Annotated in this window: 166 protein-coding genes, 2 tRNA genes, 1 other RNA gene and 2 pseudogenes (1 of these 171 cut by a window edge); 92 read left to right on the forward strand and 79 right to left on the reverse strand. The window is 69.1% G+C overall.

The window, feature by feature from the left end; translation table 11 throughout:
• Positions 1-169, reverse strand: the 5' end (the start) of a protein-coding gene (locus tag ACWDMM_RS11955) for a TetR/AcrR family transcriptional regulator (protein ID WP_357108409.1). Its footprint begins 416 nt before the window's first position; 169 of the gene's 585 nt are visible here — the first part of the coding sequence; the start codon lies at positions 167-169; its stop codon lies off the left edge, out of view.
• A gap of 72 nt (positions 170-241) precedes the next feature.
• Here ACWDMM_RS11955 and ACWDMM_RS11960 point away from each other — a divergent pair, with 72 nt between their 5' ends.
• On the forward strand, positions 242-961 hold the full coding sequence (locus ACWDMM_RS11960) for an SDR family oxidoreductase (RefSeq protein WP_357108406.1): 720 nt from the start codon (positions 242-244) through the stop codon (positions 959-961).
• A gap of 10 nt (positions 962-971) precedes the next feature.
• Here the strand turns inward: ACWDMM_RS11960 and ACWDMM_RS11965 are convergent, their stop codons facing one another.
• From ACWDMM_RS11965 to ACWDMM_RS11990, 6 genes are all read right to left on the reverse strand, one after another.
• Positions 972-1,766, reverse strand: coding sequence for a 3-oxoacyl-ACP reductase (locus tag ACWDMM_RS11965; RefSeq protein WP_396944924.1), 795 nt, complete (start codon positions 1,764-1,766; stop codon positions 972-974).
• Complete coding sequence (locus ACWDMM_RS11970) at positions 1,766-3,124, reverse strand: aldehyde dehydrogenase family protein (RefSeq protein WP_195078529.1); 1,359 nt, start codon at positions 3,122-3,124, stop codon at positions 1,766-1,768. Before ACWDMM_RS11970 ends, ACWDMM_RS11965 begins: the two co-directional genes overlap by 1 nt.
• Positions 3,121-3,867 carry a gamma-glutamyl-gamma-aminobutyrate hydrolase family protein gene (locus ACWDMM_RS11975; protein ID WP_195078528.1) on the reverse strand — a complete coding sequence of 249 codons (747 nt, stop codon included), beginning with the start codon at positions 3,865-3,867 and terminating at the stop codon, positions 3,121-3,123. Before ACWDMM_RS11975 ends, ACWDMM_RS11970 begins: the two co-directional genes overlap by 4 nt.
• On the reverse strand, positions 3,848-5,212 hold the full coding sequence (locus ACWDMM_RS11980) for a glutamine synthetase family protein (RefSeq protein WP_357108401.1): 1,365 nt from the start codon (positions 5,210-5,212) through the stop codon (positions 3,848-3,850). Before ACWDMM_RS11980 ends, ACWDMM_RS11975 begins: the two co-directional genes overlap by 20 nt.
• A gap of 110 nt (positions 5,213-5,322) precedes the next feature.
• Positions 5,323-6,711: a lipase family protein gene (locus ACWDMM_RS11985; protein ID WP_357108398.1), complete on the reverse strand. Its 1,389-nt coding sequence runs from the start codon at positions 6,709-6,711 to the stop codon at positions 5,323-5,325.
• 143 nt (positions 6,712-6,854) lie between these two features.
• Entirely contained in the window at positions 6,855-7,994 is a 1,140-nt protein-coding gene (locus ACWDMM_RS11990) for an esterase/lipase family protein (protein ID WP_357108467.1), read from the reverse strand.
• Positions 7,995-8,267: 273 nt separating this feature from the next.
• Between ACWDMM_RS11990 and ACWDMM_RS11995 the strand changes: the two genes are divergently transcribed.
• The 4 genes from ACWDMM_RS11995 to ACWDMM_RS12010 all read left to right on the forward strand — a co-directional run bounded on the left by ACWDMM_RS11995 (position 8,268) and on the right by ACWDMM_RS12010 (position 11,980).
• Entirely contained in the window at positions 8,268-9,515 is a 1,248-nt protein-coding gene (locus ACWDMM_RS11995) for a PucR family transcriptional regulator (RefSeq protein ID WP_357108395.1), read from the forward strand.
• Positions 9,516-9,544: 29 nt separating this feature from the next.
• A complete protein-coding gene (locus ACWDMM_RS12000) occupies positions 9,545-9,793 on the forward strand; it encodes a hypothetical protein (RefSeq protein WP_357108392.1) in 249 nt (82 codons plus the stop codon).
• Positions 9,794-10,073: 280 nt separating this feature from the next.
• Positions 10,074-11,243: a thiolase family protein gene (locus ACWDMM_RS12005; protein WP_357108389.1), complete on the forward strand. Its 1,170-nt coding sequence runs from the start codon at positions 10,074-10,076 to the stop codon at positions 11,241-11,243.
• Positions 11,240-11,980 carry an SDR family NAD(P)-dependent oxidoreductase gene (locus ACWDMM_RS12010; protein ID WP_357108386.1) on the forward strand — a complete coding sequence of 247 codons (741 nt, stop codon included), beginning with the start codon at positions 11,240-11,242 and terminating at the stop codon, positions 11,978-11,980. Before ACWDMM_RS12005 ends, ACWDMM_RS12010 begins: the two co-directional genes overlap by 4 nt.
• A gap of 266 nt (positions 11,981-12,246) precedes the next feature.
• On the opposite strand, the gene ACWDMM_RS12015 is transcribed toward ACWDMM_RS12010, so the two are convergent.
• From ACWDMM_RS12015 to ACWDMM_RS12025, 3 genes are all read right to left on the reverse strand, one after another.
• Positions 12,247-12,576 carry a transglycosylase family protein gene (locus ACWDMM_RS12015; RefSeq protein ID WP_195078523.1) on the reverse strand — a complete coding sequence of 110 codons (330 nt, stop codon included), beginning with the start codon at positions 12,574-12,576 and terminating at the stop codon, positions 12,247-12,249.
• A 588-nt stretch (positions 12,577-13,164) separates the two neighbouring features.
• Positions 13,165-13,629, reverse strand: coding sequence for a PaaI family thioesterase (locus ACWDMM_RS12020; protein ID WP_195078522.1), 465 nt, complete (start codon positions 13,627-13,629; stop codon positions 13,165-13,167).
• Positions 13,630-13,772: 143 nt separating this feature from the next.
• Entirely contained in the window at positions 13,773-14,918 is a 1,146-nt protein-coding gene (locus ACWDMM_RS12025) for an acyl-CoA dehydrogenase family protein (RefSeq protein WP_195078521.1), read from the reverse strand.
• 110 nt (positions 14,919-15,028) lie between these two features.
• On the opposite strand from ACWDMM_RS12025, the gene ACWDMM_RS12030 reads away from it, so the two are divergent.
• A complete protein-coding gene (locus ACWDMM_RS12030) occupies positions 15,029-15,700 on the forward strand; it encodes a TetR/AcrR family transcriptional regulator (RefSeq protein WP_357108378.1) in 672 nt (223 codons plus the stop codon).
• An 18-nt stretch (positions 15,701-15,718) separates the two neighbouring features.
• On the opposite strand, the gene ACWDMM_RS12035 is transcribed toward ACWDMM_RS12030, so the two are convergent.
• Both ACWDMM_RS12035 and ACWDMM_RS12040 read right to left on the reverse strand, forming a co-directional pair.
• Entirely contained in the window at positions 15,719-16,285 is a 567-nt protein-coding gene (locus ACWDMM_RS12035) for a type 1 glutamine amidotransferase domain-containing protein (RefSeq protein WP_357108375.1), read from the reverse strand.
• 58 nt (positions 16,286-16,343) lie between these two features.
• Positions 16,344-16,991, reverse strand: coding sequence for a MerR family transcriptional regulator (locus ACWDMM_RS12040; RefSeq protein WP_195078518.1), 648 nt, complete (start codon positions 16,989-16,991; stop codon positions 16,344-16,346).
• 109 nt (positions 16,992-17,100) lie between these two features.
• Here ACWDMM_RS12040 and ACWDMM_RS12045 point away from each other — a divergent pair, with 109 nt between their 5' ends.
• The 4 genes from ACWDMM_RS12045 (at position 17,101) to ACWDMM_RS12060 (ending at position 20,089) form a co-directional block, all read left to right on the forward strand.
• Complete coding sequence (locus ACWDMM_RS12045) at positions 17,101-18,063, forward strand: hypothetical protein (RefSeq protein ID WP_357108371.1); 963 nt, start codon at positions 17,101-17,103, stop codon at positions 18,061-18,063.
• Positions 18,060-18,506, forward strand: a complete 447-nt coding sequence (locus ACWDMM_RS12050; protein ID WP_357108368.1) for an ABA4-like family protein — start codon at positions 18,060-18,062, stop codon at positions 18,504-18,506. Before ACWDMM_RS12045 ends, ACWDMM_RS12050 begins: the two co-directional genes overlap by 4 nt.
• Positions 18,506-19,036, forward strand: coding sequence for a DoxX family protein (locus ACWDMM_RS12055; RefSeq protein WP_357108365.1), 531 nt, complete (start codon positions 18,506-18,508; stop codon positions 19,034-19,036). Before ACWDMM_RS12050 ends, ACWDMM_RS12055 begins: the two co-directional genes overlap by 1 nt.
• A gap of 102 nt (positions 19,037-19,138) precedes the next feature.
• Positions 19,139-20,089, forward strand: coding sequence for an alpha/beta hydrolase (locus tag ACWDMM_RS12060; protein ID WP_323124181.1), 951 nt, complete (start codon positions 19,139-19,141; stop codon positions 20,087-20,089).
• 61 nt (positions 20,090-20,150) lie between these two features.
• Here the strand turns inward: ACWDMM_RS12060 and ACWDMM_RS12065 are convergent, their stop codons facing one another.
• Positions 20,151-21,230, reverse strand: a complete 1,080-nt coding sequence (locus ACWDMM_RS12065; protein ID WP_323124180.1) for an ADP-ribosylglycohydrolase family protein — start codon at positions 21,228-21,230, stop codon at positions 20,151-20,153.
• A 188-nt stretch (positions 21,231-21,418) separates the two neighbouring features.
• On the opposite strand from ACWDMM_RS12065, the gene ACWDMM_RS12070 reads away from it, so the two are divergent.
• Positions 21,419-22,069 carry a TetR/AcrR family transcriptional regulator gene (locus ACWDMM_RS12070; RefSeq protein WP_195078515.1) on the forward strand — a complete coding sequence of 217 codons (651 nt, stop codon included), beginning with the start codon at positions 21,419-21,421 and terminating at the stop codon, positions 22,067-22,069.
• A gap of 47 nt (positions 22,070-22,116) precedes the next feature.
• On the opposite strand, the gene ACWDMM_RS12075 is transcribed toward ACWDMM_RS12070, so the two are convergent.
• The gene (locus ACWDMM_RS12075; RefSeq protein WP_357108360.1) at positions 22,117-23,364 is read right to left on the reverse strand and encodes a cytochrome P450; all 1,248 of its coding nucleotides are present in this window, start codon (positions 23,362-23,364) and stop codon (positions 22,117-22,119) included.
• 234 nt (positions 23,365-23,598) lie between these two features.
• Between ACWDMM_RS12075 and ACWDMM_RS12080 the strand changes: the two genes are divergently transcribed.
• Together ACWDMM_RS12080 and ACWDMM_RS12085 are read left to right on the forward strand one after the other, a co-directional pair.
• Positions 23,599-24,963, forward strand: coding sequence for a flavin monoamine oxidase family protein (locus tag ACWDMM_RS12080; protein WP_195078513.1), 1,365 nt, complete (start codon positions 23,599-23,601; stop codon positions 24,961-24,963).
• A 3-nt stretch (positions 24,964-24,966) separates the two neighbouring features.
• Positions 24,967-25,857, forward strand: coding sequence for a class I SAM-dependent methyltransferase (locus tag ACWDMM_RS12085; protein WP_195078512.1), 891 nt, complete (start codon positions 24,967-24,969; stop codon positions 25,855-25,857).
• A 6-nt stretch (positions 25,858-25,863) separates the two neighbouring features.
• On the opposite strand, the gene ACWDMM_RS12090 is transcribed toward ACWDMM_RS12085, so the two are convergent.
• Complete coding sequence (locus ACWDMM_RS12090; RefSeq protein ID WP_195078511.1) at positions 25,864-26,676, reverse strand: DUF1206 domain-containing protein; 813 nt, start codon at positions 26,674-26,676, stop codon at positions 25,864-25,866.
• 386 nt (positions 26,677-27,062) lie between these two features.
• Positions 27,063-28,001 (reverse strand): AraC family transcriptional regulator, encoded by a 939-nt coding sequence (locus tag ACWDMM_RS12095; protein ID WP_357108355.1) that lies wholly within the window; start codon positions 27,999-28,001, stop codon positions 27,063-27,065.
• Positions 28,002-28,132: 131 nt separating this feature from the next.
• Here ACWDMM_RS12095 and ACWDMM_RS12100 point away from each other — a divergent pair, with 131 nt between their 5' ends.
• The gene (locus ACWDMM_RS12100) at positions 28,133-28,825 is read left to right on the forward strand and encodes an NAD(P)H oxidoreductase (protein WP_195078509.1); all 693 of its coding nucleotides are present in this window, start codon (positions 28,133-28,135) and stop codon (positions 28,823-28,825) included.
• A gap of 111 nt (positions 28,826-28,936) precedes the next feature.
• The gene (locus ACWDMM_RS12105) at positions 28,937-30,106 is read left to right on the forward strand and encodes a hypothetical protein (RefSeq protein ID WP_323124179.1); all 1,170 of its coding nucleotides are present in this window, start codon (positions 28,937-28,939) and stop codon (positions 30,104-30,106) included.
• Between the two features lie 107 nt (positions 30,107-30,213).
• Here the strand turns inward: ACWDMM_RS12105 and ACWDMM_RS12110 are convergent, their stop codons facing one another.
• Positions 30,214-30,939 carry an SDR family oxidoreductase gene (locus ACWDMM_RS12110; RefSeq protein WP_195078508.1) on the reverse strand — a complete coding sequence of 242 codons (726 nt, stop codon included), beginning with the start codon at positions 30,937-30,939 and terminating at the stop codon, positions 30,214-30,216.
• Between the two features lie 105 nt (positions 30,940-31,044).
• Between ACWDMM_RS12110 and ACWDMM_RS12115 the strand changes: the two genes are divergently transcribed.
• Positions 31,045-31,884: a LysR family transcriptional regulator gene (locus ACWDMM_RS12115; RefSeq protein ID WP_195078507.1), complete on the forward strand. Its 840-nt coding sequence runs from the start codon at positions 31,045-31,047 to the stop codon at positions 31,882-31,884.
• Positions 31,885-32,027: 143 nt separating this feature from the next.
• On the opposite strand, the gene ACWDMM_RS12120 is transcribed toward ACWDMM_RS12115, so the two are convergent.
• The 7 genes and pseudogenes from ACWDMM_RS12120 to ACWDMM_RS12150 all read right to left on the reverse strand — a co-directional run bounded on the left by ACWDMM_RS12120 (position 32,028) and on the right by ACWDMM_RS12150 (position 40,148).
• A tRNA-Ala gene (locus tag ACWDMM_RS12120) sits at positions 32,028-32,100 on the reverse strand.
• 676 nt (positions 32,101-32,776) lie between these two features.
• Positions 32,777-33,514: a DsbA family protein gene (locus ACWDMM_RS12125; protein WP_449937277.1), complete on the reverse strand. Its 738-nt coding sequence runs from the start codon at positions 33,512-33,514 to the stop codon at positions 32,777-32,779.
• Between the two features lie 937 nt (positions 33,515-34,451).
• A pseudogene (locus ACWDMM_RS12130) lies at positions 34,452-35,639 on the reverse strand (MFS transporter); the annotation flags it as partial.
• Positions 35,629-37,272 (reverse strand): phosphoglucomutase (alpha-D-glucose-1,6-bisphosphate-dependent), encoded by a 1,644-nt coding sequence (gene pgm / locus ACWDMM_RS12135; RefSeq protein WP_357208170.1) that lies wholly within the window; start codon positions 37,270-37,272, stop codon positions 35,629-35,631. The gene pgm and the pseudogene ACWDMM_RS12130, both read right to left, overlap by 11 nt.
• Positions 37,273-37,319: 47 nt before the next feature.
• The gene (locus ACWDMM_RS12140; protein ID WP_195078505.1) at positions 37,320-37,607 is read right to left on the reverse strand and encodes a hypothetical protein; all 288 of its coding nucleotides are present in this window, start codon (positions 37,605-37,607) and stop codon (positions 37,320-37,322) included.
• Positions 37,604-37,966 (reverse strand): DUF190 domain-containing protein, encoded by a 363-nt coding sequence (locus tag ACWDMM_RS12145; RefSeq protein ID WP_195078504.1) that lies wholly within the window; start codon positions 37,964-37,966, stop codon positions 37,604-37,606. Before ACWDMM_RS12145 ends, ACWDMM_RS12140 begins: the two co-directional genes overlap by 4 nt.
• Positions 37,967-38,648: 682 nt before the next feature.
• The gene (locus ACWDMM_RS12150; RefSeq protein WP_195078503.1) at positions 38,649-40,148 is read right to left on the reverse strand and encodes an MFS transporter; all 1,500 of its coding nucleotides are present in this window, start codon (positions 40,146-40,148) and stop codon (positions 38,649-38,651) included.
• Between the two features lie 117 nt (positions 40,149-40,265).
• Between ACWDMM_RS12150 and ACWDMM_RS12155 the strand changes: the two genes are divergently transcribed.
• Positions 40,266-40,946 carry a TetR/AcrR family transcriptional regulator gene (locus ACWDMM_RS12155; protein WP_195078502.1) on the forward strand — a complete coding sequence of 227 codons (681 nt, stop codon included), beginning with the start codon at positions 40,266-40,268 and terminating at the stop codon, positions 40,944-40,946.
• Between the two features lie 54 nt (positions 40,947-41,000).
• Positions 41,001-42,299 carry a D-arabinono-1,4-lactone oxidase gene (locus ACWDMM_RS12160; protein WP_449937284.1) on the forward strand — a complete coding sequence of 433 codons (1,299 nt, stop codon included), beginning with the start codon at positions 41,001-41,003 and terminating at the stop codon, positions 42,297-42,299.
• A 15-nt stretch (positions 42,300-42,314) separates the two neighbouring features.
• On the opposite strand, the gene ACWDMM_RS12165 is transcribed toward ACWDMM_RS12160, so the two are convergent.
• Complete coding sequence (locus ACWDMM_RS12165; RefSeq protein ID WP_357108341.1) at positions 42,315-43,070, reverse strand: SIR2 family NAD-dependent protein deacylase; 756 nt, start codon at positions 43,068-43,070, stop codon at positions 42,315-42,317.
• A 109-nt stretch (positions 43,071-43,179) separates the two neighbouring features.
• Here ACWDMM_RS12165 and ACWDMM_RS12170 point away from each other — a divergent pair, with 109 nt between their 5' ends.
• The 3 genes from ACWDMM_RS12170 (at position 43,180) to ACWDMM_RS12180 (ending at position 45,510) form a co-directional block, all read left to right on the forward strand.
• Positions 43,180-44,091 carry an oxygenase MpaB family protein gene (locus ACWDMM_RS12170; RefSeq protein ID WP_195078499.1) on the forward strand — a complete coding sequence of 304 codons (912 nt, stop codon included), beginning with the start codon at positions 43,180-43,182 and terminating at the stop codon, positions 44,089-44,091.
• 561 nt (positions 44,092-44,652) lie between these two features.
• Positions 44,653-45,066, forward strand: a complete 414-nt coding sequence (locus tag ACWDMM_RS12175) for an arsenate reductase ArsC (RefSeq protein WP_067798057.1) — start codon at positions 44,653-44,655, stop codon at positions 45,064-45,066.
• A 54-nt stretch (positions 45,067-45,120) separates the two neighbouring features.
• Positions 45,121-45,510 (forward strand): VOC family protein, encoded by a 390-nt coding sequence (locus ACWDMM_RS12180; protein ID WP_195078498.1) that lies wholly within the window; start codon positions 45,121-45,123, stop codon positions 45,508-45,510.
• Here the strand turns inward: ACWDMM_RS12180 and ACWDMM_RS12185 are convergent.
• Positions 45,507-46,205: a helix-turn-helix transcriptional regulator gene (locus ACWDMM_RS12185; protein WP_357108333.1), complete on the reverse strand. Its 699-nt coding sequence runs from the start codon at positions 46,203-46,205 to the stop codon at positions 45,507-45,509. The genes ACWDMM_RS12180 and ACWDMM_RS12185 overlap by 4 nt on opposite strands.
• A 70-nt stretch (positions 46,206-46,275) precedes the next feature.
• Positions 46,276-46,977 (reverse strand): TetR family transcriptional regulator, encoded by a 702-nt coding sequence (locus ACWDMM_RS12190; RefSeq protein ID WP_449937289.1) that lies wholly within the window; start codon positions 46,975-46,977, stop codon positions 46,276-46,278.
• Positions 46,978-47,062: 85 nt separating this feature from the next.
• Here ACWDMM_RS12190 and ACWDMM_RS12195 point away from each other — a divergent pair, with 85 nt between their 5' ends.
• On the forward strand, positions 47,063-48,229 hold the full coding sequence (locus ACWDMM_RS12195) for an FAD-dependent monooxygenase (protein WP_449937291.1): 1,167 nt from the start codon (positions 47,063-47,065) through the stop codon (positions 48,227-48,229).
• Between the two features lie 21 nt (positions 48,230-48,250).
• Here the strand turns inward: ACWDMM_RS12195 and ACWDMM_RS12200 are convergent, their stop codons facing one another.
• Positions 48,251-48,742: a hypothetical protein gene (locus tag ACWDMM_RS12200; protein ID WP_449937293.1), complete on the reverse strand. Its 492-nt coding sequence runs from the start codon at positions 48,740-48,742 to the stop codon at positions 48,251-48,253.
• A gap of 287 nt (positions 48,743-49,029) precedes the next feature.
• Here ACWDMM_RS12200 and ACWDMM_RS12205 point away from each other — a divergent pair, with 287 nt between their 5' ends.
• The 4 genes from ACWDMM_RS12205 to ACWDMM_RS12220 all read left to right on the forward strand — a co-directional run bounded on the left by ACWDMM_RS12205 (position 49,030) and on the right by ACWDMM_RS12220 (position 52,586).
• The gene (locus ACWDMM_RS12205) at positions 49,030-49,377 is read left to right on the forward strand and encodes a hypothetical protein (protein WP_449937296.1); all 348 of its coding nucleotides are present in this window, start codon (positions 49,030-49,032) and stop codon (positions 49,375-49,377) included.
• 204 nt (positions 49,378-49,581) lie between these two features.
• Positions 49,582-50,976 carry a bifunctional lysylphosphatidylglycerol flippase/synthetase MprF gene (locus ACWDMM_RS12210; RefSeq protein ID WP_357208152.1) on the forward strand — a complete coding sequence of 465 codons (1,395 nt, stop codon included), beginning with the start codon at positions 49,582-49,584 and terminating at the stop codon, positions 50,974-50,976.
• A gap of 23 nt (positions 50,977-50,999) precedes the next feature.
• A complete protein-coding gene (locus ACWDMM_RS12215) occupies positions 51,000-51,953 on the forward strand; it encodes a threonine/serine dehydratase (protein ID WP_357108322.1) in 954 nt (317 codons plus the stop codon).
• Positions 51,954-52,055: 102 nt separating this feature from the next.
• Entirely contained in the window at positions 52,056-52,586 is a 531-nt protein-coding gene (locus tag ACWDMM_RS12220) for a redoxin domain-containing protein (protein WP_397069027.1), read from the forward strand.
• Here the strand turns inward: ACWDMM_RS12220 and ACWDMM_RS12225 are convergent.
• Positions 52,567-53,358 carry a DJ-1/PfpI family protein gene (locus ACWDMM_RS12225; protein ID WP_449937300.1) on the reverse strand — a complete coding sequence of 264 codons (792 nt, stop codon included), beginning with the start codon at positions 53,356-53,358 and terminating at the stop codon, positions 52,567-52,569. The genes ACWDMM_RS12220 and ACWDMM_RS12225 overlap by 20 nt on opposite strands.
• Positions 53,359-53,479: 121 nt before the next feature.
• Here ACWDMM_RS12225 and ACWDMM_RS12230 point away from each other — a divergent pair, with 121 nt between their 5' ends.
• Positions 53,480-53,995 (forward strand): ester cyclase, encoded by a 516-nt coding sequence (locus ACWDMM_RS12230; RefSeq protein ID WP_195078489.1) that lies wholly within the window; start codon positions 53,480-53,482, stop codon positions 53,993-53,995.
• Between the two features lie 70 nt (positions 53,996-54,065).
• Entirely contained in the window at positions 54,066-54,986 is a 921-nt protein-coding gene (locus tag ACWDMM_RS12235; RefSeq protein WP_195078488.1) for a hypothetical protein, read from the forward strand.
• A 4-nt stretch (positions 54,987-54,990) separates the two neighbouring features.
• Here the strand turns inward: ACWDMM_RS12235 and ACWDMM_RS12240 are convergent, their stop codons facing one another.
• Complete coding sequence (locus ACWDMM_RS12240) at positions 54,991-55,605, reverse strand: dihydrofolate reductase family protein (RefSeq protein WP_195078487.1); 615 nt, start codon at positions 55,603-55,605, stop codon at positions 54,991-54,993.
• An 86-nt stretch (positions 55,606-55,691) separates the two neighbouring features.
• Complete coding sequence (locus ACWDMM_RS12245; RefSeq protein WP_195078486.1) at positions 55,692-56,648, reverse strand: GlxA family transcriptional regulator; 957 nt, start codon at positions 56,646-56,648, stop codon at positions 55,692-55,694.
• A gap of 153 nt (positions 56,649-56,801) precedes the next feature.
• On the opposite strand from ACWDMM_RS12245, the gene ACWDMM_RS12250 reads away from it, so the two are divergent.
• Positions 56,802-57,257, forward strand: coding sequence for a hypothetical protein (locus ACWDMM_RS12250; protein ID WP_195078485.1), 456 nt, complete (start codon positions 56,802-56,804; stop codon positions 57,255-57,257).
• A gap of 3 nt (positions 57,258-57,260) precedes the next feature.
• Here the strand turns inward: ACWDMM_RS12250 and ACWDMM_RS12255 are convergent, their stop codons facing one another.
• Positions 57,261-58,166 carry a universal stress protein gene (locus ACWDMM_RS12255; RefSeq protein ID WP_195078484.1) on the reverse strand — a complete coding sequence of 302 codons (906 nt, stop codon included), beginning with the start codon at positions 58,164-58,166 and terminating at the stop codon, positions 57,261-57,263.
• Positions 58,167-58,239: 73 nt separating this feature from the next.
• On the reverse strand, positions 58,240-58,638 hold the full coding sequence (locus tag ACWDMM_RS12260) for an Ig-like domain repeat protein (protein ID WP_195078483.1): 399 nt from the start codon (positions 58,636-58,638) through the stop codon (positions 58,240-58,242).
• Between the two features lie 201 nt (positions 58,639-58,839).
• Here ACWDMM_RS12260 and ACWDMM_RS12265 point away from each other — a divergent pair, with 201 nt between their 5' ends.
• On the forward strand, positions 58,840-59,748 hold the full coding sequence (locus ACWDMM_RS12265; RefSeq protein WP_195078482.1) for an EamA family transporter: 909 nt from the start codon (positions 58,840-58,842) through the stop codon (positions 59,746-59,748).
• 12 nt (positions 59,749-59,760) lie between these two features.
• Here ACWDMM_RS12265 and ACWDMM_RS12270 read toward each other — a convergent pair whose 3' ends face one another.
• Complete coding sequence (locus tag ACWDMM_RS12270; protein WP_357208146.1) at positions 59,761-60,648, reverse strand: helix-turn-helix transcriptional regulator; 888 nt, start codon at positions 60,646-60,648, stop codon at positions 59,761-59,763.
• Positions 60,649-60,749: 101 nt separating this feature from the next.
• On the opposite strand from ACWDMM_RS12270, the gene ACWDMM_RS12275 reads away from it, so the two are divergent.
• Complete coding sequence (locus ACWDMM_RS12275; RefSeq protein ID WP_195078480.1) at positions 60,750-61,502, forward strand: SDR family oxidoreductase; 753 nt, start codon at positions 60,750-60,752, stop codon at positions 61,500-61,502.
• Between the two features lie 219 nt (positions 61,503-61,721).
• Here the strand turns inward: ACWDMM_RS12275 and ACWDMM_RS12280 are convergent, their stop codons facing one another.
• Positions 61,722-62,612, reverse strand: a complete 891-nt coding sequence (locus tag ACWDMM_RS12280) for a phosphotransferase (protein WP_357108296.1) — start codon at positions 62,610-62,612, stop codon at positions 61,722-61,724.
• Positions 62,613-62,904: 292 nt separating this feature from the next.
• Between ACWDMM_RS12280 and ACWDMM_RS12285 the strand changes: the two genes are divergently transcribed.
• Positions 62,905-63,594 (forward strand): DUF899 domain-containing protein, encoded by a 690-nt coding sequence (locus ACWDMM_RS12285; RefSeq protein ID WP_449937308.1) that lies wholly within the window; start codon positions 62,905-62,907, stop codon positions 63,592-63,594.
• Positions 63,595-63,687: 93 nt separating this feature from the next.
• On the opposite strand, the gene ACWDMM_RS12290 is transcribed toward ACWDMM_RS12285, so the two are convergent.
• Positions 63,688-64,434: a helix-turn-helix transcriptional regulator gene (locus ACWDMM_RS12290; RefSeq protein ID WP_357208143.1), complete on the reverse strand. Its 747-nt coding sequence runs from the start codon at positions 64,432-64,434 to the stop codon at positions 63,688-63,690.
• 188 nt (positions 64,435-64,622) lie between these two features.
• Between ACWDMM_RS12290 and ACWDMM_RS12295 the strand changes: the two genes are divergently transcribed.
• A complete protein-coding gene (locus tag ACWDMM_RS12295; RefSeq protein WP_449937311.1) occupies positions 64,623-64,787 on the forward strand; it encodes a hypothetical protein in 165 nt (54 codons plus the stop codon).
• Positions 64,788-65,083: 296 nt separating this feature from the next.
• Here the strand turns inward: ACWDMM_RS12295 and ssrA are convergent.
• Positions 65,084-65,454: a transfer-messenger RNA gene (gene ssrA, locus ACWDMM_RS12300) on the reverse strand.
• Between the two features lie 433 nt (positions 65,455-65,887).
• Between ssrA and ACWDMM_RS12305 the strand changes: the two genes are divergently transcribed.
• Both ACWDMM_RS12305 and ACWDMM_RS12310 read left to right on the forward strand, forming a co-directional pair.
• Positions 65,888-67,201, forward strand: a complete 1,314-nt coding sequence (locus ACWDMM_RS12305; RefSeq protein ID WP_357108287.1) for an ABC transporter substrate-binding protein — start codon at positions 65,888-65,890, stop codon at positions 67,199-67,201.
• Between the two features lie 50 nt (positions 67,202-67,251).
• A complete protein-coding gene (locus tag ACWDMM_RS12310) occupies positions 67,252-68,511 on the forward strand; it encodes an ABC transporter substrate-binding protein (protein ID WP_357108285.1) in 1,260 nt (419 codons plus the stop codon).
• A gap of 374 nt (positions 68,512-68,885) precedes the next feature.
• Here ACWDMM_RS12310 and ACWDMM_RS12315 read toward each other — a convergent pair whose 3' ends face one another.
• The 5 genes from ACWDMM_RS12315 to recQ form a co-directional block, all read right to left on the reverse strand.
• Positions 68,886-69,749, reverse strand: coding sequence for an EamA family transporter (locus ACWDMM_RS12315; protein ID WP_195078474.1), 864 nt, complete (start codon positions 69,747-69,749; stop codon positions 68,886-68,888).
• The gene (smpB, locus tag ACWDMM_RS12320) at positions 69,746-70,219 is read right to left on the reverse strand and encodes an SsrA-binding protein SmpB (protein WP_195078473.1); all 474 of its coding nucleotides are present in this window, start codon (positions 70,217-70,219) and stop codon (positions 69,746-69,748) included. The genes ACWDMM_RS12315 and smpB overlap by 4 nt, the downstream gene beginning before the upstream one ends.
• Before the next feature lie 56 nt (positions 70,220-70,275).
• The gene (locus tag ACWDMM_RS12325; RefSeq protein ID WP_195078472.1) at positions 70,276-70,518 is read right to left on the reverse strand and encodes a hypothetical protein; all 243 of its coding nucleotides are present in this window, start codon (positions 70,516-70,518) and stop codon (positions 70,276-70,278) included.
• Between the two features lie 67 nt (positions 70,519-70,585).
• Positions 70,586-71,665, reverse strand: a complete 1,080-nt coding sequence (locus ACWDMM_RS12330) for a metallophosphoesterase (RefSeq protein WP_449937316.1) — start codon at positions 71,663-71,665, stop codon at positions 70,586-70,588.
• A 76-nt stretch (positions 71,666-71,741) separates the two neighbouring features.
• Complete coding sequence (gene recQ / locus ACWDMM_RS12335) at positions 71,742-73,616, reverse strand: DNA helicase RecQ (protein ID WP_195078470.1); 1,875 nt, start codon at positions 73,614-73,616, stop codon at positions 71,742-71,744.
• A gap of 196 nt (positions 73,617-73,812) precedes the next feature.
• Between recQ and ACWDMM_RS12340 the strand changes: the two genes are divergently transcribed.
• Positions 73,813-74,781 (forward strand): NHL repeat-containing protein, encoded by a 969-nt coding sequence (locus ACWDMM_RS12340; RefSeq protein ID WP_357108279.1) that lies wholly within the window; start codon positions 73,813-73,815, stop codon positions 74,779-74,781.
• Between the two features lie 99 nt (positions 74,782-74,880).
• Here the strand turns inward: ACWDMM_RS12340 and hisN are convergent, their stop codons facing one another.
• Positions 74,881-75,660 (reverse strand): histidinol-phosphatase, encoded by a 780-nt coding sequence (gene hisN / locus ACWDMM_RS12345; RefSeq protein ID WP_357108276.1) that lies wholly within the window; start codon positions 75,658-75,660, stop codon positions 74,881-74,883.
• Positions 75,661-75,962: 302 nt separating this feature from the next.
• Positions 75,963-76,559 carry an NADPH-dependent FMN reductase gene (locus ACWDMM_RS12350; RefSeq protein ID WP_195078467.1) on the reverse strand — a complete coding sequence of 199 codons (597 nt, stop codon included), beginning with the start codon at positions 76,557-76,559 and terminating at the stop codon, positions 75,963-75,965.
• A gap of 140 nt (positions 76,560-76,699) precedes the next feature.
• Here ACWDMM_RS12350 and ACWDMM_RS12355 point away from each other — a divergent pair, with 140 nt between their 5' ends.
• From ACWDMM_RS12355 to ftsX, 6 genes are all read left to right on the forward strand, one after another.
• The gene (locus ACWDMM_RS12355) at positions 76,700-77,560 is read left to right on the forward strand and encodes a helix-turn-helix transcriptional regulator (protein ID WP_449937320.1); all 861 of its coding nucleotides are present in this window, start codon (positions 76,700-76,702) and stop codon (positions 77,558-77,560) included.
• A 584-nt stretch (positions 77,561-78,144) separates the two neighbouring features.
• On the forward strand, positions 78,145-79,260 hold the full coding sequence (prfB, locus tag ACWDMM_RS12360; RefSeq protein WP_195078465.1) for a peptide chain release factor 2: 1,116 nt from the start codon (positions 78,145-78,147) through the stop codon (positions 79,258-79,260).
• Positions 79,261-80,121 carry a mechanosensitive ion channel family protein gene (locus ACWDMM_RS12365; RefSeq protein ID WP_195078464.1) on the forward strand — a complete coding sequence of 287 codons (861 nt, stop codon included), beginning with the start codon at positions 79,261-79,263 and terminating at the stop codon, positions 80,119-80,121.
• The gene (locus tag ACWDMM_RS12370; protein WP_195078463.1) at positions 80,108-80,263 is read left to right on the forward strand and encodes a hypothetical protein; all 156 of its coding nucleotides are present in this window, start codon (positions 80,108-80,110) and stop codon (positions 80,261-80,263) included. Before ACWDMM_RS12365 ends, ACWDMM_RS12370 begins: the two co-directional genes overlap by 14 nt.
• Before the next feature lie 85 nt (positions 80,264-80,348).
• On the forward strand, positions 80,349-81,038 hold the full coding sequence (gene ftsE / locus ACWDMM_RS12375; RefSeq protein WP_195078462.1) for a cell division ATP-binding protein FtsE: 690 nt from the start codon (positions 80,349-80,351) through the stop codon (positions 81,036-81,038).
• A complete protein-coding gene (ftsX, locus tag ACWDMM_RS12380; protein WP_195078461.1) occupies positions 81,038-81,943 on the forward strand; it encodes a permease-like cell division protein FtsX in 906 nt (301 codons plus the stop codon). Before ftsE ends, ftsX begins: the two co-directional genes overlap by 1 nt.
• 130 nt (positions 81,944-82,073) lie before the next feature.
• Here the strand turns inward: ftsX and ACWDMM_RS12385 are convergent, their stop codons facing one another.
• Complete coding sequence (locus tag ACWDMM_RS12385) at positions 82,074-82,478, reverse strand: Uma2 family endonuclease (RefSeq protein ID WP_449937326.1); 405 nt, start codon at positions 82,476-82,478, stop codon at positions 82,074-82,076.
• Between the two features lie 370 nt (positions 82,479-82,848).
• Between ACWDMM_RS12385 and ACWDMM_RS12390 the strand changes: the two genes are divergently transcribed.
• Together ACWDMM_RS12390 and ACWDMM_RS12395 are read left to right on the forward strand one after the other, a co-directional pair.
• A complete protein-coding gene (locus tag ACWDMM_RS12390; RefSeq protein ID WP_397069045.1) occupies positions 82,849-84,243 on the forward strand; it encodes an acyl-CoA dehydrogenase family protein in 1,395 nt (464 codons plus the stop codon).
• 34 nt (positions 84,244-84,277) lie between these two features.
• Positions 84,278-85,507: an acyl-CoA dehydrogenase family protein gene (locus ACWDMM_RS12395; protein WP_195078458.1), complete on the forward strand. Its 1,230-nt coding sequence runs from the start codon at positions 84,278-84,280 to the stop codon at positions 85,505-85,507.
• 252 nt (positions 85,508-85,759) lie between these two features.
• On the opposite strand, the gene ACWDMM_RS12400 is transcribed toward ACWDMM_RS12395, so the two are convergent.
• Complete coding sequence (locus ACWDMM_RS12400) at positions 85,760-86,659, reverse strand: phosphatidylinositol mannoside acyltransferase (protein ID WP_195078457.1); 900 nt, start codon at positions 86,657-86,659, stop codon at positions 85,760-85,762.
• A 3-nt stretch (positions 86,660-86,662) separates the two neighbouring features.
• Positions 86,663-86,830: a hypothetical protein gene (locus ACWDMM_RS12405; RefSeq protein WP_195078456.1), complete on the reverse strand. Its 168-nt coding sequence runs from the start codon at positions 86,828-86,830 to the stop codon at positions 86,663-86,665.
• 333 nt (positions 86,831-87,163) lie between these two features.
• Here ACWDMM_RS12405 and ACWDMM_RS12410 point away from each other — a divergent pair, with 333 nt between their 5' ends.
• The gene (locus ACWDMM_RS12410) at positions 87,164-87,796 is read left to right on the forward strand and encodes a hypothetical protein (RefSeq protein WP_195078455.1); all 633 of its coding nucleotides are present in this window, start codon (positions 87,164-87,166) and stop codon (positions 87,794-87,796) included.
• A gap of 84 nt (positions 87,797-87,880) precedes the next feature.
• Positions 87,881-88,381, forward strand: a complete 501-nt coding sequence (locus ACWDMM_RS12415; RefSeq protein ID WP_195078454.1) for an ArsR/SmtB family transcription factor — start codon at positions 87,881-87,883, stop codon at positions 88,379-88,381.
• Here the strand turns inward: ACWDMM_RS12415 and ACWDMM_RS12420 are convergent.
• Complete coding sequence (locus tag ACWDMM_RS12420) at positions 88,349-88,951, reverse strand: carboxymuconolactone decarboxylase family protein (protein WP_195078453.1); 603 nt, start codon at positions 88,949-88,951, stop codon at positions 88,349-88,351. The genes ACWDMM_RS12415 and ACWDMM_RS12420 overlap by 33 nt on opposite strands.
• Positions 88,952-89,202: 251 nt before the next feature.
• Between ACWDMM_RS12420 and ACWDMM_RS12425 the strand changes: the two genes are divergently transcribed.
• The 6 genes from ACWDMM_RS12425 to ACWDMM_RS12450 all read left to right on the forward strand — a co-directional run bounded on the left by ACWDMM_RS12425 (position 89,203) and on the right by ACWDMM_RS12450 (position 97,435).
• On the forward strand, positions 89,203-90,828 hold the full coding sequence (locus ACWDMM_RS12425) for an acyl-CoA synthetase (RefSeq protein WP_195078452.1): 1,626 nt from the start codon (positions 89,203-89,205) through the stop codon (positions 90,826-90,828).
• 178 nt (positions 90,829-91,006) lie between these two features.
• On the forward strand, positions 91,007-92,665 hold the full coding sequence (locus ACWDMM_RS12430) for an acyl-CoA synthetase (protein ID WP_195078451.1): 1,659 nt from the start codon (positions 91,007-91,009) through the stop codon (positions 92,663-92,665).
• A gap of 145 nt (positions 92,666-92,810) precedes the next feature.
• Complete coding sequence (locus ACWDMM_RS12435) at positions 92,811-93,374, forward strand: hypothetical protein (RefSeq protein ID WP_323124173.1); 564 nt, start codon at positions 92,811-92,813, stop codon at positions 93,372-93,374.
• Between the two features lie 319 nt (positions 93,375-93,693).
• Complete coding sequence (locus ACWDMM_RS12440; protein ID WP_449937333.1) at positions 93,694-95,157, forward strand: PepSY-associated TM helix domain-containing protein; 1,464 nt, start codon at positions 93,694-93,696, stop codon at positions 95,155-95,157.
• A gap of 97 nt (positions 95,158-95,254) precedes the next feature.
• Positions 95,255-95,998, forward strand: coding sequence for a hypothetical protein (locus ACWDMM_RS12445; protein WP_195078448.1), 744 nt, complete (start codon positions 95,255-95,257; stop codon positions 95,996-95,998).
• Positions 95,999-96,265: 267 nt separating this feature from the next.
• A complete protein-coding gene (locus tag ACWDMM_RS12450) occupies positions 96,266-97,435 on the forward strand; it encodes an AlbA family DNA-binding domain-containing protein (protein ID WP_449937336.1) in 1,170 nt (389 codons plus the stop codon).
• A 454-nt stretch (positions 97,436-97,889) separates the two neighbouring features.
• Here the strand turns inward: ACWDMM_RS12450 and ACWDMM_RS12455 are convergent, their stop codons facing one another.
• From ACWDMM_RS12455 to ACWDMM_RS12480, 6 genes are all read right to left on the reverse strand, one after another.
• Positions 97,890-98,969, reverse strand: coding sequence for a hypothetical protein (locus ACWDMM_RS12455; protein WP_195078446.1), 1,080 nt, complete (start codon positions 98,967-98,969; stop codon positions 97,890-97,892).
• A gap of 39 nt (positions 98,970-99,008) precedes the next feature.
• Complete coding sequence (locus tag ACWDMM_RS12460) at positions 99,009-99,488, reverse strand: hypothetical protein (RefSeq protein WP_195078445.1); 480 nt, start codon at positions 99,486-99,488, stop codon at positions 99,009-99,011.
• Positions 99,489-99,624: 136 nt separating this feature from the next.
• Positions 99,625-99,834 (reverse strand): hypothetical protein, encoded by a 210-nt coding sequence (locus tag ACWDMM_RS12465; protein ID WP_195078444.1) that lies wholly within the window; start codon positions 99,832-99,834, stop codon positions 99,625-99,627.
• A 260-nt stretch (positions 99,835-100,094) separates the two neighbouring features.
• The gene (locus ACWDMM_RS12470) at positions 100,095-100,409 is read right to left on the reverse strand and encodes a hypothetical protein (RefSeq protein ID WP_195078443.1); all 315 of its coding nucleotides are present in this window, start codon (positions 100,407-100,409) and stop codon (positions 100,095-100,097) included.
• Positions 100,406-100,735: a hypothetical protein gene (locus ACWDMM_RS12475; RefSeq protein ID WP_195078442.1), complete on the reverse strand. Its 330-nt coding sequence runs from the start codon at positions 100,733-100,735 to the stop codon at positions 100,406-100,408. The genes ACWDMM_RS12470 and ACWDMM_RS12475 overlap by 4 nt, the downstream gene beginning before the upstream one ends.
• A complete protein-coding gene (locus ACWDMM_RS12480; RefSeq protein WP_195078441.1) occupies positions 100,728-101,216 on the reverse strand; it encodes a DNA-directed RNA polymerase subunit beta in 489 nt (162 codons plus the stop codon). The genes ACWDMM_RS12475 and ACWDMM_RS12480 overlap by 8 nt, the downstream gene beginning before the upstream one ends.
• A gap of 237 nt (positions 101,217-101,453) precedes the next feature.
• Between ACWDMM_RS12480 and ACWDMM_RS12485 the strand changes: the two genes are divergently transcribed.
• A complete protein-coding gene (locus ACWDMM_RS12485; RefSeq protein WP_195078440.1) occupies positions 101,454-102,647 on the forward strand; it encodes a helix-turn-helix domain-containing protein in 1,194 nt (397 codons plus the stop codon).
• A 294-nt stretch (positions 102,648-102,941) separates the two neighbouring features.
• On the opposite strand, the gene ACWDMM_RS12490 is transcribed toward ACWDMM_RS12485, so the two are convergent.
• A complete protein-coding gene (locus ACWDMM_RS12490; protein ID WP_449937338.1) occupies positions 102,942-103,454 on the reverse strand; it encodes an ArsI/CadI family heavy metal resistance metalloenzyme in 513 nt (170 codons plus the stop codon).
• 98 nt (positions 103,455-103,552) lie between these two features.
• Here ACWDMM_RS12490 and ACWDMM_RS12495 point away from each other — a divergent pair, with 98 nt between their 5' ends.
• Complete coding sequence (locus ACWDMM_RS12495) at positions 103,553-103,912, forward strand: Rv2640c family ArsR-like transcriptional regulator (protein ID WP_357108252.1); 360 nt, start codon at positions 103,553-103,555, stop codon at positions 103,910-103,912.
• Between the two features lie 240 nt (positions 103,913-104,152).
• On the opposite strand, the gene ACWDMM_RS12500 is transcribed toward ACWDMM_RS12495, so the two are convergent.
• Positions 104,153-105,961, reverse strand: a complete 1,809-nt coding sequence (locus ACWDMM_RS12500; RefSeq protein WP_195081875.1) for a serine/threonine-protein kinase PknD — start codon at positions 105,959-105,961, stop codon at positions 104,153-104,155.
• 384 nt (positions 105,962-106,345) lie between these two features.
• Here ACWDMM_RS12500 and ACWDMM_RS12505 point away from each other — a divergent pair, with 384 nt between their 5' ends.
• Both ACWDMM_RS12505 and ACWDMM_RS12510 read left to right on the forward strand, forming a co-directional pair.
• Positions 106,346-106,651, forward strand: a complete 306-nt coding sequence (locus ACWDMM_RS12505) for a hypothetical protein (RefSeq protein ID WP_449937341.1) — start codon at positions 106,346-106,348, stop codon at positions 106,649-106,651.
• Positions 106,652-106,747: 96 nt separating this feature from the next.
• A pseudogene (locus ACWDMM_RS12510) lies at positions 106,748-107,203 on the forward strand (SRPBCC family protein); the annotation flags it as partial.
• 226 nt (positions 107,204-107,429) lie between these two features.
• Here ACWDMM_RS12510 and ACWDMM_RS12515 read toward each other — a convergent pair.
• The 3 genes from ACWDMM_RS12515 to galK all read right to left on the reverse strand — a co-directional run bounded on the left by ACWDMM_RS12515 (position 107,430) and on the right by galK (position 110,763).
• The gene (locus ACWDMM_RS12515) at positions 107,430-107,681 is read right to left on the reverse strand and encodes a hypothetical protein (RefSeq protein WP_195081878.1); all 252 of its coding nucleotides are present in this window, start codon (positions 107,679-107,681) and stop codon (positions 107,430-107,432) included.
• Positions 107,682-107,693: 12 nt separating this feature from the next.
• Entirely contained in the window at positions 107,694-109,385 is a 1,692-nt protein-coding gene (locus ACWDMM_RS12520; RefSeq protein WP_195082127.1) for a sodium:solute symporter family protein, read from the reverse strand.
• 256 nt (positions 109,386-109,641) lie between these two features.
• Positions 109,642-110,763: a galactokinase gene (galK, locus tag ACWDMM_RS12525; RefSeq protein WP_195081879.1), complete on the reverse strand. Its 1,122-nt coding sequence runs from the start codon at positions 110,761-110,763 to the stop codon at positions 109,642-109,644.
• Between the two features lie 614 nt (positions 110,764-111,377).
• Here galK and ACWDMM_RS12530 point away from each other — a divergent pair.
• A complete protein-coding gene (locus tag ACWDMM_RS12530; RefSeq protein ID WP_195081880.1) occupies positions 111,378-112,910 on the forward strand; it encodes a diguanylate cyclase domain-containing protein in 1,533 nt (510 codons plus the stop codon).
• A 1-nt stretch (position 112,911) separates the two neighbouring features.
• Here the strand turns inward: ACWDMM_RS12530 and ACWDMM_RS12535 are convergent, their stop codons facing one another.
• Both ACWDMM_RS12535 and ACWDMM_RS12540 read right to left on the reverse strand, forming a co-directional pair.
• The gene (locus ACWDMM_RS12535) at positions 112,912-113,664 is read right to left on the reverse strand and encodes a DUF6319 family protein (RefSeq protein WP_195081881.1); all 753 of its coding nucleotides are present in this window, start codon (positions 113,662-113,664) and stop codon (positions 112,912-112,914) included.
• Between the two features lie 155 nt (positions 113,665-113,819).
• Positions 113,820-114,440: a TetR/AcrR family transcriptional regulator gene (locus tag ACWDMM_RS12540; protein WP_195081882.1), complete on the reverse strand. Its 621-nt coding sequence runs from the start codon at positions 114,438-114,440 to the stop codon at positions 113,820-113,822.
• Positions 114,441-114,652: 212 nt separating this feature from the next.
• Here ACWDMM_RS12540 and ACWDMM_RS12545 point away from each other — a divergent pair, with 212 nt between their 5' ends.
• The 6 genes from ACWDMM_RS12545 to ACWDMM_RS12570 all read left to right on the forward strand — a co-directional run bounded on the left by ACWDMM_RS12545 (position 114,653) and on the right by ACWDMM_RS12570 (position 122,613).
• The gene (locus ACWDMM_RS12545; protein WP_449937346.1) at positions 114,653-116,020 is read left to right on the forward strand and encodes a flavin-containing monooxygenase; all 1,368 of its coding nucleotides are present in this window, start codon (positions 114,653-114,655) and stop codon (positions 116,018-116,020) included.
• A gap of 7 nt (positions 116,021-116,027) precedes the next feature.
• Positions 116,028-117,185 (forward strand): serine hydrolase domain-containing protein, encoded by a 1,158-nt coding sequence (locus ACWDMM_RS12550; protein WP_357108230.1) that lies wholly within the window; start codon positions 116,028-116,030, stop codon positions 117,183-117,185.
• Positions 117,185-118,231, forward strand: a complete 1,047-nt coding sequence (locus tag ACWDMM_RS12555; RefSeq protein WP_357108461.1) for an NAD(P)-dependent alcohol dehydrogenase — start codon at positions 117,185-117,187, stop codon at positions 118,229-118,231. The genes ACWDMM_RS12550 and ACWDMM_RS12555 overlap by 1 nt, the downstream gene beginning before the upstream one ends.
• Positions 118,232-118,268: 37 nt before the next feature.
• Complete coding sequence (locus ACWDMM_RS12560; protein WP_449937350.1) at positions 118,269-119,918, forward strand: class I adenylate-forming enzyme family protein; 1,650 nt, start codon at positions 118,269-118,271, stop codon at positions 119,916-119,918.
• Positions 119,919-119,922: 4 nt separating this feature from the next.
• Positions 119,923-121,674 carry an N-acyl-D-amino-acid deacylase family protein gene (locus ACWDMM_RS12565; RefSeq protein ID WP_449937352.1) on the forward strand — a complete coding sequence of 584 codons (1,752 nt, stop codon included), beginning with the start codon at positions 119,923-119,925 and terminating at the stop codon, positions 121,672-121,674.
• 87 nt (positions 121,675-121,761) lie between these two features.
• Positions 121,762-122,613 (forward strand): alpha/beta fold hydrolase, encoded by an 852-nt coding sequence (locus tag ACWDMM_RS12570; RefSeq protein ID WP_195081887.1) that lies wholly within the window; start codon positions 121,762-121,764, stop codon positions 122,611-122,613.
• 7 nt (positions 122,614-122,620) lie between these two features.
• Here ACWDMM_RS12570 and ACWDMM_RS12575 read toward each other — a convergent pair whose 3' ends face one another.
• Entirely contained in the window at positions 122,621-122,905 is a 285-nt protein-coding gene (locus tag ACWDMM_RS12575) for a hypothetical protein (protein ID WP_357108224.1), read from the reverse strand.
• 190 nt (positions 122,906-123,095) lie between these two features.
• Between ACWDMM_RS12575 and ACWDMM_RS12580 the strand changes: the two genes are divergently transcribed.
• A complete protein-coding gene (locus ACWDMM_RS12580; protein ID WP_449937356.1) occupies positions 123,096-124,124 on the forward strand; it encodes a DoxX family membrane protein in 1,029 nt (342 codons plus the stop codon).
• Between the two features lie 125 nt (positions 124,125-124,249).
• Here the strand turns inward: ACWDMM_RS12580 and ACWDMM_RS12585 are convergent, their stop codons facing one another.
• Positions 124,250-125,080, reverse strand: a complete 831-nt coding sequence (locus ACWDMM_RS12585; protein ID WP_449937358.1) for a mycofactocin-coupled SDR family oxidoreductase — start codon at positions 125,078-125,080, stop codon at positions 124,250-124,252.
• Between the two features lie 459 nt (positions 125,081-125,539).
• Between ACWDMM_RS12585 and ACWDMM_RS12590 the strand changes: the two genes are divergently transcribed.
• The 3 genes from ACWDMM_RS12590 (at position 125,540) to ACWDMM_RS12600 (ending at position 127,560) form a co-directional block, all read left to right on the forward strand.
• On the forward strand, positions 125,540-125,743 hold the full coding sequence (locus ACWDMM_RS12590) for a hypothetical protein (RefSeq protein WP_195081891.1): 204 nt from the start codon (positions 125,540-125,542) through the stop codon (positions 125,741-125,743).
• Between the two features lie 92 nt (positions 125,744-125,835).
• A complete protein-coding gene (locus ACWDMM_RS12595) occupies positions 125,836-126,495 on the forward strand; it encodes a class I SAM-dependent methyltransferase (RefSeq protein WP_449937360.1) in 660 nt (219 codons plus the stop codon).
• Positions 126,496-126,717: 222 nt separating this feature from the next.
• Positions 126,718-127,560: an AfsR/SARP family transcriptional regulator gene (locus tag ACWDMM_RS12600; RefSeq protein WP_357208438.1), complete on the forward strand. Its 843-nt coding sequence runs from the start codon at positions 126,718-126,720 to the stop codon at positions 127,558-127,560.
• Between the two features lie 62 nt (positions 127,561-127,622).
• Here ACWDMM_RS12600 and ACWDMM_RS12605 read toward each other — a convergent pair whose 3' ends face one another.
• Positions 127,623-128,972 carry an acetyl-CoA carboxylase biotin carboxylase subunit gene (locus ACWDMM_RS12605; RefSeq protein WP_449937362.1) on the reverse strand — a complete coding sequence of 450 codons (1,350 nt, stop codon included), beginning with the start codon at positions 128,970-128,972 and terminating at the stop codon, positions 127,623-127,625.
• A 10-nt stretch (positions 128,973-128,982) separates the two neighbouring features.
• Positions 128,983-130,671: an acetyl-CoA carboxylase, carboxyltransferase subunit beta gene (gene accD, locus ACWDMM_RS12610; protein WP_449937365.1), complete on the reverse strand. Its 1,689-nt coding sequence runs from the start codon at positions 130,669-130,671 to the stop codon at positions 128,983-128,985.
• A 198-nt stretch (positions 130,672-130,869) separates the two neighbouring features.
• On the opposite strand from accD, the gene ACWDMM_RS12615 reads away from it, so the two are divergent.
• The 7 genes from ACWDMM_RS12615 to ACWDMM_RS12645 are packed head-to-tail and all read left to right on the forward strand — an operon-like array spanning position 130,870 to position 137,487.
• On the forward strand, positions 130,870-132,138 hold the full coding sequence (locus ACWDMM_RS12615) for a beta-ketoacyl-[acyl-carrier-protein] synthase family protein (RefSeq protein ID WP_357882700.1): 1,269 nt from the start codon (positions 130,870-130,872) through the stop codon (positions 132,136-132,138).
• A complete protein-coding gene (locus ACWDMM_RS12620; RefSeq protein ID WP_449937368.1) occupies positions 132,135-133,373 on the forward strand; it encodes a ketosynthase chain-length factor in 1,239 nt (412 codons plus the stop codon). The genes ACWDMM_RS12615 and ACWDMM_RS12620 overlap by 4 nt, the downstream gene beginning before the upstream one ends.
• The gene (locus tag ACWDMM_RS12625) at positions 133,370-133,624 is read left to right on the forward strand and encodes an acyl carrier protein (RefSeq protein WP_323124396.1); all 255 of its coding nucleotides are present in this window, start codon (positions 133,370-133,372) and stop codon (positions 133,622-133,624) included. The genes ACWDMM_RS12620 and ACWDMM_RS12625 overlap by 4 nt, the downstream gene beginning before the upstream one ends.
• Positions 133,621-134,559, forward strand: a complete 939-nt coding sequence (locus tag ACWDMM_RS12630; RefSeq protein WP_449937371.1) for an aromatase/cyclase — start codon at positions 133,621-133,623, stop codon at positions 134,557-134,559. The genes ACWDMM_RS12625 and ACWDMM_RS12630 overlap by 4 nt, the downstream gene beginning before the upstream one ends.
• A complete protein-coding gene (locus ACWDMM_RS12635) occupies positions 134,556-135,482 on the forward strand; it encodes an MBL fold metallo-hydrolase (RefSeq protein WP_357208345.1) in 927 nt (308 codons plus the stop codon). Before ACWDMM_RS12630 ends, ACWDMM_RS12635 begins: the two co-directional genes overlap by 4 nt.
• Positions 135,470-136,723, forward strand: a complete 1,254-nt coding sequence (locus ACWDMM_RS12640; protein ID WP_449937372.1) for an FAD-dependent oxidoreductase — start codon at positions 135,470-135,472, stop codon at positions 136,721-136,723. The genes ACWDMM_RS12635 and ACWDMM_RS12640 overlap by 13 nt, the downstream gene beginning before the upstream one ends.
• Positions 136,724-136,725: 2 nt before the next feature.
• Positions 136,726-137,487: an alpha/beta fold hydrolase gene (locus ACWDMM_RS12645; protein ID WP_449937373.1), complete on the forward strand. Its 762-nt coding sequence runs from the start codon at positions 136,726-136,728 to the stop codon at positions 137,485-137,487.
• A 7-nt stretch (positions 137,488-137,494) separates the two neighbouring features.
• On the opposite strand, the gene ACWDMM_RS12650 is transcribed toward ACWDMM_RS12645, so the two are convergent.
• Positions 137,495-137,866: a winged helix-turn-helix transcriptional regulator gene (locus tag ACWDMM_RS12650; protein ID WP_195081902.1), complete on the reverse strand. Its 372-nt coding sequence runs from the start codon at positions 137,864-137,866 to the stop codon at positions 137,495-137,497.
• Between the two features lie 103 nt (positions 137,867-137,969).
• Here ACWDMM_RS12650 and ACWDMM_RS12655 point away from each other — a divergent pair, with 103 nt between their 5' ends.
• Both ACWDMM_RS12655 and ACWDMM_RS12660 read left to right on the forward strand, forming a co-directional pair.
• Positions 137,970-138,461 (forward strand): luciferase domain-containing protein, encoded by a 492-nt coding sequence (locus ACWDMM_RS12655; RefSeq protein WP_449913750.1) that lies wholly within the window; start codon positions 137,970-137,972, stop codon positions 138,459-138,461.
• A gap of 29 nt (positions 138,462-138,490) precedes the next feature.
• Positions 138,491-138,925: a lipocalin-like domain-containing protein gene (locus ACWDMM_RS12660; protein ID WP_449937376.1), complete on the forward strand. Its 435-nt coding sequence runs from the start codon at positions 138,491-138,493 to the stop codon at positions 138,923-138,925.
• Here ACWDMM_RS12660 and ACWDMM_RS12665 read toward each other — a convergent pair.
• Together ACWDMM_RS12665 and ACWDMM_RS12670 are read right to left on the reverse strand one after the other, a co-directional pair.
• Positions 138,886-139,362, reverse strand: coding sequence for an acetyl-CoA carboxylase biotin carboxyl carrier protein (locus tag ACWDMM_RS12665; RefSeq protein WP_449937378.1), 477 nt, complete (start codon positions 139,360-139,362; stop codon positions 138,886-138,888). The genes ACWDMM_RS12660 and ACWDMM_RS12665 overlap by 40 nt on opposite strands.
• A gap of 15 nt (positions 139,363-139,377) precedes the next feature.
• Positions 139,378-140,160 (reverse strand): SDR family NAD(P)-dependent oxidoreductase, encoded by a 783-nt coding sequence (locus ACWDMM_RS12670; protein ID WP_449937380.1) that lies wholly within the window; start codon positions 140,158-140,160, stop codon positions 139,378-139,380.
• Between the two features lie 170 nt (positions 140,161-140,330).
• Here ACWDMM_RS12670 and ACWDMM_RS12675 point away from each other — a divergent pair, with 170 nt between their 5' ends.
• The 5 genes from ACWDMM_RS12675 (at position 140,331) to ACWDMM_RS12695 (ending at position 146,140) form a co-directional block, all read left to right on the forward strand.
• Positions 140,331-140,750, forward strand: coding sequence for a nuclear transport factor 2 family protein (locus tag ACWDMM_RS12675; RefSeq protein WP_449937383.1), 420 nt, complete (start codon positions 140,331-140,333; stop codon positions 140,748-140,750).
• A gap of 25 nt (positions 140,751-140,775) precedes the next feature.
• The gene (locus ACWDMM_RS12680) at positions 140,776-141,384 is read left to right on the forward strand and encodes a malonic semialdehyde reductase (protein WP_195081907.1); all 609 of its coding nucleotides are present in this window, start codon (positions 140,776-140,778) and stop codon (positions 141,382-141,384) included.
• A 110-nt stretch (positions 141,385-141,494) separates the two neighbouring features.
• On the forward strand, positions 141,495-143,690 hold the full coding sequence (locus ACWDMM_RS12685; RefSeq protein ID WP_449937386.1) for an ArnT family glycosyltransferase: 2,196 nt from the start codon (positions 141,495-141,497) through the stop codon (positions 143,688-143,690).
• A 204-nt stretch (positions 143,691-143,894) separates the two neighbouring features.
• Positions 143,895-144,611, forward strand: a complete 717-nt coding sequence (locus ACWDMM_RS12690; protein WP_195081909.1) for a response regulator transcription factor — start codon at positions 143,895-143,897, stop codon at positions 144,609-144,611.
• Complete coding sequence (locus ACWDMM_RS12695; protein ID WP_449937388.1) at positions 144,608-146,140, forward strand: sensor histidine kinase; 1,533 nt, start codon at positions 144,608-144,610, stop codon at positions 146,138-146,140. The genes ACWDMM_RS12690 and ACWDMM_RS12695 overlap by 4 nt, the downstream gene beginning before the upstream one ends.
• A gap of 402 nt (positions 146,141-146,542) precedes the next feature.
• On the opposite strand, the gene ACWDMM_RS12700 is transcribed toward ACWDMM_RS12695, so the two are convergent.
• The 3 genes from ACWDMM_RS12700 to ACWDMM_RS12710 form a co-directional block, all read right to left on the reverse strand.
• A complete protein-coding gene (locus ACWDMM_RS12700; RefSeq protein WP_195081911.1) occupies positions 146,543-147,343 on the reverse strand; it encodes a PIG-L deacetylase family protein in 801 nt (266 codons plus the stop codon).
• Positions 147,344-147,365: 22 nt separating this feature from the next.
• Positions 147,366-147,761 (reverse strand): hypothetical protein, encoded by a 396-nt coding sequence (locus tag ACWDMM_RS12705; protein ID WP_323124395.1) that lies wholly within the window; start codon positions 147,759-147,761, stop codon positions 147,366-147,368.
• A gap of 80 nt (positions 147,762-147,841) precedes the next feature.
• Complete coding sequence (locus tag ACWDMM_RS12710; RefSeq protein WP_195082131.1) at positions 147,842-148,045, reverse strand: hypothetical protein; 204 nt, start codon at positions 148,043-148,045, stop codon at positions 147,842-147,844.
• Positions 148,046-148,323: 278 nt separating this feature from the next.
• Here ACWDMM_RS12710 and galE point away from each other — a divergent pair, with 278 nt between their 5' ends.
• Positions 148,324-149,301, forward strand: coding sequence for a UDP-glucose 4-epimerase GalE (gene galE / locus ACWDMM_RS12715; protein ID WP_195082132.1), 978 nt, complete (start codon positions 148,324-148,326; stop codon positions 149,299-149,301).
• 374 nt (positions 149,302-149,675) lie between these two features.
• On the forward strand, positions 149,676-150,236 hold the full coding sequence (locus tag ACWDMM_RS12720; RefSeq protein WP_195081912.1) for a hypothetical protein: 561 nt from the start codon (positions 149,676-149,678) through the stop codon (positions 150,234-150,236).
• A 10-nt stretch (positions 150,237-150,246) separates the two neighbouring features.
• Here the strand turns inward: ACWDMM_RS12720 and ACWDMM_RS12725 are convergent, their stop codons facing one another.
• Both ACWDMM_RS12725 and ACWDMM_RS12730 read right to left on the reverse strand, forming a co-directional pair.
• The gene (locus tag ACWDMM_RS12725; RefSeq protein ID WP_195081913.1) at positions 150,247-151,572 is read right to left on the reverse strand and encodes a cryptochrome/photolyase family protein; all 1,326 of its coding nucleotides are present in this window, start codon (positions 151,570-151,572) and stop codon (positions 150,247-150,249) included.
• A 152-nt stretch (positions 151,573-151,724) separates the two neighbouring features.
• Positions 151,725-152,348, reverse strand: coding sequence for a lipocalin family protein (locus ACWDMM_RS12730; protein ID WP_357108179.1), 624 nt, complete (start codon positions 152,346-152,348; stop codon positions 151,725-151,727).
• Between the two features lie 450 nt (positions 152,349-152,798).
• Here ACWDMM_RS12730 and ACWDMM_RS12735 point away from each other — a divergent pair, with 450 nt between their 5' ends.
• The gene (locus ACWDMM_RS12735) at positions 152,799-153,662 is read left to right on the forward strand and encodes a MerR family transcriptional regulator (protein WP_195081914.1); all 864 of its coding nucleotides are present in this window, start codon (positions 152,799-152,801) and stop codon (positions 153,660-153,662) included.
• A 199-nt stretch (positions 153,663-153,861) separates the two neighbouring features.
• On the opposite strand, the gene ACWDMM_RS12740 is transcribed toward ACWDMM_RS12735, so the two are convergent.
• The gene (locus ACWDMM_RS12740; protein ID WP_357108176.1) at positions 153,862-155,211 is read right to left on the reverse strand and encodes a TIGR01777 family oxidoreductase; all 1,350 of its coding nucleotides are present in this window, start codon (positions 155,209-155,211) and stop codon (positions 153,862-153,864) included.
• Between the two features lie 126 nt (positions 155,212-155,337).
• Between ACWDMM_RS12740 and ACWDMM_RS12745 the strand changes: the two genes are divergently transcribed.
• The gene (locus ACWDMM_RS12745) at positions 155,338-156,144 is read left to right on the forward strand and encodes a nuclear transport factor 2 family protein (protein WP_357108173.1); all 807 of its coding nucleotides are present in this window, start codon (positions 155,338-155,340) and stop codon (positions 156,142-156,144) included.
• 80 nt (positions 156,145-156,224) lie between these two features.
• On the opposite strand, the gene ACWDMM_RS12750 is transcribed toward ACWDMM_RS12745, so the two are convergent.
• Entirely contained in the window at positions 156,225-157,145 is a 921-nt protein-coding gene (locus ACWDMM_RS12750; RefSeq protein WP_357108170.1) for a sterol desaturase family protein, read from the reverse strand.
• 226 nt (positions 157,146-157,371) lie between these two features.
• Between ACWDMM_RS12750 and ACWDMM_RS12755 the strand changes: the two genes are divergently transcribed.
• Together ACWDMM_RS12755 and ACWDMM_RS12760 are read left to right on the forward strand one after the other, a co-directional pair.
• Positions 157,372-158,529 carry a sensor histidine kinase gene (locus ACWDMM_RS12755; RefSeq protein ID WP_357108167.1) on the forward strand — a complete coding sequence of 386 codons (1,158 nt, stop codon included), beginning with the start codon at positions 157,372-157,374 and terminating at the stop codon, positions 158,527-158,529.
• A complete protein-coding gene (locus ACWDMM_RS12760) occupies positions 158,526-159,197 on the forward strand; it encodes a response regulator (protein WP_195081919.1) in 672 nt (223 codons plus the stop codon). The genes ACWDMM_RS12755 and ACWDMM_RS12760 overlap by 4 nt, the downstream gene beginning before the upstream one ends.
• 197 nt (positions 159,198-159,394) lie before the next feature.
• Here ACWDMM_RS12760 and ACWDMM_RS12765 read toward each other — a convergent pair whose 3' ends face one another.
• Both ACWDMM_RS12765 and ACWDMM_RS12770 read right to left on the reverse strand, forming a co-directional pair.
• Positions 159,395-160,201, reverse strand: a complete 807-nt coding sequence (locus ACWDMM_RS12765; RefSeq protein WP_357108163.1) for a VOC family protein — start codon at positions 160,199-160,201, stop codon at positions 159,395-159,397.
• A 696-nt stretch (positions 160,202-160,897) separates the two neighbouring features.
• Positions 160,898-160,971: transfer RNA gene (locus ACWDMM_RS12770), tRNA-Met, on the reverse strand.
• Positions 160,972-161,506: 535 nt separating this feature from the next.
• Between ACWDMM_RS12770 and ACWDMM_RS12775 the strand changes: the two genes are divergently transcribed.
• A complete protein-coding gene (locus ACWDMM_RS12775; RefSeq protein ID WP_195081921.1) occupies positions 161,507-162,052 on the forward strand; it encodes a transglycosylase family protein in 546 nt (181 codons plus the stop codon).
• Between the two features lie 79 nt (positions 162,053-162,131).
• Here ACWDMM_RS12775 and ACWDMM_RS12780 read toward each other — a convergent pair whose 3' ends face one another.
• Positions 162,132-165,134, reverse strand: coding sequence for a UPF0182 family protein (locus tag ACWDMM_RS12780; RefSeq protein ID WP_357108160.1), 3,003 nt, complete (start codon positions 165,132-165,134; stop codon positions 162,132-162,134).
• Between the two features lie 210 nt (positions 165,135-165,344).
• Here ACWDMM_RS12780 and ACWDMM_RS12785 point away from each other — a divergent pair, with 210 nt between their 5' ends.
• On the forward strand, positions 165,345-165,926 hold the full coding sequence (locus ACWDMM_RS12785) for a PPA1309 family protein (RefSeq protein WP_195081923.1): 582 nt from the start codon (positions 165,345-165,347) through the stop codon (positions 165,924-165,926).
• 146 nt (positions 165,927-166,072) lie between these two features.
• On the opposite strand, the gene ACWDMM_RS12790 is transcribed toward ACWDMM_RS12785, so the two are convergent.
• Complete coding sequence (locus ACWDMM_RS12790) at positions 166,073-167,098, reverse strand: YlbL family protein (RefSeq protein WP_357108157.1); 1,026 nt, start codon at positions 167,096-167,098, stop codon at positions 166,073-166,075.
• A 127-nt stretch (positions 167,099-167,225) separates the two neighbouring features.
• Here ACWDMM_RS12790 and ACWDMM_RS12795 point away from each other — a divergent pair, with 127 nt between their 5' ends.
• The 3 genes from ACWDMM_RS12795 to ACWDMM_RS12805 all read left to right on the forward strand — a co-directional run bounded on the left by ACWDMM_RS12795 (position 167,226) and on the right by ACWDMM_RS12805 (position 171,078).
• Positions 167,226-168,638, forward strand: coding sequence for a zinc-dependent metalloprotease (locus ACWDMM_RS12795; protein ID WP_195081925.1), 1,413 nt, complete (start codon positions 167,226-167,228; stop codon positions 168,636-168,638).
• Positions 168,639-168,723: 85 nt separating this feature from the next.
• The gene (locus tag ACWDMM_RS12800; RefSeq protein WP_195081926.1) at positions 168,724-169,599 is read left to right on the forward strand and encodes a hypothetical protein; all 876 of its coding nucleotides are present in this window, start codon (positions 168,724-168,726) and stop codon (positions 169,597-169,599) included.
• Between the two features lie 135 nt (positions 169,600-169,734).
• On the forward strand, positions 169,735-171,078 hold the full coding sequence (locus tag ACWDMM_RS12805) for an ABC1 kinase family protein (protein ID WP_449937404.1): 1,344 nt from the start codon (positions 169,735-169,737) through the stop codon (positions 171,076-171,078).
• The last annotated feature ends 168 nt before the right edge of the window (positions 171,079-171,246 follow it).

Raw genomic sequence — 171,246 nt, forward strand, 5'->3', positions numbered from 1 at the left:
CCTTGTCCGGCCACCAGCGATACACCGTCTGCCTGCCCGCGCCCGCCGCGTCGGCGATCGCCTTGATGGTCAAGTCCTGATAGCCGTCCCGTTCACACAGTTCGAGCGCGGCGCGCAGGATCGCGCGCCTGGTCTCCTCGCTGCGCGGGCGGCCACGAGTTCCGGTCATGCCGCCACTTTACAAGACACCGTGACTCGTTTATATTTCGAGACACAGAGCTTCGAAAATCAGGAGGGTGTTGTGCGCAACCGAGTCGTCATCGTGGGCGGTACATCGGGCATCGGCCTGGCCGCGGCGCGCAGGCTCGCGTCCCACGGGCACGAGGTGATCATCGCGGGTCGCGACAAGGGCAGGCTGGAGGCCGCGCTCGCCGGTCTGGGCGAGAACGTCACCGGCCGGACCGTCGACGCGCGTGACGAGGCGGACCTGACCCGGTTCTTCACCGAGATCGGGCCGATCGACCATGTGGTGGTGACCGTGACCGGCCCGTCGGGCACCACACCGTTCCGCGAACTGACCCTCGGCCATGTGCGCGAGCACGTCGAGGGCAAACTGCTCGCGCACACGGCCGCGGTGCAGGCCGCGCTGCCGCACCTGTCGCAGGGCGGTTCGATCACCCTGGTGTCGGCGGCCTCTGCGGGCGGGTCGATGCCCGCGACCGCGGCGCTGGCGGCCGTGAATTCCGGTGTGGAGGCGATGGTTCCGGTGCTGGCCGTCGAGCTGGCGCCGCTGCGGGTGAACGCGGTGTCCCCGGGCGTGATCGACACCGACTGGTGGAACTTCCTGCCCGACGGCGCGCGTACCGAGGTCTTCGACTCGATCGCCTCGGCCACCCCGGTCGGTCGCGTCGGCACCGCCGACGACGTGGCCCACGCGATCGAATTCCTGGTGGACAATTCCTTCACCACCGGGATCGTGGTTCGCGTCGACGGCGGCGCGCGATTGGGAGCGCCGAAGTAAGCGTGCGGCCCTACAGCGGGGTCACGTACGCGCCCGCGATGCCGCCGTCCACCAGGAACTGGGACGCGGTGATGAACGAGGAGTCATCGCTGGCGAGGAAGGCGACGGCGGCGGCGATCTCCTCCGGTTCGGCGAACCGGCCGAGCGGCACGTGCACCAGGCGGCGGGCGGCGCGCTCGGGGTCCTTGGCGAACAGCTCCCGCAGTAGCGGGGTGTTCACCGGACCCGGGCACAGCGCGTTCACCCGGATGCCGTCGCGGGCGAACTGCACGCCGAGTTCGCGGCTCATCGCCAGCACGCCGCCTTTGGAGGCGGTGTAGGAGATCTGCGAGGTCGCCGCGCCCATCACCGCGACGAAGGACGCGGTGTTGATCACCGAGCCCTTGCCCCGCTCGAGCATGTGCTCGATGGCGTACTTGCTGCACAGGTACACCGAGGTCAGGTTGACCTCCTGGACCCGCCGCCACGCGTCGAGGCCGGTGGTGCGGATCGAATCGTCCTCCGGCGGGGAGATGCCCGCGTTGTTGAACGCGATGTCCAGCCCGCCGTAGGTGTCCACCGCGGTCTGGAACATGGCCTTGACCTGGTCTTCGTCGGTGACGTCCACGTGCACGTACCGGCCGCCGACCTCTTTGGCCGCCGCCTCGCCGGTCCCGGCGTCGATGTCGGCGACCACCACCTTCGCCCCCTCCGCCGCGAAGCGACGGACCGTGGCCAGACCGATACCGCTCCCGCCGCCGGTGACGACGGCGACTCGATCCTGTAAGCGCTGCAACGTATCTCCTGTCGGATGTGCGGGTGTCACTACGTGGCGAGGAAGACGTTCTTGGTCTCGGTGAACGCGAGCGCGGCGTCCGGCCCGAGTTCGCGCCCGAGCCCGGATTGCTTGAAACCGCCGAACGGCGTCCAGTACCGCACGGACGAATGCGAGTTCACCGACAGGTTGCCCGCCTCCACCCCTCGGGCCACGCGCAGCGCCCGGCCGACGTCCCTGGTCCAGATGGAGCCGGACAGGCCGTAATTCGTGTCATTGGCGATGCGCAGCGCGTCGGCCTCGTCCTCGAACGGGACCACCGCCACCACGGGGCCGAACACCTCCTCGGTGAGCACCCGGTCGGTGGGCGCGGCGGGCAGCACCACGGTGGGCGGGTACCAGAAGCCGGGACCGTCCGGCGCGCTTCCGGTGAACGCCACCTTGGTCGACGGCTGCACGAACTCGGCCACCCGCTGCCGGTGCGCGGCCGAGATGAGCGGCCCCATCTCAGTGGATTCGTCGGACGGATCGCCGACGCGCACCCCCTGCACGGCAGGTTCCAGCAATTCCAGGAATCGGTCGAACACACTGCGCTGCACCAGAATCCGGGAACGGGCGCAGCAGTCCTGCCCGGCGTTGTCGAAGACGCCGTATGGCGCGGTCGCCGCCGCCTGTTCCAGGTCGGCGTCGGCGAACACGACGTTCGCGCTCTTGCCGCCGAGTTCCAGCGTCACCCGCTTCACCTGCCGGGCGCAGCCCGCCATGATCTGGGTGCCCACCTCGGTGGAGCCGGTGAACACCACTTTGCGCACGGCCGGATGGGTGACGAAGCGCTGACCCACCACCGATCCCTTGCCGGGCAGCACCTGGAACACTCCCTCGGGCAGGCCAGCCTCGAGCGCGAGTTCGCCGAGCCGCAGGGCGGTCAGCGGCGTGAGTTCGGCGGGTTTGAGCACCACGGTGTTGCCCGCGGCGAGCGCGGGCGCGAAACCCCAAGCCGCGATCGGCATCGGGAAGTTCCACGGCACGATCACCCCGACCACGCCGAGTGGTTCGTGGAAGGTGATGTCCACTCCGCCCGCGACCGGGATCTGGCTGCCCAGCAACCGTTCCGGCATCCCGGCCGCGTAGTGCAGGACGTCTCGGACATTGCCCGCCTCCCAGCGCGCGTTGCCGATGGTGTGCCCGGCGTTGGCGACCTCGAGGCGGGCCAGGTTTTCCAGGTCCGCGTCCACCGCCTCGGCGAACCGGCGCAGCAACCTGGCCCGGTCGCCGGGCGCGACCTCGCGCCACGCGGCCGAGGCGCGCTGCGCCGCGGCGATGGCGGCATCGGTCTGCGCTTCGCCGACGAGCTCGACGGTCGTGACCACCTGTTCGGTCGCCGGGTTGAGCACCTGCCCTGTCGTCACGAGTCCCGCTCCCTTCGATAGGTGTCCGCCGCCTCGGTCAGCGCCAGGACCAGCCTGCGATCGGTGGCGTCGGCCTCCGGGTGCCACTGCACGCCGACCAGGAACGACCCGTCGGTGGCCTCGGCCGCCTCGATCGTGCCGTCGGCGGCGTACGCGCTGGCGGTCAGGCCCTCGGCGAGCCGATCGACGGCTTGGTGATGGTGACAGTGCACCTTCACCTCGGGACCGGCCAGCCGCGCGACCCGGCTGCCCGCGATGGTCAGCACCCTGGTGGCGGTGAACCCGCCCGCGACGCCGGAATGCTCGTCGTGGCCGACCACATCGGGCAGATGCGGGATCAACGTGCCGCCCAGCGCCACGTTCGCCAGTTGCAGCCCGCGGCAGACCGCGAGGATCGGCATGCCCGCGGCCCTGGCCAGCTCGAACAGACCGAACTCGGACTCGTCGCGGTCCGGCCTGGTGTAGCCGGGTATCCCGGCCGAAGGGCCGCCGTAGCGGGCGGGATCGATGTCCGCGCCGCCGGTCAGCAGCAACCCGTCCAGCCGCCGCACCAGCTCGGGCCGCGCGGCGCCCGCCGGCGGAAGCAGCACCGGGATGCCGCCCGCGGCGGCCACCATCTCGACGTAGGCGTGCGGCAGCACCGCGCACGGCAGGTCCCAGGCGTTGAAGCGGGCCCGCTCCACATACGTGGGCAGCCCGATCACGGGACGGGCTCCCGCGACCTCAGAGTCGTTCGAAACCACGGATACGCTCCCAGTCGGTGACCGCGGCGTCGTAGGCGTCCAGCTCTACCCGCGCCGCGTTGCGGTAATGCTCCACTACATCATCACCGAAGGCCGCGCGGGCCACCGCGCTGTCACCGAAGAGCTGGGCCGCTTCGCGCAGCGTGCGCGGCACCCGGGGGCGCTCGGAGTGGTAGGCGTTGCCCTTGAATTCCGGCTCCAGCGGCAGCCCTCGATCGATGCCGTGCAGCCCCGCCGCGATCAGCGCGGCCACGGCCAGATACGGGTTCACGTCGCCGCCGGGCACCCGGTTCTCCAAGCGCAGCGCGTGGTCCTCGCCGACCACGCGGATGGCGCAGGTGCGGTTGTCCCGGCCCCACGCGATCGCGGTCGGCGCGAAGCTGCCCACCGCGAATCGCTTGTAGGAGTTGATGTTCGGAGCCAGCAGGTAGGTGAACTCGCGCAGGCAGTCCAGCTGGCCCGCGATGAAGTGCCGCATCAGCGGCGACATGCCGTCCGCGCCGTCGCCGGCGAAGACCGCCTCGCCCGCCGCGCCGCGCAGGCTCAGATGGATGTGGCAGGAATTGCCCTCGCGCTCGTTGTATTTCGCCATGAAGGTGAGGCTGCGCCCTTCCTGCGCCGCGATCTCCTTCGCACCGGTCTTGTAGATGCTGTGGTTGTCGCAGGTGACCAGGGCTTCGTCGTACCGGAAGGCGATCTCGTGCTGGCCGGGGTTGCACTCGCCCTTGGCCGACTCGACATACATGCCCGCGCCGTCCATCTCCTTGCGGATGCGGCGCAGCAGCGGCTCGATCCGCCCGGTGCCCAGCAGCGAGTAGTCGACGTTGTACTGATTGGCCGGCGTCAGCCCGCGATACCCCGCGCTCCAGGCCGCCTCGTAGCTGTCGTCGAACACCAGGAACTCGAGTTCGGTCCCCACGAACGCGCGCAGGCCACGCTCGCTCAGCCGGTCCAGCTGTCGGCGCAGCACCTGACGCGGGGAAGCCGCGACCGCCCGCCCTTCCGGCACCACGTGCTCCACATCGCAGAGCACCATGGCCGTGCCCGGCCACCACGGCACCGTCCGCAACGTGCGCAGATCCGGCCGCAGCACGACGTCGCCGTACCCGGTCTCCCAGGAGGAGAGGGCGTAACCGTCGACGGTCGTCATGTCCACGTCCACCGCGAGCAGGTAGCCGCACGCCTCGGTGGCGTGCTCGAGCACTTCGTCCAGGAAATATCGTGCCGCGCAGCGCTTCCCTTGCAGTCGTCCCTGCATGTCGGTCATCGCGACCAGCACCGTGTCGATCTCGCCCGTGTCGACCCGGTCCCGCAATTGCGCCACACTCAGCATCCCGCTACGCATCCACGACCCCTCTCGGCACCGACCGTGCTCACGCTAGAGCAAAACGGACACCTATGTGACGTGACACCGGAATCTCGTACCCGCCGCGCGGCGGCAGGTGATCAGAGGAATCAGGACAACGGTTTGCGGAGAGCCGCGGTGACGACGGACAGGCGGCGCGGGCGAGGACGCGACGGCGCGGGCGGGCGCGGCGCGCGGATCGGCCGTCCGAGCCACATGCGCAGGAGCAGACCCGCGAAACCCAGGTGACCGCGCAACGCCGGACCGGCACAGGCGAGCGACCACTGGGTGCGCGTACCGGCCGGGGGCAGCTCGCGACCGGCGAAACGACCGGCGAGCCAATCCACCATCACCGGCAGCGCCAGGAATTGCAGCAGCAGATGGGTGCTGAGCCGGTCGCGCAGATAGCGCACGTGCGCGCCCGCCGCGACGTAGCGCGCGACGTGGCCGTCCACGTCGGCGACCGCGATCACCTCGTCGTGCACGCCTTGCAGCACGAGCACCGGCATGGCGGGCGCTCGGCCGCCGGGGTGGATGTCATCGAGGATCCGCCGCAGCCCGTCCTGCTGGAGCATGGCGGTCAGCCCCGCGTCGCTGTGCTTGTCGATGTCGCGGCGGGCGAAGCGATACAGCAGCGGGAACGTCGCGGTGGTCTCGGTCTCGGCGAGCCAGCCGAGATACCGCGCGTCCAGATGGGCGCGCAGCAGGCGGTCCAGTTCCGGATAGCCGCGGCGCAGCCCGGCGGTGAAGACCGCCGCGAACCCCGCGAAAAGCGTTCCGTTGAGCCGGACGAACGCGGCGGCCGGGTCCCCGACCGGCGACCCGGCGACCGCGCCGACGATATTGAGCTCCGGCGCGTATTCCGCGGCCATCTCCGCGGCCCAGGCCGTGGCCAATCCCCCGCCCGAGTAACCCCACAGCGCCACGGGTGTGTCCGGGTCCAGCCCCAGCGGCATGAAGGCGACAGCGGCGCGCACCCCGTCCAGCGCGCGGTATCCCGGCTCCCTGGCCACGCCGAATCTCCCCGCGGTTCCACCGTGGTCCGGCACCGACACCGCCCAGCCGCGCGCCAGTGCGCTGGCGATCAGCGGCAGCTCGAGCTGGGGAATCGACCCCGCCGCCCGCGCCCCGCGTCGCAGCGAATAGGAGGGAAGACATTTCGAGGCCACCGCGTCGATCGCGCACTGGAACGAGACCAGCGGGCGCGGCTCGGCCGGATCCGCGTCCCACGGCAACAACACGGTGGTCACCGCGACCTCGGGAGTTCCGTGCAGATCACACGTCCGATACAGCAGCTGCCAGGCCGAGATGCGCTGGGGCACAATGCCGAAGAAGCCGATCCGCACCGCCCGCGTGCGCACGATCGCGCCGCGGCGCAAGCGCCCGACCGCGGGCGGTGGAACATAGAACGGATCGTCTTCGGGCAGTACCGGCCGAGCCGAGAACGCCGCCGGATGAGGCGGCACCGGGCCGCCATCCCTTTCGAGTCGCACACTCATCCGGTTCTTCCTTTCCGACGGCACAGCCGTGATCGCGGGCATCCGAACCCGTATTCACCCAATCAAGGTCGTGGCCGGAAAAGAATTGTCCCGAGTGCCAATCAAACGCTCGCGGATTCTCGCGTCGATGCAGTGACAGCGGATCACAAGCTGCCGCTGCCGCCGATCATCCACGGATTGAACGTGCATTCCAGCGACGGCTGGGCGACCGGGTCGAGCGCGTGCAGCACGATCGACGCCGCCCGTGGGGAATACATCATCGTCAGGTGGTCGGACATATCCTGCTCGCACCCGTCTTGCAGCGTGACATTGTCCACCGTCGCGTCCGGACCCGCTCGCAGGAACGTCCATTGATAGGGGTTGGTCACCTCGTCGTGCCGGGAGCCGATCGCCGTGTAGGCGACGCCGGGCACCGTGTCACCCTGCGCGTTCAGGGCGGCGTAGAACGGTGAGCCGACCGCCTGCTGGATATTCGCGAGCCCGACCAGCGGCTCGTAGAAACCGAGGATGTCGACGCCCAGATTGTTGATGATCCGGCCCAGGGTGGCGATGCCCATCAGCGACGTGCCGTGATGCGTCGCGCCCAGGCTCACCAGCTTGCCGACTTTGCCTTGCCCGCCTTCGAATTTCAGATAGTGGTCGGCGACCGTGCCGCCTTGCGAGTGGCCGACGATGTCGACGGCCTGCGCACCGGTCGTGGCCAGCACCCGGTCGACGAAATCGCGCAACTGCGCCGCCGAGTCCTCCATCCGGCCCACCCCGAAGCGACCGGGAAGGATCGGGCCGAGACCGCCCCCCTCCAGGATGCCGGAGCGCCCGAAATTGAAGGCGAACACGCAGAATCCGGCGCGGGCCAGGCGCGGGGACAAGTAGGAGAAGGTGTCGTAGGCGTTGAGCCAGGTGCCGTGCAGCAGCACCACCGGACGCGGGTGTTCGGCGGCGGGAGTGCAGTTCCAGCGGTTGGCCCCGGGCGGGGCGGCGTCGGGGTGGGTCAGGCCATAGGCGAACGCCGCCAGGTACGCCGACATCTCCGGGCCTTCGCCGAAGGCGTCGGACGCGACGCTGGTCGGCCAGCCCAATGAGCTGCCGGTGTCCACGATCGCGCGCGGCTGTCTGCCGTCCGGAGCGGGTGTCAGGCCCGCGCTGATGTAATCGGCGAGCGCCTGCTGTGTCGGTTCGATCTCTTGCTGCGCGTGCGCCGCTCCGCCCCCGAGCGCGGTCGCCATGGTCACGCCCGCGATCACCGCGGCTCCGAGAATCGCCTTCCGAGCGTTGTGCATCATTGCCAACATTCAGTTCACTTCCATTCGCACCGAACGAATGCGGCCCAGCGGTGCGGAGGGCACCGCGACAAATGTCTGCCACGCCACACTTCGGAACGAATGTGATCGGGACCATGATCGCGAGCCGCTTTCCGAATGTAGGGCGCGTGCCGCAGCGGTGTCACTGCACCTGGAGGAGAACATTTCATCCGGAATGTTGGCGTGCGAGCCAAAAATCGAGCGACCGCGACCGCGACCTTGCCGCCGGTTTCTGTGGTCGGAAACAATCGGCCCATGTCCGTCGTGTTGTCCCCGGTGACCGGAGACGCTCCGCTCGTCGCCCGGTTGCTCACCCGCTGGCCGCAGATCGCCGAGCGCATGCTCGCCGCGGGCCTCGGCACCACTCCGCCCGCCGCCGACCTGCCCGAGGGGCATTTCACCGCGGAGGTGCTTCCGGCGATCTACGCGTGCGGCCGCGCCGTGCTCCAAGCGATCGGCGAACAGCGCAGTTTCACCAAGACCGAGGTCGCGACGTTCGTCGCCCCGGTGGCCGAGCGGCACGCCGAGGACCGGTTTCCGCTGCCCGTGCTGATCGAGGCCATCCACGGTTCCGCGCAGTCGGTGCTCCAGGAGGCGGCCGCGCTGGCCTCCCGCGAGGAACTCGATGATCTCGTGCTGATCGGCAGCAGGCTGCTCGACCTGCTCATGCAGATCAACGTCACGGTCGTGGAGACCTACACCGAGGTCGAGCAGTCCATCTACAACGCCGAGCGGGAGGCGCGCCGGGCGCTGTGCTCGGCGCTGCTGCACGGGTTGCCCGCGGCGGAACTGGCGGCGCGGGCGGACACCGCCCTGGCCGAGCGCTACACGGTGCTCGCCATCCACATCCGGCCCGACGACCAGCCGAGCAAGGTCGCCACGCTCGTCGGGCGCCGCCGCATCCGCCTGCTGCACCGCGCCCTCGACGCCCTCGCGGGCACCACGACGCTGGCCACCTTCGACGGCTGGAGCGGAATCGCGTTGCTGCCCAGTGGTTCCGACGCCGAGCCCGACGGCGCGCGCCATGCCGGACTCGCCGCGGAACTGACCGAGAACTTCGGGATCCCGGTGTTCGTCGCCGCCTATCCCGCCGTGCCGATGGACGCCATCGCGCGGACCGCGAAGGAAGCCACCGACCTCGCCGAACTCGCGCGCCTGCTCGGCCGCCCCCCAGGCGTCTACCAGCTCGACGACCTGCTGTTGGAGTACCAGCTCACCAGGCCCGGCACCGCCCGCACGCGGCTGGCCGAGCGCATCGCCCCGATCCTGGACAGCCCGCACCTGCTGGAAGCCCTCGACGCGCACCTGCGCCACGGCTCCGACCGCAAGGCCGCGGCCGCCGAGATCCACGTGCACCCCAACACGTTCAGCTATCGGCTGCGCCGCATCGCCGAACTCACCGGCGTCGATCCCGCCGACCCGCACGACTCCCGGTTGCTGGCGGCCGCGCTGACGATTCAGCGCCTGTATCCCGGCAGGCCGCTCGCCGAGGTCAAGCCCTAGACGTGGAAACCGGCTCGCACCGTGCCCGGTTGCTGGCTACCGTCCGACGCAGGGGAGACCAGCACGACTCGATCGACGCGGGCGGCTATCTGCTCACCGGTCGATCGCTGAGCGAATACCGCGCGATGTTCTCCCTCGGCGACGACGACTTGCGCGGCGACATCCTGGACTGTCCCGGCGGCGCGGCGAGTTCAGCGGCGGAGGCGGCCGAGCTCGGTGCGCGCGTGGGTTGGATTTCGGCTTCCATCCGGCGGCGCTGCGGGAACTGGCGCGGCTGAGCCGTGGCGAGGTCAGGGTCTCCCCGCTCGTCGGCCACGCGGGGGACGCTCGACGACCTGCTGGATCGACTCAGGGAGCCACTCGACCGCGACGGCGTTCGATCGGACCTCGCCGACGTCGATTTCGAGTTCCAGCGGGGTGCGAGTGCGATGCTGCGCTCGACTCCCGTCCGACCCGTACTTCGCACCCGTCGCGACACGCCCCGGCATGGCCCTCAGCGGTGAATCTGTGTTAACTTAACTGCGAATGGCAGTTAACTTATCTGATCGGAGATGGCCCATGAGGTCCGCCGTCGTCGTCGATGTCGTCCGCACACCGTCCGGTAAGGGCAAGGCAGGCGGCGGCCTGTCGGACGTGCATCCGGCCACCCTGCTCGCGGGCGTGCTCGCCGAACTCGTCGCCCGCAACGACCTCGATCCCGCCGTGGTGGACGACGTCGTCGGCGGATGCGTCACCCAGAGCGGGGAGCAGGCGTTCAACATCAGCAGGACCGCCGCGCTGGCCGCCGGATTCCCGGAGTCGGTGCCGGCCACCACGGTGGACCGGCAGTGCGGGTCGAGCCAGCAGGCCGCGCACTTCGCGGCGCAGGGCGTCATCGCGGGCGCTTACGACGTCGCGATCGCCTGCGGCGTCGAATCGATGAGCCGCGCGCCGATGTTCTCCAACGGCCAGGGCAAGGACGCCAACCGCGGGCCGCTGGCCCACCGCTACCCGGACGGCCTCATCCAGCAGGGCATCGCGGCCGAGGTGATCGCCGCCCGGTGGAAGTTCGATCGCGCCGCGCTCGACGAGTTCGCGGCCCGCTCGCATCGGCTCGCCGCCGAGACCGCGGCGCGCGGCGGTTTCGACAACGAACTGGTCGCGGCGGGCACGCTGACGGCCGACGAGACGATCCGGCCCGCCACCACCGGCGAAAGCCTGGCGAAGCTGCGGCCCGCCTTCGTCGACGACCAGTACACCGCGCGCTTCCCCGAGATCGAGTGGTCGATCACACCGGGCAACTCCTCCCCGCTGACCGACGGCGCCTCGGCCGCGCTGATCATGAGCGAGGAGGCGGCGGCGAAACTGGGCCTGCGGCCGCGCGCCCGGTTCCACTCCTTCTCCGTGGTGGGCGACGATCCCCTGCTCATGCTCACGGCCGTGATCCCGGCCACCCGCAAGGTGCTCGATCGCGCCGGGCTGAGCATCGACGACATCGATGCCTACGAGGTGAACGAGGCGTTCGCGCCCGTGCCGCTGGTCTGGCAGCACGAACTGGACGCCGATCCGGACAAGCTGAACCCGCGCGGCGGCGCGATCGCCCTCGGTCACCCGCTCGGCGCCTCCGGCACCCGCATCCTGGCGACGCTGGTCAACCACTTGGAGCAGACCGGAGGCCGCTACGGCCTGCAGACGATGTGCGAGGCGGGCGGCCTGGCCAACGCGACGATCATCGAACGCCTCGGATGAGCGTCCGCACCGCACTGATCACCGGAGGCTCGCGCGGCATCGGCGCCGAGGTGGCACGCCGCCTCGCCGGTGAGGGTTATCACCTGACCCTCGCCGCGCGCACGCTCGACACGCTCGAGCAGACCGCGGCGCGCCTGCGCGCGGAAACCGGGGCCGAAGTGCACCCGGTGGTCGCGCAGATGAACGACCTCGATCAGGTGCGCGCCTTGGTCCAGGCGCACGAGGAACGGTTCGGCGGCATGAACACGCTGGTGCTGAGCGCGGGCACCGGCACGGCGGGCGCCGTGGCCGATCTGCCCGCCAAGGCGTACGAGCGCATGCTCGACGTGAATTTCCGCGCGCCGCTGACGCTGATCCAGGCCGCGCTGCCGTTGCTGCGCAAGAGCGCGGACGAGGATCGGGAGCGCGGCGCGAAGATCGTCGCGCTCGCTTCGATCACCGGCGTCGCGGGCGAGGCCGGCCTCGCGGCCTACGGGGCGACCAAGGCGGCGCTCATTTCGCTGTGCGAGACGGTGTCGCTGGAGGAGTCCGCGAACGGCGTCAGCGCGACGGCGGTGTCCCCCGGCTACGTCGACACCGACATGACCGCGTGGAAGCGTGATGTCCTCGACCGGTCGGCCATGCTCACCACCGGTGACATCGCCGAGATGGTCTTGGCGATCACCCGGCTGTCCCGGAACGCGGTGGTGCCGAACATCGTGCTGTCGCGCTCCGGTGACCAACTGTGGCGAGCCTGAGCACCGTTACCTGACAGCGACCGGTACGAGCCGCGGCGCGGCGCACGCCTGCGCCGTGCCGCGGCGTTACCTGACGGCGACCGGCGTGATCCCGAGCCGCGGAAGAACGAGACGAATCCGGGTTCGGTGAATCCGAATTCGAATTGCTGATCGAATCGCGAATTATCAGCAAGATTCCTCAGATAATCGCCGATCGCGCCGAAGGGTATTATCGGCAAAAACAATCCGGCGCCTACCGCGCATTCGCGGTAGGCGCCGGTGGCGCATCAGAGGTAAGCGCCGCACACGGGCCAGGCGCCCGGCCCCTGGGTCGCGAGGACGTTCTCGGCGACGCGGATCTGCTCTTCCCGGCTGGCGTTGGCCGGGCTGCCGCTGCCGCCGTTGGCCTCCCAGGTGCTCTGGGTGAACTGCAGGCCGCCCGAGAAGCCGTTACCGGTGTTGGTGGACCAGTTGCCACTGCTCTCGCACTGCGCGACGGCGTCCCAGTTGTGGGCCGAAGCGGTCGCGGTGGACAGGCCGAACGGCACGGCGACGAAGGCGCCGATGGCCGCGGTGAAGCCGAGAACACGAGTGGTGAATTTACGGTTTTGCGACATGAGATTTCCCGCCTGCGCCCACCGGCTCGGCGAATTCGCCGCGCCCCTGTCCCCAGGAATGTCGTGGACACTCGAACCGCGGGACAGGGTTTCCGGCGTTCTGCGATTCGAGCTCGATCTCGGTGTTGCCCCGAGTCGTCACCGACGTTAGCGGAGATGTCGCGGCAGATCACGTTCGAATAACGCCCGGTGAGGTTTGACCCCTGGTCGAGACTCTGGGCCATCCACGCAGGTCGTTCGCGAGAAATCGCGCGATATGGATCGGCTGTTACAGCGTCGTTATGTGATCGAGATCACCGCGATATGGTGAAGCAGATCGCATTTTCGCAGGTCCACGACTTGCAGTAGTAGGCGCAACGACGCTCGCGCGGGCGCCGCGAAGGCAGCAGCTACCGAGCCGTTATCTTTCCGAAGCCGCGGAAATGCACCCGTGACGCCAAGGCACGGCACCCGTCCCGCGACCGCTCCGTGACCTCGGAGCGAGCCCTGCGACCTGGCGGAAATGAGTCCTCCGCGTCGATCTCACCGCAGGATGCGGCAGACCGGCGCCGGAAGCGCGCTCGCGATCCGCTCCGGCGCCGGCGCGGGCTACTTGCCGTGCGCCCGCAACTGGTAGAGCCCTTCGGTCTCCGCCACGATCACGCCGTCGGTGTCGGTGACCACGGCCCGCAGCGTGAAGTCGGATTTGCCGTTCGCCGCCGCCTCGGCGGTGATGCGCGCGATCTCGTCCTCGGTCAGTGTCGCCTCCGCGCGCACATCCGTCTTGGCCGGCTTGCGGAAGAAGATGTGCAGGTCCTTCACCAGCGGATAGAACGCCGAGTTGTCGAAGGTGGCGACCGCGATCGCGCCGCCGAGGATCTCGGCCACGGTGAACAGCACCCCGGCGTACATCACGCCGAAGTGGTTGCCGTTGCCCTCGGCGGGCACCGAGGTCGCCGCGTGACCACGCCGCACCTCCACCGCCTGCACGCCCATCTTGTGCGCGATCGGGATGGTGAATTCCAACGCACCGTTGACGATGTCCTTGAACGGAGGAGTCTCGACGTCGCTCATCGCAATCGTCCCTTCACGCCTGAGGTGGCTGGCACCTCGTTGTCTCTGCCACGGCCACCTCGGTGGACGTCACCGAAGCGTAGGCCCTCTGGTGCGCGGCCCGACAGGGTGTTGGCGCTTCGCCAACACCGTCGGCCGCGCGATCACAGACTGCGGGCGATGATCTCTTTCATGATCTCGTTGGTGCCGCCGTAGATCTTCTGGACGCGGCTGTCGGTCCACATCCGCGAAATCGGGTATTCGGTCATGTAGCCGTAGCCGCCGTGCAGTTGGAGGCACTCGTCGGCCACCGCCATCGCGCGATCGGTGGTCCACCACTTGGCCATGGCGACGGTCGGGATGTCCAGTTCCCCGCGCAGATGCCGCATGATGCAGTCGTCGAGGAACACCCGGGCCACCCGGGTCTCCGTGGCCGCCTCGGCGAGGGTGAACTTGGTGTTCTGGAAGGCGAACAGCGGCTTGCCGAAGGCGTGGCGCTCCTTGGTGTAGCGCAGCGTCACCTCGAGCGCGGCCTCCATCCCGGCGACCGATCCGACGGCGATGATCAGCCGCTCCTGCGGAAGCTGCTGCATCAGCTGGACGAAACCCTGCCCCTCCTGCGTGCCGAGCAGGTTCGAGACCGGAACCCGGACGTCTTCGAAGAACAGTTCGGAGGTGTCCTGGCCCTTCTGGCCCACCTTGTCCAGCACCCGGCCGCGCCGGAAGCCGGGCCGGTCGGCCTCGACCAGGATCAGCGAGATGCCGCTGGCGCCTTCGCTGGTGTCGGTCTTGGCGACCACGATGATGAGATCGGCTTGGCTGCCGTTGGTGATGAAGGTCTTGGAGCCGTTCACCACGTACTCGTCACCGTCGCGGATGGCCTTGGTCTTGACGTTCTGCAGGTCCGACCCCGTGCCGGGCTCGGTCATGGCGATCGCGCCGACGACCTCGCCGCTGGCCATCTTGGGCAGCCACTGCCGCTTCTGCTCTTCGGTGCCGTAGTGCAGCAGGTAGTGCGCGACGATGCCGCTGTGCAGGGTGGCGCCCCAGGACGTGTCGAACGCCTTGGCCTGCTCCTCGATCAGCACGGCCTCGTGCGCGAAGGTGCCGCCGCCACCGCCGTACTCCTCGGGGATCGACGCGCACAGCAGGCCGAGCGCGCCCGCCTTGTTCCAGAAGTCACGGTCGACGTGGTGCTGCTCGATGAACTTGTCGATGTTCGGCGTCAGCTCCTTCGCGAAGAACGAGCGGGCGAGCTCGCGCAGGGCGTCCAGGTCGTCGTCGAGCCAGGCGGACCGGTAGGTCGTCATCGGGGTTCCTTGCGAAAGTCTGATACCGACAGTTACGGGTACAGTGTGTACCAATGAGCTGCCGGGTACAAGGTGTACCACTCGATTCTCCTGCCGATACGCTGAGCGCCGTGGCACGACAACCTTGGGTGGACACCGCGCAAGCGCGGCGTGCCACGCGCGATCGCCCCGGCCGCGACGAGCGGCGCCGGGCCATCGTGCAAGCCGCGATCGCGGCGATCGAGGAGGACGGGCCGCACGCGCTGACCGGAAAGATCGCCGACCGCGCCGGACTGGCCCGCACGCACGTCTACCGGCATTTCGCCAGCAAAGAGGAACTGGACCTGGCCGTCGCCCGGCACGCGCACCGCGATCTGACCGAGCGGATTCGCGCGCGACTGGCGGTGGACGGCACACCCATGGACATCATTCGCGCGCCGCTGGCCCAGCACGTGCGCTGGGCCGCCGAGCATCCGAATCTGTATCGCTTCCTGGTCGGACGCGACTATCGGCGCGGCCGCAACGAACCGCGCGTCGGCGGGAGCGCGTTCGCCGCCGAGATCTCCGCGGCGGCGACCCGCTACCTGCCGGAATTCGGGGGCGACCCGCTGGCCGCGGACCGGGTGGTGGTGGCGCTGCTCGGCTTGGTGGACGCCTCGGTGCGCTGGTGGCTGGAACACCACGACACCACCGAGGCCGCCCTCGTCGACCGCCTGGCCACCGAGTGCTGGCTGCTCATCGACAACCGGCTGCGCGAGCTGGGCATCGCGATCGACCCGCGAAAACCGCTGGCGGGCAACTGAATCGATAGCCGCGCCGGGTCAACGCGCGGCAGGGACCACTTCGCGGGTGATGGCGTGCACGAAGTCGGGCAGATCGCCGGGGTTGCGCGAAGTGAGCAGGGTCCATCCGCCCTCGGCGGAGCGCACCGCCGCTTCGTCGACCCAGTCGCCACCCGCGTTGGCGATGTCGGTGCGCAGCGAGAAATACGAGGTCAGCGTCTTGCCGCGGACCAGTTCGGCGTTCACGAGCAGCCACGGGCCGTGGCAGATCGCCGCGATCGGCTTGCCCGCCCCCGCGAACTCCTTCGCCAGCTCGATCGCCCGGTCGGTGACCCGCAGCTTGTCCGCGTTCACCGTGCCGCCGGGCACGACCAGCACGTCGTAATCGTCCACGGAGACCTCGTGCAACGACGCGTCCGGCTGCACGGCGGTGTCCTTCTCGGTGTCGTGCAGGTACGTCTGCACCTCTTCTCGCTTCGGCGCGGCGTGGGTGACCCGCGCGCCGCGCTCGCGCAGTTCGTCGCGCGGCACCAGCAGTTCGTCCCGCTCCACTCCCGTGTTCGAGGTGATGATCAGCACCCGCGTCCCATTGAGCTGATCGGTCATGAGTGCTCTCCTTCCGTCGGGATGGTTCCTGTTTCCGGCATGCCGCGCGCGGGCCGGGCTAAACCTCGCCGGAGGCGTCGTCCGGCGGCAACAGCGTGCTGGACAGATGTTCCTGCGCCAGCCTGCGCAACGCCGCGAGCAGCGTGTCGCCCAGAATCGTTCCGACGATGGCGGTTTCGGTCATCCGCTCCAGGCCGGGTTCGTCGCGCACCAGGGCGATGTCGGTGACGGCGATGGCTTCGCTGGCGCTCGCGTAGTCGTCCAGCGCGGCCACCACCTCGTCGTGGCCGAGCAGGCGCAGCGCGGCACAGACGTCGACGAGGGTGCCGAGGGCCGGGCTGTCGTCCTCGATCCGCCAGCCGCGCCGGTCCAGCAGTGCCGCGACGTCATCGGCGGCGGCCGCCCGTCGTTCGTCTCCGACCGGCGAGCGCCGCCCGCCCAGCGCGTACTGCACGTGGCCGAGGGCGTCGCGCGCGGACAGGCTGCCGCTGTCGAGCGCGGCGAGCAGTTCCTTCGCCGCTTCGATGGACACGCCGCCGATATCCACCAGGGCCCGGATCAGCCGCAGCCTGCCGACGTGGGCGTCGCTGTATTCGGCCTGATTGCGATGGGTCCGCACACCGGAAGGCAGGAGCCCCTCGCGCACGTAGTACTTGATCGTCGCGGCGGGAACGCCGCTGGCGCGGCTGAGTTCGGCGATCCGCATCGGACTCCTCGGGTTCGGTCGGCTGCTTGACAACGGATAGTACAGCTATCCATAATTGCTACTGATAGTGCAACTATCGATACCTTCAGTCTCGAAAGGTCGACTTGTCGTGACCGCCCTTTTCCAGCGCTTCCCAGCCCTCTCCTGGCATCGGCCGCTGATGCTGCTCGCCGTCGCCATGACGCTCCTGGTCGGCTGGTCGATCGGGGGCATGCTCATCGACGACCGCACCATCACCGGCTTACCGATATGGGCGAAGTCCGCGAAGTTCGCCCTTTCCGTGCTGGTCTACGCCGTCACCTGGGCGTGGTTGCTCGCCCAGCTCACCGGGTGGCGGCGCGTCGCGTGGTGGGCGGGGACGGTGGCGGCACTGGGCTTGGCGGTGGAACTCGTCGTCATCACCACCCAGATCCTGCGGGGCACCACCAGCCACTTCAATTTCACGACGCCGCTGAACGCGGCGCTGTGGGACCTCATGGGGTCGTCCATCGTGGTGGTCTGGCTCGCCACCATGGTCGTGTCGGCCGCATTGTTCGCTCATCCGGCGGCCGACCCCGCCCGCGCCGCGGCGATCCGTTACGGTGCCGCGCTCTCCCTCGCGGGCGCCGCGCTCGGCATGCTGATGGTGGCGCCGACGGCCGAACAGCGGGCGGCGGGCAGCTCGATCCGCGGCGCCCACACCGTCGGGCTTCCCGACGGTGGTCCCGGGTTGCCCTTCCTCGGATGGAGCACGGTCGCCGGCGATCTGCGCGTCCCGCATTTCCTCGGCATGCATGCACTGCAAGTGATTCCACTGCTTCTGCTCGCTCTCGAGCACGGGTCGCGGCGATTCCCGGTCCTGCGCGCGCCGGGCACCAGGCGAACGCTCGTCGTGATCGCCGCGGCGACCTACGCCGCGCTGCTCGCGGTGCTGACCTGGCAGGCGCTGCGCGGACAGTCGGTGGTCCGTCCCGACGTGACCACCCTCGCGGCGTTCGCCGCGGTCGTCCTCGCCGCCACAGCGGCCACGGCCGTCGCGGTCCGGCCGAAAGACGCTGCCGTACGGCGATTCCCGATCGGAGCGGGCCGATGACGGAACTGTTCTTCGATATCACCTTCTGGTTCGCGGCGCCGTTCTGGGCGCTGATGATCCTGGCGCCGAAGTGGCGGCGGACCGGGGCGATCGTCGCCTCGCCGCTCGTCTGCCTGCCGCCGCTGATCGTCTACGCGGCACTGGTCGTGCCCGAGTTCGCCACACTCGCCCCGGCGCTGGCCGACCCGGAACTGTCCGGCCTGCGCGCGGTGCTGGGTTCGAGCGCCGGCGCCGCGGCGGCCTGGGCGCATTTCGTGGCCTTCGACCTGTTCCTCGGCCGCTGGATCTTCCTCGACAGCCGCACCCGCCGTCTCCCATCGCTGCTGATCAGCCCGCTGCTGGCGCTCACCATCCTGTTCGCGCCGCTCGGCGTCCTGCTCTACCTGCTCATCCGGCTCACCACCACCCCGGCGCCCGGCCGGCCTGTCCCCACGGAGGCGTGATGGAAACCCTCGTCGTTCTGCTGACCACCCTGCTCGCGCTGCGCACGGCGGGCGCTTTCGGCGTACTCCGGTTCGCCGCCTGGCCCACCTGCGCCGCCTACGCTCTCGGCGTGATGCTCATCATGACCGGCACGACGCATTTTCTCCCGGACGCGTTCACGGAATCCCCCGTGCCCACTCATGCCGATCTGCTCCCGATGGTGCCGCCGTTCGTCCCCTTCCCCGGCGCGATGGTCTACCTGACCGGCGTCCTGGAACTGCTGGGCGCAGCGGGCCTCTTCCTCGCACGCACCCGCCGAACAGCGGGGCTCGGGCTCGCCGCACTGTTCGTCGTCATGCTGCCCGCCAATGTCCACGCGGCTGTCTCCGGCATTCCGTTCAACGGCGCACCCGCGACGCCGCTGTGGGCGCGCATCCCGGAACAGGTGCTCTACATCGGGGTCGCCCTGTGGGCAGCCGGGATACTGCGATCCTGGCGGCGCGGGTCTGGAAGCCTGCGGGCGACCGCGGCGAACCGCACGGCCGCCTGATGTTCCTCCGAAAGTCGCCGCGCCCAAGGCTTTCGATGGGGACAACCGTGAATCCTCCGCAGTCGCAGGCGTACTGGCGTCGGAGGCGGGTACACCGGAATAGTGAGTGCTTCTAGGTATTCGGGCGCGCTCGTCAGCGCGCTCGCGACCGCTGTCGCGGCGTCCTTCCTTTCCCTCGCCCCTGCCGGAGCCGAGCCCGCACGGGAGCACGTGGTCGGGCAAGTTCCGCTCGGCGGCTCGGTTTCCCAGATCGATGTCTATTCGCCGTCCATGGATCGGGTGGTCACCAATCGGGTGATCCGCGCGGCGGGTGGCGGTCCCGCGCCCACGCTGTACCTGCTCACCGGCATCGGCGGTGGAGTCGACGGAATCTCGTGGTGGGACGACACCGACGTGCGGGAGTTCTTCGCCGACAAGCACGTCAACGTGGTGATGCCGGTCGGCGGCGCCTACAGCATGTACACCGACTGGCTCGCCGACGATCCGGCGGTCGGGCGCAACCGCTGGCAGACCTATCTCACGCGGGAGCTTCCCGCGACGCTCGACGCCGAACTCGGCACGACCGGGCGCAACGCGATCGCGGGAGTGTCGATGAGCGCCGGATCCGCCGTCGACCTCGCGATCCAGGCGCCCGACGTGTACGACGCGGTGGCGGCCTACAGCGGATGCCCGTGGGCCGCCGACGCCGTGGGCGCGGCGATGGTGAGCGCGCAGGTCATCCGAGGCGGCGGCAATCCGGCGAATATGTGGGGCGCTCCGGGCGAAGTGATCTGGCGTGCGCACGACGCTTTCGCCAACGCGGCCGCTCTGGCCGGGAAGACGATCTACTTGTCGGCCGCCTCCGGCACTCCCGGCGCGATCGATCGCGGCCTGCCCTTTCCACCCATCGAGGCGATAGCCAGCTCCTGCACGGCGGCCTTCGCCGATCGTCTCGACGAACTCGGGCTGCCCGCGATCCATGTGAACCGCGCGGAAGGCTCGCACACCTGGGGTCAGTTCGAGACCGACCTCCACGATTCGTGGCCCCACCTGGCGCGCGCCCTCGGCGCGTGAGGACGCGGGCCGCCCTGCCCCCGGCGTGACCGCTCCGAGTCTGCCTGCGACTACGCGGTTCTCACAGACCCTCGTCGACGGGATAGCGGGCGGCGAGCCCCGACCGGTCGCCGAGCCCGAAATTCATCACGAGGTCGTCGGCGACCTGCACCAGCGCGTCGCGGCCCTCGACCGCCGCCGCCCACTCGATCGGCAGTCCGGAGACGCCGTGGACCGCCCCGATCAGATTCCCCGCCACCGCGCCCGTGGAATCGGAATCCCCGGAGTGGTTCACCGCGAGCAGCAGTGCCGCGCGGGCATCGCCGGTCCTGACCGCGTGCAAAGCGCAGTACACCGCGATGGCCAGGCATTCCTCGGCGACCCACCCTTCCCCCACCAGCTCGACCTGCTCGGCGGAGACGGGATGCTCGGACAATTCCACGGCCCGGGTCAGCGCCGCAACCGTCTCCGCGCTCGAAGGGACGGCGGCGAGCTGGGCGATCGTGTCCCGCAACGCGATCGGCAGCTCGATCCCGCTCACGACCCGGTCGACCAATGCCGCGAACGCCCCTGCGGCGAGATACCCCGTCGGATGCCCATGGGTCAGCTGCGCCGCCCGCGCGGCGGTGGTGAACGCGAGATCAGCCCCCATTCCGCACAATCCGAAGGGCGCCGACCGCATGACGGTGCCGCATCCCTTCGAATGCGGATTCACCGGCCCGCTCCCGCCGAGCGCGACCGGTGCGAGATATCCCCGTGACTGCTGCCCGAGACCGGACATGCACGCGTTCCCTGGCGCCCGCACCGCGTACAGGAACGGCAGGCTCGCCAGCCACCCGTCCACGTGGGGTGCGGGCTCCTCCTGCCGCTGCGTCTGCAACCAGCGCAGATACGCTCGGCGCAACGCGGGCACCGGGTCCGCGCCGGGCGCGGAACGCAACAGCCCCTCCGCGGTGAACAGGGTCATCTGGGTGTCGTCGGTGACCTGCTGCGGCGCGTCCTCGGCGTGCTGAGGCAGGAAGCCCGTCACGCCTTCGTCGCCGTACCGCTGCCGGATCTGCTCCAGCCGCAGGAATTCGATCGGCCAGCCGAGCGCGTCACCCACCGCCCCACCCAGCAGAGAACCCCGGACCCGATCGAAGACCGCCATGTAATCCGCCACGGCACACCATCATCGCGCACGGCGCGCCCACCCTGGTCATCGCACTCGGATAATCCTGCCGCCGGTGTGGCGACACAATCGCCGCGTCCGCGGCCGGCCACGAGCGCACGAGGTGAGCCGGGCGCGAAACTAGCGGTGCAAGTATCCGGGCGTGTGCCTGCGACAATGCCAGAACCGAAAGGAGACCCATGGCACGCCCCCGCCGGCCGCTGCTGACCCGCGACCGCATCATCGACACCGCCCTCGCCCTGGTCGACGCCGAGGGCCTGGCCGCTGTCTCGACGCGGCGGCTGGCCACCGAGCTGGGCGTGCAGGGTCCGTCGCTGTACAACCACGTCCGCACCAAGGACGACCTCATCGATGCGGTGGTCGACGCCGTGCTCGGCGAGGTCGACGTCTCGATGTTCGAGGGATTGTCGGCCGAGCATCCCGACTGGCGCTCGTCGTTGCGTGAGTGGGCCCGCTCCTACCGCGCCGCCATGGCGGCGCATCCGCACATCGTGCCCGCCTTGGCGAGCGGTCCCGGTCACCGGCCCAACGCCTTGCGCATGGCCGACGCGGTCTTCGGCGGCCTCGTCGCCGCGGGCTGGCCGCGCCGGGAGGCCACCACGGTCGGCACCACCATGCGCTATTTCCTCACCGGAGCGTCGCTGGGATCGTTCGCCGGAGGATTCCCCTCCGACGCCGCGGTCTACGCCGACGCCTATCCGCATCTGAACGAGGCACACCTGCTGGCCGAGCGGCAGCAGCGGATCGATCGAGACGCTTTCGAAGTCGGCCTGGAATGCCTGTTGGACGGGCTGGAGAGCCGTTACCGGCTACTGCTCGGCGGCGCGTAGCTCGATCCCGCCACCCCTCGTGTGGCACAGAACCCTTCGACCCCCGGTTACGGCAGCGGCAACGGCAGCGACGCCGGGAACACCACCGGCAGGGCGGTCAGCGCTCGATGGAACGGGCCGGGACGCCAGGTCAGCTCCTCGACCGGGACCGCGAGCCGCAGCTCGGGCAGCGCGTCGAGCAGTTGATCGATGGCGTCCTGGGCGATCAGGTACGCCAGCGAATTCGCCGGGCACGCGTGCGGGCCGCCGCCGAACGCCAGATGGGCGCGGTTGCCCGAGTACCGTTCGGCGCGGATCGCGGGATCGGTGTTGCAGGCGGCGATGCTGATCACGACCGGTTGGTGGGCGGGCAACCAGACATCGTCGATCAGGATGGGCTGCTTCGGGAAACTGAAGCAGAAGTTCGCCATCGGGGGATCGTTGAACAGCACCTCGTCCAGCGCGTCCCGGCTCGACAGGCTGCCGCCGAGCACGCTGCCGCCGAACCGCTCGTCGGTGAGGATGAGCAAGAGCGTGTTGACTATCAGATTCAGCTGCGGCTCGATCCCCGCGCCGTAGAGCGTCCCCAGCTGGTGCACGACTTCGGTGTCGCTCAGCCCGGTCGGGTGCCGGAGTATCCGCGTCGTGATGTCGTCACCTGGCTCGGCCCGTTTCAACACCGTCAGCTCACCCAGCGAGCCGATGAGCATCTTGTTCCCCTGCTCCGCGTCGACGCCCTCGAAGATCGCGGCCATACCGCTCGCGGCGCGCTGCGCGATCTCGGCCGGACACCCCAGCATGGCGTTCAGCACCGCGAAGGCGAGCGGAAAAGCGTACTGGCGCACGATATCCGCCGACCCGTCCGCGCAGAACGAGTTGATCAGCGGTGTCGCCAGCTGCGCGACGGTGTCGTGCAGGCCGTACAGATCGACCTTGGCCAGACCCGCGACATTGGCTTGCCGATAACGGGCATGCTCGGCTCCGGCGTTGCGCAACGCGTTCGGCCGCCACTGCATCATCGGCAGCACCGGACAGTCGGCGGCGATGTCCTGCTCCCAGGCGCGGGGGTCGGCCGGAAAGTGGTCGGGATCGTTCAAGATCCGCACGGCGGTGTGATACCCCAGCACCAAGGTGGCCGGCACGCCCGGCGCCAGTTCCACCGGCGCCAGCGATCCGTACCGCTCCCGCATCGCGCGATAGGCACCGTGCGGGTCCGCGGCGAATTCGTCGGCGAACAAAGGGATTCGGGGGCCGTCGGTGTCGATCGGCGAACCGTGCGGTGCGCGGCTGTGCGCGGAGGACGTGGGCATCGTCATCGGAGAAGCTCCAGGCGGTTCGAACAACAGAATCCGTGAGCCTAAGCAGCTCGAAGGGCGTCCGCACCGGAAACGGCTCGAGATGACCGGCCGCTATGGGTTGCTATAGAATTGCCCCGTTATTTCGACGCGTTGACCTGATCGAAGGCGAATCGCACCCGCTGTGTCGAGTGCGCCGGTCGAGCGCAGGGACACGGCGGCTGTGCGCGAACTGCAACCCGAGGACGGCACGCCATGACAGACGTCGACTTTTGCGTAATCGGCGGGGGATTCGCCGGATTGACGGCCGCGCTGCGGCTGAAACAGATGGGTCGATCGGTGGCGCTGCTCGAGGCCAGGGACCGGCTCGGCGGGCGCACCTTCACCCAGGTGCGCGACGACGGGTGCTGGATCGATCGCGGCGGCGCCTGGATCGGGCCGGGTCAGGACCGCGTGCAAGCGCTGATGACCGAGTTCGGCGTCTCGAGCTACAAGCAGTACACCGGCGGCGAGGCCATGATGGTGGTCGACGGCAAGCAGCACCGCTACACCGGAACGATCCCGTGGACGATGAGCCCGTGGGCGGCGATGAACCTCGGCGCCGTCTTCCTCGAGCTGGGACACATGTGCAAGTCGGTGCCGCTGGAAGCGCCGTGGGCGGCGAAGAAGGCCGACAAATGGGATCAGGTCAGCCTGGCGCACTGGCTGGAAGCCAACGTCCTGTCCAAGCCCGCGCACGATCTGCTCGAGACCGCCGTCGCCGGTTGCTACACCTCGGCGGCTTCGGAGGTCTCCTTGCTGTTCGTCCTGTATCAGATGGCTTCCGGCGGCGGGCCGGGCTTCGTCCTCGGGGTCAAGGACGCGGCGCAGGATGCGCGGCCGATCGGGGGCATGGGCGCGATCTACCGGCCGATGGCCGCCGAACTCGGCGACGCGATCCACCTTTCGCAGCCGGTCCGCTGCATCCACCAGGACGATTCGGGAGTGACGGTGCGCGCGTCGGACCTGAGGGTGCGGGCGCGCCGGGCGATCGTGACCGTGCCCCTCGCGGTCGCCGGCCAGATCTCGTACAAACCGATGCTGCCCGCCGACCGCATGTTCCTGCATCAGCGCATGCCGAGCGGTTCGATCATCAAGGTCTCCGTCGTGTACGACGAGCCGTTCTGGCGCGACGACGGCTTGTCGGGGCAGTCCGCCGCGCCGGGCTCCCCCGCGACGATCACCATCGACGCGTGCACGGACACCGGGCGGCCCGGTGTCCTGTGCGTCATCATCGAGGGACCGCTCGCGCGGCAGATCGCCCGGCTCGACGAGACGGAACGCAGGCGCGCGATCCTCGACGCCCTCGTCGAGCGATTCGGCCGGAAGGCAGGCGCACCGGTCGACTACATCGAGCAGGATTGGAGTGCGGAGCGTTATTCCGGCGGCGGGATGCTCAGTCACGCGCCCACCGGCGTGCTCACGCAATTCGGCCATGCCCTGCGTGAGCCGTGCGGCCGTATCCACTGGGCGGGCACCGAGAGTTCCGCGGTCATGTGCGGCTGGATCGACGGGGCCATCCGCTCCGGCGAACGCGCGGCCAGCGAAGTGCTCGAGCACGAGACCGCGGCGGTGGTCTGACCGATGCGCACCGACGGAGACGTATGGGACATCGTCAGTAGTGTCGGGCTCACCGCGTTGGGGGTCGCGACGTTCCGGGCCCTGGAGACAGCCGCTCCCGATCCGCTGATCCGGGACGACTACGCACCGCTGTTCGTCGCGGCTTCGGGCCACCCGCACTTCACCGGACTCTTGGCGGACCCCTCCCCGCTCGACGACATACCGCTGGTCCCCGGGTTCATGGGCTTGCGAACGAAGTTCTTCGACGACTTCTTCCTCTCGGCCGCGGCCGCGGGCGTTCGGCAAGCCGTGATCGTAGCGGCGGGACTGGACGCGCGGGCACAGCGCCTGAACTGGCCCGCGGGGACGACGGTGTTCGAGATCGATCAGCCCAAAGTGCTGGAATTCAAGGAGAAGGTGCTCACCGAGCACGGCGCGCGAGCCAAGGCCGAGCGACGCACGGTGCCGGTGGACCTGCGCGAAGACTGGCCCGCCGCGCTGCGCGGCGCCGGCTTCGACCCGGCCGCGCCGACCGCGTGGTCGGCCGAGGGACTGTTGCCCTATCTTCCCGGTGCGGCACAGGACAGGTTGTTCGAACACATCGACGCACTGTCCGCGCCCGGCAGCAGGCTGGCCGTGGAGAGCTTCGTGGCCGGAGTCGACGTCAAACGCTTCGCGAATGTGGAGTCCAAGTATTTCGGCCGCTACAACCCGTTCGGGGACGTCGATCCGGCCGAGCTGTTCTACGACGACGAACGGGCCGATCCGGCCCGGTGGCTGGCCGAGCACGGCTGGTCGGTGCGAGCCGAGAGTCCGAGCGAGCTGGCCGCGTCCTACGGTCGATCGGTCCCGGATCTCCCCGAGGAGCTCGACGACCTGTGGCGCCAACCGAGGCTGCTGACCGCTGCGCGGTAGCTGTCGTCACATCTTGGCGCTGCGGGCCATGACGAAGCTGTAGAGCCCGTAAGTGATGATGCCCAGCCCGGCGATCAGGAGCAGGGCCACGCCGAACGGTTGCGCGCCGAGCGTCTTGATGGCTCCGTCCAGTCCGGCGGACTTGTTCGGATCGGATTCGGTCGCCGCGAGAATCACCAGCAACCCGACCGCGGCGACGGCCAGCCCCTTCGCGATGTAGCCTGCCGTGCCCAGCCGCCGCACGAACGCGCTCTGCGGTCCGCGCAGGTCGTCGAGGAAGTTCCGCGTGGCGCCCTTGTACACGTGATAGCCGCCGACCGCGATGATGACCAGCCCGCCCACGACGAGAGCGATCGCGCCGGCCGTGTTCTGCATCAACCGCGCCGTGAGCCCCACACTCTGGCTGCTGCTCGACCGCCCACTGCCATGGGCGAAACGGAACGCGGTGACAGCCAATCCCGTGTAGACCGCGAACAGGGAGAACGCCTTGACGCGGTCGAACGCCTCGGACTTCTTGCTGTCGGCCGCCGGTTCGGACGCTTTGCCGAAGACAGCCTCCATCAGCCGCCACAGCGCCATCACGACGAACGCGGCCGCAGCTACCCAGAGCGTGATCGTGCCGCCCGGCTTGTTCGCCAGCTCGGCCATCGCGCCGGACTGATCGGCGTTCCCCCCGCCGCCGAAGGCCAGCCGGATGGCGATGTAGCCGATGAGCAGGTGCACGAGGCCGGACATGACGTAGCCCGCGCGGGCGAACCGCGCGAACACGCTGTTGTGGGCGATGCGCCCGGCGGTGCCGGAAAGGCCGGTGTGGGTCATGGTGCTCCTCCCATCCCATGTGCCACGACGGAAGCGCCGCGGGACACCGACCGGATACCCAAGTCCGCCGGGAACCCACCTGCCCATCTCGATGCCTCGGTCGCGGCGGTGCGCCCCCAGGTCAGCGATTGGCGGTGCTCATCGGACGAATGCCGGTGCGGACCAGACCCCGGGCGCCTCTCGAGCATGGGCTCTTGATCGATCCCGGCTGCCGCCTCACGCAGTCGCCGCTGGCAGCCGGTTTCGAGAACCCGCAGCCACCGCGGCGAGACTGTAGCCGCGCTGGCAGCGAGATATCGCCGCCACATCGCTGTGGCAGCCGCAGAGGCTTTCGCGAGAGCAGGCCACCAGACCACCTCCTGCTTCGACACAGGTTCCGTGCCGGTTCACGCTCCGAGATCGGCGGTGGCGCGGAATTCGCTGGGGCGGATGCCCCGATGTCGCTTGAACGCCGCACTGAAACCGAAAGCGTCGGCGTAACCGACGGCCTTCGCCACCTGCGCCACGGTGAGACTGCGGTCGGCCAGGAGTTCCTCCGCCTCGTCCATCCGGCATTCGGTGAGATACGCCACGGGCGACTGCCCCATGACCTCGGAAAACCGCCGTGCGAACAGCGCCCGCGATACCCCTGCCTCGGACGCCAGCGACGCGACCGTCCAACCGGCGGCGGGCTTTCCATGCATGGCCGCCAATGCCGGCCCCACCACCGGATCGGCCGGACCGCGATACCAACCCGGCGCGTCGGCGTCCAGCTCATCGAACCAGTCGCGCAGCGTGCACACCAGAGCCCAGTCGAGCAGCCGGTCCATCATCGCCTGCGCACCGGCCGGACGCTTGGCCGCGTCCGCGGCGATCGACTCCATCCACGCGCACACCTCCACATCGTCGGTCACGACCAAGACGGGCGGTATGGCACGCAACAGCCGTTCGTGGCGCCGGCCGGACGCCCGATAGGCGCCGACGATGAGAGTGGTGGTCTCACCGGCGGGGGTGTTGCCCCAGCGACCGCCGTCGAGCGCGGGATCGCATTTCGCCTCCGGCGCGAAGCAGGCGACCTCGTATTGCTCGTGCGGCAGGCCGACAGTATCTGGGCGGTCGACGAGGACGAATGGTTCCGGGCCGCGCACTACCGCGGTGTCCCCCATCGTGATCCGGCGCTCAACACCGCCCGGCAGCAGCAGTGTTCCCCCACCGCGCAGCACGGTCACCATGGTCAGCGGCGCCTCGTCGGCGAACCGGATGCTCCACGGTGCTTCCAGGACCGCGGTGGTGAGCACGGCGCCTTCGGCACGGATGCCACCCAACAGTTTGCTCAAAGGGTCCACGCCATCAGCGTAGACGAACTCCTATCAAATGTAGATCTTTACCCATAGATCGTCCATGGTCGCCAGTGTGGAATGAAGTCCGGACCGCACAACCGATCGTCCGGAACTCCGGACCCACCAGGGAGGCCCTCGTGCAACACAACCCGACCGTGGATACCGCGACCACTCGCACCGCACTGGTCGTCGTCGCTCACCCCCGGCCCAGTTCGCTGACCGCCCACATCGCCCGGCTGGCCACCCGGCGGCTCACCGCGGCGGGCTACCGAATCGACCTGCTGGACCTGCACGCCGAGAACTTCGATCCCCGCATGACCGCGGCCGACCTCCCGGAATGGGGCAATCGAGAGAAGGCGTACTCCCCCGAGGTCGAGAGCCATATGCGGCGCATCCTCGCCGCCGACGTGATCGTCGCGGTGTTCCCGGTGTACTGGATGCAGGTCCCGGCGATTCTGAAGGGCTGGATCGATCGGGTGTGGAACTACGGATTCGCCTACGGCCGCAGCAAATCCCGGCTCGCGGGCAAGCGGATGCTGTGGCTGGGCCTGGCGGGCGCGGCGGACGACGACGCGGTCGTGGAACTCATGCAGGATGCGCTCAGCGCGCAACTCGACGACGGCATCGCCTACTACTGCGGCCTCACCCATTCATCGGTGGGGCTGTTGCCCGGCGCGGAGGAGAAGCGGCAGCGCCTGGACGCGGCGGGCAACCTTCTGCTCGACGAAGCCCTCACCGGCGCCGTCCGCGAAGCCCACTACGCGGGCTTGGAAGCCCGCGCGCTGGGCTTCGTCGACGATTTCCTCGCCACGGACCGGGTCGCCGTCTGACCACGATCGGCGGCGACTCGGCGGCCAAGGATGAGAATCCGGCATGCGGACTCCCCTGACCGGGAACGTCGCCCTCGCGCAGGGGCATTGCTCGCCTGCCAAGATGACGCAGTGAGCACCAGGTCGAGGCAACCGGTCAGCGAGGAAACCGTATACCTGTTCATGGATTACGGACAGTTTCGCATCGACGGCGGCATCGATGGTCCGGTCGATGAACTCGAACTGCTCGACCGCGCACTAGCGGCGCATCCTTTCGCCTCCGATGGGCTCGCGGTGCTGGTGTTGAGCCCGCACCAGAACAACTTCCGGATGCCGGTGACGGTTCAGCTGTGGGACGAGCGTCCGCCCGACGACCGCGCCGAATGGCAGCAGGTGTGCGAGACGAGGTTGCGAGTCGGACAGGAGAGCACACTGTGCCTCTCGTCGCCGGTCGACGGCGCGGCCGACTGCCCTGTGCCGAAGGGCGAGTACCTGATCGAGGTCAGCGGCCGCGGATTCGTCAACTATGGCTGGCCCGGGTCGACCGAACCCGGCGATGTGTGGCGTATCCGGTTATGGCCGGACGACGGCAGTGAACCGCTGCCTGCTGTGCAGTGGGACATGCCCGGATACGGTGTGCCCGAGGATGTCCCGCTACCCGAGGTCACCGCGCCGGTCCACGGCGCGGAGGAATGGGTCGTCGTAGTCGACGACGAAGGCTCGCGCCGCCTGCACATCGATGAACTGGCGGAGCAAGCGGCCGCTTTCCAGCGACGGCGCTGGGGTGGGGAGCCGATACCCCGGCTCGAAGATCACCCCGGCGCGGAAGACCTGGCCCGCCACGACCGCGCGCTCGCCGAGGCGATCGCCGGCATGGGTGATCCCGAGTTGCGGCGACTGGCACGCTGGTCAGCGGCGAAGGCTTGCGCGAAAGCCGGGCTCACCGACCGGCCGTGGGTACGACCCGCCCTGGCGGCGCTGCGGGACGGCCGACCGCTACCGCCCCCGTTCGACGACGCGGACGCGGCCATGACCCGGCTGCACGACGAGGACTTCGGCCCGCCGGACGACGAGCACGTGGGAGCCATCGAAGCAACGATGGGTCCGGCCGGTGCGGCGGCGAACCCCTTCGATCCGGGCCCGATCCACCGCCCGTCCTTCGCGCTGCCCACCATCATCGACGCCTGCCGACCCGACGCCCTCGAAGCCGCGATGACGACGCTGTACACCACCGCGTTGGTCTTCGGCTCCGAGGTGGACACGCTGTTCGCCGCGATCAGAGCGGAATTCGGGATCGAGTGAGCCCGAACTCGTCGTACCTGACCGCCTTTGCGGTGGTCTTGCTTCTCCTCCGACGCGCGACGCGCCGCTGACCTCGAGAAGGGGAATGGCGGGCACCGGCGTGTCCGTCACCAGGGCACCGTTCCGGCGTCGTCGAAGAATCCGCCGGTCGGCCCGTCGTCGGGCAGGGTCGCGAGGCGAATCGCGATGGCCGCGCCCTGTTGCGGTGTGCGGACGCCTCGGAAGCCGTTGAGGTCGGTGGCGGTGAAACCGGGACAGCCGGAGTTGATCAGGATGTTGGTATCACCCAGTTCCTTGACGTATTGGATAGTAAGGGCGTTGAGGAAGGTCTTCGAGGCCAAGTAGGCGGCGGGAACCGGGCCCATGTCGACGCCGGGTGTGGTTTGCAGGGTGAGCGAGCCGACGCTGCTGGACATGTTGACGATCCGCGGTGCGGCCGAGGCGCGCAGCATCGGCAGCATCGCGTTGGTGACCCTGATGACGCCGATCACGTTGGTTTCCACGACGATTCGCACGGTCGCGGCATCGACCGTGGCCGGCGTCTGCGGCATACCGCCGGTGATCGCGGCGTTGTTGACCAGAACATCGAGCCCTCCGGCATGGTCGGCGATCAATCCGGCCGCCGCGGCCACGCTCGCGTCGTCGGTCACGTCGAGCGGAACGCCGAACGCATCGGTCCCAGCGGCGCGCAGCTTCTCCACCGCGGTCTCGCGCCGTTGCCGATCGCGCGCGCCCACACCGATTCGCCAGCCGAGCGCGCCCAGGCCGGCGGCGATCTCGTATCCGATCCCCTTGTTCGCGCCGGTCACCAGCGCGATCGTCTGTTCACTCACACCGCCGATCCTGCTGCGGCTGCGGGTGCGGCGTCCAAGACCGATCGGGTGCGCGGCGATACCGCACGGATATCGGTCGTGGTCATCGCCGGATACCCTGACCCGGTGGAGACGCGGGAGATGCGATACTTCGTCGCCGTCGCCGAGGAGTTGCACTTCGGGCGGGCGGCGAAACGGCTCGCGATCGCGCAACCACCACTGTCACGAGCCATCCAGCAGCTCGAACGGCGGCTCGGAGTCGTCCTGCTGCACCGCACCTCGCGCGCCATCGCCTTGACCGAGGCCGGGGCGGTGCTGCTGCGGGAGGCCCGGGCCGCCCTCGACGCGGTCGAAGCCGCCGAGCGGCGAACCCGCCGTGCCGCGGCCGACCAGCCCGGTGTGGTGCTGGCCACCAAAGCTGGAGCGTCCAGCGAACTGTTGTCGAAACTGCTGCACGCCTACGCCGCCGAACCGGACGCCGCGGCCGTCGAGGTGATGCTGTGCGGGCCGGGCCAGCCGGAAAGTCTGCTGCGCAACGGGCGTGCCGACGTCGCTCTGCTCCACCGGCCCTACGACACGACAGCCGGATTCGACACCGAGGATCTGCACACCGAACATCAAGTCGTGGTCCTGCCTGCGGGACATCCCCTCGCCAATCGGACGCATGTGCGGTTGGCCGAGGTCGACGCTCTGACGAACCTGCCCCTGCCGCGCTGGCCTGGACGGGACGGCAGCTATCCGGAAGGCCCCGGCCCGCAGGTGCGCGACCACACCCAACTCTTCCAACTGATCGCCCTCGGACTGGCCTGCGCGGTCGTGCCCGAGTCGCTGCGAACCCAGCTACGCGACGAGCACGCCGTCGTGCCCGTGCAAGACGCACCAGCCGTCACGACCGTCATCGCTTGGCCACCACACAGCAGATCCAAAGCCGTCGCCGATCTCGTCCACACCGCGACGCGCCTCTGACCGACAGCACTGTTCGCCGGCCGTATCGGCATGACCGACCTTTCGGGACCTCCGGAATCCCGCATACCGGGCGCGCCGAGACTCGGCTGTGCACACAAAACAGGTCAGGCCCGGTTGAAAACCGAGCCTGACCTGATGTTTTGTGGAGCTAAGGGGACTCGAACCCCTGACCCCCACACTGCCAGTGTGGTGCGCTACCAGCTGCGCCATAGCCCCTGGTCGGTTGCGCTCCGGGCGTCCCCGCCGCGCTTGAATGAAGTTACACCAACGGTGTGTCAGCAACCAAATCGCCTCGATTCGGGGGTGACAGGAGGCGGCGATCGGGGTTAGTATCGAACATGTGTTCGAAGTAGTTTCGATTGTGCGGGGTGTGGGTCGGTAGGCGGTTGGACGCTCGGATCGAGCAGAGCAGATGGGGTTGCTGGTTTGTTCGTTTCCGAGTGTCCAGCGGTCGCCTGGCGCGAGACGGATGTACCTGACGCCGGATCGCGGTGGCGATCGGTCGGCACGCTGGCGGGGCGGCCGCAAAACGAAACGAGTAGCGGCACAACGTCTTAGCAGGTGATGAAACATCTCGAGGCGCGGTCTTGGGGCAGGGGGCCGGATCGCGCTGTCGAGTGCGCGGGCCGGGTGGCGGCAGGTGGAGCCGTCGCCCGGCCCCAGGCCAACCGAAAGCTCGGCGGGCGGCGATCTCGGGGGCTGGGGATGTCGGGTCGCGCCGTCGAGCGGGCCGGGGCGTCGATTTGGTGGAGTCGGCGTCCCGGCCCTTCCCTCCGCCGAGACCCGGATTTGTCAGGACGCCGAAGGCAGCCGGTGCCGTGTCGAAAGCCCCGCTTGGTGAGGGAAATCACCGAGAGCGTCGCCTGCCGGGAACAGCGCAGGAGTCCGCCGGTCACCGGGTGAGCGAGACCACCCAGTTCTCGTCGTTGGTGTCGACCTTGGTCGTACCGTCGAAGATCGCGGGTGTGGCCGCGGAGCCGCCCAAGGCCGTGCCGAGCGCCGCCGTCTGCGCCATGGCGCTGCCGCGGGCGGCGTCGACCTTGGCTCCGGTGGCGATGCATTGCCGGACGGGTTCGGCGGCCCCGGCATCGCCCGCGATCGTGGCGAGCTCCTCGTTGCTCAGGTCGGCGCCGCCTTCACTGGGGCGCTTGGTGGTGAACAGCTCGGTGTGGAACTTGGAGTAGACGGGTCCCGAACCCGCCTCGGCCACACACTGGTTCGCGGCGACGGCGCGGGTGGAGTAATCCTTGCTCCCGGAGCGCGCATCGAGAAAGTTCACCAAGCGATAGCGCACGGCCAGCGCGCCCTCATCGATCTTCTGCGCGATCTCTTGGCCGTAGATGCGCTCCAGGCTGCCGCAGCCGGGGCACAGCGGGTCCTCGAAGATGTCGATGGTCTTCTTCGCGTCCGGGCGGCCGAGCAGAATCGATCCGTTCTGCTCGAGCACCGAGTGCACCGTCTCGTTGCGCGCCGACCCGTAGCCGTCGTTCCGGACGGCCGCGTCGTCCCGCCCCCAGCGGATCGCCGCGATGACGATCAACACGATCAACACGAGAGCGACCGCACCGAGCGCATAGGTGGTCGCACTGGACATCGGCCGGGGCGTGTACTTCGAACGCGATTCGCTCACATGGACACTTTGCCGCAACCAACCGCCATCCCCACCGCCGGGCCACGGATCCGATCCACGCCCACCCACAGCGAGCGCACCTACACAGCTAGGTTCCGGCACCGGCCGAGCAGCAGGAGTCCGGTCCCCGGACTGCGCGCGTCCATGCAGGGCAACGCACGAAATGGTGGCGGCGACCGCCCGCGCCGAGTCCCCACTGCCTCGGCAGCAGCCGACTCAGCCCGGCGCTGCCCCCGCGACAATCTTCATCGCCTACCAGCCGCGTCCAGGTGTGATGTGGGGGAGGTTCGCCGAGGGACATCGGCGACAACCCGCGCCGACTTCACAACAACAGCCGATTCACCCCTCCGAGCCCGACGCTCACCCCCGCGCCGGCCTGGCCACCTCACCAGCCGCGTCCCGCGCGAACCGGAGCAGGTTCGCCGAACGGCATCGACCACTGTCCGGCGTGGGCTGGGCAGCCACATCCCCGCCGTCCGCCGCCTACTCTCCCGCGAACGTTCAGGGCAATCCGTCCTGCTCAACGCCTGCGGCGGGCACGCCGCTCCGGCCGACGCCGTTTACCGCGAGACATCGGGCGCCCCGGCGGATTCTCCACGTCCGAATCGACGACCGCGGTCCCCGGCGCGGGCGTCACCGGCCGGGAATCCGCTGCCACTCCAGGCCGATCGCCGCGCGCGGCGGGGGCACGACGCACCAGCCCGTCGGACTCCGCCGGGGCCCCGACGCCCTCGGGCACCGATTCAGGACCACCAGGGTGCGGCGCCTCTTCTATGCCGTCACCACTCGGAGCCGCCCTGGAAGAGGCCACCACCGGCACCGCGCTGTCGGCTACCGGCGCGCCGGACACGTCGCTCAGCGCCCGATCGATCCCGGCCGCTTGCCGCTCGGTGTCGTCGGTTCCGCCGGACCGGTCGGAAGGAATCTCCGATTGAACGGAACTCCCCCGCCGCGACGGCTCGGGAACGACGGCCCAGACGAGCGCCGCCACGGCCAGCAGCGCGCCGGTCACGCCGAGCGCCAGCTCATAGGACACCTGCTGGGCCAGGGCGCCCACGGCGACCGGCCCGATGACGGTGCCGAGGTCGGCGGCCATCTGGAAGCCGGCCAGCACCGGGCCGCCGCGCGCCTTGGGGCCGATGATGTCGGCGACGGCCGCTTGCTGGGCGGGCGTGAACATGCCGGAGCCGAGCCCGGCCAGGAACGAGGTGGCGAGCAGCCACGGCAGGTCGGTCGCCAGGCCGAGCCCCGCCGTTCCCGCCGCGCACACCAGCGAGCCGACGATGACGAACGGTTTGCGCCCCCACCGGTCGGACAATCGCCCGGAGGCGAACAGCACCGCGACGTTCCCCGCCGCGAACACCGTCAACGCGACACCGGCCATACCCGGCGCCTGGCGCAGCACCTCGACGACGAGCAGCGGCACCAACGCCATCCGGACGCCGAAGACGGCCGCGCCATTGGCGAAGTTCGACAGCAGCACCGCCCGGTACTCCGGCCGCGCCAAGCCCTCCCGGAAGGACATCATGCGGACGCCGCCGGCCGGTTCCGGCGCGGCCAGTTCCGAATGCCGCAGGCTCAGGTGCACCGCCACGCTCACGGCGAGCAACGCGACGGCGTAGATGACGAACGGCCAGCGCAGCCCGAGCCCGGACAACCCGCCGCCCACCAGCGGCCCGCTCACCGAGCCGACCAGGAAGCTGGTCGACCACAACCCGGAGACCCGGCCGCGCTGCTCGGGCGGGGACATCCGGATGACCAGCGCCAGCGACGACACGGTGAACATGGTCGATCCGATGCCGCCGAGCGACCGCAACACCATGAGCTGCCAGTAGCTCTGCGCCAACGCGCTGGCGCCCGTGGACACCGCGACGATCAGCAGCCCGCCGAGATAGACCGAGCGCTCCCCCAGCCGTTGCACCAACCGTCCGCTGAGCGGCGCGAACAGCAACCGCATCAGGGCGAACGCGGACACGATCGCCGAAGCGGCCGCCACGCCGACGCCGAAACCGCGCGCGAACTGCGGCAGCACCGGGGCGACGAGGCCGAACCCGATGGCGATGACGAACGCGCCCCCGACCAGCACCCAGATCTCGGTGGGCAGGGGCTTGGATCTACCGGTCACCGGACAGCGCCTGCCCCACCAATTCCTCCGCGGCCGTCTGCACCTCGGCGAGGTGCTCCGGGCCGTGGAACGACTCCGCGTAGATCTTGTACTTGTCCTCGGTGCCGGAGGGGCGAGCGGCGAACCACGCGTTCTCGGTGGTCACCTTGAGGCCGCCCAGCGGCGCGCCGTTGCCCCGCGCCCTGGTGAGCACGGCCGTGACCGGCTCCCCGGCGATCTCCTTCGTGGTGATCATGTCCGGAGTCAACTTCGCGAGCAGCTCTTTCTGTTCCGCGGTCGCGGACGCGTCGATCCGCGCGTAGGCGGGACTGCCGTAGCGGCGCTCGAGTTCGACGTAGCGCGCCGACGGGCTCTGCCCGGTGACCGCCGCGATCTCCCCGGCGAGCAGGGCGAGCAGGATGCCGTCCTTGTCGGTGGTCCAGACCGTGCCGTCCATCCGCAGGAACGACGCGCCCGCGCTCTCCTCGCCGCCGAAGGCCAGGCTGCCGCTGAACAATCCGGGAACGAAGAACTTGAATCCCACCGGCACCTCGTGCACGTCGCGACCGAGCACGGAGACCACCCGGTCGATCATCGACGACGTCACCGCGGTCTTGCCGATCTTGGTCAGCGCGTCCCAGCCCATCCGGTTGGCGACCAGGTATTCGATGGCCACCGCGAGGAAGTGGTTCGGATTCATCAACCCGCCGTCGGGCGTGACGATGCCGTGCCGGTCGGCGTCGGCGTCGTTGCCGGTGGAGATGTCGTAGTCGTCCTTGATCGCGATCAGCGAGGCCATCGCGTAGCGGGAGGACGGGTCCATCCGGATCTTGCCGTCGCTGTCGAGCGTCATGAACCGCCAGGTGGGGTCGACGAAAGGATTGACCACCTCGAGTTCGAGGTCGTAGCGCTGGCCGATCTCCTCCCAGTAGTCGACGCTGGCGCCGCCCATCGGGTCGGCGCCGAGCCGGATGCCCGCGCCGCGGATCGCGTCCAGGTTCAGCACGTTGGGCAGGTCGTCGATGTAGTGGTCGAGGTAGTCGTAGCGTTCGACGCCGGTGGCCAGCGCGCGCTCCAGCGTGGTGCGCTTGACGCCGGTGAGCCCGCCGCGCAGCAGTTCGTTCGCGCGGGCGGCGATGGCGTCGGTGGCGGTGTTGTCGGCCGGGCCGCCGTGCGGCGGGTTGTATTTGAAGCCACCGTCGCGGGGCGGGTTGTGCGAGGGGGTGACCACGATGCCGTCGGCCTGGTGCTTGGCGCCGCCCCGATTGTGGCGCAGCACAGCGTGACTGAGCGCGGGCGTGGGCGTGTAGCGGTCGCGCGCATCGATCACCGCCGTGACGTCGTTGGCGGCGAGCACCTCGAGCGCGGTGGTCCAGGCGGGCTCCGACAGCGCGTGTGTGTCCCTGGCCAGATAGACCGGCCCGGTGATGCCCCTGGTGGCGCGGTATTCCACGATCGCCTGGGTGATCGCGAGGATGTGCGCCTCGTTGAACGCGCCGTCCAGGCTGGAGCCGCGATGTCCCGACGTCCCGAACGTCACCCGCTGGGCCGGATCCTCCGCGTCCGGAACACGGCTGTAGTACGCCGTCACCAGATGCGCGATGTCTTCCAGATCGGTGGGACGTGCGGGACGCCCGGCTCGATCGTGGGCCATGCTCGGGTCTCCCTTCCGTATCGGCTGCGCCCGGCTCGTCATCAGGATCATGTCCACGACCGCCCGGTCACCGCCGACCCCGCGGCCACGTTCATCTCGGCCGCCAGCCGGAACGTCTCGCCGCCGTATCTGCTGAACGCGGTCGGCACGGTGCGGAAGCCCGCTTCCGCGGCGGCGAGCGATCGATCACCCGCCGACGCGCCGCCCTGATCACCGAGCCGCGCCGAACCGACAATGCTAACGGCCACCGTGCCCGACGGCACCGGCGAGGCGAATTCCGCTGGTGCCGCGAGTGCTGCGGCCGGGTCGCCGGGCTTGCCACGGGGTCTGGTCATCGCTCACCTTCCTGCCACTGGTCCACCGGCGCCAATGTGACGTTGACCGAGGTGAACAGTTCGGCGTTCCGCTCGACGAAGGCGCGCAAGCGTTCCGGCTCGTCGACCAGCATCAGCATCAGCGGCAGATGGTCGGCGATATCGAGCATCCGGGTGGTGTGCACATGCGAGGACGCGCCGTATCCCTCGATGCCGCGCCACACGCTGGCACCAGCCAGTCCGCCGTCCCTGGCCCGGCGCACGATCTCGTGATACAGGGGCGTGTGCCGCCATTTGTCGTCCTCGTCGAGCAGCACGGTGAGCCGTGCCGCGGGGCGCCACCGTCCCGCCGTGGCGGCGCCCGCTTGCGAACCACTCATGCCTGCCCCCTTCCGTCGTGCCGTTCCCGTCGATCGCCGAGCCGAACCAGGTACTCACCGTGCCATGCCCGCACCGGGCTGCGACGCCCCGGCCACGCCACCGCCACCCCCCGAGGCGGACGAGCGCGGCGGGAAGTGCCGCGCCCGGTCCGAGGAGTCTACGAACCTCGCGGGTGGGGTGGAGAAGGTGGTGCGACCGCCGGGTGCGCCGGTACAGGAATGGGTGCACAGCAGCCTCTTGGCTACCCACACCGGAGCGGTCGGAATCATCGGGATCCCGGTCGCAAAGCATCCCATGAGATCTACCGCGTGAACCGGAAGGCGGACCGCCGACCAGCAAGGCCCGCCACACTGACCTAGCTCGTATTTTGCACCAATGATGGTGATTCTGGCGCGCTTTGCCGTGTGCGGCGGACGAACCCCGCGTGTCGTGCGCGATGATCGGTGCCACGTCCCGAGATCGGGATCCGCGCGGCGGAGAGATTTGCTCCCATATCGGACCGGACAGCTCTAATCGACTGATCGGCAATCGCATAGCACAGTTCCGGCCGCGGTGCGGTCGCGTCGCTTCGATCGAATGCCGTCGCACGGCTCGGCGAACGACGACGGCCGCCGCCCCGCGACGGAATCGCGGGACGGCGGCCGCTGCGCCGGAAACCGGGCCTGCGCCACCGCACTCGACTCAGTGGGCGAGCACCGGCTCCCCCTCGGCGGGCGCGGGCGCTGCGCTCGGCATGAGCACCGCCGTCAGGATGCCGCCCGCGACGAAGATCGCCGTGGCCCACCAGAAACTGGTGGTGTAGCTCTCGATCGCGGACTGGGCGATGGTGAGCGGGTCCGGCGTACGGGTGGACAGGTAGTCGGTGGCCGCGGATGCCGCGATCGTGCTCAGCAGGGCCGTGCCGATCGATCCACCGACCTGCTGGCTGGTGTTGATCATGGCCGATGCCACGCCCGCGTCCTCGTGCTGCACGCCGGAGGTGGCGCCCTGGAAGGCGGTCGACATCGCACCGCCGAGGCCGAGACCGAGCAGGATCAGGGCGGGCAGGATGTGGCTGGCGTAGCCGGTGTCCAAGCCGATCCTGGTCAGCCAGGCCATGCCCGCCGCCGCGATCAGGAACCCACCGCTGACCACGACCTTCGGGCCGAGCTTCGGCAGCAGCAACGACGGGGCGGTGGTCGAGGAGGCCACCATGGCGGCGACCATCGGCAGGAACGCCACGCCGGTCATGATCGGCGAGTAGCCCAGGGTCAGCTGCATGTAGTAGGTGAGGAACAGGAAGATCGCGAACATCCCGATGCCCATGACGAAGACCGTCAGGTAGGAGGTGCCGCGCATCCGGTCGAGCACGATCCGCATCGGAAGCAGCGGGTGCGCGACCCGGGTCTCCAGCCAGGCGAACACCGCGATCAGCGCCGCGCCGCCGAGCAGGAACGCGAGGGTGACGCCATTGGTCCACCCGTGCGATTCCGCGTGCGAGAACCCGTAGACGATGCCGAACAGGCCCGCGGTCACCACGACCGTGCCGGGGATGTCGAGCTTGGGCCGCTCGGTGCCGGCGTGCTTGGCGAGCAACAGCACGGCGCCGACCAGCGCGACGGCGGCGAAGGCGAGGTTCACGAACATCACCCAGCGCCAGGAGGCCCATTCGGTCAGCGCGCCGCCGAGCAGCAGCCCGATGGCGCCGCCGGTGCCCGCTACGGCGCCGAAGATGCCGAACGCCTTCGCCCGTTCGGACGGTTCGGTGAAGGTCACGGTGAGCAGGGAGAGGGCGGCGGGCGCCAGCAGCGCGCCGAAGACGCCCTGTCCGACGCGGGCCGCGACGAGCATCTCGAAACTGGTGGCCGCGCCACCGACGGCGGAGGCGAGCGCGAAGCCGACCAAACCGATGATGAAGGTGTTGCGCCTGCCGAACAGGTCGCTGAGGCGGCCGCCGAGCAGCAGCAGGCTGCCGAACGCCAGCGCATAGCCGGTGACCACCCAGGAGCGGTCGCCGTCGCTGAAGCCGAGATCCTGCTGCGCGGCGGGCAGTGCGATGTTCACCACGGTCGCGTCCAGCACGACCATGAGCTGGGCGACGCCGAGGACGGCGAGCACCCACCAGCGCAGGGCGTGCGAGCCGCGCCGCCCACTTCCCGTTCGCTCCGGGGCCGGTGCCCCGCGGTCGATCGCGGTAGTCATGTGTACCCTTTGTCTCGAGCGTTGATCCGGAGAACATCCCTCCGCTTACCCGAAGAAGCTATCACGATAACGGAGATAACGCCTCCGGTTAATCCGCGATGTTGATAGAATGACGGTGTGAATCACGCCACGGTCGCCTCTCCGCCCCGGCGCCTGCGGGCCGATGCCGCACGCAATCAGCAGCGGATCATCGCCGCGGCGCGGGAACTGTTCGCCGACCACGGACTCGAGATCACCCTCGACGACGTGGCCGAGCGCGCCGGTGTGGGTGTCGGCACGGTGTACCGCCGCTTCGCGAACAAGAAGGAACTGATCGTCGAGGTCTTCGACCAGAACCTGAACGATTTCGCCGACGCGGCCGACGCCGCCTACCGGCATCCCGATCCCTGGTTCGGACTCGTCGAGTTCTTCGAATACGCGTGTCGGCACATGGCCACGAACCGCGGATTCAGCGAAGTCATGCTGGAACTCGAAGACGACGAGACCGATCGATTCGCGGTCGTGCGCGATCGCATCAAACCGAAGGTGCACGCCATCTGCGCCCGCGCGCGCGACGCCGGCGTGCTCGCCCACGGCATCGAGCCCTCGGACTTCTTCGCGCTTGTCCACATGGTCGACGCACTCGCCGAGTTCGCCAAGCCGGTGAATCCCGATGTCTGGCAGCGGTACATGGCGATCATGCTGAACGGCGTGCGCGACGACAAAACGCCGCGCAGACATCTCGACGTCCCCCCGCTGACCGACGACGAGGTAGAGCACGCCAAGCAACAGCTGACCTGCAGCTGGCGCAAGCGGTAGCGAAATCGAACCGTAAGTAGCGCGCGTCACGCTCGCTCCCGTAAAGTTGGTCACATGACCAATTCGTGGGTGAACTGGGCGGGCGATCAACGCTGCGCGCCCGCACTCCTCGCCGCCCCGGGCTCCGTCGGCGAACTGGCCGGCCTGCTCGCCGACGCCGAAGCCGACGACCGGACCGTGCGCGTCGCGGGCAGCGGCCATTCGTTCACCGACACCGTCCTGACCGACGGCACGCTGCTGAGCCTGGCGAAGCTGAACCGCGTGCTCGACGTCGACCGCGCCGCAGGCCTGGTCCGGGTGGAGGCGGGCATCACTCTGAACGCCGCCAGCACCGCCCTGCACGAGCACGGTCTCGCCTTCCCGAACCTGGGCGACATCGATGTGCAGACCGTCGCGGGCGCCATCGCCACCGCCACCCACGGCACCGGCGCGACTTTGCAGAACCTCTCCGCCGCGGTGCATTCGGTGGAACTGATGCAAGCCGACGGAACGCTGGTGGAACTGAACGAGCGGACCGATCCCGACGGTTGGCGGGCCGCGCGGGTCGGCATCGGCGCGCTGGGCGTCGTCACCGCCGTGACGCTGCGGATGGCGCCGTCCTTCGTGCTGGAGGGCATCGAGCGCCCGGTCCCGGTGGATGACGTGCTCGCCGATCTGGATTCGTTCGTCGACGGCAACGAGCATTTCGAGTTCTACATGTTCGCGCACAGCCCGCTGGCCATGACCAAGCGCAACAATCGCGTGCCCCTGCCCGAACGACCGCGCCCGAAAGCGGTGGACTGGTTCACCGACATCCTGCTGTCCAACTACTTGTTCGACGCGCTGTGCGGACTCAGCCGCAGGCAGCCGCGCCTGCTCCCGTTGATTCAGCGCGGCGCCGCCTACGCGGGCAGCTACCGGCGTCAGGTGGACCGTTCCTACCGGGTGTTCGCGTCGCCGCGCCTGATCCGCTTCACCGAAATGGAGTACGCGATCCCGCGCGAGCATTCCGTGGCCGCGATTCGCGAGATCAAGGAACTGTCCACTCGTTTCGACACCCCCATGCCCATCGAGGTGCGGTGGGTCGCGCCCGACGACGCGTTCCTCTCCCCGGCCAACGGCCGCGACACCTGCTACATCGCGGTGCACCAGTACCGCGGCATGGCATTCGAACCGTACTTCCGCGCCTGCGAAGCGGTTTTCGACCGCTACGACGGCCGTCCGCACTGGGGCAAACGCCACTTCCAGACCGCCGCGACCCTGCGCGGCCGCTATCCCGACTGGGAGCGGTTCGCCGAGGTGCGGCGGCGCTTCGACCCGAAAGGGCGTTTCACCAATCCCTACCTCGACCGGGTGCTCGGCCCGGTCGGCTGAACCCGCCGCCCGGCTTCACTCCGGTCGTTCGGCGATGAGTTCCGCGACCAGGCGGGGCACGGCTGTGCCGATGGGTTCGCGGATGATCTCGGTGGCCATGGCGTCGTACGGCGTCGGCTCGGCGTTCACGATCACCAGATCCGCGCCGGCGCGCACGGCGATGGAGCACATCGACGCGGCGGGCTCGACCTGCAGCGACGTCCCGATGGCCAGGAAGATGTCACTCGTCTCCGCGGTGAGCGCGGCCTTGGTCATGGTGCGGCGGTCCATCTGCTGACCGAACATCACGGTGGCGGACTTGAGGATGCCGCCGCAGTCGGGACACGGCGGGTCCGGCTCGCCCGCGGCCACTCGCTCCAAGGTGGCCGACATCGAGGTCTGGTAGTCGCATTCGACGCAGACCACCTCGAACATGTTGCCGTGGATCTCGATCACCCGATCCGGCGAAGACCCCGCCCGCTGATGCAGACGATCGATGTTCTGGGTGATGATGGTGACCGTCCGCCCGGCCCGTTCCAAGTCGGCGAGCGCGTTGTGCGCCGCGTTGGGGACGGCCTGCCAGGCCGGATTGTCGCGGCGCGCGAGCCAGGCGCGTTCCCGCAGGCCGGGGTCGGCCACATAGTTCTGGTAGGTCGAGAGCAATTCGGCGATGGGATCCTTCGTCCACACCCCGCGCGGGCCGCGGAAGTCGGGAATGCCGGAATCGGTGGAGATGCCGGCGCCGGTGAGCACTCCGATCCGGCCGGTACGACTGCGCCAATCGGTCGTCATGTCTGCACAGCCTAGGACCGTGACGAGATCGTCGGCCACGGATAGACGATGAGAGATTGTTAGGGTTATCATCTCATTGTATGAGCCAGGCCGATCAAGGGAGATCACGATGACCGCGTCCGTCGCACGCTCAACCACCGGCGCGCGAACGCTGCCGCCCCGCCGCCCGATCGAACCGGGAACCCAGATGTGGGAACAGACCGGTCTGATCACGTTCTCCCTCACCGCGGGCTCGGCCTTCCTGCTGCAAACCATGGAACCGACCATCTCCGCGGTGGTGGACGAGTTCTCCACCTTCCGCACCGACCCGATGGGCCGTGCCACGCGCAGCCTGGCGTCGGTGATGATGTGGGTCTACGGCGGCGACGAGGCGCTCGCGGAGGCCGATCGCCTGCGGGAGCTGCACGCGTCGCTGAACACCACCGACGCCAACGGCGTGCGCCACACCGCCCTGTCCAGCGCCCCGTGGGCCTGGGTGCTGCACACCGGAACCTTCGCCTTCACCGAGAGCGCCAAGTACTTCGCCAAGCGCCCGCTCACCGCGGCGGACAAGGAAGCGTACTTCCAGGAGACGCTGCAGCTGCTGCGCAACTTCTCGGTGGCGCCCAAGGAGATCCCGGCCAATTACGCCGAATTCGAGAAGTTCTTCGAGGACACCGTCGCGAACCATCTGGTTGCCACCGACACCGCGCGCGACTACCTGCGGGTGATCCGCTCCGTCGCACCGCCGAAGCAGCTGCCGCGCGTGCTGCGTCCGGTCTGGAAAGCGGCGGTGGCGCCGATCGGCTGGCTGCAGTACTTCGTGACGGTCGGCACCACGCCGGAGGTGGCGCGCCAGAAGCTCGGCCTGACCTGGACCGCGGCCGACGAGCGCAAGCTGCGCGTGCTCGGCTGGCTGATCGCGCGGCTGGTTCCGCTGCTGCCGGAGCGGTTGCGCTACTTCCCGATCGCCTATGAAGCCCGCCGCCTCGAGCGCGACCGGCAGCGGCTGCGCAAGATGATCGACCTGCGTCCGATCTGATCCCCCTTCGCCGCATCCGTTCGCGGCGGACATGGGCCGCGCGGCAGGGGCGATTCCAGCCGCCTATGACGTTCCAATGATTCACGCCAGCACCCCGGCCGATTCGCATCGACCGGGGTGCTGGCGTCGGTGGCGGAAGACGAGGCGCGTTTCGCGATGCGATGTCGTATGCGCGTCGATCCGCGGATCAGTTGCGACCGGTTGATGCCCGCGTGCCCTTGTGCGGCCGGATCGATCGTGCGGCCGGATACCGGCGGCCGACGAGGGCTCCGAACGTCGCAGGCCTTCGACGAAGTCTTCCGGTGCATCACCCCGGGGGAACACTGCGCGTTGCCGCCCGGTCGGCTCCGGCGCACAGCCGCTGCGTGACAGCGGATTACGCCCGCTGGCCTGCGACAGCCGTACGCCCGCGCGCGCGACGGCACGGCGCGCCGTAACGATTAGCGGCGCGCTGGTATACGTATCTCATACGCTCCGAAAGCGTTTCGGCTCACCAAGCCGGGCGGCCGGTCCGGCAGCCAGCACACTTATGCTCCACCTTGCACATCGAAAGGCGTTCCCATGTCCCACAAGCCCAGTGTGCTGTTCGTCTGCGAACACAACGCGGGCCGTTCGCAAATGGCCGCCGGGTTCCTCACCGCCCTCGCTGGCCACCGGTTCGATGTGCGATCGGCGGGCAGCGCACCGGCCGAGACCCTGAACGCCACGGTGGTGGACGCCATGGCCGAGATCGGCATCGATATCTCCGGCCACACTCCGAAGCCGCTCACCATGGACGCGATCGGCATCTCCGACGTGGTGGTCACCATGGGCGCGGGCGACGCCTGCCCGTTCTTCCCCGGCATCAGCTACCGCGATTGGATGCTGCCCGACCCGGCCGACCAGACCATCGACGTGGTGCGCACGATCCGCGACCGCATCCGCATCCTGGTGGAGAATCTCATCGCAGAACTGGTTCCCGCGCCCGCGCGATAGGCGCTGTCCGATTCGTTCAAGACGCGTCGGCGCGCCGCTGCCTACGCTGCCGGCATGACACCACAACTCGACGTGATCGGCATCGTCGTCCGCGATATGGCCGCTTCCGTGGCCTTCTACCGCCGCCTCGGTCTCGACTTCCCCGAAGGCTCCGAGCAGGAAGGGCACGCCGAGGCGGCGCTGCCCAACGGCATGCGGCTCACGCTGGACACCGAAGCCGTCATCCGGTCGTTCCACACCGAGTGGACGCCGCCGAGCGGCGGGGGCCGTCTCGGCATCGCCTTCCGCTGCGCCGATCCCGCGGAGGTGGACGCCGTCTACGCCGCACTCGTCGACGCCGGCTACCACGGCGAATTGAAGCCCTGGGACGCGTTCTGGGGTCAGCGCTACGCGGTCGTGCACGACCCGGACGGCAACGGCGTCGACCTGTACGCCGCTCGCTAGGACCGAGCGAGCAACCTTCCCAGCGGTATACCGGCCAGGGCGCGCACCTCGCGGGACAGGTGCGCCTGGTCGGCGAACCCGGTGCGCGTCGCGGTCTCGGCGAGTGACACGCCGCTGCGCGCCGTGGCCAGCGCGCGTTGCATGCGCAGCACCCTCGCGAGGGTTTTCGGGCCATAGCCGAAGGCGTCCAGGCAGCGGCGGCGCAGGGTCCGCTCACCCAGCCCGGCCGCGTCGGCGACCGCCGCCACCGGCCATCCGGCGTCGAGTGCGCCGACCACCTTCCGCAGGAGCGGATCGGCCGGTTCGGTCTCGGCCGCGCGCCACCGCACGATCTGTTCCAGCGCCGCCGCCTGGTCACCGGCGCCTGCCATCCGGTCCACCAGCGACCGGACCACCGCCGACGGCCACAGCTGGGCCAGATCGACGCGCCGATCGCGCAACTCGCGCGCCGGGATGCCGAGCAACGCGGGCGCGGTACCGGGAAAGAACCGGACGCCCACGTAGTGATCACCAGGCGATCCGCCCGGGTGGTGAGCCTTGGTGTCCGACCCTGCGACGATCAACCGGCCGTTCATCCAGATCAGATCCATGCAGCCGTCGGGCAGCACCGGCAGTCCGGGGCCGTCGACGGTCTTGGTCCACAACACGGCGCCCGCGTACCGCGACGGCCGCTCGCGGTAGGCGGCGTCCTCCATGGGGCCGACGCTACTCCGCACCGCCGACAACAGCGGGCGCGTCTCAAAAATATTGTCTCAATAAGACTGACTATTTGAGATAGCGGTACAGCGTCGCCCGGGAGACACCCAGCTCCCGGGCGATCTCGGGCACGCTGCGGCGCTCCGCGTCGCGCATCCGGCGGGCGAGTTCGATCCGCTCGGCGGTCATTGCGGCGGGCCTGCCCCTCGTCCCGGACACCGACGACGTCCGGTCCGCAGGCGCCAACAACAGCCGCACTCCTTCCAGCACCTCCGCGCGCAGCTGTTCGACCGGAGCCTCGGCATACAGCACCACCGGGTCGCTGAGCCCCGCCACCGCCTGGGTGGCCCTCACCCGTTCGGCGAAGGTGGCGTCCGGGCCGGCCACCAGGATGTTCGCCTGCATCATGGCCTTGCTGAACCGGTCGAAAATCGTCCCGGGAGCGGCCAGCGCCAAGTCCCTGACGTTGAGCCGGAGCAGGTAGCGGTGCGCGAGGAACACATCGAGCAACCCTTCCACCACGCGACGGCGGGCCTCGCACGGATCCGGATCGGCCGCCTCGGCGATGGTGCGCTCCATGGCCTCCAGCAACGGTTCGGCCAAGCCGGCGAGGATGTCGTATTTGCTCGGGTAGTGGTACAGCACGCCCGCCTTGGAGATGCCCAACTGCTCGGCGATCGCGCGGACCGAGGTGCGGTGGTAGCCGTGCGTCCCGAACAGGTCCATGGCCACCTCGAGGATGCGCGCCCGGGTGGTCGTCTCGTCGCTCACGGTCCAGATCCTACTCGTTGACTGACCGATGGTCAGTGGCTTACATTCGTGACTGACCAACGGTCAGTCAACGAAGGAGGCGCTCATGGCGCACGAACCCCGCATCCTCATCTCCGGCGCGAGCATCGCCGGACCGACGCTCGCCTACTGGCTGGTGCGCAACGGCTTCCACCCCACCGTCGTCGAGCGCAGCCCTGCGCTGCGCGCGGGCGGCAACGGCGTCGACATCCGCGCCGATGCGGTGCGGATCGCCGAGCGCATGGGCGTGCTGCCGCGACTGCGCGAACGCGCCACCGACATCCGCGAGCTGACCTTCGTCGATGCCGCCGACCGCCGGGTCGCCGGCATCAGCACGAGCACCTTCAACGCCGAGGGCGACATCGAGATTATGCGCGGCGACCTGGCCCAGGTGCTGTACGAGGCGACCGCCGACGACGTCGAGTACTCCTTCGGCGATTCGATCGCCGCGATCACCCAGCGCCCCGGCGGCGTCGAGGTGACCTTCGACAGCGGTAAGCAGGCAGAATACGACCTCGTCCTCGGCGCCGACGGATTGCATTCGGGGACCAGGAATCTGGCCGTCATGCCGGAGCCCGACGCGTTGCACCACCTCGGCGTGTACTTCGCCACCGCGCGCATCGACGCCGAACTCGGACGTCCGCACTCGGTCACCCTCTACAACACGCCGGGGAAGGTGGCGGGCGTCTACCGGTCGGGGGCCCATGACACCGCGACGGCGTTCTTCGCCTTCCGGGAGGACCGTGTCCTCGATGTCGATCATCGCGACCAGGATGCTCAGAAAGCTCTGCTGCGCCGGCATTTCGACGATCGAGCCTGGCAGGTGCCCGCGCTGCTCGACCAGGCCACCGCCGACGACGGCTTCTATTTCGACGCGGTGAGCCAGGTCCGCATCCCGGCCTGGTCGAACGGGCGCGTCGCGCTGGTCGGCGACGCAGGCTACTGCGCGACGCTGCTGTCCGGAGCGGGCGCGGCGCTGGCCATCGAGGGCGCGCATCTGCTCGCGACCGAGCTGGCCGCGGCGGGCGGCGACCACCGGATCGCCTTCCGCCGCTACGAGCGAATCCTGCGTCCGACCGTGGTGCGGGCCCAGCGTTCGGTGCGGGCGAGCAGTTCCATGCTGATCCCGGCCACCGGCGGCCACATCTGGTTGCGCAACCAGCTGACCCGCCTGATGGTGCTGCAGGCTCTCGCGTCCCGCGTCTACCGGCCGGTCACTGTGCGCGCCGCCTGAGCGGCGGTCACCGAGCGCGGGTCAGCGCTGCGGCGGCGCGATCGGAACGATGGCGCGCGGCACGACGCGCAAATACGGATCACGCTGCGCGGCGGCGATCTTCGATTCCGGATCCCGGCAAGCCACGGTGACGTCGGTGTTCGGGACGGAGGAGAACGTCCACACCGTCACCCAATCCGTCCCGCCGAACGCCTCGGTCTTCTTCGCGTCCGACGAGCGCAGATCTTCATTCCGACCGGAACTGTCGGTGACCGTGCAGCGAATGCCACTGGCGGCCTGTCCCCACGCGGCGGGAGCCCGGATATCCAGCACCACATCGGCGGGCACCGACACTTTCTTCGCTTCTCCCAGCAAAATTCGCAGACCGCCGTCGGCCGCGTCATCGTCGCGCGCCGCGGCCGTCGTCGCCGCAGCGCTCGGCGCGGCAGCGGCATTCGTCGAGGTCGCCGCCGCACCCTCCCCCGGGTCGTCGGAACAACCGCATACGGCGGCGACCAGCGCGGTAATCGCCATCCAGCTCAATTTCACAGTCGGACCTCTCGTCGCGCCCACTCGACAGGCGGTTGGTTCGGATCAGCCAGGCACTGAGCATGACAACGGGTCAGCGGAAAATCTCGGATACACGCCGAAGAACCGGCAATTGGACCGCAATCTCTTGAATCCACGCCGTACAGAAAGAAATAGGGTTGAATTGTCGATTCACTCCGATCGGGTGCCGTGCACGTTCGAGCAATCGTTCTGCAGCCGAGGGTTTCTGCGGTGCGGCGCACCAGCCGCTGCCAACGCCCGAACTCGGAGACTTGGGCGCATGCGCTGCGTTCTTCCCGGCGCTCGGCCGATGCGCGAGGCGCACACGCCCCGGCGGGCGATCGAGGACGCGCACGCCTACCTCGACCGGCTGGCGGGCTCAGCGTTCGTCGCGCCAAGCCCGCTGGCGGCTATGCCGGCGGCTCGCGCTGCGCACGGCGGCAGCCTTCGGCGACCGGATCGCCGCGGCGGCGAGTTTTCACGGCGGCCATCCGGCCGCCGAGACCCCGCATCAGGAGGCGGCGGCCATCACGGCGGCATCCCACGAGGACGCCTGCGAACGGCAGCTGCGCGAGCTCGTCGCGCTGCTCGATCGCTCGTTTCGGGCGACGAAGGAATAAAACGAGATTCATCCGATGTTTGCGCCTGCGTGGCGGGGCCTGCCTCCGGTCCGGTTCGCGCCACGCCAGCAACCGGCCGGTTTCGAAAAGGCATTTCCTCGAGACCGCCCGGGCGCATAGTGTGTCGGTAGGCGATCATCTGGAGGGCCACCATGGCGAAACTGTCGTGGGCATCAGAACGCGAAGGCAGGGCGGAGCCCCGTCGTGCCTGACGGCCAGGGAACCTCCAGCGCGCGCACGTTGCGCGCCGCCACCCTCAGCGGCTACCGGGAAGCCGCGTTCACCACGACACCCGCCACGCGCGCCATGCTGATCACGTTGGCACTGCTGATCGCGGTGATCCTGGCCTACGAATCCAACGTCACCTCCGACGAGACCGTCGACCACGGGTGGTTCGTCGCGCTCGCGCTGTCCGGGGTGTTCGTCGCGCGCGGGCTGCATCTGCGCAGGCCGATCACGCTTCCGCATCTCACCGCCGCGGTGCTGGTGCTCGCCGTCGCGCATGTGGCCTACCGCGCCGAGCATCCGGACGCCGGTTTCGTGCTGCTGGCCGCCACCGGCTTCGTGCTGGTGCTGCCCATATCCAGCAAACCGCAGCCCGATCAGCTGTACCGGGTGGCCGAGCTGGTCGGCCGCACCGAAGGCGATCCACTGGCGCCGTTCGCCTTGCACTCGGCCAAGACCTACTTCTTCAACGCGTCCTCGACCGCCGCGATCGGCTATCGCGCCCGCTTCGGCATCGCCGCCGTGGCCGGCGACCCGATCGGCGATCGCGCGGCTTTCCCCGAACTGGTCGCCGCGTTCTCCGACTTCGCCGTCAACCAGGGCTGGCGCGTCGCCGTGCTCGGCGCGAGCCCGGAACTGGCGGAGCTGTGGCAGGTGTGGGCGCTGGAGCATCGCGGGCTGCGCGCGGTCCCGATCGGCCGCGACGTGGTGCTCGACGTGGACGAGTTCAACCTGGTCGGACGCAAGTTCCGCAACCTGCGCCAAGCCGTGAGCCGCACCAAGAATTTCGGCGTCACCACCGAGGTGGTGTACGAGTCGGCGCTCACCGAGCAGCGGCGCGAGGAGTTGCTCGCCATCGTCGACGAATGGCGGCGGGGCAGGCAGACCCGCGGCTTCTCGATGATCCTCGACCATCTGCTCGACGGGCGGAACCCCAACATGCTGGTGGTGATCGCCAGCGACGCCGACGGCAACCCGGTCGGCTTCCAGCGCTACGGCGTTTCGGGGCGGGGAAGGGAACTGAGCCTCGACGTGCCGTGGCGGCGCAGAGACGCACCCAACGGCCTGGACGAACGCATGATCGTCGATCTGGTCGACTATGCCGCGGCGCACGACATCCACCGGATCTCGCTGGCTTTCGCCCCGTTCCCCGAACTGTTCGCCGAGAAGGACAAATCGCGCACGGCCACGCTGTTCTACCTGCTGGTGCACCTCGCGGATCCGCTGATCCGGCTGGAATCGCTCTACCGCTTCCTGCGGAAGTTCCACGCGCTGTCGGAGCAGCGGTACGCGTTGATCCGCTGGCGCGAAGTGGTGATCGCCGCCGCCGCGCTGCTCACCTTGGAGTTCGTCCCGCACCGCCGCGAGCACTGAGCGGCACGACAGGCGGGAATCCGATGGAACTGACCCACAGCGACGTCAAGGCCGCCGCCGCGCGGGTGGCCGGGCAGATCAGGCCGGTGGCCGTGGCGCAGGCCGACCACACGGGCGAGTTGTGGTTCGCGCTGGAGTTCCTCCAGCACACCGGCAGCTTCAAAGCGCGCGGAGCGCTCAACTTCTTGCTCGCGCACCGCGAGAACGGCACGCTCCCCCGGGTCGGCGTGACGATCGCCTCCGGCGGCAATGCCGGACTCGCGTGTGCGTGGGCGGCCCGCAACCAGGGCATCCCCGCCACGGTGTTCCTGCCCACCACCGCGCCGCGGGTCAAAGTGGACCGGTTGCTCTCCTATGGCGCAGACGTCCGTCTGGTGGGAACGCAGTACGCCGACGCGCTCGCGGCCAGTCGCGAGTTCGCCGACGCCACCGGGGCCCTGCTCTCCCACGCCTACGACAACCCGCTGATCGCGGCCGGCGCAGGCACGCTGATGACGGAGATCCACGAGCGCATTCCCGACCTGAGCGCCGTCGTGGTCGCCGTCGGCGGCGGCGGGCTGTTCGCGGGTGTCGCCACGGCCGCCGACCACTACGGCGTCCGGACCGTCGCCGTCGAACCCGTCCGTTGCCGCGCGTTGCACGCCGCGATCGCGGCCGGGCAGGTGGTGGACGTGGAGGTCGACTCGGTCGCCGCCGACTCACTCGGCGCCCGGCGCGCCACGGAGCTGGCGCTGACCGCCGCACGGCGTTACGACGTGACATCGGTGCTGGTCGAGGAGGACGCGATTGTCGCGGCGCGCCGCGAGTTGTGGGCGCGGCGCCGCCTCGCCGTCGAGCACGCCGCGGCGACCGCGCTGGCGGCGCTGCGCGGCGACGAGCCCGCGTTCCGGCCCCCACCCGGCGAGCGGGTGTGCGTGGTGCTGTGCGGAGCGAACACCGACCCGGCCGATCTGGCCGGCGCCCGCCACGCCGACTGACGGCCCATCGGCGTATTTCCGACGAATCGGACGACACGGGGTTAGGCTCCCGCTGTCCTCTGCGATCCCGACGGAAGGCACACCATGGCGCATACCTCCCACATGGTTCCCATCGGTACACCGCTACCCGGCTTCTCGCTGCCCGATCTCGACCAGCGGATCTACTCCCGCGACGACTTCGCCGACGGCCCGGGTCTGCTGGTCGTCTTCGCATGCAATCACTGCCCGTACGTCAAGCACATCGAGGCGGCGCTCGGCGAACTGGTCGACTCGCTGCCGTCCATGCCGACCGTGGCGATCTGCACCAACGACGCGACCGCCTACCCGGACGACGCCCCGCTGCGACTGCGCGACCAAGCGATCCGCGCCGGCTGGACCTTTCCCTACCTCGTCGACGAGGAACAGCACGTGGGCCGGGCCTTCCGCGCGGCGTGCACCCCCGATTTCTTCCTCTACGACGCGAACCTCCGGCTCGCTTACCGCGGCGCCTTCGACGAATCGACACCCGGGAACGGCAAACCGCTGACCGGAAACGACTTGCGCACGGCCGTCGAAGCCGTGCTGGCGGGCGAACCCGCACCCGAACCGCACCGCCCGAGCATGGGTTGCTCGATCAAATGGCGGGACGCCTGAAGACCTTCCCGCGTTCGCGCGCCCGACGAATCGCGCTACGCCACGCCAACTGCGGCACGGCGGCCGACAACCTGGCGAATCCCGCGAGGTTGCCCGGCTCGACCACGGTCCTGGCCTGTTGGGCGGTGGCGGCCAGCCGCACGGCGCGCGAGGCTTTGCCGACATGACCGGCGTCGTAAGGCGGCTGCGGGTCGTACTCGATGATCAATTGAGCGGTCTGCGCCTGCTGCTCCCCGAAGATCTCTCCCACCAGCCACAGCGCCAGGTCGATGCCCGCGGAGACGCCCGCGGCCGTGACCGTCTTCCCGTCGCGCACCACCCGTTCGTCCGGGCGAGCGTCGGCGCCGAGGGCGCGCAATGCCGACTGTGCCAGCCAGTGCGTCGTGGCGGGCCGTCCGTGCAGCAGTCCTGCGGCCGCCAGTACCAGCGAGCCCGTGCACACCGAGGTCGTCCACAGCGTGCTCTGGTGCGCTCGCCGCAACCAGGCCAGCAGCGCGTCGTCGACCGCGGCGACCGTCGAGCCGGGTCCACCGGGGACGAGCAGGATGTCGGGCGTCGGCGTCTCGTCGAACGAGTGCGTGGCGCCCAGCACCAGCACCCCGCTGTCGGTGGGGATCGGTCCCGGCTCGTGCCAGACGAACCGGATCTCCACCCCCGGCGCGAAACGCAGCACCTCGTACGGGCCGATCGCGTCGAGCGCGGTCATCCCCGGATAGGTCACTATCGCGATACGCACGGTCTTGCCCGCTGCGCGCCCTTCGGACCCGGTCATCGTCGACCCCTCCGCCGAAAATCTGTGAGACGAAGAAAGAATCAGACTCTCATTGTGCCCGGCGCGTGTCAATCGCTGCCGTGATGGACGCACCCGCCATTTCCCGACGAAAGGATTCCCGTTGACCGAATCAGACGAGCCGGGCGCGGTGGCGCGTCGTTATGTCGAGGCGATCGGCGCGCAGGACTGGCCCACCGTCGCCGGCTGCTGGCGGCCCGGTGCGCGTGACGTGTTCGTCGGCGTCGCCGATCTGCGCGCTCCGGGCGAGATCGTGACCTTCTTCCGCGACGTGCACGCCGCGGTCCCCGATCTGACCGTGGACATCCTCTCGGTCACCGCGCAGGACGAGCGTGCCGTGGTGCACTGGCGCATGCGCGGCCGGTTCGACGGCACCGCGCCGCTGATCGGGTTGGCCCCCAACGGAAGACAGCTCGACTTGCTCGGCACCGATGTGTTCGTCGTGCGCGAGGGACTGATCGAGTCGAACACCGCGATCGTCAACGGACTGGAACTCGCCCGCCAACTCGCCGTCCTGCCCCCGCAGCACTCGATCGCCGAGCGAGTGCTGTTCGGGCTCGTCAATTCGATTGCGCCACTGGGCAAAGCGATCCGGGCGCGCAACCGATCCGGACGATGATCCCGGCTGCCGATCTCGCCCCGGATGAGGGACACTGTTCCCGGCACCGGGGAACGAAAGGGGTGGGACATTGGCGACGATCGTCCTCGTACACGGCATCGCGCAGGAACAGGAATCGGCCGACACGCTGGAGGCGCGCTGGCTGCCGGGGCTCGCGGGAGGCGTCCGCAACCACGGCGCACCGGAATTGGCTGACCGCTTGTGGCGCAACGGCGCTCCCGGCGACCTGTCCACCCGCATGGCCTTCTACGGCGATCGGTTCCTGATCGAGGGCGCGCAGGGCACGGGTGCCGAACTCGACGACGCGCAACGGGATCTGATGGAGCAACTCGCGGCCGCATGGCTCGCCACGGCCGTGGAACACGCCGGTGACCAGCGCGATCGAGCGACGGCCCGCCGCCTGGGCACCCCACCGCCGCCGGACGCGGTGGCGCAGGGAACGCAAGCGCGGCTGCGGCCGGCTTTGAACGCGCTGATGCGTTTGCGCTGGTTCGCGCCGTTCGGATTCGGGCTGGCGCAGAAGTTCGTCATCTCCGCGTTGTCCCAGGTCGCTCGATACTTCACCGACGACGAGCTGCGGGAGTACGCCCAGCGGCAGGTGCTCGACCAGGTGGGCCCGGAGACACGCCTGGTGATCGCGCACTCGCTGGGCAGCGTGGTCGCCTACGAAGCGCTGCACCGCACCGGCCACCCGGTGACGCTGCTGACCATGGGCTCGCCGCTGGGCCTGCGCACGGTCGTGTACGACCGGCTGCGCCCGCAGCCGAGCGCCGTGCCGAAGGCGGTGACGAGCTGGCACAACCTGGTGGACGAGGATGATCTCGTCGCGGCGCACCTCGACCTCGCTCCGTTCTTCCCGCCGTGTTCCGGCGGCGCCGTCGTTCCGGTCACCGAGCCGCACTTCGACAACGGCGCGTCACCGCACGACTCGACGAGTTATCTCGTCAAGTCGGTCACCGGCGGCATCGTCGCGAAGGCGCTCGGCCACTGAAGTCCTACCGGACTGCTTGGGACAGATGCACTTTCGCGTCCTCGTAGGTCCCGGCCTGCGCGGCGTCGTCGCGGGTGTAGACCAGATGCAGCACACCGGTGTCGAAGGTGGCCGACGACAGCAGGCGCAGCGCGACGGTGGGCGCGCCGTCCTGGAACAGGCGCTCGCCCTTGCCGACCGCGATCGGATGCACCAGCAGATGCAGCTCGTCCAGCAGCCCGGCGGCCAGCAATTGACGGACGACCGAGACCGAGCCGCTCATACCGATGTCCCCGCCCGGCTCGGCCTTCAACGCCGTCACCGCCTCGATCAGGCCGCCGTCGATCACTTCGGAGTTGCGCCAATCGAATTCGAGATGCTGCCGGGTCACCACGATCTTGCGCGCATCGCCCAGTTTCTTCGCGAACGCCGCGTCCGGGCCGCCCGCCGCTTCGCGCTCCGGCCACGCGCCGGCGAAGCTCTCGTAGGTCTTGCGGCCGAGCAACAGGGTGTCGGCGGCGCCGAGCTGGGCGTCGACGGCCGCGCCCATGGCGTCGTCGAAGTACGGGAAATGCCAGTCCTGCGGGTCTTCGACGACGCCGTCGACGGCGATGAACAGACCAGCGGTGATCTTCCTCATGTGCGTTGCTCCCGGATCGTGTTACGAAGGTGGTCGCTTGATCCGACGGGACGACGCGCGGGAACTCATCGGTCGGCTCGACACGCCTATCGGTTCGCGCCGGAACCGTGGAACGCCGCACGGTAGCTGTGCGGGCTCGTCCCGACCACTCGCTTGAAGCGGTCACGGAACGCGGTCGGCGACCCGAACCCGACCTGGCCCGCGATCCGATCGACCGGGTGGCTGGTGGCTTCGAGCAGATGCTGAGCCTGCCGGATGCGGGCGCGCAGCAGCCATTGCAGCGGAGTGGTTCCGGTGTGTTCGCGAAACCGGCGGTTGAGCGTGCGGGTGCTCATCCCGGCCTGCGCGGCGATGTCGTCGAGGGTGAGATCGCGCGCGGAGTTGTCCTGGATCCAGCGCAGCACCGGCTCCAGCGCCGAGCCGCGCGGCGTCGGCGGCTGATCGTGCACGATGAACTGCGCCTGTCCGCCTTCCCGTTCCAGTGGCACGACCGACTTCCTGGCCGCGTCCGCCGCGACCGCCGAGCCGTAGTCGCGGCGGATCATGTGCAGGCACAGGTCGATTCCGGCGGCGGCGCCCGCCGAGGTGAGCAGCGAGCCGTTGTCCACGTACAACACGCCGGGGTCCACCTCGATGTCCGGGTAACGGGCGGCGAGTTCGGCGGCGGCGAGCCAGTGCGTGGTCGCGCGATGACCGTTCAGCAATCCGGTCGCCGCCAGGATGAAGGCGCCGGAACAGATCGACGCGATGCGGGTGCCCGCGGCGGCGGCCCGGCGCAGCGCGTCGATCACCTCGTCCGGCACCGGTAGGCCCACATCGGCGCAGCCGGGCAGCACGATCGTGTCGGCCTCGGCCAGCGCGTCGAGACCGCGGGACGCTCGCAGGGTGAACACTCCGGCGTCGACCGTAGGCGCGCACGCGCAGACCAGCACGCGATAGGCGGGGCGGCCGTCGGGCAGGCAGGTGCGGCCGAACACCTCCACCGGCGTGGCCAGATCGAACGAGATCACCTGGTCCAGCGCGAGTACGACCACGGTGTGCATGGCAATAGCGTAGTAGTTCGGTCGATTCCAGCCAACGCGGTTCACCTGGGTCTCGCAAGGACTCCACATTTCACAGTGGGTGGCGATAATCCGGCGGTATATGGCACTTTCGCCAATTCCTCGCGCGCTCGACACTGGTTAGTGTCGACCGCCGTGACGAAGTTCCTGCTCTCGGTCCACGTGCTCGCCGTGATCATCGCCGTCGGACCCGTGACGGTGGCTGCCAGCATGTTTCCGGCCACCACCCGCCGTGCCCTGACCCCTTCGGGGGCCGACCACAGCCCCGCCGTGCTCGGCACGCTGCACCGCATCTGCCGGGTCTACGCACTGCTCGGTGTGCTGGTCCCGGCATTCGGCGTGCTCACCGCCCTCAGTCTCGGCGTGCTCGGCGACGCCTGGCTGATCGTGTCGATCGGGTTGACCACGGCCGCCGCGGGCGTGCTCGCACTGCTCGTGCTGCCGGGACAGCAGAAGATCCTGGCCGACCTCACCGGGACCACCCCGGCGCTGATCCGCCGTCTCGCCATGGACACCGGGGTCTTCAATCTGCTGTGGGCGGCGGTCACCGTTCTGATGATCGTCCGGCCGGGTTCTACGACCGGAGCGTGACGCTCAGTCGGGCAGGTGGCGGACTTCCATCGAGAGGTCGCGGACGATCATGATCGGGCACGCCACCGACAGCAGCAGCGACTGACTGGTCGAGCCGAGCAGCATGCCGGCGAACCCGCCCCTGCCCCGGCTGCCCACCACGAGCAGCTGGGCCTGTCCGGACCGTTCGAGCAGGCAGCGCTCGGGCCGGTCGGTCACGATCTCGCGGCGGATCTCGACATCGGGAAAACGCTCCTGCCATCCGGCGAGGCTCTCCGCGAGCACGATCTGCTTCTCGGTGTCCACCGCGAGCTCCGCGCTCACCGACGGCACTTCGGCGCCGGTCCACACGTGCAGGGCCAGCAGGGGCGCATCTCGCGCCGAGGCCTCGTGCAGCGCCGCTTCGATGGCGGGTTCGCTGATCTGCGTGCCGTCCACCCCGACCACGATCAGCTGCTTCCTGGCCTCCTCGGTGAGCGGCGCGCCCTCCCGGACCACGACCAGCGGGCAACGCGCCCGGCGCGCGAGCGCCGCGCTGACCGAGCCGAGCAGCGCGCGCCGCACGGTTCCGCGTTCGCGGGTGCCGACCACCATCATCCGCGCTCCGCCGGTGCGATCGAGCAGCGCCGGACCGACCGGCTCGTACACCATCTCGGTGGCGATCTCGATGTCGCGCAGCGCCCTGACCGCGATCCGCGCCTCTTCGGTCGCGGTGTCGAGCACCCAGCGTCCGTGCCCCTCCAGCCGGGTGTAGTCGGTGCTGGTGAGCGGTTCGGTGACGCCGGGCCCGTAGTCGGCGACCGGGTCGAGCACGTGCACCAGACGCAGTGGCGCCCGATGCTGCGCGGCGGCCTGTGCGCCCCACGCGACCGCCGCCGACGATCCGGCGGAGCCGTCCACACCGACCACGATCGGCCCGTTGCTTCGCATGCTCAGTTCCTTTCCGGACGAAAAGATCGAGCTCGGCATCGCCGGTTGCGGCCCTACCGGCGCGGCGAACCGGTCAACCGCCGCTGACGATGCACGCATACCCCAGGTGGACGCCTTCACCGACCCGCAGGTCGATACTCGCCACATACGGCGCGTACGGCTCCTGCACCGCGCTGACGGTGTGCGGGCCCGGTGTGGCGGGCACCCAGTCGATCAGCGCGACGCCGCCGGACGGCCGCACCACGCCGAACGGAATGCCGTTGTCGTAGAAAGTCACCGGTGCGACGGTGTCGGTCACCGTGGCTCGCGCGGTGTGGGTGCAGCCCGTCCCGTAGTTCGTCGCCAAGCCGTAATTGATGCCGGGATACATCCCTACCTGGGTCACCGTGGCTCCGGCCAGGGAAGGGCAAGCCAGCGCGACTGCCGCGCCTGTTCCGATCGCCGCCGCTGTCGCGGCAACTCCTTTTCGCATGCGAGGTGGTCCTATCGGTCGTGTGTCGCTCTTCGTCGAACGGACGCCGGCCGCGCACCGGCGCGATAACTAGATAGTCACTCCCCCACGGGTTCGACGGAGGCAAACCGCGGAATCTCGATCAGATGCCTTACCGACCGGCGGTCGTGTCATACCGGCGTGGTTGTGTGTCCGAAGGTCTTGCCGAGACGGAGGTGTGGCGTGGTTGCGATCGACTTCGAGCGGAGGGTGCGCGGCGCGAGGCCGGTGTCGATCTGGCGATCGGTCGCCGCCCATGGGCTCGGTGGCGTCCCGCCGACGGCGCTGGTGCTGACGGGCATCGTCAGCGTGCAGGTCGGCGCGGCGGTGGCGAAACAGTTGTTCGCGGCGACCGGCGCGGCTGGGGCGGTCACGCTGCGGCTGGTCTTCGCCGGCATCGTCCTGCTGGTGATCTGGCGCTCGTCGCTGCGGGTGGCGCGTCGTGCGTTGCCGGTGGTCCTCGGCTACGGCGCGGTGCTCGCGCTGATGAACCTCTCGTTCTACGAGGCGATCGACCGGATTCCGCTGGGCATGGCGGTGACCATCGAGTTCCTTGGACCGCTGAGCGTCGCGCTGGCCGGATCACGGCGCTGGATCGACCCGTTGTGGGCGGTGCTGGCCGGGGCCGGAGTGCTGCTGCTGACCAGGGCGGACGGCGAGGTGAACTGGGCCGGGGTGCTGTTCGCGCTGGCCGCGGCGGCGTGCTGGGCGGGCTATATCTTGCTGAGTGCCGCGCTCGGCGAACAGACCAGTGGCGGCGGCGGTCTGGCGCTGGCCATGGCGTTCGGCGGTGTGATCATGCTGCCGGTCGGCGTGCTCGACGCAGGGGCCGCGCTGTTGCAACCCGGCGTGCTCGCCGCCGGGTTCGCGGTGGCGATGCTGTCGTCGGTGCTGCCGTATTCGGTGGAGCTGGAAGCGCTGCGGCGGATTCCGCCGCGCGTCTTCGGCGTGCTGATGAGCCTGGAGCCCGCGGTCGCGGCGATCGCGGGCCTGCTCGTCCTCGGTCAGATCATGAATCTCGGACAGTGGGCGGGCGTGGCGTGTGTGGTCGCGGCGTCGGCCGGGGCGACGCGCACCGAAGCGAAGGATTGACGCGCGGGCCGCTCAGCGGGTTTGCCGGGAGGAGTCCGGGTGCCCGGCGGCGCGCTGCTCATCGGCTGCCGTGCCGGGGTTGTCCGCGATCAAGCTGCCGAGCAGCGCCAGCGATCGCTCCGAGGACGATCCCGGTTCCGCGTGGTAGGCGATGAGCATCTGCCCCGGCGCGCCGTTCACGCTGAACGTCTCATAGGACAGGGTCAGGTCCCCGACCATGGGGTTGCGGAATTCCTTGACGCCCGCGGTCTTCACCCGCACGTCGTGGCGCGCCCACAGCTGGCGGAACTCCTCGCTCTTCAGCGACAGCTCACCCACCAGCTCGGTCAGTCGCGGGTCGTCCAGGTCCGCGCCCGCGGTCGCGCGCAGGCTGGCGACGGTGTCGGCGGCGATGGTCGGCCAATCCGAGTAGAGGTCGCGCGCCTCCGGATCGAGGAAGACCATGCGCACCTGATTGACGCCAGGAACCGAACACGAGTTGACGGCCGCGGCCAGCGGGTTCGCCGCCAGCACGTCCAGATATCTGCCCAGCACCAGGGCGGGAGTGTTCGGCCACGCGTCCATCAGGCGCAGCAGGCCGGGCGCGACGCGTTCGGGCCGCCGCGAGGCGCGCTGGCGCTTTGCCGTGGGCCGGGCCAGTTCGCGCAGGTGCGCCGTGCCCTCCTCGTCCAGCGCGAATACGCGTGCGAGCGACGCGATGACCTGTTCGGAGGGATGCCGGTCGCGCCCTTGCTCCAGTCGCACGTAATAGTCGGCGCTCACCCCGGCCAGCAGGGCGATCTCCTCCCGGCGCAGCCCCGCGACCCGCCGCTGGCCGCCGCCGGGCAGGCCGAAATCCTCCGGTCGCACCAGTTCGCGGCGCGCGCGCAGGAAGGCGCCCAGTCGATTGTCGGAGTCCATGATTCGAGCGTAGGTCAGGCGGCCTGCCCCTGGGTGGCCCTGCGACTCCCAGGAAGTCCGCAGCCTGTCAGGTGCGCGCGAAGGGCAGGAAGGTGGTGGACATGACGAACAACAACCTCACCGGCCGCGTCGCGGTCGTCACCGGAGCATCGAGTGGAATCGGCGCCGCAACCGCGCGGCGGCTCGCGCAGGGCGGCGCCAAGGTCGCCTTGCTGGGAAGGCGCAAGGATCGCATCGAGGAACTCGCCGCCGAACTGGGCGCGGACGCGCTCGCGGTGGTCGCCGACGTCGGCGACCAGCAGTCCGTGCGGGATGCCGCCGCCACGGTGCGCGCGGCGTTCGGGCCCGTCGACCTCGTCGTCGCGAACGCGGGCGTCATGCTGGCCGCGCCGTTCGAGTCCGCGCTCACCGACGAGTGGGACCAGATGGTCGGCACCAACGTCACCGGCCTGCTCTACACCGGGCGGGCGTTCATCGAGGACCTGCTCGCCGCCGCGAGCGAAGGCAAGCGCGCGGATCTCGTGCTGGTCGGCTCGATCGGCGGGCACACGGTCTTCCCCAACTACGCCGTCTACACCGCCACCAAGGCGGCGGTCGCGCACCTGACCCGCAATCTGCGCGCCGAATTCGGGCCGCGCGGCGTGCGGATCAAGAACATCGAACCCGGTTTCGTCGGCACCGAACTAGGCGACGGCATGCGGGACGAGCAGCAGCGCGCGGGGCTGGCGCAATGGCGAACGGCGATCAAGATCCTGGAACCCGGCGATATCGCCGACGCGATCGCCTACGCCGTCGACGTTCCCGAGCACGTCAACATCGCCGAACTCGTCGTCGTGCCCACCCAGCAGGGCTGATCACCGACGCGTTCGCTGTCACCGTCCTGCGGATGACGGAGGTCGCCCCGGTGCTGCGCCACGCCAGGTCCGACGACGCCTCGGCGATCGCCGAGATCCGGTACTCGGCCGGCGGGACGCGCGTCGGGGACACCCTCGCCGCCACCCTGGACGGCGCGGTGGCGGGCTTCGGCATGACGACGTCGACCGGGTGGACGTCACCGGACGGGCGCGACCTCGCTAGTCGAGGTCCGCCCACCCCGGCCACGGTCGCATGCCCTCGTCGCCGCGGATGTAGGCGAGGCGGCGCAGCGCCTGCCGTTGGTAGGCGGGGTCGGCGGTGGCGGCTCGTAGCGACTGCAAGGCCATCCGGAACTCCTGGATGTCGCGCAGCAGGTAGAAGCCGTCCCAGCGCATCACGTCACGGCCGTATCCGGCGCAGAATTCGGCGTATTGCGCGGCGGTGATCTTCTTGGCGGTCCAGCAGTCGATCGCCGTACGCACCAGGTCCCACTCCGGCGGGCCGACCATCGCCCGGCCCAATCCGACCAGGATCACGTCGCCGTCGTCGCCGACCACGACGCCGTCGTCCCCGCCCGCGCCTCGGACCACAGACCATGGCAGGCCCCGCGGCAGGGCCTTCCAGCGGCCACGCAGTTCCTCCAGGTGTTTGCGCAGCCAGCGGCGGTCGTCCTCGGTCACCGTCCGCGCGGCGTCGATCTCGTCCTCCACTCGAGCCAAGGGCGACATCCGGCGAAGCTCGAAGCCGGGCAGCGGCAGCCGATGCAACTGCCCCAGCGCCCTGGCGACATCACCGGGCGTACCGGGATGGTGCGGCGGCAACTCCTGCCAAAAGGTGACCGGCCTGCTGTCGATCACGACCGGCTGCGGGATGTCCGGGACGACCCGCGTGGCGGAGACCCCGCAGGTCTCCAGCCATCGAGCCACGGCGACTTCCCTGGAGGCCGCCAGCTTCTGCCCCCGCCTGCCGATCCGCACGACGATTCCGTCACGCAACCGGTAGACCCCCTGGGCGTCCACCGCCTCGGCATCGCTCGCATCGACACCGACACTCACACAGGCGGCACGCAGGACCGACGGCGTGCCGTTGCCTGCGACATCCGCGGTCATGTCGACCTCCCGCACCCACCGTGGGGGCAAGAGTTCCGCATCTCGGCTTCGAGCATCATGGCAGCCATCCAGATACCGGGGGGCTAACACCCCATTTTCCCTGGTCAATGGACATTGATCCCGGAATTCCACGAGGCTCAGCAACCAAACAGAATCCGACCTATTGGACCGAATTGCCCCATTTCGAACACCGTCGCCGAGGAGGCGATTCGGCGGGCGCCGATCAGTTCCGCTCGCGTGCGCGGTCTACACCTGCAGCCCACCCGAGAACACGCCAGAGAGGACGACCTCCATGAGCACCACAGCACTGCCGCCCGTCGCCGACGCCGACACCTGGCAACGCGAACTCGAAGCGCTGCGTGTCCGGGAGAAGGCCGCAACCAGGGAGCTGGACGCGATCGCCGCGCAGCGCCGCCGCCTGCCGATGGTGCAGATGCCCGACTACACCCTCGAGGGCGAAGACGGGCCGGTCCGGCTGGTCGACCTCTTCGACGGCATGCGGCAGCTGATCGTCTACCACCACATGTGGTTTCCCGGCGAGAAGTGGCAGTGCGGCGGCTGCACCGGCTTCACGTCGCAGTTCACCCGCCTGGAGTTCCTGAACAACTACGACGCCAGGTTCGTCATCGTCACCCAGGGGCCGATCGAGGAAGCGCTCGCCTACAAGCGGCGAGTCGGAAACGGGATGACCTGGTACTCCACGGCGAACAGCTCCTTCGGCGCCGACGTCGGCGCACCGCCCGGCGGAGGGTTCGCGGTCAACGTCTTCCTCCGCGACGGTGACACCGTCTACCGCACCTGGCACACCACCGGCCGCGGCACCGAACAACTCAGCCACTCCTTCGCCCTGATCGACCTGCTCCCCTACGGCCGCCAAGAGGAATGGCAGGACTCCCCCGAAGGCTGGCCCCAGTCCCCCACCTACAGCCGATGGAGCAGCTCCCAGGACATCGCTGCGGCGTACGGCGATCCGAACGCGTAAAGAAGGGCTGGTCTGGACATTTACGCGGACGGCGATTGGAGGGATGAGCGCAGATCCCTCTTTTCGGCCGACTGCGTCCAACGTATGCCCGCGTTACGCCACGTCCGGCGGTCGGTCGTATGCGTCGATAGCCGCCTTGGACGTCGAGGAATCCTGTAACACCAGCTCCCACGGGCCGGAGTTGATCTCGAAACTCTTGCCGAACCCCACCCACTTGCCGGCCATTCGCGCACCGGTCAGCTCGATCAACAACTGGATCGCCCCGTGGTAGTAGGCACCTCGGTAGTAACCATCCTGGGCGGTGTGCTCACGCCATGTTCCCGTAGCCACGTGACCGTCGACGGTCAGGTCCATCTCCATCGACGACTGCGCGGAGTTCGGCAGGCTGCGAACCGTCAGGCGGTTGTCGTGCTGTAGCACCACCACGTGATGCACGGCCGTGAACGTCGCGTCTCGGCCGGACGAGTAGTACTCGTAGCGGCTCAGCCAGACCCCCGAATAGTTGCCGGGCGTCCGTGGGCGCCGGGCGGCCGCGAACTGCTCGGGCGAGACTTCACCGATAGCCGAGTCGACCACGGTCCCGTCCTCGCCACCGGACAGGCTGCGGCCAGCCATCACGGCACCGAATCCAAGCGATTCGATCGGCAGCCGCATCACCTTCTCGAGTGCCCGCGCGTGCGACGGCCGCGGGTTGGTGGTGAGCCCTGATTCCCAGCGCTGCACGAGTCGTTTGGTGGCGCTGGCACATCCCGCTTCCCGGAGCGCCCGCGCTAGGTCGTCTTGGCTCATCAGACGCGCGTTCCGGGCCGCGCGGAGAGCCGTGTTAGGTGCGGAAGCCATGTCGCCAACCGTAATGCTTTGACGCCTAAATGTCGCCTTGAATAGCCGCGTATTGACGCCGATTCCGTCATCGCGCGGACATGACCTGTCGACGGACTCTGAACGCGGCCCCGGCGTCGGGTTCGAGTCCCGACCTCCCCGGCGCTGGGTGCCAGCCAACCAACACCACGATGCAAGGGGGTTCCAGAGTGACCGAACTCGCAGTCACCCTTATTGTCATGGCCGCTGTCGGCGGCCTGCTCATCCTCGTGTTCTGGGTCCTGCCTTGGCTACTCGATCTCGGAGGCGATACGGACGAGCAGGTGCCGTTCCGTCAGGTCATGGACCGCATCGAGAGCGAGGACAAGCGGTGACGACTCGGCGTTCCTGGGTGCAGGACTATTGCGAGGACGGCAACATGCCCGCGGACGAGAAGCACGCGCGTGGTCTGTTGAAGATCCACACGAACTGCGAACCGCCATGCCCCCGCAAGGTGTCCGCTGAGCGATACCTCCGGGACAGTGGCAAGGCCGGCGAAGGCAAGGCGGGGGCTAGCGAGGACAGCAAGCCCCACCCGTGACGTCACGCAATCGGCTCCGAAGACATGATCGGTTCGGACGGTCGCGTTACGAGAAAGGCCCCTCACCTGCGAGGCAAGTGAGGGGCCTTGTCGTGGAGCTGCCGGGAATCGAACCCGGGTCCTCCGCCGCGTCTTCAGGGCTTCTCCGTGTGCAGTTCGCTGTGTCTCTACTCGGATCTCCGGGTCCCGCGAACAAGCCCGGATGACGATCCCAGTCGCTGTTGGATGTCCCGCCCTACTCCGCGACCGAGTAGGACGGTGAGCCCTCTAGCTGATGCCGGCACCGGAGCCGAGGGCATGCCCCGGGCCGACAGAGACGCTCTGCTGATCAGGCAGCGAGAGCGTACTCGCGCTGATTGGAATCGGCGCTTAATTGGTTGCAACGACGCTTACGGTGGTCTCTTGCCTGCACCGACACGCTTCCCCTGAATCAACGTACGCAGTCGAAACCGTTCAGCCCCGTACGTCCCGGCACCTTGCCGGGCTGTTCATGTTAACACCGGGGAGAGCACGGATCATCCCGATATCCGGGGGTGGCGGTCGTCACGCCCGCGTGCGGTCCACGGAGGTGAATACCGCAGGTCAGGCCCCTGGTTACCCAAGGTCGACGCTGATCGCCGGTGTCCGCTCGACCGGATGCCCTGCTGGCCGCGCATCCGGAGCGCGGACCCCGGATACAGCCGGAAGTCCGCCCGCGAGCCGGCGGACCATCGACCCGGCGGTGGCGCTCCGCGAGCGCACGGGCCGACCCAAGCGCATGCCACGCGTCGGCTCCGATCCTTCCCGGATGCTGGTAGCCGATTCCCGGGGTCCGAAGACCAACCCGACTTACACTGCACGAGCCGTACGATCGGCTCTGAGCAGCGGATCTCGATTTCAGACTAAGGAAACACTTTGGCAGTTCGCACCATTCGGGACAGGTTGCTGCGCCTGTCCGCCCTCACCGTCATCGCCGGACTCGTCTTGACCGGGTGTTCCGCCCTGCGCGACAAGTCCAACGACGCCATCGAACCCGGGGTCACCTCCGATCCGTGTCCGAACGCGGTGGACCCGCGCAAAGGGTGTATCTATCTGGGCGTGCTTTCCGATCTGACGAGTGGGCCGTTCGCCGCGCTGGGCAAGGACATTCACAACGGCCAGCTGGCGTTCTGGCGGGCGGTGAACGAAGCGGGCGGGATCGGCGGCAAGTACGAGGTGGACATCGCCACCTATACCGAGGACACGAACTACGATCTGCAGAAACACGCCGAGGCCTACCGGAGAATCGAGCCGCACATCCTCGCGCTCTCGATGAGTTTCGGCACCGTGCAGACGCAGAAGGTACTTCCCGAGATGGACGCGGCGAACATGATCGCCATCGCCGGAACCCTGTGGTCGGGCTGGCAATTCGAGAACAGTGACAAGGGTCTGCTGCTGGAGTCGGGCTACTCCTACTGCTCGGAGGCGATCATCGCGCTGGACTGGATCGCCGAGCACGACGCCAAGCCGAATTCGATCGCCACCGTCAGCTACCAGGGCGACTACGGCGGCGATTACGCCACCGGCGCCAAGAAGTGGGCGTCGGCCAATCGCGTGGACCTGGTGGCGCAGATCGACACCGAGCCGAACACCCAGATCGGCAACCAGGACGCCGCGGTCGCCAAGATCCTCAACAGCAGGGCGGATCTCGTGCTCTTGGCCACGGGGCCCGCGGAGGCGGGCGAGATCATGGGCAAGGCGGCGCTGGCCGGTTTCCCCGGCAAGTTCCTCGGCTCGGGCCCGACCTGGAACGGCGGCCTGCTGAAAAGCCCTGCCGCCTCGGCGATCACCGCTCGCTACAACATGACCTCGCCGCTGGACGGCTGGGACGGCACCAGCGCGGGCGCCAAGAAGGCAAGGGCCTCGGCGACCAGGGAGCCGTCCACGTGGGGCTACAGCGCAGGATGGATGTTCTCGTATCCGATGAAAGCGCTGCTCACCCGCGCGGTCAACGAAGGCAAGCTGACCCGCAAGGGCGTCCGGCAAGCCGTGCACGGACTGCGCGTGGACTACGAGGGCGCGATTCCCGAACACACCTACGGCGCGGTGAAACCCGACCTCACCCGGCAGCGCGCCGTCATCGAAGCGCCCGATCAAACCGCGCCGCTGGGCGCGAAGACCCTGGCGACCGACTATCACGGCCCGACTCAGGACCGCGTCACCCTCAACGAGCCCTGCGTACAGCCGTAAGCGAGCGACATATGCCTGTTCACAGTAAATTTCGTCGGCTACTTCGTCTCGTGGCCGCTCCCCTCGCGCTCGGGCTCGTCCTGACCGGCGGCTGTTCGTCCTCCTCGCCCGGCGCCGCGCCCGGCGTCACCCGCGAAGCCTGCCCCCACGCGATCCAGCGGGACAAGGGCTGCATCTATCTCGGCGTGCTGTCGGACCTGAACAACGGTCCTTTCGCTCCGCTGGGAAAGTCCTTGCAGGAGGGGCAGATCGCGTTTTGGAACGAGGTGAACAAACAGGGTGGCATCGGCGGATACGAAATCGACATCACGACCTACACCCGCGACACCGCCTACGATCCGCGCAGGCACGTCACGGAATTCGAGAACATAGCCCCGCACGTGCTGGCCCTGGCGATGAGTTTCGGGACCGCGCAGACGCTCGCGGTGCTGCACGAGATGGACGAGGCGGACCTGGTGACCGGGGCCGGCACCCTCTGGTCGGGGTGGCAGTACCGCACCACCGACCGCGATCTGGTGCTCGATGACGGATTCTCCTACTGCACGGAAGCCGTGCTCGGCCTGGATTGGTTCGCGCAGACCTTCTACCAGCCGCGCACGCTCGGTGTGGTCGCCTATCGCGGCAACTACGGCGGCGACTACGCCAGCGGCGCGCTCAAGTGGGCGTTGGACAACGGCGCGACGATCACCGAGCGGATCGACACCGGGCCCAACACGGAGGTCGGCACGCAGGACTACCCGGTCGCCGAGATCATGGCCGATCCGCCCGACGTGGTCCTGCTGGCCACCGGTCCGGCGGAGACCGCCGAAATCGTCGGCAAGCTTGCGAAATCCGGTTACACGGGCCGGTTCCTCGGATCCACCCCGACCTGGAACAGCGCGCTGCTCAAGACACCGGCCGCACCCGCGCTCACGGCCCTGTACAACTACACCTCGCCGTTCGACGGCTGGGACGGCGCGAGCACCGGAGCGAAACGCGCCAGGAACGCCGCGCCGAGCGAACCCACGAATTTCGGCTACAACCTGGGCTGGGCGATTTCGTATCCGCTGAAGGCGCTGCTCACCAAGGCGGCCGAGACGGGCAGCCTGGACCGGCCGACCCTGCGCAAGACCCTCGCCGGGCTCACTGTCGATTCCGAAGGCATGGCTGCGCCGCAGGTCTATGGGCGCGACGAACCGGATGTCGCGGCGCAGCGCGCGGTGATCAACGTGCCCGACCCGTCCACGGCGCTGGGTTCGCGCACCGTGGTGGCCGACTACCGCAGTCCGACGCTCAAGCGCATATCGATCCGGGAACCGTGCACCCGCTGATCCGCGCGGGCGGGATAGCTCTGGGCAGCGGAACGGCTCCGGACGACGGAACCGCTCGTGGCGGCGGAACAGCTTCGGGCGACGGAACCGCTCCGGACGGCGGGACAGCTCGGGCGACAGAACGGCTCCGGACAGCGGAACAGCTCCGGCGACGAGACAGCTCCGGCAGCGGAACAGCTCCGGCGACGAGACAGCTCCGGCAGCGGAACAGCTCCGGCGACGAGACAGCTCCGGCAGCGGAACGGCTCCAGACGGCGGGACGGCCCTGGGCGGCGGGGCTGGAACCTAGCCGGTTCTCCCTCGCTCGGGACGGCCCGACACCCCTCGCCCGAGTCGTCTCCGGCTCGCTTCGGAGCGCATCCCGGCCGGTGAACTCAGGCCGCGGCGATGAGTGCGACCGCGGCCAACGCGAGAAGCAGGCCGAATTGCTGCTGACGGTGGACCCGCTCACCGAGCAGAACCATCGCCAGCAGCACGGTCACCGCCGGGTAGAGCGAGCCGATCACGCTCACCAGCGACAGCAGCGAACCGTGGAAGGCGTACAGCAGCGCCGCGTTGCTCATGACGTCCAGCACGCTGATGTAGCAGGCCAGGCGCAGCGGTTCACCCCGCAACCGCCCGAACTCTCCCGCGGTCAGCGCGGTCAGCCAGACCACCGCGGTGGCCGCGAGACGCTGCATGAGCAACGGCCACAGTCCGGAGTCCGACGCGGTTTCGTGGAAGAAGACGAACGCGAGACCGTACGCCGCACCGGAACCGATGGTCAGCGCGGCGACCTTGCGGGTGAACCGTAGTTCGCGTCCGCCGGTGATCTCCTCCGTCACGTCGTCCGGCGACTCCCGGCTCACCAGCAGCACCGAGACCAGGGCGAACACGATACCCGCGAAGGCGAGCGGGCCGGGGCGCTCGCCGGTCGCCAGCCCGGCGAGTACCGGAATGCCCGCGACCAGCACCGCCGTCAGCGGCGACACGACCGCCATCGGACCGTCGGCCAGGGCGGCGTAGAACCACCACACGGCGACGCCGCTCGCGACGCCCGCCGCCGTGCCCCACCACAGCGACGCCGCGTCCAGGCTGCCGGACACGAACGGGAGCAGCACCAGGACCAGCAGCACCGAGAACGGATAGGAATAGATGACCACACGCAGCGCGGTCACCCGCCGCGACGCCACACCGCCGTAGAAGTCGCTCACGCCGTAGCCCACCGCGGCTGCCAGCGCGAGCAGGACGGCGGTCACCGCATGCCTTTGACCCGCCGTCCTAGTTCACGAGTGACCTCTCGCTCGGCGGTGCGCCGGGCCAGGTCCTGCCGCTTGTCGTAGTCCTGCTTGCCCTTGGCCAGCGCCAGTTCGACCTTCACCTTGCCGTCGGAGAAATACATCGACAGCGGCACCAGCGTCTGGTTGCCCTCTCGCGACTTGCCGACCAGCCGCTCGATCTCGCGCTTGTGCAGCAGCAGCTTGCGCACCCGGCGCGGCGCGTGGTTGGTCCAGGTGCCGTGGCTGAACTCGGGGATGTGCAGGCCACGCAACCACACCTCGCCGTTGTCCACCGTCGCGAAGGCATCCACCAGTGAGGCCTTGCCCTCACGCAGGCTCTTCACCTCCGTGCCGACCAGCGCGATCCCGGCCTCGTAGGTGTCCAGGATCGTGTAGTTGTGCCGCGCCCGGCGGTTGGTCGCGATGACCTTGCGCCCCTTCTCCTTCATAACGGTCCACTTTAAGTGACCCGGCAACCGGATTATTCCCGCAGGTCGCGGACGCGCTAACCACCCTGGTGCAGCACGACGTAGAGCGCGAGGACGGCGAGGAACGCGACGAGCAGCGCCACCGTCGACATCCGCGGCACGCCGGGGCGCTGCGGCGGCGGACTGCGGCGCAGCCACACGTTCTCGACCGCCGGATCAGTTCGGCTGCGTACAGACGGCGGCGTGTCCGGGGTCTCGCCCCCCACCGAGCTGATGGAAAGGTCATCGCCTGCGTCACTGGAACCATCACCCGGTGCCATAGCCAGAACGGTAGCCGTCGTGACGGCGGCACGCCGCAATTCTCGCGCGGCGCAACACAGTTGGAACTCAGGCCAGACGCCGCCGGAACGCCTCGGCAGACGCGCCGGTCGCCGGATCGACCGTGTGCACGCCGAGGTCGACCCCGCCCCCGGTGAGCTCGAGCACCATGAACCCCAGCTCGTGGTAGTTCTCGTAGAGCGCACCGTGGCCCGCGCTCGCCACGAGCCGCGGCTCCGCGCCCACCGTTTTCGCGGCCGCACCCGATACGATCTGCCTGGTCCCCTTCGACTCCGTGGTGGGTTCCAGCACCTGCAGCGAGTGATCGTGCCCGGACAGGATGAACTGACAGCGCCCGATCACATGGTCTTCGAAGAAGCGTTTCACGTGCACGCCGCTGATCGGATCCAGCGAAAGGCCCTCGTAGCGGCCCGCGTCCCCGTGCGGGCCGTTGTTGAGATACGGGTGGTGGGTGCAGGCGATCTTCCACGTGGCGGGCGAGTCGGCGATGGCGCGATCGAGCCAGTCGCGCTGCTGGTTCATGAACTGGCCGTCGACCGCCCAGTACGGCGAGAAGACCGGCGGCACGTAGGCCGCCAACGGGTTGACGTCGAGGACGAAGAACTCGACGACGGGGTCGTGCTCCGGAATCCGGACCGAGTAGTAGCGGCTCGGCATCCACCAGCGCCGGGAGTTCGCGTGGTACTCCACCTCGGCGTTGCCGCGCAGCAACCACCCGCCGTCACCGCCGAGAACCGAGCTGTTGTCGTGGTTGCCCAGCACCATCAGCCAGGGGAAATCCAGTCCGGCGTTGGGGTTTTCGAACTTGTCGGCGAACTGGACGTCGGCCGCGCTCTCGGGCCCGTGCTCGTAGATGTTGTCGCCGAGGCCCACGGCGAGCGAGATGGGTTCGCGGCCGTGCAGCGCGCGCATGGCGTCGGCGACGGCCCACTGGGTGCGGGTGCCGGTGCCCGCGTCGCCGGTCACCAGCACCCGCACCCGGCGCTGCGCCGGGAAGGGGAACTTGGTGACGCCCTCGGCTACGGGTACCGCATGCGCTGGCGTGCGCCCGGCCAACGTGGTCCCGGCCGCGAGGGTGGCCGCACCGGCCAGGAACGCCCTGCGCCCGATCGTCTGGCTGCGACTCACACTGTCCTCCACGGTTTTCGGCGATCCGGCTCGGTGGCCGTCCGCGCCGATCGGTATGCCGCGCGAGGGTAGCGGTTCATCCGGCGGCGAGCACCTCGAGCACCTGTTCGCCGTATTTCGCCAGCTTGTTCTCGCCGACACCGCTGACGCCGCCGAGCTGGGCGAGGCTCGCCGGCTTGCGCGCCGCGATCTCGCGCAAGGTGGCGTCGTGGAAGACGACGTAGGCGGGCACGCCCTGTTCCTTCGCGGTGGCCGCGCGCCATTCGCGCAACTTCTCGAACAGCGGCAGGTCGGTGGGCGTCAAATCGACGGAGACGGCCTTGGCGGCTTTCACGGACCGGGCGGGCTTGGCCTGGCGCTCCGGCTCGCGGCGCAGCGGTACCTGCCGCCCTTCGAACAGCACCTCGCCGCTGGCCTCGGTGAGCGTGAGCACGCCGTAGTCGCCGTGGACGGCAAGCAGCCCATGGGCCAGCAGTTGCCGCACCACACCGCGCCACTCCGTGTCACGCAGGTCGGTGCCGACGCCGAACACCTTCAGCTCGTGATGGTCGTATTGCAGGACCTTGGGACTCTTCTTACCGAGCAGGATGTCCACGATGTGGCCCGCGCCGAAGCTCTGGCCCCGTTCGCGCTTCAGCCGCAGCACGGTGGACAGCAGCTTCTGCGCGGCCACCGTGCCGTCCCAGGATTGGGGTGGCGACAGGCAGGTGTCGCAGTTGCCGCAGGGCAGACCGGGCTCGCCGAAGTAGGCGAGCAGTTGCGTGCGCCGGCAGCCGACCGTCTCGCACAGCGCGAGCATCGCGTCCAGGTGCAATTGGAGCTGGCGGCGGTGGGCGGCGTCGCCGTCGGAGGAGTCGATCAATTTGCGCTGCTGCACCACATCGCTCAGGCCGTACACCATCCACGCCGTGGAGGGCAGACCGTCGCGGCCGGCGCGGCCGGTCTCCTGGTAATAGCCCTCGACCGACTTCGGTAGGTCGAGATGGGCGACGAAGCGCACGTCGGGCTTGTCGATGCCCATGCCGAAGGCGATGGTCGCCACGACGACCAGCCCGTCTTCGCGGAGGAAACGCGCCTGGTTCTCCGCGCGGGTGCGATGGTCCAGGCCCGCGTGGTAGGGCACCGCGGTGATGCCGTTCTCGGTGAGGAACGCCGCGGTCTTCTCCACCGAGTTGCGCGAGAGGCAGTAGACGATGCCCGCGTCGCCCGCGTGCTCGGCGCGGATGAATTCCAGCAGCTGACGCTCGGGACGGTTCTTCGGCTCGATCCGGTACTGGATGTTGGGGCGGTCGAAGCTGGACACGAACCGGCGGGCCGAGCCGAGGTCGAGGCGCTGGATGATCTCGTCGCGGGTCTTCTCGGTGGCGGTCGCGGTCAACGCGATCCGCGGGACGTCCGGCCATCGCTCGTGCAGCACCGAAAGGCCGAGGTAGTCGGGCCGGAAGTCGTGACCCCACTGGGAGACGCAGTGCGCCTCGTCGATGGCGAACAGCGCCACCTTGCCGCGATCGAGCAGTTGCGCGGTGGAGTCGAGGCGCAACCGTTCCGGGGCCAGGTACAGCAGATCCAGTTCGCCCGCGACGAACTGCGCTTCGACGGTCCTGCGCTCGTCGGGGTACTGGGTGGAGTTGAGGAAGCCCGCGCGCACGCCGAGCGCGCTGAGCGCGTCCACCTGGTCCTGCATGAGCGCGATCAGCGGGGAGATGACCACACCGACACCGGGGCGAACCAGAGCGGGGATCTGATAGCACAGCGACTTGCCGCCGCCGGTCGGCATGAGCACCAGCGCGTCGCCGCCGTCGATCACGTGGCGCACGATCGCCTGCTGGTCGCCGCGGAAGCTGTCGTAACCGAAGACTCGGCGTAGAACCTCTTGCGCCGCAACGGATCCGGCGTCCGATCCGGACGCGACTTCGGTCGCTACAGCAGCGAAGACATCGGGGGGATTCACCCGGCCCATCCTACGAGCGCACCAGCGGGGCGGTACCCGCGCGGTTCGGCGTTCGCCCTGCTCGGCCGCCGAGTTGTCCACATGTGGACAACTCGGATCGGGATTTCCCGGCACGGCTCGCCGACCTCGCGTTTCTTCCCTTCGAGCGGCGTTCGCCGGCCCGCCGGCGTGGCCCGGCGCTGTTATGTTGTCGCTCATGGCAAAAGGGATAGGCCGGGCGCGCGCGGCGGTGTTCGGCGCCGTCGCCGTCGCCGCCGGGGTCACCGCGGCGATACCGGCGGCGCGGGCGGAGACATTCCCCGCCCGGTGCTCCGATGGCTGGGAGACCACGACCGTGGTCGAAGGGGCCGGCAATCTGGAGAATCTCGATTCCGACGGGCGAGGCGGCTTCTACGTCACCGGTCTGATGGACGGCTACCTGGCGCACGTCGACCGGGCGGGCCGGATGGAGAAGCTGGTCACGGACCTGTACCGCCCGGCGGGCGTGCGCGTCGCGGGGCGCTATGTCTACTTCCTCACCGGGGACGGGCTCAGCGAACCGCCGGGCACGCTGCAGCGCTACGACACCGAGACCGGCGCCGTCAGCGTCCTGCTCACCGGGTTGAACGGGCCCAACGGCCTGCTGTTGCTACCCGACGGCAGCCTGCTGTTCACCACGATCGGTCTCGGCGGACCGAACGGGATCTCGCGCTACTGGCCGCAGACGAGCGAATACGAGCGGGATTGGTCGGTGCTACCGCCCGCCAACGGCCTGGCGCTGGCCGCCGACGGCGAATCGGTCTACGTCGACACCATGACGCTGCAGATCCTGCGCGTCCGGCTGGACGATCCGGCCCACCCCACCGTCGTCTCCGGCATTCCGGACCTGGTCGCGCTGCCCGACGATATGGAAGCCACCAAGGCGGGTGCGCTGTTCGTGGCCGATCACGTGCTCGGCGCCGTCTATCAGGTGGACACCGCGACGGGCGCCACCTGCGCGATCATCACGGGTTTGATCAAGCCCGCTCCGGTGCGCAACCCGCCGGACGGCGCCACGTCGGTGCGCATCGACCGTGACGGGGACGCGTGGGCGTTGTTCGTCACCAGCATGGACGGCACGCTGCGCCGCATGCGCCCTCCGGCCGGGATCGACCTCACGCCCGCGACTCCGGGGCGGGCCGGATAGCTCCGAACCTGCCCACGGCCGACCGGACGCACTCGGGTTCGGCCCCGGCGACCGATCTCCGTGCGCTCGGTCCCGCGGCGCAGCGCGTCGTGGCCGCGATCAGCGCAAGCGGTCGAGAACCTCGTCGTGCAGCAGACCGTTGGTGGCGATGGCGTCGCCGCCGTGCGGACCGGGTGTACCGTCCAGCGCGGAGAATCGGCCGCCCGCCTCACGGACGAGGATGTCCAGGGCGGCGAGGTCCCACAGGGACACCTCCGGTTCCGTCGCGATGTCAACGGCGCCTTCGGCGAGCAGGCAGTAATTGAGGAAGTCGCCGTAGCCGCGAACACGCCAGACGTCGTCGGTCAGGGCGATGAACTGCTCGCGCAGGCCGCGATCACGCCACCCGGACAGACTGGAGAACGCCAGGCTGGCCGCGCTCAGCTCACCGACGGCCGACACCGAGATCCGCCGTTCCCGCCCTTCGAAGCTCGACCACGCCCCGGCTCCCGCCGCCGCCCGCCAGCGCCGTACCAGGGCGGGCGCGCTCACCACGCCCACGACCGGTGCGCCGTCCTCCAGCAACGCGATCAAAGTCGCCCACACGGGCACTCCGCGCACGAAGTTCTTCGTGCCGTCGATCGGGTCGACCACCCATTGCCTGCCGCTGAATTCGGCGGCGCCACCGAATTCCTCACCCAGCACGGCGTCGTCCGGTCTGGCTTCGGACAGCACCTGCCGGATCGCCTGCTCGACGGCCAGGTCGGCGTCCGACACCGGCGTGAGATCCGGTTTCGCGTCGACTACCAGATCCAGCGCACCGAAGCGAGCCCGCGTGATCTCGTCGGAGATATCGGCAAGCCGCAGGGCGAGTTCGAGATCAGAGGAATACACAGCCACGCCCCGCACCCTATCGGCCCGCCTGGTCACTGCCTCTTCGGTCCGCCGCGCCCGAAAGCAAACCGCGGGCATCTCTCCGGCCCACCCGTCCCCGCCTCCACTGCCGAGCCGACGGAACACAGCGCTCCCACAGCTTCATACGGGAAGAACGGGGGCTGCGGTTCCGCCGAGCACGCGCGCAGCCGCCGAGGCGGTGCCCCTCGCACCCGGCGGCGCCGCCCTACCGCGCCCACCGCCGCAGTCGGCAACGGCTCGCGGCCCCGCCGTCACCGTGCCGACGATGATCTGCGCCGATCCCGACCTCACCCCACAGCTTCCAGCGACCGCGCCGCGGCCAACGCGGTCGCCCACCAGTGCAGTTGGTCGAGCATCGCCGTCGCGGCGGCCGCGGGCTCCTCCGGCTCCCTCAGCCGGCCGTCTTCATCGAAGAGCAGGTAGTAGCGCGGGAACGACACGTAGTTGCGCACGGTGTGCGCGTTGAGCTCGTTGAAGATCTGCCGCAGGTGCTCGATGGCGAGCAGGCCGCCGGAGGCTCCGCTGTAGCCGACGAAACCGATCGCCTTCGCGTCCCACTGGGTGTAGTGCCAGTCGATGACGGCTTTGAGGGACGCGGGGATGCTGCGGTTGTAGTCCGGAGTGACGATGACGAAGGCGTCGGCCGCCGAGAGCCTGCGGGTCAGGTCGGCCATCTCTTCCGGCCGCTGCAGGTCCGGGTCCAGTGCCGGGGGTACCGCTGGCAGTTCCAGCGGAATCCGTGCGTCGGCCAAGTCGATGACGTCCACCTCGAACGAACCGTGCCGCCGCGCCTGCTCGCTGAACCACCTGGCCACGACCGGCCCGAAACGTCCCTCGCGAACGCTGCCGATGATCACCGCGAGCTTCAGTGGTGCGTTGGACATGCTTTCCTCCTGAGATCACAAGCGGCCCGGCCGGGCCGTCCATCTCAATCTGCTGCCGGGCGCGCGGCGCAGGGAGACCGCCGTAAGAGTGGTAGTGGCAGGGATACTCTCCGGGCACTCCGCCTTGTTAACTTCGTAAGGTGAGCGACAACGAATTGGGGCTGTTCCTGCGCACCCGCCGCGAAGCGGTGACGCCCGCCCAAGTCGGCCTGCCCCCCGGAGCGCGGCGGCGCACCCCCGGCTTGCGCCGCGCGGAGCTGGCCACGTTGGCCGGTGTGAGCGTGGAGTACGTCACCCGCCTCGAGCAGGGCCGCGACCGGCGTCCCTCGCCCCCGGTGCTGTCCGCGCTGGCGGACGCGTTGTGTTTGAGCCCCGCCGAGCGCGTGCACCTGCATCGGTTGAGCAAATCGGTGGACAGCGGCTTCAGCTGCATGGGCGACGCGCAGCCGCTGCGCGAGGTGCGGCCGACGGTGCGCGCGATCCTGGACCGGCTCGAGCCGACGCCCGCCGTGGTGGTCAACCGTCTCACCGAGGTGCTGGCCCACACCGGCGCCTACCACCGGCTGATGGCGCCGACCGGACTCTTCGACCAACCCCATACGCCACCCAACCTGGCGCGTTTCGTCTTCTGCGCCTCCAGTGCCCGCGATGTCTACGCGGACTGGGAGCACGTCGCCGACGAGACCGTCGCCACGTTGAAACAGGGACCGTTCCGCGCCGACCCCCACATCGCCGCGCTCGCCGACGAACTCACCGTCACCGTCGGCCCTGCTTTCGCCGACCGGGTCGAGACCGTGCCCAGCTTGGCCGCGGCCTCCGGCATCACCCGGCTGGCTCACCCCGAAGCCGGATCGCTGCGCTTGGCCTACGAGTTCCTCGACCTCTCCGCCGACGACGACCAGCGCGTGATCGTCTACCTACCGGCCGACGACGCCACCGCCGCGGCCCTCGACGCGCTCACCGGACGCCGCCCGGGCGGATTGCGCGCGGTATCGGGCTGAGCGCATCACATCCCCTGCGTGCGCAGTGGTACCAACGGGACCTCCGGTGATCGCCAGTTCGGCGCATGACGATCCAGCCGGTGACGACTGGACGAGTTCGACGCGAGCACCTGTCTCGCAGCGTGCCGGCACCGCAGAGCTACCGGACTGGGCGCGCGGTGGTCCCACTCGCGCCCGGTCGGCCACAGTTCGCGGAGCAGAGCGCGAGGGCTCCCGTCGGCGTCGCTGCGCGGCCGACGGAGTGGAATTCGCCACATTGTCCGCCGCGCAGCGAATCCGTCCGCCCGGCAAGACGACTGATCAGGCACGACCGGCGTCCACGTACCCGGACGAACCAGCGCCTCCGCCGCGAATTCCAAACACCAACTGCGCCAAGCGCGGTCGCGGTTTAGGGTGGAAACCCATGAGGCGTCCGTCACAGCGCACCGACCCGGCCCGCGGTGGGCGGCGAGCGCTCCGCGTCCCGGCGATCCGCTCGCCCGGCCGGTGCGCGGCGCAGGCCGCCCACGCCGACGCCGTTCCCGGTCACACACCGCGCGCACTCGTGTGCTGCGGCCGGAGAGGGGCAGCTAGGCTTGACGATCGTGCATCCTGACGTTTCCGCTGATCTCGCCGACCTCGACGCCACCCTCAAGACGGTCGAGTCGGTCCTCGACATCGACGAGCTGCGCCGTCGTATCGACGAGCTCGAACATCAGGCCGCCGACCCCGACCTGTGGAACGACCAGGACCACGCCCAGCGGGTCACCAGTGAGCTGTCGCACGCACAGGGCGAGTTGCGCCGGGTGGAGGAGCTGCGCCAGCGGCTCGACGACCTGCCGGTGCTGTACGAACTGGCCGAAGAGGAAGAGGGCGAGGCCAAGACCAACGCGCTCGCCGAGGCCGACGCCGAGCGCGCCGCGCTGCGCAGCGACGTGGAGGCGATGGAGGTTCGCACGCTGCTGTCGGGCGAGTACGACAAGCGCGACGCCTTGGTGAACATCCGCTCCGGCGCCGGTGGCGTCGACGCCGCCGACTGGGCCGAGATGCTCATGCGCATGTACATCCGCTGGGCCGACCGGCACAACTACTCGGTGGAGGTCTACGACACCTCCTATGCCGAGGAGGCGGGCATCAAGAGCGCCACCTTCGCGGTGAAGACGCCCTATGCCTACGGCACGCTGTCGGTCGAGATGGGCACGCACCGGCTGGTGCGGATCAGCCCGTTCGACAACCAGGGCCGCCGCCAGACCTCCTTCGCCGAGGTCGAGGTGCTGCCCGTGGTGGAGACGACCGACCACATCGAGGTGCCGGAGACGGAGATCCGCGTCGACGTGTACCGCTCGTCGGGCCCCGGCGGTCAGAGCGTCAACACCACCGACTCCGCGGTCCGCATCACCCACCTGCCCACCGGCATCGTGGTCACCTGCCAGAACGAGAAATCGCAGCTACAGAACAAGATCTCGGCGATGCGCGTGCTGCAGGCCAAGCTGCTGGAGCGCAAACGGCAGGAAGAGCGCGCCGAGATGGACGCGCTGAAGACCAACGAGGGCGCGTCCTGGGGCAATCAGATGCGCTCCTACGTGCTGCACCCCTATCAGATGGTCAAGGACCTGCGGACGAACTACGAGGTCAACAACCCGTCGGCGGTGCTCGACGGCGACATCGACGGGTTCATCGAGTCGGGGATCCGCTGGCGGATGCGAGAGCAGGGCAGCTAGATGAATGTCGCGGGCATCCAGGCGATCGCTTCCACCGGTTTCACCACGTGGCTACGCGGTTCGGGCCTGGAGATCGTGCTGCTCATCCTCGGCGCCATCCTGTTCAGCCGGTTCGCCACCTACGTGCGGGATCGGGTCACCCGCAGGATCGACGCCGGATTCCGCAGCAGCGACGCGCTGGTGCGCACCGAGGCCGCCAAGCACCGGCACGCGCTGGCGCAGGTGATCACCTGGGTGGTGCTGACCATCGTCTACGTGCTGATCACCATGGAGGTGCTGCGGCGGCTCGGCTTCGCCGTCACCGGGTTGGTCGCGCCCGCCGCGGTGCTCGGCGCCGCGCTCGGTTTCGGCGCGCAGCGCATCGTGCAGGACATCCTCGCCGGATTCTTCCTGATCACCGAGCGGCAGTACGGATTCGGCGATGTGGTCCGCATCGCGGTGACCGGCGCCGCGGAGCAGGCGGAGGGTACGGTCGAGGACGTCACGCTGCGGATCACCACGCTGCGCAACGCCGACGGTGAAGTGATCACGGTGCCCAACGGCCAGATCGTGAAGGTCACGAACCTGTCGAAGGATTGGGCGCGCGCCGCGATCGACGTGCCGGTGGCCGCCAGCGCCGACATCACCAGGGTCAACGAGATCCTGCACGAGGTGGGTACGAAGGCGTACGAGGACGCTCGCCTGAAGCCGTTGCTGCTCGACGAGCCCACCGTCATGGGTGTGGAAGACCTGACCGTCGACCAGATGAACATCCGAATGGTTGCTCGGACGTTGCCGGGCAAACAGTTCGACGTCGGACGCGAGCTGCGGGTACGAGTAGCCGCAGCGCTGCGCCGGGAGGGAATCAGTGAGACCACGTAGATCCACGGCGATCCTGATAGCAACCTGGGTCGCCACGTTCGTGCTGTACGTATTCGTGAAACCCGACGAGACGACCACCGCTCCGGCCACCCTGGTCAACGCGGTGCCCGCCGCGGTGTTCACCGACTCGTCCGACCGCTGAGCCGAGCGGGACGGACCGGCCGCCGCACTGTCACCCACGGTTGACAACGCAGGCCGCGAGTGGTTGCTGGTTACACTGGCTCCCCGTGATAACCATGCGGAACGTGACCAAGTCGTACAAGACCTCGACGCGACCCGCGCTGGACAACATCACCGTCGATGTGGGCAAGGGCGAGTTCGTCTTCATCATCGGACCGTCCGGCTCGGGCAAGTCGACCTTCATGCGCCTGCTGCTGAAGGAGGAGACGCCGACGGCGGGCGAGATCAGAGTGGCCGATTTCCGGGTGGACCGCTTACCCGGCCGCAAGGTGCCCAAATTGCGCCAGCGGATCGGGTGCGTCTTCCAGGACTTCCGGCTGCTGCAGCAGAAGACCGTGTACCAGAACGTCGCGTTCGCGCTGGAGGTCATCGGCAAGCGGCGTCAGTTCATCGACCGCACGGTGCCCGAGGTGCTCGACATGGTGGGGCTCGGCGGCAAGGCCGACCGGCTGCCGACCGAGCTCTCCGGTGGTGAACAGCAACGTGTCGCGATCGCGCGGGCCTTCGTGAATCGGCCGCTGGTGCTGCTGGCCGACGAACCGACCGGCAACCTCGATCCCGACACCAGCGCCGACATCATGCTGCTGCTGGAGCGGATCAACCGCATCGGCACCACGGTGGTGATGGCCACCCACGACAATCACATCGTCGACGCGATGCGCAGGCGGGTGGTCGAGCTCGACCACGGCCGCCTGGTGCGCGACGAGGCGACCGGCGTGTACGGGGTGGGCCGGTAATGCGCGCGAGTTTCCTGTTCGGCGAGGTCTTCGCGGGCCTGCGCCGCAACGTCACGATGACCATCGCGATGATCCTGACCACCGCGGTCTCGCTCACCATGCTCGGTGGCGGCCTGCTCGCGGTGCGCATCGCGGACAAGACCGAGCAGTACTTCCTGGACCGGCTCGAGGTGCGGCTGTATCTCACCGAGGACGTCTCGGCCAACGACCCGGACTGCTCGCTGGATCCGTGCCGCACGCTGATGGCGGATCTGAAAGCCACCGGCGGTGTGGAGTCGGTGCAGTTCCTCAACCGGGAGGAAGCGATCCGCGAGGCCAAGGAGAAGACCTTCAAGGATCAGCCCGAGCTGGCCAAGTACGTCAGCGAGACGCCGTTGCCCGCGTCGCTGCGGGTCAAGATGGAGAACGCGGAGCTCTACCCGACGATCTACGAGAAGTTCTACGACCGCCCCGGCGTCGGCATGGTGCGCAACGACAAGGACATCGTGGACCGGCTGGTCAGCCTGTTCGACGGGTTGCGCAACGCGGCGTTCGGCCTGGCCGTGCTGCAAGCGCTGGCCGCGGTGATGCTGATCGCGAACATGGTGCAGATCGCCGCGTTCACCCGGCGCACCGAGGTCGGCATCATGCGGTTGGTCGGCGCGACCCGCTGGTACACCCAGTTGCCGTTCCTGCTCGAGGCCGTGGTCGCCGCGCTGGCCGGTTCGGTGCTCGCGATGCTCGGCCTGCTCATCGCCCGGCCGCTGGTGATCGACCGCGCCCTCGGCGACCTGTTCGCCAGCAAGGTCTTCCCGCGCATCACCGGCGACGACATCGCGATGACCGCGCTGGTCATCGCCCCGGTCGGCATCGTCTTCGCGGCCATCACGGCCTATGCGACGCTGCGGTACTACGTACGCGAGTGATCATCCGGGGCCGGTGGACGCCTGTGCCACCGCCCGGACGGATATTGCCGAACTCGTGCACGCGGGGACCATCGTGGGCGGCGCCGCACCGCGACGAGTCCCGCGTGCGCGGCGTCGGTCGCGCGGTCCTTCACAGCACGAGATCGGTGAGCTGGTCCCAGTCGAGCTGGATGCGAATCGGTAGATCGATGGCGAACGCGGTCTGCGGCTTCAGGACGCGAGCGAGCCGGTAGTGGCCGACGCTGTGGTCGAGGCCGTAGGCCTCGATGGCGGTCACCTCGGTGTCCGAAACGCTGACCAGCCAGTACCAGGGGATTCCCGCAGCGGCGTATTCGCCCATTTTCTCGAGCCGGTCCGTTTTGACATGGCTGGGCGAGATGATCTCGACGGCGATCTTCAGATGGCGTGCGGGCATCGGTCGCACATCCGCCGGCACGCACTCGAACAGCGCGATGTCAGGACGCCGAATCGTGTCGGTTACCTCCTCGACATCGCCTGTCGCCGCCATGCGTCTCACCACCGTCACGTTCGGCACAAGCTCCGCGGCTCGCTCCCACAGGACGCAACCTCATACGAGCTTCGACACCTGCCGCCCCGGTAACGAATCGGCATCGATCGTCGCTATGGCCTTGGAGCGGGGCGAATCGGCGGCGGTAATTCCGGCTATCCGGGTCGAGAGGTTCGCGTACGTTCCGAAAGCGCAGCTCATCGCGTTGCACGGCATAGCACGAGGCCGGATGAGGCAGGCGGTCGGCCCCGGGACGCAACTTCGGGCACTTGTCCAGCAAGGCGTGGATCACCCGCGTATGCTGCAGCTCGACGCACTTCTTACTCCGCAGTAAGATAGCCTTACTCCGGAGTAAGATAGCTGGGGTAAGACCGCATCAACCCATCCGAGAAAACAGGTGATGATGAGCACTCGAGACAGCGCAACGAAGCGACGTCCAGACACGTCCGCGGTCGGCCTGAACCAACCCAAGCGGGATTGGATGGGCGCCGCGATGCGGGTCATGACGACCATTACCGGGTCGGAACTGGCCGAGAAATACAACCTGCGCAAGCCGATCGAGCGCGTCACCTACGAGGGCACCAAGACCGGCTTCCGCACGCTGGGCGCGGCGACCCGCGCGTTCGCCAAGGTCGCGGGCGGTGGCGCTCCCAAGCGCCTGGCCGCCAACGAAGCGAAGAACAAGGACTTCTTCGACCTGACGCCGACCGACGAGCAGCAGATGATCGTCGAGACGGTGAAGGAGTTCGCCGCCGAGATCCTGCGCCCGGCCGCCTACGAAGCCGACAACGCCGCCAAGGCGCCGCGCGACCTGCTCGAGCGCGCGGCCGAACTCGGCATCACCCTGATCAACGTGCCCGAGGAACTCGAGGGTGCGGCCTCCGAGCGCGGCGCGGTGACCAACTCGCTGGTCGCCGAGGCCCTTGCGCACGGCGACATGGGTCTTGCCCTGCCGATCCTGGCGCCCAGCGGCGTCGCGGTGGCGCTCGCCCAGTGGGGCAGCGACGCGCAGCAGAAGACCTACCTGCCCTCCTTCACCGGGGAGAACGTGCCGCAGGCCTCGGTGGTGATCAGCGAGCCGCGCGCCCTGTTCGACCCGTTCGCCCTGGACACCAAGGCGGTGCGCTCGCCGAGCGGCTACCGCATCTCGGGCGTGAAGAGCCTGGTGCCCGCCGCGGCCGACGCCGAGCTGTTCCTGATCGCCGCCGAACTCGACGGCCGTCCCGCGCTGTTCATCGTCGAGTCGGACGCGCCCGGCCTGGTGGTGGAGGCCGACCCGAGCATGGGGCTGCGCGCCGCGGGCCTGGGCAGGCTGATACTGGACAACGTCGCGGTCGGGGCCGACGCCATCCTGGGTGACGGCGACGCCGCCAGCCGCGCCGAGGAGTACGCCGACGCCGTGCGCCTGGCCCGCCTCGGCTGGGCTTCGCTCGCCGCGGGCACCGGCCGCGCCGTGCTGGACTACGTGATCCCGTACGTCAACGAGCGCGAGGCGTTCGGCGAGCCGATCTCGCACCGCCAGGCGGTGGCCTTCATGGTCGCCAACATCGCGATCGAACTCGACGGCCTGCGGCTGGTCACCCTGCGCGGCGCGTCCCGCGCGGAGCAGGGCCTGTCCTTCGGCCGCGAGGCGGCGCTGGCCCGCAAGCTCGCCACCGACAAGGGCATGCAGATCGGCCTCGACGGCGTGCAGCTGCTCGGCGGCCACGGCTTCACCAAGGAACACCCGGTCGAGCGCTGGTACCGCGATCTGCGGGCCATCGGCGTCGCCGAGGGTGTCGTGCTGATCTGACCGGCCCGTTCCGTTTTCCAGGAGACCTTCACCAATGATCAATCTCGAACTCCCCAAGAAGCTGCGGGCAAGCGCGAACCAGGCGCACCAGGTCGCGCAGGAGATCTTCCGCCCGATCTCGCGCAAGTACGACCTCGCCGAGCACGAGTACCCCGTCGAGCTGGACACCATGGCCGCCATGGTCGAGGGCCTGGCCGACTCCGGCACCCAGAAGATCGGCGGCGCCGCCGGTGGCCGCTCCGATGACAGCGACAGCGACCGCCACGCCACCGAGCTGCTCGGTAACACCAACGGCGGCAACATGTCCGCGCTGCTGAACGCGCTGGAGACCTCCTGGGGCGACGTCGGCCTGATGCTGTCGATCCCCTACCAGGGTCTGGGCAACGCGGCCATCGCCGCGGTCGCCACCGACGAGCAGCTGAAGCGTTTCGGCAAGGTGTGGGCCTCGATGGCGATCACCGAGCCGTCCTTCGGCTCCGACTCCGCCGCCGTGTCCACCACCGCCGTGCTCGACGGCGACGAGTGGGTGCTCAACGGCGAGAAGATCTTCGTCACCGCGGGCCAGCGCTCGACCCACATCGTGGTGTGGGCGACGGTGGACAAGAGCCTCGGCCGCGCGGCGATCAAGTCGTTCGTCGTGCCGCGTGATGCTCCCGGCCTTTCGGTGGCGCGGCTCGAGCACAAGCTCGGCATCAAGGCCTCCGACACCGCCGTGCTGCTGTTGCAGGACTGCCGGATCCCGAAGGACAACATCCTCGGCAGCCCGGAAGTCAACGTGGAGAAGGGTTTCGCCGGGGTCATGCAGACCTTCGACAACACCCGTCCACTGGTCGCCGCTATGGCGATCGGCGTGGCCCGCGCCGCGCTGGAAGAGCTGCGCTCGATCCTGACCGGGGCGGGCGTGGAGATCTCCTACGACACCCCCGTCAACAACCAGCACGCCGCCGCCGCCGAATTTCTGCGGATGGAAGCCGATTACGAGGCCGCCTACCTGCTCGCGCTGCGCGCCGCGTGGATGGCCGACAACAAGAAGCCCAACTCGCTCGAGGCGTCCATGTCCAAGGCGAAGGCGGGCCGCACCGGCACCGACGTCACCTTGAAGGCGGTCGAACTGGCCGGCGCCATCGGTTACTCCCAGCGCACCCTGCTGGAGAAGTGGGGCCGCGACTCGAAGATCCTCGACATCTTCGAAGGCACCCAGCAGATCCAGCAGCTGATCGTGGCACGGCGCATTCTGGGCAAGACCAGCGCCGAGCTGAAGTGACGCCGCGCTAGAGGTGTCGGCGACGAAATCCGGTGCGAGCTTCTCGGACTCGCACCGGATTTCTCGTTCTCCGGGCCGTCGGTAGGCAATCGGCGTGCCGGCGAACACTTTCGGTCAGGCGTAGCTATGGATTTCGGCCCGCTGCTTCCGTACTCTTCGCCCCCATGTGGAGCATCGTTCTCATTTCGATCGTCAGTTGTTTCGTGATAGCCGCTGGATTCGCGTGGGGGCTGCCCGGCGATTGAGGGCGGTTCAAGCGTTTCGGCGAGCGAGCCGGGCGGCGGTGACGTCGGCCGTCCAGAGGGGCTGGAGCATGTGCCAGTCGGCGGGGTGGGCGGCGATGCCCGCGGCGAAGCGGTCGGCCAGCGCCTGGGTGGTCGCGCGCACTCCGCCGCTGGTGTCGAGAGGTGGATCCACCCGGAATCCCCAGCCGCCGGGGCTGAACCAGCAGTGCACGGGCAGCAGTGGCGCGCCGGTGTCGATCGCCAACCGAGCGGGCCCGGCAGGCAGCCGAGCCTCCTCACCGAAGAAGGTGACCGGTACGCCCCTGCCGGACAAGTCGCGTTCCCCGAGCAATCCGACTATCCGCCCCTGCCGGATCCGCGCGGTCAACTGCGGGAACGGCGGCGTCGCCGAACCGGTGAGCGGGATGATCTCGAATCCCAGGCGTTCGCGGAAACGGACGAAGCGCCGGAACAGCGATTCCGGCGCGAGCCGCTCCGCGACGACGGTCGGTGAGCCGACGCGCTGCACCACCCAGACTCCCGCCAGGTCCCAATTACCGCTGTGCGGCAGGGCGAGCACCGCGCCGGTGCCGCGTTCGACCGCGTGGTGGATGTGTTCGAGCCCGGTCGCCGAGGATTCGATGATGTCGGCCAAGCGGATCGGGTCCATCGTCGGCAACCGGAAGGCTTCGCGCCAGTACCGGGCATAGGAGCGCAGGCTCGCCAGGATCAGCGGCTGCGGCACCTCGTCCGGCGTGGTGCCCAGCACCCGGGACAGGTTGCGGCGCAACTGATTCGGCCCACCATCGCGAGCCGCGCGTTCGGCTCCCACGTCGAAGAGACGGACGGCCAGCGGTTCCGGCATGGCGCGCACCAGCCGCCAGCCCGCGGCGTAACCGAGATCCCATGCGGTGGCGGCCGGCTTCATCGGTCACCCGTCGGCGGCCTGCGTCGTTTCGTCGGTCGCCATGGCGGGCGTTGCCGTGACGGCGTCGCTGAAGACGGGCAGATGGACCGCACCGGGCGCGGGCGCGCCGGTCTCCACCGGCTCACTGCGATGGCTGAACAGGTCAGATGACGGTCGGTTACTTCGATACATTCCGGGGTTCTCCGCTCACTCGCGATCGATGGCACCCGACTGGGTGGCGTACCGCGAAGACACGATCGCCGCCGCCGTGAATTCGGCGGTCACCTCGAGACTCCACACTACGCCTACCCAGATCAAACGGAACGGTTTTTTCGGAACTGCAGCCACCGTCGACGACCCTGTGGCTGCGTCGATGGGTCAATGACACGATCACGCCAATCGGCGTTCATCCCTGGACAGGCGCACCCCCGCCGAGGCAGCGTATCGCCCTGAGTCGCTGGATCGACGAATCAGCGGACGTATCTTCACTCGAGCAGTACCAGAAAACCTCAAGGAGAACTGGTTATGCAACGACTGAGTTTTACGCGTCGCCTCGCTACCGCCATCGCCGCCTCGGCGGTGTTCGCAGCGCCGTTCGCCGGACATGCCGCCGCCGAACCCGCCGGGGTGGATTGGTCCGCCGCCGCACAGCAGCTGCGAGCCGCCGCATCCGGCAATCCGGCGGCGGAGCGGGCGGTGGACCGGCTGATCGCCTCCGGACAGCTGGCGAAGGCGGGCCAGGTGGCCTTGCCCGCGCAGCCGTTCCAGATCCCCGCGCAGTCGGACATCGGCCGCGGCGAGGGCCCGGGCGTGTACGGATCGGGAATCGCGCTCGGCATGGACGGATTCCGCATCGGGTTCTTCGGCGGACCCGGCACCATCTCGCCGAACCAGGGCGGCGCGAAGCTCGAGGCGCTGTGGATCAATCTCGCGAACGGACGCAGCGGCACCGAATTGCTCTACGAACACAACGACGTTCCGGTGGACACCACCATCCGCACCCGCGCCTTGGACACCGGCGCGGGCCCGGTGGTCGCCGCGGTGTACGGCTCGCTGTGGCACCGCTGGTCGGTGCCGGTCAGCGACCAGAACCCGGACGGGTACGCCTACCGGCTGGGCACGATCTCGGTTCCGTCGTTCGGCGCCGTCTACAACTGAGCGCCGCGGCTCCGGCTCCCGCCACCACGGGAGCCGGAGCCTTCGGTTTGTCGGAAGGTGGGTCCTTCCGTAGCTTTTGGGTTCGTGAGTCTGGAAGACCGGGTCGCCGAACTGGAGCGGCGGCTCAGCGCGCTGGAGGAAAGCATCCGGCCCGATGGCCTCCCACCGGGGGCCGAGCAGTGGGCGGTGGCTCGTTTGCGGGAGGAGTTCGCCGCGGCCGACGAACCCGACGGCGGCGTCGTGTTCGCCGGGTCCGTGCGTCTGCCCAACGATCAGCAGCGCGAGTGGCAGGCTCGGTTCACCACCGGCGACCTCATCGAGGACGACTGGGCCGAGACGGCGGAATGCCTTGCCGCGCTGGGCAGCCCGGTCCGGCTGCGCCTGCTGCGCGAGATCATGGGCGGGCGGCGAACCGCGGCCGAACTGGCCGGAGTCGACGGTGTCGGCGACTCCGGCCAGATCTACCGGCATTTGCGGCAACTGGCCGCGGTGGGCTGGCTGCACACCGCAGGGCGCGGGCGATTCGAGGTGCCCGCCGCCAGGGTGGTGCCGCTACTGGTCGCCTTGGCCAGCGCTCGCCGCTGATTCCGGCGGCGTCGCGGCGGCCACGTATCCCGCGGTGGCGAGCATGCCGCCGATCTGCTCGTAGGTCGCCCGCTCCCGTGGCGCGACCGTCGCCAGGCCGTCCACATAGCGGTTGAACATGCAGAACGCCGAGGCGACCAGGACCGCGTCGTGGATGTCCTCGTCCTTCGCGCCCGCGGCGCGCGCGTTCTCGATGTCCTCCGGCGTCACCTCCAGCCCGGACCGGCGCACCTTGTCGGCGATACGCAGCAACGCGCGCAGTTTCGGATCGATCGCGGCGGAGTCCACGTCCTCGATGACCGCGTCGACCAGTTCGCGGCCGCCGTCCACCAGCGCCGCCGCGGTCGCCGCGTGCGACTGGGTGCAGAAATAGGTCTGGTTGCGCGAGGACACGTACGCGGCGATGGTTTCGCGCTCTCCCGGCGTCAGCGGCGACGACCCGCGCAACAGCGTCTGCGCGAATTCGCTGAGCGCCATTCCGGTTTCGGGCTTGAAGGCGAACAGACCCCGGATGCCGGGCAGATCGCCGGGAATGTCGATGAATGGTGCACGGTCCTGCGGATCGGACATCGGCCGCGGCTCCCTTCGAGCGGTCTCGAGACGTTGCGAGGGTAGCGCTACCGGCCGGTAACGGCGGGCGAAAAGGGCGAAATCGGTCCGACGGCCGTTCCCAGCTGGGACGGAAGCCACCGAACCGAGACGGATTTGTCCGTTTCTATTGTGACCTGTCACACTCCGCACTGCTACGGTGGCAAGTCAACACGCCGTACCGGTTCGCTAGGTCGAGGACCGACGCGAGGGTTTTGTGGAGGTAATTCGACATGAACTTGGCCCACACGCTGGAGGCCGTCAAGGCGCTAGGGGTGCTGCGGAGCCGGGGTGTCACCGACCCGAAGAAGCCGCTGGAAACGCTGCGCACGATGCGGGAATCGCGCATCCTCGGCCCCCAGGCGACGCTGATCCGGCACTCCGCGCGGGTGGCCCCGGACGCGCCGGGCATCGTGGACGAGGCAGGCACGCTGACCTACCGGGAACTGGACGACCGGTCGACGGCCGTCGCGCGCGGCCTGCAGGCGGCGGGCATCACCGAAGGCCAGGTGATCGGCCTGCTCGCGCGCGATCACCGCGGGCTGATCATCGCCATGGCCGCCGCGGGCAAGCTCGGCGTGCGGGTCGCGTTGATGAACACCGGGTTCGCCAAGCCGCAGTTCGCCGAGGTGTGCGTCCGCGAGAAGGTCAAGGCGGTGCTGCACGACAGCGAGTTCCTGGGCCTGCTCGACGCGCTGCCCGCCGACTTGCCGCGCTACCTCACCTGGGTCGACGAGGGCACCGCCCTGCCCGAGGGCGCGCAGACGCTCGACGACTTGGTCGCGGCCAACTCCACCGAGCCGCTGCCTGCGCCGAGCAAGCCCGGCGGCTTCATCATCCTGACCAGCGGCACCACCGGCCTGCCGAAGGGCGCCCCGCGCACCAAGGTGACTCCGCTGTCCACGGCGCAGATGGTCGACCGCATCCCGTTCCCCCGGCGCGGCACCCAGGTGATCGTCTCGCCGATCTTCCACAGCACCGGCCTGGCCACCTGGCTGGTCGGCGCGGCGCTGTCGAACAAGGTGGTGGTGCGCAGGCGGTTCGACGCCGAGGCGACGCTCGCCCTGGTCGCCGAGCACCAGGCCGACATGCTGGTGGCGGTGCCGACGATGCTGCACCGGATGGTCGAACTCGATCCGGCGATCCGGGCCGAGTACGACACCTCCTCGCTGAAGGCGATCGTGCTGGCCGGCTCGGCGCTGTCGCCGGAACTGACCATCAAGGCCACCGAGGCGTTCGGCCCGGTGCTGTACAACCTCTACGGCTCCACCGAATGCGCCGTGGCGACCGTGGCCAATCCGGAGGACCTCGCGCTCGCGCCCGGCACCGTCGGGCGGGCGCCGATCACCTGCGAGGTGCGGCTCTACGACGACAACGACCAGCGCGTCACCGCCGTCAACACCACGGGGCGCATCTTCATCCGCAGCGGCGCGCCGTTCGAGGGCTACACCGACGGCAGGCACAAGCAGATCATCGACGGCTACATGTCCAGCGGCGATGTGGGCCATTTCGACGAGAACGGTCTGCTCATGGTGGACGGCCGCGACGACGACATGATCGTCTCCGGCGGCGAGAACGTCTTCCCGCAGGAGGTGGAGAACCTGCTGCTGGAACGGCCCGACATCTTCGACGTCGCGGTGGTCGGGGTGGACGACGTGGAGTTCGGCAAGCGCCTGCGCGCCTTCGTCGTTCCCGAGCCCGGCTCATCGCCCGACGGTGAGGAGATCAAGGCGTACGTGAAGAACAACCTGGCGCGCTACAAGGTGCCGCGCGAGGTGGTGTTCCTCGACGACCTGCCGCGCAACGCGACCGGCAAGCTGCTGCGCCGCGTGCTGGTGGAGTACGAGGTCAAGGCCTGACCGACAGCGGGCCGGGCCACCGCGCCCGGCCCGTTACCAGCGGGTATCAACCCGATGAGATACGTGACACAACCGGTTACACACGCTTGCTAGTGTTAGCACCAGCACTGGGTATATCGAATTGCGGTCCGCACCACCCGGAGGATCACCGGGTGCCACCGCCGGAAGGTTGTCGTCGATGTCTCTTTCCCTCCCCGCGTTGGGCGGCGCCGCCCGCAAGGCGGGCGATCTGGCCCTTGGCGTGAACGTGATGGTCAAGCGGCGGCTGTTCAATCCGCTGCGCCCCGACCATGCCGCACGGTCGGCGTTCAACATCTTGAAGTTCGGTCCGTTCGCCGGTGTCGTCATGCACGCCGCGCAGACCAGGCCGCACGCCGTCGCGATCGTCGACGAACGCGGGGAGCTGACCTTCGGCCAGCTCAACGAGCAGTCCAACGCCCTGGCCCGCGGGTTGCAGGCCAAAGGCATCAATCCCGGTGACGTGGTGGCGATCCTGGCGCGCGACCACCGCGGCATGGTGCTGAGCCTGCTGGCCACCGGCAAGCTCGGCGTGCGCGGGGTGCTGATGAACACCGGTTTCGCCAAGCCGCAGTTCGCCGACGTGGCCGAGCGCGAGAACGTCAAGGCGGTGCTGCACGACAGCGAGTTCATCGATCTGATGAGCGCCATTCCCGCCGCGATCCCGCGCATCCTCACCTGGGTGGACGAGAAGGACGGCGCCGATCCCGCGATCCCGACCATCGATTCGCTGATCAGCGGTCAGTCCGGCGCGGCGCTGCCCGCCCCGGCCAAGCCCGGCGGCATCGTCATCCTCACCAGCGGCACCACCGGCACCCCGAAAGGCGCCCCGCGCGACCGGGTCAGCCCGTTCGCCTCGGCCCAATTCATCGACCGGGTGCCGCTGCCCGCCGACGGCACCATGATCATGGCGGCGCCGATCTTCCACGGCACCGGTCTGTCCCAGTTCACTCTCGGCCTCGCGCTGGGCAACCGGGTGGTCTTCCAGCAGCGCCGCTTCGATCCCGAGCAGACCCTGGCGAATATCGAGAAGTACCGGGCGGATTCGCTGGTGGTGGTCCCGACCATGCTGCAACGCATCCTCGACCTGGACGCGGACGTGCTGGCGAAGTACGACGTCAGCAGCATCAAGGTGATCTTCGCGGCGGGCTCGGCCATCGCGCCCGACGTGGTGACCCGCACGCTGGACCACTTCAACGACAGCCTCTACAACCTCTACGGCTCCACCGAGTGCGCCGTGATGACCGTCGCGACGCCGGAGGACCTGCGCAAGGCGCCCACCACCGCGGGCAAGCCTCCGGTCGGCATCAGGATCGTGCTGCTCGACGCCGACCGCAAGCCGATCACCGAGCCGAACGTGACCGGAACCATCTTCGTGGACAACGGCTTCGCCTTCACCGGCTACACCGACGGCCGCACCAAGGAGATGGTGGACGGCATGATGTCCAGCGGCGACGTCGGGCACTTCGACGCCGACGGCCTGCTCTACATCGACGGCCGCGACGACGACATGATCGTCTCCGGCGGCGAGAACGTCTTCCCGCTCGAGGTGGAGAACCTGATCGCCGGGCGCGACGACATCTTCGAGGCCGCCGTGGTCGGCGTGGACGATCGGGAGTTCGGCAAGCGGCTGCGCGCGTTCGTCGTCCCGGGTCCCGAGTGCAAGCGCGACCCGCAGGAGATCAAGGACTACGTCAAGGCGAATCTCGCTCGCTACAAGGTCCCGCGCGAGGTGATCTTCCTCGACGAACTGCCCCGCAACGCGACCGGCAAGCTGCTGCGCAAGCCGCTGATCGAGATGGAGGTCGACGCGGGCTGAGCGGCGCGTCCACGGTCTGCTCGGCGGTGCGCGGGCCGCCAGCCTCGCGGGCCGAAGTAGGCCCAGTTGCAGCCGCATGTCGCACCGGATTTCGGTGCGTGCCGATGCGGTCGGACGCGTGCAATCGGTCCGCTATCATCAGCGGGTGAGTTACGAGTTCGACCGGTCTGCCGCGGGACGTCGCGGCGCCGTCGCGCGGGTGCGCGGTGGCTCGGCCGGTGCGATCTCGGGGGCCATTTCCGTCGCGGCGCACGGCTGGGCTTCCGGCGGCATGCTGCCGGGCACCACCGCGCTGGCCCTGCTCGCCGCCGCGTCCGCCGTGATCGGCGCGATGGTGGCGGGCCTGGCCCCGCTGCGCGAGACGTCGTCCGGGCTGGTCGCGGCGCTGGTCGCCGGGCAGCTGCTCGGGCACTTCACCATGGGGCTCGACTCGGGGCACCTGCATCACGGTGATGCCCAGCTGACTCCGGCCATGCTCGCCGCGCACGTGTGCGCGGCATTCGCGGCGGCCATCGTCATCCGGGGCGCGGAGGCCGCGTACCGGATCGCGACCGCGGTGCTGCGCCGCGTGCTGCCGGTGCGCCACACTTCGCCGATCGTCGCGGGCCGCGCTCCTTTGCGGACGGTCCATCGCGACCGGGTCGTCCTTCGTGTGTTCGCGGCCGAGGCGCTGCGCACACGTGCTCCGCCATTCGCGGTCGTTCGCTGATTCTTTCCACACCCGGTGCACGCGTGGCGTGAGTGTTGCTCATCGTCACGGTCTTTCGTGCGGCACCGCGTCGCCTCGCACCCTCGTGCCCACGCTGAGCGCGCGGACGCGACGTGTCGTCCCGGGTCGCGAATCCATCCCTCCGCCTGCGGCGGTGCGATCGGGCTCCCTCGAAGGAGCGCGTGTCCCGCCGTCGGAACAGTCGTATCCGCGACGAGCGCGTTCGATGTATGCGCTCTCGCCGTGGCGACCCCGTGCCCATGGCTATCGAAGGGTGGTGCGGCCCCGACCGGGTTCCGCCGTCAGAAACGAAACGATCGTGAGTACAACAGAAACCATTTCCGACGCCGACTTATCGGCGCCGTCGGATTCCTCCGGCCCGCGCAGGGCCAGCGCGCGTAACAGCCTGTACGCGCCGGCCATGCGCCTGCACTTCTACGCGGGTGTGTTCGTCGGGCCGTTCATCCTCATCGCCGCCGTCACCGGCGCGCTCTACGCGATATCGCCGACGCTCGAGTCGATCGTGTCGCGTGACCTGCTTACGGTCACCGAGACCGGAACGCCGAAGCCGCTGTCGGAGCAGGTCGGCGCGGCCGTCGCCACCCGGCCGGACCTGCCGCTGGCCGCCGTCGCCCCCGCCGCGGGCGCGCGGGACACCACCCGGGTGCTGTTCAGCGACCCCTCGCTGGGCGAATCCGAGCGGCGCGCGGTGTTCGTCGACCCGTATACCGCGCAGCCGGTGGGCGATTCCGTCGTGTACGGCAGCTCGGGTGCGCTGCCGATGCGCACCTGGATCGATCGGCTGCACCGGGACCTGCACCTGGGCGAACCGGGCCGGCTCTACAGTGAGCTCGCCGCGTCCTGGCTGTGGATCGTCGGGCTGGCCGGGCTGGTCATCTGGGTGCGCCGGGTGCGCAGCCGCCGGACCCGCAACGGCTGGGGCTGGCTGCTGGCGGCCGATCGGTCGCAGCGTGCGCGAGGCCGCACCCTGAACTGGCACGGTGCGGTCGGGATGTGGGCGCTTCCCCTGGCGCTGCTGCTGTCGGCGACCGGCATGACCTGGTCGACCCACGCGGGTGAGAACATCACCGACTTGCGCGAGCAGCTCAGCTGGACCACACCGGCGGTCAGCACCGCATTGCCCGGTGCCGTCGCGCCGAGCCATGATTCGGGTTCCGATCACCACGGCGGCGGTCACACCGAGCACGCGCCCGCCGACCCGGCCGATCGGATCGCCCAGCTGGATCGGGTGTACGCGACCGCACGCGCCGAAGGCATCACACAGGCGGCCGAGATCGCCGTCCCGGCCGCGCCGGGCCGAGCGTTCGCGGTGAAGGAACGCCGGATGCCGGGCGTCTACACCGTCGATTCCGTGGCCGTCGACGGCGCGACCGGCGCGGTCACCGATCGTCTGCCCTACGCCGACTGGCCGCTGATGGCCAAGCTCACCAACTGGGGCATCCAGTTCCACATGGGCTTGATGTTCGGGCTGCTCAATCAGTTGTTGCTGCTCGCGGCGATGATCGGCCTGATCACCGTGATCGTGCGCGGCTATCTGATGTGGTGGCGCAGGAGGCCGACCCGCGACGCGGGGCGGTTCGTGCTGGGCCGGGCGCCGCGGCGCGGGGCCTTGCGCAAGACCTCGCTGTGGCTGGTCGTCCCGCTGGTGGCCGCCGCGCTGGTGGTCGGCTGGTTCGTCCCGTTGGTCGGGCTGAGCCTGCTGGTGTTCCTCGCGATCGACGTGCTGCTCGGCCTCGCCGGACGGATGCGCGCCGCCGCTTAATCACATATCCACGGGCTGCGGCCCGTTACTTCCACGACCTACCGAACGTCACGGGTATGGCCGTCGCTTCGCCATGCCTCGAAAACCAAGGATTCCCATGCAGATCACGAAACTAGCCCTGGCCGCCGCGTTCACGACCGCCGCGGTGAGCATCGCCGCCGGCACGAGTTCCGCCGCTCCCGAGGTCGCTGCGGTGGACAGCACGTCCGTCGAGTCCACGTCCACCGAAGCCGCCGAAGCCGTCGGTTTCACCGCCCACGCCACCGAGACCGCCAGCGTCATCAGCATCGATTCCGGCTCTCTTGTGGTCGAGGATCACGTGTTGAAGGTGAAGGCCGCCGACGGCACCGTCGTCGCGGGCGCGCCGTTGACCTTCCTGGTCGACGAATTCGAATTCCCCATCGCCGCGGAGATCTCCGGCCGCACCGCGACCCTGACCCCGCAGTTCGACATGGCGCACGCGGTCTACAAGCCGGTCGCCCTCCCGTTCGAGGACAAGGCGCCGTGGAAGACCGAGTACGACCGTGAGCAGGCGGCCTGGTCCCGGATGACCAGCACCATCTCCATGGGCGCCACCATCGGCACCCTGGTCGGCGGCATCGGCGGCGCGGCGGTGGGCTGCGTGCTCGGCGGCATCGCCGGCGCGACCGTCGCCGCCGCCACCATCGTCGGCATGTTCGGCCCGTTCATCCCGGCCGCCGCCGTCGGCTGCCTCGGCGGCATCGTCGCCGTCGGCGCCCTCGGCACGGTCGCGGGCCAGATCCTGGTGACAGCGCCCGTCGCCATCGGCGCGGCGATCATGTACTTCTCCACGATCAACTCCCCATTCGGGGCGAAATGATCTGACCTGGGGAAATAGCCCTAGCATCCGGTCTGAACTGGAGGTTTGCGATTGGTGTGACGTAACGCACATATCGGAAGGGGACCTGCCCGAGGGAGTCATTTGGCTCCCTCGGGCACAGTCGTCGTCGGTTGCCGGACTGTGTGAATCGGTCGCCTCCGGGTTGCGCACACCTCAGATGCTTAGCCGGACGAAGCATCTGGTGCCTAGAGGCAACGACAGACCATGCGGTTCCGCATACCGCGATCCGATGCCATCCTCGACAGTGTGTCTGAACTGAGATGGTCCGAGCGTCATGAGAAATTTGTGACAGCAGAGGGCATGGCAGTCGGAAGGCTCGATGAGCGCTTCCGAAATGAGGTGTCGGTTGACATTGAAGACGTTGAAGACGTCGATCTGGAGGCGCTGCTAAGCGCCCTGGGGGATGCGGCTGATTGGTACGACCGTGTTGAAATAGTACGCGGTAGTCCACATGCTGGAAGTCACTCGATATTTACTATGCAGATAGGCTGCATGTATGACGCTAAACCATGGATTTTGCTTGAGTTCGATAGCGATGTCCTGGGCAAATTAAGATTGGTTATGGGTTTGCCGAGCGCCGAGATTTCCTGGACCAGGGATAGCGTCAATCGGTTAATTCAGCATATATGGTCGCCGTTCGACTGTGAAATAGAAACCATTAGGCGTACTGGCCCCGTGGACTTGTACAATGATCGCGATCACGAGCGTCAGCTTCCACATGGTTGGGAAGTCTGTCTTCTTCTGGGAGGCGATGCTTGTCGTTCTGTAGGCGACATTATGCAACTGGGAATGCTAAGCCAATCCATGCTCCAGTTGGCACCGCAGATTCCGACCAATGCAGTACGGATTGACGGCAGAATGGCTTGGAGCCTTTTGCGCACCGGTCAAGCGGAATGGCTACTGGGGCAAGAAGAGTCATCTACGCTTGAAGTTAAATCGGCGGCATATGACCTTTCTCAATGGTCGGGAAAGATCGAATTGGCGCAGGACGTTGCACGCTTTGCTAACGCGGAAAACGGCGGTACGCTGATAATCGGGGTTAGGACCAAGAAAAAGATCGGGTCCGAAACGATCGTAAAAATTGTTCCGGTATCGTGCGAACACGAGTCCATTGCCCAGTACCAAAAAGTAATTGATAGTAGGGTCTATCCACTTGTGGATGGTCTGGTTGTGGACAGATTTCCACATCGGGACGGTGGGTATATTATGGCGATAATGATTCCGCCTCAAAAGGAGGACTCAAAGCCGTACTTAGTTCAAGGCGCATTCGTTGACGGTAAATATGAAGGCGCGTTCATCTCAATAGTTAGACGGAGAGGGGAAGGGTCCGTTCCTGTGACTGCGTCGGCAATTCACGCCTATCTCGTCGCAGGGCGCAAAGCGCTGCACCAGCCGGAGAAGGGCGTTGGGGGATAGAAGCGGAAAGTCTCGACTAATTCCGGAGGGGCGCGGCAGCACTTCGTGTCATGTGTTGGATGCGGTCGATCCTGGTGTGGTGGTTCGGTCCCCACCCTGGTTGCGCGCCAGCAGCGCCCCGCCCGCAGCGGAGCGAGGACGGGGTGCCTGGCGCGGCGCGGCGTAGCCGCGCCGTTCTTGATTCTGTAGAGGGAAATTCGGCAAATTCTGTTGGAGGTTTCCTACCTCCCTTTTCTCTTTTTCTTCTCCCCAGTAGGACGCGCCAACTTCTCTCCCTGCGCTACAACGAATCTCGAGAACATCCCGCACACCCACTCACCCGCGAATGCTCCCTGGCACCGTAGGACGAGCGGACGCGAGGGCGTGGCACTGCTGCCGCACAACCCAGCGTGCGACCCGAACCCCACCCCTAACCAGGAGGCCGACCGCGCTGTGAGCCGATCGGCTGTGATGGTTATCGGTCGCGAGTTATTCCGCGTGCGCGGTCTTGTCCGTGTCCGGTGCCGCCACGCACAACGCTCGGGGCTTGGCCGGGTGGGTGCCTCACCGCTGCTTGTGGGTGATGCGCCTGCCCCAGCCACAGAAGTCGTTCGACCTCCGAGAGACGACCTTTCTCGTCCAGCTCCTTGAACGCGGCGTTGCGCGCCTCGTCCAGCGCCTTGAATGCCGCTTCCCGTTCCTTCTCGGCTGCTGTTGCGCGTGCCTCGGCTGCTTCGCGCTCAACGCTGGCGGCGTCGGCTGATTCTCGGGCGACTTGTTCTGCGGTGTCGGCGGTTTCGCGTTCCTGGTACTGGCTTGGTACCGGGAATTCCTGCGCCACCCGTTCGGCGGCTTCTCGTTCGATCCGTGCCCGCTCGGTTTCCGGTGTCTGGCGTGCTTGCCGGGCTCGCTCTGCCTCTGCTCGGGCCTGCCGGTCGCGTTCGACCTGTGGCGCGTCCGCTCGGCCACGCGCGGCGGCTTCCCGGAACTGCTGCATCTTCCGGAATTGTTCGGCTCGTTCTTGCGCACGCACAATCTGGCGGATCTTCGCCAGCCGTTCCCGCGCCCGGTCGGCCCGTTGCAGCTCGTAAGGCCGGATCAGTTCCAATTGCTTGGATGCCAGCGATCGGCCGAGTTGCATAGCGCGCAGGGCGTCAGCGCGGGAAATGATCACGTGCTGGAATTTGTCACCGAAATCACGTGCCATGTCACGCAGGTCTTCGCGGACTTTGTCGGGAATCTTCTCACCCGCCACCGTTTCCCATCGCGCATGAGTAATGCGGCCGGAATTGAGTCCATCCCGGTCCTTTCGTAGCTGAGCGCGAGCATCTACCTCGTTGACTCGACCCGACTTACGTTCGACACCTTGAACACCTCGACCTTGTGTTCGTGCTGAATCCAGAACGCGAGGACCGTCTTTGGTTTCTATCCTGAAATGGTGAGCCCATCCTTTTTCCGGCGTTTCCCCTAGTTCGTGCGCCCTACCGAGTTCGAAATACAGCCCTTTCTCGTAATTGGTCAATCTTCTACGAACGGCATCGTATTCGTCGGGCACGGCTGCACCACCCCCGTTTACATTGAGCGAGTCAGAGCGCTATCTGGTGGTCCGAGATTTCCGGACGTCGCGCACAGCCTCAGAGATGTTGTGTTCGATCAACCTAGGGCCATCACTGTCGGACAGATATTCCGCGATCGACACCATGCTTCGAGTGCCGTCACCCTGCACAGCCGGGCCGAAATCGGTGTACAGCGGTGGACCCCACTCGGGGCGATTCGTCCATTGCAAGCCGCCACGCCGCACATAGCATTCGCCAAGGAATCGGACGAACCCGTCCGCAAGTTCGCGGTTTTCGGGGGCAGTCAATCCGGCCTCGCCGAACAGCTGTTTCGCCGCTTCCATGATCCGGGTCGAAAGCGGCGGCTTCCACCAGGCCGCATCCTCCGCGATATCCGGGACTGTGGCCACGAGGAATGCGCGCACCCCTGATTCCATGCGTTCGGGTGCAACCCAATCGAGGAAGGCTTGGGTTTTGTCATCGAATTCCATATCGAAACCGATCTGTTCGTCGTCCACAAGCTGGGCCTTTCCCTCGTACTGACTGTCTGATGTCACAGAATCGATGCACTACAGTGTTGCGCCCACGCAAGTCCCCGGGCAAACAAGGGACACAGGCGTAAGTGTCGCAGTCGCGGATGCTCGGCCGGAACCGTCATCTCTCGACATACAGCCGTTCACAGGGCAACCGGGGCAGCCGACCAGTTGCGCCGCTGGCGACGGCTACGGCGTCGGTGCAACGGCGGACACTCTCGTCTTGCAGGAACACCAGAGCCGCAGTCAGGCACGCCGCGTAGTGCAGGGTGTGGCCGCGCATTCGCACGATCAGGTGCACGTCGGGTTCGTCCGGCAAAGGTGAGGTCATGCCGTGTATGGAGTGGCGCGGTTCGTCTGCGGGTTGCATGGGAGCCTTCCGTGAAGGGTTGACCCTTGCGTGAATATCGCTGCGGTGCAATGAATTCAGTGGGGCGGGGAAGGCTGGCGGGCGGGTTCGGTTGGGCACACCGATGGAGTTCCGTCCGCGCAGCCTTCCCCCTTTTGGGTCCCCCGGCACCTGGCGCGCTTCCCCTGTGGTGCAAGGGGGGGACCAGGGGACGCGCTTTCGTGCGGGGCGGTCTGGGTGGTTCAGGTGTTGTTGAGGTGCTGGCCGATGATGGCGGGGATCAACAGGTCCAGAAAGGTGATGTCGTCGGCGGCGGGAATGTTCTCGATGATCGGATCGAGTACCGGTGCGGCATACAGGCGTCCGGTGTGCGGTGCGGCGGCAGTGCGGGCGCTGCTGATCAGTTCATAGACCACCATCGCCATCACACGGACACGGGTCGTGTCGCTCATCCCACCCCGCACCGCGTCTGTGGTGGCGGCTACCAGAGTGCCGATCACGTCGGTAAGAACGTCGAGTTCGGCGTCGGCGCGCTCGGCGTCCTGGTCCCCGGTCACCGACCGTCCTCCGACGGCTGGGTTGGTGGCGGGGCAGGCTGGGCGGCGAAGTCGGGATAGCGGGTGGGATCGAACACGACGTGGATACCGATCCACGGGCATTTCTGGCCACCGAGCGCGATGTCCATGGGGGAATCGTGGTCGGCCATGCGACCGCGAACCACCGTCACCATCTGCCCGAAGCAGTTCATCGACGGGCATTTGACCGACAGCACTTCCCCGGTCTGCTGGTCGAAGGTGAACAGGCCGCACTGCTCGACGGTGATCCACGGCCCACATGCCGGACCACACCCGTGCGGCACCACAGCGTTGGGTTGTTCAGGCATACGCCATCACCCGCCCTCGATGCCGCGCACGCTGGGCGACGCATCCCCGGATCGCGTCGACCACGACCCGCCCCGAGGGCCGGTAGGCATCGCGGGGCGGATGCACCCACGCCCGAAACAAACCGGGCCGCTGACCGGGACCGGGCAAGGCGATCTCCCCCGCCCGCAGGATCGACACACCCAACCGCGACATCTCCGCGAACAACCGAATGTCCTCCGGCAGATCCGGCCCGGTCAGAAACGTCCAACGCTGCGAACGCGGATGCGTCATCACCGGCCCGGACGGCTGACCCGTTCGATCCATCCACACCTTGACTTCCGAGCCGATGAACGCGGGCATCATCACCCCGCACACCCGGCCCGCGCGTAGCGTGATGCGCCCCAGATGCGGCGGGTGGACTTCAGCGGGCAGATCGCACACCTGCCGGTAGAAGTGACACACCGACAACGGTGTGTGCCCAGGCTGTTTCGACGAATTCACGAACAACTCCCCTGCTCGATGCACTGGTGTGCACCCGACGCCGAGGCCGAACCGCACGGCTGCGCATCATCGGGCAACCAGCAGGGCCGGGATGAGAACCGGCAACACCCGGCGTCGGGGCTGAATCCAGGCTCTGCGCGTGGGGCAATGCTCACAATGGCAGTACTGAGCAGCGGTGTTTGAAACTACTAATTGCGAGTGGTCTCGAAGTGCGTTGTGCCCGCGTACCGTTGGCATATGGGCGCACAACTAGGGGACCGCCTGCGCAGTATCCGCAAACGGCGTGGGCTCACTCAGACCGAGCTAGCAGAACGATCCGGTGTGTCGGTTCAGCTGATCAGGCTGCTCGAGCAGGGCGGGCAGGAGTCGACGAGGACCGAAACGGCGCGTCGGCTGGCGAACGCGCTGCGGGTCGAAACCTCTGCTCTGATTGTGAAGCCGGATGCCGCCGATCCAGACGTGACCGATGTCGAGCTGTGGGCCGATGTCCGTCAGGCGCTGGCCGGTATCTACCCGGCCGATGAGTACACCGAACCGCCGACCGTCGCCGGTGTCAGCGCAACGTTCGCGGAAGTGAAGCCATTGTTCCGCGGTGGCCGTTTCGCTGAGCTTGCCCAGCACCTGGTGCCGATGTTGCGCGATGCGGATTACCTGGTCTCTGCGGCGGATTCGGGCACCGTCGATGCACGCAGGCTGCGGTCTCGGATTCGCCAGATGGTGGCCTGGCAAATGTGCCTGACCTGGCAGTTCGACGCAGCAGACCACGCAATCGCGTTGGCGCTGGATGATGCGCCGGATCTGCGGGCAGCTGCGCCGTTGGCGGATGCGGATTGCTGGCGCTGGATTCGGAAAGGGGACCTCGCCAAGGCCCGCGAGGTTGCAGCCAAGTGGGCGGATGATCTCGAACCGCGCCGAATCTCCAAGGCATCGCGAGAAGATCTCGCCAGTTGGGGACTGATGCTGCAACGGGTCTCCACAGCGGCGATACGGGACAACCGACCTGGGGAGGCAGATGACGCGCTGGCGTTCGCCCGCGTAGCCGGGATGGCGATCCGCCATGGCGAACACGACTCGAGAGACGGCCTACTGCACGCATTCGGCCCGGTCACGGTACAGATGCTGGCTGCGGAGAACGCCATGGTGATCGACAAGCCGCAAGTCACTTTGGCGATCGGCGCACAGCTGGAGGGAACGAAATACCCTCTCCCATGGCCGTGGCAGCGTCATCGCCTCGACGTCGCAGCAGCACACGCAGCGATGCGGCAGTACCCCGAAGCTCTGGCCGTACTTCAACAGATCCGCCGCGAGCTCCCCGAATGGCTGGTGAAACAAAGATTCGCGCGTGACATCCTGGCGGGCATGATCAACAAGCGCCGGACGCTCACGGCAGAAGTCCGTGAGCTAGCAGACTTCGTGCAGGTCCCGTACTGAGCAGCCTCACACAGTTACTGGCGAACCAGCACAGAGAGACCCTTGTTCTTGTCTTGCGAGTTGCGCCCGTAGATCCACGGCACTAGATCAGGAAAATCATGAGGATTCAGAGGCATATCCCCACGGTACGACGTAGACACCTCTTTTCGAACTTCTCCACGATCAACTCGCCCATGCCCGCTCCCCTCAAGTGACCCGTTGACGCGAGTGGCACACCACCGAGAGCTCTACTCACGGTTCGCCGCAGTGGTGTGCCACTCGTGTTCGTCGGTGGGGGTTGGGGGCCTACCGGGGTCAGGCGCAGCAGGTGGCGCCGGAGGCGAGGGCTTCCTTTTTCGCAGCGGGGGTGCAGCATCCGCCTTCGGCGGCGGCTTCCTCGGCGGTGCCGCAGCATGCCTTGACCGCGTCGGACGAGGTCGGTTCGGGTGCCGTGCCGAAGGTTTCGCTGTCGGCCAGGACGGTGTAGACCTCCCAGCGCTCCTTGTCCGGAGCGGTGACCCAGACCTTGTCCTGGGTGGCGAAGCAACAGGTCGTGGCGAGCTGTTCTTCGGTGAACAACCCGGCTTCGGAGAGGCGGGCGATCTCGGCGTGCACCTTCTCGGAGGTTTCGACCTCGACGCCGAGGTGGTTGACGCTGCCGCCATGGCCGGGGTTCTCGATCAGGACCAGTTTCAGCGGTGGATCGGTGACGGCGAAGTTGGCGTAACCAGGCTTGCTTTTGGCGGGCTCCGTCGCGAACAGGGCCGAGTAGAACGCCACGGCCTGGTCGATGTCGTCGACATTGAGGGCGAGTTGGATGCGGGACATGACTACCTCCACTTGTTTGACATATATCGAAGAACCGGTTCGGTGCCGAGTCTGCCACCTTTTCGACATATGTCAATGGACTGGGTAGAGTCGATCGCATGCCCAAGACGCTGCCCATGATCGATATGTCCGCCCCGGTCTGCTGCGCGCCGGTCGCGGCGGGGCCGGTCGACGACGCCGCCGCGCTCGAAGTGGCGCTGCGGTTGAAGGCGATCGCCGACCCGGTGCGGGTGAAGCTGCTGTCCCTGCTGCTGACCAGCGCCGCGGGCGAGGAGAACGGCGGCGACCTCGCCACGGCGGTGGGCTTGTCGGAGTCGACGGTCAGCCATCACCTCGGCCAGTTGCGCAAGGCCGGGCTCGTGGAGTCCGAACGGCGCGGTATGAACACCTTCCACCGCGCCCGCCGCGATGCTCTGGCGGCGCTGTGTGTGGTGCTGGACCCCAACTGCTGCCGCTGAACTGCACCTGTCCTCGGCGTCGGTCCTGGCCGGGCGCCGCCGCCTTGGTGGCAGCCGGTAGCGGCGGTAGCAGGCCTGCGTGAGGAAGACGGCCGCGCGACCGGTGAAGACCCTGACTCAGCAGCCAGGTGCCGAGGGCGTTTCCACAGGGCCTGGTCCGCCTTCGTGCGGCGAGGGTGTCCAGGTCCGGCATGGCGGCTCCTGCGCCTACCTCGCCGGGACGGTGGAAGGTAGGACAGTTCAGCCGACCGAGAGTTTCACCACCGGATCGTGGCCCAGATCGGTGATGTAGATGTTGCCCGCCGAGTCGACCGCCACACCCTGAGGATTCTTCAGGCCGGTGAACGGTAAGGGGGTCGGCGTCGACGCGCCCGCCGCCAACCTCACCACCCATTTGTTACCCCAGTCCACGACGTACACATCGCCCGCCGCGTCGACCGCCAAGCCCTGGGGATCTTTGAGCCCGGTGAACGGCAACATGGTCGGCGCCGGCGCGCCCGCCGCCAACATCCGCACCTGCTCGGTACCCAGTTCGGTGACGTAGACGTTGCCCGCCGGGTCGACCGCCACACCATCGGGGCCTTGGAGCCCCGTCAACGGCAGCGTCGTCGGAGCCGACGCGCCCGCCGGCAATTTCAGCACCCGATCGTTGCCCCGGTCGGCGACGTACACGTCTCCCGCCTTGTCGACGGCCACACCATGGGGGTCCTTCAGGCCGGTGATCGGCAGCGGGGTCGGCGTAGGCGCACCCGCCGCCAATTTCAGCACCCGATCGTTACTCGTGTCGCTGACGTAGACGTTGCCCGCCTGGTCGACCGCCACATCCTGCGGATTCTTCAAGCCCGTGATCGGCAGCGGGGTCGGAGCCGACGCGCCCGCCGCCAATTTCAGCACCCGATCGCTATCCATGTCGGTGACGTACACGTTGCCCGCCGGGTCGACCGCCACACCGGTGGGCAGGCTGATGCCGGTGAACGGCAACGCAGTCTGTGACGAGTAGCCCGGGGCGATAAGCGTGGGTGAACTGCCACCTCCGCCCGATTCCCGTTGGACACCGAGGACGACGGCTACGGCGGCCACCACCGCGACCGCAACCGCGGCGGCCAGCGCCCCGGCGGTCTTGGGCGACAATCCGAACCGCCGCCCCTGGCGCGCAGGCACGCCCACGGTGACGCCGGCCGAGGAATCGTCCACCGCGGCGCGGGCCGCCGCGGCCAGTTCACGCACGGTCTGGTAGCGATCGCCGGGGTCTTTGGCCATCCCCTTGGCGATGACCGCATCGAACGCAGCCGGTACATCAGGTGTGGTGGCGCTGGGGCGCGGCGGCGGGGTGTGCAGGTGATGGGCGATCACCCCTTGCATTCCGAAATCGCTCGCGAACGGCGGCCGACCGGTCAGGCACTCGTACAGCACGCACGTCAACGCGTACACGTCCACCCTGGCATCGGCCTTGACCTCCGCGCCGATCTCCTCCGGCGCCATGTAGGCGACGGTGCCGATGGTCTCGCCGGTCGCGGTCAGCGTGCGGTCGTCGGCGGCGTGCGCGATGCCGAAGTCGATCAAGGAGGCGAATTCATCGGCCCCCAGCAGGATGTTCGTGGGTTTGACGTCCCGGTGGACCAGCCCGGCGTCGTGGGCCGCCTGCAGCGCACCGGCCACCTGGGCGATGATCGCCACTGCCCGCCGCGGCGCCAAGGGGCCTTCGCGCGTGATCAGCGTGCGCAGGTCGGTGCCCTCGATCAAGCGCATATTCAGATAGAGCCGACCATCGATGTCGCCGAAGTCGTGGATGGGGATCACATGCGGCTCGGTCAACTGCGCCACCGCGCGGCACTCCCGGCGGAACCGCTCGCGCAACTGCTCGTCATCGGCGAAGCGCTCGGGCAGCACCTTCAGCGCCACCACCCGGTTGGTCAGCGAATCGTGCGCCCGCCACACCTGGCCCATGCCGCCCTGACCCAGCAGCGACAACAGCCGATAGCGCCCGAACACCTCGGCCGACTCCGGCCCCCGGGCGGTGCCCCCGCCATCAACTGTCGCGTCATCCATGGTGCCGTCCCGTGACCACTTGTCTGGCTAACGGCCTCGCTCGCATCCCGACCCGCTCGCGAGCAGATAGCTCCACCCTAGTCGATCCGGCCAGGCCGGACGCCCGTAGTCGGGCAGGGAGGGCGGTGACGCATTCGTACATGTGGCCGTCGAAGGAGGTCATGGGGGCCACGCTCCAGAGCATGCCGGTTCCTCGAGGCTGGGGGTCCTCTGGTCGATGGTCTCGTGCGGTCTCCATGACGAATGCGTCACCGCCGCAGAGGCCAGGATCCCGCTCCGCGTTCTCGGGTGCCCTCGCACGTTTCGGGTGGTCCTCGCATCCGCTGCCGCGGGTGCGCGAAAGATGCCGTTCACAGCCGCCACGCGTCGCCGGCGCATCGGACGATGAGCGATGCCGAGACGGGCATCGCACGACGCGCGGTTTCGGTACCGGTGTCGAATGCCGCTTCGGCGCAACGGGTTACGGTGACGGATTTCACGGCGCGCCGCAGTCACATCACCAGGTTCGGCGTGATCATCGGCGAATTCGCGTTTCCGCCAGTTTCCGGTGCGCGTGACTCATCGGTCCGGATTTCAGCGTCGCTACCAGCGAAAATACGGCCGACCATGATCCGTGCCCGCGCGTCGACCGGCCCTTCAGAGCGCGGGTGGCCCGACCGTCGCCTGTTTGCGCCCGAACCCCTCGGGTAAGCGACCAATGTCCCGAGTCGCCCCACAAGGGAGCGCTTGTCAACCGAGAGACGCCCGTCCGCGAATGACGCGGGCAGGCGAGGAAAGGGGTAGCAAGTGAGCACAATGGCCGCCACGGTGGACGTCGAGGTCCCGGTTCGCACCGCCTACAACCAGTGGACGCAGTTCGAGTCGTTTCCGCAGTTCATGGAGGGTGTCGAAGCGGTACAGCAGATCGATGACCGGCATATGCACTGGCGTGTCCATGTCGGCCCGTCGACGCGGGAGTTCGACGCCACCATCACCGAGCAGCATCCCGACGAACGCGTCGCCTGGAAGTCCGACAGCGGGCCCAAGCACGCTGGCGTCGTCACGTTCCATCGGCTCGACGACACCCACACCAGGGTGACCGCGCAGATGGACGTCGATCCCGAAGGCTTCGTGGAGAACGTCGCCGACAAGCTCGGTGTGCTCAAGCACCGGGTGAACGGTGACCTGGAGCGCTTCAAGCACTTCATCGAGCATCAGGGCCGGGAGACCGGCGCGTGGCGCGGTGACATTCCGCGTCCCGATGCCGGGAGCACCGCCACGGAGCGCGGCGCCGCTCCCCGCCCGGGCACGACCGGTACGCCAGGTGTGGGCGGAACCGGCATGCCTGGCGTCGGCGGAACCGGCACTCCCGGTGCCGGCGGAACCGGCGCCGGTGGAACGGGCACCTGGCCCGGCGGAACCGGCACTCCGGGCGTCTGACCCGTACGACAACGGTGCCCCCTGGGTCTTCCCAGGGGGCATCGTCGCATCAGGCCGAGTCGCGCTCCTCCTCCGCGTCCGCCGGGCGCGATTCCGGCGGCACCTGGACCGGGCGCAGCAAGGCCCAGGCCACGAAGGCCACCGCCACCACGCCCATGCCGAGCCCGGCCCAGAGGTTCACGTTCACTCCGCCGGTCTTGGCCTGCTCGGCGGCGGTGTCGTGGACCAGTCCGGTGACGACGAGAACGATCGCGTAGCAGCCGAGCAAGCCACCGACGATGGTGCGGATATCGAAAAGCATTGCGATGGTTCCTTATCCGACGAGGATGTTGAGCGCGATGACGAGCACGAGCGCGATGCCCGCGAGCAGGACCGGGCGCTGATACCAGGGCAGCGTGCCTGCCTCCGGGTCGGTGCGCACTTCCTTCGGCGTCTCCGAGTACACCAGCCCGATCAGCTCCGCCGCCGGTTTCGGCAGGGTCACCTGGGTGACCACGACGCTGACCACGATGTCGACCACGAACGCGGCACCGGCGGCTACGAAGCTCGCCCCCTGGCCGGACAGCTCGAAGACCTTCGTCTCGTGCAGGATGAAAACGACGATGGCGGAAGCGGTTCCGCAGACCAGCCCCATCCAGCCCGCCGTCGGCGTCATCCGTTTCCAGAACATGCCGAGGATGAACGTGGCGAACAGCGGCGCGTTGAAGAAGCTGAACAGGGTTTGCAGGTAGTCCATCATGTTGCTGAACCCGGAGGCGATGAACGCGGTGAAGATCGCGGCCACGGTCGCGCCGATGGTGGCCAGCCTGCCCACGCGCAGGTAGTAGCCGTCCGGGCGGTCGCGCCGCACGTACTGCTGCCACAGGTCGTAGCTGAAGACGGTGTTGAACGCCGAGACGTTGGCCGCCATGCCCGCCATGAACGCCGCGAGCAGACCGGCCAGCCCCACCCCGAGCAGCCCGTTGGGCAGCACATCCTTCATCAGGTACAGCAGCGCCTGGTTGTAGGTGGTGTCGCTCTCGAAGTCCGGATTCGCGGTCACCGCCGCCTTGTACTCCGCCATCTGCGGCACCAGCACCGCGCTGATCATGCCCGGGATCACCACGATCAGCGGGATGAACATCTTCGGGTACGCCCCGATGATCGGGGTGCGCCGCGCCGCCGAGATCGAGTGCGTCGCCATCGCGCGCTGCACCTCGACGAAGTTCGTGGTCCAGTACCCGAACGACAGCACGAACCCGAGGCCGAACACGATGCCGAGAATGGACAGGAAATCGTTGGAGAATCCGCTCAGCGCGTTACCCGGCCACGACTCCCACTGCGCCGCCCCTCCCGGTGACGCGGTCACCTTGTCCTGCAGACCGCTCCAGCCGCCGACGCGGTGCAACCCGACCAGAGTCAGCGGCAACAGCGCGGCCACGATGACGAAGAATTGGAGCACCTCGTTGTAGATCGCGGCCGACAGTCCGCCCAGGGTGATGTAGGACAGCACGATCACCGCGGCCACGATCACCGACACCCACAGCGGCCAGCCCAGCAGCACGTTCACGATGGAGCCGAGCAGATACAGGTTGACCCCGGCGATGAGGATCTGCGCGATGGCGAAACTCAGCGCGTTCACCAGGTGCGCACCGGTGCCGAACCGGCGGCGCATGAATTCGGGCACGCTGCGCACCTTGGAGCCGTAGTAGAACGGCATCATCACCACGCCGAGGAACAGCATGGCGGGCACTGCCCCGATCCAGAAGTAGTGGAAGGTCGGGAACCCGTATTCCGCGCCGTTGGCGGACATGCCCATGATCTCCACGGCGCCGAGATTGGCGGAGATGAACGCCAGGCCGGTCACCCACGCCGGCAGCGAACGCCCGGACAGGAAGAAGTCGATGCTCGAGGACACCCGCTGCCTGGCCAGCAAGCCGATGCCGAGCACGAACACGAAATACAGCGCCACCAGCGCGTAATCCACAGGCTGCGCGTCCAGGCGGAGGGTCTCGGCGGCTACCAGGGACGGTGGCGATGCGGCCGGGTGCGGGCCGGGCACGGCGGCGAGAACGGACGAATCGACGAGCGGCACAGCGTTCCTCCTGGCGGTGAAACCGGGGCGGCGAGCGAGGTCGTTCGTCGTGCGAGAGCTGCGCCGTGCTGGTCGAGCCCGGCGCGCGCGACCTCATCGTCGCCCGCCGAATGGTGTCGGCAGACACCACTCTGCGCGATCATGCCCGACCGGCGTGGCACATTCGCGCACAAATCCGGCCGGTCGCTCAGGCGACCCGGTGGGCTCCGTCGGCCGGGGCCACCGCGAAGGTCCGCGGGCCGGACAGATCCGCGTCGGCGAAACGCCGCCGCACCGACTCGGCCACCGCCTCGGTGCGGTCCCGGTCGACGAGCGCGATGACGCTGCCGCCGAACCCGCCGCCGACCATGCGCGCGCCGTGCGCCCCGGCCGCGAGCGCGGCCTCGACCGCCGTGTCCAGCGCAGGTGTGGACACCTCGAAGTCGTCCCGCAGCGAGGCGTGTCCCGCGGTGAGCAGCGGGCCGATGCCACGGGGGTCCACGCCCGCGCGCAACTTTTCGGCAACCGCGAGCACCCTGGCGTTCTCCGTCACCACGTGCCTGGCGCGGCGGCGCAGCACGTCGTCGGCGATCCGGGTGGTGTCCGCGGCCGCTGCCACCTCACGCAAAGCGCCTACGCCGAGCGCCTCGGCCGCCGCCGCGCATTCCGCGCGGCGCTCTGCGTAGCGGCCGTCGGCCAGTTCGTGCGGTTGGCCGGTATCGATCACGAGCAATTCCAGCCCGCAAGCGCCGAGGTCGAAGGGAATCTGCTCGGCGCAGCGTGGGGCGTCGATGTCGGCGGCGAACGCCCGCATGTCCAGCAACAGCGCGTGCCCCGCGGTGCACAGCATCGCGGCCGATTGGTCGAGCAAGCCGGTCGGCGCGCCGACGTAGTCGTTCTCGGCGGCGCGGGCCACGTCGATCAGCCTGCGGTCGGTCAGCTCCGGTGCGAACAGATCACGCAGCGCGATCGCCACCGCGCAGGACAGCGCCGCCGAGGACGACAGTCCCGCGCCGATCGGCACCGCGCCGTCCACGTCGAGGTCCACGCCGGGGACCCCGTGCCCGCGCCGGATGAACTCGGCGACCACGCCGAGCGGGTAGCGCGCCCATCCCGGCACCCTGGCCCGCGCGCCGTCGAGGTCGGACACCGCGACGTGCACCGGCTCGCCGGGCCGCTGCCGCGAGCCGACCCGCACCAACCCGTCCGTGCGCCCCGCCGCCGCGCACCGCACCACCAGCGGCAACGCGATGGGCAGGACGTAGCCGTCGTTGTAGTCGGTGTGCTCACCGATGATGTTGACCCGCCCCGGCGCCACCCATGTCCGCACGCTCGCTCCTCGCTGTCCCGATCGCTGCCAGGGTACGAGACACGCCGCGCCGACTCCGCTTTCGACCCGCTGGGCTGCGGAAGGCGTTCGTGCCGCCCACCCGCAGTCGCCATCCCCCTCTGCGCCGGCCTGGCGGACATACCGGGCGCGGCGACGCCGGCCGCAGTGGTGTGCCACTCGTGTTCGTCGGTGCGGGGTCAGGGTCGCGGTGCGGCCGGAGAACTGCGCGGCGATGGGGCTGGCTGCTGGCGGCCGATCGGTCGCAGCGCGCGTGAGGCCGCACCCTAACCGTGCCGTGGATCGGCCCGGACCATTTCGCGGCCCGCTCTCCCGAACCCGGGACGCGAACTACTACGCGGGATTCCCCCTTGTTGCGTCAAGTGCCCGCCAAGGGGCCGCGTTCCGTGCCATGATCAAATCAGTTGTCCAGATATTGGTTGCCGAGCGCGCCGCGGTCGGTTGGGACATCTGCTCGTACAACAACACTCGGTTCTCGTTCGCCGACAGCATCCGGGCGGTGCTCGGCGAACAGGCGAACGTCGAAGTCGCGGTGGAGGATTCCAGATCTATTACGCGGCCCGGTGCACCGGGGATGGAGCGACCAAGGGGGGCTGATGACACCCAGCGAACCGCCACAGACCAGCTGTCGGCGCAGCATCGGAACGGGTTGGTACGCGGCGCTTCTCGGGGGAAGCGGGGCCGCGATCGCGGTCTATCTGGCACTGGACTCGCAGGTCGCGGCGTTCGTGACGATGGCGGTCATCGTCGGCGAGACCCTCGCCATGATCGCCGTCGGCGTGCGCACCCACCGGCCGGCGCACCCGTTGCCGTGGTATCTGCTGTCCGGCTCGGCGGTGCTGTTCGCCACCGGCACCACGCTGCGCGACGTCTGCGACCACGCGGTACACCCGCTCGACGACGCGTTCACCCTGCTCGGCTACCTCGGCGTCGGGCTCGCCGCGCTGATCTGGTTGTTGCCGCGCCACGTGCACGGCGACTACGACCTGCTGCTGGACTCGGCCCTGATCGGGCTCGGCGCGCTGCTCGCCTCCTGGACCTTCCTCATCTCCCCGATCCTGCAGGCCACAACGACCGGTCCGGACGCGCTGGTGGCGGCGACCTATCCGGTGCTCGACGCGCTGCTGCTCACCCTGGTGGCGCACTCGATGGCGACCTCCACGCGCGCGGAGACCTCGCTGTGGCTGCTGCACGCCGGACTCGTGGCGGTGCTGCTCGGCGACCTGGGCTACAGCTTGGAGACGGCGGGCGCGACCGCGCTCGGGCGCGGAGTGCTGCTCGCTCCCCTGCTCGCCGCCTACGCCACCGTCGGTGTCGCGGCGCTGCACCCCACCATGACCTCGCTCGGCGCGCCGCGGCGCATCCATCCGCACCACTCCAGGCAGCGCGCCAGCCTCATCGCGATCGCGCTGATCGTGGCCTCGCTGGTGCCGGTGGTCGGGTCGAGCCTGCGTCCGCTGGACCGCGTGGTGGTGTCGTCGCTGTTCGCGCTGTTGCTGATCGGCATGCTGGTGCGCAGCGAACGCGCGATCGTGCGCAGCGCCCGCAGCGAGCGGCGCGCGCAGTACCAGGCCGACCACGACATACTCACCGGATTGCTGAACCGGGCCGCGCTGCTGCGCGCGCTGCGGCAGCGCGGCGAACAGTGGGCGGAGCAACCGATCTCGCTGCTGTTCATCGACCTCGACGGCTTCAAGCGGGTCAACGACAGCTACGGGCACGCCGTCGGCGACGAGCTCATCGCGACGGCGGCCGGCCGGATCCGGCGGGTGGCGCGCCACGAGGACGTGGTGACCCGCTACGGCGGCGACGAATTCGTCGTCCTCGCCCGGCTGTCCCGGCCGGAGGCCGCCGTGCTGGCCGAACGGCTGCTCGGCGCGTTCGTCCGGCCGTTCGGGCTCAGCGCAGGGGAGATACCGATCACGGCGAGCGTCGGCGTGGCGTGCGTCGGTCCGCGCAGCTCGGACACCGACATGCACGGCCTGCTCCGGGAGGCGGACGCGGCCATGTACCACGCGAAGCAGCACTCGCTCGGTTACGCGTTCCACGACGACATGCGGCGCACACCACCCGGCACCGAGCGCCGGATCTGGCGCACGGCCGCCCGATCCGCCACTCCTGCCGTGTGATTCAGTCGCTCAGCTCGTCCAGCAGGCGCTTGGCCTCCTCGAGCTCGGCCTGTAACTGCTGCACCTTGGCCTCCTGCACCCCGCGCAACGCCTCTAGGACGCCCGCGACCACTTCGGCGACCTCCGGATGCAGGATCTTCGCCGCCTGCGCCACCGCCGAACCGGCCACCGGCAGGCCGCGCAGGGTGCGCTTCTTGCCGCTGACCACGTCGATCGACCACTCGCCGTCGGAAGTGCCGGTGAGCGTCACGGTGACCTCGGGCGCCTTGGCCTTGCGGGCGGCGGCCGCCTTGGCGGGTTTCGGCGCCGGGGCCTGCTTGGCCGCGCTGTCGGCTCGGCTCGCTTCCGCGGCCGCCTGCGCCGGCTTCGGGGCGGCCGACGGCGCGGGCGCGCTCGGCGGCGCGGGCTCGGTCGTGGCGCTCGTCGTGGTCGACGACTGGGTCACAGGGGATTCCTTCCTGGTTGACTGCTTCGGCTGGGCGGTGGCGCCCGCCGCCCCTCGCGGCGGCTTGGTCAAGGTCACCTCGGTGGGAGAGAAGGACAGTACATCCTTCGATCCGGTCGGCCGGACCTGCAAGAAATCACCGTCGGCAGGGTCGCCGAGCGAGATCACCTTGCCCGAGCGCCCCTCCGGCACGCCGACCGCGGCGGCGGTGAACCACACCATGGGCGGGCGGCCGCCGGCGATCTCCGCGGCGATCTGTTGAATCTCGCTGTCGGACAAGGGCTGCGGCTTGGTTCGTGGGGACGGCATGGGTAACTCCGAGCGATTCGTGGTTGGCTGCGTGCACAGATGATGCCGCACGACGCCGACACATTCGCGGGCCACCATCGAATACGGCCCGTCCACGCCAATGTTCGAGCTCTCAGCGAACGATGGGCAACATACGCGGTCGGCCCGCGCTCGGTTCAGCTCGCCGTCGTCGGCGCGCGCAGCGCGGGAAACCAGATGTCGGTGAGCACTTCGACGGCTTGGTCCACCGAGACATCGATGGTGCCCTGCATCGCCCATCGCGTGAAGAATCGTTCCAGTTGCGCGACCAGCAATTCCACGCGCAGCCGCGCCTCGTCGCGCCGGTCGTCGGGCCACCCGGCGAGGTAGGCGGTCATCGCATTGGGCAACGCGAGGATCCCGGTGCGGGCGATCTCGCGGAACTCCGGCTCCAGCGCGGTCGCTTCGTCCCAGGCGGGCAACAGGTCCTTGTATTCGTGGAACCACTCGATGGCGCGGGTCATCCATCCGGAGAACTCGGCGCGCGAACCGGTCTCGAGCACCCGGTCGAGATCCTGATAGAAGTGCAGCACGGTGGGCACGGTGCCCTGCTCGGCGATCGCGCGCAAGATCTCCTGTTTCCCGGCGAAGTGCAAGTAGAAGGTGGCGCGGCTGCAGCCGACCGCGGCGGCGATGTCGTCCACCCGCACGGCCGCGTAGCCACGGGTGGCGAACAGCTCCTTGGCGCCCTCCATCAGCCGGGCCCTGGTCTGCTGCTTCTGCTCGTCCCGCAGATTCGTGCTCGCGTTCGTACGCATGGTGGACAGGTACCTCATATCCGTTGAAAAGAGGGCTCGACGTGCGGCTGCGCCGACCGAGTCTACGCGCGAACGATCTCGATGGACAGTGCGTCACTCACTAGACGTACTGTCTACCGACTGTTATTTTGTTGCCTACGTCACTCCGGCGCGCGAGCCGCGCCGGACGGTTCGGCCGTCACCGACGACGGCCTCCAGCACGAGGACAGTGAATGACGTCAACCGCACTCCCCCGCGTCTGCGTGATCGGGGCGGGCCCGTCCGGGATCACCGCCGCCAAGCGCCTGAACGACCACGGCATCCCGTTCGACTGCTACGAGGCTTCCGACGAAGTCGGGGGCAATTGGTACTTCAAGAACCCCAACGGCATGTCGGCCTGCTACCAGAGCCTGCACATCGACACGTCCAAGTTCCGCTTGGCTTTCGAGGACTATCCTGCGCCCGAGGAGTGGCCGGACTTCCCCCACCATTCGCAGCTGTTCCAGTACTTCCGCGACTACGTCGACCATTTCGGCATCCGCGATCGGATCGTGTTCAACACGAAGGTGACCGCCGCCGAGCGCGACGCGGACGGCCGCTGGGTGATCACCACCGGCGACGGGAGCACCAAGGACTACGACGCGCTCATCGTCTGCAACGGACACCACTGGGACCCCCGCGTCCCGGACTATCCGGGCGAATTCGACGGCACGCTGCTGCACAGCCACGCCTACAACGACCCGTTCGACCCGGTCGACATGCGCGGCAAACGCGTCGTCGTGGTCGGCATGGGCAACTCGGGCCTCGACATCGCCTCCGAGCTGTCGCAGCGGTTCATCGCCGCGAAGCTCTACGTCTCCGCCCGGCGCGGGGTGTGGGTGCTGCCGAAGTACGTCAACGGCAAGGTGGGTGACAAGCGCTCGATGCCGCGGTGGATGCCGCCGAAGCTGGGTCTCAAGCTCAAGCAGCGTTTCGTGCGCAAGTTCCGGGGCAACATGGAGGACTACGGCCTGCCCGAGCCCGACCATCTGCCGTTCGAGGCGCATCCGTCGGCGAGCGAGGAGTTCCTGCACCGCGCCGGCTGCGGCGACATCACGTTCAAGCCCGCGATCACCGCCCTGGAGGGCGCGCGGGTGCGCTTCGCCGACGGCAGCGCCGAGGAGGTGGACGTGATCGTCTGCGCCACCGGTTACCGCATCAGCTTCCCGTTCTTCTCCGATCCGGAACTGCTGCCCGACGCCGACAACCGTTTCCCGCTGTTCAAGCAGATGGTGAAGCCCGGCATCGACAATCTGTTCTTCCTCGGTCTGGCCCAGCCGCTGCCCACGCTGGTGAACTTCGCCGAGCAGCAGAGCAAGCTGGTCGCCGCCTACCTGACCGGCCGCTACCACCTGCCGTCGGCGCAGGAGATGCGGGCGGCCATGCGGTCGGCGGAATCGGCCAGGTCGGGCCGTTACTACGACTCGCCACGGCACACCATCCAGATCGAATTCGAACCGTACGTGCGCGACCTGCGACGGGAGCTGGCACGCGGAGCCAAACGCGCCGCCGCCGCGGGGAACGCGCTGCCCGTTCCCGCTCGCACGCCCGAACATGTGTGAGGCGGCGATGACCACCACCACGGGCACCGCCACCTCGGGATTCTGCGCCGAACGATTCGCGCGCGTGCGCACGGAACTGGAGAACCGGCTCGCCTCCGGCGACGAGCTGGGCGCGTCGATCTGCGTCACGGTCGACGGCGAAACGGTCGTCGACCTCTGGGGCGGCCACCGCGACCCGGAACGCGCCGCGCCGTGGACCGAGGACACCTTGGTCAACGTCTTCTCCATCACCAAGACCATGACCGCGCTGAGCGCTCTGCTCCTGGTCGAGCGCGGCGAACTGGACGTGCACGCGAAGGTGGCCAGGTACTGGCCGGAGTTCGCGGCGAACGGCAAGGGCGGCATCGAGATTCGCCATCTGCTCGCGCACACCTCCGGCGTCTCCGGATGGCAACCGCCGATCGAGCTGGCCGACATCTACGACACCGAAGCGTCGGCCGCCCGCCTCGCGAGCCAGCCGCCGTGGTGGGAGCCGGGCACCGCGTCGGGCTATCACGCGCTGGCCTACGGCCACCTGATCGGCGCGGTGATCCGCCGCGTCACCGGCCGGTCGCTGGGCGAGTTCTTCGCCGAGGAACTGGCCGGGCCACTGGGCGCCGACTTCCACATCGGCACCGCGCCCGAACACCACGGGCGGATCGCGACCTTGATTCCGCCGGAGATGCCGGAATTCGACCTGGCCGCGCTCGACCAGGACAGCGTGCTGGTCAAGACGCTCACCAGCCCGCTGCTGGACATCGCCGCGACGGCCAGCGCCGAGTGGCGTCAAGCCGAGATCGGCGCGGTGAACGGCCACGGCAACGCCAGATCGGTGGCGCGGGTGCAATCGCTGGTGTCTTGCGGCGGCGAACTCGACGGGCGGCGGCTGCTGTCGGAGCGGACGATCGAGTTGATCTTCCAACAGCAGTCCGACGGTGTGGATCTGGCGCTTCTGACGCCGCTGCGGTTCGGCATCGGTTACGGTCTGCCGCAGCGGCAGACCGCCCCGGAAGTGCCCGACGGCCGGGTGTGCTGGTGGGCCGGGTACGGAGGCGCGATGGTGGTCAACGACCTCGAGCACCGCACCACGTTCGCCTATGCCATGAACCGGATGGCGCCGGGTCTGATCGGCTCCGACCGCGCCGACGCCTATCTGCGCGCGACGTTCGCGGCGGTGCGCGGATGATGCGGGCGCTCCAGCTCACCGAGCCGGGTGTGCTGGAACTGCGCGAGGTGCCGATACCGCGGATCGGTCCCACCGATCTGTTGCTGCGCGTGGGCGCCGCGGGAATCTGCCATTCGGATCTGCACGTGCTGCACATCCCCTTCCGGATGCGCGAGGAGCCGTTGACCCTCGGCCACGAGATCGCGGGAACCATCGAAGCCGTCGGCGACGGAGTGGACGGCCGCAGGCCCGGCGAGCGCGGCATCGTGTATCTGTGCTGGTCGTGCGGCGTCTGCCGGGAGTGCGCCGCAGGCAACGAGAACGTGTGCCTGGCCGCGGGACGCACCGCCATGCCACCGTGCCCCGGGCTCGGACCGGACGGCGGGATGGCCGACTACGTGCGGGTGCCTGCCAGTTCGTTCGTGCCGATCGGTGACCTCGACTTCGCCGAGGCCGCTCCGCTGGCCGACGCCGCGCTGTCGAGCTATCACGCCATCCGCGACGCTCGTGATCGGCTGGGGCCCGGGTCGGTGGCGGTGGTCGTCGGGATCGGCGGGCTCGGCCACCTCGCGGTGCAGATCCTGACCGCTACCACCGCGGCGAGGGTGCTGGCCGTGGACGTGAGCGCCGAGAAGCTGGAGCTCGCCGCGCGCTGCGGTGCGGCGGAAGGACTCATCGCGAGCGACGGCACCGCGAGCGAGATTCTCGCGCGGACCGAGGGGCGGGGCGCGGACGCGGTGTTCGACTTCGTCGGCGTCGACGCGACCGCGCGCCTGGCGGTGGAATCGGTAGCGCCCAACGGAGCCTACCGGATGGTCGGCCTCGGCGGCGGCGCGCCGGAGATCACGGCGGCCCCCGCCACCGGCACGGGCTGGCCGTGGGGCGCCACGGTGCGCAAGTCCTACGGCGGCACCAGATCCGACCTGATCGACTCCGTGGCGCTGGCCGCGGCGGGCGAGCTGCGCGCCGAGGTGGAGCGCTACCCGCTCGCCGAAGCACGCGCCGCCCTCGACCGGCTGGAGCGCGGGCTGGTCACCGGGCGCGCGGTGCTGGTCCCCGAGCCGTGACGAATCATCCCTGCGCAGTGACGAGGAAGTATCCGATATGACAAAGGCCATCGACCAGCAGGCGTTCGTGGCGCAGGCCGCGAGCAGGCTCACCGGACCCGGCGGTCGATTCGAGATGGTGGTCGAGGACGTGCTCGGCGCACCGATGCCGGTGGTGCGCCGTCGCAAGTCCTCGCTGCGGGAAGTGCTGGTCGCCGCGGCCGCGCACGGTGATCGGGACTACCTGGTCACCGCGGACCGGACGATGTCGTTCACCGAGCACGCCGCCGCGGTCGCCGCGCTGGCCACGGCCCTGCGCGACCGCTTCGGCGTTCGCAAGGGCGACCGGGTGGGCATTCTCGCCGCGAACACGCCCGAGTGGGTGCTCACGTTCTGGGCGGCCCAGGCGCTCGGCGCGATCGCGGTGGGCTACAACGCGTGGTGGGCGCCGCGCGAGGTCGCCTACGGCGTCGAACACACCAGCCCCACGGTGCTCGTCGTCGACGCGAAACGCGCGGCGCTGGTGGCGGAGCTGGACCTCCGGGTCCCGGTGCTCACCATGGAGCACGACGTACCCGCGCTCTTGACCGAATACCGCACCGCCGAGCTGCCCGACGCCGACATCGACGAGGACGATCCGGCGGTGATCCTGTACACCAGCGGCACCAGCGGACGACCCAAGGGCGCGGTGCACTCGCATCGGAACCTGGTGGCGGTCACCGACTATCACGCTTTCAACGACGCGCTGGCCGCCGCGCTCACCGGGGCGGCCGAACTGCCCAGCGGGCGGCGTTTCCTGCTCACCTCGCCGCTGTTCCACATCGCCAGCCTGCACAACCTGGTGGTGCCCCGGCTGGTCACCGGCGACGCGGCGGTGATCCACCAGGGATCGTTCGACGCCGACCGGGTGCTGCGGCTGATCGAGGCGCAACGGGTCACCAACTGGGGCGCCATGCCCACCATGGCGACCAGGATGCTCGAACTGGACCTGTCCGGCTACGACTTGTCCTCGCTGGCCGCCTTCTCCCTGAACTCCGCGCCGTCGTCGGCCGCGCTGCAACAGAAATTGCGCGATCAGCTGCCCGTCGCCCGAAACGCGCTGGTGACCAGCTACGGGCTCACCGAGTGCAGCACGGCCGCGACGCTGGCGAGCCCGGCCGAGCTGGCGGCGTACCCGGACACCGTCGGCCGCCCGGTGGTCGGGGTCACGCTGGAGATCCGCGACAGCGCGGGCAACACCCTCCCCGACGGCGCCGAGGGCGAGATCTGGGTGCGCAGCCCCTACGTGATGCTGGGGTACTGGCAGGACGAGGCCGCGACCGCGGCGGCGATCACCGCCGACCGCTGGTTGCGCACCGGTGACATCGGTGTGCTGGAGGACGGCAGGCTGCGCTTGTCCGGGCGCCGTTCGGATCTCATTCTGCGCGGCGGGGAGAACGTCTATCCCACGGAGATCGAGCAGTGCCTGGAAGAGCATCCGGCGGTGCGGGAATGCGCGGTGCTGGGGGTGCCCGACGCCGACCTCGGACAGCAGGTCGCCGCCTTGGTCGTGGTCGAAAGCGCCACGGCGACCAGCGAAGAGGAGCTGCGGGCGTTCACCGCCGAGCGCCTCGCCTACTACAAGGTGCCCGCCCGCTGGCGGCTCACCACCACCGCACTCCCGCGCAACGCGACCGGCAAGGTCGTGCGCGCCGATCTCGAGGTGTAAAGCCATGTATGACACCATCATCGCGAACGGCCAGTGGTTCGACGGCACCGCAGCGCCCTCGGCGATCCGGCACCTGGGCATCCGGGACGGGCGCGTCGCGACCGTCTCGGCCGACCCGATCGAGGATCCCGACTGCCCGGACGTCGTGGACGCCACCGGGAAATGGGTGATCCCCGGCATGCTCGACATCCACACCCATTACGACGTGGAAGTGCTGCAGCATCCGGCGCTGACCGAATCGGTGCGGCACGGCATCACCACGGTGCTGCTGGGCTCGTGCTCGCTGTCGACCGTCCACGTCGACGCCTCCGACGCGGGCGACCTGTTCGCACGGGTGGAGGCGATTCCGCGCAAGCACGTCCTAGCCGCGGTCGGCGAGCACAAGACCTGGCGCTCGGCGCACGAGTACGCCGCCGCGCTGGAACAGCTGCCGTTGGGGCCGAATGTCGCCGCGTTCATCGGTCATTCCGACATCCGGGCCGCCGAACTGGGTCTGGATCGCGCGACCCGCACAGACGTGCGGCCCGATGCCGCCGAACTGGCGGGGATGGAGGCGAAGCTGATCGAGGCGCTGGACGCCGGATTCGTCGGCATGTCCTCCCAGCAGTTGCTGTTCGACAAACTCGACGGTGCGGTGTGCCGGTCGCGCACCCTGCCGTCCACCTACGCGACCACCCGGGAAAGGCGCAGGCTCAACGCCATTCTGCGACGGCGCGGCGGGGCGCTGCAGGGCGGACCCGACGTGTCCCGGCCGCACAGCCTGGTCACGATGGCGGCCAGCAGCCTCGGCCTGTTCCGCAGGCCGTTGAAGGTGAGTTTGCTCTCGGCCGCCGACCTCAAGGCCATTCCCGGCATCGTGCATCTGTTCCCGCTGATCGCGCGGGTGCTCAACGCGCTGGGCGGCAACTTCCGCTGGCAGCATCTTCCGGTGCCCTTCGAGGTCTACGCCGACGGCATCGACCTGGTGGTGTTCGAGGAGTTCGGTTCCGGCGCCGAAGCACTGCACCTCGCCGACCAGGTGGACCAGCGCCGCGAACTGCTGCGGGACGAGCGGTACCGCCGTCGCTTCCGCAAGGATTACGACAAGAAGTTCGGTCCCCGCGTCTGGCACCGTGATTTCTTCGACGCGCAGATCGTGGAGTGCCCGGATTCGGGCGTGATCGGCAAGACCTTCGGCGAGGTCGGCGCGGAGCGCGGCGGCACGCACCCGGTGGACGCGTTCCTCGACCTCGTGGTCGAGCACGGCACCAAGGTCCGCTGGCGCACCACGATCTCCAACCATCGACCCGAGGTGCTCGACCGGCTCGCCGCCGATCCCGGCGTGCAACTGGGCTTCTCCGACGCCGGGGCGCATCTGCGCAACATGGCGTTCTACAACTTCGGGCTCCGCTTCCTGCGCCGGGTGCGCGACGCCGCGAACGCGGGCCGTCCGTTCCTGTCGGTGGAACAGGCGGTGCACCGGCTCACCGGCGAACTCGCGGACTGGTACGGCTTGGACGCCGGGCACCTGAGGGTGGGCGATCGAGCCGATGTCGTGGTGCTCGATCCGGCGCGCCTGGACGATTCGCTCGACGCCTACCACGAATCCCCGATCGCGCCGTTCGACAACCTGTCGCGCATGGTGAACCGCAACGACGAGACCGTCACGGCGGTCTTCGTCGGCGGCGTGCCGGTATTCCGCGACGGCGTCCCCGCTCCGGTGCTCGGCGCCCAGCGGACCGGCCGGTTCCTGCGCTCCTCGACCGCCGTCGGATAGCCCCAATCACCCGCTCGGGCCGGCCCCGCCCACGTAAAATCGCTGCTACCCGGCGCTTCGCTCGCCGGTGGTTCGCAGGGAGTCGGCGTGCGCGTATTCGAACATCGGGGCAGGTCCGTGGTCTTCGACCGGACCGGCAGCGGATCACCGGTCGTGCTCCTGCACAACGCGGGCACACAACGCCGCATCTGGGACGACCAGGTCGCGGCGCTGCGGGGCGGACACGAGGTCTTCGCGCTCGACCTGCCCGGCTACGGGCAATCCGACCGGCCCGCGACCGGCTACCGCCTGATCGACTACGCCGACATGCTCGCGGCGTTCCTGGACGCTCACCGGCTCACCGACGTGGTGCTGATCGGCAACTGTCTCGGCAGCGCCACCTCGCTGCGCTACGCCATGGAGCGACCGGACCGGGTGCGCGCGCTGGTGCTGATCAATCCGCTCACCTTGGACACCGTCAGTTCGGGGCAGTCGGCGGGCCTGGCCTGGCTGGACGCGCGGTTGCCGCTGGCTCCGCTGGCCCGGCGGATCAGCCTGCCGAACCCGGTGGTCTCGCTGATCGTCGGCAATCAGCTCGGCCCCCGCGGCCGGGGCAAGCGCGACCAGCACGACCCGCGGGTGCGGGCGCATTGGACCGATCGGGGCAGACTGGAAGCGCTGCACGGCTTGGTGCAGGACTTCCCGTCCTACCGCGCGTTGGACACATTCGAACCGCCCTCCGGTTTCCCGCCCATCTGCACGATCTGGGGGCGGCGCAACCGCATCCTGTCGGCGAAGGCGGGCGGGCGGCTCAACCGTGCGCTGCGCCCGCACACGGCGGTGGAATTACCGGACTGCGGTCATCTTCCGATGGTGGAGGCCCCGGAACGGGTCGCGTCGATCATCACCGGCTTCCTCGCCGCGATCGACGCGCCCCTGCCGAAGCCCACCGGCGGCTGAACCGCGCTCAGAGCGGAGCCGCGGTCGGGCAGAGTTCGGCGAAACTGGCCGAGTGCACACCGCATCCGACGCATTCGAACACCACACCCATGTCGAGCATCCAATGGATGCGGGTATGGCAGGTCTCGCACAGGAAATCCACGCCCGCCGGATGGCAGCAGGACCGTTTACGGATGAACCATTCCGCCCGATGACGGCAGGGCACCGAATCGAAGCGGAACGTGCACTTCGGCGCGGCGGGCAACTCGGCGACGACGGCGTCGAACGCCGTTGCGGCCGTACGGGTGTTCACAGCAGATACCTTCCGGCGGAGCAGGGCGGGAAAACGAGCGGTGCGGCGGCGCCTTCACCCCCCAGATCGATTTCTCTCGATTAGCTGTTACCCGGATGAGGCGGCCTTCACACGGCGGCGGACCGGCGTGTTTGGCCCCGAACCGCGCGGGAATCCGAATTGTGACGCCATCAATGGAAGGGGTTTCGTCATGTTGTTGCGCCGACTGGCCCGGCCGCTACTGGCCACCGCGTTCGTGGTCGACGGGGTCGATACGCTGCGGCACCCGGACGAGCGGGTCAAGTCCGCGAACGCGCTACTGGAACGGGGACAGCGGCAGCTCCCCGAAGAGATCGCCGCGAAGTTGCCGTCCAATCCGTCGACCGTCGTGCAGGTCAATGCCTTCGCTCAGGTCGGCGGCGGTGTGCTGCTGGCCCTCGGCAAGGCGCCGCGCCTGGCCGCGCTGGTGCTCGCCGCGACCGTCGTGCCCGCGGCCGTCACCGAGCAGGACTTCTGGAACGAGCAGGATCCGGCCCGCAAGTCGGCGAAGCGGAACGCGTTCCTCAAGGATATCGGGCTGCTCGGCGGACTGATGATCGCTGCCGCCGACACCGAGGGCAAGCCCTCGCTGGGCTGGCGCGGCCGCCGCGCCGCCCGTGACGCCGCGGCCGCGGTGACCGCGGCGCTGCCGTTCGGCGCGGCCTCGGACACCACCGGCGCGGCGCTGCGCAAGCACGCGCACGAAGCCGCGGACAAGGCGCGGGCGCTGGGCGCGGTAGCCGCGAGCAAGGGGGCCGAACTCGCCGAAACCGCCCAGCGGCACGGACCGGGGTTGGCGGACGCGGCCAAGGAACACGGCAGCGAGCTGGCCGACACCGCCAAGACCCACGGGCAGGAATGGGCCGAGATCGCCAAAGAGCGCGGCGCGGAATGGGCCGGAATCGCGAAAGAACGCGGCTCCGACTGGGCCGAGATCGCCAAAGAGCGCGGCGCGGAATGGGCCGAGATCGCCAAGGAACGCGGCTCCGAATGGGCCGAGATCGCCAAGGAGCAAAGCGCGCACCTGGCGGATCTGGCGAAGCAGCGCAGCGCCGAATGGGCCGACCTCGCCAAAGAGCGCGGACCTGAACTCGCCGAAACCGCCAAAGAGCGCGGGACGCACGCGGTGGACGTGGCCCGCGAGCGGGGAGCGCAGACCGCGCAGGCGGCGCGCGAAGCGATCGAGTCGCATCGCCGCTGACGCGGCCAGGACCGGTGGCCCGCCGAACGACGCGTTCGGCGGGCCACCGGTGTGGGTACGACCCGGAACGCCACGACGCGCAGGCCAGGGTCGGTGGTCCACCGGCCGGTTTTCCGGCGCGGACCCTAAGAGGTGCTCGCGCTCCCGCCGCAGGAGATGGTGACGGCCTCCCCGTTGAAGTGACGGCCGTGCTCGCAGACCAGCAACAGCATGGCCTCGGCCACCTCGGCGGGCTGGATCAGATCGCCGTTGGGCGGCCCTGATTCGATGATCGCCATCCAGTCCTCCCTGGTGGGATTCTCCTTGCCGGGCACCATGAGCCGCCAGGTCGCCGGGTTCTGGATCATGTCGGTGTCCACGCCGGAGGGCAGCAGCGCGTTCACCGTGATGCCGTACTCCGCCACCTCCAGCGACAGCGACTTCACCAGGCCGAGCACGCCCCACTTGCTCGCGGCGTAGTGCGCCGCGTTGCGCACGCCCATCTTCGCCACGATGGAGGAGGTGGCCACCACGCGACCCCAGCGCCGCTCGATCATGTGCGGCACGACCGCGCGGAAGCTGTGGAACACCCCCGTCAGATTGGTGTCGATCATGTCCTGCCACAACTGCTCGTCCATCTCGGCGACGGGCGAGTTGGACGCGATGCCCGCGTTGGCGATGAGGATGTCGATGCGGTCGAACTCCTCGAGCGCGCGCTCGGCGACCGTCCGCATCTGTTCCAGGCTGCGCACGTCGGCCCGGACGGCGACGCAGCGGCGGCCGGTCCGCTCCACCAGCGCGGCGGTCTCGGCCAGGTCGGCGGGCGTGCTCAGCTCGTAGGGAAGGCCGGACAGCGGTGCGGCGATATCGCACACCACGATGTCGGCCCCGGCGTTCGCCAGCGCCAAGGCGTGCGCGCGCCCCTGTCCGCGGGCTCCGCCGGTGATCACCGCAACCCGGTCGTCGAGGTTTCCCATGGCGGGCCTTTCGTCGGTCGCTACCTGCTTCGGCCGTCACCCATCGTGTCACGGACGAACCGGCTGAGCTCCCGGTTTTGCGGTCGGCGGCCCGGAGGCGCGATTTCCCAGAATTGGGAACGGCCGGGACCTGACGGCGGGCGCGGCGGGCGCCTCTGCGCGCCGCAACACGACCACCACCTGCGCTGACGCGTCCGTATTGCCGAATTGCCCTGGGACAGTGGAACAATGGGCACGATCTCCGCGCCGGAGCCGGCGCGGCCACGGCACGGACGAGCCGACCCGACTGCGGCACGGAGATCACCCGCACCCATTCCGACCCGGTACAGCGACCGACCAGTTGCGATGTACGCTGCGCCCCGGAACGATCTCGCCCGTGCCCACACAGTCGTTCCAGGCACGAGCGTCGCATGCACATGGTTTCCTGGGGGCCCGATGACCGATTGTGAGTACCTTCCCGTGAATCTCGACCGACAGCTCGACGCCGATCCGACCGAACACGACAGCACCCTCGTCGACCGCCTCGCCAGCCCGCGGTTGCGCAGGCTCCTGCACACGGCCATCGGCCTCTCCGAGGACTCCGTCGACCTGCTGACGACCATGACCACGCGCCTGCGTGCGGCCGAGGGCATGATCCTGCGCGACCCGCTCGACGACTGCTGACCTACGGGCCGGCGACGGCCGCGGTCGGCAATCGGTTGCCGAAGCGGCAACGATATTTGCCGTTTCGGCCGGGCCGATGGAGGGTGGGACACATGAGTGCGACACCCCATCACCACGCCGACCGGACGACCTCGACGACCGTCGAGTACTGGGAGGCCTTCTACCAGGAGCGCGAGCGGGTCTGGTCGGGACGGCCGAACTTCCTGCTGGTCCGCGAGATCGAGGCGCTCGCGCCCGGCACCGCGCTGGATCTGGGCTGCGCCGAGGGCGCCGACGCGATCTGGCTGGCCGAGCGCGGCTGGCGGGTCACGGCGGTCGACGTGTCGGAGACCGCGCTGGCCCGCGCCAGGGCCAACGCGGCCCGGCACGACCTCGACGGCGAAATCGATTGGCAGCGGCACGATCTGGATCACACCTTCCCCGCCGGACGTTTCGACCTCGTCACGGCGCAGTATCTGCACTCACCGGCGGCCGAGGACGGCGAACGGACGCGAATCCTGCGCCGCGCCGCCGAGGCGGTGGCCCCCGGCGGGGTATTGCTGATCGTCGGGCACGCGCAATGGCCTTCCTGGGTGCTGGAACCACCCGCCGACGTGCATTTCCCGACCACGGCCGAGGTGCGCGCCGGTCTCGCGCTCGACCCGGCCGAATGGCGGGTGGAAGTGGAGGAGGAGGTCGAGCGCGAACACGCCGGACCGGAGGGCCAGCCCGGCACCAGAAAAGACAACATCCTACGAATTCGCCGCGGCTGACAGGTCTGCAAATAACGGGCGAATCTCCTTGCGGCCGAGGGAAATTCGGCGAAACAGCGGGTGAAATTAACTCCGATATTACTCAGGATTCATGGCGTCGATACGGCTTTCTCGCTACTGTGGACGAAGCCTACAACGCGGTGGCAATCGAGAATCTCACGTCGGTCGGGGGGACATTCGCCCGTAGGAGAGTTCCCAGTGAAGTATCCAGTATGCGCTCGCGTGCTAGGCCCGTTGACGCTTGCTCTGAACAATCACAACGCGACGCCGACTGCGCAGAAGCAGCGGCAGTTGCTGGCATTACTGTTGGTTCGGCACGACACCGTCGTCCCGGTGACGGCCCTGATCGAAGAACTGTGGAACGACGATCCGCCGCGCAGCGCGGTGACCGTCGTGCAGACATATGTGCTCGGAATTCGTAAGAAGATGGCGGAGCAGCTCGGGATCGGACAGGCCGAGGTAGCCGAACGCTTTTTGCGCACGTGCAGCAAGGGCTACTCCTTCGACGTGCGGGACTGTGTGTTCGACCTGCGCGACTATCAGTCCATGTCCGCTGCTGCCCGCTGCGCGGCCAAGACCGGCGACGACGAGCGCGCGGTGGATCTGTTCAGCGCGGCGGAAGCGCTGTGGAACGGTCCGGCGCTGGTGGACGTGGAGGGCGGCATCCCGCTCGCCGCGGAGATCTCGCATCTGGACCACCTGCGTCTGGCCAACATCGAGCTGCGGGTGGAGGCGGAATTGCGGCTGGGCAGGCACCGCGAGGTGTGCCCCGATCTGGCGCGGCTGACCATGCAGCATCCGCTGCACGAGCGGCTGCAGGCGTACTACATGTTCGCCCTGTGCCGGTCGGGACAGCGCGCCCGCGCCTTGGCCTCCTATCAGCAGTTCAGCAGGTCCATGCAGGACGAGCTCGGGCTCGACCCGTGCCAGAAGCTGCGGAAGCTGCACCAGGACATCCTGGCCGCCTCCGACGACTCGGTGAGCGCGATGCTCAACAGCTGTCACGCCGGTTACCTGATCGGCTGGCACTCCCCCGAGCTCAGCGCCGCCGCCGAGCCCGCATGACGCGGCCGCGTCCGAGCCCGGCCACGCTCGATGACGCGGGGCCGGGCAACGGTCCGGTGCGCTCATTCCCGTCCGAGCAGTTCGTCCACCAACCCGGTGGTGTGCGTGGCGGCGCGCATGGCCGGGTGGTCGAGCACCTCGTAGAGGAAATCGCGGGTGGTCGCGACGTGGGCGCCCGAGATCCGGAATTCCGCCAGCGCCCTGCGCATCCTGGCCAGCGCCCGGTCGCGATCGGGTGCCCAAACCACCAATTTGGCCAGCAGCGAGTCATAGTTCGGAGGTATCGAATAGCCGGCGTGGGCATGGGTGTCGACACGGACGAACGGACCGCCCGGCGGGGTGAATTCCGTCAGGATGCCGGGAGCGGGCGCGAATTCGGCCGCAGGATTTTCGGCATTGATCCGGCATTCGATCGCCGCGCCACGCAGGACAATATCCTCCTGCGCGAGGCCGAGCGGTTCTCCCGCCGCGACGCGAATCTGCTCGGCGATGAGATCCATACCGGTGACCATTTCGGTCACCGGGTGTTCCACCTGAATTCGGCAGTTCACTTCCATGAAGTAGTAATCGCCGTCCCGATCGACCAGGAATTCCACGGTGCCCGCGCCGGTGTACCCGGCTTCGAGCACACCGTGCACGGCGGACTCGCCCATTCGCCGGGCCAGGCCGTCCGGTAACAGCGGCGCAGGCGATTCCTCGATCAGCTTCTGGTGCCTGCGCTGCACCGAGCAGTCGCGTTCACCCAGGTACACGCCGTTGCCGAAGGCGTCGCACAGCACCTGTATCTCGACGTGCCTGGCCGCGGCGAGGTACTTCTCCAGATACACTCGGCTGTCGCCGAACAGCATCCGCGCCGTCGCCCTCGTCTCCTGATATGCGCACGGGAACGCCGCGCTCTCGTGCACCACCCGCATGCCGCGCCCGCCTCCGCCCGCGGCCGCTTTGACGATCACCGGATAACCGATCGAATCCGCGAGCGCGTGCGCCTCGTCGAGTTCGAGCGGATCGAGGCTGCCCGGCAGAAGGGGCAGCCCGGCCTTCGCCATCAGCGTGCGCGCCGACTGCTTGTCGCCGAGCTGGGCCATCACGTCGGCGGGCGGCCCGATCAGCGTTCTGCCCGCCGCTCGGCACGCGTCGGCGAAATCCGGCGACTCGGAGAGGAATCCGTAGCCGGGATGGATCGCGTCCGCGCCGGTGAGCTCGGCGGCGGCCAGGATCGCCGCGGCGTTCAGATAACTGCGCTTGGCCGCGGACGGGCCGATCTGCACCGCCTCGTCGGCGAAACGCACCACCGCCGACTCGGCGTCGGCGACCGAGTGCACCGCCACGGTGCGCACGCCGAGTTCGCGGCAGGTGCGCGCGACGCGAAGCGCGATCTCGCCGCGATTGGCGATCAGGATTTTCTCGAACACGACGCCACTCCTACGCGACCGACCGGACCAGGACCTGCTGCCGCGCGCCGAAGCGCCGGAACCGGGCGCGGCGTTCGTCGGCCAGCTCGGCGCCGCCGCGACCGGCGAGTTCGCCGAGGGTCGCGGCCAAGGCGCGGCGCAGTCGGTCGGCCGCGGCCACGGGAGCCGCGCCCACATCGTCGTCCGGCTCGGGCAGCACCGCGTCCACCACCCCGAGACGCAACAGGTCCCAGGCGGTCAGCGACAGCGCGGCGGCGGCGTCGGGCGCGGCGGCGGGATCGTTCCACACGATCGCCGCGCAGCCCTCCGGGCTGATCACCGAGTACGTGCCGTTCGCGAACATCAGCACCCGGTTGGCCACACCGAGCGCCAGGGCTCCGCCGCTGCCGCCCTCGCCGATCACCACACTGACGACCGGCACCCGCAGGGCGGACATCAGCCGGATGTTCTCCGCGATGACGATCGCCTGCCCCTGCTCTTCGGCGGTCGCACCCGGATATGCGCCGGGCGTGTCGATCAAGGTGACGACGGGCAGCCCGAGCTTCTCGGCCAGCCGCATCAGCCGCGCCGCCTTGCGATACCCGGCCGGGGTCGGCATGCCGAAGTTGCGTTCCATCAGTTCCTTGGGATCGTGTCCCTTCTGGTGGCCGATCACCATGACCGGCCGCCCGCCGAGCCACGCCGTTCCGCCGACCACCGCGGCGCAATCGCCGGAGATCCGGTCGCCGCGCAGCTCGCGGAATTCGTCGAAGGCGAGGGCGAAGTAGTCCATCGCGGTGGGCCGCCGCGGTGATCGAGCCCGGCCTACTTGCGTCCAGGGATCGGTCACGGGGACGCGGGCCGGATCGGTGATCGTTCCCGCGTCGGCGGGGACGAAGGTGTCGGCGGGATCGACCGGACTTGCGGCCCGCAGCAGCGAGCCGAGCGCCTGGCGCAGACCCGCGCGCGGGACGATCAGGTCGATGAGCCCGCGTTCCAGCAGGAATTCGGCGGTCTGGAACTTCGGCGGCAGCTCCTGGCGGATGGTCTGCTCGATCACCCGCCGCCCGGCGAACCCGAGGCGCGCGCCCGGTTCGGCGATCAGCACGTCGGACAGGGTGGCGAAGGAAGCCGCGACACCGCCGTAGGTGGGGTCGGTGATCAGGGTGACGGTGAGGATGCCCGCGCGGTCGAGTTGTTCCAGCGCCGCACTGGTCTTGGCCATCTGCATCAGCGACAGCGGACCCTCCTGCATCCTGGCGCCGCCGGACGCGGTGACGATGATCAGCGGAAGACGCCGGGCCAGCGCGGTTTCGGCGGCCGCGGTGATCATCTCGCCGACGGCGGTGCCCAGGCTGCCGCCCAGGAAGCGGAAGTCCATGGCGGCGATCACCGCCGGCCTGCCCTCGATCGTGGCCACCGCGCACAGCACCGCGTCGTGCATGCCGGTATGAGCGCGGGCGGCGGCCAGCCGGTCGAGGTAGGGCTTGGTGTCGGTGAACGTCAGCGGGTCTTCGTCGGTGGCGGGGACCGGCAGCGGCTCGAAGCGGCCATGGTCGGCGAGCTGCTCGATGCGCTGGCGCGCCGTGATCGGCGTGTGCCTGCCGCATTCGCCGCAGACGCCGAGGTCGCGGGCGAACCGCTTGCCGTACAGCGGGATCAGGCATGCCGGGCAGAGCACCCAGTCCGCGGCGCCGTCTCGGCCGTGTGCTGACTTCATCACGCGTGTCTCCTGTGCTCGGGAACGGGTGATCGATCCGGGCGGCGCCGGCCGAATGATCACTGCGACAGCCTGCGCCGCACCGCTAGAGAACAGCTCGACTCCTTCGCTCGAGCGAGGTTCGAGGGCCGTCGCCGATGCTCGATCGCACCATCGAAGGGAGAACGCCATGAACCTCAACGCATCCGGTGGTCCACGATGAGCCGCCGCGTCGTCGTCACCGGGCTCGGCGTCCGCGCGCCCGGGGGGTCGGGCAAGGACGAGTTCTGGAAGCTGCTGTCGGAAGGCCGCACCGCGACGCGCCGGATCTCGTTCTTCGACGCCTCGCCGTACCGGTCCCAGGTGGCCGGCGAAGCGGACTTCGACCCGGTGCGGGAAGGGTTGTCCCCCCGAGAGATCCGGCGCATGGACCGTGCTGTGCAGTTCGCCGTGGTCTGCGCGCGGGAGGCGGTGGCCGACAGCGGGATCGACCTCGCCGCGGTCGATCCGCACCGGCTCGGTGTGAGCCTCGGCAGCGCGGTCGCCGCGGCCACCAGCCTGGAGCGTGAGTACCTGGTGCTGTCGGACTCCGGGAAGAACTGGCTGGTCGACGAGACGTATCTGTCCCCGCACATGTTCGACTACATGATTCCCAGCGTGATGCCCGCCGAAGTGGCTTGGAGCGTCGGCGCCGAAGGACCGGTGGCGATGGTCTCCAACGGCTGCACGTCGGGACTGGACTCGGTGGGCCACGCGGTGCAGCTGATCCGCGAGGGATCGGCCGACGTCATGGTGGCGGGGGCGTCGGACACGCCCATCACACCGATCGTGGTGGCCTGTTTCGACGCGATCAAAGCGACCACCCCGCGCAACGACGAGGCGGAGGTGGCCTCGCGGCCGTTCGACAACTCGCGCAACGGGTTCGTGCTCGCCGAGGGCGCGGCGATGTTCGTGCTGGAGGAGTACGAGAGCGCGCGCAGGCGCGGTGCGCACATCTACGCCGAGATCTCCGGGTACGCGACCCGGTGCAACGCCTATCACATGACGGGACTCAAAGCCGACGGCCGCGAGATGGCCGAGGCGATCCGGGTCGCGCTCGACGAATCCAGGATCGATCCCACCGCCGTGCACTACATCAACGCGCACGGCTCCGGCACCAGGCAGAACGACCGCCACGAAACCGCTGCGGTGAAGCGCAGCCTCGGCGCGCACGCCTACGCCACGCCGATGAGCTCGATCAAGTCGATGGTCGGGCATTCGCTCGGCGCGATCGGCTCGGTGGAGATCGCCGCCTCGCTGCTCGCGCTGGAATACCAGGTGGTGCCGCCGACGGCGAACCTGCACGAACCCGACCCCGAATGCGATCTGGACTACGTGCCGCTGGTCGCCCGCGACCACCGGATGGACACCGTGCTCACCGTGGGCAGCGGGTTCGGCGGCTTCCAGAGCGCGATGGTGCTGCGCAAAGCGGAAGCGGTGGCGGCATGATCCTCGTGACCGGAATGGGCGTGCTCGCGCCCAACGGCACCGGCGTGGAGCGTTTCTGGGACGCCGTGCTGGCCGGGCGCGGCGGGGTCGCGCCGCTCACCCGGTTCGACACCAGCCGCTCGGCGGCGCGCCTGGCCGGCCAGGTGGCCGATTTCGACGCCGGTGCCCACCTGCCGAGCCGGCTGCTGCCGCAGACGGACGTCTCGACCCGGATGGCGCTGGTCGCCGCGCAGTGGGCGCTGGACGACGCGAAGGTCGACACGGCGGCGATGACCGACTACGACATGGGCGTGGTCACCGGGAATGCTTCCGGTGGCTTCGAATTCACCCATCGGGAGTTCAACAAGCTGTGGTCGCTCGGCTCCGAGCACGTCAGCGTCTACGAGTCCTTCGCGTGGTTCTACGCGGTCAACACCGGCCAGATCTCCATCCGGCACGGCATGCGCGGACCGAGCAGCGCCTTGGTCGCCGAGCAGGCGGGTGGCCTGGACGCGATCGGTCACGCGCGGCGCACCGTGCGGCGCGGGACGCCGCTGGTGGTCACCGGCGGCGTCGATTCGGCGCTGGATCCGTGGGGGTGGGCCTCGCATCTGTCCAGCGGTGCGGTGAGCACCGCGACCGACCCCGAGCGCGCGTATCTGCCGTTCGACGCCCGCGCCGCCGGGTACGTGCCGGGCGAAGGCGGCGCGATGCTGGTGATCGAGGACGCCGCCGCCGCGCGGGCTCGTGGCGTGCCGAAGGTACACGGCGAGATCGCTGGGTACGCATCGACCTTCGACCCGCCGCCCGGTTCCGGCCGGCCCTCTGGCCTGCGCCGCGCCGCCGAGCTCGCGCTGGCGGACGCCGGGATGACGCCCGGCGACATCGACGTGGTGTTCGCCGACGCCTCCGGCATACCCGATCGCGATCGGGACGAGGCCGCCGCCATCGAGGCGGTGTTCGGGCCCGGCGGCGTTCCGGTCACCGCGTCGAAACCGCTGACCGGGCGCCTGTTCTCCGGTTCCGGCCCGCTCGACGTCGTCACCGCGCTGCTGGCGATGCGCGACTCGGTGCTCCCGCCGACCGCGCACACCACCACCCTCGCCGAGGACTGCCGGATCGATCTGGTTCTCGGCGCCCCGCGCTCCGCCACCGTCGGCGGCGCGCTCGTCCTTGCACGCGGGCGCTGGGGTTTCAACTCCGCGGTCGTCGTGCGCGCCGTATCCGATCGAGATCTGCCGAGGAGCGAATCATGACCATGACCATCACCGATTTACGCCGCATTCTGGTGGACTGCGCCGGCGGCGAAGACCTCGCCGAACTCGGCGGCGACATCGCGAGCGTGGAATTCGAGGAGCTGGGCTACGACTCGCTCGCGCTCATCGAGACCGCGGCGCGCATCCAGCGCGACTTCGGCGTGACAATCCCCGAGGAACAGCTCATCGAGGTCAAGACGCCACAAGAGCTGGTCGACATCGTGAACACCCAACTGCGCGGTGCGGCATGAGCGCGGAAGTGATGTCCCACTCCAGGGTGGTGCGGGCCGCCCCGGACGTCGTCTACGACCTGGTCGCCGACGTCACCAGGTGGCCGGTGATCTTCGAGCCGAGCGTGCTGGTGCGGCATCTGCACCGCGGGCCGGACGAGGAACGCTTCCGGCTGTGGGCGACCGTCGGCGGCGCGGTGCGGAACTGGACGTCGCGGCGGGTGCTGGACGCCGGACAGCGCCGCATCGCCTTCCAGCAGGAGCGCAGCCAGGCGCCGATCGCGTCGATGGGCGGCGGCTGGTCGTTCCGCGAGCTCGGCCCCGGCACGACGAAGGTGGTCTTGGACCACCACTTCACGGTGGTGGACGGGGCCGATGCCGCGCAGGTCGCCGCCGCGGTGGATCGCAACAGCGTGTCCGAGCTCGCGGCGCTGGCCCGTATCGCCGAACTCGGTCACCCGGCGCGCGAGGTGGTCCACACCTTCGAGGACACGGTGACGCTGGACTGCTCGGCCTCCGAGGCATACGACTTCGTCTACCACAGCGAACGCTGGCCCGAGCAGGTGCCGCACGTCGGCCGCGTAGAGCTCACCGAGGACGCCGACGGCGTGCAGCTGATGGAGATGGACACGGTGACGGCGGGCGGCCTCCCGCACACCACCAAATCGATCCGGGTATGCGTTGCGGGCGAACGGATCGACTACAAGCAGCTGGTGCCGCCCGCGATACTGTTCGGCCACAGCGGCGGGTGGGAGTTCGCCGACGGACCGGGCGGCGCGGTGGTGACCGCGCGGCACACGGTCGCGATCGATCCCCCGGCCGCGCGCGAGATCCTCGGTGCGAACACCGATCTCGCCGATGCCCGCGCGTACCTCACCGAGGCCCTTTCCAGCAACAGCCGCAACACGTTGCGGTGCGCGGAACGCCATGCCGCGTCGACGAAGTCGCCGACATGACCGCCACCGAGACGGCCGCGGCACCGCGCGTGCACGAGATCGCCGACGGCGTCTACGCCTACACCCACAGCCGCGGCGGCTGGTGCGTCAGCAACGCCGGTGTGCTGACCGGGCCGGACGGCGCGGTGGTGATCGACACGCTGGCGACGGAAGGGCGCACCCGGGCGCTCGTCGAGTTCGTCGACGGGCTGGGCGCCGGCCCGGCCCGCACCATCGTGAACACCCACCACCACGGCGACCACAACTTCGGCAACCACCTGTTCGGACCGGCGGCGGTCGTGGTCGGCCACGACCGGATCCGGCCGGAGATGATCGAGACCGGCCTGGCGCTGACGAAGCTGTGGCCGGACGTCGAATGGGGCGATGTGCGGGTCACGTTGCCCAGCATCACGTTCAGCTATCACCTCACCCTGCATCAAGGCCGGCGCCGGGTGGAACTGCTCCACTTCGGCACGGCCGCGCACACCACCAATGACGTGGTGGCGTGGCTGCCCGAGGAACGCGTTCTGTTCGCCGGGGATCTGGTGATGTCGGGCGCGGCGCCGTTCTGCCTGATGGGGTCGGTCAGCGGGGCGATCACCGCCGTCCGGCGGCTGGCCGCGCTGGGCGCGGAGACGGTCGTCGCCGGGCACGGCCCGGTCACCGGGCCGGAGATCTTCGACCAGACGCTGCGCTATCTGCGCTGGGTGCAGGACCTGGCGGTGGAGGGACGCGCGCTCGGGCTGACGCCGCTGGCGATCGCGCTGGAGGCCGACCACGGCGAGTTCGCCGACCTGGTGGATCAGGAGCGGCTGGTCGGCAATCTGTATCGCGCGGACGCGGAACTGTCCGGCGGCGAGCCCGGTGAGCCGCTGGATGTCCTGGCGATCTTCGACGAGATGGTGCTCTACAACGGCGGGCAGGTGCCGGCATGCCTGGCGTGAGCACCGAATCGGTGCGGGTGTGCGTGATCGGCGGCGGTCCGGCGGGGCTGATGACCGGTCTGCTGCTGGCGCGCTCCGGCGTACAGGTGCTCGTGCTGGAGAAGCATCCGGACTTCCTGCGGGATTTCCGGGGCGACACCGTGCACACCTCGACACTGCTCGCGATGAACGAACTCGGCCTGGCCGAAGAATTCCTCGCGCTGCCGCACGTCGAGCTGCCCCGGCTGCCGATGGCGACCGCCACCGGGCCGGTGGTGTTCGCCGATTTCAGCGCGCTGCCAGGCCCGTTCCCGTTCGTGGCCTTCATGCCGCAGTGGGACGTGCTGAACTTCCTCGCCGAGGCCGGTCGCCGCTATCCCGGTTTCCGGCTGGTGCAGGAAGCGGAGGTCACCGAGCTCATCCTGCGCGACGGCAAGGTGACGGGCGTACGCGCCGAGACCACCGACGGCCCGCTGGAGGTCGCCGCGGATCTGGTGATCGCGGCCGACGGGCGGCATTCGATCGTGCGCCGGTCGGGGCTGCTCGAGGTCGCCGCCGCCGCGGCGCCCATGGACGTGCTGTGGTTCCGGGTCGGCAAGCCGGAGGGCGAGCGCCTGCCCACGGTGCGCAGCGGGAAGGGCTTCTTCATCGTCTGTATCGATCGCGGCGACTATCTGCAAGTCGCCTACATGATCCCGAAGGGCGGTTTCGCGACGATCCGGGCGGCGGGGCCGGCGCGGTTCCGTGCGGATCTGGCGGCCATCTATCCCGTGCTCGCGCCACGGCTGGACGCGGAGATTTTGGACTGGGACGACGTGAAACCGCTCGACGTGCGGGTGGACCGGCTGCGCCGCTGGTACCGCCCCGGACTGGTGGCGATCGGGGACGCGGCGCACGCGATGTCCCCGGCGGGCGGAGTCGGCATCAATCTCGCGGTGCAAGATGCCATCGCGACCGCCCGGCTGCTGGCGCCTGTCCTCGCGGCGGGCGTGAACCCGTCAACGGCCCAGCTGCGCACCATTCAGCGCCGCCGTGAATTGCCCATGCGCGTCGTGCAATTCGCGCAGCTGCACTTGCTGGCCGACCTCTACCCCAGCGCGGGACGGCCAGGAACCGACAATCCGCTGCTGGTCCGGCTGCTGCGCCGTTTCCCGCGCCTGCCCCGGCTGGTGGCCCGGGTGATCGGCCTCGGCGTCCGGCCCGAGCCGGTGCCGCCCGCGACCGGAACCGTCACCGCACTGACGAGACTCAGGGAGAACTGATCGTGTCGACCTACTTGCTCATTCACGGCGCCTTCCACGGCGGTTGGGTCTGGCAGCGGGTGACTCCGCTGCTGGAGGACGCGGGGCATCGTGTCCTGGCCCCGTCGCTGGTCGGTTTGGGCGACCGCGCGGACCTGCTCACCGCGGATGTCGGCCTCGACACCCACGTCGAGGATCTGATCGACCTGGTCACCGCCGAAGATCTGACCGACATCGTCCTGGTGGGGCACAGTTACGCGGGCATCGTCGTCACCGCGCTGGCCGACGCCGTGCCCGACCGCATCGCCGAACTCGTCTACATCGACACCTTCGTGCCTCGCGACGGCGAGGCGGTGGCCGACATCATGCCGGGCATGGTCGAGGCCTTCGCCGCCGCGGCGGCCGCGACCGGTGACGGCTGGCTGGTGCCGCCGCAGACCGAGCCGGCCGGCGACGGCGGACTGTACGGCGTCACGGAGGAACCCGATCTCAGCTGGCTGGCGTCCATGCAGACGCCGCAGTCGCTGAAGACCTTCCAGCAGCCGATGGTTCTGACGAACCCCGAGGCGCTGGCGGCGATCCCGGCGCGGCACGTCCATTGCGGCGAAGGCGGCGACGACTTCAAAGCGATGCGCGCCGCCATGCCCCGCACCCTGCCACCCGCCGATCTGCCCGCCGATCGCCTGCACGTCCTCCCCACCGGGCACGACTGCATGATCACGATGCCTCGCGAACTGGCCGGATTCCTGCTCACCGTGGCGCCGCGCCCGGCATCCGCCCGCTGACCGCGGATCAGCTCACTCGCTCCCCTGCGTCGAAGGCGGCGCGCGCCGCGAGAACCTCGCCGAGATGCTCGGCGGACCAGGCCACGATGCTGCCGAACACCGGGGTGAGCGTTCTGGCCAGCGGGGTCGCCTCGTATTCGACGCGCGGCGGGACCTCGGGGTAATAGGTGCGCGCGACCAGGCCGTCGCGTTCGAGCTGACGCAGGCGCTGGGTGAGGACCTTCGGGGTCAGGCCGGGAATGCGCTGTTGCAGTTCGGTGAAGCGCAGCGTGCCGTCGTGGGTAAGCACCCACAGCACCTGGGTGGACCAGCGGCCGAACACCAGGTCGATGACGGGCGTGATCGGACAAGGATCGACGGGCTCCGGCACGGCTGGCATACGTCCTCCTGGTAAGTCACTTTCCCCTTGGTTACTACTATACTTTGGAAAGTAATGTGTTTCCAGGGGTCGCGAGTACGCGAAAACCGAAGGGAGCACAGTCATGACGACAACAGTGGACGGCCGCCTGGACCTGCCGCGCCGCTCCGGCGAGCGGCCGCGCACCCGGGAGCACAACCCACACCAGCAGCTCGACCAGATCGCGCCGCCCGAGCTGCAAGAGGAGCTGTGGTCGCGGATGACCACGCTCGACGGCGTCCTGCTCGGCCGCAGTGGCGTCTCCCTGCCCGACACCCGGGCGCTGCACCTGCGACCGGGGATCGCCCGAGGGCCGCGTGCGGCGTACCTCGCCGGCACGGAATTCGCCCACCTGCACGGGCACGGAGACGGCAGCCTGCACATGTGCCTGCCGGAAGACGTGGTGGCACACGCGGTTTCCCGAGGATGGGCGGAGGCGCATCCGATGGCGCGGCAGGGCTACCTGCCGGGGACGCTGGTGATGGTGTACGGGCCGCGCGATCACGCGGAGCTGGAGGTCGTCTGGCAGCTGGTGCGGATCAGTCACCGCTTCGCCGCCCGACCGGCTACAGCGTGATTAGAGCGGCGGCCGCCATCGTCGGTGTCATGAACGCATCCGATCTTGTCGGCACCTGGGAACTGGTGTCCTACTACGACATCGACGAGCAGGGCGTCACGAGCGAGGGACCACTTGGCGACGCCCCGCGCGGCCTGCTGATCTACGGCGCGCACGGCTACATGTCCGTGAGCATGATGCGCACGGACGCAGCCACGGGAGCCACCCCGTTCATGGGATACGCGGGCACCTGGCGGCGCACCGGCGCGGAGGTGGTGCACGCGATCAGCGTGTGCTCCAACCCGGCGTGGGCGCGGACGGAGCAGGTGCGGCAGATGTCGCTGAACGGTGACGTGCTGACGCTGATCGGCGCCGCACAGGTCGGCGGGCGGACACAACGCCGGGTGCTCACCTGGCGTCGCGGCCGCCCGCCGGAATCCGACCGTCATTCCGCGGTATACGAGAACAAGGGCTCGTCGAATTGAACCGGTTCGCCGTCTTCCTTCAGTATCCCGGTGATCACGCCGCCTGCCTGGGCGGTCACCGGAATCATCAGCTTCATCGCCTCAACGATGCCGACCTGCTGCCCGGCGCTCACCCGGTCGCCGACCGCCACGAACGGGTCAGCGCCCGGCTCGGGGCATCGATAGAACACGCCGACGCTGGGCGCGCGCACGACCGCGCCGAGCGCCTCCGGAGCGGCGACGGCTTCCACCCCGGCCACCGCGAGCGGGGCGGTCCCGACCGGGCTCGCTTCGGCCCACTCGGCCTCGACGGTCACCTCCCCCACCTGGAAACGCAGCGCGCTCGGCTGCCGCGGAAAACCCGCGAGCAACTGCAACGCGCCGGACTGGATCGCTTCCAGCACACGCAGATAGTCCTCGTGTCCGGTAGCGGGAGCGTTCTCCTCCACTGCGGTCATCGCCGTCACTCCTCGTCAGTAATTGCCCAGTCCGCCACAGACGTTCAACGCCTGCGCGGTGACGGCGCCCGCCCCGGGACCGATCAGATAGTCGACCATCGCCGCCACCTCGAACGGCTGCACATAGCGGCCGATGGGCACCCGCGCGCTGACCCGCGCGTGCACCTCGTCGGTGTCGACGCCCCACAGCCCGGAATACACCTCGCGCACCCGCTCGGCCATCGGCGTCTCCACGAAGCCGGGGCACACGGCGTTCACGGTGATCCCGGTCTTGGCCAGTTCGAGGCCGAGCGCCTTGGTGAAGCCGACCACGCCGTGCTTGGACGCGGAGTACGGAGCGCCGTGCACCACGCCCTGTTTGCCGCCGGTGGAGGCGATGTTGACGATGCGGCCGCTGCCGCGTTCGAGCATGCCGCCCGCGTTCAGCACCGCCTTCGTCATCAGGAACACGCTGTTGAGATTGGTGTTGATCACGTCGAACCACAGGTCGTCAGGCACCTGCGCGGTGACGCCGCCGCCGCTGCGGCCCGCGTTGTTGATCAGGATGTCGATCGGGCCGTAACGCCGCACACCGGCGTCGACGTACTCGCGCACCTGCGCGGCGTCGGCGACGTCGCAGACGGTGCCGTCCACCTCGTGGCCCTCGTCCTGCAGGCTCTTCACCGTGTCGGTCACCCGCTGTTGATCGCGAGCGCAGAGGAACACCGCGATGCCCTTGGCCGCAAGGCTTTTGGTGATCTCCAGGCCCATTCCGCTGGTCGCTCCCGTGACCAGCGCGACGCGCCGATTTTCCGCCATGACTCCTCCATCGGTCGAACTTCCGAACCCGCCGGGCTTCTCGACCACCAGGGTCGACCCGCGTCCTATAGATCCGGTCAACCGCGCCCGTGCCTCGGCTCAACCGAGGCTCTAGCGGCGTGCACCACGCTGGCGTGCAGCCGAGCCCCGCCGCGACCACAGGAGCAACCATGACCACCGTCGCCAGCCGCACCGAGTTGTACGCCGAGGTCCAGCAGTTCTACGCCGAGCAGATGCAGCGGCTGGACAACCGCGACATCCCCGGCTACGCCGCCACCTTCACCGAGGACGCGGAATTCGAGCACACGCCGGGCATTCCGCCCGCCCGGACCAGGGCGGGGATCATCGCCGACCTGGTCGAGTTCCACAAGCGCTTCGACACCGACCCGATGCAGCGCAGGCATTGGTTCAACATGATCAACCTGCAACCGCAGGACAACGGCACCATCGTGTCCACCGCCTACTGCCTGGTGGTGAAGATCCGCCCGAACAGCAAGCCGGAGATCGCGCCGAGCTGCGTCGTGCACGACGTGCTCGTCCGCACCGACGGCGGGTTGCTGACCCGGTCGCGGCGCGTCGTCCACGACTGATCCGACCACCCTTCGAGGAGAACCCGTGAACTCCGTTCAGCCCGCCTTGCTCACACTCGCCGCCGACGCTCAAGACCTGCTGTTCCGCGAGGCCCGCACGGCGAACGCGTTCACCGACGAGCCGGTCACCGACGAGCAGATCCGCGAGATCTACGAACTGGTGAAATACGGACCCACGTCGATGAACCAGCAGCCGCTGCGGATCGTCCTGGTACGCAGTCCCGAGGCGCGGGCACGGCTGGTCGGCCACATGATCGACAACAACAAGCCGAAGACGGCCGCCGCGCCGCTGTCGGCGATCCTGGCCGCCGACCTGAATTTCCACCAGCACCTGCCCAAGGTGTTCCCGCACGCGCCGGAGGCCAAGGACTACTTCGCCGACCCCGGCTATCGCGCCGAGTCCGCGCGCTTCAACGCGTCGATCCAGATCGGCTACTTCATCCTCGGCGTCCGCGCCGCCGGGCTGGCGGCGGGGCCGATGAACGGCTTCGACAGCGCGGGTCTGGACGCGGATTTCTTCCCCGGCGGGGAACACACCGGCCTCGTCGTGGTCAACATCGGCAAACCCGGTCCGAACGCCTGGTTCCCGCGTTCGCCGCGACTCGAGTACGCGGAGGTCGTCAGCACGGTGTGATCCGGGCGAGCGCTGCCCGGCCGCACAGCGCACTCCCAGCTTTGCCCCAGCTTGCGGGCAGCCCGCCTTCCTAGCCTTCGAGCAGAGGTTGACGAAAGGAAGGCGAAATCATGGCGCTGATCACGAGCGTCCCGCCGGGCGTCGAGGCCGACGAGCGACTCGTCGGCGCCCATCGCGCCCCGGCCGGACGGTCCTGGGCGGATCGCGTGTTCTTCGGGCCCGCGACGCAACCGCGGTGGGCGCGCCCGGCGCTGCTCGCGCTGCTCGTCGCGACCGCGGTGCTGTATCTGTGGAATCTGACGGTGTCCGGTTGGGCGAACGAGTATTACGCCGCGGCGGCGCAGGCGGGCACGCAGAGCTGGAAGGCGCTGCTGTTCGGCGCGCACGACGCGGGCAACGCGATCACAGTGGACAAGCCGCCCGCGGCGCTGTGGGTGATGGGGCTGTCGGGGCGGCTGCTCGGGTTCGGCTCGTGGTCGCTGCTGGCGCCGCAGGCGTTGATGGGCGTGGGCTCGGTGGCGCTGCTGTATGCCGCGGTGCGGCGGTGGAGTGGGCCCGGCGCGGGCCTGCTCGCGGGTGCGGCGTTGGCGGCGACGCCGGTCGCCGCGTTGATGTTCCGCTTCGACAACCCGGACGCGCTGCTGACCCTGCTGCTGATCGCGGCGGCCTACTGCACGGTGCGGGCGATCGACTCGGACGCCCCGCGCTGGCGTTCGGCGAGTACCGGCTGGCTCGCGCTGGCCGGTGCCGCCATCGGGTTCGCGTTCCTGACCAAGATGATGCAAGCGTTCCTGGTGCTGCCAGCGCTGGGCTTGGTGTTCCTGGTCGCGGGGGCGGGCGGATTCTGGTCGCGCGTCGGCAAATTGATCACCGCGTGCGCGGCCATGGTGGTCGCGGGCGGCTGGTACGTGCTGCTGGTCGAGTTGTGGCCCGCTGATTCGCGCCCGTACATCGGCGGATCGACCGATAACAGCCTGTGGGAACTGGCGCTCGGTTACAACGGCATGGGCCGGTTGCTCGGCGGCAGCGGCAATCCGAGCGGCGGCGGCTCGGGCGGCCCGGGCGGTGGCGGCATGGGCGGGGCGTTCGGCGGCGAGACCGGACTGGCCCGGCTGTTCAGCGGCACCATGGCGACCGAGATCTCCTGGCTGCTTCCGGTCGCGCTGATCGGCTTGGTCGCCGGGCTCTGGCTGAGCGGCCGCGCACCGCGCACCGATCGGCTGCGGGCGGCGATGGTCCTGTGGGGCGGCTGGCTGGTCGGCACCGGCCTGGTCTTCAGCTACATGAGCGGCATCATCCACCCGTACTACACGGTGGCTCTCGCGCCCGGCGTAGCCGGTGTCGCCGCGATCGCGGTGACGCAGCTGTGGCGGCGGCGCGGACACGTGGCGGCCAGGATCACTTTGGCCCTGCTGTCGGCGGTCACCGGCGCCTGGGCCTTCGTGCTGCTGAACCGCACGCCGGACTGGCTGCCGTGGCTGCGCTGGACGGTGGTGGCCGTGACGGCGATCGCCGCGGTGGCGCTGCTGCTCGGCGCGCACCGATCGCGCCGGATCGCCGTCGTGATCGCGGCCACGGCGTTGCTCGCCGGATTCGCCGGATCGACGGCCTACGCGATCGAGACGGTCACGCACGCGCACAGCGGCGGCATCCCCACCTCCGGACCCGCGCAGACGGGGTCGATGGGCGGGCCTGGTGCACCCGGCCGGGGCGCGGGAGCCGACGACGGCCGCGCCCAGGCCGCAGACGGAGCGTCCGGGACCGGTCGGCCGACCGGAGACTCGGCCGGCACCGGCCAAGCAACCGGCGACGCGGCCCCCACCGACACCGGCCAAGCAACCGGCGACGCGGCCCCCACCGGCCAGCCGACCGGCGACGCGGCTCTCGCCGACGGCGGCCTGCCGACCGGCGATGGGGCTCCCGCGAGCGGTCCCGGCGGCGGCGGACCTGGTGGCAGCGCCGACAACGCCGAGTTGGACGCCCTGCTGGCCGACACCGACAACCGGTGGTCGGCGGCGAGCATCGGCTCGGGCACCGCCTCCAGCCTGGAACTGCGCACCGGCACGTCGGTGATCGCGATCGGCGGCTTCAGCGGTGGCGACGACGCGCCGACGCTGGCCCAGTTCCAGCAGTACGTGGCGAACGGCGAGGTGCACTACTTCATCGCGCAGGGGCAGGGCATGCGGCCCGGCTCCAGTGGCGAGAAGTCGGCCGCGGACCAGATCACCGAGTGGGTGAAGGCGCACTACACCGCGAAGACAGTCGGCGGCGTCACGGTCTACGACCTGACCGCACCGACCAGCTGACGATTCCGGTCCGCGATATCGCCGCGTCCCACGACGCGGCGATATCGCGTTCCGCGGGTTCGAGGGCCGCGCGGCATCACTGTCCACGACCGCCCGGCAAGGCCAGCCGGGCGTTGCCCACGCACGTCTGCGGTGATCCCCGTTCACAGGAAACGTCCAGCTTGCTCGCAGGTTGCTCAGCGCTTGCGGCGCAACCATGGGTGCATGACCGGCACCGAACCCGAAGCCCGCGTCCTCATCGTGGACGACGAACCGATGATCATCGAACTGCTCGCCGTGAGCCTGCGGTTCCAGGGCTTCGAGGTGGCCACCGCGCTCAGCGGCACGCAGGCGCTGGACCGGGTGCGCACCTTCCGGCCGGACGCGCTCATCCTCGACGTGATGATGCCGGGCATGGACGGGTTCGGGATGCTGCGGCGGCTGCGCGCCGACGGGGTGAGCGCCCCCGTGCTGTTCCTGACCGCACGCGACGACGTCGACGACAAGCTCACCGGCCTCACCCTCGGCGCGGACGACTACGTGACCAAGCCGTTCAGCCTGGAGGAGGTCATCGCGCGTCTGCGAGTCATCTTGCGCCGCAGCGGAATACAGTCCGTCCAGGAGAGCGCCAACCGGATCGCGGTCGGCGACCTGGTGCTCGACGACGACAGCCACGAGGTGTGGAAGGCGGGCGCGCCGGTGTCGCTGTCGCCGACCGAGTTCACGCTGCTGCGGTACTTCATGGTCAACGCGGGCAAGGTGCTGAGCAAGCCGAAGATCCTCGACCACGTCTGGCGCTACGACTTCGGCGGCGACGCGGGTGTGGTCGAGTCGTACGTGTCCTACCTGCGGCGCAAGATCGACACCACCGAACCGAAGCTGCTGCACACGCTGCGCGGGGTGGGCTACGTGCTGCGTGAACCCCAGGCGAGCCGGACGTGAGCGCACGGGAGGAACTCGCGCGGCGGGTCTCGGCGGTCCCGCTGCGAATCGGGCTGGTGATCGTGCTGCTGCTGCTGACGGCGGCGGCGTTGTTCGCCTCGGGCGCGGCGGTGACCTCGGCGCTGAGCCGGTCGCTCACCCAGCGCACCGACGAGCAGCTCTACGACGCGGCGCGGTCCTGGGCGCAGCCGCGCCCGATGCGGCAGGTCACCACGAACGACGGTCGCACTCAATGGATTCCGGCCGACCTCCCGGCCGTGCCGGTGCAGCCGAGGTCGGCGGGCGAGCAGCCGCGCCGCTTCTTCGAACTGCGCACGGGAGCCGACGGGCAGGTGTACCAAGAGCTACCGGGCGCCAACAACGCCGCGGGCACCCCTGAACTCGACGGCGCGAACACCCGCACGCCGCGGACGGTGGATTCCGCCGACGGTTCCTCGGTGCGCTGGCGTGTCCTGACCACCACCAACCAGTACGGTTCCACCACCATCGGCCTGCCGCTGACCGACAACCAGGAGACGGTCTCGCGGCTGATCTTCTTCGAGATCGGCACGGGAGCCGCGGCGCTGCTGGCCCTCGGCGCCGTCGGCTACCTGGTCATCCGGCGCAGCCTGCGGCCGCTGCGCGAGGTGGAGCAGACAGCGGCGGCCATCGCGGGCGGCGACCTGCACCGGCGCGTGCCGGTGCGCGGCGTCGACACCGAGGTCGATCATCTGGCGCGGTCGTTGAACGAGATGCTGGCGCAGATCCAGCACGGCGTGGCCGCGACCGAGGCCTCGGAGGAGGCGGCCCGCCGATCGGAGGCGCGGATGCGCCGCTTCGTCGCGGACGCCAGCCACGAACTGCGCACGCCGCTGACCACGATCCGCGGTTTCGCCGAGCTGTACCGCCAGGGCGCGAGCAGCGACGCGGGGATGGTGGTCGGCCGGATCGAGGCCGAGGCCGAGCGAATGGGACTGCTGGTCGAAGACCTGCTGTTGCTGGCGCGGCTGGACGAGAAACGGCCGCTGGAGCGCAAACCCGTCGACCTGCTCGCGCTCGCCGGTGACGCCGTGCACAACGCCAGGGCCATCGCCGCCCGCCAGAAACCCTCCCCCGACGCGCCGGATCGTCCGATCACGCTGGCGCTCGGCGACGGCGAGGGGACCATGGACGTCGTCGGCGACGAGGCCCGCCTGCGCCAAGTACTGAACAACCTGATCGGCAACGCACTCACCCACACTCCGCGGGAAACACCGATCACGGTGCGGCTCACCCCAGCGCCCGATCGCGTCCGCATCGACGTGATCGATGCGGGCCCCGGCCTGTCCCCCGACGCCGCGGCCCGGGTGTTCGAACGCTTCTACCGCGCCGACGCCTCACGCACCCGCGCCAGCGGCGGCACCGGCCTCGGCCTGTCCATCGTCCAAGCCTTGGTGACCGCCCACGGCGGACGGGTGTCGGTCGACAGCGAACCGGGATGCGGGGCGACCTTCACCGTGGTGCTGCCTCGGGAGCCCGTCGACACCGCCGGCGCGGTGCCGGCGCGGTAGGCGAGCTTCCGCGCCGAAGCCCGCCGCCGAGCCCGTGCTCGCCAGGTGTCGCCGTCGAGGACCGGTCGGCTTCCCTGTCGGCCCACAGGCCAGCCGGCGTGGTCCATCGGTACCACCGGAACGCGCAGGTCCACCGCAGAAAGGCGCCGGTCCGCCCGGGTCCACCGCGGAAGGAGCCGGTCCACCACAGGAACGCGCAGGCCCGCCGCAGAACGACCCGGCCCACCGGGACCCGCCGACGATCGTACGGCTCGGATCGGCGACCGCGATCGCATCGCGACCTGCGATGTAGTCGAATCGGCCTGGATCACCGACCCCTCGGCACCGCGCGCGTAGCGAGGTGGGTCGCGGGTGGTCTCGGCACACGGGTCGGCTCGTCACGAACCTCCGCACGCGAACCGCTCAGCGGGAGGCGGGCCGGAAGATGTCGTCGAGGGGAGGGCCGGAGGTAGGGGTAGCGCCTTCTTCGGCGTACCACTCCCACCGCATGACCCGGGCCAGCACCGAGGTCGGCATGCGCAGCAGCACCTTGGCGATGGCCGCGAAGCGGCTGGAGCCCTCGATGACCGACCGGTGGGCGGCCAGGGCGGTCTTGCGGCGGGCGGCGTGGGCGGAGACGTCGATGCGATGGGTGATCGCCGCACGCGGACTGTAGAGCGAGTCCAGAACCGATGAGTCGTAGCGGAAAGGAAAGCCCAGCCGTGTCAGTGAACGGACGAGGCGGGTGTAGCCATCGCGGGGCAGTGTGGCGTCCAGAACCCGCGCCACCCCGGCCAGTTCGGCCGCGCGCTTGCCCACCTGGTGCACGCGGACGTGGTCGCGATGCCCGTACCCGCCGTTGGCGTCGTAGCTGAGCAGGATCTCCGCGTTCTCCTCGCGCAGGATCGCGGCCAGCCGCCGCGCCGCGTCCTCGGGGTCGGCGCGGGCGAAACGCGTCCGGTCCGGCGGGTCGGCGTACAGCACCGCGCCGTGCCCGCTGTCGGCGTAGCCGAGGTGGGCCACTCGGTGCACGCCGAGGGCGGCGGCGCTGGCCTCCAGCTCATCGAGCCGCAGCGCCTTCCGGCCGTCCAGATCGGCCATGTGGCCGTCGGTGGCCACCACGATGACGGTGCGGTGCCCGGCGGCGGACAGCTCGGCCAGCGTCCCCCCGGTCAGCAGCGTCTCGTCGTCGGGGTGCGCGTGGAATGCCACAACGGTCGCCATCGCAACAGTGTGCCAAAGACATTCACACGAGGTCCCTTGCCAGCCTGGTCGCGCCGACCAGCATGTACCCGCCGGTCAGAGCGACCAGCGCGACCGCGGTGGGCCGGGGGACGTCGCCGCGCACGAGGCGCACCCCGCCGTGCGTCGTGTCGAGGATGTCCACCAGCAACGCCAGGCGCTGCCAGCGCGGCAGCTCCTCGGCGGGCGCGGTCAGATATCCGAGGCCGAGCGCGATCGCCCGCGCGCCGAAGATCCGGGTCATGTAGTCGAGTTCGGGCGTCGGCCGCACGCCCAGCGCCCTGCTCAGCGTCCGCGGAGCCACGAGCGCGGCCGAGCCGAGCGCGACCCGTCCGAGCGCAAGGCCGCGCAGCGCACCGGCCAGCGCCGAGCGGTGTTGCCGCATGCTGTTCGTCACCATGGTCCCGAGCCTGGCCCACAACGCCGATCAGGTCGATTACCCGCGAGGTAATCGACCTGATCGGCGGCGAGTCGACGGACTCAGGGCAGCGGGATCCACTGGTTGAAGAACCAGAATCCGTGCGGGCTCGGCTGCGGGTCCTGGTGGTGCTGTTCGGGAACCGGGCCGCGGCCGCGGTCACGGTCGTCGTGACCGGGATCCGCGCTCGCGACGCCCGCGCCGACGCCGACCGCCGCCAGAGCGATGCCTCCGACCGCCGCGGCCTTCGCCACCTTGGACTTCAACGCCTTCATACTCGTTCTCCTAGGTCCGGGCCCCTCGGGCCGCCGGCCGGACTTCGACCGTGAGAACGATCCTCGGCGCGGGATCTCGAGAGATCCCGGTAGTGCGCTGAGAAGTAGCTGACAACCGGGGCCGGTATCTCGAGCCAACGCACAGGCTCGGCAGAGCCGCCGGGGCGGATCCGGACGCGATGATGAATCCGAACACCGACCCGGCCGTCGGCGCGCTCGCCACGGCCTACTCTGAGGTCTTCGGCCAGCCATCCAAGGAGAGGACACCCGTGAAACTTCTCGTCACCGGCGGCGCCGGCTACATCGGCAGCGTCGTCGCGCACCAGCTCGTCGAAGCAGGCCATGAAGTGGAGATACTCGACGACCTGTCCACCGGCTTCGCGTCGAACCTCCCGCCGCGCGCGACGTTCCACGAGCTGTCGATCCACCGCGTCGCCGACGTGCTCACCCCGGCGGCAGGCTTCGACGGCGTGCTGCACTTCGCCGCCAAGATCGAAGTCGCCGAATCGGTCGCCAACCCCGAGAAGTACTGGTGGAACAACATCGAAGGCTCGCTCGCGCTGTTGCGCGCCGTTCGCTCCGCCGGCACCCCGCGCCTGATCTTCTCCAGCACCGGGTCGATGTACACCGGCGACGGCAGCACACCTTTCGACGAGAACGCCGAAGTGCGTCCGGCCAATCCCTACGCGGCGACCAAGGCGACGGTGGACATGATGATCGCGGGCGAATGCGGCGCGAGCGAGCTCGGCGCGGCGTCGCTGCGTTACTTCAACGCCTCCGGCGCCGTCGTCACCGGGGACGCGCGGCTGGGCGAGCGGCACGAGCCGGAATCGCACCTGATCCCGATCCTGCTGCAAACCGCTGCGGGACAACGTGATTCGTTCACTCTTTACGGGACCGACTACCCGACGCCGGACGGCACCTGCATCCGTGACTACGTGCACGTGGCCGATCTGGCCGCCGCGCATCTGCTGGCGCTGGAGGCCATCCGCCCCGGCGAGTACGAGGTGTACAACCTCGGCAACGGCAGCGGGTACTCCAACCGGCAGGTGCTCGACACCGTGCGCGAAGTCACCGGGCGCGATTTCCCGGTGCACTACGGCCCGCGCAGGCCGGGTGACCCGGCCGTCTGCGTGGCCGCGAGCGGCAAGGCGGGCGCCCGGCTCGGGTGGAAGCCACAGCGTCCCGACCTCGCCGACATCGTCGCCGACGCATGGGACTTCCACCGGTCGGGCTACGGCGGCTGATCGATCGGGAGGACGATCCGGCGAAGCTCCGTAATTCCCGGGCAACCTCCGCCGGCGAGCCCGGGAAGCACGGGTCGCTCAGAGAATGAGCAGAATCAGCGCCTTCTGCAGAGTGTCCACGATGCGGCCGATGGTGATCGCGATTTCGACGGTGCCCATGACAGGCCCCTTTCCTCCGATGCGGCAAATCCTCGACATCTCAATTCAAACCCGCGCGAACGGTATTCGCCAAGCTCACGCCGCCACACGTGTGGTCCAGGAGGGTTGATCCGCGCGGCCGTGCTCTTCGAATCATCTGTGTCGCGGCGCCTGCCGCGACCGTGGGGCCGATCATCGCCGCGCGCACGCCTTTCGATCCACCGTCAGGAGCACCTGTGACGTCCTCGCAACCGTTGGCCCGGAAACCCTCGCACGACTGCGCTCGGCATGCGGCGAGCACGGTCGGGCAAGCCACGGCGATCCTCGGCATGCTCCATCTCGTTCCCGCCGATCACGCCGCCGTTTACGCCGGGCTCGCGGCACTCGCCGAGGACGACACGTGCGAGCCGGACTGCGATCTCACCCGCGCTCTGCGCGCCGTGGTCGTCCATCTCGGGACGACAGCCGAGCTGACACACCGGCACAGTGTGACAGCGCTCGCGGACGAACTCGCCGAGCTCATCGGCATCGTCGAGGATTGCGGCCGGAGCACGGCCCGATCGTTCGCGGCGCCGTTGGATTCCGTTGGCGCGCAACGCTACCGCGCCGAGATCCTGCGACTCGCCCGCGATGCCGACGACGCGTTCCGCCGCTTGTTCGCACGGTGGTACTTCGACACCGACGATCCGGCGGCGGTGGCCGGGATGCGCGACATGGGCGACGAACTGGAGAACGTGGTGCGAGCCTTCGAGTCGGTCGCCGACGCCGTGCGGCGACCGAGCGCGCCGCGAAGGTGATCCGGGGCCGTCACATCCCGGCGACGTCGATGATCGGCGCCGGATAGTCCGCCGGATCGACCTGTTCGCGCCACGGCCGGTGGACGCGCGCCCCGGGCAGATGCGCCAGCTCGGGGATCCAGCGCCGGACGTACGCGCCGTCCGGGTCGTAGCGCTGCGCCTGGCGCAGCGGATTGAGCACCCGGTTCGGCCTGGTGTCGGTGCCCGTGCCCGCGACCCACTGCCAGTTGAGCTGATTGTTCGCCAGATCGCCGTCCACCAGCCAGCGCAGGAAGTGCTGCGCGCCCACTCGCCAGTCGATCCGCAGCGACTTGGTCAGGAAGCTGGCCGTGATCAGGCGGGCCCGGTTGTGCATCCAGCCCTCCGCGCGCAGCTGCCGCATCCCCGCGTCCACGACCGGGTGCCCGGTGTGTCCCTCCCGCCAGGCGTCGACGGCCTGCTGGTCGTCGCGCCAGCGGATCGAGCGGGGGCGATAGTCCGACCAGGCCGCGGACGGGCGAGCGGCCAGCAACTGATGGTGGAAGTCGCGCCAGGCCAGCTGCCGGGCGAACGCGTGCCCGCCCTCGGTGGCCATGTCGACCCGGTGCGCCAGCTCCACCGGGGACACGCAACCGAAATGCAGATACGGCGACAGCCGCGAGGTGGCGTCGGCGGCGAGGTCGTCGTTGTCGCGCGCGTAGTGCTCGACCGGCCCGGACAGCCAGTCCCGCACGATCTTGCGGCCCGTCGTCTCACCGCCCACGGCCAGTCGAGGCGACGTCGGGCCCGCGCACAGTTCGGCCGCGTCCGGCAGCGGCAGGCCGGCCACCGGCGGCACCGTGAGGCGGCGCGGCCTACCGAGCGGCTCGCGCCGCGGCGCGTCGGACCAGCGCCGGAAATACGGGCCGAAGACCGCGAAGTGATCGCGCCCGGTGGCGGGCAGCAGGGTCGCCGGATCGGCGACGGTGACGGTGGCGGGATGGGTGTGCAGCAGGCAGCCGCGGCGGGAGAGAAGCTCACGCAGCGCGCGTTCGCGCCTGCGGCTGTAACCGCTGACGTCGGCGGCGACGTGCACGCTCTCGGCGCGCACCTGCGCCACCAGGCGATCGACCTCGGCGGCCACGTCGCCGCGGCGCAGGACCAGGGCGCCGCCGACGGCGCGCAATTCGTCGTCCAGTTCGGCGAGGGCGGCGGCGAGGAACCGGGCGCGGTTCGGCGCGGCGAAGCGGCCGGAGAGGATGGCGTCGTCGAGGACGAACAGCGGCACCACCGCGGCGCCCGCCCGGTGCGCGGCGGTCAGCACGGGATTGTCCCGCACCCGTAGATCGCGGGTGAACAACGCGATCGTGACGGTCATCGCGCACGCTTCCGCAGCACGGCCCGGATGGTCATCAGCAAGTCCTTTCGCCGGAACGTGCTCGGCGCCCGTGAGGGCCGCGCCGCGGCGGCATCGGGCGGCTCAGCCCTACCGTCTGCGACGCGTCCCTCGCGAGCGCCGAGCACGCCGGATCAGCTCGCGCAGAGCGGGACGATGCGCGACTCACCGCCCGTGGTCGGGGAGGTCAGATACAGGCACGGGTTCTGTCCTGCCGCGACGATCGCGGCGCGCACCTGCTGCCATGCGTCCGCGTCGAGCGACGCGGCGCGCGCGAGAACGAATCCGGATATCCGGCTCGGGTCGGTGACCACCGCCCACGAATAGTCCGGGCCGAGCGCGGTGACGATGTAGTTCGTCGGCCCGTCCAGGCGGTCCTGGGTCGGCACGCCGGGGAAGCTGACGTGCAATTGCGCCCCGGTCTCCCGGTCGTTGACCACCGCGGTGCCGGTGATCTCGTTCCGCGTGTTCGACCAGGTGGTGCAGGTGTTGCGCACCGCGATGTTGCCCTGCGGATCGAGCGCGTAGTTCGCCTGCGTGTCGCGCGCGCAGGCGAGATTGAAGTACTGCGGGACGGCGGCGAGCTGACGCCACGTGCCCAGGTACCGGTCCAGTTCCAGGCGCGGCACCGGCGCGGGCCCGGCGACCGCGCCCGGTTCACCGGAGGCGCCGCCCGCGGCCAGCGCCGTGACGGACAGCGCCGACACCACCCCGACGAGCAGGCGGGTCGACGTACGCAGCAGGTTGCGACGGTGCACGCTGACTCCTCGTAATCGGCGACGCTGACCACACTAGCATAAACGATGCATAATTGATGCATCCAGTCCTTCTGGAGGAACGATGACGCCGACAGCAGCGCCCCGTCTCGCGGGCACGGCCGGGCTCGGACGCCCGCGCCGCTGCGCCACGCCGCAGGCCGACAACCTCGGCGCACCGCAGCCACCCCGTCGGCCATCCACCGTTCTCCGGCGGCGCCGCGTCGGCGCGAGGACCGTTCTCCACCGAAAGTCGCCGGTCCTAGTCGCTGCGATGCTCGGATGCCGTCGCACCGGGGACGCCGCCGCACTCCACTGCCGTGAACCGCGGTGGCCGCCGCGCATTCGCGCGCAACGGCTCGCCGCGCGAGCGAGGGTGACGTGACGCCGCCGCGCGGGCCCACCGACCGGCCGGGTGGAACGGATCTCGTCGGCGGCGGGCAGAATGGGGCGATGCCCGCCGGTCCCGTCCCCGTGTCCGACGCGGCCGGATACACGGTGCGCGCGGTCGCCGAACGTCTCGGCATCCCGACCGCGACGCTGCGCAGCTGGAACCGCCGCTACGACATCGGCCCGCCGCAGCATCGCCCTGGGAAACACCGCTTGTACACCGAGGCCGACATCGCCATGCTCGAGCGGATGCTCACGCTGATCCGCACGGGCGCGAGCCCGGCGGGAGCGGCCGCCGCGGTGCGCGGGCCCGCACCCGCTCTCGGCCGCCGCGAAGCGCTGCTGGAGGCGGCCTTCGCGTTGGACACCACCGCGGTATCCGACCGGATCGAAGCGCACGTCCGCGCGTTCGGCGTGGTGGACACCTGGAATCTGTTGTGCCGTCCCGCTTTCGCCGACATCGTCGAGCGCCAGCTCAGCGGTGAGGGCTGCATCGATGTGGAGCACTTGCTGTCCTGGTGCGTGATCTCGGTGCTGCAGCGGACGAATCCGCCGTCGGCGCCCGCCGGGACTACGCCGGTGGTGCTCGCCTGCACCAGCGGAGAAACGCATTCGCTTCCGCTGGAGGTGCTGCGCGCCGCCCTCGCCGAACGCGGTGTGGGGGCGCGGATGCTCGGCGCCGACGTGCCCGCCGCCGCGCTCGCCGACACCCTGGCCCGATTCGACCGCCCCGCCGCCGTGCTGCTGTGGTCGCAGCAGGAGTCCACCGCGCTGACCTCCGCGGTGCGCGCCTGCCTCGGCGCGGGCGCACGCGTCCTGGTCGGCGGCCCCGGATGGGAGGCGGTCTTCCTCCCGGACGGCGTGGAACGCGTCGACAGTCTCCTCGACGCCGCGGATCTGCTCGCTGTGCGCGCGTCCGACGGATGACGCCGGGCCGAACGACCGCCGGACGTCTCGCTGCGACATCGTCGTCGCAAGTCGGCTCGATGGCCCATGCCCCAGCAACTCACGCGGACACAGCCGAATCCCGCCGATAGTTTCCGCCGGCTGTCCGGCTACGCCCGGCCGAATCCAGAGCGCCCCTTCGTCCAGCGCATCCGGCTTCCACCCCTGATCATCGCCGTGGTCAGTCCGCAGTCCTGCCGAGCAGATGCCGCAACGCCGGTTCCAAGGAAGGGGTACGGAACCGGTGACCGGCTGCGGTCAGCCGCGCGGGCACGACGCGCTGACAGGCGGACGCCACCTCCCGGTTGCCCTCCCGGCCCAGCAACAGCGCCGGACCGAAACCTGGAACCGGGAACAGCGCGGGCCTGCGCAGCACGCCCGCGAGGATCTCGGCGTATTCCGCGTTCCGGACAGGTTGCGGCGCAACGGCATTGACCGCGCCCGACAATCCGGTGTCCCAGAGCGCCCGATGGTAGACGTCGATCAGGTCATCGATCCCGATCCACGACAGCCACTGCCGACCGCTACCGATGCGCCCGCCGAGCCCGGCCGCGAACAACGGCCGCAACAACCGCAGCGTGCCCCCACGCGGGGACTGCACGATCCCGGTACGCACACGCACCACCCGCACCCCCGCTTCCGCCGCCGGCGCCGTCGCCGCCTCCCACCCGTCGACCACGTCGGCGAGGAAGCCCGCACCGCGCGCCGACTGCTCGGTCAGCGCCTCGTCGCCCCGGTCGGCGCCGTAGTAGCCGATCGCGGAGGCACTCACGAACACCGGCACCCCCGCCGCGGCCGCTACCTCGGCGAGGCCGCGGGTTGGGCCGATCCGGCTGTCGGCGACGGCACGCTTGTGCCCCTCGGTGAACCGGCCGGCGATGGAGGCTCCGGCCAGATGCACCACCGCGTCCACCCCGTCGAGCAGGTCCGGCGCGGGATCGGCCGTGTCCCAGCGCCTTTCGTTCCCGGCGCGGGGCGGGTGCCGGACCAGCCGCAGCACGCGGTGCCCTCCGGTGGACAGGAACGCGGCCAGCGCCGAACCGACCATGCCGGACGCTCCGGTCACCGCGATGGTCTTGGACACGAAACCTTCCCGCGCCGCCCGCGCGTGCGCCGCGAGATCGTCGGCGAGCTGACGGTGGCGGTAGGCGAACATGGGCCGCAGCACCGCGGCGGGCACCGGCGCGTCCACCCGGTCCACCACCCGGGTGCGCGTCTCGTCGACGACCTCGAAATCGTGGGTGTGCCGCCACGGGAGCAGTCCGGCGGGCAGCGACCCGATGCCGTCGACGGTCACCGCGTCGACGAACCGGCGTGGCGGGTCGTACTCGCGGGAGTCGTGCCGCGCCACCCAGCGCAGCCCGCCGGGCAGTCCGAGCACCGCCCGCCCGTCGCAGAGCGAGTCCGCTTCCGCGCGCGGCGACACCGGTTGCCATGGCGGGGCAAGGCGAGTGAGAGCGCCGGGGCGCGCGTGCCAGGCGAACACCTCGGAGCGGGGTAGATCGATGACGCTCGCGTACTCGATACCCATGTCCCGACTGTAGTCCGAACCCGACTCGATGCAGCGTTCCCGCATCGTTTCTCGCCGTCGAGACGCCGGAATTAGAACTTGTTCTACCATTGGTCCAGACCTGATCACGTCGACGGAGGTTCCGCCATGCCGCTGGATCATTCGGGCGCAGCGCTGCTGACGGCCGTCGAAGCGTCGCCACGAGCGGTCGCGGCGCACGACAAGTCCGCGTGGGTCGGCCTGTTCGCCCCGGACGCGGAGGTCAACGACCCGGTGGGCTCCCGCCCGCACATCGGGCGCGCCGCCATCGAACGCTTCTACGACACCTTCATCGGGCCGAATACCATCGCGTTCCGGGTAGACCGCGACCTGGTCCATCCGCCGATGGTGGTGCGCGACCTGACCATCGTCACCACGATGTCGACCGGCGCCACCGTCTTCGTCCCGATGCATTTGCGCTACCGGCTCGTCGAGCAGGACGGCGTCTGGAAGATCGCCTACCTGGCCGCGCACTGGGAGCTGGCGGGCATGATCCGGCAACTGCTGCGCACCGGGCTACCCGGCATCGCCGCCGCGGTGAAGCTCGGGCCGCAACTGGTCGTCAATCAGGGCGTCGGCGGAGCACTGGGCATGCTGCGGGCGCTCGGCGGCGTGGGTGGTCGCGGAAAGCGGGCTACGACAAGGCTTTTCGCCGCCGCGGCGAGCACCGACCTGAGCCGTGTGCGCGAGCTGCTCGGGCAGCGGGCCGACATCGAACTGCCCGCGGGCACACCGGTGTCGGTGGAGGAATTCACGAATCGAGCTCGCAGCATGCGCTGGAGCAAGGTGATCGCGGCCGGGCGTACCGTCACGGCGAGTGTGCGGCTCGGCGCGGTATCCGGAGTGGCGGTCGTGGAGTTCGCTCAGGGCGGCGACGGCATCGCGAGTCTGCGGTTCTACCTCGATCCCGCCTGATCCGGGCTGAGGTCACCTGCGGCACGCGCTCGGCACGCCGGAGCCGGACGGCTCGCACCGCCCGGCTCCACAGCGGTCGATCAGGACGCGAGCTGCACGGCTGTGACGCGCTCCTCGGGCGACGGCTCCGCCACCGCGGCGGGCGTCGCGGGGTGCTCGGTCCAGCCGGGCGGGCCGAAGATGTACCCGAGCCGCCCGCGCCAGGTGCTCGCGCCGCGCACGTCGCGGATCAGCGCCGCGAGTTCGTGGTAGTTGACCTTCAGCGGATTGTCGGTGCCGATGTTCTTGGTCAGGCCGTAGCGAACCGGTTCGGACTCGGCGGCGAAGCTGCCGAACATGCGGTCCCAGATGATGAGGATGCCGCCGTAGTTCTTGTCGATGTAGGGCTTGTTCGAGCCGTGGTGCACACGGTGGTGCGAGGGGGTGTTGAACAGGAACTCGATCGGGCGCGGCAGCGTCTTGACCCGCTGGGTGTGAATCGGGAACTGGTAGAGCAGCCCGATGCCTTGCAGCAGGAAGATCATCCAGGCCGGGAAACCGAGCAGCGCGGCGGGCACCCACGCCAGGCCGCGCAGGATGTTCGGAACCGGATGCAGCCAGGAGAGGCGGATCGCGGTGGAGAGGTTGAAGTGCTCGCTGGAGTGGTGCACGTTGTGCGCGGTCCACATCAGCCGCACCCGGTGATCGGCGCGGTGGGCCCAGTAGTAGCACAGATCCGTCACGATCAGGCCGAGCACCCAGACCCACCACGATCGCGGCGACAGGTGCAGCGGCGTGACCGCCGCGGCGACGACCACCGCCGAGAACGGCACCACGTACTGCATCAGCGGCTTGGTCAACCGGCCCAACGTGAACGTCGCCACGTTGGAGGCGGTGTCGCGGGCCGAACCTCCGTTGCCGGATCGGTCGGGATCACGCCGGTAGGCGATCCACTCGACCAGCATGAGCACCGCGAATGCTGGTATGGCATAGCTCAGCAACTCGAACTCCACACGGCCCATGGGTACTCCTTCGTCGTCTGCCGTCGGCCTCCGACGCTACGGGCTCGTGCCTGGGAAAACATCGCGCCGCCGAGGGACTTCGCGTCCCCCGCGCGGGGGACGCGGGCGCGCAGGCGCACCGGCAGAGTTGTCGACCGTGCGTCGTCTTCCGGGGAGGTTCCGATCATTAGGATCACCCTCAGGACGGGCACCGGAACCAGACGGAGGCGGTGACGAACTGTTGGACGTGAGCAGGTCGCTGGCGCGTCAGTCGGTGGTCGTCGCCGTGGTGGCCGCCGCCATCGACGCGGTGGTGCTCGGCCTGTGCGGCGTGTTCGCGGTGGCGCCGTGGCAGACGGTCGCCGCCATCATCGCGATCGTCGCCGCCGATCTCGCCTTGGCCGCGCCGCCCCGGACGGCGGGCGTGGTCGCGGTCGTGCAGGTGCTGGTGCGCCTGCTGGCCGCGCTGCTGCTGTACCGGCACGGATTCCCGGTGCGATTCGCCGACGTCGGGTTCCTGGTGGCCGGATACCGCGCGGGAGCATGGCTGGCCGGGCCGACTTCCGTGTTCACCATGCTGCTGCTGTGCGCGGGAGTCGCCGGGGCGCACCTGTTCACCGACAGCGCCGCGGCGCACGACTGGAGGTTGTTGCTCGCCACGACCGTCTCCGCCGGTTGCGTGCCCTGGCTGGTCGGCCGCTATACGGCGGCGCGCGGCTCCTACATCGCCGATCTGGAGCAGCGGGCGCGCTTGCGGCAGCAGGAGCACCGGACGGCCGTGGAGCGCGCGGTCACCGAGGAACGGGCGGCCATCGCCCGCGACCTGCACGATGTGATCTCCCATCACGTCAGCGCGATCGGCATCCACGCTGGTGCGGCGCGGCTGGCGCTCGGCGGCACGGCGAACGCGGCCGCCGCCCGATCGCTGTCCGCGGTGGAGTCCAGCAGCAGGGCCGCGATGGTGGATCTGCGCCGCCAGCTCGACCTGCTGCACGGCCGCGAGGACGAGGGGCAGCGCCAGCCCGGCCTCGCCGACATCGACGGGTTGATCGAGCACGTCCGCGCCGCCGGGTTGGACGTCGAGACGAACGTGCGCGGCGAGGCGGTGGAACTGCCGGATTCGCTGAACATCACCCTGTACCGGATCGTGCAGGAGATGCTGACCAACGCGCTGCGGCACGGGGACGGCACGCACGCGCGCTTGGAGGTGGAGTACCTGCCGAAGCGGGTCGTGCTGCGCGCGACCAACCCCCTCGCTCCCGGACCGGTCACCACCGGCACCTCGGTGCCGCGCGGACTCAACGGCATCCGCCGCCGCGCGGAGTTGTTCGACGGCGAAGTGGACTACGGCCGCGACGCCACGCACTGGCAGACCACCGTGTCGGTGCCGATCGGAGGATCGTGAACCCGCCCATCCGCGTCCTGATCGCCGACGACCACAGCGTGTTCCGCTCCGGCCTGCGCGCCGTCGTCGACAGCCAGCCGGACCTGGATTGCGTCGCCGAGGTGAGCGACGGCCGCGCCGCGATCAGCGAGACCGCCCTGCTGCGCCCGGACGTCGCGATCCTCGACGTGCGGATGCCGAAGCTGGACGGTCTCGCCGCCACCGCCGCGATCGTCGCCGCGGGGGGCACCCACGTCCTTGTGCTCACCACCTACGACAGCGACGCCAACCTGTATCGCGCCCTGCAAGCGGGCGCGAGCGGGTTCCTGCTGAAAAGCCTGCCGCCGGAAGAACTGGTCACGGCCATCCGGATCGCGGCGCGCGGCGACGCGCTGATCGACCCCTCGATGACCCGCCGCCTGGTCTCCCGCTTCGCGAACACGCTCGCACCGCCGCGCACCCCGCCGGAGGTCCAGCAGCTCACCGCCCGCGAACTCGAGGTGCTGCTGCTGCTCGCCGACGCGCGCAGCAATGCCGAGATCGCCGCGCAGCTCGGCGTCGGCGAGGAGACGGTGAAGACCCACGTCTCCCGTATCCTCGCCAAACTCGGCGTCCGCGATCGCATCCACGCCGTGGTCTACGCCCATCAGCACGGCCTGGTGGCGCCGGGATCGGCGCGCTCCGACTGACCCGGGTATACCGGCCGTCGCCCGGACCTCGACCAATCGCCGCACCCGTCGGCACGAGCGTCGTGCACGAGTCGTGTCGACCGCGCCCTACGCTCTCTCGCCGCGAGCCGCGGAGCCCGTCGACACCCCCGCCGAAACCACGATTGCCGCGGCGGCGACAACCGAGCGCGGCGGCTCGGGTGTCGCCGCCGGACGACTCACGCGCCGGTCGGCGGCTCCCCGACGGTCCTGGTCGGATCGATGACGCCGAACACCTCGCCCTGCGGCCCCTGGACGATGCCCATGCGGCCGAAGGGGCTGTCGTCTGGCCCGGTCATGACGGTGGCGCCCAGATCGCGCGCTTTGGCCAGCGCGTCGTCGGTGTCGCCGACCTGGAACCAGGCCAGCCAATAGGACGGATTGTCGCCCGGCATCTTCGTCGAATCGTTGATGCCGCCGACGGCGTCGCCGTCGGGCGCCAGGCTGAAGGTGGAGTAGACGAAGTTCTCGCCGTCGCCGATCTCGGTGTAGTGCCAGCCGAACACCTCGGCGTAGAACTGCTGAGCCTGCTTGTAGTCGCTGGTGTGCAGCTCGTTCCAGCAGTAGGCGCCGTGCTCGTTGTAGATCCCCGCGCCGCTGTGGGCCTTGGCCTCCCAGATGCCGAAGACCGCGCCGGTGGGGTCGGCGCCGACGACCATGCGGCCGACATCGAGCACGTCGAACGGTTGCATCATCAGCGAGCCGCCCGCGGCGTTCACCTTATCCGCGATGGCGTCGGCGCTGTCGGCGGCGAGGTAGGTGGTCCACACCGACGGCATCGGCATGCCTTCCGGCTTGGGCCCGATGCCCGCGGCCGCCCGGCCGTTGCGCATCGCCATCAGATAACCCCCCGCCTCGGGCGGGCTGTCTTGAATGTCCCAGCCGAAGAGTTCGCCGTAGAACTCGCGGGCGCGTGCCGGGTCGTCGACCTGGCAGTCGACCCAGCACGGTGTTCCCTGCGGCCAGCTTCCGTCATGAGTGGGCATTGCGGGTGCCTCCTGATACGGGTTGCCGATGTCCGGCCGAGACAGCCGGCACACGGCTAGTCAACCATCAGCATTCCGTTGGAGTGGGCGATTCGGCCGAGCACTCCGGTCCAGTTCGCGAGCCTGGAAACCCAGGCGAAAGACCCCCTACACAGATCAGTCCCCGGTAGTCTTCGTCGTTCCGTGAGCCTCAGTCGTCGCTGACGGCTCCGGTCTTCGACTGGCTTGCCGGGGGCCTAGCCGGATCCCGTATCGGTGTCTTCACTGCCTGCCGACGTCTCAGCTGACAGTGCGCTCACCGACCGTTGTTCCGGTGTAATGACCAGTTTCCTCCACATTTTCCGCTAGTCAAGAGGTCGGCGGGGCCAATTCTCCGGCGGGGAGCGGGCGCCACCCACGGCAGCGCGGACATCCTTCAGCACAGCGGATCGCGCCGTGCGCGCTCGGCATCCCAACCGAGGGCGCGGGACAGGTACGCCATCTCGCCTACCAATGCCGCCCTGTTCGCCGGCCGTCCCGTCGGAGGCTTCACGGCATGCGTTCCCCCTTCGGGTTCGACGCAGGGGACGCGTCCGAGCACACCCGCCGCAACCACCCCGCCATCGACACCGGATCCGCCGCCGCCGAGACAAGACGACGCACTTCCAGATCAAACGCAAAACGGCCCCGGAACCAGTGTTCCGGGGCCGTTCCTAGTAGCGGGGACAGGATTTGAACCTGCGACCTCTGGGTTATGAGCCCAGCGAGCTACCGAGCTGCTCCACCCCGCGTCGGTGAACACAACATTACACACGGGTTCGCGAAGTCTGCAAATCGCCAGCTCAGGGACGGTTTCGAGGAGTTGAACAGACCACGCGACATCCCCGCGGCCCCATCTCCGAGCCGGAAAGGCCCTGCGGCAATCCGATGGCGGCGATATTCCCCGCCACGGCACCGCGCCCACAAGATTCACCACTGAATACCCACTTCAAACGTGACCTATTTCACCATATCGTGGTGATCTCACTCACATAACGATGCGATAACTTCACCAAGATTCAGCGTGTTGACAGCGTTTCCCAGCTGGTAAAACACCGATATTCGGGTTATTCGCTTCATGCAATTCCGGCGTTATCAAGATGTGATCTGCTGAGAATTCTTCGTTACCGTCACTCCACGGCCCGGATCATCCGAGACGGGCTCGAACTCGAACCGCCGAACACCGGTGACCCTGTCCCGCGGTTCGAGGATCCCCGACGACCTGGGGACAGGGGCACGGCAAAAGCTTCGATCGCCGTGCCGGCGGGCGCAGGGAGGGAAACGACCATGACCGAGAACCGGAAGATCAGCACCCGCGCCATCGGCTTCGCCGCCATCACCGGCGCTCTTGTTGCCGTCCCGTTCGCATTCTCCACCGCTTCCGCCTCTGCGGCCACCCACGATTGGGACGGCGTCGCGCAGTGCGAGAGCGGTGGCAACTGGGGGATCAACACCGGAAACGGCTACTACGGTGGCCTGCAGTTCTCGCAGAGCACCTGGGCCGCCAACGGCGGCAGGGGCTCGGCCCACACCGCCAGCAAGGAAGAGCAGATCCGCGTGGCGGAGAACGTGCTCGCCACCCAGGGCCCCGGCGCGTGGCCGACGTGCGGCAAGTACCTGCGTCCCGGCACCTCCGAGCCCGAGCCGCTGGTCCGGGCCGAGGAACTTCCCACCGTGCCCGAGCCCGCCCAGCCCGCCGTGAGCGCCGCGCAGTCCCTGGTCGAGCAGGCCCAGTCCGCCGCAAGCGAGCTGGCCGAGCAGTACGGCTTCAAGGGTCAGGTCGAGCAGATCCTGAGCCAGAACAGCGCGCTGATCGACTCCCTCGGTCGCTGACGCGTTCCGCGCCGAACGAAAGACGCCGCCATCGCGATGATGGCGGCGTCTTTCGTTGTGCCCGTGGAAACGGCGCTACTCAGCGACCGGCGTCCTGGTAGGCCTTGACGGCGGCTTCCAGCTCGTCCAGCGCCCGGCCGAAGTCCTGGAAATTCCCGCTGCGCATCGCATTTCGCACATTCTCGATCTTGCGGTTGAGTTCGGCCGCGGCGGCGTCCTTTGCGGCGGACGAGCCCGTCGCCGGCGGCTGCGCCGAGGCGGGCGGCGGCGTCGAGGCGTTACTCGTCCCGTTGTTGCCCTGCTCGGCGGGCGCCGGAGTGGTGCCGGGCTTGGGCCTGGTGCCCGAGTCGCCGCCGAACGGCGTCGCCAGCGCGCCCGCGCCGGGGATCACCTGGTTCAGCGCGTCCGCCAAGGTCGAGGCGTAGCCCACCTTGACGTTGCCCGCCTCGTCCCGATAGCTCACCAGCACCCGCAGCAACTGCGGGAAGGTCGCGGTGTTCGGGCCGGTGTTGCGCTCGTTGTAGAACGGCTCCACATAGAGAATGCCGCCGTCGGCGACCGGCAGGGTCAGCAGATTGCCATATTTGATCTTGTTCGAATTGGACAGCAGCGTTTTCTCCCGCGACACCTCCGGCGATGTCGTCATCCGGTTCTGTGTCTGCTGCGGACCCAATGTCTGTGTGTCCGTTGGCAATCGAAGGATCGTGAATTTACCGTAGCCGTCCGGGTCGGAACGCACCGAGATATAGGCCGCGAGATAGGGCCGGTTGTAGCCGGTCATCGCGCTGGTCAAATTGAACGTGGGCTTGTTCGTTTTCGGATCGCCCAGCAGCACGTAATACGGCGGCTGGTTGGCGGTGGTCCCGCCCTCGGTGGTCGGGTCGGCGGGAACCGACCAGAAAGCGTTGTTGGTGAAGAACTCTCGCGGATCGTCCACGTGATACTTCGACAGCATCTCGCGCTGAACCTTGAACAGATCCTCCGGATAGCGGAAGTGCGCCCGCAGTTCCGGCGAGATCTCGCTCTCCGGCTTCACCGCGCCGGGGAACACCCCGCGCCAGGCCTTCAGCACCGGATCCGACGAGTCGACCTCGTAGAGGGTGACGCTGCCGTCGTACGCGTCGACCGTCGCCTTGACCGAGTTGCGGATGTAGCTGACCGCCTTGCGGGGCAGCAGCCGCCCGGTCTTCTTGTCGATGCTGTCCTCCAGCGCGCCCTCCAGCGAGGTGGTCTGCGCGTAGGGGTAGTTGTCCAGCGTGGTGTAGGCGTCCACGATCCAGACGATCCGTCCGCCGACCACCGCGGGGTAGGCGTTGCCGTCGGTGGTCAGCCAGGGCGCGACCTTCTGCACCCGCTCGCGCGGGCTGCGGTTGAAGATGATCTTCGAGTCGTCGCCGATGGCCGAGGAGAACAGGATGTTGCGCTCGGCGTACTTGGCCGCGAAGGCCAGGCGATTGAACCAGTTGCCGATCGGTACGCCGCCCTTGCCGGTGTAGGTGTACTGCGCGGTGTCGGAGTCGTACTCACGCGGACGCTGACCGTCCATCGCGCCGACGATCGCGTAGTCCGGGTTGGCCTGCGAGATCAGTTCGCCGAAGTAGACGCGCGGCTGGTCCACCTTGATCCGCTGCTTGTCCGCGGGGGTGAACAGGTCGCTCACCATGAAGATCGGATAGCCGCCGTCGCCGCTGCCACCCGCGGCGTTCGGATCGTCCGACGGCGGCTTGTTCACCCGGTTGGCCGGCGCGGCGACGAATCCGTTGCCGTGGGTGTACACCGTGTGCCGGTTGATCCAGTCGGTCTGGTTGCCACTCAACGCCGCGGGCGAGAGCTCCCGAGCGGCGACGATGTAGTCCTGCACGTCACCGTCGAGGTTGTAGCGGTCGATGTCCAGCGACTCCGGGAAGCCGTAGAAGTTCTTCAGCTGGCGCAGCTGGGTGAAGGTGGGCGAGAGGATGTTCGGGTCCAGCAGCCTGGCGTTGCCGATGGTCGCGGCGTCCACCGGCACCTCGAGCGGGCTCTTGCTGCTCTCGCCCTTGTAGTCCTTGTAATCGATCCTGTCGTCGGTGATGCCGAACGCCTGCCTGGTCGCGGCGATGTTGCGTTCGATGTACTCGCTCTCCTTGTCCGCGGCGTTCGGACGCACCGAGAACTGCTCGACCACCAGCGGCCACACCGCGCCGACCAGGATCGAGGACAGCACCAGCAGGGCGGCGGCCATCGCCGGCACCCGCAGATCGCGCAGCACGATGCCGGCGAAGAACGCCAGCGCGCAGATCACCGCGATGGACAGCAGGATCAGCTTGGCGGGCAGCACCGCGTTGATGTCGGTGTACGAACCGCCGGTGAAGGTGGGTTCCTTGCGGCTGCTGGAGAGCAATTCGTACCGGTCGAACCAGTAGGCGATGGCCTTGAGCAGGACGAACAACCCGGCCAGCAGGGCGAGCTGGATGCGCGCCGGGCGGGTGAGCGTGCCCTCGCGGCCGCTCAGGCGCAGCCCGCCGAAGACGTAGTGGGTGACCAGGCTGGCGAAGAACGCGATGACCACCGCGACGAAAAGCCAGTTCAGCACCATGCGGTAGAAGGGCAGGTCGAAGGCGTAGAAGCCGACGTCGAGGCCGAACTCCGGGTCCTTCTCGCCGAACGATCCGCCGTTGAGGAACAGCTGCACCGTCACCCAGTTCGACTGCGCCACCAGGCCCGACAGCAGGCCGAGCAGCACCGGGATGCCGACGCCGAACAGCCGCAGCCTGCTCATCACGGTGGTGCGGTAGCGCGCGATCGGATCGTTCGGGCCCGCCACCGGCACGAACACCGGCCTGGAGCGGTAGGCCAGCAGCAGCGCCAGCCAGACCACCAGTCCGACGAAGGCCGCCACCACGAGGAATAGCAGCACCCGGGTCCGCAGCACCGTGAGATACACGTTGCGGAAGCCGACCTCGCCGAACCACAGCCAATTCGTGTAGGCGTCCGTCAACCGCGGCCCGAGCAGCAGCAGCGCCGCGAGCACGATGGCCGCCACCAGCAGCACACGGCTGCGTCGGGACAGCGAAGGTAAGCCGGTGGGGGGCCGCATGCCCACGATGCCACTCTCCAAGGTCCGGCGACGCTCGCACCGAGAGGCCCGGCCGATGCGCCGCAGTCCGATGTTGCGGGTGGTCCTTCCGGACCGTCCCGGCCCACTCTACGGAAATCGGACACCATGCAGCTGGCAGGGTTGCGCTTGCCGCGCCGGGGAACCGTTCGCCCGGGTTTGCGGCTGCGCTCACCGGCGGTTTGATTGGATGTTCGGGTGACCCCAGACCTGCACGCCGAACTCGTCCTCGCCCGATCCGTCCGGGAGGTGGCGGAATTCGTCGACGCCGAGGGGTGGGGCCGTCCCCCGCAGATGTTCGCCTTGGTGCCGACCGCGGACCTGGTCGCGGCGCAGCCGGAACTGGAGGAGCAACTCGACGAGGGCGGCGAGCTGACGCCGGTCGCCCAAGAGGCGTTCCCGGACGACATCACCGGCGGCTCGATCGCCTTGGACGAATTCCTGGCCACCACCAGCTGGCCGCCCGCCGTCCGCGGTTGCGTGCTGGTGCAGGAGATCGTAGTGCTCCCGCCGGACGCCGAGTCGACGCTCGACGACGCGCTCGCCCCGCTGCTGGCCGACCACGAAGCCGCCGACGCGGCCGCGCGCGCCGCCGCCGAAGCCCACCCGGAACGCAGGGAGGCCAGGTTGTTCGCCGCGGTGCTGCGCGACGGCGCGTCGCTGTGCCTGTTGCAGCTGCGCCCCGAGGACGACGCGGACGATTTCGGCGACCTCGACCTGCGCACCTACCCGAACCTGGCGCCGAATCTGGTCGAGGCACTGCACCACACGCTCGAATGAACTACCGGCCTCGCAGACCACGGCACGACGCCGCTGCATCACGCGCAGACAACGCGGGTCGTTCGCCTGCGCGGGGATCACGCCGTGGCCGCGGTGAGCGCCCGGGCAGATGCGCGCGGCTTCCGGTGCGGATCACCGCTCCGGCGTCACCCGCAGCTGACCGGTTCTTTGCCGGTGTTGATCTCGTTGAGCGACTGCACCGCGCCGGTGAGGTTCTCGATGCGCACCAGCCGCAGGCCGTCGGGAGTCCGCTGCCTGGCCTCGTCGCAGTTGGCCGCGGGAACCAGGAAGGTCTCCGCGCCCGCCTCCCGCGCGGCCATCATCTTGTATTGGATACCGCCGATCGGCCCGACCTTGCCGTCTTGATCGATGGTCCCGGTACCCGCGACGAACTTGCCGCCGTCCAGTTCGCCGGGGGTGAGCTTGTCGATCAGGGCGAGGCTGAACATCAGGCCCGCCGACGGACCTCCGATGTCGGCGAGGTTGAACGCGACCTCGAGCGGCGGCCGCGCGCCTTCGCCCGGCGTCACGCCCAGGTAGCCCTTGGCCGGGTCGTCGGGGCGGGCGCCGAGCACGATCGTCGCGGTCTGCTCGGCGTTGTCGCGGCGGAACACCACGGTCAGCGTGCTGCCCGGCGCCTGGGATCCGACCGCGGTGACGACGTCCTTGGGCGTCGTCACCGGCGTGCCGTTGATGCTGATCAGTTCGTCACCGGCGCGCAGCGCGTCGCGAGCGGGCCCGTCGTCGGCCACCTTGCGCAGCAGCACGACCGTGGGCAGGTTCAGATAGTGCAGGGCGGCGACCTCGGCGTTGCCCTCGGAGTCCTTGAAGTCCTCCTGGTTGGACTTGTCGATCTCCTCGCGCGAGACGCCGGGCGGGTAGACCTCCGAGCGCGGCACCAGGCCGTGCTTGCCGCTGGCCCAGAAGCCGAACGCCTCGAAGATGCTCAGCCCGTCGCGCACCGACACCGTGGTCATGTTGAGATGGCCCGTGGTCGGATCGACCTCGGTGCCTCGCACGTCGACGACGTCCTTGCCGTCCACCGTGCCGAGGGTGTTGAAGGTGGGGCCGGGCCCGAGTGCGACGTACGGCACAGTCAGCACACTGCCTACGACACCGAGCACGAGGACCGGGATCAGGGCGGCCACCAGGGTGAGGATCCGACGATTCACCTGGACCACAGTAGTGACAGCCCGCGGCGCGAGTGGCCGGAGGCGGTCGTTTCGGCCCGCCGCGCCGCCGCCGATTTCGCGCCGCGCGAACAGAGGGATGCTGTGCTACACGCGTAACGTAAAGAACATGAACGACCTCCCCTTCGGATTCTCCAACCGCGACGACGACGATCGCAAGCGCGGTGACGAGCCGAGCGGTCCCGGCCCGAACGACCCGTTCGGTTTCGGTATCGGTGGGTCCGGCGCGGGCGGATTCGACCCGGCGCAACTCGGCCAGATGCTGACCTCGCTCGGCCAGATGCTCAGTGGCATGGGGCAACCGGGCTCGGCGCAGGCCGGGCCGGTGAATTACGACGTCGCCAAGCGGCTGGCCCGCCAGCAGCTCGGCTCGTCCGTCGCCCCGGTGAGTTCGGGCGCCGCGAGCGCGGTGGCCGACGCCGCGCACCTCGCCGAACTCTGGCTCGACAGCGCGACCACCCTGCCCGCGGGCGCCGCCAAGACGGTCGCGTGGACCGCCAACGACTGGATCGAGCAGACCCTGTCCACCTGGCAGCGGTTGTGCGACCCGGTCGCCGAGCAGATCTCGGGCATGTGGACCGCGGCGCTGCCGGAGGAGGCCAGACAGTTCGCCGCGCCGATGGTCGGCATGCTGGGCCAGATGGGCGGCTTGGCCTTCGGATCGCAACTCGGCCAGGCGCTCGGCCAGCTCGCCAAAGAAGTGCTGACCTCCACCGATATCGGTCTGCCGCTCGGCCCCACCGGCACCGCGGCGCTGCTGCCCGCGGCGATCTCGGAGTTCAGCGCCGGGCTGGAGCAGCCGGAGAGCGAGATCCTGGTCTTCCTCGCCGCGCGTGAGGCCGCCCACCAGCGGCTGTTCGCGCACGTGCCGTGGCTGCGTCAGCAGGTGCTCGGCGCGGTCGAGGACTACGCGCGCGGCATCCGCATGGACTTCTCCGCGATGGAGCAAGCCGCGCAGAACATCGATCCGATGTCGCTGACCGATCCGGCGAAGCTCGAGGAGATCCTGGCCCAGGGCACCTTCGAGCCGCAGACCACACCCGAGCAGAAGCAGGCGCTCGAGCGACTGGAAACGCTGCTGGCGCTCATCGAGGGCTGGGTTCAGGTCGTCGTCGCCGACGCCGTTGGCGACCGCCTGCCCGGCGCGGGAGCGCTGGCGGAGACGCTGCGCAGGCGGCGCGCCACCGGCGGGCCCGCGGAACAGACCTTCGCGACGCTGGTCGGGCTGGAGTTGCGTCCACGCAAGCTGCGCGAGGCGGCGGCGCTGTGGCGCAGGCTCACCAGCGACGCGGGCATGACCGCCCGCGACCGCGTGTGGGCGCACCCGGACCTGCTGCCGGATTCCGACGACCTGGACTCCCCCGCCGGTTTCATCGACTCGGTCATCGGCGGCGCCGCCACCGTCTTCGACGACCCGCTGGCGCAATTGGCCGAAACCGAGGCTCGCGAGCGCGCCGCCCGCGAGGGCAAGGACGACGACAGCGGGGCCGACCAGGGCGAAGAGGGCGGCGCATCGTCCTGATCCGGGTTGTGGATGACGCGAAATCCTGTGGATAACCGAGGATTTCGGCACCGGTAGCACATCGCGCGATCCGCATACTGATGACATGACAACGATGTGTCGCGGTCCGCGATTGCGCCCGAGGGTGACCGTCCTGGTCCGCCCGACCGGTGTCGTCCAGCTCGGGTGCGATCCGGAGACCGCGGTGGTGCTCGATCCGGACGGCATGGACGCCGAGACCGTCGTCGCTTTCCTGCGTCTGCTCGACGGTCTGCGCACCAAACCGCAGATCATCTGGCGTGCCGGAGAATGCGGCATCGATGCCGAACGCGCCGTGGCATTGCTCACGCTGGTCGACGAAGCCGGACTGCTCGACCACCCCGAGGAGCGGGCCGGGCATGTGCGAACGGTGCGGGTGCACGGTCTCGGCCCGCTGTCGGACGCGGTGTCGGCCGGTTTGCGGGCGCTCGGTATGCGGCCGAGCCGTTCCCGGGACTACCCGTCCGGTCCGGCGACGGTGCGGTCCTGGGGAGCGGATCTCGTAGTGCTAGCCGACACGCTGATGCCCGATCCCCGTCTGGTGAGCGACCTGGTCCTGCACCGGATACCGCATCTTCAGCTGCGCATCCGAGACAGCAAGGGCGTCGTCGGCCCGCTGGTGCTCCCGGGCGTCACCAGCTGCCTGCGCTGCGCCGACCTGATCCGCGCGCACAACGACACCGACTGGCCCCACCTCGCCGCCCAACTCCTCGGCCGCGTCGGCCACGCCTCCCCCGCCGGAATAGCCGCCACCACGGCAATCGCCCTGGCCGAACTAGAGACGATCATCGACTGCTCACCCCGGCGAGCCCCCGCCACCTTGAACGCGACCCTCGAACTGGACCTGGATTCCCACACCCTCGACCGCCGCGGATGGGACCGCCACCCCGCCTGCGGGTGCGCACACGTTTCGGCCGAACATGACGCCGGAATCCGGAGGTGATCGAAGATCGGCGTGGTTGGGCCCCCTCACCCCGCACCCGGATCTACGCACGTTTCCGCAGGACACGGCACCCGAATCCGGGCGTGATCAAGATTGCCGTGGCCGACCGGCCGGTCCTTCCGCCATGATGGGTACGTGTCTGAGATCGTGCGCCGTCGCTCGTCCCGCAACGCCAAGTTGGCCAAGATTCCGCTCGGCATAGCCGGACGGGCGGCCGTGGGGTTCGGCAAGAAGCTCGCCGGAGGCGACAGGTCCGAGATCAACGCGCAGCTCAATCAGAAGGCCGCCGAGCAGCTGTTCACAGTGCTCGGCGAGCTCAAGGGCGGCGCGATGAAGTTCGGGCAGGCGCTCAGCGTGATGGAGGCCGCGGTCCCCGAGGAGTTCGGCGAGCACTACCGCGAGGCGCTCACCAAGCTGCAGGCCGCCGCGCCGCCGATGCCGGCCGCGACCGTGCACCGCGTGCTCGACCAGCAGCTCGGCACCCAGTGGCGCACCCGCTTCCGTGAGTTCGACGACACTCCGGCCGCGTCGGCCAGCATCGGGCAGGTGCACCGGGCGGTGTGGTCGGACGGCCGCACCGTCGCGGTGAAGGTGCAGTACCCCGGCGCCGACGAGGCGCTGCGCGCGGACCTGAAGACACTGAACCGCATGTCCGGTCTGGTCGCTTCGGTGATCCCCGGCGCGGATGTGAAACCGATCCTCGCCGAGATCACCGAACGCACCGAAGAAGAGCTGGACTACCGCAACGAAGCGGCCAACCAGCGCGCTTTCGCCAAGGGCTTCGACGGGTACGGTGAGATCGTCGTGCCGAAGGTGGTGGCGAGCGCGCCGAAGGTGATCGTCACCGAATGGCTCGACGGCGTCCCCGTCTCCACGATCATCAAGCAGGGCGCCGAGGATCCGGAGGGCACCCGCGCGTTGCGCAATCGCGTCGCGGGGCTGATGGGGCGGTTCCACTTCTCCTCCCCCGAGGTCGTCGGACTCCTGCACGCCGACCCGCACCCGGGCAATTTCATGATGCTGCCCGACGGCAAGCTGGCGGTCATCGATTTCGGCGCCTGCGCGCCGATGCCGGACGGTTTCCCTCCGGTGCTGGGCCGAATGCTGGCCCTCGCGGTCGAGGAACGCTTCGCCGAACTCACCGAGCTGCTCTACGACCACGGCTGGGTGATTCCCGGCCGAGTGGTCACCCACCAGGAGATCGCCGACTACCTGCGGCCGTTCACCGACCCGATCCAGGCCGACTCGTTCCACTTCACCCGCAGGTGGATGCAGCGGGTAGCGGGCAAGGCTTCGGAAATCTCCAGCCCCGAGATGAAAACCGCACGCGCACTGCAACTCCCGGCGCAATACGTGATGATCTTCCGCGTACTCGGCGGCTCCGTCGGCATCCTGGCGCAACTCGACGCCGAACTGCCGTTCATGCAACTGGTCCGCACCTGGATGCCCGGCTTCACCGAGGAACGCACAGCCTCCTGAGCCGAATCCCCACCACTCGGTCGAAGCGGTAGCCCCCGCGTTGAATCGCGCACTCAGGCCGCTCCCGACCCCGGCGGGTGCGAGTCTTACGAGCGCCGTTCGCGGCCCGTCTCGCGTCCGAGTGACCGAAGCGCATGCGACGCAGTCGCGAGTCTCGGTCGCTCGGAC

Source organism: Nocardia sp. NPDC003726, assembly GCF_053586955.1.

What these genes read in the sequence shown, in the direction of transcription:
- ACWDMM_RS11980 (WP_357108401.1), bottom strand. Translation starts at nt 5,212, where the DNA reads ATGCGTAGCGGGATGCTGAGTGTGGCGCAATTGCGGGACCGGGTCGAC.
- ACWDMM_RS11985 (WP_357108398.1), bottom strand. Translation starts at nt 6,711, where the DNA reads ATGAGTGTGCGACTCGAAAGGGATGGCGGCCCGGTGCCGCCTCATCCG.
- ACWDMM_RS11990 (WP_357108467.1), bottom strand. Translation starts at nt 7,994, where the DNA reads ATGATGCACAACGCTCGGAAGGCGATTCTCGGAGCCGCGGTGATCGCG.
- ACWDMM_RS11995 (WP_357108395.1), top strand. Translation starts at nt 8,268, where the DNA reads ATGTCCGTCGTGTTGTCCCCGGTGACCGGAGACGCTCCGCTCGTCGCC.
- ACWDMM_RS12005 (WP_357108389.1), top strand. Translation starts at nt 10,074, where the DNA reads ATGAGGTCCGCCGTCGTCGTCGATGTCGTCCGCACACCGTCCGGTAAG.
- ACWDMM_RS12010 (WP_357108386.1), top strand. Translation starts at nt 11,240, where the DNA reads ATGAGCGTCCGCACCGCACTGATCACCGGAGGCTCGCGCGGCATCGGC.
- ACWDMM_RS12015 (WP_195078523.1), bottom strand. Translation starts at nt 12,576, where the DNA reads ATGTCGCAAAACCGTAAATTCACCACTCGTGTTCTCGGCTTCACCGCG.
- ACWDMM_RS12020 (WP_195078522.1), bottom strand. Translation starts at nt 13,629, where the DNA reads ATGAGCGACGTCGAGACTCCTCCGTTCAAGGACATCGTCAACGGTGCG.
- ACWDMM_RS12025 (WP_195078521.1), bottom strand. Translation starts at nt 14,918, where the DNA reads ATGACGACCTACCGGTCCGCCTGGCTCGACGACGACCTGGACGCCCTG.
- ACWDMM_RS12035 (WP_357108375.1), bottom strand. Translation starts at nt 16,285, where the DNA reads ATGACCGATCAGCTCAATGGGACGCGGGTGCTGATCATCACCTCGAAC.
- ACWDMM_RS12040 (WP_195078518.1), bottom strand. Translation starts at nt 16,991, where the DNA reads ATGCGGATCGCCGAACTCAGCCGCGCCAGCGGCGTTCCCGCCGCGACG.
- ACWDMM_RS12050 (WP_357108368.1), top strand. Translation starts at nt 18,060, where the DNA reads ATGACGGAACTGTTCTTCGATATCACCTTCTGGTTCGCGGCGCCGTTC.
- ACWDMM_RS12055 (WP_357108365.1), top strand. Translation starts at nt 18,506, where the DNA reads ATGGAAACCCTCGTCGTTCTGCTGACCACCCTGCTCGCGCTGCGCACG.
- ACWDMM_RS12070 (WP_195078515.1), top strand. Translation starts at nt 21,419, where the DNA reads ATGGCACGCCCCCGCCGGCCGCTGCTGACCCGCGACCGCATCATCGAC.
- ACWDMM_RS12075 (WP_357108360.1), bottom strand. Translation starts at nt 23,364, where the DNA reads ATGACGATGCCCACGTCCTCCGCGCACAGCCGCGCACCGCACGGTTCG.
- ACWDMM_RS12080 (WP_195078513.1), top strand. Translation starts at nt 23,599, where the DNA reads ATGACAGACGTCGACTTTTGCGTAATCGGCGGGGGATTCGCCGGATTG.
- ACWDMM_RS12085 (WP_195078512.1), top strand. Translation starts at nt 24,967, where the DNA reads ATGCGCACCGACGGAGACGTATGGGACATCGTCAGTAGTGTCGGGCTC.
- ACWDMM_RS12090 (WP_195078511.1), bottom strand. Translation starts at nt 26,676, where the DNA reads ATGACCCACACCGGCCTTTCCGGCACCGCCGGGCGCATCGCCCACAAC.
- pgm (WP_357208170.1), bottom strand. Translation starts at nt 37,272, where the DNA reads ATGGCCCACGATCGAGCCGGGCGTCCCGCACGTCCCACCGATCTGGAA.
- ACWDMM_RS12140 (WP_195078505.1), bottom strand. Translation starts at nt 37,607, where the DNA reads ATGACCAGACCCCGTGGCAAGCCCGGCGACCCGGCCGCAGCACTCGCG.
- ACWDMM_RS12145 (WP_195078504.1), bottom strand. Translation starts at nt 37,966, where the DNA reads ATGAGTGGTTCGCAAGCGGGCGCCGCCACGGCGGGACGGTGGCGCCCC.
- ACWDMM_RS12150 (WP_195078503.1), bottom strand. Translation starts at nt 40,148, where the DNA reads ATGACTACCGCGATCGACCGCGGGGCACCGGCCCCGGAGCGAACGGGA.
- ACWDMM_RS12160 (WP_449937284.1), top strand. Translation starts at nt 41,001, where the DNA reads ATGACCAATTCGTGGGTGAACTGGGCGGGCGATCAACGCTGCGCGCCC.
- ACWDMM_RS12165 (WP_357108341.1), bottom strand. Translation starts at nt 43,070, where the DNA reads ATGACGACCGATTGGCGCAGTCGTACCGGCCGGATCGGAGTGCTCACC.
- ACWDMM_RS12170 (WP_195078499.1), top strand. Translation starts at nt 43,180, where the DNA reads ATGACCGCGTCCGTCGCACGCTCAACCACCGGCGCGCGAACGCTGCCG.
- ACWDMM_RS12175 (WP_067798057.1), top strand. Translation starts at nt 44,653, where the DNA reads ATGTCCCACAAGCCCAGTGTGCTGTTCGTCTGCGAACACAACGCGGGC.
- ACWDMM_RS12180 (WP_195078498.1), top strand. Translation starts at nt 45,121, where the DNA reads ATGACACCACAACTCGACGTGATCGGCATCGTCGTCCGCGATATGGCC.
- ACWDMM_RS12185 (WP_357108333.1), bottom strand. Translation starts at nt 46,205, where the DNA reads ATGGAGGACGCCGCCTACCGCGAGCGGCCGTCGCGGTACGCGGGCGCC.
- ACWDMM_RS12195 (WP_449937291.1), top strand. Translation starts at nt 47,063, where the DNA reads ATGGCGCACGAACCCCGCATCCTCATCTCCGGCGCGAGCATCGCCGGA.
- ACWDMM_RS12200 (WP_449937293.1), bottom strand. Translation starts at nt 48,742, where the DNA reads ATGGCGATTACCGCGCTGGTCGCCGCCGTATGCGGTTGTTCCGACGAC.
- ACWDMM_RS12215 (WP_357108322.1), top strand. Translation starts at nt 51,000, where the DNA reads ATGGAACTGACCCACAGCGACGTCAAGGCCGCCGCCGCGCGGGTGGCC.
- ACWDMM_RS12220 (WP_397069027.1), top strand. Translation starts at nt 52,056, where the DNA reads ATGGTTCCCATCGGTACACCGCTACCCGGCTTCTCGCTGCCCGATCTC.
- ACWDMM_RS12225 (WP_449937300.1), bottom strand. Translation starts at nt 53,358, where the DNA reads ATGACCGGGTCCGAAGGGCGCGCAGCGGGCAAGACCGTGCGTATCGCG.
- ACWDMM_RS12240 (WP_195078487.1), bottom strand. Translation starts at nt 55,605, where the DNA reads ATGAGGAAGATCACCGCTGGTCTGTTCATCGCCGTCGACGGCGTCGTC.
- ACWDMM_RS12245 (WP_195078486.1), bottom strand. Translation starts at nt 56,648, where the DNA reads ATGCACACCGTGGTCGTACTCGCGCTGGACCAGGTGATCTCGTTCGAT.
- ACWDMM_RS12255 (WP_195078484.1), bottom strand. Translation starts at nt 58,166, where the DNA reads ATGCGAAGCAACGGGCCGATCGTGGTCGGTGTGGACGGCTCCGCCGGA.
- ACWDMM_RS12260 (WP_195078483.1), bottom strand. Translation starts at nt 58,638, where the DNA reads ATGCGAAAAGGAGTTGCCGCGACAGCGGCGGCGATCGGAACAGGCGCG.
- ACWDMM_RS12270 (WP_357208146.1), bottom strand. Translation starts at nt 60,648, where the DNA reads ATGGACTCCGACAATCGACTGGGCGCCTTCCTGCGCGCGCGCCGCGAA.
- ACWDMM_RS12275 (WP_195078480.1), top strand. Translation starts at nt 60,750, where the DNA reads ATGACGAACAACAACCTCACCGGCCGCGTCGCGGTCGTCACCGGAGCA.
- ACWDMM_RS12280 (WP_357108296.1), bottom strand. Translation starts at nt 62,612, where the DNA reads ATGACCGCGGATGTCGCAGGCAACGGCACGCCGTCGGTCCTGCGTGCC.
- ACWDMM_RS12285 (WP_449937308.1), top strand. Translation starts at nt 62,905, where the DNA reads ATGAGCACCACAGCACTGCCGCCCGTCGCCGACGCCGACACCTGGCAA.
- ACWDMM_RS12290 (WP_357208143.1), bottom strand. Translation starts at nt 64,434, where the DNA reads ATGGCTTCCGCACCTAACACGGCTCTCCGCGCGGCCCGGAACGCGCGT.
- smpB (WP_195078473.1), bottom strand. Translation starts at nt 70,219, where the DNA reads ATGAAGGAGAAGGGGCGCAAGGTCATCGCGACCAACCGCCGGGCGCGG.
- ACWDMM_RS12325 (WP_195078472.1), bottom strand. Translation starts at nt 70,518, where the DNA reads ATGGCACCGGGTGATGGTTCCAGTGACGCAGGCGATGACCTTTCCATC.
- ACWDMM_RS12340 (WP_357108279.1), top strand. Translation starts at nt 73,813, where the DNA reads ATGGCAAAAGGGATAGGCCGGGCGCGCGCGGCGGTGTTCGGCGCCGTC.
- ACWDMM_RS12350 (WP_195078467.1), bottom strand. Translation starts at nt 76,559, where the DNA reads ATGTCCAACGCACCACTGAAGCTCGCGGTGATCATCGGCAGCGTTCGC.
- ACWDMM_RS12365 (WP_195078464.1), top strand. Translation starts at nt 79,261, where the DNA reads ATGAATGTCGCGGGCATCCAGGCGATCGCTTCCACCGGTTTCACCACG.
- ftsX (WP_195078461.1), top strand. Translation starts at nt 81,038, where the DNA reads ATGCGCGCGAGTTTCCTGTTCGGCGAGGTCTTCGCGGGCCTGCGCCGC.
- ACWDMM_RS12395 (WP_195078458.1), top strand. Translation starts at nt 84,278, where the DNA reads ATGATCAATCTCGAACTCCCCAAGAAGCTGCGGGCAAGCGCGAACCAG.
- ACWDMM_RS12400 (WP_195078457.1), bottom strand. Translation starts at nt 86,659, where the DNA reads ATGAAGCCGGCCGCCACCGCATGGGATCTCGGTTACGCCGCGGGCTGG.
- ACWDMM_RS12405 (WP_195078456.1), bottom strand. Translation starts at nt 86,830, where the DNA reads ATGTATCGAAGTAACCGACCGTCATCTGACCTGTTCAGCCATCGCAGT.
- ACWDMM_RS12410 (WP_195078455.1), top strand. Translation starts at nt 87,164, where the DNA reads ATGCAACGACTGAGTTTTACGCGTCGCCTCGCTACCGCCATCGCCGCC.
- ACWDMM_RS12420 (WP_195078453.1), bottom strand. Translation starts at nt 88,951, where the DNA reads ATGTCCGATCCGCAGGACCGTGCACCATTCATCGACATTCCCGGCGAT.
- ACWDMM_RS12425 (WP_195078452.1), top strand. Translation starts at nt 89,203, where the DNA reads ATGAACTTGGCCCACACGCTGGAGGCCGTCAAGGCGCTAGGGGTGCTG.
- ACWDMM_RS12430 (WP_195078451.1), top strand. Translation starts at nt 91,007, where the DNA reads ATGTCTCTTTCCCTCCCCGCGTTGGGCGGCGCCGCCCGCAAGGCGGGC.
- ACWDMM_RS12445 (WP_195078448.1), top strand. Translation starts at nt 95,255, where the DNA reads ATGCAGATCACGAAACTAGCCCTGGCCGCCGCGTTCACGACCGCCGCG.
- ACWDMM_RS12465 (WP_195078444.1), bottom strand. Translation starts at nt 99,834, where the DNA reads ATGACCTCACCTTTGCCGGACGAACCCGACGTGCACCTGATCGTGCGA.
- ACWDMM_RS12475 (WP_195078442.1), bottom strand. Translation starts at nt 100,735, where the DNA reads ATGCCTGAACAACCCAACGCTGTGGTGCCGCACGGGTGTGGTCCGGCA.
- ACWDMM_RS12485 (WP_195078440.1), top strand. Translation starts at nt 101,454, where the DNA reads ATGGGCGCACAACTAGGGGACCGCCTGCGCAGTATCCGCAAACGGCGT.
- ACWDMM_RS12490 (WP_449937338.1), bottom strand. Translation starts at nt 103,454, where the DNA reads ATGTCCCGCATCCAACTCGCCCTCAATGTCGACGACATCGACCAGGCC.
- ACWDMM_RS12495 (WP_357108252.1), top strand. Translation starts at nt 103,553, where the DNA reads ATGCCCAAGACGCTGCCCATGATCGATATGTCCGCCCCGGTCTGCTGC.
- ACWDMM_RS12500 (WP_195081875.1), bottom strand. Translation starts at nt 105,961, where the DNA reads ATGGATGACGCGACAGTTGATGGCGGGGGCACCGCCCGGGGGCCGGAG.
- ACWDMM_RS12505 (WP_449937341.1), top strand. Translation starts at nt 106,346, where the DNA reads ATGAGCGATGCCGAGACGGGCATCGCACGACGCGCGGTTTCGGTACCG.
- ACWDMM_RS12515 (WP_195081878.1), bottom strand. Translation starts at nt 107,681, where the DNA reads ATGCTTTTCGATATCCGCACCATCGTCGGTGGCTTGCTCGGCTGCTAC.
- ACWDMM_RS12530 (WP_195081880.1), top strand. Translation starts at nt 111,378, where the DNA reads ATGACACCCAGCGAACCGCCACAGACCAGCTGTCGGCGCAGCATCGGA.
- ACWDMM_RS12535 (WP_195081881.1), bottom strand. Translation starts at nt 113,664, where the DNA reads ATGCCGTCCCCACGAACCAAGCCGCAGCCCTTGTCCGACAGCGAGATT.
- ACWDMM_RS12540 (WP_195081882.1), bottom strand. Translation starts at nt 114,440, where the DNA reads ATGCGTACGAACGCGAGCACGAATCTGCGGGACGAGCAGAAGCAGCAG.
- ACWDMM_RS12545 (WP_449937346.1), top strand. Translation starts at nt 114,653, where the DNA reads ATGACGTCAACCGCACTCCCCCGCGTCTGCGTGATCGGGGCGGGCCCG.
- ACWDMM_RS12550 (WP_357108230.1), top strand. Translation starts at nt 116,028, where the DNA reads ATGACCACCACCACGGGCACCGCCACCTCGGGATTCTGCGCCGAACGA.
- ACWDMM_RS12555 (WP_357108461.1), top strand. Translation starts at nt 117,185, where the DNA reads ATGCGGGCGCTCCAGCTCACCGAGCCGGGTGTGCTGGAACTGCGCGAG.
- ACWDMM_RS12560 (WP_449937350.1), top strand. Translation starts at nt 118,269, where the DNA reads ATGACAAAGGCCATCGACCAGCAGGCGTTCGTGGCGCAGGCCGCGAGC.
- ACWDMM_RS12565 (WP_449937352.1), top strand. Translation starts at nt 119,923, where the DNA reads ATGTATGACACCATCATCGCGAACGGCCAGTGGTTCGACGGCACCGCA.
- ACWDMM_RS12580 (WP_449937356.1), top strand. Translation starts at nt 123,096, where the DNA reads ATGTTGTTGCGCCGACTGGCCCGGCCGCTACTGGCCACCGCGTTCGTG.
- ACWDMM_RS12585 (WP_449937358.1), bottom strand. Translation starts at nt 125,080, where the DNA reads ATGGGAAACCTCGACGACCGGGTTGCGGTGATCACCGGCGGAGCCCGC.
- ACWDMM_RS12595 (WP_449937360.1), top strand. Translation starts at nt 125,836, where the DNA reads ATGAGTGCGACACCCCATCACCACGCCGACCGGACGACCTCGACGACC.
- accD (WP_449937365.1), bottom strand. Translation starts at nt 130,671, where the DNA reads ATGAAGTCAGCACACGGCCGAGACGGCGCCGCGGACTGGGTGCTCTGC.
- ACWDMM_RS12615 (WP_357882700.1), top strand. Translation starts at nt 130,870, where the DNA reads ATGAGCCGCCGCGTCGTCGTCACCGGGCTCGGCGTCCGCGCGCCCGGG.
- ACWDMM_RS12620 (WP_449937368.1), top strand. Translation starts at nt 132,135, where the DNA reads ATGATCCTCGTGACCGGAATGGGCGTGCTCGCGCCCAACGGCACCGGC.
- ACWDMM_RS12625 (WP_323124396.1), top strand. Translation starts at nt 133,370, where the DNA reads ATGACCATGACCATCACCGATTTACGCCGCATTCTGGTGGACTGCGCC.
- ACWDMM_RS12630 (WP_449937371.1), top strand. Translation starts at nt 133,621, where the DNA reads ATGAGCGCGGAAGTGATGTCCCACTCCAGGGTGGTGCGGGCCGCCCCG.
- ACWDMM_RS12635 (WP_357208345.1), top strand. Translation starts at nt 134,556, where the DNA reads ATGACCGCCACCGAGACGGCCGCGGCACCGCGCGTGCACGAGATCGCC.
- ACWDMM_RS12640 (WP_449937372.1), top strand. Translation starts at nt 135,470, where the DNA reads ATGCCTGGCGTGAGCACCGAATCGGTGCGGGTGTGCGTGATCGGCGGC.
- ACWDMM_RS12650 (WP_195081902.1), bottom strand. Translation starts at nt 137,866, where the DNA reads ATGCCAGCCGTGCCGGAGCCCGTCGATCCTTGTCCGATCACGCCCGTC.
- ACWDMM_RS12655 (WP_449913750.1), top strand. Translation starts at nt 137,970, where the DNA reads ATGACGACAACAGTGGACGGCCGCCTGGACCTGCCGCGCCGCTCCGGC.
- ACWDMM_RS12660 (WP_449937376.1), top strand. Translation starts at nt 138,491, where the DNA reads ATGAACGCATCCGATCTTGTCGGCACCTGGGAACTGGTGTCCTACTAC.
- ACWDMM_RS12665 (WP_449937378.1), bottom strand. Translation starts at nt 139,362, where the DNA reads ATGACCGCAGTGGAGGAGAACGCTCCCGCTACCGGACACGAGGACTAT.
- ACWDMM_RS12670 (WP_449937380.1), bottom strand. Translation starts at nt 140,160, where the DNA reads ATGGCGGAAAATCGGCGCGTCGCGCTGGTCACGGGAGCGACCAGCGGA.
- ACWDMM_RS12675 (WP_449937383.1), top strand. Translation starts at nt 140,331, where the DNA reads ATGACCACCGTCGCCAGCCGCACCGAGTTGTACGCCGAGGTCCAGCAG.
- ACWDMM_RS12685 (WP_449937386.1), top strand. Translation starts at nt 141,495, where the DNA reads ATGGCGCTGATCACGAGCGTCCCGCCGGGCGTCGAGGCCGACGAGCGA.
- ACWDMM_RS12690 (WP_195081909.1), top strand. Translation starts at nt 143,895, where the DNA reads ATGACCGGCACCGAACCCGAAGCCCGCGTCCTCATCGTGGACGACGAA.
- ACWDMM_RS12700 (WP_195081911.1), bottom strand. Translation starts at nt 147,343, where the DNA reads ATGGCGACCGTTGTGGCATTCCACGCGCACCCCGACGACGAGACGCTG.
- ACWDMM_RS12705 (WP_323124395.1), bottom strand. Translation starts at nt 147,761, where the DNA reads ATGGTGACGAACAGCATGCGGCAACACCGCTCGGCGCTGGCCGGTGCG.
- ACWDMM_RS12725 (WP_195081913.1), bottom strand. Translation starts at nt 151,572, where the DNA reads ATGACCGTCACGATCGCGTTGTTCACCCGCGATCTACGGGTGCGGGAC.
- ACWDMM_RS12735 (WP_195081914.1), top strand. Translation starts at nt 152,799, where the DNA reads ATGCCCGCCGGTCCCGTCCCCGTGTCCGACGCGGCCGGATACACGGTG.
- ACWDMM_RS12740 (WP_357108176.1), bottom strand. Translation starts at nt 155,211, where the DNA reads ATGGGTATCGAGTACGCGAGCGTCATCGATCTACCCCGCTCCGAGGTG.
- ACWDMM_RS12745 (WP_357108173.1), top strand. Translation starts at nt 155,338, where the DNA reads ATGCCGCTGGATCATTCGGGCGCAGCGCTGCTGACGGCCGTCGAAGCG.
- ACWDMM_RS12750 (WP_357108170.1), bottom strand. Translation starts at nt 157,145, where the DNA reads ATGGGCCGTGTGGAGTTCGAGTTGCTGAGCTATGCCATACCAGCATTC.
- ACWDMM_RS12765 (WP_357108163.1), bottom strand. Translation starts at nt 160,201, where the DNA reads ATGCCCACTCATGACGGAAGCTGGCCGCAGGGAACACCGTGCTGGGTC.
- ACWDMM_RS12775 (WP_195081921.1), top strand. Translation starts at nt 161,507, where the DNA reads ATGACCGAGAACCGGAAGATCAGCACCCGCGCCATCGGCTTCGCCGCC.
- ACWDMM_RS12795 (WP_195081925.1), top strand. Translation starts at nt 167,226, where the DNA reads ATGAACGACCTCCCCTTCGGATTCTCCAACCGCGACGACGACGATCGC.
- ACWDMM_RS12800 (WP_195081926.1), top strand. Translation starts at nt 168,724, where the DNA reads ATGACAACGATGTGTCGCGGTCCGCGATTGCGCCCGAGGGTGACCGTC.